The 230,686-nt window shown below is 55.3% G+C and carries 202 protein-coding genes, 5 tRNA genes, 6 rRNA genes and 1 riboswitch (2 of these 214 running past the window's edge); of the genes, 115 read left to right on the forward strand and 98 right to left on the reverse strand.

Annotated features, from left to right (window positions below; genetic code table 11):
* A protein-coding gene (locus JEM67_RS26385; RefSeq protein WP_199638722.1) for an ATP-binding response regulator crosses the window boundary here: on the forward strand, window positions 1–711 show its 3' portion. It extends 1,074 nt beyond the left edge of the window; 711 of the gene's 1,785 nt are visible here — the last part of the coding sequence; its start codon lies beyond the left edge, outside the window; its stop codon occupies window positions 709–711.
* On the opposite strand, the gene JEM67_RS26390 is transcribed toward JEM67_RS26385, so the two are convergent.
* The 4 genes from JEM67_RS26390 to JEM67_RS26405 all read right to left on the reverse strand — a co-directional run bounded on the left by JEM67_RS26390 (window position 701) and on the right by JEM67_RS26405 (window position 9,351).
* A complete protein-coding gene (locus JEM67_RS26390) occupies window positions 701–1,552 on the reverse strand; it encodes a helix-turn-helix domain-containing protein (RefSeq protein ID WP_013814950.1) in 852 nt (283 codons plus the stop codon). The genes JEM67_RS26385 and JEM67_RS26390 overlap by 11 nt on opposite strands.
* 488 nt (window positions 1,553–2,040) lie before the next feature.
* Entirely contained in the window at window positions 2,041–5,142 is a 3,102-nt protein-coding gene (locus JEM67_RS26395) for an autotransporter outer membrane beta-barrel domain-containing protein (protein ID WP_426406341.1), read from the reverse strand.
* A 69-nt stretch (window positions 5,143–5,211) separates the two neighbouring features.
* Window positions 5,212–8,310, reverse strand: a complete 3,099-nt coding sequence (locus tag JEM67_RS26400) for an autotransporter outer membrane beta-barrel domain-containing protein (protein WP_426406342.1) — start codon at window positions 8,308–8,310, stop codon at window positions 5,212–5,214.
* 405 nt (window positions 8,311–8,715) lie between these two features.
* Window positions 8,716–9,351 carry a TetR/AcrR family transcriptional regulator gene (locus JEM67_RS26405; protein ID WP_199639545.1) on the reverse strand — a complete coding sequence of 212 codons (636 nt, stop codon included), beginning with the start codon at window positions 9,349–9,351 and terminating at the stop codon, window positions 8,716–8,718.
* A 317-nt stretch (window positions 9,352–9,668) separates the two neighbouring features.
* Here JEM67_RS26405 and JEM67_RS26410 point away from each other — a divergent pair, with 317 nt between their 5' ends.
* Together JEM67_RS26410 and JEM67_RS26415 are read left to right on the forward strand one after the other, a co-directional pair.
* Window positions 9,669–10,886: a Tm-1-like ATP-binding domain-containing protein gene (locus JEM67_RS26410; protein WP_199639543.1), complete on the forward strand. Its 1,218-nt coding sequence runs from the start codon at window positions 9,669–9,671 to the stop codon at window positions 10,884–10,886.
* Window positions 10,887–10,898: 12 nt separating this feature from the next.
* Window positions 10,899–11,732 (forward strand): phosphoenolpyruvate hydrolase family protein, encoded by an 834-nt coding sequence (locus JEM67_RS26415; protein WP_199639541.1) that lies wholly within the window; start codon window positions 10,899–10,901, stop codon window positions 11,730–11,732.
* Between the two features lie 128 nt (window positions 11,733–11,860).
* On the opposite strand, the gene spy is transcribed toward JEM67_RS26415, so the two are convergent.
* Window positions 11,861–12,355 (reverse strand): ATP-independent periplasmic protein-refolding chaperone Spy, encoded by a 495-nt coding sequence (gene spy, locus JEM67_RS26420; RefSeq protein WP_013814956.1) that lies wholly within the window; start codon window positions 12,353–12,355, stop codon window positions 11,861–11,863.
* A gap of 556 nt (window positions 12,356–12,911) precedes the next feature.
* Between spy and pdeR the strand changes: the two genes are divergently transcribed.
* Window positions 12,912–14,906, forward strand: coding sequence for a cyclic di-GMP phosphodiesterase (pdeR, locus tag JEM67_RS26425; protein WP_199639539.1), 1,995 nt, complete (start codon window positions 12,912–12,914; stop codon window positions 14,904–14,906).
* A 16-nt stretch (window positions 14,907–14,922) separates the two neighbouring features.
* Here the strand turns inward: pdeR and JEM67_RS26430 are convergent, their stop codons facing one another.
* A complete protein-coding gene (locus JEM67_RS26430; protein WP_006328758.1) occupies window positions 14,923–15,789 on the reverse strand; it encodes a crotonase/enoyl-CoA hydratase family protein in 867 nt (288 codons plus the stop codon).
* Between the two features lie 339 nt (window positions 15,790–16,128).
* Here JEM67_RS26430 and yhjD point away from each other — a divergent pair, with 339 nt between their 5' ends.
* The 3 genes from yhjD (at window position 16,129) to JEM67_RS26445 (ending at window position 19,659) form a co-directional block, all read left to right on the forward strand.
* Window positions 16,129–17,148 (forward strand): inner membrane protein YhjD, encoded by a 1,020-nt coding sequence (gene yhjD, locus JEM67_RS26435; protein ID WP_199639537.1) that lies wholly within the window; start codon window positions 16,129–16,131, stop codon window positions 17,146–17,148.
* Window positions 17,149–17,475: 327 nt separating this feature from the next.
* Entirely contained in the window at window positions 17,476–18,798 is a 1,323-nt protein-coding gene (locus tag JEM67_RS26440) for an MFS transporter (protein WP_013814960.1), read from the forward strand.
* A gap of 102 nt (window positions 18,799–18,900) precedes the next feature.
* Window positions 18,901–19,659, forward strand: coding sequence for a CDP-diacylglycerol diphosphatase (locus JEM67_RS26445; RefSeq protein ID WP_370576196.1), 759 nt, complete (start codon window positions 18,901–18,903; stop codon window positions 19,657–19,659).
* A gap of 28 nt (window positions 19,660–19,687) precedes the next feature.
* Here JEM67_RS26445 and JEM67_RS26450 read toward each other — a convergent pair whose 3' ends face one another.
* Both JEM67_RS26450 and pdeH read right to left on the reverse strand, forming a co-directional pair.
* Window positions 19,688–21,721, reverse strand: a complete 2,034-nt coding sequence (locus JEM67_RS26450; protein ID WP_199639534.1) for an AsmA family protein — start codon at window positions 21,719–21,721, stop codon at window positions 19,688–19,690.
* 102 nt (window positions 21,722–21,823) lie between these two features.
* Complete coding sequence (pdeH, locus tag JEM67_RS26455; RefSeq protein ID WP_199639532.1) at window positions 21,824–22,609, reverse strand: cyclic-guanylate-specific phosphodiesterase; 786 nt, start codon at window positions 22,607–22,609, stop codon at window positions 21,824–21,826.
* Window positions 22,610–22,751: 142 nt separating this feature from the next.
* Between pdeH and JEM67_RS26460 the strand changes: the two genes are divergently transcribed.
* Together JEM67_RS26460 and JEM67_RS26465 are read left to right on the forward strand one after the other, a co-directional pair.
* The gene (locus JEM67_RS26460) at window positions 22,752–22,955 is read left to right on the forward strand and encodes a 2-hydroxymuconate tautomerase family protein (protein WP_004951695.1); all 204 of its coding nucleotides are present in this window, start codon (window positions 22,752–22,754) and stop codon (window positions 22,953–22,955) included.
* Window positions 22,956–23,120: 165 nt separating this feature from the next.
* On the forward strand, window positions 23,121–24,053 hold the full coding sequence (locus tag JEM67_RS26465; protein ID WP_199639530.1) for a sugar kinase: 933 nt from the start codon (window positions 23,121–23,123) through the stop codon (window positions 24,051–24,053).
* 197 nt (window positions 24,054–24,250) lie between these two features.
* On the opposite strand, the gene ilvC is transcribed toward JEM67_RS26465, so the two are convergent.
* Complete coding sequence (ilvC, locus tag JEM67_RS26470; RefSeq protein WP_199639528.1) at window positions 24,251–25,726, reverse strand: ketol-acid reductoisomerase; 1,476 nt, start codon at window positions 25,724–25,726, stop codon at window positions 24,251–24,253.
* A 179-nt stretch (window positions 25,727–25,905) separates the two neighbouring features.
* Between ilvC and ilvY the strand changes: the two genes are divergently transcribed.
* Window positions 25,906–26,787, forward strand: a complete 882-nt coding sequence (gene ilvY, locus JEM67_RS26475) for an HTH-type transcriptional activator IlvY (RefSeq protein WP_199639526.1) — start codon at window positions 25,906–25,908, stop codon at window positions 26,785–26,787.
* 125 nt (window positions 26,788–26,912) lie between these two features.
* Here the strand turns inward: ilvY and JEM67_RS26480 are convergent, their stop codons facing one another.
* The 8 genes from JEM67_RS26480 to JEM67_RS26515 all read right to left on the reverse strand — a co-directional run bounded on the left by JEM67_RS26480 (window position 26,913) and on the right by JEM67_RS26515 (window position 35,690).
* A complete protein-coding gene (locus JEM67_RS26480; RefSeq protein WP_199639524.1) occupies window positions 26,913–27,614 on the reverse strand; it encodes a DUF2461 domain-containing protein in 702 nt (233 codons plus the stop codon).
* 21 nt (window positions 27,615–27,635) lie between these two features.
* Complete coding sequence (ilvA, locus tag JEM67_RS26485; protein WP_199639522.1) at window positions 27,636–29,180, reverse strand: threonine ammonia-lyase, biosynthetic; 1,545 nt, start codon at window positions 29,178–29,180, stop codon at window positions 27,636–27,638.
* Between the two features lie 5 nt (window positions 29,181–29,185).
* Window positions 29,186–31,036 (reverse strand): dihydroxy-acid dehydratase, encoded by a 1,851-nt coding sequence (gene ilvD / locus JEM67_RS26490; protein WP_199639520.1) that lies wholly within the window; start codon window positions 31,034–31,036, stop codon window positions 29,186–29,188.
* Window positions 31,037–31,233: 197 nt separating this feature from the next.
* Window positions 31,234–32,160, reverse strand: coding sequence for a branched-chain-amino-acid transaminase (gene ilvE / locus JEM67_RS26495; RefSeq protein WP_013814968.1), 927 nt, complete (start codon window positions 32,158–32,160; stop codon window positions 31,234–31,236).
* 22 nt (window positions 32,161–32,182) lie between these two features.
* Window positions 32,183–32,440, reverse strand: coding sequence for an acetolactate synthase 2 small subunit (gene ilvM, locus JEM67_RS26500; RefSeq protein WP_004951714.1), 258 nt, complete (start codon window positions 32,438–32,440; stop codon window positions 32,183–32,185).
* On the reverse strand, window positions 32,437–34,083 hold the full coding sequence (gene ilvG / locus JEM67_RS26505) for an acetolactate synthase 2 catalytic subunit (protein WP_199639519.1): 1,647 nt from the start codon (window positions 34,081–34,083) through the stop codon (window positions 32,437–32,439). The genes ilvM and ilvG overlap by 4 nt, the downstream gene beginning before the upstream one ends.
* Before the next feature lie 142 nt (window positions 34,084–34,225).
* The gene (ilvL, locus tag JEM67_RS26510; RefSeq protein ID WP_013814970.1) at window positions 34,226–34,324 is read right to left on the reverse strand and encodes an ilv operon leader peptide; all 99 of its coding nucleotides are present in this window, start codon (window positions 34,322–34,324) and stop codon (window positions 34,226–34,228) included.
* 133 nt (window positions 34,325–34,457) lie between these two features.
* The gene (locus JEM67_RS26515) at window positions 34,458–35,690 is read right to left on the reverse strand and encodes an MFS transporter (RefSeq protein ID WP_199639517.1); all 1,233 of its coding nucleotides are present in this window, start codon (window positions 35,688–35,690) and stop codon (window positions 34,458–34,460) included.
* A 341-nt stretch (window positions 35,691–36,031) separates the two neighbouring features.
* Here JEM67_RS26515 and JEM67_RS26520 point away from each other — a divergent pair, with 341 nt between their 5' ends.
* The gene (locus tag JEM67_RS26520; RefSeq protein ID WP_199639515.1) at window positions 36,032–37,555 is read left to right on the forward strand and encodes a YifB family Mg chelatase-like AAA ATPase; all 1,524 of its coding nucleotides are present in this window, start codon (window positions 36,032–36,034) and stop codon (window positions 37,553–37,555) included.
* 27 nt (window positions 37,556–37,582) lie between these two features.
* On the opposite strand, the gene JEM67_RS26525 is transcribed toward JEM67_RS26520, so the two are convergent.
* A complete protein-coding gene (locus JEM67_RS26525; protein WP_004951725.1) occupies window positions 37,583–37,921 on the reverse strand; it encodes a DUF413 domain-containing protein in 339 nt (112 codons plus the stop codon).
* Window positions 37,922–38,040: 119 nt separating this feature from the next.
* Between JEM67_RS26525 and hdfR the strand changes: the two genes are divergently transcribed.
* Entirely contained in the window at window positions 38,041–38,868 is an 828-nt protein-coding gene (gene hdfR, locus JEM67_RS26530; protein ID WP_013814973.1) for an HTH-type transcriptional regulator HdfR, read from the forward strand.
* Between the two features lie 4 nt (window positions 38,869–38,872).
* Here hdfR and yjfF read toward each other — a convergent pair whose 3' ends face one another.
* The 13 genes from yjfF to btuB form a co-directional block, all read right to left on the reverse strand.
* A complete protein-coding gene (gene yjfF / locus JEM67_RS26535; protein ID WP_013814974.1) occupies window positions 38,873–39,865 on the reverse strand; it encodes a galactofuranose ABC transporter, permease protein YjfF in 993 nt (330 codons plus the stop codon).
* Window positions 39,862–40,884: a galactofuranose ABC transporter, ATP-binding protein YtfT gene (gene ytfT, locus JEM67_RS26540; protein WP_143760048.1), complete on the reverse strand. Its 1,023-nt coding sequence runs from the start codon at window positions 40,882–40,884 to the stop codon at window positions 39,862–39,864. Before ytfT ends, yjfF begins: the two co-directional genes overlap by 4 nt.
* Window positions 40,881–42,395 carry a galactofuranose ABC transporter, ATP-binding protein YtfR gene (gene ytfR / locus JEM67_RS26545; protein WP_199639512.1) on the reverse strand — a complete coding sequence of 505 codons (1,515 nt, stop codon included), beginning with the start codon at window positions 42,393–42,395 and terminating at the stop codon, window positions 40,881–40,883. Before ytfR ends, ytfT begins: the two co-directional genes overlap by 4 nt.
* A gap of 23 nt (window positions 42,396–42,418) precedes the next feature.
* Window positions 42,419–43,375 carry a galactofuranose ABC transporter, galactofuranose-binding protein YtfQ gene (gene ytfQ / locus JEM67_RS26550; RefSeq protein WP_199639510.1) on the reverse strand — a complete coding sequence of 319 codons (957 nt, stop codon included), beginning with the start codon at window positions 43,373–43,375 and terminating at the stop codon, window positions 42,419–42,421.
* Between the two features lie 317 nt (window positions 43,376–43,692).
* Window positions 43,693–43,768, reverse strand: a tRNA-Trp gene (locus JEM67_RS26555).
* 53 nt (window positions 43,769–43,821) lie between these two features.
* A tRNA-Asp gene (locus tag JEM67_RS26560) sits at window positions 43,822–43,898 on the reverse strand.
* A 95-nt stretch (window positions 43,899–43,993) separates the two neighbouring features.
* A 5S ribosomal RNA gene (rrf, locus tag JEM67_RS26565) occupies window positions 43,994–44,109 on the reverse strand.
* A 108-nt stretch (window positions 44,110–44,217) separates the two neighbouring features.
* Window positions 44,218–47,127 (reverse strand): 23S ribosomal RNA (locus tag JEM67_RS26570).
* Window positions 47,128–47,332: 205 nt separating this feature from the next.
* Window positions 47,333–47,408: transfer RNA gene (locus JEM67_RS26575), tRNA-Ala, on the reverse strand.
* A gap of 123 nt (window positions 47,409–47,531) precedes the next feature.
* Window positions 47,532–47,608, reverse strand: a tRNA-Ile gene (locus JEM67_RS26580).
* A 103-nt stretch (window positions 47,609–47,711) separates the two neighbouring features.
* Window positions 47,712–49,253 (reverse strand): 16S ribosomal RNA (locus tag JEM67_RS26585).
* Together the 16S, 23S and 5S rRNA genes with 4 tRNA genes alongside form the textbook arrangement of a ribosomal RNA operon.
* A 413-nt stretch (window positions 49,254–49,666) precedes the next feature.
* The gene (gene murI / locus JEM67_RS26590; protein ID WP_199637631.1) at window positions 49,667–50,530 is read right to left on the reverse strand and encodes a glutamate racemase; all 864 of its coding nucleotides are present in this window, start codon (window positions 50,528–50,530) and stop codon (window positions 49,667–49,669) included.
* Window positions 50,475–52,367 (reverse strand): TonB-dependent vitamin B12 receptor BtuB, encoded by a 1,893-nt coding sequence (btuB, locus tag JEM67_RS26595; protein WP_199637639.1) that lies wholly within the window; start codon window positions 52,365–52,367, stop codon window positions 50,475–50,477. Before btuB ends, murI begins: the two co-directional genes overlap by 56 nt.
* Before the next feature lie 68 nt (window positions 52,368–52,435).
* Window positions 52,436–52,644: riboswitch (cobalamin riboswitch) on the reverse strand.
* A gap of 124 nt (window positions 52,645–52,768) precedes the next feature.
* Here btuB and trmA point away from each other — a divergent pair.
* Window positions 52,769–53,872: a tRNA (uridine(54)-C5)-methyltransferase TrmA gene (gene trmA / locus JEM67_RS26600; protein WP_013814980.1), complete on the forward strand. Its 1,104-nt coding sequence runs from the start codon at window positions 52,769–52,771 to the stop codon at window positions 53,870–53,872.
* A 38-nt stretch (window positions 53,873–53,910) separates the two neighbouring features.
* Here the strand turns inward: trmA and JEM67_RS26605 are convergent, their stop codons facing one another.
* The gene (locus JEM67_RS26605; protein WP_006328796.1) at window positions 53,911–54,279 is read right to left on the reverse strand and encodes a YijD family membrane protein; all 369 of its coding nucleotides are present in this window, start codon (window positions 54,277–54,279) and stop codon (window positions 53,911–53,913) included.
* Between the two features lie 12 nt (window positions 54,280–54,291).
* Window positions 54,292–54,924, reverse strand: a complete 633-nt coding sequence (gene fabR / locus JEM67_RS26610) for an HTH-type transcriptional repressor FabR (RefSeq protein ID WP_006317771.1) — start codon at window positions 54,922–54,924, stop codon at window positions 54,292–54,294.
* Between the two features lie 216 nt (window positions 54,925–55,140).
* On the opposite strand from fabR, the gene sthA reads away from it, so the two are divergent.
* Window positions 55,141–56,538, forward strand: a complete 1,398-nt coding sequence (gene sthA / locus JEM67_RS26615; RefSeq protein WP_013814982.1) for a Si-specific NAD(P)(+) transhydrogenase — start codon at window positions 55,141–55,143, stop codon at window positions 56,536–56,538.
* Here the strand turns inward: sthA and oxyR are convergent.
* Window positions 56,521–57,438 (reverse strand): DNA-binding transcriptional regulator OxyR, encoded by a 918-nt coding sequence (oxyR, locus tag JEM67_RS26620; protein ID WP_013814983.1) that lies wholly within the window; start codon window positions 57,436–57,438, stop codon window positions 56,521–56,523. The genes sthA and oxyR overlap by 18 nt on opposite strands.
* Before the next feature lie 150 nt (window positions 57,439–57,588).
* Between oxyR and JEM67_RS26625 the strand changes: the two genes are divergently transcribed.
* Together JEM67_RS26625 and JEM67_RS26630 are read left to right on the forward strand one after the other, a co-directional pair.
* Window positions 57,589–58,320, forward strand: coding sequence for a glutathione peroxidase (locus JEM67_RS26625; RefSeq protein WP_004953139.1), 732 nt, complete (start codon window positions 57,589–57,591; stop codon window positions 58,318–58,320).
* 76 nt (window positions 58,321–58,396) lie between these two features.
* Window positions 58,397–59,845, forward strand: a complete 1,449-nt coding sequence (locus tag JEM67_RS26630; protein WP_199637630.1) for a dihydrolipoyl dehydrogenase — start codon at window positions 58,397–58,399, stop codon at window positions 59,843–59,845.
* Between the two features lie 63 nt (window positions 59,846–59,908).
* On the opposite strand, the gene argH is transcribed toward JEM67_RS26630, so the two are convergent.
* From argH to argC, 4 genes are all read right to left on the reverse strand, one after another.
* Window positions 59,909–61,282, reverse strand: a complete 1,374-nt coding sequence (gene argH, locus JEM67_RS26635) for an argininosuccinate lyase (RefSeq protein ID WP_199637628.1) — start codon at window positions 61,280–61,282, stop codon at window positions 59,909–59,911.
* 198 nt (window positions 61,283–61,480) lie between these two features.
* The gene (locus JEM67_RS26640) at window positions 61,481–62,701 is read right to left on the reverse strand and encodes an argininosuccinate synthase (RefSeq protein WP_199637626.1); all 1,221 of its coding nucleotides are present in this window, start codon (window positions 62,699–62,701) and stop codon (window positions 61,481–61,483) included.
* 25 nt (window positions 62,702–62,726) lie between these two features.
* Window positions 62,727–63,500, reverse strand: a complete 774-nt coding sequence (argB, locus tag JEM67_RS26645) for an acetylglutamate kinase (RefSeq protein ID WP_013814985.1) — start codon at window positions 63,498–63,500, stop codon at window positions 62,727–62,729.
* Window positions 63,501–63,529: 29 nt separating this feature from the next.
* Window positions 63,530–64,534 (reverse strand): N-acetyl-gamma-glutamyl-phosphate reductase, encoded by a 1,005-nt coding sequence (gene argC / locus JEM67_RS26650; protein ID WP_199637624.1) that lies wholly within the window; start codon window positions 64,532–64,534, stop codon window positions 63,530–63,532.
* A 216-nt stretch (window positions 64,535–64,750) separates the two neighbouring features.
* Here argC and argE point away from each other — a divergent pair, with 216 nt between their 5' ends.
* From argE to JEM67_RS26665, 3 genes are all read left to right on the forward strand, one after another.
* Entirely contained in the window at window positions 64,751–65,896 is a 1,146-nt protein-coding gene (gene argE, locus JEM67_RS26655) for an acetylornithine deacetylase (RefSeq protein ID WP_199637622.1), read from the forward strand.
* 259 nt (window positions 65,897–66,155) lie between these two features.
* Window positions 66,156–68,792 (forward strand): phosphoenolpyruvate carboxylase, encoded by a 2,637-nt coding sequence (gene ppc, locus JEM67_RS26660; protein ID WP_199637620.1) that lies wholly within the window; start codon window positions 66,156–66,158, stop codon window positions 68,790–68,792.
* Window positions 68,793–68,867: 75 nt separating this feature from the next.
* Window positions 68,868–69,656: a helix-turn-helix domain-containing protein gene (locus JEM67_RS26665; protein WP_199637618.1), complete on the forward strand. Its 789-nt coding sequence runs from the start codon at window positions 68,868–68,870 to the stop codon at window positions 69,654–69,656.
* Here the strand turns inward: JEM67_RS26665 and JEM67_RS26670 are convergent.
* From JEM67_RS26670 to metB, 4 genes are all read right to left on the reverse strand, one after another.
* Window positions 69,653–70,285 carry a LysE family transporter gene (locus JEM67_RS26670; RefSeq protein ID WP_199637616.1) on the reverse strand — a complete coding sequence of 211 codons (633 nt, stop codon included), beginning with the start codon at window positions 70,283–70,285 and terminating at the stop codon, window positions 69,653–69,655. The two genes, JEM67_RS26665 and JEM67_RS26670, sit on opposite strands and share 4 nt — an antisense overlap.
* Before the next feature lie 128 nt (window positions 70,286–70,413).
* Window positions 70,414–71,307 carry a methylenetetrahydrofolate reductase gene (gene metF, locus JEM67_RS26675; protein WP_013814991.1) on the reverse strand — a complete coding sequence of 298 codons (894 nt, stop codon included), beginning with the start codon at window positions 71,305–71,307 and terminating at the stop codon, window positions 70,414–70,416.
* Window positions 71,308–71,541: 234 nt separating this feature from the next.
* Window positions 71,542–73,977 (reverse strand): bifunctional aspartate kinase/homoserine dehydrogenase II, encoded by a 2,436-nt coding sequence (locus JEM67_RS26680; protein WP_199637614.1) that lies wholly within the window; start codon window positions 73,975–73,977, stop codon window positions 71,542–71,544.
* Window positions 73,978–73,979: 2 nt separating this feature from the next.
* Complete coding sequence (gene metB / locus JEM67_RS26685) at window positions 73,980–75,140, reverse strand: cystathionine gamma-synthase (RefSeq protein ID WP_004953172.1); 1,161 nt, start codon at window positions 75,138–75,140, stop codon at window positions 73,980–73,982.
* A 317-nt stretch (window positions 75,141–75,457) separates the two neighbouring features.
* Between metB and metJ the strand changes: the two genes are divergently transcribed.
* Entirely contained in the window at window positions 75,458–75,775 is a 318-nt protein-coding gene (gene metJ, locus JEM67_RS26690) for a met regulon transcriptional regulator MetJ (RefSeq protein ID WP_006317756.1), read from the forward strand.
* A gap of 78 nt (window positions 75,776–75,853) precedes the next feature.
* On the opposite strand, the gene rpmE is transcribed toward metJ, so the two are convergent.
* A complete protein-coding gene (gene rpmE / locus JEM67_RS26695; protein WP_004953176.1) occupies window positions 75,854–76,069 on the reverse strand; it encodes a 50S ribosomal protein L31 in 216 nt (71 codons plus the stop codon).
* A 201-nt stretch (window positions 76,070–76,270) separates the two neighbouring features.
* Here rpmE and priA point away from each other — a divergent pair, with 201 nt between their 5' ends.
* From priA to rraA, 7 genes are all read left to right on the forward strand, one after another.
* A complete protein-coding gene (gene priA / locus JEM67_RS26700) occupies window positions 76,271–78,466 on the forward strand; it encodes a primosomal protein N' (RefSeq protein WP_199637612.1) in 2,196 nt (731 codons plus the stop codon).
* 289 nt (window positions 78,467–78,755) lie between these two features.
* Window positions 78,756–79,784: a DNA-binding transcriptional regulator CytR gene (gene cytR / locus JEM67_RS26705; RefSeq protein ID WP_013814994.1), complete on the forward strand. Its 1,029-nt coding sequence runs from the start codon at window positions 78,756–78,758 to the stop codon at window positions 79,782–79,784.
* Between the two features lie 65 nt (window positions 79,785–79,849).
* Window positions 79,850–80,827 carry a cell division protein FtsN gene (ftsN, locus tag JEM67_RS26710; RefSeq protein WP_199637610.1) on the forward strand — a complete coding sequence of 326 codons (978 nt, stop codon included), beginning with the start codon at window positions 79,850–79,852 and terminating at the stop codon, window positions 80,825–80,827.
* A 102-nt stretch (window positions 80,828–80,929) separates the two neighbouring features.
* A complete protein-coding gene (gene hslV, locus JEM67_RS26715; RefSeq protein ID WP_004953184.1) occupies window positions 80,930–81,460 on the forward strand; it encodes an ATP-dependent protease subunit HslV in 531 nt (176 codons plus the stop codon).
* Between the two features lie 12 nt (window positions 81,461–81,472).
* Window positions 81,473–82,807, forward strand: coding sequence for an HslU--HslV peptidase ATPase subunit (hslU, locus tag JEM67_RS26720; protein ID WP_004953188.1), 1,335 nt, complete (start codon window positions 81,473–81,475; stop codon window positions 82,805–82,807).
* A gap of 93 nt (window positions 82,808–82,900) precedes the next feature.
* Window positions 82,901–83,818 carry a 1,4-dihydroxy-2-naphthoate polyprenyltransferase gene (locus JEM67_RS26725; RefSeq protein WP_199637608.1) on the forward strand — a complete coding sequence of 306 codons (918 nt, stop codon included), beginning with the start codon at window positions 82,901–82,903 and terminating at the stop codon, window positions 83,816–83,818.
* A gap of 75 nt (window positions 83,819–83,893) precedes the next feature.
* The gene (rraA, locus tag JEM67_RS26730) at window positions 83,894–84,379 is read left to right on the forward strand and encodes a ribonuclease E activity regulator RraA (RefSeq protein WP_013814997.1); all 486 of its coding nucleotides are present in this window, start codon (window positions 83,894–83,896) and stop codon (window positions 84,377–84,379) included.
* Window positions 84,380–84,436: 57 nt separating this feature from the next.
* On the opposite strand, the gene zapB is transcribed toward rraA, so the two are convergent.
* Window positions 84,437–84,676, reverse strand: coding sequence for a septal ring assembly protein ZapB (gene zapB, locus JEM67_RS26735; RefSeq protein WP_004953193.1), 240 nt, complete (start codon window positions 84,674–84,676; stop codon window positions 84,437–84,439).
* A 540-nt stretch (window positions 84,677–85,216) separates the two neighbouring features.
* On the opposite strand from zapB, the gene JEM67_RS26740 reads away from it, so the two are divergent.
* Together JEM67_RS26740 and glpK are read left to right on the forward strand one after the other, a co-directional pair.
* Window positions 85,217–86,062 (forward strand): MIP/aquaporin family protein, encoded by an 846-nt coding sequence (locus JEM67_RS26740; RefSeq protein WP_004953195.1) that lies wholly within the window; start codon window positions 85,217–85,219, stop codon window positions 86,060–86,062.
* Window positions 86,063–86,105: 43 nt separating this feature from the next.
* Window positions 86,106–87,614 carry a glycerol kinase GlpK gene (glpK, locus tag JEM67_RS26745; protein WP_013814998.1) on the forward strand — a complete coding sequence of 503 codons (1,509 nt, stop codon included), beginning with the start codon at window positions 86,106–86,108 and terminating at the stop codon, window positions 87,612–87,614.
* Here glpK and JEM67_RS26750 read toward each other — a convergent pair.
* Complete coding sequence (locus JEM67_RS26750) at window positions 87,611–87,763, reverse strand: hypothetical protein (protein WP_199637606.1); 153 nt, start codon at window positions 87,761–87,763, stop codon at window positions 87,611–87,613. The two genes, glpK and JEM67_RS26750, sit on opposite strands and share 4 nt — an antisense overlap.
* Between JEM67_RS26750 and glpX the strand changes: the two genes are divergently transcribed.
* Window positions 87,744–88,754: a class II fructose-bisphosphatase gene (glpX, locus tag JEM67_RS26755; RefSeq protein WP_199637604.1), complete on the forward strand. Its 1,011-nt coding sequence runs from the start codon at window positions 87,744–87,746 to the stop codon at window positions 88,752–88,754. The two genes, JEM67_RS26750 and glpX, sit on opposite strands and share 20 nt — an antisense overlap.
* A 31-nt stretch (window positions 88,755–88,785) precedes the next feature.
* Here the strand turns inward: glpX and emrD are convergent, their stop codons facing one another.
* The gene (gene emrD, locus JEM67_RS26760) at window positions 88,786–89,970 is read right to left on the reverse strand and encodes a multidrug efflux MFS transporter EmrD (RefSeq protein ID WP_199637602.1); all 1,185 of its coding nucleotides are present in this window, start codon (window positions 89,968–89,970) and stop codon (window positions 88,786–88,788) included.
* Window positions 89,971–90,266: 296 nt separating this feature from the next.
* Between emrD and JEM67_RS26765 the strand changes: the two genes are divergently transcribed.
* On the forward strand, window positions 90,267–90,890 hold the full coding sequence (locus tag JEM67_RS26765; RefSeq protein WP_013815001.1) for a helix-turn-helix transcriptional regulator: 624 nt from the start codon (window positions 90,267–90,269) through the stop codon (window positions 90,888–90,890).
* A 3-nt stretch (window positions 90,891–90,893) separates the two neighbouring features.
* A complete protein-coding gene (gene fpr / locus JEM67_RS26770; protein WP_004953210.1) occupies window positions 90,894–91,640 on the forward strand; it encodes a ferredoxin--NADP(+) reductase in 747 nt (248 codons plus the stop codon).
* Window positions 91,641–91,648: 8 nt separating this feature from the next.
* Here fpr and JEM67_RS26775 read toward each other — a convergent pair whose 3' ends face one another.
* Window positions 91,649–92,074, reverse strand: coding sequence for a DUF805 domain-containing protein (locus tag JEM67_RS26775; RefSeq protein ID WP_013815002.1), 426 nt, complete (start codon window positions 92,072–92,074; stop codon window positions 91,649–91,651).
* Window positions 92,075–92,274: 200 nt separating this feature from the next.
* Here JEM67_RS26775 and JEM67_RS26780 point away from each other — a divergent pair, with 200 nt between their 5' ends.
* Window positions 92,275–92,865, forward strand: coding sequence for a DUF1454 family protein (locus tag JEM67_RS26780; RefSeq protein ID WP_013815003.1), 591 nt, complete (start codon window positions 92,275–92,277; stop codon window positions 92,863–92,865).
* A gap of 127 nt (window positions 92,866–92,992) precedes the next feature.
* Window positions 92,993–93,760 carry a triose-phosphate isomerase gene (gene tpiA / locus JEM67_RS26785; RefSeq protein WP_004953219.1) on the forward strand — a complete coding sequence of 256 codons (768 nt, stop codon included), beginning with the start codon at window positions 92,993–92,995 and terminating at the stop codon, window positions 93,758–93,760.
* Between the two features lie 66 nt (window positions 93,761–93,826).
* Here the strand turns inward: tpiA and JEM67_RS26790 are convergent, their stop codons facing one another.
* From JEM67_RS26790 to cpxP, 4 genes are all read right to left on the reverse strand, one after another.
* Window positions 93,827–94,816 carry a sulfate ABC transporter substrate-binding protein gene (locus JEM67_RS26790; protein ID WP_126528936.1) on the reverse strand — a complete coding sequence of 330 codons (990 nt, stop codon included), beginning with the start codon at window positions 94,814–94,816 and terminating at the stop codon, window positions 93,827–93,829.
* A gap of 184 nt (window positions 94,817–95,000) precedes the next feature.
* On the reverse strand, window positions 95,001–95,963 hold the full coding sequence (pfkA, locus tag JEM67_RS26795) for a 6-phosphofructokinase (RefSeq protein ID WP_004953227.1): 963 nt from the start codon (window positions 95,961–95,963) through the stop codon (window positions 95,001–95,003).
* A gap of 231 nt (window positions 95,964–96,194) precedes the next feature.
* On the reverse strand, window positions 96,195–97,097 hold the full coding sequence (gene fieF, locus JEM67_RS26800) for a CDF family cation-efflux transporter FieF (protein WP_199637600.1): 903 nt from the start codon (window positions 97,095–97,097) through the stop codon (window positions 96,195–96,197).
* Window positions 97,098–97,213: 116 nt separating this feature from the next.
* The gene (cpxP, locus tag JEM67_RS26805; protein ID WP_004953231.1) at window positions 97,214–97,708 is read right to left on the reverse strand and encodes a cell-envelope stress modulator CpxP; all 495 of its coding nucleotides are present in this window, start codon (window positions 97,706–97,708) and stop codon (window positions 97,214–97,216) included.
* Window positions 97,709–97,856: 148 nt separating this feature from the next.
* On the opposite strand from cpxP, the gene cpxR reads away from it, so the two are divergent.
* The 5 genes from cpxR to JEM67_RS26830 all read left to right on the forward strand — a co-directional run bounded on the left by cpxR (window position 97,857) and on the right by JEM67_RS26830 (window position 102,077).
* Complete coding sequence (gene cpxR / locus JEM67_RS26810) at window positions 97,857–98,555, forward strand: envelope stress response regulator transcription factor CpxR (RefSeq protein ID WP_004953234.1); 699 nt, start codon at window positions 97,857–97,859, stop codon at window positions 98,553–98,555.
* Window positions 98,552–99,925, forward strand: coding sequence for an envelope stress sensor histidine kinase CpxA (cpxA, locus tag JEM67_RS26815; RefSeq protein WP_013815005.1), 1,374 nt, complete (start codon window positions 98,552–98,554; stop codon window positions 99,923–99,925). The genes cpxR and cpxA overlap by 4 nt, the downstream gene beginning before the upstream one ends.
* 63 nt (window positions 99,926–99,988) lie before the next feature.
* Window positions 99,989–100,462: a tRNA (uridine(34)/cytosine(34)/5-carboxymethylaminomethyluridine(34)-2'-O)-methyltransferase TrmL gene (trmL, locus tag JEM67_RS26820; RefSeq protein WP_006317734.1), complete on the forward strand. Its 474-nt coding sequence runs from the start codon at window positions 99,989–99,991 to the stop codon at window positions 100,460–100,462.
* Between the two features lie 62 nt (window positions 100,463–100,524).
* Window positions 100,525–101,274: a CHAD domain-containing protein gene (locus JEM67_RS26825; protein ID WP_199637598.1), complete on the forward strand. Its 750-nt coding sequence runs from the start codon at window positions 100,525–100,527 to the stop codon at window positions 101,272–101,274.
* 131 nt (window positions 101,275–101,405) lie between these two features.
* Window positions 101,406–102,077, forward strand: a complete 672-nt coding sequence (locus JEM67_RS26830) for a DUF3313 domain-containing protein (protein WP_199637596.1) — start codon at window positions 101,406–101,408, stop codon at window positions 102,075–102,077.
* A 64-nt stretch (window positions 102,078–102,141) separates the two neighbouring features.
* On the opposite strand, the gene cysE is transcribed toward JEM67_RS26830, so the two are convergent.
* From cysE to JEM67_RS26855, 5 genes are all read right to left on the reverse strand, one after another.
* Window positions 102,142–102,963, reverse strand: a complete 822-nt coding sequence (gene cysE, locus JEM67_RS26835) for a serine O-acetyltransferase (RefSeq protein ID WP_199637594.1) — start codon at window positions 102,961–102,963, stop codon at window positions 102,142–102,144.
* Window positions 102,964–103,129: 166 nt separating this feature from the next.
* Window positions 103,130–104,149, reverse strand: a complete 1,020-nt coding sequence (gene gpsA / locus JEM67_RS26840; RefSeq protein WP_013815008.1) for an NAD(P)H-dependent glycerol-3-phosphate dehydrogenase — start codon at window positions 104,147–104,149, stop codon at window positions 103,130–103,132.
* Entirely contained in the window at window positions 104,149–104,619 is a 471-nt protein-coding gene (secB, locus tag JEM67_RS26845) for a protein-export chaperone SecB (protein ID WP_004953255.1), read from the reverse strand. Before secB ends, gpsA begins: the two co-directional genes overlap by 1 nt.
* A gap of 59 nt (window positions 104,620–104,678) precedes the next feature.
* Window positions 104,679–104,927 (reverse strand): glutaredoxin 3, encoded by a 249-nt coding sequence (gene grxC, locus JEM67_RS26850; protein WP_004953258.1) that lies wholly within the window; start codon window positions 104,925–104,927, stop codon window positions 104,679–104,681.
* A gap of 28 nt (window positions 104,928–104,955) precedes the next feature.
* Entirely contained in the window at window positions 104,956–105,390 is a 435-nt protein-coding gene (locus tag JEM67_RS26855) for a rhodanese-like domain-containing protein (RefSeq protein ID WP_013815009.1), read from the reverse strand.
* A 298-nt stretch (window positions 105,391–105,688) separates the two neighbouring features.
* Between JEM67_RS26855 and gpmM the strand changes: the two genes are divergently transcribed.
* The 3 genes from gpmM to JEM67_RS26870 are packed head-to-tail and all read left to right on the forward strand — an operon-like array spanning window position 105,689 to window position 109,545.
* Entirely contained in the window at window positions 105,689–107,233 is a 1,545-nt protein-coding gene (gene gpmM / locus JEM67_RS26860) for a 2,3-bisphosphoglycerate-independent phosphoglycerate mutase (protein ID WP_199637592.1), read from the forward strand.
* A 9-nt stretch (window positions 107,234–107,242) separates the two neighbouring features.
* Window positions 107,243–108,577, forward strand: coding sequence for a murein hydrolase activator EnvC (envC, locus tag JEM67_RS26865; RefSeq protein ID WP_199637590.1), 1,335 nt, complete (start codon window positions 107,243–107,245; stop codon window positions 108,575–108,577).
* A gap of 2 nt (window positions 108,578–108,579) precedes the next feature.
* Window positions 108,580–109,545, forward strand: coding sequence for a divergent polysaccharide deacetylase family protein (locus JEM67_RS26870; protein ID WP_199637588.1), 966 nt, complete (start codon window positions 108,580–108,582; stop codon window positions 109,543–109,545).
* 34 nt (window positions 109,546–109,579) lie between these two features.
* Here the strand turns inward: JEM67_RS26870 and tdh are convergent, their stop codons facing one another.
* Both tdh and kbl read right to left on the reverse strand, forming a co-directional pair.
* Window positions 109,580–110,605, reverse strand: coding sequence for an L-threonine 3-dehydrogenase (gene tdh / locus JEM67_RS26875; RefSeq protein WP_004953275.1), 1,026 nt, complete (start codon window positions 110,603–110,605; stop codon window positions 109,580–109,582).
* 9 nt (window positions 110,606–110,614) lie between these two features.
* Window positions 110,615–111,811: a glycine C-acetyltransferase gene (gene kbl, locus JEM67_RS26880; RefSeq protein WP_013815013.1), complete on the reverse strand. Its 1,197-nt coding sequence runs from the start codon at window positions 111,809–111,811 to the stop codon at window positions 110,615–110,617.
* 240 nt (window positions 111,812–112,051) lie between these two features.
* Between kbl and rfaD the strand changes: the two genes are divergently transcribed.
* The 6 genes from rfaD to JEM67_RS26910 are packed head-to-tail and all read left to right on the forward strand — an operon-like array spanning window position 112,052 to window position 118,435.
* Window positions 112,052–112,981 (forward strand): ADP-glyceromanno-heptose 6-epimerase, encoded by a 930-nt coding sequence (rfaD, locus tag JEM67_RS26885; protein WP_013815014.1) that lies wholly within the window; start codon window positions 112,052–112,054, stop codon window positions 112,979–112,981.
* A gap of 22 nt (window positions 112,982–113,003) precedes the next feature.
* The gene (gene rfaF / locus JEM67_RS26890) at window positions 113,004–114,050 is read left to right on the forward strand and encodes an ADP-heptose--LPS heptosyltransferase RfaF (protein ID WP_013815015.1); all 1,047 of its coding nucleotides are present in this window, start codon (window positions 113,004–113,006) and stop codon (window positions 114,048–114,050) included.
* A 6-nt stretch (window positions 114,051–114,056) separates the two neighbouring features.
* Window positions 114,057–115,019, forward strand: coding sequence for a lipopolysaccharide heptosyltransferase RfaC (gene rfaC, locus JEM67_RS26895; protein ID WP_199637586.1), 963 nt, complete (start codon window positions 114,057–114,059; stop codon window positions 115,017–115,019).
* On the forward strand, window positions 115,019–116,188 hold the full coding sequence (locus JEM67_RS26900) for a glycosyltransferase family 4 protein (protein ID WP_199637584.1): 1,170 nt from the start codon (window positions 115,019–115,021) through the stop codon (window positions 116,186–116,188). The genes rfaC and JEM67_RS26900 overlap by 1 nt, the downstream gene beginning before the upstream one ends.
* A gap of 22 nt (window positions 116,189–116,210) precedes the next feature.
* The gene (locus JEM67_RS26905; protein WP_199637582.1) at window positions 116,211–117,446 is read left to right on the forward strand and encodes an O-antigen ligase family protein; all 1,236 of its coding nucleotides are present in this window, start codon (window positions 116,211–116,213) and stop codon (window positions 117,444–117,446) included.
* A gap of 5 nt (window positions 117,447–117,451) precedes the next feature.
* Window positions 117,452–118,435 carry a glycosyltransferase family 2 protein gene (locus JEM67_RS26910; protein ID WP_199637580.1) on the forward strand — a complete coding sequence of 328 codons (984 nt, stop codon included), beginning with the start codon at window positions 117,452–117,454 and terminating at the stop codon, window positions 118,433–118,435.
* A gap of 8 nt (window positions 118,436–118,443) precedes the next feature.
* Here JEM67_RS26910 and JEM67_RS26915 read toward each other — a convergent pair whose 3' ends face one another.
* Both JEM67_RS26915 and JEM67_RS26920 read right to left on the reverse strand, forming a co-directional pair.
* Window positions 118,444–119,535 carry a glycosyltransferase family 9 protein gene (locus JEM67_RS26915; RefSeq protein WP_199637578.1) on the reverse strand — a complete coding sequence of 364 codons (1,092 nt, stop codon included), beginning with the start codon at window positions 119,533–119,535 and terminating at the stop codon, window positions 118,444–118,446.
* A gap of 1 nt (window position 119,536) precedes the next feature.
* Window positions 119,537–120,493 carry a polysaccharide deacetylase family protein gene (locus tag JEM67_RS26920; protein WP_199637576.1) on the reverse strand — a complete coding sequence of 319 codons (957 nt, stop codon included), beginning with the start codon at window positions 120,491–120,493 and terminating at the stop codon, window positions 119,537–119,539.
* A gap of 337 nt (window positions 120,494–120,830) precedes the next feature.
* Here JEM67_RS26920 and rfaQ point away from each other — a divergent pair, with 337 nt between their 5' ends.
* The 3 genes from rfaQ to JEM67_RS26935 are packed head-to-tail and all read left to right on the forward strand — an operon-like array spanning window position 120,831 to window position 124,137.
* Window positions 120,831–121,913, forward strand: coding sequence for a putative lipopolysaccharide heptosyltransferase III (rfaQ, locus tag JEM67_RS26925; protein WP_199637574.1), 1,083 nt, complete (start codon window positions 120,831–120,833; stop codon window positions 121,911–121,913).
* Window positions 121,910–123,037, forward strand: coding sequence for a glycosyltransferase family 4 protein (locus JEM67_RS26930; protein ID WP_199637572.1), 1,128 nt, complete (start codon window positions 121,910–121,912; stop codon window positions 123,035–123,037). The genes rfaQ and JEM67_RS26930 overlap by 4 nt, the downstream gene beginning before the upstream one ends.
* Before the next feature lie 2 nt (window positions 123,038–123,039).
* Complete coding sequence (locus JEM67_RS26935; RefSeq protein ID WP_199637570.1) at window positions 123,040–124,137, forward strand: glycosyltransferase; 1,098 nt, start codon at window positions 123,040–123,042, stop codon at window positions 124,135–124,137.
* Between the two features lie 33 nt (window positions 124,138–124,170).
* Here JEM67_RS26935 and JEM67_RS26940 read toward each other — a convergent pair whose 3' ends face one another.
* Window positions 124,171–125,184, reverse strand: a complete 1,014-nt coding sequence (locus tag JEM67_RS26940) for a glycosyltransferase family 9 protein (protein ID WP_199637568.1) — start codon at window positions 125,182–125,184, stop codon at window positions 124,171–124,173.
* Window positions 125,185–125,309: 125 nt separating this feature from the next.
* Here JEM67_RS26940 and waaA point away from each other — a divergent pair, with 125 nt between their 5' ends.
* Genes waaA through coaD form a run of 3 tightly spaced genes read left to right on the forward strand, consistent with a single transcriptional unit; the run spans window position 125,310 to window position 127,850 of the window.
* Entirely contained in the window at window positions 125,310–126,587 is a 1,278-nt protein-coding gene (gene waaA, locus JEM67_RS26945) for a lipid IV(A) 3-deoxy-D-manno-octulosonic acid transferase (RefSeq protein WP_006328922.1), read from the forward strand.
* Window positions 126,588–127,361, forward strand: a complete 774-nt coding sequence (locus JEM67_RS26950; protein ID WP_199637566.1) for a glycosyltransferase family 2 protein — start codon at window positions 126,588–126,590, stop codon at window positions 127,359–127,361.
* 3 nt (window positions 127,362–127,364) lie between these two features.
* Window positions 127,365–127,850: a pantetheine-phosphate adenylyltransferase gene (coaD, locus tag JEM67_RS26955; protein WP_006320126.1), complete on the forward strand. Its 486-nt coding sequence runs from the start codon at window positions 127,365–127,367 to the stop codon at window positions 127,848–127,850.
* Here coaD and mutM read toward each other — a convergent pair whose 3' ends face one another.
* From mutM to radC, 4 genes are all read right to left on the reverse strand, one after another.
* Window positions 127,851–128,660 carry a bifunctional DNA-formamidopyrimidine glycosylase/DNA-(apurinic or apyrimidinic site) lyase gene (gene mutM, locus JEM67_RS26960; RefSeq protein WP_013815027.1) on the reverse strand — a complete coding sequence of 270 codons (810 nt, stop codon included), beginning with the start codon at window positions 128,658–128,660 and terminating at the stop codon, window positions 127,851–127,853.
* A gap of 79 nt (window positions 128,661–128,739) precedes the next feature.
* Entirely contained in the window at window positions 128,740–128,907 is a 168-nt protein-coding gene (gene rpmG, locus JEM67_RS26965) for a 50S ribosomal protein L33 (protein WP_002208990.1), read from the reverse strand.
* A gap of 11 nt (window positions 128,908–128,918) precedes the next feature.
* The gene (gene rpmB / locus JEM67_RS26970; RefSeq protein ID WP_004953342.1) at window positions 128,919–129,155 is read right to left on the reverse strand and encodes a 50S ribosomal protein L28; all 237 of its coding nucleotides are present in this window, start codon (window positions 129,153–129,155) and stop codon (window positions 128,919–128,921) included.
* Window positions 129,156–129,418: 263 nt separating this feature from the next.
* Window positions 129,419–130,102: a RadC family protein gene (gene radC, locus JEM67_RS26975; protein WP_013815028.1), complete on the reverse strand. Its 684-nt coding sequence runs from the start codon at window positions 130,100–130,102 to the stop codon at window positions 129,419–129,421.
* 181 nt (window positions 130,103–130,283) lie between these two features.
* Here radC and coaBC point away from each other — a divergent pair, with 181 nt between their 5' ends.
* From coaBC to slmA, 3 genes are all read left to right on the forward strand, one after another.
* Complete coding sequence (gene coaBC, locus JEM67_RS26980; protein ID WP_199637564.1) at window positions 130,284–131,501, forward strand: bifunctional phosphopantothenoylcysteine decarboxylase/phosphopantothenate--cysteine ligase CoaBC; 1,218 nt, start codon at window positions 130,284–130,286, stop codon at window positions 131,499–131,501.
* Window positions 131,479–131,937, forward strand: coding sequence for a dUTP diphosphatase (gene dut / locus JEM67_RS26985; RefSeq protein WP_013815030.1), 459 nt, complete (start codon window positions 131,479–131,481; stop codon window positions 131,935–131,937). Before coaBC ends, dut begins: the two co-directional genes overlap by 23 nt.
* A 259-nt stretch (window positions 131,938–132,196) precedes the next feature.
* Complete coding sequence (slmA, locus tag JEM67_RS26990; RefSeq protein ID WP_006320137.1) at window positions 132,197–132,793, forward strand: nucleoid occlusion factor SlmA; 597 nt, start codon at window positions 132,197–132,199, stop codon at window positions 132,791–132,793.
* Window positions 132,794–132,841: 48 nt separating this feature from the next.
* Here the strand turns inward: slmA and pyrE are convergent, their stop codons facing one another.
* Together pyrE and rph are read right to left on the reverse strand one after the other, a co-directional pair.
* Window positions 132,842–133,483 carry an orotate phosphoribosyltransferase gene (gene pyrE, locus JEM67_RS26995; protein WP_004953362.1) on the reverse strand — a complete coding sequence of 214 codons (642 nt, stop codon included), beginning with the start codon at window positions 133,481–133,483 and terminating at the stop codon, window positions 132,842–132,844.
* Between the two features lie 93 nt (window positions 133,484–133,576).
* Complete coding sequence (gene rph / locus JEM67_RS27000) at window positions 133,577–134,293, reverse strand: ribonuclease PH (RefSeq protein ID WP_004953365.1); 717 nt, start codon at window positions 134,291–134,293, stop codon at window positions 133,577–133,579.
* Between the two features lie 126 nt (window positions 134,294–134,419).
* On the opposite strand from rph, the gene JEM67_RS27005 reads away from it, so the two are divergent.
* From JEM67_RS27005 to JEM67_RS27020, 4 genes are all read left to right on the forward strand, one after another.
* Entirely contained in the window at window positions 134,420–135,283 is an 864-nt protein-coding gene (locus tag JEM67_RS27005) for a YicC/YloC family endoribonuclease (RefSeq protein ID WP_006328929.1), read from the forward strand.
* Between the two features lie 175 nt (window positions 135,284–135,458).
* Entirely contained in the window at window positions 135,459–136,682 is a 1,224-nt protein-coding gene (locus tag JEM67_RS27010) for a tyrosine-type recombinase/integrase (RefSeq protein ID WP_199637562.1), read from the forward strand.
* Complete coding sequence (locus JEM67_RS27015; RefSeq protein ID WP_232519098.1) at window positions 136,683–137,390, forward strand: hypothetical protein; 708 nt, start codon at window positions 136,683–136,685, stop codon at window positions 137,388–137,390. It begins immediately after the preceding gene.
* A gap of 293 nt (window positions 137,391–137,683) precedes the next feature.
* Entirely contained in the window at window positions 137,684–137,902 is a 219-nt protein-coding gene (locus tag JEM67_RS27020; protein ID WP_129942421.1) for a helix-turn-helix transcriptional regulator, read from the forward strand.
* A 43-nt stretch (window positions 137,903–137,945) separates the two neighbouring features.
* Here JEM67_RS27020 and JEM67_RS27025 read toward each other — a convergent pair whose 3' ends face one another.
* A complete protein-coding gene (locus tag JEM67_RS27025; protein ID WP_199637560.1) occupies window positions 137,946–138,134 on the reverse strand; it encodes a toxin-antitoxin system HicB family antitoxin in 189 nt (62 codons plus the stop codon).
* Window positions 138,135–138,271: 137 nt separating this feature from the next.
* On the opposite strand from JEM67_RS27025, the gene JEM67_RS27030 reads away from it, so the two are divergent.
* The 8 genes from JEM67_RS27030 (at window position 138,272) to JEM67_RS27065 (ending at window position 146,347) form a co-directional block, all read left to right on the forward strand.
* Window positions 138,272–138,448: a host cell division inhibitor Icd-like protein gene (locus tag JEM67_RS27030; RefSeq protein WP_021807316.1), complete on the forward strand. Its 177-nt coding sequence runs from the start codon at window positions 138,272–138,274 to the stop codon at window positions 138,446–138,448.
* The gene (locus tag JEM67_RS27035) at window positions 138,441–138,794 is read left to right on the forward strand and encodes a hypothetical protein (RefSeq protein ID WP_199637558.1); all 354 of its coding nucleotides are present in this window, start codon (window positions 138,441–138,443) and stop codon (window positions 138,792–138,794) included. Before JEM67_RS27030 ends, JEM67_RS27035 begins: the two co-directional genes overlap by 8 nt.
* A gap of 44 nt (window positions 138,795–138,838) precedes the next feature.
* Window positions 138,839–139,120 (forward strand): hypothetical protein, encoded by a 282-nt coding sequence (locus JEM67_RS27040; protein WP_199637556.1) that lies wholly within the window; start codon window positions 138,839–138,841, stop codon window positions 139,118–139,120.
* The gene (locus JEM67_RS27045; protein WP_199637554.1) at window positions 139,117–139,467 is read left to right on the forward strand and encodes a DUF5375 family protein; all 351 of its coding nucleotides are present in this window, start codon (window positions 139,117–139,119) and stop codon (window positions 139,465–139,467) included. The genes JEM67_RS27040 and JEM67_RS27045 overlap by 4 nt, the downstream gene beginning before the upstream one ends.
* 9 nt (window positions 139,468–139,476) lie before the next feature.
* Entirely contained in the window at window positions 139,477–142,158 is a 2,682-nt protein-coding gene (locus tag JEM67_RS27050) for a TOPRIM and DUF927 domain-containing protein (RefSeq protein ID WP_199637552.1), read from the forward strand.
* 420 nt (window positions 142,159–142,578) lie between these two features.
* Window positions 142,579–143,328 (forward strand): hypothetical protein, encoded by a 750-nt coding sequence (locus JEM67_RS27055; protein WP_199637550.1) that lies wholly within the window; start codon window positions 142,579–142,581, stop codon window positions 143,326–143,328.
* A 2-nt stretch (window positions 143,329–143,330) separates the two neighbouring features.
* Window positions 143,331–143,567 (forward strand): ogr/Delta-like zinc finger family protein, encoded by a 237-nt coding sequence (locus JEM67_RS27060; protein ID WP_199637548.1) that lies wholly within the window; start codon window positions 143,331–143,333, stop codon window positions 143,565–143,567.
* A 353-nt stretch (window positions 143,568–143,920) separates the two neighbouring features.
* Window positions 143,921–146,347, forward strand: coding sequence for a DUF4062 domain-containing protein (locus JEM67_RS27065; RefSeq protein ID WP_199637546.1), 2,427 nt, complete (start codon window positions 143,921–143,923; stop codon window positions 146,345–146,347).
* Window positions 146,348–146,501: 154 nt separating this feature from the next.
* Here JEM67_RS27065 and JEM67_RS27070 read toward each other — a convergent pair whose 3' ends face one another.
* Entirely contained in the window at window positions 146,502–146,891 is a 390-nt protein-coding gene (locus JEM67_RS27070; RefSeq protein WP_199637544.1) for a hypothetical protein, read from the reverse strand.
* Between the two features lie 332 nt (window positions 146,892–147,223).
* On the opposite strand from JEM67_RS27070, the gene JEM67_RS27075 reads away from it, so the two are divergent.
* Entirely contained in the window at window positions 147,224–148,408 is a 1,185-nt protein-coding gene (locus JEM67_RS27075; RefSeq protein ID WP_006328931.1) for a NupC/NupG family nucleoside CNT transporter, read from the forward strand.
* A gap of 30 nt (window positions 148,409–148,438) precedes the next feature.
* Here JEM67_RS27075 and JEM67_RS27080 read toward each other — a convergent pair whose 3' ends face one another.
* Entirely contained in the window at window positions 148,439–148,873 is a 435-nt protein-coding gene (locus JEM67_RS27080; RefSeq protein ID WP_199637542.1) for a DUF3574 domain-containing protein, read from the reverse strand.
* Window positions 148,874–149,165: 292 nt separating this feature from the next.
* Here JEM67_RS27080 and JEM67_RS27085 point away from each other — a divergent pair, with 292 nt between their 5' ends.
* Window positions 149,166–149,783, forward strand: a complete 618-nt coding sequence (locus JEM67_RS27085; RefSeq protein WP_006320142.1) for a trimeric intracellular cation channel family protein — start codon at window positions 149,166–149,168, stop codon at window positions 149,781–149,783.
* A 6-nt stretch (window positions 149,784–149,789) separates the two neighbouring features.
* Here JEM67_RS27085 and JEM67_RS27090 read toward each other — a convergent pair whose 3' ends face one another.
* Window positions 149,790–150,683 carry a LysR family transcriptional regulator gene (locus JEM67_RS27090; RefSeq protein ID WP_199637541.1) on the reverse strand — a complete coding sequence of 298 codons (894 nt, stop codon included), beginning with the start codon at window positions 150,681–150,683 and terminating at the stop codon, window positions 149,790–149,792.
* A 116-nt stretch (window positions 150,684–150,799) separates the two neighbouring features.
* Here JEM67_RS27090 and JEM67_RS27095 point away from each other — a divergent pair, with 116 nt between their 5' ends.
* Window positions 150,800–152,353: an MFS transporter gene (locus JEM67_RS27095; RefSeq protein WP_199637539.1), complete on the forward strand. Its 1,554-nt coding sequence runs from the start codon at window positions 150,800–150,802 to the stop codon at window positions 152,351–152,353.
* 7 nt (window positions 152,354–152,360) lie between these two features.
* Here the strand turns inward: JEM67_RS27095 and ligB are convergent, their stop codons facing one another.
* Window positions 152,361–154,064, reverse strand: coding sequence for an NAD-dependent DNA ligase LigB (ligB, locus tag JEM67_RS27100; RefSeq protein ID WP_233527797.1), 1,704 nt, complete (start codon window positions 154,062–154,064; stop codon window positions 152,361–152,363).
* A 284-nt stretch (window positions 154,065–154,348) separates the two neighbouring features.
* Here ligB and gmk point away from each other — a divergent pair, with 284 nt between their 5' ends.
* The 5 genes from gmk to recG are packed head-to-tail and all read left to right on the forward strand — an operon-like array spanning window position 154,349 to window position 160,211.
* Window positions 154,349–154,972, forward strand: a complete 624-nt coding sequence (gene gmk / locus JEM67_RS27105) for a guanylate kinase (protein WP_199637537.1) — start codon at window positions 154,349–154,351, stop codon at window positions 154,970–154,972.
* A 54-nt stretch (window positions 154,973–155,026) separates the two neighbouring features.
* The gene (gene rpoZ, locus JEM67_RS27110) at window positions 155,027–155,302 is read left to right on the forward strand and encodes a DNA-directed RNA polymerase subunit omega (protein ID WP_004953385.1); all 276 of its coding nucleotides are present in this window, start codon (window positions 155,027–155,029) and stop codon (window positions 155,300–155,302) included.
* A gap of 18 nt (window positions 155,303–155,320) precedes the next feature.
* Window positions 155,321–157,432: a bifunctional GTP diphosphokinase/guanosine-3',5'-bis pyrophosphate 3'-pyrophosphohydrolase gene (gene spoT, locus JEM67_RS27115; RefSeq protein ID WP_006320163.1), complete on the forward strand. Its 2,112-nt coding sequence runs from the start codon at window positions 155,321–155,323 to the stop codon at window positions 157,430–157,432.
* A 5-nt stretch (window positions 157,433–157,437) separates the two neighbouring features.
* Window positions 157,438–158,133, forward strand: a complete 696-nt coding sequence (gene trmH, locus JEM67_RS27120) for a tRNA (guanosine(18)-2'-O)-methyltransferase TrmH (RefSeq protein WP_013815038.1) — start codon at window positions 157,438–157,440, stop codon at window positions 158,131–158,133.
* On the forward strand, window positions 158,130–160,211 hold the full coding sequence (gene recG / locus JEM67_RS27125; RefSeq protein WP_199637635.1) for an ATP-dependent DNA helicase RecG: 2,082 nt from the start codon (window positions 158,130–158,132) through the stop codon (window positions 160,209–160,211). The genes trmH and recG overlap by 4 nt, the downstream gene beginning before the upstream one ends.
* A 57-nt stretch (window positions 160,212–160,268) precedes the next feature.
* Here recG and gltS read toward each other — a convergent pair whose 3' ends face one another.
* Window positions 160,269–161,480 (reverse strand): sodium/glutamate symporter, encoded by a 1,212-nt coding sequence (gltS, locus tag JEM67_RS27130; protein ID WP_004953394.1) that lies wholly within the window; start codon window positions 161,478–161,480, stop codon window positions 160,269–160,271.
* 241 nt (window positions 161,481–161,721) lie between these two features.
* On the opposite strand from gltS, the gene JEM67_RS27135 reads away from it, so the two are divergent.
* Together JEM67_RS27135 and JEM67_RS27140 are read left to right on the forward strand one after the other, a co-directional pair.
* On the forward strand, window positions 161,722–163,122 hold the full coding sequence (locus JEM67_RS27135; RefSeq protein ID WP_199637535.1) for a nucleobase:cation symporter-2 family protein: 1,401 nt from the start codon (window positions 161,722–161,724) through the stop codon (window positions 163,120–163,122).
* Between the two features lie 131 nt (window positions 163,123–163,253).
* The gene (locus JEM67_RS27140) at window positions 163,254–164,915 is read left to right on the forward strand and encodes an AsmA family protein (RefSeq protein ID WP_199637533.1); all 1,662 of its coding nucleotides are present in this window, start codon (window positions 163,254–163,256) and stop codon (window positions 164,913–164,915) included.
* Window positions 164,916–164,953: 38 nt separating this feature from the next.
* On the opposite strand, the gene fabY is transcribed toward JEM67_RS27140, so the two are convergent.
* The 5 genes from fabY to typA form a co-directional block, all read right to left on the reverse strand.
* Window positions 164,954–165,901 (reverse strand): fatty acid biosynthesis protein FabY, encoded by a 948-nt coding sequence (gene fabY / locus JEM67_RS27145; RefSeq protein ID WP_013815043.1) that lies wholly within the window; start codon window positions 165,899–165,901, stop codon window positions 164,954–164,956.
* A 23-nt stretch (window positions 165,902–165,924) separates the two neighbouring features.
* Window positions 165,925–166,362 carry a D-aminoacyl-tRNA deacylase gene (dtd, locus tag JEM67_RS27150; protein ID WP_004953406.1) on the reverse strand — a complete coding sequence of 146 codons (438 nt, stop codon included), beginning with the start codon at window positions 166,360–166,362 and terminating at the stop codon, window positions 165,925–165,927.
* The gene (locus tag JEM67_RS27155) at window positions 166,359–167,249 is read right to left on the reverse strand and encodes a virulence factor BrkB family protein (protein WP_013815044.1); all 891 of its coding nucleotides are present in this window, start codon (window positions 167,247–167,249) and stop codon (window positions 166,359–166,361) included. Before JEM67_RS27155 ends, dtd begins: the two co-directional genes overlap by 4 nt.
* Window positions 167,250–167,298: 49 nt before the next feature.
* On the reverse strand, window positions 167,299–167,889 hold the full coding sequence (yihX, locus tag JEM67_RS27160) for a glucose-1-phosphatase (RefSeq protein WP_013815045.1): 591 nt from the start codon (window positions 167,887–167,889) through the stop codon (window positions 167,299–167,301).
* Window positions 167,890–168,053: 164 nt separating this feature from the next.
* Window positions 168,054–169,877 (reverse strand): ribosome-dependent GTPase TypA, encoded by a 1,824-nt coding sequence (typA, locus tag JEM67_RS27165; RefSeq protein WP_013815046.1) that lies wholly within the window; start codon window positions 169,875–169,877, stop codon window positions 168,054–168,056.
* Between the two features lie 370 nt (window positions 169,878–170,247).
* Between typA and glnA the strand changes: the two genes are divergently transcribed.
* The 4 genes from glnA to JEM67_RS27185 all read left to right on the forward strand — a co-directional run bounded on the left by glnA (window position 170,248) and on the right by JEM67_RS27185 (window position 174,552).
* Window positions 170,248–171,657, forward strand: a complete 1,410-nt coding sequence (gene glnA / locus JEM67_RS27170) for a glutamate--ammonia ligase (protein WP_013815047.1) — start codon at window positions 170,248–170,250, stop codon at window positions 171,655–171,657.
* 188 nt (window positions 171,658–171,845) lie between these two features.
* On the forward strand, window positions 171,846–172,895 hold the full coding sequence (gene glnL, locus JEM67_RS27175) for a nitrogen regulation protein NR(II) (RefSeq protein ID WP_013815048.1): 1,050 nt from the start codon (window positions 171,846–171,848) through the stop codon (window positions 172,893–172,895).
* An 8-nt stretch (window positions 172,896–172,903) separates the two neighbouring features.
* Complete coding sequence (gene glnG, locus JEM67_RS27180; RefSeq protein WP_004953434.1) at window positions 172,904–174,316, forward strand: nitrogen regulation protein NR(I); 1,413 nt, start codon at window positions 172,904–172,906, stop codon at window positions 174,314–174,316.
* A 113-nt stretch (window positions 174,317–174,429) separates the two neighbouring features.
* Window positions 174,430–174,552 (forward strand): YshB family small membrane protein, encoded by a 123-nt coding sequence (locus JEM67_RS27185; RefSeq protein ID WP_013815049.1) that lies wholly within the window; start codon window positions 174,430–174,432, stop codon window positions 174,550–174,552.
* A gap of 35 nt (window positions 174,553–174,587) precedes the next feature.
* Here JEM67_RS27185 and hemN read toward each other — a convergent pair whose 3' ends face one another.
* Window positions 174,588–175,961, reverse strand: coding sequence for an oxygen-independent coproporphyrinogen III oxidase (gene hemN / locus JEM67_RS27190; RefSeq protein ID WP_199637531.1), 1,374 nt, complete (start codon window positions 175,959–175,961; stop codon window positions 174,588–174,590).
* 182 nt (window positions 175,962–176,143) lie between these two features.
* Window positions 176,144–176,692 (reverse strand): Der GTPase-activating protein YihI, encoded by a 549-nt coding sequence (gene yihI / locus JEM67_RS27195; protein ID WP_013815051.1) that lies wholly within the window; start codon window positions 176,690–176,692, stop codon window positions 176,144–176,146.
* Between the two features lie 742 nt (window positions 176,693–177,434).
* On the opposite strand from yihI, the gene yihA reads away from it, so the two are divergent.
* Window positions 177,435–178,085: a ribosome biogenesis GTP-binding protein YihA/YsxC gene (gene yihA / locus JEM67_RS27200; RefSeq protein ID WP_013815052.1), complete on the forward strand. Its 651-nt coding sequence runs from the start codon at window positions 177,435–177,437 to the stop codon at window positions 178,083–178,085.
* 528 nt (window positions 178,086–178,613) lie between these two features.
* Here the strand turns inward: yihA and polA are convergent.
* Window positions 178,614–181,415, reverse strand: a complete 2,802-nt coding sequence (gene polA / locus JEM67_RS27205) for a DNA polymerase I (protein WP_199637530.1) — start codon at window positions 181,413–181,415, stop codon at window positions 178,614–178,616.
* A 499-nt stretch (window positions 181,416–181,914) separates the two neighbouring features.
* Here polA and JEM67_RS27210 point away from each other — a divergent pair, with 499 nt between their 5' ends.
* Window positions 181,915–182,811 carry an acyltransferase gene (locus JEM67_RS27210; RefSeq protein ID WP_199637633.1) on the forward strand — a complete coding sequence of 299 codons (897 nt, stop codon included), beginning with the start codon at window positions 181,915–181,917 and terminating at the stop codon, window positions 182,809–182,811.
* A gap of 42 nt (window positions 182,812–182,853) precedes the next feature.
* On the opposite strand, the gene dsbA is transcribed toward JEM67_RS27210, so the two are convergent.
* From dsbA to JEM67_RS27225, 3 genes are all read right to left on the reverse strand, one after another.
* Complete coding sequence (gene dsbA / locus JEM67_RS27215) at window positions 182,854–183,477, reverse strand: thiol:disulfide interchange protein DsbA (protein WP_004953465.1); 624 nt, start codon at window positions 183,475–183,477, stop codon at window positions 182,854–182,856.
* 29 nt (window positions 183,478–183,506) lie between these two features.
* Complete coding sequence (locus JEM67_RS27220) at window positions 183,507–184,493, reverse strand: serine/threonine protein kinase (RefSeq protein WP_199637528.1); 987 nt, start codon at window positions 184,491–184,493, stop codon at window positions 183,507–183,509.
* A 103-nt stretch (window positions 184,494–184,596) separates the two neighbouring features.
* Window positions 184,597–184,866 carry a YihD family protein gene (locus tag JEM67_RS27225; protein WP_004953469.1) on the reverse strand — a complete coding sequence of 90 codons (270 nt, stop codon included), beginning with the start codon at window positions 184,864–184,866 and terminating at the stop codon, window positions 184,597–184,599.
* Window positions 184,867–185,017: 151 nt separating this feature from the next.
* Here JEM67_RS27225 and mobA point away from each other — a divergent pair, with 151 nt between their 5' ends.
* Together mobA and mobB are read left to right on the forward strand one after the other, a co-directional pair.
* Window positions 185,018–185,611, forward strand: coding sequence for a molybdenum cofactor guanylyltransferase MobA (gene mobA / locus JEM67_RS27230; protein ID WP_199637526.1), 594 nt, complete (start codon window positions 185,018–185,020; stop codon window positions 185,609–185,611).
* A complete protein-coding gene (gene mobB / locus JEM67_RS27235) occupies window positions 185,604–186,119 on the forward strand; it encodes a molybdopterin-guanine dinucleotide biosynthesis protein MobB (protein WP_013815057.1) in 516 nt (171 codons plus the stop codon). The genes mobA and mobB overlap by 8 nt, the downstream gene beginning before the upstream one ends.
* A gap of 73 nt (window positions 186,120–186,192) precedes the next feature.
* On the opposite strand, the gene rrf (JEM67_RS27240) is transcribed toward mobB, so the two are convergent.
* The 4 genes from rrf (JEM67_RS27240) to JEM67_RS27255 all read right to left on the reverse strand — a co-directional run bounded on the left by rrf (JEM67_RS27240) (window position 186,193) and on the right by JEM67_RS27255 (window position 191,335).
* Window positions 186,193–186,308, reverse strand: a 5S ribosomal RNA gene (gene rrf / locus JEM67_RS27240).
* 108 nt (window positions 186,309–186,416) lie between these two features.
* Window positions 186,417–189,326 (reverse strand): 23S ribosomal RNA (locus JEM67_RS27245).
* 246 nt (window positions 189,327–189,572) lie between these two features.
* Window positions 189,573–189,648 (reverse strand) — tRNA-Glu (locus JEM67_RS27250).
* A 145-nt stretch (window positions 189,649–189,793) separates the two neighbouring features.
* A 16S ribosomal RNA gene (locus tag JEM67_RS27255) occupies window positions 189,794–191,335 on the reverse strand.
* A 492-nt stretch (window positions 191,336–191,827) separates the two neighbouring features.
* Here JEM67_RS27255 and JEM67_RS27260 point away from each other — a divergent pair.
* Together JEM67_RS27260 and mdtD are read left to right on the forward strand one after the other, a co-directional pair.
* Window positions 191,828–192,517, forward strand: a complete 690-nt coding sequence (locus JEM67_RS27260; protein WP_013815058.1) for a FadR/GntR family transcriptional regulator — start codon at window positions 191,828–191,830, stop codon at window positions 192,515–192,517.
* A gap of 69 nt (window positions 192,518–192,586) precedes the next feature.
* On the forward strand, window positions 192,587–194,002 hold the full coding sequence (gene mdtD / locus JEM67_RS27265; protein WP_013815059.1) for a multidrug transporter subunit MdtD: 1,416 nt from the start codon (window positions 192,587–192,589) through the stop codon (window positions 194,000–194,002).
* Here mdtD and rbsR read toward each other — a convergent pair.
* From rbsR to kup, 7 genes are all read right to left on the reverse strand, one after another.
* Complete coding sequence (rbsR, locus tag JEM67_RS27270) at window positions 193,999–195,000, reverse strand: ribose operon transcriptional repressor RbsR (protein ID WP_004950431.1); 1,002 nt, start codon at window positions 194,998–195,000, stop codon at window positions 193,999–194,001. The genes mdtD and rbsR overlap by 4 nt on opposite strands.
* Before the next feature lie 5 nt (window positions 195,001–195,005).
* Entirely contained in the window at window positions 195,006–195,932 is a 927-nt protein-coding gene (rbsK, locus tag JEM67_RS27275; RefSeq protein WP_199636355.1) for a ribokinase, read from the reverse strand.
* Between the two features lie 61 nt (window positions 195,933–195,993).
* Entirely contained in the window at window positions 195,994–196,881 is an 888-nt protein-coding gene (rbsB, locus tag JEM67_RS27280; RefSeq protein WP_199636515.1) for a ribose ABC transporter substrate-binding protein RbsB, read from the reverse strand.
* A 23-nt stretch (window positions 196,882–196,904) separates the two neighbouring features.
* Window positions 196,905–197,870: a ribose ABC transporter permease gene (gene rbsC / locus JEM67_RS27285; protein WP_004950441.1), complete on the reverse strand. Its 966-nt coding sequence runs from the start codon at window positions 197,868–197,870 to the stop codon at window positions 196,905–196,907.
* A gap of 6 nt (window positions 197,871–197,876) precedes the next feature.
* Window positions 197,877–199,382, reverse strand: a complete 1,506-nt coding sequence (rbsA, locus tag JEM67_RS27290) for a ribose ABC transporter ATP-binding protein RbsA (RefSeq protein ID WP_013815062.1) — start codon at window positions 199,380–199,382, stop codon at window positions 197,877–197,879.
* Window positions 199,383–199,389: 7 nt separating this feature from the next.
* On the reverse strand, window positions 199,390–199,809 hold the full coding sequence (gene rbsD / locus JEM67_RS27295) for a D-ribose pyranase (RefSeq protein ID WP_013815063.1): 420 nt from the start codon (window positions 199,807–199,809) through the stop codon (window positions 199,390–199,392).
* A gap of 168 nt (window positions 199,810–199,977) precedes the next feature.
* Window positions 199,978–201,846: a low affinity potassium transporter Kup gene (gene kup, locus JEM67_RS27300; RefSeq protein WP_013815064.1), complete on the reverse strand. Its 1,869-nt coding sequence runs from the start codon at window positions 201,844–201,846 to the stop codon at window positions 199,978–199,980.
* A gap of 283 nt (window positions 201,847–202,129) precedes the next feature.
* On the opposite strand from kup, the gene ravA reads away from it, so the two are divergent.
* Both ravA and viaA read left to right on the forward strand, forming a co-directional pair.
* Window positions 202,130–203,638 (forward strand): ATPase RavA, encoded by a 1,509-nt coding sequence (gene ravA, locus JEM67_RS27305; protein ID WP_199636356.1) that lies wholly within the window; start codon window positions 202,130–202,132, stop codon window positions 203,636–203,638.
* A 2-nt stretch (window positions 203,639–203,640) separates the two neighbouring features.
* Window positions 203,641–205,104: an ATPase RavA stimulator ViaA gene (gene viaA / locus JEM67_RS27310; RefSeq protein WP_199636357.1), complete on the forward strand. Its 1,464-nt coding sequence runs from the start codon at window positions 203,641–203,643 to the stop codon at window positions 205,102–205,104.
* A gap of 3 nt (window positions 205,105–205,107) precedes the next feature.
* Here viaA and asnA read toward each other — a convergent pair whose 3' ends face one another.
* Window positions 205,108–206,100 (reverse strand): aspartate--ammonia ligase, encoded by a 993-nt coding sequence (gene asnA / locus JEM67_RS27315; RefSeq protein WP_013815066.1) that lies wholly within the window; start codon window positions 206,098–206,100, stop codon window positions 205,108–205,110.
* A gap of 155 nt (window positions 206,101–206,255) precedes the next feature.
* On the opposite strand from asnA, the gene asnC reads away from it, so the two are divergent.
* The 15 genes from asnC to glmS all read left to right on the forward strand — a co-directional run bounded on the left by asnC (window position 206,256) and on the right by glmS (window position 221,582).
* Window positions 206,256–206,717, forward strand: coding sequence for a transcriptional regulator AsnC (asnC, locus tag JEM67_RS27320; RefSeq protein WP_004950461.1), 462 nt, complete (start codon window positions 206,256–206,258; stop codon window positions 206,715–206,717).
* A 96-nt stretch (window positions 206,718–206,813) separates the two neighbouring features.
* Complete coding sequence (gene mioC, locus JEM67_RS27325) at window positions 206,814–207,254, forward strand: FMN-binding protein MioC (RefSeq protein ID WP_004950463.1); 441 nt, start codon at window positions 206,814–206,816, stop codon at window positions 207,252–207,254.
* 381 nt (window positions 207,255–207,635) lie between these two features.
* Window positions 207,636–209,525 carry a tRNA uridine-5-carboxymethylaminomethyl(34) synthesis enzyme MnmG gene (gene mnmG / locus JEM67_RS27330; protein WP_199636358.1) on the forward strand — a complete coding sequence of 630 codons (1,890 nt, stop codon included), beginning with the start codon at window positions 207,636–207,638 and terminating at the stop codon, window positions 209,523–209,525.
* Between the two features lie 137 nt (window positions 209,526–209,662).
* Window positions 209,663–210,283 carry a 16S rRNA (guanine(527)-N(7))-methyltransferase RsmG gene (gene rsmG / locus JEM67_RS27335; protein WP_199636359.1) on the forward strand — a complete coding sequence of 207 codons (621 nt, stop codon included), beginning with the start codon at window positions 209,663–209,665 and terminating at the stop codon, window positions 210,281–210,283.
* Window positions 210,284–210,922: 639 nt separating this feature from the next.
* Window positions 210,923–211,306, forward strand: a complete 384-nt coding sequence (atpI, locus tag JEM67_RS27340; protein WP_004950471.1) for a F0F1 ATP synthase subunit I — start codon at window positions 210,923–210,925, stop codon at window positions 211,304–211,306.
* A gap of 21 nt (window positions 211,307–211,327) precedes the next feature.
* Window positions 211,328–212,104 (forward strand): F0F1 ATP synthase subunit A, encoded by a 777-nt coding sequence (gene atpB, locus JEM67_RS27345; RefSeq protein WP_199636360.1) that lies wholly within the window; start codon window positions 211,328–211,330, stop codon window positions 212,102–212,104.
* A 49-nt stretch (window positions 212,105–212,153) separates the two neighbouring features.
* Entirely contained in the window at window positions 212,154–212,393 is a 240-nt protein-coding gene (atpE, locus tag JEM67_RS27350) for a F0F1 ATP synthase subunit C (protein ID WP_004093904.1), read from the forward strand.
* 57 nt (window positions 212,394–212,450) lie between these two features.
* Window positions 212,451–212,921: a F0F1 ATP synthase subunit B gene (gene atpF / locus JEM67_RS27355; protein ID WP_004950476.1), complete on the forward strand. Its 471-nt coding sequence runs from the start codon at window positions 212,451–212,453 to the stop codon at window positions 212,919–212,921.
* 14 nt (window positions 212,922–212,935) lie between these two features.
* A complete protein-coding gene (atpH, locus tag JEM67_RS27360; RefSeq protein WP_004950480.1) occupies window positions 212,936–213,469 on the forward strand; it encodes a F0F1 ATP synthase subunit delta in 534 nt (177 codons plus the stop codon).
* A 12-nt stretch (window positions 213,470–213,481) separates the two neighbouring features.
* Entirely contained in the window at window positions 213,482–215,023 is a 1,542-nt protein-coding gene (atpA, locus tag JEM67_RS27365; RefSeq protein WP_006321797.1) for a F0F1 ATP synthase subunit alpha, read from the forward strand.
* Window positions 215,024–215,082: 59 nt separating this feature from the next.
* Entirely contained in the window at window positions 215,083–215,946 is an 864-nt protein-coding gene (gene atpG, locus JEM67_RS27370) for a F0F1 ATP synthase subunit gamma (RefSeq protein ID WP_013815069.1), read from the forward strand.
* A gap of 32 nt (window positions 215,947–215,978) precedes the next feature.
* Window positions 215,979–217,361 (forward strand): F0F1 ATP synthase subunit beta, encoded by a 1,383-nt coding sequence (atpD, locus tag JEM67_RS27375; protein ID WP_012004485.1) that lies wholly within the window; start codon window positions 215,979–215,981, stop codon window positions 217,359–217,361.
* A 20-nt stretch (window positions 217,362–217,381) separates the two neighbouring features.
* Complete coding sequence (locus JEM67_RS27380) at window positions 217,382–217,801, forward strand: F0F1 ATP synthase subunit epsilon (protein WP_004950490.1); 420 nt, start codon at window positions 217,382–217,384, stop codon at window positions 217,799–217,801.
* 296 nt (window positions 217,802–218,097) lie between these two features.
* A complete protein-coding gene (glmU, locus tag JEM67_RS27385) occupies window positions 218,098–219,468 on the forward strand; it encodes a bifunctional UDP-N-acetylglucosamine diphosphorylase/glucosamine-1-phosphate N-acetyltransferase GlmU (protein WP_199636361.1) in 1,371 nt (456 codons plus the stop codon).
* 284 nt (window positions 219,469–219,752) lie between these two features.
* Window positions 219,753–221,582 (forward strand): glutamine--fructose-6-phosphate transaminase (isomerizing), encoded by a 1,830-nt coding sequence (glmS, locus tag JEM67_RS27390; RefSeq protein ID WP_006321790.1) that lies wholly within the window; start codon window positions 219,753–219,755, stop codon window positions 221,580–221,582.
* A gap of 48 nt (window positions 221,583–221,630) precedes the next feature.
* On the opposite strand, the gene JEM67_RS27395 is transcribed toward glmS, so the two are convergent.
* Window positions 221,631–222,011 (reverse strand): hypothetical protein, encoded by a 381-nt coding sequence (locus tag JEM67_RS27395; RefSeq protein WP_199636362.1) that lies wholly within the window; start codon window positions 222,009–222,011, stop codon window positions 221,631–221,633.
* A 217-nt stretch (window positions 222,012–222,228) separates the two neighbouring features.
* Between JEM67_RS27395 and pstS the strand changes: the two genes are divergently transcribed.
* The 8 genes from pstS to JEM67_RS27435 all read left to right on the forward strand — a co-directional run bounded on the left by pstS (window position 222,229) and on the right by JEM67_RS27435 (window position 229,326).
* Window positions 222,229–223,269 carry a phosphate ABC transporter substrate-binding protein PstS gene (gene pstS, locus JEM67_RS27400; RefSeq protein ID WP_004950502.1) on the forward strand — a complete coding sequence of 347 codons (1,041 nt, stop codon included), beginning with the start codon at window positions 222,229–222,231 and terminating at the stop codon, window positions 223,267–223,269.
* Window positions 223,270–223,358: 89 nt separating this feature from the next.
* Window positions 223,359–224,315 (forward strand): phosphate ABC transporter permease PstC, encoded by a 957-nt coding sequence (gene pstC / locus JEM67_RS27405; RefSeq protein WP_006321788.1) that lies wholly within the window; start codon window positions 223,359–223,361, stop codon window positions 224,313–224,315.
* A gap of 1 nt (window position 224,316) precedes the next feature.
* Window positions 224,317–225,207 (forward strand): phosphate ABC transporter permease PstA, encoded by an 891-nt coding sequence (pstA, locus tag JEM67_RS27410; protein ID WP_013815072.1) that lies wholly within the window; start codon window positions 224,317–224,319, stop codon window positions 225,205–225,207.
* Window positions 225,208–225,261: 54 nt separating this feature from the next.
* The gene (gene pstB, locus JEM67_RS27415) at window positions 225,262–226,032 is read left to right on the forward strand and encodes a phosphate ABC transporter ATP-binding protein PstB (RefSeq protein ID WP_369982368.1); all 771 of its coding nucleotides are present in this window, start codon (window positions 225,262–225,264) and stop codon (window positions 226,030–226,032) included.
* Between the two features lie 14 nt (window positions 226,033–226,046).
* Window positions 226,047–226,781 (forward strand): phosphate signaling complex protein PhoU, encoded by a 735-nt coding sequence (phoU, locus tag JEM67_RS27420; RefSeq protein WP_013815073.1) that lies wholly within the window; start codon window positions 226,047–226,049, stop codon window positions 226,779–226,781.
* Window positions 226,782–226,950: 169 nt separating this feature from the next.
* Window positions 226,951–227,790, forward strand: a complete 840-nt coding sequence (locus JEM67_RS27425; RefSeq protein WP_004950512.1) for an ABC transporter substrate-binding protein — start codon at window positions 226,951–226,953, stop codon at window positions 227,788–227,790.
* A gap of 80 nt (window positions 227,791–227,870) precedes the next feature.
* Complete coding sequence (locus JEM67_RS27430) at window positions 227,871–228,584, forward strand: amino acid ABC transporter permease (protein ID WP_004950513.1); 714 nt, start codon at window positions 227,871–227,873, stop codon at window positions 228,582–228,584.
* A gap of 1 nt (window position 228,585) precedes the next feature.
* The gene (locus tag JEM67_RS27435; RefSeq protein ID WP_004950516.1) at window positions 228,586–229,326 is read left to right on the forward strand and encodes an amino acid ABC transporter permease; all 741 of its coding nucleotides are present in this window, start codon (window positions 228,586–228,588) and stop codon (window positions 229,324–229,326) included.
* A gap of 10 nt (window positions 229,327–229,336) precedes the next feature.
* Here JEM67_RS27435 and yieH read toward each other — a convergent pair whose 3' ends face one another.
* Entirely contained in the window at window positions 229,337–230,002 is a 666-nt protein-coding gene (gene yieH / locus JEM67_RS27440; protein WP_199636363.1) for a 6-phosphogluconate phosphatase, read from the reverse strand.
* Window positions 230,003–230,225: 223 nt separating this feature from the next.
* Between yieH and JEM67_RS27445 the strand changes: the two genes are divergently transcribed.
* Window positions 230,226–230,686, forward strand: partial view of an NCS2 family permease gene (locus JEM67_RS27445; protein ID WP_013815077.1) — the start only. 877 nt of this gene lie beyond the right edge of the window; 461 of the gene's 1,338 nt are visible here — the first part of the coding sequence; it begins with the start codon at window positions 230,226–230,228; the stop codon falls past the right edge of the window.

Raw genomic sequence — 230,686 nt, forward strand, 5'->3', positions numbered from 1 at the left:
AACGGCACCATCACGCTGCACAGTTGCCTGCGGCGGCAACCTACCGGCAGCGCGTTGATTATCGAAGTCACCGACACCGGTATCGGCATCGAAAAAGAGATGCTCGACCAGATATTCAGGCCCTTTACCCAGCTTGATCAGTCGCACACCCGTCAGTATGGCGGCGTCGGCATGGGGTTGGCGATTGTGCACGGGCTGGTGACGCTGCTCAACGGCACCATTACCGTCTACAGCGAAATCAAAAAAGGCAGCACCTTTATCGTCAGCATCCCTGTCGAGATCGGCGATGAAGAAGAACCAGGTGCAATACCGGCGCAGCACCCCGGCCAGGTGCAGAAACAGCAGCATATTCTGGTGGTGGATGACAACAAGTCGGTGAGTGACGCCTTTGCGGCGCTGTTGGACAAGCTGGGTTACCGGCACGAGCTGTGTAACTCGCCTGAACGGGCGCTGCAAAAGCTGTTCCGGCGCCCTTACGACGCGCTGCTGCTGGACCTGCAAATGCCCGGCATCGATGGCGCCGCGCTGGCCAAACAGCTGCGCAGCCGCCGCGGCCCCAACCGACAGGTGCCAATTATCGGCATCAGCGCCTACACCCCGGAACAACTGTCTGCCGAACAGCGGGCGCTGTTCGATAACTATTTAATGAAGCCGGTACGGTTAGACGCGCTGTCCACCGCGTTGGCTTCGCTGTTCACCGCTAAAGATTAAAGCACCGCAACAAAGCGGCTTCGATGACGTGAAGCCGCACCGGTTTTTCATAGGGGCCGAGCACGTCATAGTCACGCATCGCTTTAGCGATTTCCGACTCGCGCAGATCGGTGCCCAACTGGCCGGTTAGTACCAGCACCGGCGCATCCGGGTTGTCGGAGCTGCGAATGGTTTCAATGCATTTATCCGCCGTTTCCTCGCCGATCAACCAGTCGACCACATAACCGTCGAACAGGCTTTGTTGCAGCGCCTGGCAAAAACTGCTGACGTCGTAGAAGGCCACCGCCGTGAAGCCGCAGCCATCGAGGTATTTCGCCAGCTCATCCGCCGCCTGGTGCGAATCATCCAGCACCGCAATGCTCAAACGCTCATCATCGGTATGGCTCGGGCGGATCTCGATCAATTCAACCCAGAAGCGTTTGCCCAACGGCGCATCGTCCGCCCGGTAAATCTGCCATTGTTGGTCCGGCTTCAGCGCCACGAACTCCGCCTGTCGCCCTGCCGGCAGCTCATCGCCGATATGACCGACACAGGGAATTTCCGCACCTGCCACAAAAAAGATGGCATCCTGCGCCATAGTTTGCGCCGCTGCCTCCTGTTCCGCGCCCATGTCCGCGATAGCCGCCGGTGTTTCCCCCAATGCAGCGGCCACGCTGTTGATCTGTTCCAGCGTCCAGGGGCTTTGCCCTTTCAGTTTTCGATGCGCATGCGAAAAACTCAGGTCCAGAATGCGGCTAAGCTCTTTTGCATGCTGCCGCTTGCCAATGCCGTAATGCAACAACAGTTCCCTGACCCGGTTTGCAATCGACAACGAATCGAATTTGTGGTGATTGTTATCCATTTTTCCCTTCGATTTTTATGCTTATTTATTAGTTGTTTTAATTATGAATTATGAAGAAGCACGCTCAAAACATTGCATACCATGCAATCTTAATTTAAAAACGTTGCTTGACATACCATGTTCTATGGTCAAACATGGTATCAAAAGACACATACAGCAATACACTATAAAAAATAATACTAGAACCACTTTTGATAATAACCATAATAACACCAGGGAAAATTAGTTCCGATTGCCGCTGCTGAAGGATGTATGCATTCACTCAGCCTGTAAGCAAACCGGGATTTGAGCCGTAGCGCTAATCTGTTTTACCCACTTTTGAGCCGGGATCCGCAAGGGTCCCGGTTTTTTATTGCCGTTTTTTCGCCAAACCGGGCGAGGCATCATACGGGTAGCTACCCTTGTCGTCACTGTTACCTGCCCCCGTTAGTTGCCCACAATAAAAACGGGGCCAGCAAGCTGGCCCCGTGTCTTTCAGGCAAGAAGCGTTAAAAACGCCAGGTAAAACCGGCGTTGACGCTATTGTCCTGATGGTTTTGCGACAACAGGCCGCCATAACCCAGCGACAGCGTGGCGTTTTTGTTCACCGCCACTTCCGCACTGGCCTTCAGCACTGCACCGTCACGCGATGCCGACACGCTGTTCACCACAAATGGCGAACTGCCGCCGTTGAAGCGCAACCCGGTGCCGCGATCCAGATCGCCGTACTGATGCTGCCAGCCCAGTTCGCTGCGCAGCGCGACCGCCGTCGTTTTGCTCACCTGCCACTCGGTATCGGCCCGCAGCCCCAGCGTCGAGACGGTGGCATCGGTGTGCTGCTTATCACCACGCAGCGCCGCCGCTCCGCCGTCTTCAGAGATGCCGTTGTTCTGGAAGTTGATGTACGCCAGGTTGGCGAACGGCTCCAGATTCACCCAGCCGGCCTTCACGCTGTAACCCGCTTCGGCGAACACCTGCTCGGTGCGCGCGCTGTACTTCGCGGTTTCGCGATCCGACTGCGCGCCGTAATTGACCGAGCGCATGGTATCGATACGGTGCCAGGTGTAGGCACCGCCCGCGCGCAGCGCCAGCTCACCGAACTGTTTACCGCCGTACACCGCCAGGTGGTAGTTGTCGCTGTCGGCATTCGAGCCGTAGCCGCCGTCCAGCGAGGTGCGCGTGTAACCAGTCGCGACCCCTAACCGCCATTCATCCGCCAATGCCGAGTCCAGCCCCAGCAGCACCCCGTAGGTGGATGCCTGATAACCCGTGGCGTTGGCATCCCCCGACGCATGGTCCCAGGCCCCCAGCAGCTGCGCCCAGGCACCGCCTTCGTCGTCAGCCTTGATGTCCAGTGAGGTCCCCAGCCCTTCCGCCTGCCGCAGGCGGCCGTTGAGCGCCTCACGCAGGTAGCGGCTGTCGTTGACCTGTGCCGACGCGATATCCGCGTGGATCTGCCCGGACAACTGACGGAACGCCTGCCGCGCTTCCTCCGCCGAACCGGCGTTGAGGATGCTCTCGTACACCGGGTTGCCCGCCACCAGCGCATCCGCCGCCGCTGCGACCGCACGTTCGTTCTGCGTTTGCGCCACGCTGGCGAAACGGGTGTCGTTGCGCCCCACATTCAGCGTCACCTGATGAGGCTGATAGCTCAGCCCGGTGCCCAGGAACAGATAATTCGGTGCCACCGCGTCAAACTGCCCGCTGACGCCCTGATCCGCCGTCAGGATGTTGTACTGCTGGCCGAGCAGGCTGCGCACTTCGCTTTGCGATAACAAATTAGGGCTGTTCTCCAGCGAGACCGCCACCTCGCCACCGGTGATCGTCGCCGATCCGCCGCTGTGGATCCGATCGCTCTGGCCGTTCGGCGCCACTTCCACCGCATAGCGCGAACCCGACTCGAAGCTGACGTTGTTGGCCACATTGAGCGTGCCGATCGAGTTGCCCGGCGCCACGGTGCCGCCACGGCGGGCGGTCAGCGAACCGACGCTGCCGGAACCGCCCAGAATACCGGCGTTCTGCACCGTCACCGCCGAGGTGACCGAACCGTTGATTGCCAACACGCCATGATTAACCAGCGTCGGGCCGGCGTAAGTATTAGCCCCGGTCAGCACCAGCGCGCCCGCCCCCTCTTTGGTCAGGCCGCCGTGGCCGGAAATGTTATTTGAGTACACTTCCCAACCGCAGTGGAAGTCATCACAAATGCGCGCATGCAACGTGCCTTGATCGACCTCCGCCCCCAGACCGGGAATATTGGCGACAAACTGCGTTGAACCGTAAGCCACGCCCGCCGGATCGGGAATACGGAACTCCTGCGGGATATCTTCAACGGTATAGAACATCCCCGGCCCATTAATCGCTTTGCCCAGGTTGATCATCCCCCAGCCATACAGCGCATCGATACCCGGCGCGCCCATATCCGTGGCGGTGGTTTTCAGCACGTCGGCAATTTGCGCCGACGTCATATACGGGAAACGCTGCAGCAATACAGCGACCGCGCCGGTCACGTGCGGCGTCGCCATTGAGGTACCGTTTTTATTGCCGTAGTCCGAGACCAATTGATTCGGATCTGAACCGTTAGCCACGGTGCTGTAAATTTTACTGCCCGGCGACGAGACGCAGAAACTGGCGGTATAACCGCAGCGCGAAGAGAAACTGCTGAGGGTATAAGGCACGCTGTTGGTGGAAGCGGCATCTTGCGCGACGCTGGCAACCGAAAGCCAGTTAGGCGCAATATCCGGCACAAAATAAGCCAGGCCGCTGATCACATCCGGTTGGTTGTAGTTCCCGTCGTTACCGGCGGCAAACAGCACCAGAATGTTTTTACGGGCGGCGTCGATCGCCCCCTGATACCCCGCACCGGCCAGGCTGCCAAGCAGGGGTTTAACCTGATCAAACTGTTCTTGCGCGTCTTTTAACTCAAAATGCAGGGCATCGGGGTTTTTGCCATTGTCCGAGAGAAAATCGGGGATACTGACGCCCCAACTGTTGTTGATCACCCGTACGCCGTTGTTGATCATCGCCTGCCAACCTGCGTTGGTCACGCTGCCGTCCAGCCCGAGGAACTCGCCGTAAGCCGGGCCATCATTATCGTTGTCCACGCTGACGATCTGCGAATCAAAGGCAACGCCGTGCATGCCGGTACCGTCGCGATTGGCAGCGGTGATACCCGCCACATGGACACCGTGATTACTCAACATGCCTTGCGATCCGCTGTAAAAATGGAAAGTCCCGTCGAAGTAAAAACGATCGCCGGCATTAATTCCCGGCCGATGCGGATCGGTATAGGCGCGATAGCCTTCGGTCACCACGTTGGTCAGCTTGCCGTCGCCGGTAAATTCAGGATGCTTGTTCACCGGGGTATCGAAGATCCCCACTTTTTGCCCTTTGCCGGTATAGCCCGCCGCATAGGCCTCATCGGCATGGATCGCGCCCAACCCCCAGTTGGCATTGAATTCATCGCTGCGCCAGCTGGCCGGATCCCCGAGGTTGCCGCCCACCTCATGCGGGGCCGCCTGCGCCCCTCCCGCCGCCAGCATTGCGCACAGCAAGGCGTTCAGTTTCCAGGTTGGCGCCAATGCCGGTTTATTGTTTCCTGCAGATTGCTTCATTCCCTTATCCTTTTTGTTTTGCGTAAAACCGCCCCAGGCGGGGCGGCTGTTCCGTTGGTTTTTTTAAGATCAGAAATGCCAGGTAAAACCGGCGTTGACGCTGTTGTCCTGATGGTTTTGCGACAGCAGGCCGCCGTAGCCCAGCGACAGCGTGGCGTTTTTGTTCACCGCCACTTCCGCACTGGCCTTCAGCACCGCACCGTCACGCGATGCCGACACGCTGTTCACCACGAACGGCGAACTGCCGCCGTTGAACCGCAGCCCGGTGCCGCGATCCAGATCGCCGTACTGATGCTGCCAGCCCAGTTCGCTGCGCAGCGCGACCGCCGTCGTTTTGCTCGCCTGCCACTCGGTATCGGCCCGCAGCCCCAGCGTCGAGACGGTGGCGTCGGTGTGCTGCTTGTCACCACGCAGCGCCGCCGCTCCGCCGTCTTCAGAGATGCCGTTGTTCTGGAAGTTGATGTACGCCAGGTTGGCGAACGGCTCCAGATTCACCCAGCCGGCCTTCACGCTGTAACCCGCTTCGGCGAACACCTGCTCGGTGCGCGCGCTGTACTTCGCGGTTTCGCGATCCGACTGCGCGCCGTAATTGACCGAGCGCGTGGTATCGATACGGTGCCAGGTGTAGGCACCACCCGCGCGCAGCGCCAGCTCACCGAACTGTTTACCGCCGTACACCGCCAGGTGATAGTTGTCGCTGTCGGCGTTCGAGCCGTAGCCACCGTCCAGTGAGGTGCGGGTATAGCCGGTCGCGACCCCTAAGCGCCATTCATCCGCCAGCGCCGAGTCCAGCCCCAGCAGCACCCCGTAGGTGGATGCCTGATAACCCGTGGCGTTGGCATCGCCCGATGCATGATCCCAGGCCCCCAGCAGCTGCGCCCAGGCACCGCCTTCATCGGACTTGATGTCCGGTGAGGTCGCCAGCCCTTCCGCCTGCCGCAGGCGGCCGTTGAGCGCCTCACGCAGGTAGCGGCTGTCGTTGACCTGCGCCGACGCGATATCCGCGTGGATCTGCCCGGACAACTGACGGAACGCCTGTCGCGCTTCCCCCGCCGAATCGGCGTTGAGGATGCTCTCGTACACCGGGTTGCCCGCCACCAGCGCATCCGCCGCCGCTGCGACCGCACGTTCGTTCTGCGTTTGCGCCACGCTGGCGAAACGGGTGTCGTTGCGCCCCACATTCAGCGTCACCTGATGAGGCTGATAGCTCAGCCCGGTGCCCAGGAACAGATAATTCGGTGCCACCGCGTCAAACTGCCCGCTGACGCCCTGATCCGCCGTCAGGATGTTGTACTGCTGGCCGAGCAGGCTGCGCACTTCGCTTTGCGATAACAAATTAGGGCTGTTCTCCAGCGAGACCGCCACCTCGCCACCGGTGATCGTCGCCGATCCGCCGCTGTGGATCCGATCGCTCTGGCCGTTCGGCGCCACTTCCACCGCATAGCGCGAACCCGACTCGAAGCTGACGTTGTTGGCCACATTGAGCGTGCCGATCGAGTTGCCCGGCGCCACGGTGCCGCCACGGCGGGCGGTCAGCGAACCGACGCTGCCGGAACCGCCCAGAATACCGGCGTTCTGCACTGTCACCGCCGAGGTGACCGAACCGTTGATCGCCAACACGCCATGATTAACCAGCGTCGGGCCGGCGTAAGTATTAGCCCCGGTCAGCACCAGCGCGCCCGCTCCCTCTTTGGTCAGGCCGCCGTGGCCGGAGATAGCATTGCTCCAGACGTCCAGCCCGCAGTGAACATCGTCGCATACCCGCTCAGTCGGTTTGCCCTTGTCCAGTACCGCGCCGATGCCCGGCAAATTCACCACAAACTGCTCCGGGCCATAGGCGCCGCTGACGCGGAACTCCTCTGGAATATCCTGCTCGGTGACAAACATGCCCGGGCCGTGGATCGCTTTACCCAGATCGATCATCCCCCAACCAAACAGCGCATCGATACCCGGTGCGCCCATATCGACGGTGGTGGTCTTCAGTACCGAAGCGACCTGCGCGCCGGTCATGTACGGGAAGCGCTCCATCAGCACCGCAATGCTGCCGGCCACGTGCGGAGCCGCCATCGAGGTGCCGCTGTATTTGGCGTAACCCGTGGTCAGATTCTCCAGGCTGTTGCCTTCAATGATCGAGCTGTAAACCTTGCTGCCCGGCGCGGCAACGCAGAAGCTGGCGGTGTAACCGCAGCGTGATGAGAAGGTGCTGATGCTGTAGTCGCCGGTGTTGGTCGGATCCTGCAAACTGGCGACGGAAAGCCAGTTGGGGGCAATCTCCGGCACGAAATAGGCCAGCCCGGCCATCGCATCCGGGTTATTCAGGTTGTAGTCATTACCGGCGGCAAAAATGGTGACGATGCCGCTGCGCGCCGCATCGATAGCGCCCTGATAGGCACCACCGGCTTTGGTGCCCAGTATCTGTTTGATTTGATCGAACTGTTTCTGCGCGTCGGCGAGAGTGAAGTGGGGGTAAGCCGGATCCTTGCCGCCCTCATCGAACTTCTCGGTGATGCCGATACCCCAGCTGTTATTGATGATGCGCGCACCGCTGGCGATCAACGCATCCCAACCGGCTTGGTACACCGCGCCGTCGTTGCCGAGAATAATGCCGTCTTCCGGCCCCGGGTCGCCGTTTTCCGCGCTGATGATTTGCGCATTGAACGCCACACCGTGCATCTCGCCACCATCGCGATTACCGGCGGCGATACCGCCCACGTGGGTGCCATGTGAGCCAAGCGTGCCGTCTGAATCCACGCTCGGCGTACCGTCATAACGGAATGCGTCGCCTTTCTTCACCGGGATGTAAGGATCGGTGTACTCGCGGATGCCGGTCGTGACCAGGTTGATCACCTTACCCGGGCTGGCAAACTCCGGATGTTGGGCATACACCGGCTGATCGAAAATACCGAGCTTAACGCCTTTTCCGGTATAACCGGCGGCGTAGGCCTGCTCGGCATGGATCGCACCCAGCCCCCATTCAGCGTTGAATTCATTACTGCGCCAACTGGCCGGATCGCCCTGCCTGCCGCTCTCGACATAGGGTGCGGCCTGCGCTCCGCCAATCGCCGCCAGACATAAAAGCACTGCGCTCCATTGCGCGCGATTCACGCCAATTTCAGGCCAGCCAAAGGCTGTCCGAGCAGGCTTGAGTCCTCTACGTTTATTTTCCATCCCAGATACCATCCATTGTTGTTTGCAAATGTTTTATTGGTTTTTTTGTGTAACAGTTTCGTAACACCAAATAAATAAAGCACAACAATCTCAAGCACGCCTAATGGGTCAATAGCGCAATCGCCTGGCTGAGGTCGATAACCGTTATGTCAAAGAGAGGGGATGCATAAGGATTTCAAATGACCAGAAATGGCCGGAGAGAGCGTTTTAATTGCAACGGATAAAAATATAATTCAATGATAAATATGGATAATATAAAAATAAAAAGGCCAAGAGCTATTTCCCCTTAGGCCTATTAAAAAAGCTTACCTGCCTCTTCTTATCACTTTAAATTATAAGAATTGCCAATATTTACTCAGTGAAATGTGCTGGTTTTGACGGAGAAGAACGTTGAAAATTGGATTATCATGCTAACGGTTTTCTGCTGTTCATCGCATCTTCTTCGGCCTGTCGAATAATGGCCTTCGCCATCCACTGCGTCACATCCTGAATGCCGCCGAGATCCAAACCCCAAATATCTTTCAGTACCAGAAAAACTTCCGAACCATAAATCAGTGAAAAAGAATGAATCACCCTCTGTAATGCCTCTGGCGGCAGTTTATCCTGTAGCGGTTCTACCGCCAGCTTCAGCAGGCGTTTGCGGTTGCCGCGCACCAGCTTTTCTATCGGCTTAATGGTACTGGAACGCGCCTCGGCCCATTGCTGGAGCGAAAGTTGCAATGCGGCACGCAAAGCGCCCTCATGTTGCTCCATTTGTGGATACGCAAAGCTCAGCAACTGTTGAATGCGCACCCCAGCGTCATCGTCCGTTGGTTGCCACTCTAGAATAGGCCCCAAACTCTCCGCAACCACGGCAGCGACTAACGCACTCTGCGTAGGAAAATAGCGATAAGCCGTAGCACGCGAAACCTGCGCATGCAGGGCCAGTTCGGTAATTGAGGGAAAAGTCCCACCGTCAAACAACACCATCGCACTGTCAAGTAACAGCTTGCGGGTTCTTGCGCGAGTATGGGTCAGATTTGGGGATACATTTAATGGCACGGCGACCTCTTTCACCAAGATAACGCTTGCCAGAACAATAGCTCAGGCGAATAAATACCACTGTAACAAACTTGGCTAGCGCTACGCCACGTAGGAAAAGGCGTTAATTTTTCCGTTCTTACATCATATGAGACGTCAATCTCATTTTTGTGCGCAAACCTCTTGCACAAATGATACAGCCGTCTCATTATGATGATGAATTCACCGACTACGCTCAGTAACATTAGTCAACACTAGGGATTCAATTTAGTTAACTTATTAAATTATAATTAATATAGCGTGGCGGCCATCCGAACCTATCATTCAGGAACAGGCTAATGAACAATAATCAGGCGACGATCTATATCGCGACAACGGCGGATACGAAAGGACAAGAATTGGCCTATGTCCGCAGCCTTATCGCCGATATCGGGTTACCCACGCTAACCATTGATTTATCCACCCATCATGTTCCGGCCCGCTACCCTGCAGATATTTCTGCCGCCACCGTCGCCAGCTACCACCCAGAAGGCGAAAACGCGGTATTCTGCGGGGATCGCGGTAAAGCGATTGCCGCCATGTCCATCGCTTTTGAACGGTTTATGCTTTCGCGTCAGGATGTTGCGGCCTTACTTGGCCTCGGCGGTTCCGGCGGTACTGCATTGATTACACCCACCATGCAGCAATTACCCATTGGCCTGCCAAAGCTAATGGTTTCGACCATGGCATCCGGGGATACCTCCGGCTATGTTGGTGCAAGTGATATTGGCATGCTGTACTCGGTTACCGACGTTGCCGGTCTCAACCGCATTTCCCGTATCGTTTTAGGAAATGCCGCCCATCAAATCGCCGGTGCCGTTCGCTTTGCCACTCCGGCAGATACCGACAGTAAACCTGCCGTTGGGCTCACCATGTTTGGTGTCACTACTCCTTGCATTCAGGAGGTGACAGCCGCAATTGAAAAGGAATGGGATTGTCTGGTATTCCATGCAACCGGCAGCGGCGGCAGGGCAATGGAAAAGCTGGTTGATAGCCACCTGTTAAATGGCGTACTCGATTTAACTACTACTGAAGTCTGCGACTACCTGTTTGGTGGCGTGCTAGCCTGTAACGAAGATCGCTTCAATGCGATAGCCCATACTGGCATTCCTTGTGTCATGTCTTGCGGTGCCCTCGATATGATTAACTTTGGCCACCCAGACACCATCCCCGCTCGTTATGCTGAGCGTCAGTTCTATAACCATAATGCCCAAGTGACTCTGATGCGGACTACGCCTGAAGAAAATACTCAAATGGGTCGTTGGATTGGTGAAAAGCTGAATACGTGCACCGGGGAGATTCGCTTTCTCATCCCTGAAGGTGGCGTTTCCGCTCTCGATGCCCCTGGGCAAGCATTCTGGGATCCCGAGGCTTTGGCAGCCTTCGTCAATGCGCTGGAAATGACATGGCGACCCACGAAAAAACACCGTCTGATCAGAACCCCTTATAACATCAACGATCCCCGCTTTGCCGACATCGCCGTGCAACAGTTTAGGGAGATATCTCGTACTTATTGATTGGAGTTAAAAATGGCCAAACATACCCGACAGGAGCTACTTACTAAGTTCAGGGAAATGATTGCCCGCCGTGAACCTATCATTGGCGGAGGTGCCGGCACCGGGCTCTCAGCCAAATGCGAAGAGGCCGGCGGTATAGATCTGATTGTCATTTATAACTCGGGCCGCTATCGCATGGCGGGTCGAGGCTCCCTGGCAGGTCTGCTGGCCTATGGCAACGCAAACGAAATCGTCATGGACATGGCCAAAGAAGTCTTGCCAGTGGTCAAACAAACCCCTGTTTTAGCTGGGGTTAATGGTACGGATCCTTTCTGCCATTTTGACAAGTTTCTTGATGAGATTAAGAACACGGGCTTCGCCGGGGTGCAGAACTTTCCAACGGTGGGTCTTATTGACGGCAATTTCCGCGCCAATCTGGAGGAAACCGGCATGGGATATGCGCTGGAGGTGGACATGATTCGTCTGGCGCATGAAAAAGATCTGCTGACCACACCTTATGTTTTCAATGCACAAGATGCGGTAGCGATGACTGAGGCAGGTGCCGATATCATAGTGCCGCACATGGGGCTGACTACCGGCGGCAGTATTGGCGCAGAAACGGCTCTGACCCTGGCCGATTGCGTCCCGCTGATTAACGATTGGGCCCAGGCTGCCAAACGGATCCGCGAAGACGTGATCGTCCTTTGTCACGGAGGTCCAATAGCTACGCCTGAAGACGCCTCATATATCATGCGGCACTGTCCTTTGGTGGATGGCTTCTACGGTGCCAGCTCCATGGAGCGTTTGCCTACTGAACTAGCGTTAACCGAAACCACTCGTCAATTTAAAAAAATTAACCGGGATTGACAGGAAGCTCACTCACTCGCACGCAATACCAAGGGAAACCCGTTGTTTAACGGGAAGGTAAGTTGAAGTGAGATAAGCAAAAGGGCCAGATGAATAATCTGGCCCTTTTTATTTATCCCATGACGCTATTACTGCTCGGTCGTCATTTTCGATTTCATTTTATTCATGTGGTCCATCATTTTCTGTTCGCGTTTCTGATAATTCTCATTGTATTGTTTTTTCTGCTCAGGGGTCAGCAGGTTATACATTTTATTTTCCGCTTTGGCGCGTTCCAGCATATGTTCGGACTGCGCTTTGCTGATGGTATCAATTTGGGATTTCGCTTTTGCTTCATCGAAGCTGTCGCTAGCCACCAGGTTGTGCAACGCCTGACGCTCCTCTTTTACGCCCGCACCGCGATTCTGGTGTGATTCTTTCATGATGTCGCGCATTTGCTGGCGCTGCTGTTCAGTCAGGTTCAAGCCGGCAAACGGCCCGCCTTTACCTTCGCCTTTATGGTGCATCATTTTCATCGGCGCGGCATCCGCAGTCGCTGGCGCCGCCGTGGTGTCCGCAGCGAAGGCCATGGAAGCAGAGCCCAGCGCCAGAGTAGAAGCTACAAATAAAGCGGTCAGTTTACGCATAATCATTTCCTTAAAATTATTCTTCATCAGGAGCGCTGTACGTGAACAGGCTCTTCTTTCGTTCGTCGGGGATAATAGTAGGCCGTTAAACATAGAGTAATGCGATGCTGTGTAAATTTTTTAAAACCCAAAACAGGTTTATTCGACAACTTTGAGTAAATTATGGAGATAGTGTCTAGGGCCCGGAAATTTTGATTGCCTGAGAAAATTAAAATTCACCCCAATGGAGTTATTCCTGCCACCCGCCGCCTTTATTATAATTTAGCCTGATCCAGTACAACCGCCCTTCAACAATATGGCGGCATCCAATGCGCAGAAATCGTACGAACTTCCCTTGATTGAAGATTTTTCTCTTACACTCAAAACAACCGGCAACAGCGGGACATTTACACAGCAAAACTAATTATTGCTTATATAATAGTTTCATCACCCATGTCCGCCCGTGAAAAACGTGTTATATGATGGAGATACGTGCACTGCGGCCGCTACCGAGCCTGAAAACTGCGGCTACGCTCATTGCGGAAACCTGGCTGTTGTGCCCTTTTGAGGAATCATCATGTTCACAGACCAAGGTCCTATACTCCTGAACGCCCACTTTGGCACCAGCAGCCCCTACTGGCGACTGGCATTCGACAGCAATGCCCTGGAGCTGTCAGCTGTCAAAGGCAAAGCCCATATGGCCGTGGCGCTCAGCGCCATACAGGCGGCAAAAATACGGCGTCTGAGCGGCATTACCGCCAGTCTGGATATCTCTATTTCGCTGGTCGGCGAGCCGATACATTTGCATCTGGTGGGCCGCCGGATCAACAAACTGGAATGGGCCGGCACCGCCTCCGCTTTCAGCGACACCAAGTCGGTCGCCCGTGACCTGGTACACGGGCTTTCCTTTGCAGAGCAGGTGGTATCGGAAGCCAATTCGGTGATTGTGATTGTCGATCAGCATGGCCGCATTCAACGTTTCAACCGTCTGAGCGAAGAATACACCGGTCTGCATGAACATGATGTCATTGGCAAGAACGTCTTTCAGCTGTTTATGAGCCCGGAAGAAGCGGCGGCCTCGCGGCGAAATATCGCCGGTTTTTTCCGTAATGGTTCGTCCTACGAGGTGGAACGTTGGGTCAAAACGGTAAAAGGCGAGCGGCTGTTTTTGTTCCGCAATAAATTCGTCCACAGCGGTAGCGGGAAAAACGAAGTCTTCCTGATTTGCTCCGGTACGGACATCACTGAAGAACGCCGCGCCCAGGAACGCCTGCGGGTGCTGGCCAATACCGATATCATCACCGGCCTGCCCAACCGCAACGCCATTCAGGACAAAATCACCCAGGCGATCGCGACACGCGGTGACAGCAACGTTGGGCTGGTGTACCTCGATCTCGATAATTTCAAAAAGGTGAACGACGCCTACGGGCATATGTTCGGCGACCGCTTGCTGGTTGAGGTATCGCTGGCGGTGCTCGGCTGCCTGGAGCCCGATCAGGTTCTGGCCCGTCTTGGGGGCGATGAATTCCTGGTGCTGGCCCAACAGGCCGACCGCGAGGTGCTGCAACAGCTGGCCCAGCGTATTATCGACCGGTTGAAAACGCCCTTCCGCATCGGCCTTATCGAAGTCTATACCGGTTGTTCGATTGGCATCGCGCTGTGCCCGGAACACGGTGACGATCTCGACGGCCTGATCCGCAGCGCCGACACCGCCATGTACGTCGCCAAAGAGCGCGGCAAACGTACCTTTACCGTATTCTCGCCGGAAATGAACAAACGCGTCGCTGAATATATGTGGCTGGACACCAACCTGCGCAAGGGTCTGGAACAGAATCAACTGGTGGTTTATTACCAACCGAAAATCGATGCGCTCAGCGGCATGGTGCACAGCGTGGAAGCCCTGGTGCGTTGGGACTCGCCCGAACGCGGTCTGATCCCGCCGTTACAGTTTATCTCTTACGCTGAAGAATCCGGGCTGATCGGCCCGCTCGGTCGATGGGTGCTGCAGACTGCGGCCAAACAGGCCGCCCAGTGGAAACAGCAAGGGCTGGCGCTGCGGGTCGCCGTAAATCTTTCCGCACGGCAGCTGGTCGATGATTCCATCGTGGAAGATCTTATCGACGTATTGCAGCACAACCAGTTGACGCCGTGCCTGCTGGACTTCGAATTGACGGAAAGCAGCCTGATTGAGGATGAGAGACGCGCACGCGCGGTCATCACCCGGCTGCGTGAACTGGGCGCGCAAGTTCATCTTGACGATTTTGGCACCGGTTACTCCTCGCTGGCGCAGCTGGCGCGTATCCCGCTGGACGCCATTAAGTTGGATAAAAGCTTTGTGCGCGGCGTGAATTTCAATCCGGTTTCACAATCGCTGGTGCGCGCCATCGTCGCGGCGGCCGAGGCGCTGAAATTCCGGGTGATCGCCGAAGGCGTTGAGACAGAAAGCGAGAACAGGTTCCTTGATGAGGTTGGCGTGGACGAGAAACAGGGGTTCCTGTTTGCGCGGCCAATGCTCCCGGAACAGCTGGAACATTGGCTGCGGTCTTATTGCCCGTCACCGCCCTCGGCGTAATGCGGGCAGGTTTGCATTAGCCGGCACGGCGCAGGTTCAGCGTATGACGATCCTGCAGCATAACCAAACGTTCAATATAGGCGCGGTCTTTTTCCTCGATAGTGAAAGCCGAATGCACCCAATCTTCGGTGATGTCCATCAACTCGGAGCGCGTAAGCTGCAAGACCCTCTGGCGGGCACGCAACATGGCGCGCATGCCGTTCAGCTTGGGCCGGATGGTATCGATAAAGGTTCGAGTGGCTATATAGGCGTCACCGGGCTGGAAAAGTTGATCGACCAAGCCACGGCTTTCAAACCATTCGGCGGTGTGCGACTCGCCGCTCCAGATAAGCTCCTCAGCCAAACGCATGCCCGCTTTGCGCGCCACCAGCGAATAACCGCCCATGCCGGGGAACAGATTGAAGGCAATTTCCGGGAAGCCCATCCGCGCATTGTTCTGCGCCAGAACGAAATGGTGCGCCAGCGCCGCTTCAAACCCTCCGCCCAGCGCGCTGCCCTCTACCATCGCTATACTAACCGCTCCGGTATCGAACCCGCGCGCCGCCGCGTGCACACAGTCAATGCAGGCGCGCGCATAAGCCATCATCGCTTCACGTTTGCGGTTTTTAATTGCTTCGGCAAAAAATTGCAGATCGCCGCCGACGTTGAACATGTTCGGCACCAGTGAACCGGTCACCCAAAAATCAAACTGCAGCGACGACTCTTTCGCCGCCTGCGCCAGCGTCATGATGTCCTCGATCAGCGCCTGATTGAAGCAAGGCCGCGGCTCGGCGCGCAGCAGCATCCACATGATGTGCCGCTCTTCCTCATAGTAGGCGGAAATCTGTGTCAAAGTGCCCGCTTCGGTAAACGGACGACAGGTGGGATGATTAAGTAATTTCATATGACCTTCCATTTTATCTATTGATAACAGGTGAAACCGTTCCAGCCCCTACGGCTGCAGCAACGCTGCGGTTGAACCACCGCAGCGCCACCTCATGAGTAAACGCTTTCTTGGTGATGAAATAGATAAAAATTGGCGGCCGACGAATGAAAAAAGCCGCGTTGGCAGTGCGATTGATATAAGAATTTTACCTATCGGCAAGCAATAAGATTTCACCCGGCAGGCAACGCGATAAGCTCACAAATTGCCCGGTTGCCGCTCCCAACGGCCAATCGGCGAGCATTTTAGCTATAATCAAGACTGAGACAGCCTATTTATCGTTAAGGAAATCGTGACGTAATGCCTACAGGATCAGATAAAGAACCCCGTCAGCCCCACAATGAAACGCCGCAAAAACCCCTGATCGGTATAAAAACCGGCCACGGGAAAATTGACCGGCACATTTCCGGCTTTTCACGGCTGGTTGAGCGCATCCAAGCCTGGCCTAGCATCGCTCATCTGCTGCGCGCCACCGAGCGCTTTAACGATCGCTTGGGTAGCCAGTTTGGTGCCGCCATCACCTATTTTTCGTTTCTCTCGCTGATTCCGATTCTGATGGTGTCGTTCGCCGCCGTCGGCTTTGTGCTGGCGTCCAATCCTGACCTGCTGGCCGGGTTGATCAATAAAATTGTCGGCAGCATCAGCGATCCTACGCTGGCCAGCACGCTGAAAAATACCGTTAATACCGCCATTCAGCAGCGCACTACGGTGGGGCTGACAGGCCTGGCGCTGGCGCTGTATTCGGGGATCAGTTGGATGGGCAATCTGCGTGAGGCGATCCGGGCGCAGTCGCGTGACGTGTGGGAACGTAATCCACAGGATCAGGAAAAGCTCTATTTCAAATATACCCGCGACTTTATCTCGCTAACCGGCCTGGTGGTGGCGCTGATTATTACCCTGACGTTGACCTCCATCGCCGGTTCGGCGCAGGCGGCAATCGTCAACGCATTGGGTCTGGAAGGCATAGAATGGCTGCGCCCGGCGATGACGCTGATTGCGTTGTCGATCTCCATTCTCGCCAACTACCTGCTGTTCCTGTGGATCTTCTGGATGCTGCCACGCCATAAGCCAAAGAAAAAAGCGTTGCTGCGCGGGACGCTGCTCGCCGCCATCGGCTTCGAAGTGATTAAGTTTGTGATGACCATGACGCTGCCGCAGGTGGCCAAATCCCCTTCCGGCGCCGCCTTTGGCTCGGTGATTGGGCTGATGGCGTTCTTCTATTTCTTTGCCCGCCTGACGCTGTTTTGCGCCGCCTGGATCGCTACCGCGCAGTATAAAGAAGATAAAACCCTGCCGACCTCCGAACAACCAGCCCCCTGAGCAATGCAATCATACCGGTCATCATTCGATGGCCGGTGTTTTATTCGGCAATAAAGCCAAAACCCTAGCACATACCACCAAGATCAAACCTTCCTCTGTCTCAAAACCAGCATAACAAACTACCGACTAACTTTTCTTTACGATTTTTACAGCGATTAAATCTGTATATTATTAATTTTGCAACGTTAAAACCTACGGGGAAATGCAGCGTTGAAACATTAAGCTTTTTAACCGGTTAATGACGGCATTGTACAAAGTTTCATCATTGAAAAGGCATTTTGCTATGACTAAGATGGATTTTTACAAATTCAAAAAATAAGAAACACTATGCAAGCATCCATCGCACCAACTCTGAACGCCGACGAAGCGTCAACACCGGTAAACTCTCGCGGAAAAGTGATTGTCGCCTCGCTGGTCGGTACCGCCATCGAGTTTTTCGATTTCTATATCTACGCCACCGCCGCGGTGATCGTATTCCCGCATATCTTCTTCCCGCAGGGCGACCCGACGACTGCCACGTTGCAATCATTGGCTACCTTCGCCGTCGCCTTTATTGCACGCCCGATTGGTTCGGCGCTGTTCGGTCACTTCGGCGATCGCGTGGGCCGCAAGGTGACGCTGGTCGCCTCGCTGCTCACCATGGGAATTTCTACCGTGCTGATCGGCCTGCTGCCGAGCTACGAAACCATTGGCATCTTTGCGCCGATCCTGCTGGCACTGGCGCGTTTTGGCCAGGGGCTTGGTCTGGGCGGTGAATGGGGCGGCGCGGCTTTGCTGGCTACCGAGAATGCCCCTGCTAAAAAGCGCGCGCTGTACGGCTCGTTCCCACAATTGGGCGCGCCTATCGGCTTCTTCTTCGCCAACGGGACCTTCCTGCTGCTCTCCTGGCTGCTGACAGACCAGCAGTTTATGGAATGGGGCTGGCGCGTGCCGTTTATCCTGTCCGCAGCACTGGTGCTGATCGGCCTGTATGTCCGCGTATCGCTGCATGAAACCCCGGTGTTCGCCAAGGTGGCGAAAGCCGGCAAACAGGTAAAAATCCCGCTCGGCACCCTGCTGAGCAAGCATTGGAAGGCAACCATCCTCGGAACCTTCATCATGCTGGCGACCTATACCCTGTTCTACCTGATGACGGTTTATTCGATGACCTACGGCACCACGGCGCAGCCGCTGGGGTTAGGCTACTCACGCAATACCTTCCTGTGGATGCTGATGCTGGCGGTGATCGGTTTTGGCGTGATGGTGCCGATTGCCGGCCTGCTGGCGGATGCCTTTGGCCGCCGCAAGACCATGATCGCCATTACCCTGCTGATGATCGCTTTCGCCTTCCTGTTCCCGAGCCTGTTGGGCTCCGGTAATCAGGTGCTGGTGATGGGCTTCCTGCTGTGCGGTCTGAGCATCATGGGCCTGACCTTCGGCCCGATGGGGGCGCTGCTGCCGGAGCTGTTCCCGACCGAAGTGCGTTATACCGGCGCGTCGTTCTCCTACAACGTGGCGTCAATCCTCGGGGCCGCCGTGGCGCCTTATATCGCCACCTGGCTGGCAACCCACTACGGTCTGTTCTACGTCGGTCTGTACCTGGCAGCGATGGCCAGCCTCACGCTGATCGCCTTGCTGCTGATGAAAGAGACCCGGGATCTGTCGCTGTAACCCTTGTGTTGCGGCCCCCCCACGGGGCCGCACTTCCCGCTTTGTCTCCTGTCATAAATTCAGACTATGCTGTGCGCTCCTCCCGTTGAACGGAAATCGATGATGTCTCTGCGCCGCAGGCTGTATTGGTACCTTGTTCCCCTGATCATTGCCGCCCTTGCATTGGGTGCCTGGTTCGGGCTGAAATCATCCCACCCGGACGCGCTTTGGCGCATCGTCAGCCAACAGTGCTTGCCCAACCAGCAGGCGCACAATAACCCGGCGCCCTGCGCACAGGTTGACACACAGGCCGGTTTTGTCGTGTTTAAGGATCGCAACGGGCCGTTGCAGTATCTGCTGATGCCAAGCGCTAGAATTACCGGTATTGAAAGCCCGACGGTGCTGGAAGCCACCACCCCGAACTTCTTTGCGCAAGCCTGGGCGGCGCGCCACTTTATGGCGGATAAGTATGGCAAAGATATTGATGACGCTGATATTTCGCTGGCGATTAATTCAGAGTATGGCCGCAGCCAGAATCAGCTGCACATTCATATTTCCTGCCTGCTGCCGGCGGTAAAAACGCAGTTGGCGCAGTTTGCGACGGATTACACCGAGCAATGGCAACCGCTGCCCGGAGGCCTGCTGGGCCATGATTATCTGGTGCGCCGGGTCGCGCCTGACGAACTGGCCAGACAGGGGGCTTTCCGCTTGCTGGCCGAGGGCATCCCACGTGCTAATGGCCGTATGGGAAGCTTTGGCCTGGCGATGACCGCACTCCCAGGTGGCGACTTCCTGCTGCTGGCCACCGAACGCAGCCTGCTGCCCTTTACTCTGGCCTCGGCGGAAGAGATTCAGGATCACGACTGCCGGGTGTTGAATTAAAGATGGCCCGCTTGACGGGCCATACGGATCATTTCTTTTGCTTCATCTTTTGCAGGATTTGCCCGCATTGGTTTTCATCGCCGCCTTCGCTCGGGGAAACCAACGCCAGCAAGGCTGCTGCCGGTGTCAGCACCACACCCAGCGCCACCGCAGCCGCACCGCGCGCAATCAGCGGGCCGGCTTTAACGCCGGCATCCGGGTTCTTGAAGGTCCCTTTCACATACAAGGGTGAACGCAGCGTCAGCACGCGCATGCCCTTACTTTCCGGATCGATGGACAGATCCAGCCGCTCGGTAGCCAAATTGGTGTTGCCGCTGATATTGATAATGGCGTTCTCGGTGTCAAACACGAACAGCCGGGGCGCGGCGACGCCATTGCGAATACCGACATCTGCCGCCGCACAGTTGATGCCCACGACGTCGTCACCAAACAGCTTCGCCACCAGATAGTTGCCCACATTCAGACCGAGGATCTCCATCAGACCACGGCTGATCACGCCATTGTTAACCACCATGCGCAGTTCACCGCTGCTGGTTGCCAACAGATCGGCCACCGAATTACCGCTACCGGTCAATTTGGCATCCCCGTTCATCTGCCCCAGGCTGCGTTTCATCGACGCCACGTTAGGCAACAGCTGCTGAAGCTGGAATTTACGCGCGTGCATATCCACCCGGCCCTGCATCGGATTTTTACCGCCGTCCAGACGAAGGGTGGCGTTGAGATTACCGCCGGCCACGCCGAATCGCAGCGGGTCCATCAGGATCACGCCGTTATCCAGCTGTAAATGGGTAGAGAGATCGCTCAGCGGCAGCGAATTGCCGCGTTCAATGCGTTTCGCGGTAAATTTAACGTCCGCGTCCATCACGTTCCAGCTTTTGGTGTCAAATTTCTCAACCGGTAACACCTTGTCGGCAGGCTGACGGCTCTTCTCCCCACGGCCGGCTTTTTCCGTATTGGAATCCGCACCAATCAGCGGCGCCAAATCGGCCAGGCGCAGCTGTTTCGACAGCACTTCACCGCTCAGTTTAGGTCGCGGTTTACTGGCGACATATTTCAAACTGCCGTGGATATCGCTGTCACCGATTTTTCCGTCGAACTTCTGGTACTGGAACACCGCGCCGCCTTTCTCGTGCAGCCAGGCGATCAGGTGCCCATCGGTAGAGTACGGCGGGGTTTTCGGCAGCAGCACGCCGGTCAGGCCATACAGATTGCCCAGGCTATCACCGGATAATTTCACCCGCAGATCCAACCCGCCGAGGTTCATCGGATCGGACAGCGTACCGACTACCACCACCCGGGTAGCGCCGGAGCGCACGTCGGCCTGCAGCGGGAAAGGCACCTCGGCATTCTGCAGCGACAGCATGCCGCCCATCTTGCCGCTGCCCGACAGCGGCTCGCCGTTGTATTTGCCCTTCACCTTCCAGCCAAAAACATAGTCGGGGGTGATCGCATTGCCGGCGTCTTTTTTGCCGGTGACCTCGCTGAACGGCAGCGGCTTGCCAAGCGGGTCGATCAACGCACGGAAATCTGCCTTCAGCGTGGCGTCTTTAAAATCTATCTGACCGCGATCGAAGACGACGTCATGAATATTCACCGACCAGTCGGACGTCGGTTGTTTGGGATCGCCGGCCAGGTTGAAAGTCCAGTTATTGTCGCCGTTCGCCAGCCGCTGCAAGGTGGCGTTCGGCTGTTTCAGCCAGATACGCGGAATCAACACCTCTTTGCCGAGCAGCGCCAGCGGCGCGATGCTGGCATCGACGTGTTGCAGTTGGACCATGCTGTCGCCGGGAATATTTTTGGGATTGCCCAGCACAATGTCTTCGGCATGAATGTGTGGCCACGGCACCCAGGCACGCCAGCCACCCTCATCTTTCTCACGCGCCCAGTCCACGCCCAGCTCGCCGCGGATCGCGAACGGCCGCTGCAACTCGGCAGACACCTTGTCATTGATGGTCGGTTTAAGGCGGTTCCAGTCGAAGGTCATCACAAAGATCACCAGCGCGGCAATCACCAGCAGCACGATGCCGCCAACCCAGCTGAAAGCTTTTCCCGTTCTTGTCATATCGGCTCCCTGAACACGGCAATCTGCCAGTAAAATTGATAAGCAGGTTTACCAAGCCTAGCCGAGGATAGGCAAGAGTTCACGCGTCAGGCGGGCAGAGAGTCAGACTGTCGGCGAGGAAAACCGCGTGGGCAGGGTTTGCAGCGCTTCAAAACGGGCCGGGCGGGAAAGATAGTAGCCTTGCGCAGCGAATGCGCCGGAACGCTGCACCAGCAACCATTCCTGCTCGGTTTCCACCCCTTCGACGATCACCCCCTCGCTGAGCTGGTTCAATATTTTGATCAGGGTGAAAAGCAACTCGATGCCGTCTTCCGTCTGCTTCAGCAGGGTGAATAACTCACGTGACACTTTAATGTATTGGTAGCGCCAGCTGCTGATGGCACAGAAGTTCGCCAAGCCGCTGCCGAAATCATCCAGCCACAACCGCTCCGCGCCCGTAATTTGCTGCAACGGACAGCTCAGCGCCATCCCGGCGTGCTCCACCAGCTCAAAGCGCAGATAGGGCATCGCGGTAATCTGCCTTTGCAACGCAGCATGTCGCTGCAACGCCTGCAGCGCAATACCGTCGATATTGACCGACACCATCAACGCATGGCGGATAAGCAGCGGCTGCCAATGCTGCAGGACGCTAAGCTGTTCCTGAATGATCCGCAGGCGCGAGCGAACGTCGAGGGCGGCGAAATAGCGCTCCGGCGACTGCGGCTTATCCGGCGCGCTGGGGTGATACACCACCGTTAACAACTCTATCGCCAGCAAAGCGCCGGAGGTGCGGTAGATAGGCTGAAAGGTGTACAAACGCTGACATTGTCGCCAGTAACGTTGCGTTTTTACGCGCATGCAGACGGCAAGGAATGGCGCCAGCAGACCAGAGTTCGTCTTGGTTGTCATGGGTACTATCGCCATCGAAGGAGAATGAAAACGCTCAGGCTGCGGTAGTGCTGCTCTTAGTTTATCGGCAAGATGCGATAAAGCTTTAAGCGATAGCGAAAGCCTTTTACATTGATAACAGATCAATAACAGAGGAAAAGACATGCCCTACGTAAATATCAAAATTACCCGCGAAGGCGCGACGCCGGAGCAAAAGAAACAGCTGATCGCCGGCGTGACGCAACTGTTGGTGGATACGCTGGGGAAAAACCCGGCGACCACCGTGGTGGTCATTGATGAAGTAGAAACCGACAATTGGGGCATCGGCGGCCACAGCGTCACCGACCTGCGCGCAGCCGCTAAATAACGGCCGGCGGCTCGGTTCGCATCGGGAAACTTTTCTATTTCCCGATAGCGATCATAAATTAATTAAAACGTTGTTTTATTTTCATTGACTCCTCCCCGCCCTTGCGTTGAGACTGAAGGCATTGCGCATTCCTTCGTTTTCTTCTTTCAGCCAGGGCCGTTGACTATGACCACCCAGAATCTTGCCGTGATCGGCGAATGCATGATTGAACTGTCGCAAAAAGGCGCGGAGCTCAGCCGCGGATTTGGCGGCGATACCTTAAACAACGCCGTCTATATCGCCCGCCAGGTACCGGAAACCGCGCTGCAGGTGCATTACGTCACCGCCCTCGGCACCGACAGCTTCAGCCAGGAAATGCTGCTGGCCTGGCAACAAGAAAAGGTTAAAACCGATCTGATCCAGCGGCTGGAAAACAAGCTGCCGGGGTTGTATGTGATCGAAACCGATGACACCGGCGAGCGCACCTTCTATTACTGGCGCAACGACGCCGCCGCACGCTACTGGCTGGAAGGGCCGCAAGCGGAGAACCTGTGCGAGCATCTGGCCCACTTCGATTATCTGTACCTCAGCGGTATCAGCGTGGCCATTCTCAACCCAGCCAGCCGCACCCGATTGCTGGCGTTGCTGCGCCAGTGCCGCGCCAACGGCGGGAAAGTGATTTTCGACAATAACTATCGGCCGCGCCTGTGGCAGAACCGTGAGGAAACCCAACAGGTTTATCGCGATGTGCTGGCCTGTACCGACATCGCCTTCCTGACGCTGGACGATGAAGACCTGCTGTGGGGCAACCAGCCGGTGGAACAGGTGGTCCGCCGTACGCAGGCATTGGGCGTGACGGAGATTGTGATCAAACGTGGCGCAGATGCCTGCCTGGTATTCAGCGCTGAAGGCACCGAGCTTGAGATACCGGCGGTGCCGTTGCCGAAAGAGAAGGTGGTGGATACCACCGCCGCAGGGGATTCCTTCAGTGCCGGTTACCTGGCGGTACGTTTAACCGGCGGTGATGCCGTGCAGGCAGCACAACGCGGCCACCTGACTGCCGGCACGGTGATTCAGTATCGTGGAGCTATCATCCCGCGTGAGGCAATGCCGCAATAATGCCTGATCGCCAAAAATGCGAAAGGCCAGCAACGATGCTGGCCTTTTTATTGGATTCGAAAACCACTCTTAATACTCTATGGATTTCAAGTTGTAGCCAAGCGCCAAGCTATCTCATCCCCAGTCACTTACTTTAGTCAGTGACTGGGGTGTGACAGTGCAGGTAACAACGCTACAGCTTGAAAGACGACGGGTATTTAGCCCGCCACCGCGATACGTTTCATATCCGTCATATAACCACGCAGTTTGCGGCCAACGGATTCGATTGGGTGATTGCGCACCGCTTCGTTCACGTCACGCAGTTGCGCGTTGTCTACAGAAGTACCGGCCACGGATTTACCCAAATCGCCTGCCTGCAGAGTTGTCATAAACTCTTTCAGCAACGGCACTGCGGCGTTAGCGAACAGGTAGTTGCCGTATTCGGCGGTATCAGAGATAACCACGTTCATTTCATACAGACGCTTACGCGCGATGGTGTTGGCGATCAGCGGCAGCTCGTGCAGTGATTCATAGTAAGCGGACTCTTCGATGATGCCTGCGTCAACCATGGTTTCGAACGCCAGCTCAACGCCTGCTTTCACCATCGCTACCATCAGCACGCCGTTATCAAAGTATTCCTGCTCGCTGATTTTGCCTTCGAACTGCGGCGCATTCTCGAATGCCGATTTGCCGGTCTCTTCACGCCAGTTCAGCAGTTTTACGTCGTCTTCTGCCCAGTCGGCCATCATGCCGCTGGAGAAAGCGCCGGAGATGATGTCGTCCATGTGTTTCTGGAACAGCGGCGCCATGATCTCTTTCAGTTGCTCGGACAGCGCATAAGCGCGCAGCTTGGCCGGGTTGGACAGGCGATCCATCATCAGGGTGATGCCACCCTGCTTCAGCGCTTCGGTGATGGTTTCCCAGCCGAACTGAATCAGTTTCTCTGCATACGCCGGCTCGGTGCCTTCAGCAACCAGTTTGTCGAAGCACAGCAGCGAACCCGCCTGCAACATGCCGCACAGAATGGTTTGCTCACCCATCAGGTCGGATTTCACTTCGGCAACGAAGGAGGACTCCAGCACGCCGGCACGGTGGCCGCCAGTCGCTGCTGCCCAGGCCTTGGCGATCGCCATGCCTTCGCCTTTCGGATCGTTTTCCGGGTGAACCGCAATCAGGGTCGGCACGCCGAAACCGCGTTTGTATTCTTCGCGCACTTCGGTGCCCGGGCATTTCGGCGCCACCATCACTACGGTGATGTCTTTACGGACCTGCTCGCCCACTTCAACGATATTGAAGCCATGGGAGTAGCCCAGCGCCGCGCCGTCTTTCATCAGCGGCTGTACTGCGCGAACCACTGAGGTGTGCTGTTTGTCCGGCGTCAGGTTAACCACCAGGTCCGCCTGCGGGATCAGATCTTCGTAGGTGCCCACTTTGAAACCGTTCTCGGTCGCTTTACGCCATGAAGGACGTTTCTCGTCGATGGCTTCTTTGCGCAGGGCATAGGTAACGTCCAGGCCCGAGTCACGCATGTTCAGCCCCTGGTTCAGGCCCTGTGCGCCACAGCCGACGATCACCACTTTTTTGCCTTTCAGGTAGCCGGCTTCATCCGCAAATTCGTCGCGTGCCATGAAACGACACTTACCCAATTGCGCCAACTGCTGACGCAGGTTCAATGTGTTGAAATAGTTAGCCATGGTGGTACTCCAGTTAGATGTTGTGTCGATTTAGCTTATCGATGTTATTTTCATTCCCCGCCCTGTCTGTGCGGAGATTCGTTAAACTCAATGTATAACAGGAAACGCGTTGCTTAAATTGATATATTACGAATGTGATATTGCAATTTATGCAACACTCTTGCTGCGAGCGTACCGATATGGATCTACGTGATTTAAAACTGTTCCTCCATCTGGCGGAAAGCCAGCATTTTGGCCGCACCGCCAAAGCGATGCACGTCAGCCCGTCGACGCTATCCCGCCAGATCCAACGGCTGGAGGAGATCCTCGGGCAACCGCTGTTTTTGCGTGATAACCGCACCGTGCAGCTCACCGATGCCGGCGAACAGTTGAAAGACTTTGCCCAGCATACCCTGTTGCAATACCAGCAGTTGAAACATTCACTGGGCCAGCACGGCCCTTCGCTGAGCGGCGAATTGCGGCTGTTTTGCTCGGTTACCGCCGCCTACAGCCATCTGCCGCCGATCCTCGACAGGTTCCGGGCGCAGCATCCGCTGGTGGAAATCAAACTGACCACCGGTGACGCTGCCGACGCGGTCGACAAGGTGCAGTCCAACGAGGCTGACCTCGGCATTGCCGGCCGGCCAGAAACCCTGCCCACCAGCGTGGCGTTCACCAAAATCGGCGAAATTCCGCTGGTGCTGATTGCCCCTGCGCTCCCCTGCGCGGTACGCAGCCAGGCGTTTGTCGCGAAACCCGACTGGGCCACCATTCCGTTTATCCTGCCGGAGCACGGCCCGTCGCGAAAACGCATCGAACTGTGGTTCCGCCGCCAACGCATCGCCAATCCGCTGATTTACGCCACCGTCGGCGGCCACGAGGCCATCGTTTCGATGGTAGCGCTGGGTTGCGGCATTGCGCTGATCCCCGGCGTGGTGGTAGACAACAGCCCGGAGCCGGTACGTAACCGCATCTCGCAGCTGGAAAATATTTCGATGGTCGAACCCTTTGAACTGGGCGTTTGCGTGCAGAAAAAGCGCCTCAGCGATCCGTTGATCGAGGCTTTTTGGCGCCTGCTATGAACGGTCGAAATCTTTAAAACGAAATCACTGCATTCAAACATGAACATTTGAAATATTAAGATAGAAATACCCTATGGATTTCAAGTTACAGCCAACAACGCTGCGGCTTGAAAGACGGCGGATATTCATAAATCAGCCGGATCGATTTGCTTCATCGTCTCCACCTGCATCAGCCAGTGATACAGCGGCTCAAGCTGTTGGAAACCCTGTGTCAGCGTCTGCACCAGGCCGGCGCTGAACAGCTTTTCTACCTGGCTGTCACTGACCATCACCGCGAAAGATTTGCGGTTGTACCAAGTGGCGATCTCCGCCGCCTGCTCTTTAACCAGCGGGCGTTTGTAGCTTTCCCCCACCAGCTCGAACGGTGGCCGACAGCAGGCCGCTACCTCTAAAAACGGCTGCGGCCGGCGCAGCAGCGTATGGCGGAACAGGTCCATCGTCGGCTTGTTGGCGCTGTAATAGCCCAGCCCATAGCGCAACATGTCCGGCCCCAACTCGAAGAAATACACCGGCGCGTCCTTCCAGTCTTTACTCGGCCGTTTAAACGTCAGCCACATGCGGCTGCGATAGCGCGATTTGTCATGAGAGAAACGCGTATCGCGGTGGAGCCGCGACAGCGTTTTACCGATCGCCGGCCGGGTTTCAAACTGCGGATCGATTGCCAGCATGGCCGGGCTAAGCTCGGCCACCAGCGTACGGAACGGCGTCAGCAACTCCCGCTCGTAAACGTTACGATTGGCTTCAAACCAGTCTTTGTCGTTTTCGATACGCACCTGTTGGAGAAAATTCAGCCCCTGTTGGCTGAAACCGGTAAAACTGTCTGTCATACGCCGTCCTTGTCGATTCCCTTAGCCCTGCAAGAAAAAGCGGAACGCCGGGTTATCGGTTTCATCGTGGCAATCGTAGCCCAGCGCCTGCAGGTGTTGCTCAAACTCGGGCTCGGTCTGCGACAGCTCGAAGCCCGCCAGCACGCGGCCAAAATCGGTGCCGTGGCTGCGATAATGGAACAGCGAAATATTCCAGTGGGTACCCAAGGTCTGCAGGAACTTCAGCAGCGCGCCCGGCGACTCCGGGAATTCAAAGCTGTACAGACGTTCGCGTAGCGGCTTCGAAGGACGCCCACCCACCATGTAGCGCACGTGCAGCTTGGCCATTTCGTCATCGGACAGGTCTACCACCTGATAACCGTCGGCGTTCAGCTCGTCGATGATCTCCAGCCGCTCCACATGACCGCGCGTCAGACGAACACCGACGAAAATGCAGGCGTTATCCGCATCGGCATAGCGGTAGTTGAATTCGGTCACCGAGCGGCCGCCCAGCAGTTGGCAAAACTTCAGGAAGCTGCCTTTCTGCTCTGGAATCGTCACCGCCAGCAGGGCTTCACGCTGTTCACCCAATTCGCAGCGTTCGGATACGTAACGTAATCCATGGAAGTTCAGGTTAGCGCCAGACAGCACGTGCGCCAGGCGCTCTCCCTGAATATTGTGCTGCTGCACGTACTTTTTCAGCCCGGCCAGCGCCAGCGCGCCGGAAGGCTCGGCAATGGCACGCACGTCTTCGAACAAATCCTTTACCGCCGCGCAGATAGCGTCGCTGTCGACGGTGATCACATCGTCCAGGTATTCCCGGCACAGGCGGAAGGTTTCATCGCCGATGCGCTTCACCGCCACACCCTCGGCGAACAACCCGACGCGCGCCAGATCCACCGGGTGCCCGGCATCCAGCGCCGCCCGCAGGCAGGCGGAATCTTCCGCCTCCACGCCGATCACTTTGATTTGCGGCATCAGTTGCTTAATCAGCACCGCCACGCCGGCCGCCAGACCGCCACCGCCAACCGGCACGAACACCCGGTCAAGATGCGCATCCTGCTGCAGCAGTTCCATCGCCAACGTGCCCTGCCCGGCAATCACCGTGGGATGATCGAACGGCGGTACGAAGGTCATGCCCTGTTTCTGCGACAACTCAATCGCCCGCGCTTTGGCTTCATCAAAGTTGGCACCGTGCAACAACACCTCGCCACCGAAACCGCGCACCGCATCCACTTTGATGTCTGCGGTGGATACCGGCATCACGATCAGCGTTTTGATCCCCAGCCGTTTGCCGGAGTAGGCTACGCCCTGCGCATGGTTACCGGCGGAAGCCGTCACCACGCCGCGCGCCTTTTGTTCTTCGTTCAGGCTGGCGATCATCGCATAGGCCCCGCGCAGCTTGAAGCTGTGCACCGGCTGACGATCTTCACGTTTCACCAGAATGGTATTACCCAGTCGCGAAGAGATTTTGCTCATGGCCTGTAACGGGGTGACCTGAGCCACCTCGTAAACCGGCGAGCGGAGCACCGCTCGCAGATACTCCGCGCCGCCGGGGGCGTCGGATAGGGGTTGTGATTCCGCCATGATGCTTAGCCTCCCAGCTTGCTCTTGTCGCGCACTGCGCCTTTGTCGGCACTGGTCGCCAGCGTGGCGTAGGCGCGCAGGGCGTAAGAAACCTGACGCTCACGATTTTTCGGTGTCCAGGCACGATCGCCACGCGCCAGCTCAACCTCGCGGCGTGCCGCCAGTTCGCTGTCTGCAACGTCCAGCACCATGCTGCGTTTTGGAATGTCGATGTCGATCATGTCGCCATCTTCGATCAGCGCAATCAGGCCACCGCTGCCCGCTTCCGGAGAAACGTGGCCGATAGACAGGCCCGAGGTGCCGCCGGAGAAGCGCCCATCGGTGATCAGCGCACAGGCTTTGCCCAGCCCCATGGATTTCAGGTAGGTCGTCGGGTACAGCATTTCCTGCATGCCCGGCCCGCCTTTTGGCCCTTCGTAACGGATGACCACCACGTCGCCGGCAACCACTTTCCCGCCGAGAATCGCTTCCACCGCCGTATCCTGGCTTTCGTAGACTTTCGCCGGGCCACGGAAGGTCAGGTTATCTTTGTCGACGCCGGCAGTTTTAACGATGCTGCCGTCCAGCGCCATGTTGCCGTACAGCACGGCCAATCCGCCTTCCAGGCTGAACGCATTTTCCAGCGAGCGGATACAACCCTCTGCGCGATCGTCGTCCAGCGTATCCCAGCGGCAATCCTGCGAGAACGCCTGAGTGGTGCGGATACCCGCCGGGCCGGCGCGGAACATTTTCTTCACGGCTTCATCTTTGGTCAGCATGATGTCGTACTGTTCCAGCGTTTCCGGCAGCTTCAGGCCCAGGATGTTATCGACGTCGCGGTTCATCAGCCCCGCACGGTCCAACTCGCCGAGGATAGCCAGTACGCCGCCGGCGCGGTGCACGTCTTCCATATGGTATTTCTGGGTGCTTGGCGCCACTTTGCACAGGTGCGGCACCTTGCGCGACAGGCGATCGATATCTTCCATGGTGAAGTCAATCTCGCCTTCCTGCGCCGCAGCCAGCAGGTGAAGTACGGTGTTGGTCGAACCGCCCATGGCGATATCCAGCGTCATGGCGTTTTCGAATGCCGCCTTGTTGGCGATGCTGCGCGGCAGCGCGCTTTCGTCGTCCTGCTCATAGTAACGCTTGGTCAGCGCAACGATGCGCTTGCCGGCGTTGAGGAACAAATCCTTGCGGTCCGCGTGGGTCGCCAGCAGCGAGCCGTTACCCGGCTGGGAAAGGCCCAGCGCTTCGGTCAGGCAGTTCATCGAGTTGGCGGTGAACATGCCTGAGCAGGAGCCGCAGGTCGGGCAGGCGGAACGTTCGATTTGCGCGCTGTCGGCGTCGCTGACGTTCGGGTTGGCGCCCTGAATCATCGCATCGATCAGATCCAGTTTGATGATCTTGTCGGACAGCTTGGTCTTGCCGGCTTCCATTGGGCCACCTGAAACGAAAATCACCGGAATGTTCAGGCGCAGTGACGCCATCAGCATCCCTGGGGTGATTTTGTCGCAGTTGGAGATACACACCATCGCATCGGCGCAGTGGGCATTCACCATGTATTCAACCGAATCGGCGATCAGTTCGCGCGACGGCAGGGAATAGAGCATGCCGCCGTGACCCATGGCGATACCGTCATCCACCGCAATGGTGTTGAACTCTTTGGCGACGCCGCCGGAGGCTTCGATCTGCTCTGCAACCAGTTTGCCCAAATCGCGCAAGTGCACGTGGCCCGGCACGAACTGGGTAAATGAGTTGACCACCGCAATAATCGGCTTGCCGAAATCGTCGTCGGTCATTCCGGTCGCGCGCCATAATGCGCGGGCACCCGCCATGTTGCGGCCGTGGGTGGTGGTGGCGGAACGGTACTTAGGCATGCTCTTCACTCCAAATGTATTTATTACAGGCGGCGAACGAACCGCCTGGATATTCTTATCTGTCTGTCGATTTACCCTATGAATTTCAATCTGCAGCTAGGCGGCCAGCTCACTCATCCCCAGGCGCTTACTTTAGTAAGTAACTGGGGTGAACGAGTGCAGCTAACAACGCTGCAGGTTGAAAGGCGACGGGTAAATTATGGATTTACCGGATCCAGCCAACCGTACTTGTCTTCGGTCTTGCCGGTAAACAGGCCAAAGAACGCCTGTTGGATCTGTTTGGTCACCGGGCCGCATTTGCCGATACCGACCTGGATGCCGTCAACGCTGCGCACCGGGGTGATTTCCGCTGCGGTGCCGGACATGAACACTTCGTCGGCCAGGTACAACGACTCGCGCGACAATACCTGCTCACGCACTTCGAAGCCCATGTCTTTCGCCAGTTTGATAATGGCGTCACGGGTGATGCCCGGCAGCGCGGAAGAGGTGAACGGCGGGGTAAACAGCACGCCGTCTTTCACTTCGAACAGGTTCTCGCCCGCCCCTTCGGAAATATAACCGTGCACGTCAAGCGCAATCCCTTCCTGATAACCGTGGCGGCGCGCTTCGCTGCCCACCAGCAGGGAGGAAAGGTAGTTACCGCCGGCCTTGGCCGCGGTAGGAATGGTGTTGGGCGCTACGCGCTGCCAGGAAGAAACCATCGCATCGATGCCTTGCTCCAGCGCTTCTTCACCCAGATACGCGCCCCAAGGAAACGCCGCGATAATCACGTCGGTATTGTAACCGGCTGGCGGGTTAACCCCCATGCCGACATCGCCAACAAACACCAGCGGACGAATATAAGCACTGACCAAATTGTTTTTACGCAGCGTGGCACGGCAGGCTTCCATCAGCTCATCGACGCTGTGCGATACCGGCATGCGATAGATTTTTGCCGAGTCGTGCAGACGCTGCATATGTTCGCGGTGGCGGAATACCACCGGGCCTTTATGGGAGTCGTAGCAACGGACTCCTTCAAACACCGAAGTGCCGTAGTGCAACGCATGCGACATCACGTGCACTTTGGCGTCAGCCCAGGGAACCATCTCACCATTGAACCAAATGTAATCGGCTTTCTTCGTCATTATTCTTTATCCTTCTCGCGCCTTAGGCGCGTATTTGTTGTGATGTTGGTTGCTGGATCTCAACGCAGGAGACGTCCATCAGTTTGCTTAACTGTGATGACAGTAGATCCACCGGGCGCTGGCTGGCAACGGTCAATTCAATATTGATGTTGTCGGTATTCACCGCTGAAACCATATTCATAGCACAAACCTGAAAGCCGCGATGACGCACGACGCGCAATACGCGCTCTAACATTTCAGGACGAAAACGTGCCTGGATCGAGAGTTGATGCTGCATCATGACATTTTCTCCAACATGGTTTCGTTGCCGGCGCCCGGCGGCACCAGCGGCCAGACGTTTTCGAGTTCATCAATGGACACATGCAGCAGATAAGGCCCTTCGCTGTTGAGTAAGGCGTCGAGAGCGTCTGCCACTTGGTCTTTGCGGGTAATGCGCTGGCCGGGAATACCGAAGGCATTGGCCAACATCAGGAAATCGGGGTTATCGGACAGGTTGGTTTCACTGTAACGACCGTCAAAAAACAGCTGCTGCCACTGTCGAACCATCCCTAAACGCTGGTTATCCAGTAAAACGATTTTCAGCGGCAGCTGTTTTCGTTTTATGGTACCCAGCTCTTGCACGTTCATCATGAAGGAACCGTCGCCCGACACGCAGATCACCGTATCCTGCGGCCGCGCCATTTGGGCCCCCACTGCGGCCGGCACACCGAACCCCATGGTGCCCAGGCCGCTGGACGTGATGAAGTTTTCCGGGCGTTCAAAGGTCATGTGCTGCGCGGTCCACATCTGGTGCTGGCCCACGTCGGTGGTAACCACAGTATTGGCCGGTTTGCGCTCGGATAACTGTTTCAACAGCAGCGGCGCGTAGATCGGCTGGCCTGGGTGATCGTAACGCCAGGTATGGGTTTCTTTCAGCTCAGCGACCCGCTGCTGCCAGGTGCTGATATTCAACGGCTGCTGCAGTGCCGGCAGCAAAGCTTTCAAATCGCCCTGCAATGCCACGTGCGCCTGACGCAGCTTGCTCATCTCCGCCGGGTCGATATCCATGTGGATCACCTTGGCGTGCGGAGCGAACGCGTTCAGTTTGCCGGTCACGCGATCGTCAAAACGCGCGCCGACGGCGATCAGCAAATCGCATTCCTGCACCGCCAGGTTGGCGGCCTTGGTACCGTGCATGCCCAGCATGCCGAGATAATAGGCATGTTCCGCGTCTGGCGCGCCCAGCCCTTTCAACGTGGCGACGCTTGGCATCTGGGTCACGGCGATAAACTCGCGCAACGCTGGCACCGCCTGCGCCATGCCAACCCCACCGCCAACGTACAGCATCGGTTTGTGCGCCTGCGCCAGCAACTCCGCGGCTTGCACCAGCTCTGCCGCCGGGTAGTTCAGTTCTTCCACTACCGGCATCAGGTGCGGGTGCAGATCACCCTGCGCCAGCTGGATGTCTTTCGGGATATCGATCAGCACTGGGCCTGGGCGACCACTGCCGGCGATGGCGAAGGCTTCCGCCATGATGCCCGGCAGCGCGTCCAGTGATTCCACCAGGAAGCTGTGTTTGGTGCAGGCCAGAGACAGACCGAGAACATCGATCTCCTGAAAGGCATCGGTGCCGATCAGCGCAGAACCTACCTGACCGGTGATAGCCACGACCGGCACAGAGTCCAGCAGCGCATCGGCCAGGCCGGTGATCAGATTGGTGGCACCAGGGCCGGAGGTAGCGATACAAACGCCGACTTTGCCGGTTGAACGGGCATAGCCGATGGCGGCCATTGCGGCGCCTTGTTCGTGGCGGCACAGCAGGTGTTCCACCCCGCCGTCATACAGTGCATCGTAAACCGGCATGATTGCGCCGCCCGGATAGCCGAATACCGTATCAACACCCTGCGCACGCAACGCTTGTACTACCCACTGAGCCCCGTTCATGGTTATTTCCTCGCCTTACTTCGACAACCACAGGATTTTGTTCTGTTATTCATTCTCTTATCCTTGCTTCACTTTTCTTATGCCAATAAAAAACCCCCGGACCTTACGGTGCGGGGGTTCTCTTGCGATTCCGGCTTGTTTTCTAAGCCTTTCTTCGTCCAAGTGCAGCCCCGCACGGTGGGATAATAATCACCACCACGCTAATCACGACTAGGCTAATCACTTGGGCAAAGGCTTTCATAATAGGTTTGTTCACTGTGCTCGTTTCGAACTAATGCCTACAGAGGTACCATAGTCACGCTCGGCATGACAACACTTTTTTTGCGTTATTATTCGACGCAATCTGGTCATACCTCACGCAAACTACCGCGATTTCAAACGTTAGCGTGCAGGCTTGGGGTTTTCACCTCGCCAGAGATTGCCTGGCCGCGCGTATCCTTGCCGAAGAACACCAACAGTGCGATAACAATCGCCACCGTGCCGGCAATGATCGCCATCGCCAGCCCATAGTTGTGGCCATGGTGAGCGGCAATCGTTGCCTGCAATGTCGCATTCACCGACGCAATCAGATTCCCCAGTTGGTAAACGAACCCCGGCAGCACCGCACGAGTATTGGCCGGTACCAGCTCGGTGAGATAGCTCGGAACCACGCCCCAGGCGCCCTGCACCATGAATTGCATCAAAAATGCGCCAATCCCGAGCATCAGCGAACCGCTGGAAAACGCCCACAGCGGGATCACCGGCAAGGCCAGCAGCGCAGCGATGATAATTGCTTTCCTGCGGCCGATTTTTTCCGACAGCGCACCGAAGAAAACCCCGCCGATAATTGACGCGATATTGTAGCTAATAGCGATGATACTGACGGTTTTAGCATCGAAACCATGCTGAACTTTCAGAAACACCGGATACATATCCTGGGTGCCGTGCGAGAAGAAATTAAACGCGGCCATCAGCAGCACCAGATAGCCGCACAGTTTCCAGTGGCTCTTCAGCACCGGCAGCAACGCGCTGCTTTCCTTGCGTTCACGCGCCGCCAGCCACACCGGCGATTCCTGTACGCAATAGTAAATAAACGGCAACAGCAAAATCGGCGCTGCACCGATAACAAACATGCCACGCCAACCCACCACCTTAAACAGCAAACCGTATACCACTGCCGCCAACAAATAACCAAACGGATAACCAGCCTGGAAAATCCCCGACATCAGGCCGCGTGAACGGTTCGGGATGGTTTCCATCGCCAGCGATGACGCCACGCCCCAAATCCCGCCCATCGCCACGCCGTACAATACCCGTAACAGCAAAAATACCGCCAACGACGGCGCCGCAGCGGACAGCAGCTCAAACACCGAGAAGAACACGATATTCAGCATCAAAATCGGTTTGCGGCCGTATTTTTCCGCCGCGCGGCCGAAGATCAGCGCGCCGATCGGACGTACTGCCAGCGTCAACAGGATCGCCAGCGTCACCTCTTCCATGCCGACATGAAAAGATTGCGCGATATCGCTGAGCAAAAACACCAGCACGAAGAAATCAAACGCATCGAGCGTCCAGCTTGAAAAGCTGGCGATAGCCGCATTGCGTTGCTGCGGGGTCCAACCAAACATAGTGTTATCCCTACTCTCGCGTACGAAGTCATGAGGTTTAGCGGCTGCCGTGGCGGAACGCGTCGGCGGTCGGAGTTTGTTAATTAAAGGGCTTTTATTTTAACTAATTGTTAAATACACCCATCCCACCTCTGTCTGCAACAGGGCTAGCCCGCTAATGTGTTGCAGCGTTCGCGTAATTGTTAAGGGGTATTGCCATCACTTGCGATGCGCTTCGCAGAATATTTATATCCATTTGAAATAAAAGATCTAAATTACGAACCTTTACGCAAACTATTTAACGCTGCCGCGCTCCGGGGGCGCGAATCCCGCATCATGTTGCCTTCAGAAAGGAGAGCAATATGTCACTGGCGGTTATCTATACCCGGGCAACGATGGGCGTTCAGGCCCCTTCGGTGACGGTCGAAGTACATATCAGTAACGGGCTACCCGGCCTGACAATGGTCGGGCTGCCGGAAACCACGGTGAAAGAGGCCCGCGATCGGGTACGCAGCGCGTTGATCAACAACGGTTTCACCTTTCCCGCCCGACGCATCACCGTCAACCTGGCTCCAGCCGATCTTCCCAAAGAGGGCGGCCGTTACGATCTGCCTATTGCCCTGGCAATCCTCGCCGCCTCCGAACAGCTGCCGGCCGATCAGCTGGCGCGCTATGAGTTCCTTGGGGAGCTGGCGCTCTCCGGCGCTCTGCGGGGAGTAAGCGGCGCGATACCGGCCGCGCTGGCGGCAATGGATGCCGGAAGACAGCTGATTCTGGCGGCAGCCAATGGTAAGGAAGTGGGCCTGATTGCACAGAGTGAAAGCCGGGTGGCGGAACATCTGCTGGAAGTGTGCGCCTTTCTGTTGGGCAAAGGTGTTTTACCGGTGGCCAGCGCCCCAGCCGCCGCCGAAACCCGGCAGGAGCCCGCCGATCTGCAGGATATTCTGGGCCAGGAACAGGCCAAGCGTGCGCTGGAGATCGCCGCAGCAGGAGGGCATAACCTGCTGCTGGTCGGCCCGCCGGGTACCGGGAAAACCATGTTAGCCAGCCGCCTGAACGGCCTGCTGCCGCCGCTGACCGACCGGGAGGCGCTGGAAAGCGTGGCCGTAGCCAGTCTGCTGCATCACCCTGCCGAAACGCTGCCATGGCGCCAGCGGCCATTTCGCGCACCGCATCACAGCGCCTCAATGGTCGCGCTGGTTGGCGGTGGCTCACTGCCGCGACCGGGGGAAATATCCATGGCGCATAACGGCGTACTGTTTCTGGACGAGTTGCCGGAATTCGAACGGCGCGTGCTGGATGCCCTGCGTGAACCGTTGGAGTCTGGCGAAATCGTCATTTCACGCGCCAGCGCCAAGGTCTGCTTTCCGGCCAGGGTGCAGTTGATCGCCGCAATGAATCCCAGCCCGACAGGACACTACCAGGGCATGCATAACCGTGCGTCGCCGCAACAGGTCTTGCGCTATCTCGGGCGGCTTTCAGGGCCGTTTCTCGATCGTTTCGATTTATCGATTGAGATGCCGTTGCTGCCGCCAGGCGTGCTCAGTAAAAAGCGCACCGGCGGAGAAAGCAGCATTCAGGTACGTGAACGGGTATTGCAGGCGCGTGAAAGGCAACTCTGCCGGGCAGGAAAAATCAACGCCCTGTTGAGTAATCCCGAAGTCGAACGGGATTGTACGCTCAGCGCACCGGATGCCGATTTTCTTGAGACGACGTTAAACAAGTTGGGATTATCGGTTCGCGCCTGGCAACGAATTTTAAAAGTGGCACGTACGCTGGCGGATTTGGCGGGGGATCGGGATATTGATAAGCGTCACCTGAGCGAAGCGCTTGGCTACCGCTGTATGGACCGACTGTTGCTGCAGTTGCATCGCAGCCTGGAATAAAAATGGGGCCCGCAGGCCCCATTTTTATCAATCGTCGCTTTCGGTGTAGTCTTCCACCGCATCAGCCTGCGGCTTGCCACCGGACAGGGTATGGAATTTTTTCGGACGACGTGTGCGCGCCAGATATTTAGCCCATACTTTTTCCTGCTCGGTTACCGGCTCACGTTCACCGTGGCACACTGCGACGAACAGCTGTTCTTCTTCAGTGGCCGGCTGGCGTTTGCCTGCGTCCAACTCGTTGAACGCATACCCGAAGCGCTCTAGCAATTGCGCTTCTTTAATGGTGAAATCGCCGTGACGGGAGAACCCGCGAGGATAATGTTTATTATCAAAAAAACGATTGGTCGTGGTGAAGCTATCCGCCATCTGACACGCTCCTAATTCTCTCATGGCCGTGCTGTTTATGGCGCGGAGTATTAGATAGGCTTGACATTGTGTAAAACAAAACATTTAAATCTTAACGATAAAAATTTCTGGAGATAGGTGTGGATACCGAATTACTGAAAACCTTTTTGGAGGTCAGTAGAACGCGTCACTTTGGCCGAGCCGCGGAATCCTTGTACTTAACGCAGTCTGCGGTCAGTTTCCGCATCCGCCAGTTAGAAAACCAATTAGGCGCGAATTTATTCACCCGTCACCGTAACAATATCCGCCTGACGCCAGCCGGAGAGCGGCTTCTGCCCTATGCTGAGAGCCTGATGACAACCTGGCAGTTGGCAAAAAAAGAGGTGGTGCGTTCGCTGCAGCACACCGAATTATCCATCGGTGCCACCGCATCTTTGTGGGAGGCCTACCTAACCCCGTGGCTGCAATCGCTCTATCAGCAACGTGAAGCGTTACAACTTGAAGCCAGGGTTGCGCTACGGCATTCTTTGGTAAAACAGCTGCATGAAAGACAGCTCGATTTGCTCATCACGACCGAACCGCCAAAGATGGATGAGCTGGCCAGCCAGCTGCTGGGTAATTTCTCGCTGCGGCTGTTCTCTTCTACTCTACGTGATAAGCATGCGCCGATGCCGTATATCAAGCTGGAATGGGGGGCAGACTTTCATCCGCAAGAAAGCCGCATGTTGGAAAGCGATAATCTGCCGGTGCTTACCACCACCTCGGCACACCTGACCCGCCAGTTACTGGAAACCACCGGCGGCTGCGCCTTCCTGCCCAGCCAGTGGGAGAAGGACTATCCACAGTTGGTGGCGACCCCCGAAACCCCGGCGATTATCCGCCCGCTGTACGCTGTGTGGCTGCAAAATAGCGACCAGCAGCCACTCATCCGGCAATTGCTGAAAATACCTTTAAACACCGCAGCCTAAGACGCTATAGCGGCTTTAGTCGGGGATGGCGTGGTTTGGTTCGTCTGTTGAGCCAAAATGCGCTCATCGCCTTCTGGAGGCCGATAAAGCAGAACAACAGGATGCCGATGACGATTTTGGTCCACCATGAGCTGAGCGTACCGTCGAAGGTGATATAGCTCTGAATCAGCCCCTGGATCAGCACGCCAAACAACGTGCCCAGCACGGTACCGACACCGCCGGTCAACAACGTGCCACCAATCACCACGGCGGCAATGGCATCCAGCTCGACACCGCTGGCCGCCAGCGCATAGCCCGCAGAGGTATATAACGAGAAAATAATCCCGGACAGCGCCGCCAGCGTGCCTGAAAGCATATAAATCAGCACCGTCGTGCGTTGTACCGGCACACCCATTAATGCCGCAGATACCCGATTGCCGCCGATGGCATAGACGTTATGGCCGAAGCGCGTGCGGTGCGCCAGCACCATGCCAACCGCCACCACCAACAGCATCACCAACGCTAACAGCGTGAAGCGGCCGCCACCCGGCAGTTTCCAGGCGTAGTTCGCCAGCGTCGCATACAGCGGATGATCAATGGGTATCGACTCTTCCGAAAGGATAAAACTCATGCCGCGTACGAAGAACATACCAGCCAGCGTGATGATAAATGCCGGTAGCTTGAGCGCATCAATGATCCAGCCCATCAGAGCGCCAAACGACGCCCCCATCAACAGAGCAATGACGAACGCATAGCCCGGTGCAATGCCGTAAACGCCGATCAGCTTGGCCAACAATACGCCGGTGAAGGCGATCACCGAGCCAACCGACAGATCGATACCGCCGGACAGGATCACAAACGTCATCCCCACCGCCACAATGCCGAGAAACGCGTTGTCTGTCAGTAAATCGCACCATACCCGCGTTGACGCAAAGCTGGGAAACTGGGTTAGACAAAATCCGTAGCCCAGAAGAAAGACCACGAGGGTAATCAACAGTGACAGATTACGTTTGATCATGGCTTTCGTCTCCTTAACAGCCGATGCAACGATACGCTCGGCGATTGAATCATCAGCACCGCCAGCACCACTATCGCCTTCAGTACCAGATTGAACTCCGGCCGATAGCCGGACAGTAGAATGCCGGTATTCATCCCCTGGATAATCAATGCCCCCACTACCGACAACAGAAGATTAAAACGGCCGCCCAGCAAGGATCCTCCGCCAATCACCACCGCTAAAATCGCATCCAGCTCCAGCCACAGTCCGGCATTGTTGGCATCTGCACCACGGATATCCGCAGTCACAATAATCCCCGCCACGGCGGCGCACAGCCCGCAGATCACATAGACCGCCATGACCACCCAACGCGTACTCACCCCCGCATTGCGCGCCGAGCGCAGGTTAATCCCCACCGCCTCGATGAACAGCCCCAGCGCGGTTTTGCGCGTCAGCAGCCAGATCAACAACAGCATCGCGGCGGCAATGATCGCCGGCATCGGCAAATACATCAGCGCGCCGCTGCCCAGTTGCGCCAAACCTTCGCGTTCGAAAGTGACGATTTGCCCTTCAGTGATCAGCTGTGCAATACCGCGCCCGGCCACCATCAACATCAGTGTGGCGACAATCGGTTGTATCTGCAGCACCGCGACCAGAAATCCGTTCCACAGACCACACAACGCCCCCACGGCCAGCGCAGCGGTCAGCACGTAACCCAGTGGATAGCCCGCGCTGGTCAGCGTTGCCGCCGTAGCACCGGCGATTGCCATCACGGCCCCCACTGAGAGGTCGATACCGCCGGTGGCGATCACCAGCGTCATGCCCAAGGCAAGCAACGCCACCGGCGCTCCGCGGTTAACGATGTCGATCACGCTGCCAAACAGACGGCCATCCTGAATGTGAATGGAAAAGAAATTCGGGGCGACCAGGCTGTCGATCAGCAAAATCGCCGCCAACGCTCCCAACTGCGTCGCCCCGGCCGGGAATACCCATTTGACTTTGCGTGGTCCACCGGTCATGGAGAAGCTCCTGTGGTTCATCCTGCCCCCTGTTGCACAGCAATAGCCTGCATAATCGCAGGTACCGTAATAGTCGTATGCTCAAGCTGCGTAACGTGTTTCCTGTCGCGCAATACCACGATGCGATCGGCATATCCCGCCAGTTCCTCCAACTCAGAAGAGATCACCAGCAGCGCTAATCCTTCATCACACAACCTTTCGATCAGCCGGATAATTTCTGCATGCGCACCAACGTCAATCCCGCGCGTCGGTTCATCCAGGATCAGAAAACGGGGTTTGGTTGCCAACCAACGCGACAGCAGCACCTTCTGCTGATTCCCTCCGGACAGGTATTGGATCTGTTGCTCCGGGCCCGGCGTGCGGATACCTAATAATTGGATAAAACTCTCGGCAATGCGGGTTTGCTCTCGTAGCGAGAGCGGCTTTAACCAGCCGCGCTGAGCCTGCAGAGCCAGAATGATATTTTCTCGCACCGTCGCAGCACCGATAATTCCGTCGGTTTTACGATCCTCCGGGCAATAACCGAAGCCGAGATTGGCAGCTTTGCGCGGTGTGCGAATATTCACCGCGCGGCCCTCCACTTTCGCACTGCCGCTATCATGCGATTTGATGCCAAATATCAGTTGGGCCGTTTCGGTTCGCCCCGAACCGAGCAGGCCTGCCAATCCGACAATCTCACCCGGCCTTATTCTCAGATCGAAGGGTTCAACCATGCCACGACGCCCGTAGCCGTTAAATTCGACCAGCGGAGACGCATCCGTCGGTACATGCTCGCCCCGCTTGAGCAACGACTCGTCAAAGGCGTGACCGAGCATCATCTGGACCAGCTCCAGCCGTGGCAAGTCGTTGGCAGGCTTGGTACCCACCAACCTACCGTTGCGCAGCACGGTAATGCGATCGCTGATGCGGTAAACCTGATCGAGGAAATGAGTGACAAAGATCATGCCTATCCCCTGCGAACGCAGCTGACTGAGAATATCCAGCAGCATGGTGACTTCTTTAGCATCCAGGCTCGCAGTGGGTTCATCCAGGATCAGGACTTTGGCTGAAAGATCGACCGCCCGGGCGATGGCGACAATCTGCTGGATCGCAATCGAGTAGTTGCCCAATGGCTGGCTGGCATCCAGCTGCAACCCATAGCCCTGCAAAAGTTGCTGGGCCCGCCGCAGCATGGTTTTTTGATCGACCAGGCCGAAACGGGTAGGTTCGCGGCCGATAAACAAATTGGCAGCCACCGAGATATTCGCCAGCAGGTTAACTTCCTGATAAACCGTACCAATCCCCAACGCCTGCGCTTGAGCGGTGCTTTGCGGCGCAATGGCTTTGCCCTCCAGCAGGATTTCACCGGCAGAACGCTGATAAACCCCGGTCAGCGCTTTGATTAGCGTGGATTTCCCCGCGCCGTTTTCACCCAACAACGCCATGATCTCTCCGCGCTGCAGCGTGAAATCAACCTCTTCCAGCGCCTTTACGCCAGGAAACTCGACGGATAATCCTTTAATCGCCAATAACGTGGTCTGAGATGCGGCCATCTTTTGTCCCGTCGGTGAGTGGATTAATAACCCATGCTTTTCTTCAGCTCGAATTCCTGTTTTGCGGTATCGGGCTGCAGCAGTTTCGATTCGGTCTGAATAAACTTCGCGGGTTGCGTGCCGTCTTTCTTCATCGCCAACAGCGCGTCGAACGCAGGACCAGCCATATTCGGTGTCAGCTCGACCGACGCATTGGCCTCGCCATTGATCATCGCTTTGAAGATATCGGGAACACCGTCGATGGAGACAATTTTAATTTGTGAGCCTGGTTTCAAGCCGGCTTCTTTGATCGCCTGAATGGCACCTATCGCCATATCGTCGTTGTGAGCGTATACGGCGCAGATATTTTTGCCGTTCTGCTCAGCCTTGATGAAACTTTCCATCACTTCTTTACCCTTGCTGCGGGTGAAGTCACCAGATTGCGAACGGATAATTTTGACGTTGGCGGTGCTGGCGATCCCGTCAGCAAAGCCTTTCTTGCGGTTGATTGCGACGCTGGCGCCCACGGTGCCTTGCAGTTCCACCACGTTACAAGGCTTACCGGCAACCTCTTTGACCAGCCACTCCCCCGCAACTTTGCCTTCATGCACACTGTCCGATGCCACAGCAGCGGTATACAGCGAGGGATCGTTCACTTCGATCATCCTGTCGAGCAGGAATACCGGGATTTTGGCCTCTTTCGCCTCTTGCAGTACCGGGGTCCAGCCGGTAGCGACCACTGGCGCAATAAAAATAGCGTCAACGCCCTGGGCAATAAAAGATCTTACCGCTTTGATCTGGTTTTCCTGTTTTTGCTGCGCATCGGCGATTTTCAGCGTAATTCCACGCTTTTCCGCTTCTTGTTTCGATACTTTGGTTTCCGCCGAGCGCCAGCCCGATTCAGAACCAATCTGAGAAAAGCCGACGACCAGCGGTGCTGCCTGTGCCGAACCGATCAATGCGCCAGTAATGGCGGCCGCTAACAGCAGACGTTTAACCATGTTGTTCTCCTCGCTTTGCCCAGGGATGTGACTCCCTCCGGCAGGGGTAGTCGTTGTTGTATATGCTGCCTATTTTTCTGGTGGAGTTGGCGGCCAAAAGGTTGGGCGCTACTTAGTTGTAGTTGAAAATCAGGCGGGAATAATGAGCAGCATCACATCGCGGTAGAACAACCATTTTGTACATGGATTCAGCTAAAAATGTCTAAATTGGGAACGATTTCAGAGGAGTTTTTAGGCAATTTTTCAGAGGAGTAGCGAAAATTTAGAAAATGTAGAAAGCAAAAAAAACCCTTCGCTTTCGCGAAGGGTTTTTAATATGGCAGGGGCGGAGAGACTCGAACTCGCGACACCCGGTTTTGGAGACCGGTGCTCTACCAACTGAGCTACGCCCCTAAATCTCGCTTAACATTATGCCTGCTAAAATTAGCAGGCATAATTTAAATAAGTGGCGGAACGGACGGGGCTCGAACCCGCGACCCCCTGCGTGACAGGCAGGTATTCTAACCAACTGAACTACCGCTCCACCGATTCTTTTACGTTGCACCTTTCGATGCAGGCAAAACCGCGCTTGGCGATCCTGCTCATTACCAGGTGTCATGCTGATAACGTTTATTTGATGCCTGGCAGTGTCCTACTCTCGCATGGGGAGACCCCACACTACCATCGGCGCTACGGCGTTTCACTTCTGAGTTCGGCATGGGGTCAGGTGGGACCACCGCGCTATTGCCGCCAGGCAAATTCTGTTTCATTCCAACCGCTTCACTCTCGTGTCGCCATTGAAACCAATCTCGGAACTTCGCTGAAAATCTACACCAATCTCTCTAAAACACCTTCGGTGTTGTAAGGTTAAGCCTCACGGATCATTAGTACTGGTTAGCTCAATGCATCGCTGCACTTACACACCCAGCCTATCAACGTCTTAGTCTTAAACGTTCCTTCAGGGGCCTTAAAGGCCCAGGGAAGACTCATCTCGAGGCAAGTTTCGCGCTTAGATGCTTTCAGCGCTTATCTCTTCCGCACTTAGCTACCGGGCAATGCCATTGGCATGACAACCCGAACACCAGTGGTGCGTTCACTCCGGTCCTCTCGTACTAGGAGCAACCCCTCTCAATCTTCCAACGCCCACGGCAGATAGGGACCGAACTGTCTCACGACGTTCTAAACCCAGCTCGCGTACCACTTTAAATGGCGAACAGCCATACCCTTGGGACCTACTTCAGCCCCAGGATGTGATGAGCCGACATCGAGGTGCCAAACACCGCCGTCGATATGAACTCTTGGGCGGTATCAGCCTGTTATCCCCGGAGTACCTTTTATCCGTTGAGCGATGGCCCTTCCATTCAGAACCACCGGATCACTAAGACCTACTTTCGTACCTGCTCGAGCCGTCACTCTCGCAGTCAAGCTAGCTTATGCCTTTGCACTAACCTCACGATGTCCGACCGTGATTAGCTAACCTTCGTGCTCCTCCGTTACTCTTTGGGAGGAGACCGCCCCAGTCAAACTACCCACCAGACACTGTCCTCACCCCGGATTACGGGGCCGAGTTAGAACATCAAACATTAAAGGGTGGTATTTCAAGGTTGGCTCCACGCAGACTGGCGTCCACGCTTCAAAGCCTCCCACCTATCCTACACATCAAGGCTCAATGTTCAGTGTCAAGCTATAGTAAAGGTTCACGGGGTCTTTCCGTCTTGCCGCGGGTACACTGCATCTTCACAGCGAGTTCAATTTCACTGAGTCTCGGGTGGAGACAGCCTGGCCATCATTACGCCATTCGTGCAGGTCGGAACTTACCCGACAAGGAATTTCGCTACCTTAGGACCGTTATAGTTACGGCCGCCGTTTACTGGGGCTTCGATCAAGAGCTTCGCCTTGCGGCTGACCCCATCAATTAACCTTCCAGCACCGGGCAGGCGTCACACCGTATACGTCCACTTTCGTGTTTGCACAGTGCTGTGTTTTTATTAAACAGTTGCAGCCAGCTGGTATCTGCGACTGGCTTCGGCTCCAAGAGCAAGTCTCTTCACCTACGCGCCAGCGTGCCTTCTCCCGAAGTTACGGCACCATTTTGCCTAGTTCCTTCACCCGAGTTCTCTCAAGCGCCTTGGTATTCTCTACCTGACCACCTGTGTCGGTTTGGGGTACGATTCTGTGTTACCTGATGCTTAGAGGCTTTTCCTGGAAGCTTGGCATCAACTACTTCTGCACCGTAGTGCATCGTCATCACGCCTCAGGGTTGAATAAGAGAACGGATTTACCAATTCTCTCCCCCTACACGCTTAAACCGGGACAACCGTCGCCCGGCTAGCCTAGCCTTCTCCGTCCCCCCTTCGCAGTAACACCGAGTACAGGAATATTAACCTGTTTCCCATCGACTACGCCTTTCGGCCTCGCCTTAGGGGTCGACTCACCCTGCCCCGATTAACGTTGGACAGGAACCCTTGGTCTTCCGGCGAGCGGGTTTTTCACCCGCTTTATCGTTACTTATGTCAGCATTCGCACTTCTGATACCTCCAGCAACCCTCACAGGCCACCTTCAACGGCTTACAGAACGCTCCCCTACCCAACAACGCCTAAGCGTCGCTGCCGCAGCTTCGGTGCATGGTTTAGCCCCGTTACATCTTCCGCGCAGGCCGACTCGACCAGTGAGCTATTACGCTTTCTTTAAATGATGGCTGCTTCTAAGCCAACATCCTGGCTGTCTATGCCTTCCCACATCGTTTCCCACTTAACCATGACTTTGGGACCTTAGCTGGCGGTCTGGGTTGTTTCCCTCTTCACGACGGACGTTAGCACCCGCCGTGTGTCTCCCGTGATAACATTCTTCGGTATTCGGAGTTTGCATCGGTTTGGTAAGCCGGGATGGCCCCCTAGCCGAAACAGTGCTCTACCCCCGAAGATGAGTTCACGAGGCGCTACCTAAATAGCTTTCGGGGAGAACCAGCTATCTCCCGGTTTGATTGGCCTTTCACCCCCAGCCACAAGTCATCCGCTAATTTTTCAACATTAGTCGGTTCGGTCCTCCAGTTAGTGTTACCCAACCTTCAACCTGCCCATGGCTAGATCACCGGGTTTCGGGTCTATACCTTGCAACTATTCGCCCAGTTAAGACTCGGTTTCCCTACGGCTCCCCTATACGGTTAACCTTGCTACAAAATATAAGTCGCTGACCCATTATACAAAAGGTACGCAGTCACCCAACAAAGTAGGCTCCCACTGCTTGTACGTACACGGTTTCAGGTTCTATTTCACTCCCCTCGCCGGGGTTCTTTTCGCCTTTCCCTCACGGTACTGGTTCACTATCGGTCAGTCAGGAGTATTTAGCCTTGGAGGATGGTCCCCCCATATTCAGACAGGATGTCACGTGTCCCGCCCTACTCATCGAACTCACAGAATGTGCATTTTAGTGTACGGGACTATCACCCTTTACTGTGCGACTTTCCAGACGCTTCCACTAACACACAAACTGATTCAGGTTCTGGGCTGTTCCCCGTTCGCTCGCCGCTACTGGGGGAATCTCGGTTGATTTCTTTTCCTCGGGGTACTTAGATGTTTCAGTTCCCCCGGTTCGCCTCATACGACTATGTATTCATCGTATGATAGTGCAACGAATTGCACTGGGTTTCCCCATTCGGGTATTGCCGGTTATAACGGTTCATATCACCTTACCGACACTTTTCGCAGATTAGCACGCCCTTCATCGCCTCTGACTGCCTAGGCATCCACCGTGTACGCTTAGTCACTTAACCTCACAACCCGAAGGTGTTTCTGTAAACAGAAAACACTGTCGTGCTGTTTATTTGAGAGACTCTATGACAGGTTACTCCTTACCCCAATACATCTACGGAGGGATAAGTTTCAGCTGTCATGTTTCAATTTTCAGCTTGTTCCAGATTGTTAAAGAGCAATATCTTAAACGTGACTCTTACGAATCAGTTTTAAGATTTTTTGATATGGTGGAGCTAAGCGGGATCGAACCGCTGACCTCCTGCGTGCAAGGCAGGCGCTCTCCCAGCTGAGCTATAGCCCCATATCAGAAAAGCATTTTTACACCCTGTCTACTACCTTCGCCAATTCGCTTCTCGTCAAAGCGAAGGCTTACAACGTTTACTGACGTAAACATGTGAGTCGACAACGCAGGATAGGAGGGAATTGGTGGGTCTGAGTGGACTTGAACCACCGACCTCACCCTTATCAGGGGTGCGCTCTAACCACCTGAGCTACAGACCCGACAAGGTGCTTTAAGACTTAACCGATAAGATTAAGCCTTATGCTCTCTTTCATTTCATCAGACAATCTGTGTGAGCACGCCACTCGAATCAATATCATTAGGTAAGGAGGTGATCCAACCGCAGGTTCCCCTACGGTTACCTTGTTACGACTTCACCCCAGTCATGAATCACAAAGTGGTAAGCGCCCTCCCGAAGGTTAAGCTACCTACTTCTTTTGCAACCCACTCCCATGGTGTGACGGGCGGTGTGTACAAGGCCCGGGAACGTATTCACCGTAGCATTCTGATCTACGATTACTAGCGATTCCGACTTCATGGAGTCGAGTTGCAGACTCCAATCCGGACTACGACGTACTTTATGAGGTCCGCTTGCTCTCGCGAGTTCGCTTCTCTTTGTATACGCCATTGTAGCACGTGTGTAGCCCTACTCGTAAGGGCCATGATGACTTGACGTCATCCCCACCTTCCTCCGGTTTATCACCGGCAGTCTCCTTTGAGTTCCCGACCGAATCGCTGGCAACAAAGGATAAGGGTTGCGCTCGTTGCGGGACTTAACCCAACATTTCACAACACGAGCTGACGACAGCCATGCAGCACCTGTCTCAGAGTTCCCGAAGGCACTAAGCTATCTCTAGCGAATTCTCTGGATGTCAAGAGTAGGTAAGGTTCTTCGCGTTGCATCGAATTAAACCACATGCTCCACCGCTTGTGCGGGCCCCCGTCAATTCATTTGAGTTTTAACCTTGCGGCCGTACTCCCCAGGCGGTCGATTTAACGCGTTAGCTCCGGAAGCCACGCCTCAAGGGCACAACCTCCAAATCGACATCGTTTACAGCGTGGACTACCAGGGTATCTAATCCTGTTTGCTCCCCACGCTTTCGCACCTGAGCGTCAGTCTTTGTCCAGGGGGCCGCCTTCGCCACCGGTATTCCTCCAGATCTCTACGCATTTCACCGCTACACCTGGAATTCTACCCCCCTCTACAAGACTCTAGCTTGCCAGTTTCAAATGCAGTTCCCACGTTAAGCGCGGGGATTTCACATCTGACTTAACAAACCGCCTGCGTGCGCTTTACGCCCAGTAATTCCGATTAACGCTTGCACCCTCCGTATTACCGCGGCTGCTGGCACGGAGTTAGCCGGTGCTTCTTCTGCGAGTAACGTCAATGCAATGTGCTATTAACACATTACCCTTCCTCCTCGCTGAAAGTGCTTTACAACCCTAAGGCCTTCTTCACACACGCGGCATGGCTGCATCAGGCTTGCGCCCATTGTGCAATATTCCCCACTGCTGCCTCCCGTAGGAGTCTGGACCGTGTCTCAGTTCCAGTGTGGCTGGTCATCCTCTCAGACCAGCTAGGGATCGTCGCCTAGGTGAGCCATTACCCCACCTACTAGCTAATCCCATCTGGGCACATCTGATGGCGTGAGGCCCGAAGGTCCCCCACTTTGGTCCGTAGACGTTATGCGGTATTAGCTACCGTTTCCAGTAGTTATCCCCCTCCATCAGGCAGTTTCCCAGACATTACTCACCCGTCCGCCGCTCGTCACCCAGAGAGCAAGCTCTCCTGTGCTACCGCTCGACTTGCATGTGTTAGGCCTGCCGCCAGCGTTCAATCTGAGCCATGATCAAACTCTTCAATTTAAAAGTTCGATTTGCTTCAACTCGTGAAGCGATGCTCAAAGGTTACTAAATGAATTTTACTTCAGTAGTCACTCTTCAAGACTTGATATTTTTTCGTACCCGAAGGTACTGGATATCGTCTTGTGGAGTGCCCACACAGATTGTCTGATAAATTGTTAAAGAGCGTTCGTTACTGAGATAACTCTCGGTAACGCGGGAGGTGCATATTACGCTTTCCCGCTGAAGAGTCAAGCTTTTTTCTTATTAAGAAACGGTGTTTTCACCGGCTTGCTTCTTCCTGGCTGGGCGACTGGCTCTCGTTAGAGGAGTCGTTGTTCCCGGTCAGTGGAGGCGCATTATAGGGAGTTCTCAGAAGGCCGCAACCCCTAATTTCAATATTTTTTCCAACCGTTGAATGTTTAACCAAAACTCTGTTAAAGAGGCAGTTTTTTCAACGATTTAAAGCCATATCCCTGCAAAACGGGCAATAAAGCATCAGTGTCTTCATTCAACGCCATGCAATACGCCAGATTATCTTCCTGAGTCGACACCAGATTTTCCTGCGAAGAAATAAGCCAAGCGGTACGACGGGCAATAGCCGCGCCGGAATCCACCAGTCGGGTTCCCTCAGGCAACACCTGCATTAACTCTTCTGCTAATAGAGGGAAGTGGGTGCAACCGAGTACCACGGTATCCGGCGGCTCGCGCATGCTCAGCCATGGATGCAGAATTTTCTTCAGCGTGGCCAGCGGTACGGCTTCACCGTGCAGCTTGGCTTCCGCCAGTTCCACCAGCTCTGAAGATCCCAATAGCTCGATCTTGCAATCGGTAGCGAAGCGGACAATCAACTCATGGGTATAAGTGCGCTGTACGGTACCGCGAGTAGCCAACAGCCCGACAACGCCATTGGCGGTCAAGCGGGCAGCAGGTTTAATCGCGGGCACTACGCCCACTACCGGGAAGGTAAAGCGTTCACGCAGCGCCGGCAGCGATACGGTACTGGCGGTATTACAGGCGATGACGACAATCGCCAGAGGATGCCGCTGTTGCACCGCGCTGACAATCTCCAGCACGCGTTCAACGATAAACTCTTCGGATTTCTCGCCGTAGGGGAACGCCACATTATCGAAGGCATAGATATAGTGGAGGTCCGGCAGCAATTGCCGAACCTCCTGATACACCGACAGCCCGCCGACACCGGAATCAAATACCAGCACCGTCGGGCGGGGCGTCGCGGTGGTGTTAGAAGGTATAGCTTCCAGTGAGGTAGTATTCTCTTCCTGGAGTAGCGTAGCCATAAGCCGTCTCATAATCTTTATCAAACAGGTTGGCAATTCTACCACGAACTGTCAGATGAGATGTGACCGGATACGAAACTGCGAGATCCCACAGGCTGACGCCGCCGAGTTTGACTGTGCGTGTAGTGTAACCACTGTAGTCGCCGTCGTAGCGTTCACCCAGATAATGGTAGGTTACAGCCCAATCGAAGTCATGTACCTGCCAATCCAGCTCATACTTCACCTGCTGTTTAGCACGACGCAGCAGCACTTCGTTGGTTTTTGCATTACGTGGATCAACATAGTCATAACCAATTTGGTGGGCCAACGGCCCGGTATCAAAGGAAGCCGTAGCTTCAACACCTTTAATGGTTGCCTTATTGACGTTGTAGTAAGCAGAACCAGAACCGCTGGATGCATAACCGATCAAGTTATCTATATCGTTACGATACCCGGTGACACGCCAGGTAACCGGCCCGGTTAACCCCTCAAAACCACCTTCCCACTGTTTGCTTTCCTCTGGCTTCAAATCCGGGTTGCCGCCAAAGCTGCCGTATTGTTGCCCCAGATTCGGTGCTTTAAACGCAGTACCGTAGGAAGCAATTGCACGATAACCCTCAACAAACTCCCACGCAGCACTGGTTTGCCAAGTGCCATGCCAGCCATATTGCGAATTATCGTCACCGCGTACAGCCCCTTCCAGGGTAAAGGCATCAATTTGTTGCTGCCCCGTCAGATAAATCCCGGTATTACGCTGGCTCTTGCTATCGGTGATGTAAGCTGTGCCTGGCTCAATTTTCTGATCCTGCCAATCAACACCCGTACTGATGTTGCCATTGGCAACCTGGAACGTATTACCCCACTGCACATTGTATTGTGTGGAATCATCCAAAGTTGCAGAAGCAGAATAAGGGCCATACTTGGGATCGTAGTTATAGTCCTTACTGTGGCTATAGCTGGCAATCAACTGAGTGGCATAAATACCGTCCTGGTAACGTAGGCCGCTATCCCAACTTTGGCTATAGAGCTGACGGGTATCCGGCAGTGCGTCTGAATGTGCCGGGTCGGAATAGCTGTAATTACCATCATAAGCCGTACGGTTGTCATAACCGTAGCCGCGAACAAATCCGCTGAAAGCCTCATTAAACTTATGATCTATGCTGCCATACAGAGACTTACTCATGAAACCGTCGCGGTCAGTTTGCGCCGGGTTACCAAAGCTGTCTGGCAGATTCGCCACCACGTCATACCCTTTGGTATAGGTGTAGTTACCGGCGAGGGTCGCAACCGTGCTGTCGCCCAACTGTTGCTGAGTGGACGCATCGTAGGCTTGATAGCCGTTTGACCCCATGCCGGCGGAAAGCGTGGTGCCATTCTTCTCGCGGGTAGTAATAATGTTGACCACCCCGCCGATGGCATCAGATCCGTACGCTGCCGAACGCGGCCCACGGATATATTCGACTTTTTGCACCAGCGAGATCGGGATCTGGCTGAGGTCGGAAGAACCGCTGACACCGGCCTGATTAAGGCGAATTCCGTCAACCAGCACCAGCACGTGGCTGGAATTGGTGCCACGGATAAACAACGAGCTTTGCTGCCCCAAACCGCCGTTTTGCGCAATATCCACGCCCGGCAAACGACGCATCACGTCGGTCAGGCTTTTTGCCTGCCAGCGGTCGATTTCGTCACGGGTAACGACAGAGGTGGGTGCCAGCACGGAAGAAACCGGCTGTGAAAAACGGTTGGCGGAAACCACCAGGTCATCGCTGTTATTGGCTTTGGTGTTGTCTTGCGCCCATCCAGAAAAAGCCGTGATGGAAGAAACCACCGCCAGCAGTGTATTTTTTGTAATTGTCATGAAAAAGCATCCAAACTTAATTGGCGGATGCCGCAGGATCATGGCCGGTATTTCGCGACGGCCACGGGCATTGCGACGTAACACCGGCAGGTCTTCGGGCTTGGGAGTTGCGGGTGGCCTGTGAGCTACCAGCACCGGGCGATGACTTCCCATCCTGCAATGGACAGTGTCTGCGTAAAACGCTATCGCCGTGACTTCCCCTTACCGCTGCGCGTCAGCTCCGGATTCGAACCGGATTCCCTTTTCACTCGCTGCTTGAGGCCGGACGACAATGCTACGATCAATGTAAATAGATGTCTAGACTGCTATCAGTGTTACAAATAATAAACACGACAAAACTGGACTTCACGGACTGATTCCCTACAATCCCCGCTGATCAATTTTGCCTGACGAGAAGAAACATGACGCCCGAGAACTTGCCTATTGAACGTTACGATGACCAACTGGCGGAGAAAACTGCCCGGCTGAAAACGCTGATGTCACCGTTCACGGCACCCGAGCCGGAAGTGTTCCGCTCGCCGGTAAGCCACTACCGCATGCGCGCCGAATTCCGCATCTGGCATGATGAAGACGAGATGTACCACATCATGTTTGATCAGCAGACCAAACAACGCATCCGCGTCGACAAGTTTCCTGCCGCCAGCGAATTGATTAACCGCCTGATGAGCGCCCTGATCGTTGCCATCAAGCCGGAGCCGATTCTGCGCCGCAAGCTTTTCCAGATTGACTACCTGTCGACCCGCAGCGGCAAAATCATTGCCTCACTGCTGTATCACCGCAAACTGGACGACGAATGGCAGCAGCAGGCAGAAAAGCTGCGTGATGATCTGCGCGCTCAAGGCTTTGACCTGCAACTGATTGGCCGCGCGTCTAAAATGAAAATCATGCTGGATCAGGATTATGTAGACGAAGTCCTTCCGGTCGCTGGCCGCGACATGATCTATCGCCAGGTGGAAAACAGCTTCACCCAACCGAATGCGGCGCTGAATATACAGATGCTGGAATGGGCGCTGGACGTAACCACCGGTTCTAAAGGCGATTTGCTGGAGTTGTATTGCGGTAACGGTAACTTCTCTTTGGCATTGGCGCGTAACTTCGAGCGGGTTCTGGCTACCGAAATCGCCAAACCTTCGGTCGCTGCGGCACAGTACAATATTGCGGCCAACCAGATCGATAACGTGCAGATTATCCGTATGGCAGCGGAAGATTTCACCCAGGCGATGAACGGGGTACGGGAGTTTAACCGGCTGAAAGGTATCGATCTGAGCAGCTATAACTGCGAAACCATTTTTGTCGATCCGCCGCGCAGCGGGCTGGACGATGAAACGGTAAAAATGGTGCAAGCCTATCCGCGTATTCTGTATATCTCATGCAACCCGGAAACGCTGTGCGCCAATCTGGAAACGCTGCAGGAAACTCACCGAATCAGTCGTCTGGCGCTGTTTGATCAGTTCCCGTACACCCATCATATGGAATGCGGTGTACTGTTGGAAAAGCGCGTTTAACCTGACAGGGGCGCCGTTGCTGCGCCCCTGTCCAACCTTTACGCCTGCGTATTCCCCTCCAGCGCCTTGCGCGCCTTCAGCTTCACGCCAATCCAGAGCACCAGCGCCACAGCGACAATCGCCGGCAAGAAGTTAGAGCCAATCTGCGGGTATTCCGCACGCACAATCGCACTGTATAACAGCACCCCCAGCAGGAAACAGGCTGCGGCCAGTTTCGGCATGCCATCCGGCATGGCGCGGTGCTGATAGCGTTGATGCAGGCAGTACACCGCCAGAGCCAAAGCAATTATCGGGAAAATAGAAAACGGCACTACCGAGCTGAACAACGCGGCAAACGAACCGTTGATTGAAAGGCCGGCAATCAACGCCAGCAGTAAAGTGCCATTCTCACGGCCTGATTTTTCCATCATTTTCTACCTTTATACGTGGGACACAGAAGCTTTTTCTTGCTCGCGGCGATACCAGTAATAAGCGCCCTTGGAAATCATCCGCAGTTGCAACACTAAACGTTCCTCGAGCCGACGCCGTTGGTCGATGTCAATGTCCAGCGCTTCGGCACCGGCGCTGAACACGATAGTCACCATGGCTTCCGCCTGCGCTTCGGTGAAGCTGCGCGGCATATGGTTTTCCAGCTCGAGGTAATCCGCCAGTTCGGCGATAAAATGTTGGATCTCACGCGCCACCGCCGCACGGAAGGCGGCCGAAGTACCGGAACGCTCACGTAACAACAGGCGAAAGGCGTTGGGGTTATTGCCGATAAACTCCATAAAGGTGGAGACCGAAGTGCGGATCACACTACCGCCCTTGGCGATACGCTGGCGCGCCTGCCGCATCAGTTGGCGCAGCATCAGGCCACTCTCATCGACCATGGTTAGCCCAAGCTCGTCCACGTCACGGAAGTGGCGGTAAAATGACGTTGGCGCGATGCCCGCCTCGCGTGAGACTTCGCGCAAACTCAGGCTGGCAAAGCTGCGTTCGGCGCTTAGCTGGCTGAATGCCGCCTCAATGAGGGAACGACGAGTCCGTTCTTTTTGTTGTGCTCTGACGCCCATATGCATATCCAGATAAGATCCATTCATTGAGTCTAACGCCGTGGAGTCGGCAATATAGCAAATTTTATTGCAACAGCATTTATACAAACGCGTCCTGTCACAGTTTCAGCCTGTACCATTTGTGCTTTGCCTCAAAAAGCCTAATGGTGATTGGGCGCTCAGCGCTATGATGTTAAGATACCGTTGTAATTTTGTATAAAAACAGGTCTCTCCTACATGCAACAGCACTATCAATTTGATGCCATTGTAATTGGCTCGGGCCCTGGTGGTGAAGGTGCCGCTATGGGGCTGGTGAAACAGGGCGCCCGCGTGGCCGTTATCGAACGGTACAATAATGTGGGCGGCGGATGTACTCATTGGGGTACCATCCCGTCCAAAGCCCTCCGCCACGCCGTCAGCCGCATTATCGAATTCAACCAGAACCCGCTTTACAATAATTCACGCACGCTCAGTGCAACCTTCCCTGACATTTTACGCCACGCCGATAACGTCATTAATCAGCAAACCCGAATGCGCCAGGGTTTCTATGAACGCAACCAGTGCAAACTGTTTGCTGGCGATGCGCGCTTTATCGACGCCAACACCGTCAGCGTCAGCTACATGGATGGCACCCAGGACACCATCCGCGCCGATCATATCGTGATCGCCTGCGGCTCGCGCCCTTACAACCCGTCGAGCGTAGATTTTAACCATCCACGCATTTATAACAGCGACTCAATTCTCGAACTGAGCCACGAACCACGCCACGTAATCATTTACGGTGCCGGAGTCATCGGCTGCGAATATGCGTCGATCTTCCGCGGCCTGAACGTGAAGGTGGATCTGATCAACACCCGCGATCGCCTGCTGGCGTTCCTCGATCAGGAAATGTCGGACTCGCTGTCTTACCACTTCTGGAATAACGGCGTGGTGATCCGTCACAACGAAGAGTTCGAGAAGATCGAAGGCACCGACGACGGCGTAATCGTTCACCTGAAATCCGGCAAGAAAGTGAAAGCGGATTGCCTGCTGTACGCCAACGGGCGTACCGGTAACACCGATTCACTCGGGCTGGAGAATGTCGGTCTGGAGTCAGACAGCCGCGGCCTGCTGAAAGTGAACAGCATGTACCAGACCGCGCTGTCGCACATTTACGCCGTGGGTGACGTGATTGGTTATCCGAGCCTGGCATCCGCCGCTTACGATCAGGGCCGAATCGCCGCACAGGCGATCGCCTCCGGCGAAGCCAGCGGGCATTTGATCGAAGACATTCCGACCGGTATCTACACCATTCCGGAAATCAGCTCCGTCGGTAAAACCGAGCAGGAACTGACGGCAATGAAAGTGCCGTATGAAGTGGGCCGCGCCCAGTTCAAGCATCTGGCACGTGCGCAAATTGCCGGGATGAACGTCGGCAGCCTGAAGATCCTGTTCCATCGCGACACCTTGCAGATCCTCGGGATCCACTGCTTCGGCGAGCGTGCGGCGGAGATCATCCACATCGGTCAGGCGATCATGGAACAGAAAGGTGAAGGCAATACTATCGAATATTTCGTTAATACGACCTTCAACTATCCGACCATGGCCGAAGCCTACCGGGTGGCAGCGCTAAACGGCTTAAACCGCCTGTTTTAACGTGGTACTGAAGTAATTCTGCATGTGCTCGCGGATCGCCTCGGCCAATTGCTCATAACGGCTGCGCAATGGGGAGCCGGGGCGGTACACCAGCGCAATGGTGCGCTTCGGCTCCGGTTTATAACAGTCGAGGTAGCAGACGCCGTCTCGCTCACGCTGCGGCGGTACCGCAAGCGTTGGCAACAGGGTAATGCCGCTGCCTGCCGCCACCATATTGCGCAGCGTTTCCAGACTGGTCGCGCGGAAGTGAGTATCCTCGTCCGCTCCCGCCTGGAAGCAAAAACCCATCGCCTGATCGCGCAGGCAGTGGCCATCTTCCAGCATCAGCAGTTTTTCGCCCGCCAAATCCGGCATCGCTACGCGATCGCGCTGTGCCCAAGGGTGATCTGAATACACCGCCAGCTTCATCGGCTCATCAAATAGCGGTACTTCGATAAAGGCCTCCGTTTCCTTCACCAGCGCCAAAATGGCACAGTCCAGCTTGCCGCTGTCGAGCTGCGCCAGCAACTGATGGGTCTGCGCTTCATGCAGGTACATTTCCAGCTTGGGAAAGGTTTTGTGCAAGGTAGGAATGATCTGTGGCAGCAAATAAGGCCCGACGGTCGGGATCAAGCCGATATGCAGCGGCCCTGACATCGCTTCCCCTTGTTGGCTGGCCATCTCTTTCAGGACTTTGACTTCGCGCAGCACGGTACGCGCCTGCTCCACCAGCAACAGGCCCGCCTGGGTGAATAACACCTTGCGGCTGGTACGTTCGAGCAGCATCACGCCCAGTTCGTCTTCCAGCTTGCGGATCTGCCCACTTAGCGTGGGTTGGCTAACATGGCATGAATCGGCGGCACGGCGGAAATGCCGATGCTCGGCCAAGGCGACCAGGTACTCTAAATCACGAATATTCATTTTTTCCCTCCAGACCATGATAGCTCATGGCGATAGATAAGATAGCAATGAGCGATTAGATCTATCAAGCCCCGACGTCAATAATGTGTCCCAACGAAGCGATACAGCGCTAACAGCCAAAAATTATTTTCCTAATTAAGGGGTTAATCCATGTTTACCAGCCAAGAAGGCAAAAAAGTTCCTCAGGTTACTTTCCACACCCGTCAGGGCGACCAATGGATTGATGTCACCACCAATGACCTGTTCAAAGATAAAACCGTCATCGTGTTTTCGCTGCCAGGCGCGTTTACCCCAACCTGCTCTTCCAGCCATTTGCCACGCTACAACGAACTGTCCAGCGTATTCAAACAGCACGGCGTTGACAGCATCCTTTGCGTTTCGGTGAACGACACCTTCGTGATGAACGCCTGGAAAGCCGATCAGCACGCGGAAAACATCACCTTCGTGCCGGACGGCAACGGAGAGTTCACCAAAGGCATGAACATGCTGGTCGAGAAAGCCGATCTGGGCTTCGGTCCACGTTCATGGCGTTACTCGATGCTGGTGCGCAACGGCGTGGTGGAAAAAATGTTCGTCGAGCCCAACAAACCGGGTGACCCGTTTGAAGTCTCTGACGCCGACACCATGCTGAAATACCTGGCGCCGGAATTCAAAGTGCAGGAATCGGTTTCGCTGTTCACCAAGCCCGGCTGCCCGTTCTGCGCCAAAGCCAAACAAATGCTGCAAGAACGTGGTATCCAGTATGAAGAAATCGTGCTGGGCAAAGACGCCACCACCGTCAGCCTGCGTGCCGTCAGCGGCCGTGCCACCGTACCTCAGGTGTTTATCGGCGGCCGTCACATCGGCGGCAGCGATGACCTGGAAAATTTCCTGTCAGCCTGATTAATCAATAATAACGAAGCCAACGTGAACTTTGGCGGGCTCCGGCCCGCCCTTTTTTTACCTTTCAGGAGCGGATATGAAACAGTTGCATGTTGACGTCGCGGTTATCGGCGGCGGCACCGCCGGTCTGGGCGCCTATCGCGCTGCCAAACTTTCTACCCCCAGCGTGGTGATGATCGAGGGCGGGCCTTATGGCACCACCTGCGCACGCGTTGGCTGCATGCCATCCAAATTGCTGATCGCCGCCGCCGAAGCGGTGCATCAAATCGAGCGCGCCCCCGGCTTTGGCGTGTATCCCGCCGGTAAAACCACCGTTAACGGCCGTGAAGTGATGGACCGCGTCAAACGCGAGCGTGACCGCTTTGTCGGCTTTGTGCTGGAAGGCGTCGACGAGATCCCGGCCGCCGACAAGATTCACGGCTACGCCCGCTTTATCGACGACAATACCTTGCAGATCGATGAACACACGCGCATCGTGGCGCAGCGGATCGTTATCGCCACCGGTTCCCGCCCAAGCTGGCCGGCAGCATGGAATGCACTGGGCGACCGACTGATCGTCAATGACGACGTGTTTAACTGGGACGATTTGCCGCAGTCCGTCGCAGTGTTTGGCCCGGGTGTCATTGGCCTGGAGCTGGGTCAGGCACTGCACCGCCTGGGCGTCGACACCAAAGTGTTTGGCGTCGGCGGCGCCGTCGGCCCTTTAACCGACGGTGCAGTACGCAGCTATGCCGCCAAAGCCCTGAGCGAAGAGTTTTATCTTGATGCCGACGTAAAGGTCGAGATGATGCAGCGCGAAGGCGACAAGGTGTTTATCCGCTACCGGGATCTGCAAGGTCAGCCACAGGAAATCATGGTGGATTACGTGCTGGCCGCCACCGGCCGCAGGCCGAACGTCGATAAGCTGGGCCTGGAAAACACCCGCCTCACACTCGACGCCCGAGGCGTGCCGCAGGCCGATCGTTCGACCATGCAAACCAACGTGCCGCATATTTTCATCGCCGGCGACGCCAGCAACCAGCTGCCGCTGCTGCATGAGGCCAGCGATCAGGCCCGCATTGCCGGGGCCAACGCCGGCAGCTTCCCGGAAATCACCCCAGGCCTGCGCCGCAGTGCGATTTCGGTCGTATTCTCCGATCCGCAGATAGCCATGGTCGGTTCGACTTTCCGCGAACTGAACGAGAAATTCAGCGCTTGCGGCTGCTTCGAGGTCGGCGAGGTTTCGTTCGAGAATCAGGGGCGCTCTCGCGTAATGCTGCGTAATAAAGGCCTCCTGCACGTCTACGGCGAGCAAGGCACCGGGCGTTTTCTGGGCGCGGAAATGATGGGGCCGGACGTTGAGCATATCGCTCACCTGCTGGCCTGGGCGCATCAGCAGCAGATGACCATCAACCAGATGCTGGATATGCCGTTCTACCACCCTGTGATCGAAGAAGGCCTGCGCACCGCACTGCGCGACCTGCAGGCCAAGCTCAAACTGGGTAAGGCCGAGGCGGAACGCTGCCAGCGCTGCCCGGGCGAGTAAACCACCATAAAAAAAGCGCGGCTCACACTGTGAACCGCGCCCTTATGAACGGACTAACTTAACTTAAAACAACCGCTGTTTCGCTTCGGCGATCGCGCTGGCGACCTGCTGAGGAGAAACACCGCCCTTGGCCGAACGCTTGTCCAGGCAAGATTGCAGCGCCAAAATCGGGTACACGTCGTCGCCAATCACCGCACTGAACTTCTGCAATTCGGTCAGCGTCAGCGCCTCAAGCGCCTTGCCCTGTTGGATGGCTTCTACCACCGCTTCACCGACGATATGGTGCGCCTCACGGAACGGCACGCCTTTGGCGACCAGATAGTCCGCCAGTTCGGTCGAGTTGGCGTAACCCTGCTCAGCCGCCTCTTTGCAGCGTGGACGTTTCACCTGAATGCCGTCCAACACCAGCGCCGCCATCAGCAGGCAATCCATCCAGGTATCGAGCGCGTCGAACAGCCCTTCCTTGTCTTCCTGCATGTCTTTGTTATACGCCAGCGGCAAGCCTTTCAGCGTCATCATCATGCCGGTCAATGCACCCTGTACACGGCCGCATTTGCCGCGGATCAGTTCCAGCGCATCCGGGTTTTTCTTCTGCGGCATCAACGAAGAACCGGAAGTTACACGGTCGGACAGGTCGACAAACGCCGCTTCGCCGCTGTTGAAGAAGATCAGGTCTTCGGCAAAGCGCGACAGATGCACCATGCTGATGGAGGCATTAGACAGCAGCTCCAACACGTGATCGCGGTCGGAAACGCTGTCCAGGCTGTTGCGGGTGGCCGAGGCAAAACCCAACCAACCGGCAAGCTGCTCACGATCGATCGGATAAGCGGTGCCGGCCAATGCGCCGCTGCCCAGCGGGCTGACGTCCAGGCGCTTGAGCGTATCTTGCAGGCGGCTTTCATCACGCGCCAGCATTTCCACATAGGCCAGGCACCAGTGGGCGAAAGTGACCGGTTGCGCGCGCTGCAAGTGGGTATAACCCGGCATCACCGCATCCTGATTGGCTTCGGCAGTTTCCACCAGCGCCTGCTGCAGTTGCACGATGGCCTGATGCAGTTCGCCGATTTGCTGTTTGCACCACAGTTTCAGATCGGTCGCGACCTGATCGTTACGGCTACGGCCGGTATGCAGCTTCTTGCCCAGATCGCCGACTTTGTCGATCAGTTTCTGCTCCACCCAGCTGTGAATATCTTCCGCATCGCTGCTGACAATTGCCTGCGGGTCGGCCTGCACCTCTTCCAACAACACGCTCAAAGCCTGCTCAAGCTGTTGCTGTTCGGTTGCCGTCAGCACGTTGACGGTGACCAGCGCTTTCGACCAGGCTACAGAGCCAACAATGTCCTGTTCCGCCAAGCGATAATCAAAGCGCAGAGAGTCGTTTAACTGTTTGAACCGCTGATCTGCCGCCTGACTGAACCGTCCGCCCCAAAGTGCCATACCTTTACTCCTGTACCCGTCATACTTCGAGCCGCAAGTGTGTTGGCTGAGGGCGCTCACCCGAATCACTTACCGATGTAAGCTCATCGGGACTCTCGCTCTTGCCGCCTTCCTGCAACTCGAATTATTTAGGGTATGAATTTTATACGAAAAGGCGCAGCACGCTGCGCCCTTAATAAGTCACGCCGAATAATGAAATTACTTGTTCTTTTTCTCGTTCAACGCGCGAATGCGTGAAGAGAGAGAGAACAGGCGGATAAAGCCGCCCGCGTGGCTGTGATCGTAAACTTCATCTTCGCCAAAGGTAGCAAACTCTTCAGAGTACAGGCTGTTGGCGGATTTCTTCTGAATCGCCGTCACCTGGCCTTTGTACAGCTGCAGCACCACTTCGCCGTTCACTTCTTCGGCCAGCGCTTCTGCAGAGGCCTGCAGAGAACGACGCAGCGGAGCAAACCAGCGGCCGTCGTACACCACGTAGGACATTTCCAGGCCCAACTGCTCACGCCATTTGAAGCTATCGCGATCCAGAACCAACTGCTCAACGCCACGCAGTGCCGCCACCATGATGGTGCCGCCCGGGGTTTCGTAGCAACCGCGGGATTTGATGCCCACCAGACGGTTTTCCACGATGTCGATCCGGCCCACGCCATGTTTGGCACCCAACACGTTCAGGGTTTCCAGACATTTGTACGGGCTCAGCGCTTCGCCATTCACCGCTACCACGCAGCCTTTTGCTACGGTGATAGTTACTTGCTCAGGCTGATCCGGTGCTTCCTGCGGATCCACGGTCCAGACCCAGCAGTCTTTGTTCGGTGCATTCCACGGGCTTTCCAGCACGCCGCCTTCGGTAGAGATATGCCAGGCGTTCTCGTCACGGCTGTAGATTTTTTCCAGCGACGCGGTCGTCGGGATATTACGCTCTTTCAGGTAGTCCAGCAGTGCTTCACGGGAACGCAAGTTCCACTCACGCCAAGGGGCAACCACTTTCAGATGTGGAGCCAGCGCGGTGTAGGTGGTTTCGAAACGCACCTGGTCATTGCCTTTGCCGGTTGCACCGTGGCACAGCGCATCGGCGCCGACTTTCAACGCCAGCTCAACCTGCGCTTTAGCGATAATCGGGCGCGCCATTGAAGTGCCCAGCAGATAGCTGCCTTCATACAGCGCACCGGTCTGCAGAACCGGATAAACGTAATCGCGGATGAATTCTTCACGCAGATCAACCACGTGACACTCAGAGGCACCGGATTGCAGGGCTTTTTGCTCCACGCCTTCCAGATCGCTGCGCTCCTGGCCGATATCCGCCACGAACGCTACCACTTCGCAGCCGCCGTAGTTTTCTTTCAGCCAAGGAATGATGGCCGAAGTATCCAGACCGCCAGAGTACGCCAGAACGATTTTTTTGATGCCTTGGTTTTGCATGGTCTTTTCCTTTTTAATTCTAAATTTAAGCGAGGATCCGGGTGCCAATCGACACGCCGTTAAACAGAGCTGGAAGCTGATCGGCATGGCGCCAGCTGGCGATATCCACCGGCCGGCCAAGGGTGCGGGCCGCGTCGAGCGCCGCATTCACCTTCACCACCATACCATCGGTGATGATGCCTTGGGCAATCAGTTGTTCCGCTTTTTGTGCCGTCATTTCTGCAATGCGTTGCCCTTTCCCATCGAGAATGCCACTGACATCCGACAGCAGGATCAAATCCGCACCCAGCGTGGCGGCCAGAGCCGTCGCCGCCTGATCGGCGTTCACATTCATTAATTCCCCTTCGGCGGTGATGCCGATAGAGCTGATCACCGGCAGGTAGCCGGCGCCCAGCAGGGTATTGAGCAGCACCGGTGAACCCGGCTGCGCGTTGCCTACGTGGCCCAGCGCCGGATCGAGTTGGGTCACGGAAACGCTGCCACCGTCCGCCAGGCTCAAGCCCACCGCATTGATCTGGTGCTTGATGGCCCATGCCAGCAGGGTCTTGTTGGCAGTACCGGCCAGCGCGCCGGTAATGATGTCGATCTGGTCAGCAGGAGTTACCCGCAGACCGTTTTTCTTCACCACCGGCAGAGAAAGTTGTTTCATCAGCTCATCCACCAGGCAACCGCCGCCGTGAACGATAACCAGCGGGCGCTGATGCTGCTGACGGTAGCTGTCCAGGGCGGTGAATAAACGCTCCAGCGCCTCTTCACTGTCTAATAACACGCCACCTAACTTGATAATTAACGGGTTCATCGCTGTTTACATCCCACGCTGGTTATTCATTAAAGTAATGACTGGGTTTCCGGGAACCCAAAACGAATATTCAGGCATTGCACCGCCTGAGCGGCTGCGCCTTTCAACAGGTTGTCTTCTGCCGCTACGGCGATCAGGTGTTCACCCTGAACGGCAAAGCCGATATCGCAGAACGGCAGGCCCACCACCGCTTTCAATGCCGGCACGCCTTTGTCGTACAGCCGCACCAGCGGTTTGTCGTCATAGGCGGCGTGATAAGCTGCGGCCACGTCCTGCGCGGTAACGCCGGCTTTCAAACGGCAGGTAATGGTTTCAAGAATACCACGCGGGAAGTTACCCAAATGTGGCGTGAAGATGACCGGTACCCCCAGATGCGCAACGATTTCCGGGTGATGACGGTGGTTGAAGATGCCGTACGGCTGCAAGCTCACTTCACAGAAGCTGGTGGTCATGCTGGCTTTGCGGCCCGCGCCGCTGACGCCGCTGGTGGCATTGATGACCGGCCATTGGTCAGGGTTCAGCAACTGTTGATCGATCAAGGGTTTCAGCACCAACTGCGCCGCCGTCGGGTAGCAGCCCGGTACGGCGATCAGTTGTGCCTGTTTGATTTTTTCGCTCTGCCACTCCGCCAGGCCATACACCGCCTGATCCAGCAGTTCAGGATGCTGATGCTCGAAACCGTAGTATTGGGTATAGAAACCGGCGTCTTTCACGCGGAACGCACCGGACAGATCGAACACCACACAGCCCGCAGCCAGGAACAAAGGCGCGATATCGTGGCTGACTTCGTGCGCCGTGGCCAGGAACACCACGTCGATGCCATCAGCGGCGGCGGCCACGTCAACCAGCGGTTGTAACGGCAGATCGACGATGCCTTTTAACTGGGGATGCAAATCAGAAAGCAATTTTCCTGCATCTGCACTTTGCGCTGAAACCGCTAATGCGGTTATGTTCATATGTGGGTGACGATTCAGGTAGGCCGTGAGCTCCGCTCCGGCGTAACCGCTGGCACCAACGATCAGCGTATTCAACATGTGGCCTTTCACCTTCTTGGCTTACGAGTGGTCATATTCGACTCAGGTAACCGGGCTCACCAGCGTTGTTTCGCCGTTCACCCACGTGGTCGAGCGTTGATGTTTTTATAATCATCCGGGAATCGGGTTCCCTTACGCTCTAGCTTACTGTATTTTTATTCAAAATAAATGCATGAATATTGATACTACCCTAACCAAAGGCTGTCAACAGTGAAGATGAAATTACCTCCATTTATTGAGCTGTACCGGGCGTTGATCGCCACTCCGTCGATCAGTGCCACCGATGGCGCCCTCGATCAGAGTAATGAAGCGTTAATCAACTTGCTGGCCGGATGGTTTGCCGATTTGGGCTTCCGCGTCGACGTACAGCCGGTGCCCGATACCCGCAACAAATTCAACCTGCTCGCCAGCATCGGTGAAGGCAGCGGCGGCCTGCTTTTGGCGGGCCACACCGACACCGTACCTTATGACGAAGGCCGTTGGACACGCGATCCCTTCACCCTGACCGAGCACGACAATAAGCTGTACGGTCTGGGTACTGCGGACATGAAAGGCTTCTTTGCCTTTATTCTGGATGCCGTGCGCGATATCGATGCCAGCACACTGACCAAGCCGCTGTACATTCTGGCAACCGCAGATGAAGAAACGACGATGGCCGGCGCACGTTATTTCGCCGCCTCGACCGCCATCCGCCCGGATTTCGCCATTATCGGCGAACCCACCTCACTGCAACCGGTGCGCGCACACAAGGGGCATATGGCCAACGCCATCCGCATTGTCGGCCAGTCCGGCCACTCGAGCGATCCGGCTCGCGGCGTCAACGCCATCGATTTGATGCACGACACCATTGGCCGCCTGATGGAGCTACGCAAAACGTTGCAGGAGCGCTACAACAATCCGGCATTCGCCGTGCCTTATCCGACGATGAACTTCGGCCATATCAGCGGCGGCGACGCGGCCAACCGTATTTGCGCCTGTTGTGAACTGCACCTGGATATTCGCCCGCTGCCAGGCATGACGCTCGACAATATCAACGAGCTGATGCACCAGACGCTGGAGCCGATCAGCCAGCGCTGGCCGGGCCGCCTGAACATTGAGGAACTGCATGCCTCGGTCCCGGGCTACGAGTGCCCGACCGATCATCATATGGTGGCGGTGATTGAGAAACTGCTGGGCACCCGCACTCAGGTGGTCAACTACTGCACCGAAGCGCCGTTCGTCCAGCAGGTGTGCCCGACGCTGGTGCTTGGCCCGGGGTCAATCAACCAGGCGCACCAACCGGATGAATACATCGATACGGCGTTTATCGAGCCGACGCGCAAGCTGCTGGGCCAGTTGGTCGAGCACTTTTGCCACCAATAAACCTGACACAATGTAGGGTTAATGATTTATCATCGCCCTACCTATTAAGAAGTATCAAAACAATATAATAAGCCAGACTGATAACCGGTGCGCCGTAATTAAATTTCAGAAAATGCGCCGATTTTGATGTTTTTTTGCTAAAAATAGTGTCAATTGACGATTGGACAGGAACGTGGCGAGATGAAACAGGCGCTCTTCGCCTGACACGTGAAATTTACTTACAAGATAAAAAATCATACAGAACTGGGCCAGGGGTTATATGAACGAACAATATTCGGCAATGCGAAGTAATGTCAGTATGCTCGGCAAATTGCTCGGCGATACCATCAAAGATGCGCTGGGCGAGCATATTCTCGATCGCGTTGAAACTATCCGTAAGCTTTCCAAATCTTCACGTGCCGGTAACGAGGCGCACCGTCAGGAGCTGCTTTCCACCTTGCAGAACCTGTCCAACGACGAGTTGCTGCCGGTCGCGCGCGCCTTCAGCCAGTTCCTTAATCTGACCAACGTCGCCGAGCAGTACCACAGCATTTCGCCCAATGGCGAAGCCGCCAGCAATCCCGAAGCGCTGGCCCAACTGTTCACCCGGCTGAAAGACAAAAAGCTCAGCACCAAAGAGCTGCAAAATGCGGTCTCTCAGCTCTCCATCGAGCTGGTGCTGACTGCGCACCCGACGGAAATCACCCGCCGCACCCTGATCCACAAGCTGGTTGAGGTCAACACCTGTCTGAGCCAACTCGATCATAACGATCTGGCCGATTACGAGCGCAACAAGATCATGCGCCGCCTGCGCCAGTTGGTTGCCCAGTCATGGCACACCGACGAGATCCGTAAAAACCGCCCTTCACCTATCGACGAAGCCAAGTGGGGCTTTGCGGTGGTGGAAAACAGCCTGTGGGAAGGGGTACCTGCCTTCCTGCGCGAATTCAACGAGCAGTTGGAAAACTCCATCGATTACAGCCTGCCGGCGGAAGCCGTGCCGGTTCGCTTCACCTCCTGGATGGGCGGTGACCGCGACGGTAACCCGAACGTGACCGCCGAAATTACCCGTCATGTGCTGCTGCTCAGCCGCTGGAAAGCCTGCGACCTGTTCACCCGCGATATCCAAGTGTTGGTGTCCGAGCTGTCGATGACCGAATGTACCCCGGAATTGCGCGCCCTCGCCGGTGGCGACGAAGTGCAGGAACCGTACCGCGAAATCATGAAACAGCTGCGCGGCCAGTTGATGCGCTCTCAGGCCTATCTGGAAGGCCGCCTGAAGGGCGAACGCGTGCTGAAGCCGAACGACCTGCTGGTAAGCAACGATCAGCTGTGGGAACCTTTGTTCGCCTGTTATCAGTCGCTGCAGGCCTGCGGCATGGGCATCATTGCCAACGGTCAGTTGCTGGATACCCTGCGCCGTGTCCGTTGCTTTGGCGTGCCGCTGGTGCGTATCGACGTCCGTCAGGAAAGCAACCGCCATACCGAAGCCATCGCCGAACTGACCCGTTATCTGGGCCTCGGCGACTACGAAAGCTGGTCAGAAGCCGACAAACAGGCATTCCTGATCCGCGAACTGAACTCCAAACGCCCGCTGGTGCCGCTGAAGTGGGAACCGAGCGCCGACACCCAGGAAGTGCTGGAAACCTGCCGCGTGATCGCCGAAGCGCCGCAAGGCTCCATCGCCGCCTACGTCATCTCCATGGCACGCACCCCTTCTGACGTGCTGGCGGTCCATCTGCTGCTGAAAGAAGCCGGTTGCCCGTTTGCGCTGCCGGTAGCGCCGCTGTTCGAAACCCTCGACGACCTGAACAACGCCGACGACGTTATGACCCAGTTGCTGAATATCGACTGGTATCGCGGCTTTATCCAGGGCAAGCAGATGGTGATGATCGGCTATTCCGACTCGGCGAAAGACGCCGGGGTGATGGCCGCTTCCTGGGCGCAGTACCGCGCGCAAGATGCCTTGATCAAAACTTGTGAAAAGGCCGGAGTGGCGTTAACGCTGTTCCACGGCCGTGGCGGTTCGATTGGCCGCGGCGGTGCGCCTGCACACGCGGCGCTGCTGTCGCAGCCGCCGGGCAGCCTGAAAGGTGGCCTGCGCGTGACCGAACAGGGTGAGATGATTCGCTTCAAATTTGGCCTGCCGGAAGTGGCCATCAGCAGCCTGGCGCTGTATGCCGGCGCGGTTCTCGAAGCCAACCTGCTGCCGCCGCCGGAGCCGAAGAAAGAGTGGCGTTCGCTGATGGACGACCTGTCAGAGACATCGTGCAAAATGTACCGCGGCTACGTGCGTGAGAATCCGGACTTCGTGCCTTACTTCCGGGCCGCAACGCCGGAGCTGGAACTGGGTAAACTGCCGCTGGGTTCACGCCCGGCCAAGCGCAAGCCAAACGGCGGTGTAGAAAGCCTGCGCGCCATTCCGTGGATCTTCGCCTGGACGCAGAACCGCCTGATGCTGCCGGCCTGGCTGGGCGCCGGCGCAGGTTTGCAGGAAGCGGTGAAAGCCGGCAAGCAGAATCAGTTGGAGACCATGTGCCGCGACTGGCCGTTCTTCTCCACCCGCATCGCCATGCTGGAAATGGTCTTCGCCAAGGCCGACCTGTGGCTTGCGGAATACTACGATCAACGCTTGGTCGACAAATCGCTGTGGCCACTGGGCCAGCAGCTGCGCGATCAGCTCGAAAGCGACATCAAGGTTGTGTTGACCATTGCCAATGACGCTCACCTGATGGAAGACCTACCGTGGATCGCCGAATCCATCGCGCTGCGCAACGTGTATACCGATCCACTGAACGTGCTGCAGGCAGAACTGCTGCACCGCTCGCGCCAGCAGGAACATCCTGATACCCGCGTTGAACAGGCATTGATGGTCACCATTGCCGGCGTCGCCGCCGGAATGCGCAACACCGGCTAGGTTGCGCGCCAAAGCACGGCTCCTGTTCACAGGAGCCGTTTTTCTATGTGTCGCTGACGGGCGCGGAGGTGCGCGATGGCGTTATCCCTCTCGGACTGGTTTGTTGCCAACAATATCGAGTGCTCGCGCCTGACGGCGATCAATGCCTCCTTCCCCCGTCACACCCACGATGAATACGTGATCAGCGCCAATTTGAGCGGTACCGAACAGATTTGGCTGGACGGCAAAACCTCGTTGGTGCGCGGTGGCGAGATCACCGTTTACAACCCGGCCAGCATTCAGTCCTCGCAATTTGGCAGTGAGAAAGTCGAATTCTGTAGCGTGCACTTACCGCAATCACTGCTGCGCAGCCTGGCCAACAACCATAACCTGGATTCTCATCGTCAGGCGCCGGTGCTGACCGAAGGCGTGCTGCGCAACCCGGCGTTGTTCGACGCCATTTGCCGCTATGCCTGCACTCCGCACGACGCGGTTGAACAAGAGCAAAATCTGCTGTGGTTGCTGGGTACCCTTCTGGATGACCGCACCGCGGATCACCCGCAACCGACGGCAACCGTCGGCCGGGCACTGGAGTTCATGCGCGACAACCTGATGCTGAAAATCAGCCTGGATACGCTGGCCCAGGTCAGCGGCATGAGTAAATATCATTTTGTCCGGCTGTTCCGGCAACGTATCGGCATGCCCCCGCTGCAATATCACATGCAGCTGCGGCTGCTGGAGGCGCGTAACCTGCTGCGGCAGAATCAACACACGCTGGACGTGGCGCTGGCCTTGGGTTTTTACGATCAAAGCCATTTTATTAACGCTTTTCGCAAAACGATGGGCATCACGCCACATCACTATCTGCAATCCTTCACCCGCTAAATAAACTCGCGGTAGCCCGACACCACCACGTACAGCGCGAAGTAGCCAAAAATCACCGCCGAGGCAAAGTAAGAATATTTCAGCAGGCGAGACCCCAGCATTTTGCCGCCCAGGCTGCCAACGGAGCAAAGCACCGCCGTCCACACCACCCCGGCAATAAAAAAGCCGGAGAGGAACCACGACGTTGCCGCCGGCCCCCCCTGACCCATACGTGAAATCAGCGCACCGCCCACCGCCGCAAACCACAAGATCGCCGTAGGAGAAGACATAGCCAGCACCACGCCGCGCAGGAAGTTGCGCGGCACCGAACGTGGCGTTTCCGGCTCAGCCACCGCCAACTCAGTCGCCTGGGCGAAGGCCGCGCGCAGCATCTTGTAAGCGAACCACAGCAGCATCATTGAACCGCCGACCCACAGTACCCAGCGGACACCCGAGTATTGCAACAGCACCGCCATGCCCGCCAGCGCCAGTACCGCATAAATCAGGTCACCCACGCAGGTACCGATCCCCAGCCAGAAACCGTGAAAATAGCCGCGCTGCATCGCCAGCGTGATCATGGCGATATTGGCGATGCCAATATCCAGACAAAGCGACAGACTGAGTAAAAAACCATTGGAAAACGGCAGCATGGCGACGTGCTCTTTTCGTGGGGATGATGCGTCATCTCATCATGCCGCTGAAGAGGGGTATTGGAAGAAATTGCGCCCAACAAAAAGGGCGCTGTTTTTACGCAGCGCCCCTCCCGATAGCGAATGGATTATGCAGCGGCCGGGCGCACACCCAGCGTGTGGCAGATGGCATAGCTCATCTCGGCGCGGTTCAGCGTATAGAAGTGGAAATCTTTCACCCCTTCGCGGCTGAGGATCTTCACCATATCCATCGCGATATTGGCGCCGACCATTTTGCGGGTTTCGGCGTCGTCGTCCAGCCCTTCAAACATGCTGGTCATCCAGCTCGGTACACGCACGTTGGTCATGGTAGCGAAACGTTGCAGCTGCTTGAAGTTGGATACCGGCAGAATGCCCGGCACGATTTCCACGTCAATACCGGTGGCGACGCAACGGTCGCGGAAACGCAGATAGCTCTCCACGTCGAAGAAAAACTGGGTGATCGCGCGGTTGGCGCCGGCATCGATTTTACGCTTCAGGTTAATCAGATCCGCCTGCGGACTTTTCGCCTCCGGATGCACTTCAGGGTAGGCGGCAACGGAGATATCGAAATCACCGACCTCTTTCAACAACCGAACCAAATCGGTCGCATACATATCCGGCTTGCCGCCACCCGGTGGAAGATCGCCGCGCAGCGCCACGATATGACGAATGCCGTTGTTCCAATAATCGGTGGCGATTTCACGCAACTGCGCCGGGCTGGCGTCGATGCAGGTCAGGTGTGGAGCCGCATCCAGACCGGTGCGGTCCTTAATCCCTTTGATGATACTGTGGGTACGATCACGCTCGCCCGAGTTTGCACCATAGGTCACAGAGACAAATTTAGGTTTCAGGCTGCTCAGACGATCAATGGACTGCCACAGGGTATCTTCCATCTCGCTGGTGCGCGGCGGGAAAAACTCAAACGACACGTTAATCTGGCCGCTTAATTCCGCCAGACTCTGATTCAGCGCTTCCCGCTGGTTTGCGTGAAAAAAACTCATACCCTGTCCGCCTCTTATCGATCGCTGTTTTGCATTTTGCTTTATTTTAATAAGCGTCTATACGTTTAGACGTCTAAATAGAAAATGCCGTATGTTGGCTAAAGAGTCAACAGGAAACTGGGGGGAATAAGATGATTAATCCTCACCCGCAAAGAGAAAGAATTTCATGTTCGAAACAAGATGAATTATGGCAGGAAAAACGAGGGGCGCGGTGAACCCGCGCCCGCAAGAAAATTAAAGCAGTTGCGCCAAACGGTTAAGGTCTGACTGGATCGCCCCGGCCGTGACGTCGCGCCCGGCGCCCGGCCCGCGGATCACCAAGGGGTTATCGCGGTACCAGCGGCTTTCGATAGCAAACACGTTGTCGCATGGCAACAGCGCCGCCAGTGGGTGCTCAGGCCGCACCGCCTCTACTCCGACACGCGCCTTGCCGTTGGCATCGAAGCGCGCCACGTGCCGCAGCACCAGCCCCATTTCGCTGGCAGCCTCAAAACGCTGCAGCATCTGTTGGTTCAGCGCATCGCCGTTCTCGAAGAACTGATCGACAGAGCCCTGCTCGGCACCGGCAGGCACCAGCGACTCTACCCGCACCTGATTCGGCTCGATGTCATAGCCCGCTTCGCGCGCCAGAATAACCAGCTTGCGCATTACGTCCTGACCGGAGAGATCGACGCGCGGATCCGGTTCTGTCAGCCCCTGCTGCCAGGCCTGATCCACCAGCTCGGTGAACGGCACCGTGCCGTCGAACTGCAGGAACAACCAGGAAAGGGTACCGGAGAAGATACCGCTGATCGCCAGAATGCTGTCGCCGCTGTCGCGCAAATCACGCACCGTATGGTTGACGGGCAGACCGGCACCGACGGTGGCGTTATACAACCAGTGGCGGCCAGTTTTGGCGAAAGCATCGCGGATTTGGCGATAGTTATCGCTGCACGACGCGCCCGCCAGCTTGTTGGCGCTAATCACGTGGAAACCGTAGCTGGCAAAGTCCAGATACTGCTCTGCCAGATTTTCACTGGCGGTAACGTCAAGCACCACCAGATCGTCGAACGGGTGCGCACGCATCCACAGGAACAGAGACTCTTCGTCCAACTCCTGCGCTTCGTCCTCGAAGAATGCCAGCGCGCGGCTGGCGTCCAGCCCCTCGTAATCCAGCAGGCTGCGGCGGCTGTCCACCACCCCGGCCAGTGTGAATTCAAAACCGCTGCGGGCGGAAATATTTTTCTGCTCGCGGGCAAACAGTTCCAGCCAGCGTGCGCCAATGTTGCCTTTGCCGAACAGCACCAGACCGATGCGTTTTTCAGCACGGAACAATGACTGGTGCAAGCCCTGAATCAGCAAGGCAGTCGGCCCCTGACGCAGCACCGCCACCAGGCTGATGCCGTCTTCTGCCTGCCAGATAAACTCAACTGGCTGGTCTTTCAACTGTTGGTAGAAACGATGGCTGTGCAGCGGGTTTTTGCAAACCCCCGCCCCCACCAACGCCACCAGCGCCAACCCTTCGCGCAGTTTCAGTTCCCCCGGCAACCCGGCATCCTGCAAGGTACGCAGCACGCTGTTCACCACTTCCGAGGTGTAGCACAGCTGAACCAGGTTGCGGTCCGGATGAATGCCGACGGCCAACGGTTTGATCTGTGCGCGCTTCAGCACCAGATCCAGCTCTTTCTGCGCCAGCTTGAAATCATGCTGGCTGCCGACGCGCAGCTCAATCAGGCACACGTCATCATGGCTGGTGACAATCTTCGCGCCCGTACCGGAAGCCAGCACGCGCTCGATGCGCGTTGAACCCTGTTCCGGCTGGTAACTGCATCGCAGCTGAAGATCGATATCGCTGCCGGAAACCGGCTGCAAGGTGCGGGTATGCAGCACCGGTGCCGCCAGACGCGCCAGTTCGCTGGCTTCATCCAACCGCAGCAGCGGCAGCAGGCAGGCATCTTTCACTTTACGTGGGTCGGCGCTGTACACCCCGGCCACGTCGCTCCAGATAGTCACGCGCTCCACGCCGGCCAAAGCGCCGACCTGGGTCGCGGAATAGTCACTGCCGTTACGCCCCAACAGCACGGTTTCACCGGCGTCGTTGCGTGAAATAAAACCGGTCACCACCAGGCGTTTGCCTGGGTGCTGAGCCAGCAATTGTTGCAGCAGCGGGTAAGAACGGCCTTCATCAACCTGCGGCTGAGCAGAGCGTTCCGTACGCAGGAAATCGCGCGCATCCAGCCAGGCCGCCTGCATATCCAACTTGTTCAGCACCGCAGCCATCAGCCGCGCCGACCAGATTTCGCCGTGTCCCACGACCTCGGCATAAGTCACGTCGTCAATCTTGTCATCCAGCAAGACCGCCAGACGTTCCAGATCCTGAATAAATTCGGCGATCAGCGGTTCGGCGGTTTCCGGCGGCAATAAACCGCCGATCAATTCGCTGTGATAACGGCGCAGCGTCTGCTGAACCTGATGCGCAGAAAGGCGATCGCTCTGGCTGAGCTTCAGCCAGCTAATCAGTTGGTTGGTGGTGCTGCCGGCAGCCGACACCACCATCATATCGCCCGGCTGGCTGTATTCGGCCATGATCCCGGCCACACGCAGATAACACTTCACGTCCGCCAGGCTGCTGCCGCCAAACTTGTGCAGTTGACGCCCGCTCACCGGCCCTGCTACCGCAATTGCATTCATGCTTACCTCGTTGCCGCCGCCTGGAAAGCACGTTCCAGATCGGCAATCAAATCTTCACTGTCTTCAATACCCACGGAAATACGCAGCAGGCTCTCGGAGATACCGGCCGCCGCACGTGCTTCCGCTGCCATACCGGCATGGGTCATGGTCGCTGCATGCGAAATCAGGCTTTCTACGCCCCCCAGGGATTCTGCCAGAGTAAACAGCTCAAGGGCAGAGAGGAAACGGCGAAGAAGCGCCTCATCACCATCCAGTTCAAAACTGAGCATCGCGCCAAAGCCGCGTTGCTGGCGGCGCGCAATCTCGTGCCCTGGGTTCTGTGGCAGAGAAGGATGATACAGCTTTTTCACCAGCGGTTGCTGCTGTAAATAACTGACAATCGCTTCGGCGTTTTGTTGCGCCGCCTTGATGCGTGGCGACAGGGTGCGCATGCCGCGCAACAGCAAATAGCTGTCGAACGCGCCGCCGGTAACGCCGATATTATTGGCCCACCAAGCCAGCTCCACCGCCAGATCTTTATCTTTGGCGATCACCGCGCCGGCTACCACATCGGAATGGCCGTTGAGGTATTTGGTGCAGGAGTGAACCACCAGATCGGCACCCAGTCCAATCGGTTGCTGCAGCGCCGGGCTGAGGAAGGTGTTATCCACTACCGTCAGCGCGCCTGCCGCATGCGCCGCCTCGCAAATTGCCGCAATGTCCACCACGCGCAGCAGCGGGTTGCTTGGGCTTTCAATCAGCACCAGTTTTGGCTTTTGCGCCAACGCCTGCGCCAACGCCTCTTCATTACTCTGATCGACAAACAGCACGCGGTAAGCGCCTCGCTTGCTCAGGCTGTCGAAAAGACGGTAGCTGCCACCGTAGCAATCGTGCGGCGCCACCAGTAGATCGCCGGGTTTCAGGAATACGGTGGTCACCAGATGGATCGCCGACATTCCGCTACTGGTCATTACCGCACCGGCGCCGCCTTCCAGCTCCGCCAGCGCACGTTGCACCACATCGCGCGTCGGATTGCCGCGGCGTGAGTAGTCATGAGCGCGAGGCTGGTTGAAGTCGGTGAAATTATAGGTGCTGGAAAGATGGATCGGCGGGACAACGCAGCCGTACTGTTCGTCATCGTTCAGGCCGCTACGTACGGCAATCGTGGCTGGTTTACGCGTCATAGGGTCGCTCGGCTCTCAGGATTCGGATGAATGAGGGCTAAAGATTAATCGCAGCGGAGATGGACGTCAATACATCTGGACATCTAAACTTCTTTGCGTATAGATTGAGCAAAGCAGTAATACCCGCTAAAATTATGCCGGTTTGAGATGACGATACGATGTTAACGCGAAATGCATAGGCGACACCTATTGATCGTGAGCATACAGTGACCCTGGTCGCGTAAAATTGACATTTATTTAGTGAGAACAGTGAAGATCGGGCATAATTGGCCGGTTTTTAGAATTTTGTAATTTTTCTGACAAATTTAAGGTGTCCCATGGCTGAGTGGAACGGCGAGTATGTCAGCCCTTACGCTGAACACGGTAAAAAAAGCGAGCAAGTAAAAAAAATCACGGTATCCATTCCGCTGAAGGTCCTGAAAATCCTCACCGATGAACGGACACGTCGCCAGGTCAATAACCTGCGCCACGCCACCAACAGCGAATTGCTGTGCGAAGCATTCCTGCATGCTTTTACCGGCCAGCCGCTGCCGAACGATGAAGACCTGCGCAAAGAACGCAGCGATGAAATCCCGGAAGCCGCAAAAGTGCTGATGCGTGAATTGGGTGTGGATCCCGATACCTGGGAATACTGACTCGTCGGCCTGCGAAAGCAGGCGGCAGAAACGAAAAAAGGCGCCGAAGGCGCCTTTTTCATCTGACGGTAAGAAATATTATTTCTTAGCGCCTGGTACGCTGAAACGCTTGTTGAAGCGGTCAACGCGGCCACCGGTAGCAACGTCACGCTGCTTGCCAGTGTAGAACGGGTGGCATTGACCACAAACGTCCAGGTTCAGATCGTGACCCACGGTAGAGCGGATTTTGATCACGTTACCGCAAGAGCAGTTAGCAGTAACTTCTTCGTATTTTGGGTGGATACCTTGTTTCATGGGAAACCTCAGTTAAGGCCGTGTCGCTATCCAGCCCTGTTTCGCCAGACACCACACGTGGTTGATAATATATTTTGGTATCGGATTATACCAAAGGCGGCAAACTATACAGAAATTCAATGTGGCGCGCAATTGGATCCGTACATTTTGCGGCCCGCAGTGTAAACTACCCGACACTTTTTCCATCTGGATGGCCGCCACATGCCCGTTGTACACGTTGCTTTACCGGTTCCCCTCGCCCGCACCTTCGACTATCTGCTGCCGCAAGGCCTGCAGCCGGTCGCCGGCGCGCGCGTTTGTGTACCCTGGGGTAAGCAACGGGCGATCGGCATCGTCACCGGCAGCAGCGACACCAGCGAACTGCCGCTGGATAAGCTTAAGCCCATCGACAGTATCATCGACAACGCCTCCCTGTTCTCCCCCAGCCTGTGGCGCATTCTTCGCTGGGCCAGCGACTATTATCATTACCCGATCGGCGAAGTGTTGTTCCATGCGCTGCCGATCCTGCTAAGACAGGGAAAACCGGCGGAAGCTGCGCCGCTGTGGCAATGGTTCGCCACTGAACAGGGCCGCGCCACGCCGCCGGAAAGCCTGAAACGCGCCCCCAAACAACAGCAGGCGCTGGCTGCGCTGCTGCAGCGCCCGGTGTATCGCCACCAGGTCAGCGAACTTGAACTGACCGAGAGCGCCCTGCAGGCATTGCGCGCCAAAGGGCTGATCGACTTACGGGCTCAGGCATTGGCGACGCAGGACTGGCGACCGGGTTTTACAGTGCTCGGCGAACGGCTGCGGCTGAATACCGAACAGGCCACCGCCGTGGGTGCGATCCGCAGCGAAGACGATCAGTTTGCCGCCTGGCTGCTGGCCGGGGTCACCGGCTCCGGCAAGACAGAGGTCTATCTCAGCGTGCTGGAAAACATTCTGGCCATGGGCAAACAGGCGCTGGTGCTGGTGCCGGAAATCGGACTGACGCCGCAAACCATCGCCCGCTTTCGCGAACGCTTCAATGCGCCGGTAGACGTACTGCACTCCAGCCTCAACGACAGCGAACGGCTGGCGGTATGGCTGCGCGCCCGCAGCGGCGAGGCGGCGATCGTCATCGGTACCCGCTCGGCGCTGTTTACCCCGTTCTCACGCCTGGGCGTGATCATTATCGACGAAGAGCACGACAGCTCCTATAAACAGCAGGAAGGCTGGCGCTACCACGCACGCGATCTGGCGGTGTTCCGCGCCCGGGAAGAGAACATCCCGATGGTCATGGGTTCCGCCACGCCGGCGCTGGAAACGCTGCACAACGTGCAACTGGGTAAATACCGTCAGCTCAAGCTCACCCAGCGCGCGGGCAACGCCAAACCGGCGGCGCAGCACCTTATCGACCTGAAAGGCCTGCCGCTGAAGGTGGGTTTGTCGCAGCCGCTGCTGAAAAGCATGCAGCACCATCTGAAAGCCGGTAATCAGGTGATGTTATTCCTTAACCGCCGCGGCTATGCGCCCGCGTTGTTGTGCCACGAATGCGGCTGGATCGCCGAATGCCAACGCTGCGATCATTACTACACCTTCCATCAGAACCAGCGCCAACTGCGCTGCCACCACTGCGACAGCCAGCGCCCGGTACCGCACCAGTGTCCGCAATGCGGTTCAACGCACCTGGTCTCTGTCGGCGTCGGTACCGAGCAATTGGAAAACGAACTGGCACCGCTGTTCCCGGAAACGCCGATTACCCGTATTGACCGAGACACCACCAGCCGCAAGGGCTCGCTTGAGCAACATCTGGCGGATATTCACCGTGGTGGCTCACGCATATTGATCGGCACCCAAATGTTGGCAAAAGGTCACCATTTCCCGGACGTGACGCTGGTCGCCCTGCTGGACGTCGACGGCGCGCTGTTTTCGGCTGATTTCCGTTCCGCTGAACGCTTTGCTCAACTGTATACCCAGGTCTCCGGCCGTGCAGGCCGCGCCGGCAAACAGGGTGAAGTCCTTTTGCAGACTCACCACCCGGAACACCCGCTGCTGCAAATTCTGTTGCAGCAGGGCTACGAGGCCTTTTCCAAACAGACGCTGGCGGAACGCAACAGCGTCTTCCTGCCACCCTACACCAGCCATATCATCGTGCGTTCGGAAGATCACGATAACCAACAGGCGCCGCTGTTCCTGCAGCAGCTGCGCAATCTGCTGGAGGCCAGCCCGCTGAAAGACGACGCGTTGTGGGTCATGGGGCCCGTCCCGGCATTGCAGTCAAAACGCGGCGGCCGCTTCCGTTGGCAACTGCTGTTGCAGCACCCTTCGCGACGCGTGCTGCAACAGTTGATGAAAAGCTCGTTGCCGTTGATCGGCACACTGCCACAGGCACGTAAGGTGAAATGGACGCTGGACGTCGATCCGATAGATAGCTGAACCCGGAAAAGTCTGATTCAGTTCAGGCAAGGCAAACGTTTACCCTTGAAATTGCGAGCGAACGCTAAAAAACCTTCCCGGGTCACACTTTTTATGCAAATTAGGTAACAAAGGCGGGACATATTCTGTTTAGAATGTCTGCCAAGGCAATTTTGGCACCTAAAGTAGCACCGTGACAGAATGTTCGAATGCGGATGGCGCTAAATGATAACAACACCACCGTACGCCAGAATTTGTGAGCAAACTGCAGTAGTCGCGTTGGCATGGGGCTAACGCAAGGAGAAAGGCGTTGGAACACAAGAAAGAATTACCCATGGCAACCATGAAAGACGTTGCCGAGATGGCGGGCGTTTCAACGGCAACCGTTTCGCGCGCGCTGATGAACCCGGAGAAGGTGTCAACGCCGACGCGTCAGAAAGTGGAGCAGGCCGTCTTGGCCGTGGGCTACTCTCCTCATGCCCTCTCGCGCAATATCAAGCGTAATGAATCCCGTACCATTCTGGTGATCGTCCCCGACATTTGCGATCCGTTCTTCGCCGACGTGATCCAGGGGATCGAGCAGACCGCGGCGCAGCAAGGCTATCTGGTGCTGATTGGCGACTGCGCTCAGCAGAACCAGCAGGAACGAACCTTCGTCAATCTGATTATCACCAAGCAAATCGATGGCATGCTGCTGCTCGGCTCCAACCTGCCCTTCGACGCCAGCAAGGAAGAGCAGCGTAATCTGCCGCCGATGGTGATGGCCAACGAGTTTGCCCCAGAGCTTGAACTGCCGACGGTACACATCGATAACCTGACCGCCGCCTTCGAGGCTGTACATTATTTGCACCAGCTCGGACACAAGCAAATCGCCTGTGTCGCCGGACCGGAACAGATGCCGCTCAGCCATTATCGGCTGCAAGGCTACATTCAGGCGCTACGTCGTAATGGCATTAACGTCGAAAGCAGCTATATTACCCGGGGTGATTTCACGTACGAAGCCGGTGCGCAGGCGCTGACAGCGCTGATGGCGCAACCAAAACCCCCGACGGCGATCTTCTGCCACAGTGACGTCATGGCGATCGGCGTGCTGTCACAGGCGAAAAAAATGGGGCTGCGAGTACCGCAGGACCTTTCCATCGTTGGCTTTGACGACATCAAGCTGACGCAGTATTGCGATCCGCCGTTAACCACGGTGGCTCAACCGCGCTATGAGATCGGCCGGCAAGCGATGCTGCTGTTGTTGGAACAACTGCACGGACAGGCAGTACCAAGTGGCTCCCGGCTATTGGACAGTGAGTTAATTATCAGAGGCAGCACTGCTGCCCCTAAACGCTAGTCAAATATTTTAGGGTTCAGTAACATGCAGGACTTATCTCCTCATCAGGACACAGCGGAATAATAGTGGCACAAAAAGACTATGTAGGCCGTGGGCGCACAGGAGCGCGGCGCAAAACCCCCAGCCGTAAAAAGAGCAGTTCTCCGAAAGTATCCAAAACCGTGCTGGCGTTAGCCGTAGCACTTCTGGTGATCTTTATCGGTGGCCTCTATTTCATTACGCACAATAAACCGGACGATGTACCGTTGTTGCCTGCGCACAGCAACCGCCCTGGCAATGGCCTGCCGCCGAAGCCGGAAGAGCGCTGGCGCTATATCAAAGAGCTGGAGAACCGCCAGATTGGCGTGCAGACCCCGACCGAGCCAACGGCCGGCGGCGAAGTCAACTCCAAGACTCAGTTGACCACTGAACAACGCCAACTGCTGGAACAAATGCAGGCGGATATGCAACAGCGCCCAACGCAGTTGAATGAAGTGCCGTATAACGACCCTTCTCAAGCTGCGGCGCGCGGCAACAGCCGTCAGCAGCAGGTGCAGCAACAACAAATACAGCAGCAAGTTCAGCAACAGACGCAGCAACCACAGGTCACCCAGCCGCGTAATCCGTTTAACAACGGTGCAACCACGGCGCCGGTGCAACAGCAACAGCACCAGCAGGCTCAACCCAAACCCAAGCCGCAGCCGGTTAAGCAACCTGAGCCTAAAGCGCAGCCAAAACCTGAGGTAAAACCGGAAACCAAGCCGGAAGTGAAACAGGAAACGGCCAAGCAGGAAACCAAGCCTGAGCAGAACAAGCAGGAAACTAAGCCTGAGCAGAAACAGAAGTGGATGGTGCAATGCGGTTCGTTCCGTGCCACCGATCAGGCGGAATCCGTCCGTGCGCGCCTGGCGTTTGAAGGTATCGAAAGCCGCATCACCGCCGGCGGCGGTTGGAATCGCGTGGTGCTCGGCCCCTACAGCAGCCGCGCAACAGCGGACAAAACCCTATCGCGTCTGAAGGGCGCCGGCATGTCAAGTTGCATTCCCCTCTCCGTTGGGGGTTGAAAAGCGTCAATCCCCCCCCATCTATACTCTCAATATGCCTCGTAGTGTCTGCGCAAGCAGACGCTGCGAGGGCTTCTTTCCGTCTTCAACGAGGGTCTGCTCGTGACAACAATTGTAAGCGTACGCCGCAACGGCCAGGTAGTGATCGGTGGCGATGGCCAGGCCACCTTGGGCAATACGGTAATGAAGGGTAACGTCAAGAAAGTGCGTCGCCTGTATAACGACAAAGTGATTGCCGGTTTCGCCGGTGGCACTGCGGATGCCTTCACGCTGTTTGAGCTGTTCGAGCGCAAGCTGGAAATGCACCAGGGCCATTTGGTTAAAGCGGCCGTTGAGTTGGCTAAAGACTGGCGTACCGACCGCATGCTGCGAAAGCTTGAAGCGCTGCTGGCCGTGGCGGATGAACACTCTTCGCTGATCATCACCGGTAACGGCGACGTGATCCAGCCTGAAAATGATTTGATTGCGATCGGTTCCGGCGGCCCATACGCCCAGGCTGCCGCTCGCGCGATGTTGGAAAATACCGAGCTGAGCGCCCGCGAAATCGTTGATAAGTCTCTCAACATCGCCGGTGACATCTGTATTTACACCAACCATTTCCACACCATCGAAGAATTGCCTTCCAAAGCGTAAGGATCGAATACTATGTCTGAAATGACCCCGCGCGAGATCGTCAGCGAGCTGGACAGCTACATTATCGGCCAGAACAAGGCCAAACGTGCCGTTGCCATCGCCCTGCGTAACCGCTGGCGCCGCATGCAGCTCGACGAGATGCTGCGTCATGAAGTCACGCCAAAAAATATTCTGATGATCGGCCCGACCGGCGTCGGTAAAACTGAAATCGCCCGTCGTCTGGCGAAGCTGGCTAATGCCCCCTTCATCAAGGTAGAAGCCACCAAATTCACCGAAGTAGGCTATGTCGGTAAAGAAGTGGATTCCATCATCCGCGATCTGACCGACGCCGCGATCAAAATGGTGCGTCTGCAGTCGATCGAGAAAAACCGCACCCGCGCCGAAGAGATGGCGGAAGAGCGTATTCTCGACGTACTGATCCCACCGGCCAAAAACAACTGGGGCCAGCCGGAAGAGCATCAAGAGCCGTCTGCAGCGCGTCAGGCATTCCGCAAGAAACTGCGTGAAGGCCAGTTGGACGACAAAGAGATTGAGATCGATCTGGCTTCTGCGCCAATGGGCGTGGAAATCATGGCGCCTCCGGGCATGGAAGAGATGACCAATCAGCTGCAGTCGATGTTCCAGAACCTGGGCGGCCAGAAGCACAAACCGCGCAAGCTGAAGATCAAAGAAGCCTTCAAGCTGTTGATCGAAGAAGAAGCCGCCAAGCTGGTGAACCCGGAAGAACTGAAAGAGCAGGCGATCGAAGCGGTTGAGCAACACGGTATCGTGTTTATCGACGAGATCGACAAAATCTGTAAGCGCGGTGGCCAAAGCTCCGGCCCGGACGTGTCACGCGAAGGCGTGCAGCGCGATCTGCTGCCGCTGGTGGAAGGCTGTACCGTTTCCACCAAGCACGGCATGGTGAAAACCGATCACATTCTGTTTATCGCCTCCGGCGCATTCCAGACCGCCAGCCCGTCAGATTTGATCCCGGAACTGCAGGGTCGCCTGCCGATCCGCGTTGAATTACAGGCGCTGACCACCGAAGATTTCGAGCGTATCCTGACCGAGCCAAGCGCCTCGCTGACCGAGCAGTACAAAGCGTTGATGGGCACCGAAGGCGTCAATATCGAGTTCACCGCCGAAGGTATCCGTCGTATCGCCGAAGCCGCGTGGCAGGTTAACGAAAGCACCGAAAACATCGGTGCGCGCCGTCTGCACACCGTGCTTGAGCGTCTGATGGAAGATATTTCCTACGATGCGAGTGAAATTAACGGTCAATCCATTACAATTGATGCGGATTACGTGCGTAATCATCTGGATGAACTGGTAGCGGATGAAGATTTGAGTCGTTTTATCCTATAATCGCTCAATCATGTCCTGTCGGTCATCTGTGTGGGAGGCATTGCCTCCCACAATTATTTCTAACGGCCACAGCCACTTACTCTGAAGCGAAAAATGAGCTCATCAACTTCCATCTCCCCGGCCAGAGCCTGGCTTGAAAGTTTACGACCGCGCACCCTGCCGCTGGCCTTTGCCTCGATCGTGGTCGGCTCCGCCATTGCCGCCTTGCATGACAGCCTGAAACCCGGCGTGGCACTGCTGGCACTGCTGACCGCCGGTCTGCTGCAAATTCTCTCCAATCTGGCGAACGACTATGGCGATGCGGTAAAAGGCAGCGACAAGGAAGATCGTATCGGACCGCTACGCGGCATGCAGAAAGGCATGATCACCCAGGCACAGATGAAACGTGCGCTGGTCGTGACGGTGGTATTGATTGCCATCGCCGGCTGTTCGCTGATCGCCGTGGCCTGTGAGCAGCCCAGCGACGTCATAGGCTTCCTGGTGCTGGGCGGGCTTTCTATCGTCGCCGCCATTACCTACACCGTAGGTAACAAGCCTTACGGTTATCTGGGATTGGGCGATATTTCGGTGCTGGTGTTCTTTGGTTGGTTGAGCGTAGCGGGTACCTACTACCTGCAAACCCACGCTTTTGACAGCATCGTGATGTTGCCGGCCACCGCCTGCGGTCTGCTGGCAACCGCGGTACTCAATATCAATAACCTGCGCGATATCGAAAGCGATCGCGCCAACGGCAAAAATACCCTGGCGGTGCGGCTCGGCCCGCAGAAGGCGCGCTACTACCACGCCTTACTGCTGATCGGTGCGGTGGCGTGTTTTGCGCTGTTTACGCTGCTTAATCTGCATAGCCTTTGGGGTTGGCTGTTTGTGCTGGCTATCCCGCTACTGGTGCGTCATGGCCTGCGCGTGCTGCGCGATCCGACCCCGGCCGGCATGCGGCCGATGCTGGAACATATGGTCAAGGCGGCGCTGCTGGCCAACGTATTGTTCGCCATCGGCGTGGCACTCAGTTAAAAACTGATGATTTTGCCAACAGGGCGAATAAAGGGATATACTGGTTATTCCAGCGGCAAACAGACGTAAAATCCTATGAAATACGATACTTCCGAACTTTGCGACATCTATCATGAAGAGGTGAACGTTGTTGAGCCTCTATTCTCCAATTTTGGCGGGCGTACTTCATTTGGCGGGCAAATCACTACGGTGAAATGCTTTGAGGATAACGGCCTGTTATTCGATCTGCTCGAGGAGAACGGCCGTGGCCGCGTCTTGCTGATCGACGGTGGCGGCTCGGTGCGTCGCGCCCTGATCAACGCTGAGTTGGCGCGTCTGGCAACCCAGAACGAATGGGAAGGCATCGTGGTTTACGGTGCAGTGCGCCAGGTAGACGATCTGGAAGAGCTGGACATCGGCATTCAGGCGATGGCGGCCATTCCGGCAGGCGCCATCAGCGAAGGCGTTGGCGAAAGCGATATTCGCGTTAACTTTGGCGGCGTCACCTTCTTCTCCGGCGATCATCTCTATGCCGACAATACCGGGATCATTCTGTCTGAGGACCCGCTCGATATCGAGTAACCCGCAGAGATGAAAAAGGGCGCCTAAGGCGCCCTTTTCGATTCTGGCATCAGGGAATCAGACTTCTTCCATTTTGCCCAGCAGCGCGCGCAGGCGATCTTGCCATACGTGCTGCTCTTCTTTCAGTTGCTGATTTTCACGCACCAGAGATTCGTGGTTGCCTGAGGCAGCCTGAACTTCGTGAGACAGAGTATTGTTTTTGTCTTTCAGTTCTTCAATTTCCATCTGCAGCAGGGTGATGGTATCGATCGCCTGCTGAACTTTTGCTTCCAATTTCTCAAATACTTCAAATGACATTCTTCAGTCCCCTCATGATAGCAAGGCGTACATCTATAGCTAACAGCCGCAACTCAGGTTGCAACCGTTGCGAATATGCATCGCGCCAAGTGACACGCGCTTTTATTGAAAAAAGCGCGCCTGTCTCGATAAAACGTTTCTTTCGATAAAAACGATTGTAAGTAGCCTGTCCCCGACTGTCTAGCAACATACCGGCTCATCGCGCAGTCTGTTGCAATTTTCCTGCCCTCACTATCAGCAAAAACTGAAAATGCCCATCGGACAAAAAAGGGTTTGTTAACAATTGGTGGGAAAACCACTGGTCAGATCACACTTTCATGGCGCAGAAAGAACACCGAACGACGCGAATTCGCTCAATTTTATGACGAAGCACACACATTTTGATTTCGCTATTTCTCGTTTATGTTCGTTAACGATAAATTTACATCACGTCCTCAATTAATAATTGGACGAGATGAAAAAAACTGTACCCATAGGCCAGGTGGATTAGCACAGTGAGCCTATAAACCTATAACCGCCGTTTTGCAGGACAACAACATTATGAGCCAAACCACCAGTCCGACCCTAAAAGGCCAGTGTATCGCCGAGTTCCTCGGCACAGGTTTGTTGATCTTTTTTGGCGTAGGCTGCGTTGCCGCACTGAAACTGGCAGGTGCCAGCTTCGGCCAGTGGGAAATCAGTATCATTTGGGGCCTGGGCGTCGCCATGGCCATCTATCTGACTGCTGCCATCTCCGGTGCGCACCTTAACCCGGCCGTCACTATCGCGCTGTGGTTGTTCGCCTGCTTTGACGGACGCAAAGTACTCCCTTACATTGTCGCGCAGATCGCCGGAGCCTTCTGCGCAGCAGCCCTGGTCTACGGGTTGTATTACAACCTGTTCTTCGATTTCGAAGCTGCCAACCATATGGTCCGCGGCAGCGACGAGAGCCTTGCTCTGGCCGGTATCTTCTCCACTTATCCTAACGCGCACATCTCCGTCGGCCAGGCCTTCCTGGTGGAAACGGTGATTACCGCGATTCTGATGTGCCTGATTCTGGCGCTGACCGACGACGGTAACGGTATTCCACGTGGCCCTCTGGCGCCGCTGTTGATCGGTATTCTGATTGCCGTTATCGGCGCCTCCATGGGACCATTGACCGGCTTTGCTTTGAACCCGGCGCGTGATTTCGGCCCGAAACTGTTCGCTTATCTGGCAGGCTGGGGCAAAGTGGCCTTCACCGGTGCACGTGATATTCCGTACTTCCTGGTGCCAATCTTTGGCCCCATCCTCGGTGCCGGTCTGGGTGCCTTCGGCTACCGCGCTCTGATTGGCCGCCATCTGCCGTGCGATGTTTGCGTAGAGGAAGAAGAACCCGCTACCAAGGCCCAGCAGCGCAAAGCGTGATTGACACAGTTTTAAAACGGTTAACAACAGCAGGATTAAGATCATGACAGTAGAAAAAAAATACATTGTCGCTCTCGACCAGGGAACCACCAGTTCACGTGCCGTAGTGCTCGATCACGATGCCAATATTGTTGCGGTATCTCAGCGCGAGTTCACGCAGATTTACCCGAAAGCCGGCTGGGTTGAACACGATCCGATGGAGATCTGGTCATCACAAAGCTCCACGCTGGTGGAAGTGCTGGCAAAAGCCGACATCAATTCCGATCAGATTGCCGGCATCGGCATCACCAACCAGCGTGAAACCACCATCGTCTGGGAAAAAGAGACCGGTAAGCCGATTTACAACGCCATCGTCTGGCAATGTCGCCGCACCGCCGACATCTGCGAAAAGCTCAAGCGCGATGGCCTGGAAGAGTACATTCGTCACAACACCGGCCTGGTGGTTGACCCGTACTTCTCCGGCACCAAGGTGAAGTGGATCCTCGATAACGTTGAAGGTGCCCGTGAACGCGCCAAGCGCGGCGAACTGCTGTTCGGCACCGTCGACACCTGGCTGGTGTGGAAAATGACCCAGGGACGGGTGCATGTGACCGATTACACCAACGCCTCGCGCACCATGATGTTTAACATCCATGAGCTGGACTGGGACGATCGCATGCTGGAAGCGTTGGATATTCCACGCGTCATGCTGCCGAAAGTCCGCCCGTCCTCTGAGGTGTACGGCCAGACCAATATCGGCGGTAAAGGCGGCACGCGTATTCCTATCGCCGGTATCGCCGGTGACCAGCAGGCGGCGCTGTACGGCCAACTGTGCGTTCAACCGGGTATGGCGAAGAACACCTACGGCACCGGCTGCTTCCTGCTGATGAACACCGGCAAAGAAGCGGTACGTTCCAACCACGGCCTGCTGACCACCATCGCCTGCGGCCCGCGCGGTGAAGTGAACTATGCGCTGGAAGGCGCGGTATTTATCGGCGGTGCCTCCATCCAGTGGCTACGCGATGAGTTGAAACTGATCAGCGATGCGGCCGATTCCGAATACTTCGCCACCAAGGTGAAAGACAGCAACGGCGTCTACGTAGTACCGGCCTTCACCGGCCTGGGTGCCCCTTACTGGGACCCGTATGCCCGTGGCGCTATCTTCGGCCTGACTCGTGGTGCGAACAGCAACCACATCATCCGAGCCACACTGGAGTCCATCGCCTACCAGACGCGCGACGTGCTCGACGCCATGCAGGCCGACTCCAACACCCGCCTGCAGTCGCTGCGTGTGGACGGTGGCGCAGTTGCCAACAACTTCCTGATGCAGTTCCAGTCCGACATTCTCGGTACCCGTGTGGAGCGTCCTGAAGTGCGCGAATCGACGGCTCTGGGTGCAGCCTTCCTGGCGGGCCTGGCCATTGGCTACTGGAACGATCTGGATGAGGTGAAGAGCAAAGCCGTTATCGAGCGTGAGTTCCGCCCAAGCATTGAAACCACCGAGCGTAACTTCCGCTACAGCGGATGGAAAAAAGCGGTAGCCCGCGCCCAGGCATGGGAAGATCACGACTAACCCCCTTTTGCTTTGTTGACCAAATCACGCGCTGCCTCCGGGTGGCGCGTTTTTTTTGCCCCGCCCGCTGCCGCCCTGCTGTGATAAACTTTGCCGATATTTTCTTCCTTTCTCACAACGGGTTTTGCCATGAAACGTGAATTAGCCATCGAATTTTCCCGCGTTACCGAAGCCGCCGCGCTGGCGGGCTACAAATGGCTGGGACGCGGCGACAAGAATGCCGCCGACGGCGCTGCGGTCAACGCAATGCGCATTATGCTCAATAAAGTGGATATCGATGGCCGCATCGTGATCGGCGAAGGCGAAATTGATGAAGCGCCCATGCTGTATATCGGCGAGCACGTCGGCAGCGGCCAGGGCGATGCGGTAGATATCGCCGTCGACCCCATCGAAGGCACCCGCATGACCGCCATGGGCCAACCCAACGCACTGGCCGTGCTGGCGGTAGGCGATCGCGGCACTTTCCTGCACGCGCCGGACATGTATATGGAAAAGCTGGTGGTGGGGCCGGCGGCGCGCGGTGCTATCGATCTCAACCTGCCACTGGCAGAAAACCTGAACCAGGTTGCAGCCCGACTGAACAAGCCGCTGGCGCAGCTGACGGTGGTCATTCTGGCCAAGCCGCGCCACGACGGCGTTATCGCGCAGATGCAACAGCTCGGGGTGCGGGTCTTCGCTATCCCCGACGGCGACGTGGCGGCCTCCATCCTGACCTGCTTGCCGGAAAGCGAAGTCGACGTGATGTACGGTATCGGCGGCGCACCTGAAGGGGTGATTTCCGCTGCGGTGATCCGCGCGCTGGATGGAGATATGCAGGCGCGACTGCTGCCGCGTCATCAGGTGAAAGGCGACAGCGCCGAGAACCGCCGCATCAGCGAAGAAGAACTGGTGCGTTGCAAAGAAATGGGGATTGAGGCCGGCAAGGTGTTGATACTGGACCAAATGGCGCGCAACGACAACGTCATTTTCTCCGCCACCGGCATCACCAAGGGCGATCTGCTGGAAGGCATTAGCCGCCAGGGCAATATGGCCACTACGGAAACCTTGCTGATCCGCGGCAAGTCCCGCACTATCCGCCGCATTCGCTCAACCCATTATCTGGACCGTAAAGATCCGGCGCTGCACGAGTTCCTGCTGTAATTAAACAGGGCGCCATTGGCGCCCTGTGGGTTTATGCGGTATGTCCCTGATGCTGGAGACGATTTGACAACGGCCACCAGCACAGCAAAATCAGCAGCGCCATCGCAAACATCAGCAGGCCGAGGCTGAACTGCCCGGTTTGCGGCAGCATGGCGGAGAGCCAGGTCGCCAGGCCCGATCCCATATTCTGCATACCGCCCACCAACGCGCCCGCCGCGCCCGCCAGATAGGGGAAAGGCTCCATCGCGCCAGTGGTAGCCAATGGGAACAACATCCCTGCGCCGAAAAAGAACAGCGCCGCCGGCACGATCAACGTCCAGATGTTCATCACGCCGAACCAACCCGGGATCCACATCATAAGGCCTGCCAGCAAACAGCTGATAACCGAATGCCACATCAGGCTGTGGAAGGTTTTGCCGTCACGGCCGGCGTACCAGGCGCCAAAGAACGCCGCAGGGATCGGCAGGATAAACAGGATACTGACGGTCAGCCCGCTCAGGCCCAACACGCCCCCCATCAGCACGCCACAGCTGGCTTCAAATACCGCGATCCCCGCCAGCGCACCGATCAGCATCACCAGATAGCAGCTGAAAGTGCCGTCGGCCAGCAGCTTGCCGAAACTCGCCAACATGCGCCGTTTTTCTGTCTGCTGAGGCCGGGTTTCCGGCAGCCAACGGAACATGGCGAAGGCGACGCCGGCACAAAGCGCCAACAGGAAAGCATAGCAAGCGCGCCAGCCGAATATCATCGCCAATGCCCCGCCGATGATCGGCGCCAGCAGCGGGCTCACCAGAATGCCCATATTGAGCAGGCTGTTGGCATAGCGCAGCGAGGTCCCGGCATACAGATCACGCGGCATGGTACGCGCCATCACCCCCGCCACGCCGGTGCCCATCCCCTGAATGGCGCTGGCGGCAACCAGCATCGTCAGGCTATTGGACAAGAACGCGCCCAGGGCGCCAATCAGGAAAATCATCATCCCGGCGAGGATCACCGGGCGGCGGCCAATGCGGTCCGACAGCGGGCCGTAAATCAGCTGTGAAAAGCCATAGGTCATCAGATACGCCGCCATCACGCGCTGCACCGCACCGGTGCGCACCGACAGATCTCGGGCAATGTCAGCAATGACAGGAACATAAATGGTTTGCGCCATCTGACCGACGGCCACCAACAGGGTGAGCATCACCAGCAGGCGAAAATTGTCTATTTTTCTCATTGTCTTCGTTAGCGTATTAACTCGTCACAGCGTCCCGGCATGACTCCGGATTGAGTCAGAACGGCGAGCAGCCCTCTATGGCGGCATAAGCTAACAAATCTGATTTTTTTAGCGAGTTTCAGACAGATATTGATCCCGGTCACACTGGCAGCAAAGGCAACCAACCTCGTAAATTAAACTGTACGTCTAACGCTTAAGGGGTAAAAATGGCGAGATCGCCGTAATTTGGCTTTAGCATTTAATCGATAATTATTTTCATCATCTTGAAATAAAATAACACCATAGGGATTTGGTTCATGAAAACACCAGAGCTGATTTTATTGCAGTTGAAAACCTTGGGGCCGCATTCCGCCAAAATGCTGGCTGAGCGTCTGGACATCACCCCAATGGGTATCCGTCAGCATCTGCAATCCCTGGAAAGACGTGAGCTGGTTTGTTACGAAGAGGCGCGTACCAAAGTAGGCCGCCCAACGCGTTACTGGTCGCTGACCCATCAAGGCCACGCTGAGTTCGCCGATTGCCACGATACGCTTGCCACGGCGTTACTGGAGTCTGCCCATCAGTTGTTTGGCGCCGAAGGTGTGGAACAGCTGATTAGCGAACGGGAAGAAAAGCTTTATCAGCGCTATGCCAAAGAGCTGTCGGAAGAACGCAGCCATCAGGGCAGACTCGCCCGGTTGGTGCGCCTGCGGCAGCACGATGGCTACATGGCCGAACTGTTCGAACATCCGCAGGGCATGCTGCTGGTGGAAAACCACTGCCCGATCGGCGTGGCGGCCACCGTCTGCAGCAACCTGTGCAACTCGGAACTGCGGCTGTTTCACCGCCTGTTTGGCCACGGCTACCGAATAGAACGCGCTGCGCATGCCATTTCCGGCTCACGACATTGCGCTTATTTGATTCGACCATTGGAGCTTTAGAGTATGGCTGACTGGGTTAATGGCAAGGTTACGCAGGTAGAGCAATGGACCGACGGGCTGTTCAGCATTACCGTCCATGCCCCTATTGATACCTTTACCGCCGGGCAATTTGCCAAACTGGCGCTGGAAGTTGACGGTGAGCGCGTGCAGCGCGCCTATTCCTACGTCAACGCGCCCAGCGATCCGAATCTGGAGTTTTACCTGGTCACCGTGCCGGAAGGCAAACTGAGCCCGCGGCTCAATCAATTGCGGCCGGGATCGGAAGTGATGGTGACCAAAGAGGCCGCCGGTTTCTTCGTGCTGGAAGAAGTGCCGGAATGCGACACCTTGTGGATGTTGGCGACCGGCACCGCCATCGGCCCTTACCTGTCCATCCTGCAGGAAGGCAAAGATCTGGAACGCTTCAAAAATTTGGTGCTGGTGCATGCCACCCGCTTTGCGCGCGATCTCAGCTACCTGCCGCTGATGCAGCAATTGCAGCAGCGCTACAACGGTAAGCTGCGCATTCAGACTGTCGTCAGCCGCGAAGACGCCGCAGGTTCACTGACCGGACGCGTGCCGGCGCTGATCGAAGACGGCCGGCTGGAAGCGGCGGTGGGGCTGCCCCTTGATGCCGAAACCTGCCACGTCATGCTGTGCGGTAACCCGCAGATGGTGCGAGATACCCAGCAGACGCTGAAGGATCAGCGGCAGATGCGCAAACACCTGCGCCGCAAGCCGGGCCATATGACCAGCGAGCATTACTGGTAACCGCAGGCTTATTTACTGCGGAACCTGACCGGCTCGGCTTCCGGGCCGAAACGGTTGTTCCCTGGGGTGCCGACAAAGGCGCCCAGATCAATCATCATCATCACGAGAATCAGCGTCGGGATAAAACGCCCGACGCCCCACTGCCAGATTGGCGCCAGCATCTGCCAATTGCCCGCCGCCAGCATCCACGCCAGAATCAACAGCAGCGCCCACCAGCCGGCCTTGTTGCGATCGTGCAGGCGCTTGATCAGCACCGCCGTGGTTGGCCACAGCAACGCAACGATAAAGAACGCTATCGACTGGATAGCCACCAGTTGGTAATTCGCCAGCGTAAAGGCGACGGCCATCAAGACCAGCCAGGCACCCATCCAAATCCAGAAGTCACGCCGCCCGATACGGCCCTTAAAAGAAAAACACCACTGCTGTAACGTCATCGATTCCTGCGCTCTTAGCCTGCCCATATTCTGTCGCGCAGTGTAACATAGGCGCCGCCGGGCGGAGATTTACGCCCTGCATTACGCGGAGTAACGCACAGCTTTCCTGTCAGCGAGCGATAATGGCGCGGGATCTTTGACAATCCCCCTCGGTTATCGCTTTAATCGGAGCCATCTTTGTTCTTGATGCCGTGTATGCCATGCTGAGAAAATCCATCGCCATCGCCTGCCTGTTGCTGGGTATCAGCAGTGCCTGGGCCGATCCACCGGATGCCGCCGCCAGTACGTCGCCCGCCGCACCTTACCTGCTGGCCGGTGCGCCGACGTTTGATCTGACGGTGGTAATATTCCGCGAAAAATACAACCGCGATAATCCAACGCTGCCGATCGGCGAATTTCGCGCCATTGCAACCGCAGAAGACGACTCTCCCCTGCTGACCCGTGCCGCCAGCAAGCTGAATGAAAACCTCTATGCCTCCACCGCGCTGGAAAAAGGCACCGGTAAAATCAAAACGCTGCAGATCACTCACCTGCCGCTGCAACAAAGCAGCGAAGAAAAGGCCGCCCGCAGCATTGCCGTCAGCTACATGGCCGCGCTGATGCGCCAATTTGAACCGGCGTTGACGGTGGAGCAAAGCCTGGCGAAAGTGGCCAGCCTGTTGGAAAAGGGCAAAGGCTCACGCTTCTACCAACAGCAGGTCGGCGCGATCCGCTACGTGGTATCGGACAACGGCGATAAAGGGATAACTTTCGCTGTTGAACCGGTTAAGCTGACGCTATCCGAGCCTTAACAGCACGGTATTTAATGACGAAAAGCAAAGCCTTCGCGCTTAATCATCTCTATACTGTTGGGCAGGTAAACTGCCGGTCCGGCAGTGGTTATTTCGACTCTCGCGTTCCCTTGTTGGAGGAAAAAACATGCGTCATCCATTAGTTATGGGTAACTGGAAGCTTAACGGCAGCACTCACATGGTTAACGAACTCATTGCCGCTCTGCGCAATGAACTGAGCAGCGTTGACGGTTGTGGCGTGGCTATCGCACCGCCGGTGATGTACCTGGATCAGGCCAAGCACGCTCTGGCCGGCAGCCGCATTGCTCTGGGCGCTCAAAATGTAGACGTGAACCTGTCCGGTGCATTCACCGGCGAAGTTTCCGCTGACATGCTGAAAGATGTAGGCGCGCAATACATCATCATCGGCCACTCCGAACGTCGCACTTACCACAAAGAAACCGACGCTGCGATCGCCGAAAAATTTGCCGTGCTGAAAGCGGCTGGTCTGATCCCGGTGCTGTGCATCGGTGAAACCGATGCAGAAAACGAAGCGGGTAAAACCGAAGAAGTTTGCGCGCGCCAGATCGACGCAGTGCTGAAAACCCAGGGCGCGGAAGCGTTCAAAGGTACCGTTATCGCTTATGAGCCAGTTTGGGCCATCGGTACCGGCAAATCAGCTACTCCTGCGCAGGCACAGGCAGTACACAAATTTATCCGCGATCACATCGCCAAGCAGGACGCAGCCGTAGCTGCAGAAGTGATTATCCAGTACGGCGGCTCTGTGAACGATAAGAATGCTGCCGAGCTGTTCACCCAGCCGGACATCGACGGCGCGCTGGTTGGCGGCGCATCACTGAAAGCCGACGCTTTCGCCGTGATCGTCAAAGCCGCTGCAGCCGCTAAAAAAGCCTGATTTCATTCGGCTCATAAATAACAAAACCCCGGCATGCCGGGGTTTTTTATTGCCGTCACAAAAACATCAGCGCTTGCTGATCTCGTCGAACACGCCGCCGGTAGCAAAGTGCACCTTCTGCGCTTCGGTCCAGCCGCCGAAGGTATCATCCACGGTGAACAGCTTCAGTTTCGGGAACTGCTCGGCAAACTTGGCCGCCACCGCCGCATCACGCGGGCGATAGTAGTTTTTCGCCGCGATGGTCTGTCCTTCCGGCGTATACAGATACTTCAGGTAAGCCGTAGCCACATCGCGAGTGCCGCGCTTATCGACCACTTTATCTACCACTGAGACAGTCGGCTCAGCCAGAATCGATTCGCTCGGGGTAATAATTTCAAACTTGTCTTTGCCCAGCTCTTTTTCCGCCAACAACGCTTCGTTTTCCCAGGCAATCAGCACGTCACCGATACCGCGTTCAACGAAGGTATTGGTTGAGCCACGCGCACCGGAATCCAGCACTTCAACGTTTTTATACAGGTTTTTCACGAACTCCTGCGCCTTGGCTTTGTCGTTATTGTTATGGTGCAGCGCGTAACCCCAGGCAGCCAGATAGTTCCAGCGAGCACCACCGGAGGTTTTCGGATTCGGTGTAATCACCGACACACCCGGTTTAATCAAATCGGCCCAGTCGTGAATTTGTTTTGGGTTGCCTTTGCGCACCAGGAACACAATGGTCGAGGTATAAGGCGCGGAGTTGTCCGGCAGACGTTTGATCCAGTCTTTGTTGATACGCCCACGTTCGGCGATGGCATCCACATCATAGGCCAGCGCCAGTGTGACCACATCAGCCTCAATACCGTTAATCACCGAGGTGGCCTGCTTGCCGGAACCGCCATGCGACTGACGCACAGTCACTTTATCGCCGGTTTGCTGCTGCCAGTACTTACCGAATGCGGTGTTATATTCCTGATAGAACTCACGCGTCGGGTCGTACGAAACGTTCAGCAGTTGGATATCTTTCGCCATGGCACCGGACGCCAGCAGCATTATTGTCAGACCTACACCCCATTTACGCATCGACTCGTTCTCCCAGGAAAATAATCGCAACCTCAATCGGTTGATTTAGCATCAGAGCCTGCCAGAAACTCTCTCACCAATTAAAGAATTAAAAATTTTGGGCTAGACGATTATGGAATATAAACGCGCCGGACAAAAAAAAGCCCCCGCATGCGGAGGCTGTGACTGCTGGGCTGGGCGGGGATCAGTACAGTTTTTTCGCCGTATCCAACCAGTCGCCCTTAAACGGACGCTTCATATTTTCGATCGCATCGATGATGTCGTGGTGCACCATCTTCTCGTTCTGGATACCGACGCAACGACCACCGTAGCCCTGCAACAGCAGTTCGATGGCGTAAGCGCCCATGCGGGAAGCCAGAATACGATCGTAAGCCACCGGCGAACCGCCGCGCTGAATATGCCCCAGCACGGTAGCACGGGTTTCGCGCTTGGTTTCTTGTTCGATATGGCGCGCCAGTTCATCGATATCGCAGATGTGCTCGGTGATCGCCACGATCGCGTGTTTTTTGCCTTTGGCGATGCCGGCCTTGATTTCACAGACCAGGTCTTCGCGGTTGAATTCGGTTTCAGGCAACACGATGAATTCACAGCCACCGGCGATGGCCGCCGCCAGCGTCAGATCGCCGCAATAACGTCCCATCACTTCAACGATGGAAATACGCTGATGCGAAGATGAGGTGTCGCGCAGACGGTCAATCGCTTCAACCACGGTTTCAAGCGCGGTGAAGAAACCGATGGTGTAGTCGGTACCGGCCACGTCGTTATCAATGGTGCCCGGCAGGCCGATACAAGGGAAACCCTCTTCCGTCAGGCGCTTGGCCCCCATATAGGAACCGTCGCCGCCGATCACCACCAGCGCATCGATACCGCGGTTTTTCAGGTTTTCAATCGCCTTGGCACGTACGCTGTCGTCTCTGAACTCAGGGAAACGCGCTGAACCAAGGAAAGTACCACCGCGGTTGATCATATCGGACACGCTATAGCGGTCCAACCGTTCCATGCGATCTTCGTACAAACCAAGGTAGCCATCGTAAATACCAAAAACTTCCAGACCTTCCGAAAGCGCGGCACGCACAACGCCACGGATCGCAGCATTCATACCCGGCGAATCACCGCCACTCGTCAGTACACCGATTTTCTTGATCATGACTACCTCTGAACTGTAGATGCAATTTCTTAAGAATTCTGTATTCGCCGATTGCCTTGGAACCTCTCCGGCTGCAGAAAACCAGCGTTACGGCTTTATTGCTGGATATTATAACAAAAACACCCAGCTGAATTGATTCAAGTCACGCAATATTACGGTAAAAAATCGACATGGCACGCTGAGCTAACTCGTTATTCGCCTGCCGTACTTATCCTGACCGCCCTGCATGAATTATAGCTCCCAATGCCCCTGCCGGCCCGATGGCACCACGGAACAAGGGTCCTGGTGGATGAGGACATCCGCCCCCGGAAAACGATGCAACAGCGCCTGCTCCACCTGCTCGGCCAGAATATGCGCCTGCATCAGCGGCAGCGTATCGTCCATTTCCAGATGTAACTGGATAAAACGCGTCGGGCCGGACTGCCGTGTGCGCAGATCGTGCGCGCCTTTCACCCCCGGCCAGGAAGAGATTACGTCGATAATCACCTGGCGCTCGTCATCCGGCAATGCCCTGTCCAGCAGCGATTGTACCGCTTCATAGCCCATCCGCAGCGCGCTATAGAGAATGTAGACGCCAATTCCCAATGCAAACAGCGCATCTGCCCGCTGAAAACCGTACCAGCTTAGCCCAAGCGCAATAAGAATAGCACCATTCATCATGACATCTGACTGATAATGAAGCATATCTGCTCGTACGGCCTGACTGCGAGTTTTTCTTACCACCCAACGCTGATAGGTGACCAGGATCAGGGTGCTGACTAGCGCAACGATTGTCACGGCAATACCGATGCCGGGATCGCGCAAGGTTTCCGGCGAATACAGATGCTGAAAACCGGTCAGAAACAGAAAAAGCGCCGAGCCGGAAATAAACATGCTTTGCGCCAGCGCCGCCAGCGACTCCGCCTTACCATGCCCGAAGGTGTGTTCCTCATCGGCCGGTTGCAGCGAGTAGCGCACCACCAGCAGGTTAGTCAGCGACGCGGCAACATCCACCAGGGAATCCACCAGCGCAGCCAGCAGGCTCACCGAACCGGTGCGATACCAGGCAACAATTTTTATCAGTAACAGCGTGGAGGCCAACACGGTGGCAGCTAACGCGGCGGACTTCACCAGACGCGCATATTGCGGTTCCATAACCCACCTTGGGTAAAACATGAGAGGGTCAGTATAACGGAATGACGGGCAAAAAAAGCCCCGCCATCATGGCGGGGAAGACAGGGATGGTGTCTATGGCAAGGAAAAACAGGGGACTACTCAGTCATACTCAACTTCTGGGCAGAAGTTTGCTGCAAACCAGAAATTTGTTGCTCCATCTGCTGCATTCGCTGCTGATGTTTCTGGTCTAAAACGCTTTTTTGCTGTGGCGTCAGCAGGTTATACATTTGATTACGCACCCGGGCCATTTCGACCTGGCGCTTAACCTGTTGCTGGGCCATTGTTTCCGCCTGAGCATACACGGCGGCTTCATCAAATTTGTCTGCGGTCACCAGTTTATGCATGGCTTCCATTTCAGCTACATTGACACCAGGCAGATCGTGGCGCGCCTGGCGCATTAAATCGCGCATTTGCTGGCGCTGCTGCTCAGTCAGGCTGACACCGTCAAACATGTGGTGCTGGCCAGGGACTCTGGTTATCGCATCATTTCCGGGAGTCGGTGCAGTTTCCGAAGTAGTGTCAGCAGCAAACGCAGCGGTAGAACCTATTGCCAGCATTGATGCCATAACTAATGCGGTTACCTTACGCATTTTAACTCCTCGTTCTTTCTCACTTTGCGAATCAACGAGGAGCAGTGTACTGCTGCACCTGCAAACATGCGTCAGTGCATGTAAAACTACGTAAAGTCATGGAATGCCAACAGTTGATGACGTATTTTGCGTCAGGAGGTAAAACATAATGAATAAAATTCTGTTAGTTGACGACGACCGCGAGCTGACCTCGCTGTTAAAAGAACTGCTTGAAATGGAAGGTTTTACTATCGTCGTTGCTTACGATGGCGAACAGGCGTTGTCGCTGCTCGACAGCTCCATCGATCTGCTGCTGCTCGATATCATGATGCCGAAGAAAAACGGTATCGATACCTTGAAAGAATTGCGTCAGCATCACCAGACGCCGGTCATTATGTTGACCGCCCGCGGCAGCGAACTGGATCGCGTGCTGGGCCTGGAACTGGGTGCCGACGACTACCTGCCGAAACCCTTTAACGATCGTGAACTGGTAGCGCGCATCCGCGCCATCCTGCGCCGTTCCAACTGGAGCGAACAGCAGCAAAATGTCGATACCGGCGCACCGACGCTGGACGTTGACGGCCTGCAGCTCAATCCGGGCCGCCAGGAGGCCAGCTTTGACGGCCAAACGCTGGATCTCACCGGCACCGAATTTACCCTGTTGTACCTGCTGGCGCAGCACCTTGGCCAGGTCGTGTCGCGTGAGCTGCTGAGCCAGGAAGTACTGGGTAAGCGCCTGACGCCATTCGATCGCGCCATCGACATGCATATCTCCAACCTGCGACGTAAGCTGCCGAACCGCAAAGACGGCCATCCGTGGTTCAAGACCCTGCGCGGCCGGGGTTATTTAATGGTATCTGCAACATGATCAACAGTTTGACGGCACGTATCTTCGCCATTTTTTGGTTCACATTAGCCCTGGTGCTGATGCTGGTGTTGATGGTGCCCAAGCTCGACTCCCGCCAAATGACCTCGCTGCTGGACAGCGAGCAGCGGCAGGGGTTAATGCTGGAACAACACGTCGAGGCCGAGTTGCAAAACGATCCGGCCAACGACCTGATGTGGTGGCGGCGCTTATTTCGCGCCATTGAAAAATGGGCCCCGCCAGGGCAGCGCCTGCTTCTGGTCACCAGCGAAGGCCGCGTGATTGGTAACATGCAGCGCAACGAAATGCAGCTGGTGCGTAACTTTATCGGCCAGTCTGATAACTCTGATCATCCGAAGAAGAAAAAATACGGTCGCGTCGAGCTGGTCGGTCCGTTCTCCGTGCGCGATGGCGAGGACAACTACCAGTTGTATCTCATTCGTCCCGCCAACAGCCCACAATCCGATTTTATCAACCTGATGTTCGACCGGCCGCTGCTGCTGCTGATCGTCACCATGCTGATCAGCGCCCCCTTACTGTTGTGGCTGGCCTGGAGCCTGGCAAAACCGGCGCGTAAGTTGAAAAACGCCGCCGATGACGTCGCCCGCGGCAACCTGAAACAACATCCGGAGCTGGAATCTGGGCCGCAAGAATTTCTGGCCACCGGTGCCAGCTTCAACCAGATGGTTAGTGCGCTGGAGCGCATGATGACCGCCCAGCAGCGGCTAATCTCCGACATCTCGCATGAACTGCGCACACCGCTCACCCGCCTGCAGTTGGCTACCGCGCTAATGCGCCGTCGTCACGGCGAAGGCCATGAACTGGCGCGCATCGAAACCGAGGCGCAACGTCTGGACTCGATGATCAACGATCTGCTGGTGCTGTCGCGCGGGCAGCAAAAAAGCGAGTTGGCACGTGAGCGGCTGCTGGCCAACGAACTCTGGGCCGACGTGCTGGATGACGCCGGATTTGAAGCCGAGCAAATGGGCAAACACCTGGAAGTCAGCGCCCCTCCAGGCCCTTGGGCGCTATTCGGCAACGCCAGCGCATTAGACAGCGCGCTGGAAAACATCGTGCGTAACGCCCTGCGCTATTCAAACACGCGCATTGCCGTAGCGTTTAGCGCCGACAGCCAGGGCATCACTATTGTGGTCGACGACGACGGTCCTGGCGTCAGCGAGGAAGATCGCGAGCAGATTTTCCGGCCGTTCTACCGTACCGACGAAGCACGAGATCGCGCATCGGGCGGCACCGGTCTGGGCCTGGCGATCGTTGAGGCGGCGGTCAATCAACACCGCGGCTGGGTGAAGGCGGAAGACAGCCCGCTCGGCGGCCTGCGGCTGGTGCTGTGGCTACCTCTGCACCAGCGTTGATCGCCTAAGACAGATCGGCAAGATTTTGTTATTCTGCGCCCCTCTTCATGAGGGGCCTTTTACATGCTGAACATCGTTTTATTTGAACCTGAAATTCCACCCAATACCGGCAATATTATCCGTCTGTGCGCCAATACCGGCTTCCAGTTACACCTGATAGAACCGATGGGTTTTCCGTGGGATGACAAACGGCTGCGCCGCGCCGGGCTGGATTATCATGAATTCGCCAATATCCGGCGTCACGCCGATTACGCCGCCTTTATCGCCAGCGAAAACCCGCAGCGGCTGTTTGCCCTGACCACCAAAGGTACCCCAGCACACAGCGCGGTCAGCTATCAGGCCGGCGACTACCTGCTGTTTGGGCCGGAAACGCGCGGCTTGCCCGCCGAGATCCTCGAGGCCTTGCCTGCACAACAGAAAATCCGCATACCCATGCAGGCGCAAAGCCGCAGCATGAACCTGTCGAACGCCGTCGCGGTGGTGGTGTACGAAGCCTGGCGGCAGTTGGACTATGCCGGTGCACTGATTAAGCCTTAAGCGGTGACAGCCCGCCCTGCGGGGAGGATAATCTGAACAGATCACCTCTCCGGGGACATCGCATGGCTTTCACCGAGAGTATTATCGCCCACTTCCGCAGGCTCGAGAACGCGCTGAATCAGGCGCTGTCGCGTTTACAGGACACGACGGACACTGAGGCTCTGCACGATGTACGCATCAACCTGCGGCGTATCAGGAGCTTGCTGAGGCCATTGCGCGGCACACCCGGCGTCGCACAACTCGAAAACGCCGCCGCCAGTCTGGGGAAACTCACCACGCCGATACGCGATTTGGAAGTGCTGATCGCCGAGCTGGCGCGACATCCGCTAGAGTGGCAGACCAACGTCCGCAAAACCGAATTGCAAAGCCGCAACCTCGCCCTTGCGTCACATCCCTTGCTGTTCCGCTTCCCCAACTTGCTGCATGACTGGCCAAAAAGCTTCCATAAAGCCAAACGCCGGCACGCAAAACGCCGCGTTGCCCGTCGCCTGTCCCGGCAGGTGAAACAGCTGCGTCTGGCGCTGGCCGACGAGCACTACGATCGCCACCGGCTGCGCCTGCTGATCAAGCGGGTACGCTATGTTACCGATGCCTACCCACAGTTCTCGCTTATCACACCGGAAGCCGCCGCCAGCCTGAAAGTGGCGCAAAACGCACTGGGCGACTGGCACGATCGTTTTGTCTGGTGCCGGCAAGCCGAAAATCAGCAAGATCTCTGGCCGCTGCTGCCAGAATGGCAAGAAGCTCAGGAAACGACGCTGGAGAGGGCTGAAGCTGCATTGCTTGCGCTTTCACGTGCGCTCAACCTCTAAAACCCGCGACGCATCACGATCCTGACAAAGTATGTAAAGACAGTGCACGTCTGGCCCCAAAACATTCGCTGCAATAGAGGATAATGAGCTATGTTTTGTAAGGGTAATAGACATTCATCATAGGAAATCGTATGAAAAAAAAACGCTTGAGCGTTGCCATGGCAGTGCTGGCAGCAGGCCTGGTGTTGGCGGGCTGTTCCTCTAAAGTAGCAAATACGCAGCAGTATTCAGGTTTTCTGAGCGATTACAGCAAGCTGCAGGAAACTGAATCGGCCACCGGCCATAAAACGCTGCGTTGGATCGATCCTACCTTTAAAGAATCCAATTACCGGGGCGTCTATTTTTCTCCTGTGACCTATTACCCGGCGGCCAAACCGACGGCACGCGTCAACCAGGATACGCTGAACAAAATCAAAGACTACGCCAATCAGCGAATCAACGCCGCACTGAGCGAGCGAATGACCGTGCTGCAAAGCCCGTCAGGATCGCGCGTGCTGCTCGCCAAAGTGGCGATCACCGCCGTGTCGGCTGAAAATGAAGATCTGAAGTTTTATGAAGTCACCCCGGTTACCGCAGTGATCGCCAGCACCATGGCCGTCAGCGGGCACCGCACGCAAAACACCACGCTGTTCCTCGAAGCGCAACTGATCGATCAGGATACCGGCAAAACGGTGATGGAAGTGGTGCGTAAGGGCTATGGCAAGACCGTCAGCAATGACTCCGCACCGGTGACGGCGAACGAGGTCAAAGCGGCTATCGATAGCATGGTTACCGATATCGTGAAATTCCCGAAACAGGGTTAATTCTCTGCCGGAAAACATCGGGGGAGCCAAAAGCTCCCCCGATGTTATGCATCAGCAAACCGGTTTAAATGCCGTCGCCGAACTCAAAACCCTGATTAGTGCCGTTGAAGTACTGATCCATATCCATCGAAGGCGTATCGCTTTCCGGCCGGCCGACGATGCGCGCAGGCACCCCGGCGGCGGTGGTATGCGGCGGTATCGATTGCAAGACTACCGAGCCGGCACCGATTTTTGCGCCTTTACCCACCTCGATATTGCCGAGAATTTTAGCCCCGGCGCCAATCATTACACCTTCTCGGATCTTCGGATGACGATCGCCGCTGGTTTTGCCGGTACCGCCAAGGGTAACCGACTGCAGGATGGACACGTCGTTTTCTACTACTGCGGTTTCACCGATAACGATGCCGGTGGCGTGGTCGAGCATAATGCCGCAGCCGATGGTAGCCGCTGGGTGGATATCCACGCCAAAGGCAACCGAAATTTGATTTTGCAGGTAAATCGCCAATGCCTGACGCCCCTGCAACCACAGCCAGTGGCCGATGCGGTAAGCCTGCAGCGCATGAAAGCCTTTCAGATACAGCAGCGGCGTCGAGTATTTATCTACCGCCGGGTCGCGCAGGCGCACCGCCAGGATATCGCGCGCAGCCGAGACGATCATCTGGTTATCGGCAAGGTAGGCGTCTTGCACCACTTCACGTACCGCGATAGCCGGCATAATCGGGTTTGCCAGCTTGTTTGCCAGAATATAGCTGAGCGCACTGCCCAGGTTTTCATGCTTGAGCAATGTCGCATGGAAAAAGCTAGCCAGCATCGGTTCACACTCAGCCAGCTCTCTCGCTTCTGATTTGATGCTCTTCCAGACCTGCTCTAACTCTTCTGACGACATCAGGTTCCTCTCCACCTTGCAAAACAGGCTGCCTCACCGCATCACGGTCAGGCAGCCCAAATCAATTGCCAGGGTCAGCTTGCTGCCCCGCCTATCGGTTTTATACTTGTCACCCTTCAAGCCGCAGCACCGTTGGCTGCAACCTGAAATCCCCAGGGTATGGGGATCAGACGCTGTGCTTTTCGTCTTTTCTGGTGCGCCCTAACAGGCTCAACGCGGCTTCCCGGGCATTTTTATGGCAGTACAGCACCTGATAAATCTGCTCGGTAATCGGCATTTCCACACCATGCCGTTGCGCCAACGCCAACACCTCTTTGGTATTGCGATAGCCTTCAACCACCTGACCGATACTGTCTTGCGCTTCTTGCACGCCTTTTCCCTGCCCCAGCATAATACCGAAACGGCGGTTGCGCGATTGATTATCGGTGCAGGTCAGCACCAGATCACCCAAACCGGCCATGCCCATGAAGGTCGAGGGATCGGCACCCAACGCCGAGCCGAGGCGGCTCATTTCCGCCAGACCACGGGTAATCAATGCAGTACGCGCATTGGCGCCAAAGCCGATACCGTCTGACATCCCGGCGCCGATGGCGATCACGTTCTTCACCGCCCCCCCCAACTGCACGCCGATAAAATCGGGGTTGCTGTAAACGCGGAAGCTTTTACCGCAATGCAGCAGCTGTTGCAGATCTTCAGCGAACTGAGTATCAGTGGAGGCCAGCGCAATCGCGGTCGGCAGCCCAGCGGCCAGCTCTTTGGCAAAGGTTGGCCCTGAGACCACCGCCAGCGGGATATCATCGCCCAGCGCTTCGCGCGCTACGTCCTGCAGCAGCCGGCCGGTCTCCGCTTCCAACCCTTTGGTCGCCCACACGATGCGGGCATCCGGGCGCAGATGCGGCTTGAGCTGGCGCAATACGTCACCGAACACATGGCTTGGCACTACCACCAGCACATCGCGACTGGCAGCCAGCGCACGTGCCAGATCGGCTTCGAGCAGCAGCGTATCGGGGAAGGCAACGTCGGGAAGAAACGCCTGATTGCAGCGGTCACGCTGCAATTTTTGAATTTGCTCTGGGTTATGCCCCCACAGCACCACGGGGTGGCCGTTACGCGCCAGCGTAATGGCTAATGCGGTGCCGTACGAGCCGGCACCGATAACGGTCATTGAAGCATTGACGGTGTTCATCAGGCATCCTGATGTGGTGCGGCACCTTCGCCTTCCGCCTGCTGTTGCAGATAGTTCATGAACAGCGCGTCGAAGTTAACCGGGGCCAGGTTCAGTTGCGGGAATGTGCCGCGAGAAACCAGGCTGGTGATGCACTCACGCGCATACGGGAACAGAATGTTCGGGCAGTATGCACCCAGGCAATGCGCCAGCTGCGTGCCGTCGATGCCTGCAACGGAGAAAATGCCCGCCTGCTGCACTTCACACAGGAACGCAGTTTCTTCGCCCAGAGACGCAGTCACGGTTACGCGCAGTACAACTTCATACACTTCGTCAGCCAACTGGCTGGAAGCGGTATCTAGATCCAGTTTAACTTCTGGCTGCCATTCCTGCTGGAAAACCTGCGGAGCGTTTGGCGCTTCGAAGGAGATATCCTTGGTGTAAATGCGCTGAATCTGGAAAGCCATCTCTGTGCTGTTTTGTTCTGACATGTGTGTAATACCCTTGGTTAAACGTCCTTATTGACACTCAGTAACCGGCAGTGGTTCGCTTATAGCAACGGATCCAGACCACCACGAGCATCGAGTTCATATAAATCATCGCAGCCGCCGATATGCCGGTCGTCGATGAAAATCTGAGGCACGGTGGTGCGCCCACTACGCGCAATCATCGCTTCGCGTTTTTCATTATCGCCATCAATGGCGATTTCGTTAAACGCCGCGCCCTTACTGTTCAGCAACGCTTTGGCGCGATGGCAGAACGGGCAGGTCGCTTTGGTGTAGATATCAATGTTAGCCATGGATTACCACCTCAAATACATTAAAGAATTACTTACCGCGCACTAACGGCAGGTTTTCCCCGCTCCAGCCGGCAATACCGTCTTTCAGCGTGGCCACGTTTTCAAAACCGGCCTTGCTCAGGTTTTCCGCCGGCTCGCGAGAGGCGGTGCCGTTGGCGCAAACCACGATGATCGGCTGAGCCTTGTGTTTTTCCAGCTCGCCCAGGCTGCCGCTTTTGATTTCGCTCGCCGTCAGGTTGATGGCATTCGCCAGGTGGCCTTTACGGAAATCATCACGGCTGCGGGTATCAACCACAACGGCATCTTCTTTATTAATCAGGCGGGTGGCTTCACCACGAGCGATCTCTTTCACCTTGGAGAAACGGCTTTTGAACGTCATGACGATCACAGCAACCAGCAAGCCAATCCAAGCCAGGCTCAGTATCGGATGCTTGCTAACGAATTGCATAATTTCTTGCAGCATGGGGTGTAACAACTCCCGTCAGTTAAGGGATAAAATAAGTCAAGGCTCCAGAGTATACCTGCCGAGTGCGGCAAATACAGCCAATAAGCAAGCGCTATTGCAGAAACTGCGGAGTACGCTGAGAAATTCCTAACGTCAGAGCATAAAAGCCGGTCTTGTTCGCCGCAACTTTGATCTCTCGGGGCTCTTTTTAATCGTGCGCGTTGTAAAATCAGGCGGTTTTAAGGTGAATAGCCATCATTCCGATCGCGGGCAGATGGCTATTCACAACTTAAAAGTTCATAACGAGGTTAATGCAATGTCGAGTAACAAAAAGCCGATGGTGCTGGTGATCCTGGACGGCTACGGCCATCGGGAGGAGCAACAGGACAATGCCATTCTGAACGCCAAAACGCCGGTGATGGATCGCCTGTGGCAACAGCAGCCGCACACCCTGATCGCCGCTTCCGGCCTGGACGTGGGCTTGCCTGATGGCCAGATGGGCAACTCGGAAGTGGGCCACGTCAACCTGGGCGCCGGACGCATCGTTTATCAGGATTTGACCCGACTGGATAAAGAAATCAAAGACGGCGATTTCTTCGCCAATCCGACGCTGACGGCGGCGGTCGACAAGGCCGTACAGGCGGGCAAAGCGGTGCATATCATGGGCCTGCTGTCGCCGGGCGGCGTGCACAGTCATGAAGACCACATTTTGGCCATGATTGAACTGGCCGCTCAACGCGGCGCGAAAGCCGTGTACCTGCACGCCTTCCTGGACGGCCGTGACACTCCGCCACGCAGCGCAGAAAACTCGCTGCAACGCTTTAGCGACGCCTTTGCCAAACTGGGTGTCGGGCGCATCGCCTCGCTGATTGGCCGCTATTACGCCATGGACCGCGACAACCGCTGGGACCGTGTTCAACTGGCTTATGATCTGATGACTGAGGCTCAGGGCGATTACGTGGCCGATAACGCCGTTACCGCACTGCAAGCCGCTTATGAGCGTGGCGAAAACGACGAGTTCGTGAAACCGACCGTGCTTCAGGCCACCGGTGAAACCTCTGCCGCTTTGCAGGATGGCGACGCGCTGATTTTCATGAACTTCCGCGCCGATCGCGCGCGCCAGATTGTTCGCGCCTTCGTGAATGCCGATTTCGGCGGATTCCCCCGCGCCAAGGTGGTGAACTTCGGTGATTTCGTGATGTTGACCGAATACGCCGCCGACATCAAAACCCCTTGCGCCTACCCGCCGGCGTCGTTAAGCAACACCTTCGGCGAATGGCTGATGAAGCACGACAAAACTCAGTTGCGCATCTCGGAAACCGAAAAATACGCGCATGTCACTTTCTTCTATAACGGCGGCGTGGAAGAGCCGTTCAAAGGCGAAGAACGCGTGCTGGTCAACTCGCCGAAGGTCGCCACCTACGATCTGCAACCGGAAATGAGTTCGGCCGAGCTGACCGACAAACTGCTGAGTGCCATCAGCAGCGGCAAATACGACGCCATTATCTGCAACTACCCGAACGGCGACATGGTGGGCCATACCGGCGTCTATGACGCGGCGGTGAAAGCGGTGGAAACCCTCGATAGCTGCATCGCGCAGGTCGTGGAGGCCGTTAAGGCCGTTGACGGGCAGCTGTTGATCACCGCCGATCACGGCAACGCCGAACAAATGCGCGATCCGGCCACCGGTCAGGCGCATACCGCCCATACCAGTCTGCCGGTGCCGCTGATTTACGTCGGCAAGCCTGCTCACGCGGTCAATGGCGGCAAGCTTTCCGATATCGCGCCGACCATGTTGACGCTGATGGGAATGGAAATCCCGAAAGAGATGACTGGTAAGCCGCTGTTCATCGTGGAATAATCCTTCTCCATGAGGGAGAAGGCGTTTTTTGCACTATCAAGGGTAACCCGAAGCGCAAACGCAGGCAGCCAGCCGCTGCCTGAACGCACCGCGCCAAGGAAGTTGACCGCCATGTGCGCCAGCGTATTTTGCGCTGGCGTCTTGCTGTTGCCGTTAGCCGGACAGGCGGCGGAAGACAACAAATCCCAGCTCAAAGACATCCAGCAAAGCATCGCCGAAAAAGAGAAGGCGGTTAAACAGCAGCAGCAGCAACGCAGCTCATTGCAGGATCAGCTTAAACAGCAGGAAAAAACCATCGCGCAGGCCAGCCGCCTGCTGCGTGACACCCAGGGCACGCTAAGCCAACTGGGGAAAGACATTTCCAGCCTGAACGCCTCCATCGCCAAGCTGCAAAAGCAGCAGTCTACTCAGCAAGAGATCCTCGCCAAACAGCTCGACGCCGCTTTCCGGCAGGGGCAACACAGTGCCGTACAACTGATCCTCAGCGGTGAAGAGAGCCAACGCAGCGAGCGTATTCTGGCTTACTTCAGCTATCTGAACGAGGCGCGTCAGCAAACTATCGAAGAACTGAAGCAAACCCGTGCCGAGCTGGCAAAGCAAAAAACCACGCTGGTGGCCAAACAGGGCCAACAGAAATCGCTGCTGGGCGAACAGCAGACGCAACAGCAGAAGCTGGAGCAGGCGCGTGGCGCACGTAAGCAAACGTTGACCGCACTGGAAGCTTCGCTGGAAAAAGATCAGCAGCGGCTGGTGGAACTGCGTCAGAACGAAACCCGCATGCGCGATAAAATTGCACGTGCTGAACGTGAAGCCCGCGCCCGTGCCGAACGTGAAGCGCGTGAAGCCGCCAAGGTACGCGAGCAAATGCGCGCCAAAGAACAGCAGGCGAAGAAAACCGGCACCAGTTACAAACCTAGCGAAGCCGATCGCTCGCTGATTGCCCGTACCGGCGGCCTTGGCAGACCAGGCGGACAAGCGATGTGGCCGGTTCGTGGCCGCACCTTGCACAGCTTCGGTGAACAACTGCAAGGCGAGTTACGCTGGAAAGGCATGGTGATCTCGGCCGCCGAAGGCAGCGAAGTAAAAGCCATTGCCGACGGCCGCGTATTGCTGGCCGACTGGCTGCAAGGCTATGGCCTGGTCGTCGTAGTCGAGCACGGTAAAGGCGATATGAGCCTGTATGGCTACAACCAGAGCGCGCTGGTCAACGTCGGGGCTCAGGTCCGCGCCGGGCAGCCGATAGCCCTGGTCGGCACCAGCGGGGGCCAGGGAACGCCATCGCTTTATTTCGAAATCCGTCGTCAAGGTCAGGCGGTTAACCCACTACCGTGGTTGGGAAGATAGATTTGCGCTATATCAAAACCCGTACTGTCGTATTGATTGGCTGTCTGCTGCAGGTTTACGCCGCACAGGCAGGGAAGTTGTCCATCGTTATCGATGACGTGGGTTATCGGCCGCACGAGGAAGGCGCCGTGCTGCAAATGCCGACGGCGATCTCCGTTGCCGTGCTGCCCAACGCCCCCCACGCCCGTTTAATGGCCACCCGCGCCCACAGCCAGGGCCGCGAAGTATTGATTCACATGCCAATGGCGCCGCTCAGCAAACAGCCGTTGGAGCGCGATACGCTGCAGCCCTCCATGAGCAGCGAAGAGATCCAGCGCATCATCCGCAATGCGGTGAATAATGTGCCCTATGCGGTCGGGATGAACAACCACATGGGCAGCGCCATGACCTCCAGCCTGCCGGGCATGCAGAAAGTCATGCAGGCGCTCGAAAGTTACCGCCTGTATTTTCTCGATAGCATGACCATCGGCAATAGCCAGGCCACCCGTGCCGCTGCAGGCACTGGGGTGAAGGTCATCAAGCGTAAAGTGTTCCTGGACGATACCGCCAACGAGGCCGATATTCGCCGCCAGTTTAACCGTGCGGTCGAGCTGGCACGGCGCAACGGTTCTGCCATCGCGATAGGCCATCCACGCCCGGCGACGGTGAAAGTGCTGCAGCAAATGCTGCCGACGTTGCCGGCCGATATCGTGCTGGTGAAACCCAGTTCGCTGCTGAATGAACCGCAGAGTAACAGCGGTGGCGGCAGTTACGTTCCACCTCCGGTCAAGCCGCAGAAACCGCAGCCGAAGAACCCGTTCACCGGCGGTATCAAGCAGTGCAAGGTCAAGTTGCCGAAGGAAGAAGTCAACGCAGGCAAGGTGATAAGCGTGATCGGCGAAAGCGTGACACAATCGCCGGCGGCAGAGTTTATCAAGCGTCAGTGGCATCGCTGGGTCGGCTCAGCGCCAGACAAACCGAAAGCATAAAATCAGGGCCGGAATTTTCCGGCCCTTTTTACTGTCAATCCCAGCTCAAAACCACTTTCCCGGACTGCCCGGAGCGCATGGCGTCAAAGCCCTGCTGGAACTCATCGATCGAGAAACGGTGGGTGATGATAGGCGTCAGATCCAGACCAGACTGGATCAGCGCCGCCATCTTATACCAGGTCTCGAACATCTCACGGCCATAAATCCCTTTGATAAACAGCCCTTTGAAGATCACCTGATTCCAGTCGATCGACATATCCGACGGTGGAATACCCAGCATGGCAATGCGCCCGCCGTGGTTCATCGCGTTCAGCAGCGTACGGAACGCCGGTGGCGCGCCGGACATTTCCAGCCCCACGTCGAACCCTTCGGTCATGCCCAGCTCGGCCATCACGTCGTTCAGGTTTTCTTTGCTGACGTTCACCGCACGGGTCACGCCCATTTTACGCGCCAGTTCCAGCCGGTATTCGTTCACGTCGGTGATCACCACATGGCGGGCACCAACGTGCTTGCACACCGCAGCGGCCATAATGCCTATCGGGCCGGCGCCGGAAACCAGCACGTCTTCGCCAACCAGATCGAACGACAGCGCCGTATGAACCGCGTTGCCGAACGGGTCGAAGATTGACGCCAGCTCATCGGAAATATTGTCCGGGATCTTGAAAGCGTTAAACGCCGGGATCACCAGGTATTCAGCAAAGGAGCCCGGACGGTTCACGCCCACGCCAATGGTGTTGCGGCACAGATGGGTGCGGCCGCCACGGCAGTTACGGCAGTGGCCACAGGTGATATGGCCTTCGCCCGAAACGCGATCCCCGACGTTAAACCCTTTCACTTCCTGACCCATGGCAACCACTTCACCCACGTACTCGTGGCCGACCACCATAGGTACCGGGATGGTTTTCTGCGACCATTCATCCCAGTTATAAATATGAACATCGGTACCGCAGATCGCGGTTTTACGGATTTTAATCATGATGTCGTTATGGCCCAGCTCCGGCTGAGGCACATCGGTCATCCAAATCCCTTCTTCCGCTTTCAGTTTTGACAATGCTTTCATGGTTTTACCTTATGCAATAACGCCAAGATCCTTACCGATACGAATGAACGCCGCGACCGCACGTTCAATTTGCTCCGGGGTGTGGTCAGCAGACATCTGGGTACGGATGCGCGCCTGGCCTTTCGGCACCACCGGATAGAAGAAACCGGTCACATAAATGCCTTCCTTGAGCAGCGCGTTGGCGAACTCCTGCGCCAACTTTGCTTCACCCAACATCACCGGGATGATGGCGTGATCGGCCCCGGCCAGCTCAAAGCCCGCCGCGGTCATTTTTTCGCGGAACAGGCTCGCATTGGCCCACAGACGATCGCGCAGCGCATCGCCCTGCTCCAGCAGTTCCAGCACTTTGATCGAAGCGGCGACAATCGCCGGCGCCAGCGAGTTGGAGAACAGATAAGGCCGCGAACGCTGGCGCAACCACTCCACCACCTCTTTTTTCGCCGCGGTATAACCGCCGGAAGCGCCGCCCAGCGCTTTGCCCAGAGTGCCGGTAATGATGTCGACGCGGCCCATCACCTCACAATACTCGTGGGTGCCACGCCCGTTGGCGCCAACGAAGCCTACCGCATGGGAATCATCCACCATCACCAGCGCCTGATACTGGTCCGCCAGATCGCATACCCCTTTCAGGTTGGCGATCACGCCGTCCATGGAGAACACGCCGTCGGTAGCAATCATGATGTGGCGCGCACCATCGGCTTTGGCCTGTTTCAGCTGTGCGGCCAGCTCGTTCATGTCGTTATTGGCATAGCGGTAACGCTTCGCCTTGCACAGACGTACACCATCGATGATCGACGCGTGATTCAGCGCGTCGGAGATAATCGCATCTTCCGGTCCAAGCAGCGTTTCGAACAGCCCGCCATTGGCATCGAAGCAGGAGGAATACAAGATAGCGTCTTCCATACCGAGGAAGTCGGCCAATTTCTGTTCCAGCTGCTTATGGCTGTCCTGGGTGCCGCAAATAAAGCGCACCGACGCCATGCCGAAACCGTGGCTGTCCATACCGGCCTTGGCCGCCGCGATCATCGCCGGATGGTTGGCCAGGCCAAGGTAGTTGTTGGCGCAGAAGTTGATCACATGACGGCCGTCGGCAACGGCGATATCTGCCTGCTGAGCGGTGGTGATAATGCGCTCTTCCTTGAACAACCCTTCGCTACGGGCGGTTGCAAGCTGTTGTTCCAACTGCTGATAAAAAGACGCGGACATTCGGTTATCTCCAGGATGGGTCTGTTTCCCACATATTTTACTGATTTGTAACCAAACTGACGACAATACACAGGAGAGAATATGAAAATTGCAGCAGATATCACGGCAAAGTGCTTTGATGCTCGACATCGCGGGATATTCGGAGCCCGTCCGATGTTTGCGGCGGCATGAAATGCTATTATAAGCGGCATTGAGCGTGGGGCACCCTGTCCCACCGGGCAGAATAATAGGGGTAACCCAATGATTATCGTTACTGGTGGCGCCGGCATGATCGGCAGCAATATCATTAAGGCGCTGAATGACACAGGGTATCGCGATATCCTGGTGGTAGATAACCTGAAAGACGGCACCAAATTTGCCAACCTGGTCGATCTGGATATCGCCGACTATATCGATAAAGAAGATTTTATCGCCAACATCGTGGCCGGTGACGATCTGGGTGAAATCGACGCGATATTCCATGAAGGTGCCTGTTCATCCACCACCGAGTGGGATGGCAAGTACATGATGGACAACAACTATCAGTACTCCAAAGACCTGCTGCATTATTGCCTGGATCGCGAAATCCCGTTCCTGTACGCCTCATCGGCAGCCACCTACGGCGGCCGTGAAGAATTTATCGAAGAGCGCCAGTTTGAAGAGCCGCTGAATGTGTACGGTTACTCCAAATTCCTGTTCGATCAGTACGTACGTGAAATCCTGCCTGAAGCGGATTCACAAATCTGCGGCTTCCGTTACTTCAACGTTTATGGCCCGCGCGAAGGCCACAAAGGCAGCATGGCCAGCGTTGCATTCCACCTGAACAGCCAGATCAACCGCGGCGAGAACCCGAAACTGTTCGACGGCAGCCAGGACTTCAAGCGTGACTTTATCTACGTCGGCGACGTGGCTGCGGTAAACCTGTGGTTCTGGAAAAGCGGCGTGTCCGGCATCTTCAACTGCGGCACCGGCCGTGCAGAAACCTTCCAGGCGGTGGCCGACGCGGTAGTCGATTTCCACCAGAAAGGCGCGGTGGAAAACATCCCGTTCCCGGAAAAGCTGAAGGGCCGCTACCAGGCGTTTACCCAGGCCGACCTGACCAAGTTGCGCGCTGCCGGCTATGACGCGCCGTTCAAAACGGTCGCCGAAGGCGTGAAAGAGTACATGGCCTGGTTGAACCGCACCGCTTAAGCTGAAGGAAATCACTCAGGGTATGAAAATACTGGTTATCGGCCCTTCGTGGGTTGGCGATATGATGATGTCGCAAAGTCTCTACCGCACCCTGAAGGCCGAGCACCCGACAGCGGAAATTGACGTGATGGCACCCGCCTGGTGCCGTCCGTTGCTGGCGCGTATGCCGGAGGTCAATCAGGCCCTGCCGATGCCGTTAGGCCACGGCGCGCTGGCGCTCGGTGAACGCCGGCGCTTGGGGCGCGCCCTGCGCGCCAACGGCTATGATCGCGCTTACGTGCTGCCGAACTCGTTCAAATCCGCATTGGTGCCGTTCTTTGCTCAGGTGCCACAGCGTACCGGCTGGCGTGGCGAAATGCGCTACGGCCTGCTCAATGATCTCCGCGTCCTGGACAAAGCCGCCTTTCCATTGATGGTACAGCGCTATGTGGCGCTGGCTTACGACAAGCAACGCATCCATCGCGCCGAAGATCTGCCGCAGCCGCTGCTGTGGCCGCAGTTGCAGGTGAGTGACGAAGAAATTGCCGAAACCACCGCGGCCTTCAACCTGACCGATAATCGGCCGATTATCGGTTTCTGCCCGGGGGCCGAATTTGGCCCGGCCAAACGCTGGCCGCACTACCACTACGCCCGGCTGGCCCAGATGCTGATCGACCAGGGTTATCAAATCGCGCTGTTCGGATCAGCCAAGGATCACGAAGCGGGCGAACAAATTCGCGCGGCGCTGGATGACGGTGCCCGAGGATTTTGCATGAATCTGGCTGGGGAAACCCAGCTGGAGCAGGCCGTGATCCTGCTGGCGTCCTGCCAGGCCGTGGTCAGCAACGACTCAGGCCTGATGCACGTTGCAGCGGCATTGAACAAACCGCTGATAGCATTGTACGGCCCAAGCAGCCCGGATTTCACGCCGCCGCTGTCCGATAAAGCCAAAGTGATCCGCTTAATCAGTGGTTACCATAAGATACGCAAAGGCGATGCCGATCAGGGTTACCATCAGAGCCTGATCGATATTCAGCCACAGCAGGTGTTGGACGCGCTGACGCCGTTACTTGCCGCCAGCGAGGAATAAATAAGCATGCAGGTGTTGATTGTAAAAACCTCCTCGATGGGAGACGTGCTCCATACGCTACCGGCGTTGACCGACGCCATGCAGGCCATTCCCGGCATTCGCTTCGACTGGGTGGTGGAGGAAGGTTTCAGCCAGATCCCCACCTGGCATCCGGCGGTAGACCGCGTGATCCCGGTGGCGATCCGCCGCTGGCGCAAAAACTGGTTTGGCAGCGAGACGCGCCAGGAGCGCTGCGATTTTAAACGTCTGGTGCAGGAGCGCACCTACGACGTGGTGATCGACGCCCAGGGACTAATCAAAAGCGCCGCATTGATCACCCGCATCGCCAAAGGCAGCAAGCACGGCCAGGATGCCAAGAGCGCCCGCGAGCCGTTCGCCAGTTGGTTCTATAACCACCGTCATGACATCGACAAACAGCAGCACGCCGTGGAGCGCACCCGCGAGCTGTTCGCCAAAAGCCTGGGCTACGACAAGCCGGAGAGCTACGGCGATTACGCCATTGCGGCGCGCTTTCTCAGCCACCTGCCGGCCGATGCCGGGCAATACCTGGTGTTTTTGCACGCGACGACCCGCGATGAGAAACATTGGCCTGAGTCGCACTGGCGCGAATTGATTGAGCTGATGGCGCCAAGCGGGCTGAAGATCAAATTGCCATGGGGCGCGGAACACGAACGCCTGCGTGCGCTGCGTTTGGCAGAAGGCTTCCCGCACGTAGAGGTGCTGCCAAAACTCAGCCTGCAGCAGGTAGCCGAGGTGCTGGCAGGCGCGAAAGGCGTGGTCTCGGTCGATACCGGTCTCAGCCACCTGACCGCTGCGCTCGACAGGCCTAATATCACGCTGTTTGGCCCGACCGATCCGGGATTGATCGGCGGCTATGGGCAAAATCAGCATTCCCTGATTTCTCCAGAAAAAAGCATGGCGACCCTCACCGCTGACGCAGTCTGGGCAGAGTTGCAAAAGGTTATTTGATGAAAAAACTGCACATTATCAATTTAGGGAAAATGGGTGGTGTAGAACGTCTGTTCCTGCAGTATATCAATGACACTACCGATGGCAGCAACGAAGTCATTTGCATCAGCGGTGAGGTCGGTGAAGAAATCCGTCGGCAAATGCCTGACCAGAAGATCACCTTTGCCAACCGGTTGATTAACGCGTTCCCGCTGCGTTGCCCGCAATTCTTGCGCAAATACCTGCTGAACAGAAAAATCGAGAAAGCCAACGCCGACGTAGTGATTGTCTGGGATCTTGTACCCGGCCTGGCAGCGAAACCTAAACGCGGCAAACTGATTTATTACGATCATGGCTGCTCCTGGCGCTATCCGAAAAATCCAAAGACATTACGATTCCTTGCCATGCTGGATGGCTGCATCTCCGCGTCTTACGCCTCAAAGCGGGTGATGGCGCTGCGATTTAACCTGCCCTGCCCCAATCACGTGGTGATTAACCGGCTTAAAACCCCTATCGGTATCCATGATAGTTTGAAGCCACTGAGCCGGCCGGTGAGGATAGGTACGGCGTCTCGCCTAGTGAGCCTGAAAGGCATCAGCATTTCATTGCTGACGCTGCAGGAGTTGCTGCGCCGCGGGCATGATGTCACCCTGGAAATCGCCGGCAAGGGGCCGGATCGGGCGGCGTTTGAAACACTGGCAGAAAAACTCGAACTGGGCGACCGGGTCACCTTCAGCGGTTTTCAGGATAACGTGGCCGACTTTTTCAACCGTACCCATATCTATATGAGCACGCCGATTACCGAACCCTTCGGCTTATCCTGTATGGAAGCGTTGTATTTTGGCGTGCCGGTGATTTTCCCGCAGGTGGATGGCCAGCCTGAAGTGATCAAGGACGGGCAGTGCGGTATTGGGTTGACGCCTGCAGTGACAATCGAAGAACATCGCCGGCTGACCGGCATCAAGGTGGATTTCCCTCACGATGTTTACGATCCGGCAACCGATGCCCTGGTGGTGCCAAAACTGCTGTCGCACCTGGAGTGCGCCGATGCGATCGAAAAACTGATGGAGTCGGAAACCTACCAAACCATGAGCCGAAATGCGCAGCGTTACCCCGTCGAACATTTCAGCTACGCTATGTTCAAGACCGAGTTTGACGATGCGTTGAAATCATTTATTGCCCAAACGTAATATGAGCAGGAAACCCAGCCCCATGCTGCTAAAAGAAACAACTCCGCATCCCGCCTTCAGCTATCTTATTTATTTGGGATGCGCTATCGCTTTTTGCACTATCCCTTTTGGCTCCGCCACCGGACGAAATCTGTTTTATATTTCCAGCTATATCTCGTTCATCGCCGTTTGCCTGAACGTAAAATATTTTGTTAAAAACAAAAGAAACTTAATTCTGCCGGTCCTGTTTTTCTGTGTGGGCATGTCGACGATTTTCTGGATGAACCATTTCAAACAGCCCGGTGAATACATCAATATTTACCGTTCCTATATGTCGACCGGGAAATTGCTGATCGCCACCGCGTTTATCCTGTTGATTGCGTTAAATGAACGCCTTTGCATGCAGCGCGCGTTTGTTGTCGTCGCGCTGGCGACCGGTATCGCGGTCAACGGTTATTCGCTTTACCAAGGGCTGTGGCTGGATATTGCGCGTATAGAAATCAACTTCGATCGCGCCACCGTCGCCGCCTACCTGATTACCGCCATCAATCTGGTGATGCTGCAGGCGATACTGATGCTACGCAGTAAGTACCGTATTCCTTTGTATATCATTGGCTTCCTGGTTACGTTCTCCACGCTGGTGCTCACTGGAACGCGGGCGGCCATGTTGGTTTACCCAGTTGTTATCGCCCTGTCGATACTGGCAACGAAGAACCTGATATCCCATAAGCACAAGATCCTACTGACAGCTTCGGTACCTGTGCTGCTACTCGTCAGTGGTTTTGTCTTCAAATCACAGATAGAACAGCGCATTGATGATTTTAAAACCAACATGAAGCTGGTGGGTACGCCGGAAATCGACAATTCCATCATATCCCGTCTTACGATGCAAAGAATCGGCTTACGTACCGGTACGATGGCACCGTTGGGACAATCTGCGGAGCAGCGTGGCGAGGAAATCAAGGCCATTGTCGCCAAGCAACCCGAACTGTACGGCGTTATGCCTTATATCAATGTGCATCTGCATAACGAACTGCTGGAAACCTACTCGCTCAAAGGGGTTTGGGGTGTGCTGTTTTTACTCGCGCTCTACGTTGGCTTATTCGTCAGTTCTCTTAAGCCACATCGTAATGCGTTATTGTTAGGGGTGACATTCAGCCTGTTTGTTTACGGGCTCAGCGACGTTATCTTCTTCAGCACCGAAGGCACGGCAATATTCTGCCTGGCGATAATTGCCAGCGTGCTGTCAATGAAGAAAATGCCGGTTTCCCAGGATTGAACGATATGAACTCATCACCGCTGCTGCTCAGCTTTATTGTGCCTTTTTACAATAATGAGGATTTCGTTGTCGCCAGCCTGGGTTCACTGTTCGACCAAATCGGCGATGATATTGAAGTGGTCATCATTGACGACGGCTCAACCGATGCTTCCGCCGATCGGGTACGCCAGTTGTTGGCAGAAATCCCGCATCCGCATGTGACCTTTATCTCACAGAAAAATGGCGGCATCGCCTGTGCCCGGAACATCGGGCTGCAACACGCGCGTGGGCGCTATATTACCTTCCTTGACGGGGACGATTTGCTGAGCGGCGACTACCTGGCCATTCTGCGGCCGTTGTTACTGGCCGATGAAGATGACCTGATCGACTTTAATTATCAAAAGTTTATCGATGCCCCGCCAGTGCTGCCTCACCAGACAACCGTCCGCCGCAGCGTTTATGATTTTGACAACCAGGGCCTGTCCTGCCTCGCTCCGCTGTTTGCCCGCTCAATGTGGCATCTCTGGAGCCGGGTCTACCGACGTACGCTGTTGGAAGGGGAATCATTCGAGAACGGCCGGCGCTATGAAGACGTTATCTTCACGCCGTTCCAGTATTTCAAAACCCGGAAAATCGCCCATCTCGACCATGAGCTCTATTTCTATCGGGATAACAGCCAGGGCATCACCCGCAACGTCAAAGCCAAAGATATTGAAGATATGCTGTTTGCCATCGATAAAACGCTGCGTTTTATCGATCAGCACCCGCATGATGAGCCTTTGCGACAATTGGCGGCCTTAATGCTCGCCAACTGTTTCTCGGAAGTGAAAAGCATGTCGAAAGCGCTGTACGGCTACTACCATTATGAGCCGGAAACGCTGCGCACCTTCAACCGCGTGGCTGAGGTATGCCGCAACAGCGGCGTACCGCGAAAAAAAATCCGGCAAATGCGGTACGCCCAGGTCGATACCTGGCTGTCAAAAATCCGCTGGCGGCTGAAAACGCGCTAAAAACACGCTTAATTCAATGACAGATGCTCCACCACCTCAGCATAAATACGCTGCGGCTGGATCACGCCCATCGGGCTTTCAGCTTCCAGCGGCATAGTGTAACCGGTACGGGAAACCTGAATAATCCGATGAAGCTCCGGATCCTGAATGGGCCCGGTAGAACGTGAATCCGCCGTGACGAACAGGCTGATGGTTTTTACTTTCAGCGCGACCGCCAGATGCAGCGGCCCGGTATCGCCGGTGATCAGCACATGGAAGCTGTCGATCAGCGTCAGCAGCGCCTGCAATCCCGTTTTGCCGATCCGATTGTCCACGCAAGCCCGGGTTTCAGGGTTCACCTGGCTCAGGAACTGCTGCGCTTTCTCCTCATCAAAAGGGCCGCCAATCAGCACAATACGCACCTTGCCGTGTTTGGCCACCAGCTCGTCCGCCAGCCGGACGAAATGCGAGACCGGCCAGCAGCGTGATTCGGTAGAAGCGCCCAGCTGAAAGCCAACAGTACAGTGCTCGTTACTTTTGATACCCGGCTGATAAGGCGCAGGGATTTCCATGGTGGGATCGTCACTGCGACAGCCCAAAATTGAAATCAGCTCCAGCTTGCGGCGAATAAAATGACCGTAATAATGGAAAATATAATTGGTCAGCCAGGGTTCAAGCCCGCAAATCCCGGAGCTGTAGTTATCGCGGATAATATATTTCGCCCCGGATAATACCGCGCTGATGATGTCGTACGGCAGATGCGAATGCAGGATCAGCGCCAAATCCGGCTGATGCTCGCGCAGTGACTTCAACAGCGGTCGCATACTCTTGATTTTACTGTCCCAATACACCACGCGATCGTAGTAACGGCCGTTCTCCACCAGTTCCTGATTCTTCTTGTGCACCACCAGCGTAATGTGCGCATCGGGATAGCGTTCCCGCATCGCCCGCAACGCGGGGGTGTTGAACATAAAATCACCCAACGCCGTGGTCGAATAGATAACGATATTGTCAAACTGAAGCCGACTGTCGAAAGTCGCCTTATCCTGGAAACGGCCGGACTTTGCGGTATAACGTCGCAAAAACCAATCCGCGACCTTAATTTTCCATTTTTTCGACATGTCAGTTCACTTTAAGTTGATAATATTCGGCCAGCGTCATGCCCACCGTACGCTGCTGTAGCCAGGCGAACAGCTGCTCTAAATCGCGATACAGCACTTCAATATCCTGCTCGGTTTTAAACGTCGGGCTGCCGCCGGGCATAAACTCGGAAGAGTGCAGCATAAATTCAACGTAGTCATGTCCCTGCATCAGGCAACGTTCAACCACCTGCTGCATTTTTTCCAGATTGCCGCCGCTGGGCCGCAACCAGTTTACCGACGGCGAACGCTGCTTGCCACGCAACCGATCATAACCCTGCTTGAGCGTATTCATTAGCGCAGAATGCTTATACTGGATGCTCATCGGCACTTCCAACAGCGTTGAGGCTCCCGCTGCGGCGATATTTTCCGGATCGATAAAATAGGCCTGCGACGGGAAGTGCCGGTAGTCGGTACCGCCGTTCCCTTGCGGGTTGCCCGGCGAATATTGCCAGTTGACGCGTGGCGTGACCGAGCAATCTACCTGATAGCCGTATTCCAGCAACAACGCCGCATAGTACTCGTTAAACGCCCAGCGCCCGGCGCGGTGGCTGAGCATTTTGGTCTGGAAGGCATCTTCCAGCAACTTGGTCATATGATCGACCTTGGCGCGAATTTGATCGGCCGGGTATTCAATCAGATAAGGTTTGTGCCGCCAGTCATCGTCGGTCAACGGCGTCAGAGGCGGGCTGTTCCAGGCGTGCAGGTGCATTCCTACTTCCCCGGTACCGCGCGCAATCACATCGCGGGCAAACTCGACGTATTCGGCATCTACCGCCATTTCATAGTTGGTGAGATACACCGGCTTGAAGCCATATTTCTCACACAACGCCTGAAAGCGCGGCAAAAAGCGCGTGTTTTCGGTCGAAATACGATCGTGGTTTTGCCACAGATTGTCGCCTTCGGTATCAATGGTGATCAGAAACGCCGGTTTAGTCATGAATATAGAGCCTGATATCAACAAAATGCATTATACCCGTCGCCTTTCAAGCCGCAGGGTTGTTAACTGCACTAACGCACCCCACTCACTTACCACAGCAAACTCCAGGAGTGAGTAAGCTGCTCGCCTGGCTGCAACTTGAAATTCATAGGGTATGCATGTTACGCAGGGCGTTTCGCCAGGGCAAACGACTTTACTGCCTGGTTTGGACAACGTTGAAGGCCTTTTGTCTCTCCTTCGCGCTATTTTTTCACTTCGCGGCAAGAAAACCGTGCAACAGTAGCCACATGCGATCGGGTCATTTAGAATCAAAGATTGGTTTCCCTGAAAGCGACTCATGATGAACGACGCGCCAGCCCTAGCTCCTGATACTTCGATACAGCGTATTCTGATCGTTAAACTTCGCCATCATGGCGACATGTTGCTGATCACACCGGTCATCAATAGCCTGCAGCAAAACTACCCGCAGGCGCAGATCGACGTGCTGCTGTATAAAGAAACCCAGGATATGCTGGCCAGCCACCCGGCGCTGTCGAATGTCTTCGTTATCGATCGCCAGTGGAAAAAAAAGGGTACGAAAGCTCATCTGCGCCACGAACTTAACCTGATCCGGCAGCTCAAAGGCCAACGTTACGATCTGGTGGTCAATCTGGCCGATCAGTGGCGCAGCGCCATTATCGCCCGCCTGACCGGCGCGCGCATTCGGCTGGGTTTCGATTTGCCCAAACGGCGAGGCTTCTTATGGCGCCATTGCCACACGCATTTGGTGCCGGTAAGCGATCACGCACGGTTGCATACCGTTGAACAGAACCTGTCTCTGTTGCAACCGCTCGGTCTGCCGGCCCTCAGCCAGCAGGTAACCATGAGCTATCCGCCGCAGGACTGGCAGACCTGCGAGCAGTTGTTACGGCAACAGGGCATTACCGGCGATTATATCGTGGTACAACCTACGTCCCGCTGGTTCTTCAAATGCTGGAGCGAAGAAAAAATGGCCGCCACTGTCAGCGCGTTGCAGGCCGACGGCCACCGGTTGGTGATCACCTCTGGGCCGGACACAAAAGAACGGGAAATGGTAGAGCGCATTCTGGCGCTCTGTCCGCCGCAGGGAGTCGTTTCGCTGGCCGGCCAGTTAACGCTGCGTCAGCTTGCCGCCCTGATCGACCACGCTAAACTGTTTATCGGTGTAGACTCGGTGCCCATGCACATGGCCGCTGCGCTGCAGACACCCTGCATTGCGCTGTTTGGTCCTTCCAAGCTAGTGTTTTGGCGCCCATGGCAGGTTAACGGCTGCGTGATATGGGCCGGCGACTTCGGCACCTTACCCGATCCGGACGCCATCAACACCGGCACTGATGAACGTTACCTGGACCTTATCCCTACAGACGCGGTGATTGCAGCCGCGCGGAGCCGGCTAGCATGAAAGCATTTCGTTTGGCGATCGTTCGTCAAAAGTACCGCCCGGACGGTGGCGCTGAGCGTTTCGTCTCACGCGCTCTGGAAGCACTGGAGCAACAGAACCTCGATCTGAACGTTATCACCCGCGAATGGCAGGGTGACACCCATCCGAACTGGCATATTCATTTGTGCAATCCGATAAAGCTTGGGCGCATCAGCCGTGAGCGCGGCTTTGCCGAGGCCGCCAGAGCGTTGTGGCAGAAAGAGAAATTTGATCTGGTGCAGAGCCACGAACGCATCCCCGGCTGCGATATTTACCGCGCCGGCGATGGCGTTCACCGCCGCTGGTTGCTGCAAAGAGCGCGTTTGCTGCCCGAATGGCGCCGCAAATGGCTGTTCTCCAACCGCTATCACCGTTACGTAATGTGTGCGGAACGTGCGATGTATGCCGCGCCGGAACTGAAAGCGGTCATCTGCAATGCGGAAATGATTAAACAGGAAATCATCGACGACTTTGGGGTCCCGCCCGATAAAATCACGGTGATCTACAACGCCATTGATAATCAAAAATTTCCGCCCGCCACGGCCGAGCAGCGGCAGCAATTGCGCCGGCAACACCAGATCCCTCAGCAGGCGCACTGCCTGATTTTTGTCGGTTCCGGCTTTGAGCGCAAAGGGCTGGCCGCCGCTATCCGCGCCGTCGCGGCCACGGACAGTTATCTGCTGGTCGTCGGTAAAGATAAGGCTGAAAAGCGCTATCAGGCACTGGCACAGTCACTAGGGTGCGGCGATCGGGTGCGGTTCATGGGCGTGCAAAAACAGACGCTGCCGTTCTATCAGGCAGCCGATGCACTGCTGTTGCCAACGCTGTACGACCCGTTCCCCAACGTGATTCTGGAGGCAATGTCCTGCGGTCTGCCGGTCATCACCAGCACCACCTGCGGCGGCGCGGAATTTATCGCTCAAGGGCAAAACGGCTTCGTTACCGATGCTCTGGATGTTCACGCCCTCGTCACGGCAATCAAGGCATTGCCACGCCAGGCGCTGGGCTCCGCCATGGGTGAAGCCGCGAGAGCACGTATCATGTCTGCCACCCCGGCGCACCTGTCGGAACAGTTGATCTCCCTTTATAACCGGCTGCTGGATTAACTATGCGTATTTTGATGATTATCGATGGCCTGCCCGGCGGCGGCGCAGAAAAAGTGGTGCTGACGCTGTGTCAGGGCATGCAGGAAATGGGCAATGACGTCAGCCTGATTTCACTTCGCGACGTCTGTAACTACCCTATCCCGGCCGGCGTTCATTATCAGGTGGTTGCGGATCACAGCCGCACCCCCTGGCGCAAACTGACCGAACTGTCACGTCGCGCCGCCGCACTGGATCGGGTGATTGCCGACAACGAACGCCAGCAGGGTGCCTATGATTTGGTATTCTCGAACCTGCATAAAACCGATCGCATCGTCAGCCGCAGCAAGCGGCTCTCCTCGGATCGCCTGTGGTTTTGCATCCACGGCATGCTATCGACCTCTTATCTCGGTCATCGCAAGGGCCTGGATCGCTGGCTGAAACAGCGGAAAATCGCCGGCGTTTATCAGGGTCAAAATATCGTTGCCGTCTCACAGGCCGTCGGTGACGATCTGCAACAAAACCTGCCTATCCGTCCGAACCGGTTGGCAATCATCAACAATCCGTTTGATATTGCCGCCATCGAACAACAGGCGGCGGAACCCTGTGAACTGGCAGGCCAGGAATATCTGGTGCACGTCGGGCGCTTTCATCCGCACAAACGGCACGATCGCCTGTTGAAAGCCTATGCGCAATCGGGTATACAGGCGCCGCTGGCACTGATTGGCGCCGGCAGCGAAGCTAACGTAGGGGAAGTGAAACAGCTGGCCAACCAGTTGGGTATCGCCGACCGCGTACTGTTCCTCGGCTTCCAGGCCAACCCTTATCCCTTTATCCGGCACGCATCGCTGCTGGTGCTCAGCTCCGACAGCGAAGGCTTTGGCAATGTGCTGGTGGAAGCATTGTTATGCGGTACGCCGGTGGTCAGTACCCGTTGCCCAGGGGGGCCTGCGGAAATTCTGGAAAAAGCCGGGATGGGTAACGCACTGGCAGAACTCAATGAAAAATCGCTGGCGGAAAAAATGGCGAGAATTTATGCCCAACCTCCTGAGATTAATCACCAGCAGTTGCTTAGCTATGGGCTGAAATCTATTTGTCAGCGTTATTTGTCACTCAAGAAATAAATAAGGGCAGGGAACTCCCTGCCCTTATTTTAATTAATCGAACGTTTGTATTTTTTGCCAGACATCGTCAACGGACACATCAATACAATCACCCGACTCGGTTTGCAGAATGTGATAACGCCCCGTCCAGGGATGCCAGGATTCTTTATCCGTGTCGCCAAAAAAGACCACCATATCTTTATTCAACGCCGCAGCCAGATGCATCTGCCCGCCATCGCTGCACAACACCCTGTCGCATAAATCAAAACCGGCCAGTAATTCCCGCACCGAGGCCGTCGGGTAAAGCGCCACGCGTTCATTCTGACACAGCGCCAACAACTGCTCTGCACGTTTTTGGTCACCGATATCATCAGGCGTCAGCGTGCCTTGCGGGGACCAGAAAATCAGCACTCCGGTGTTCTGATCGGCGACTAAGCGATTGATAATTTCGGCATAGCGTTCTATCGGCCAGCGACGTTTAGGGCTGCGACTGCTGATATGGACCGCGCAAACTCGCCCGACCGGCGGCAAGAGTTTCTGCAAACGTTGCGCCGCCTGCTGGCGCTCTTCCGGGGTCAGAAAAACGCGGACCGGCGGGATCGGGATGCGCTGTTCGGTAATCGCCGATAGGTAGCTGTAGGTATGCTCTACCTGATGCTTGCCGCTGAAATTTTCCTTACGGAAAGGATGATGAATATCATGCGTACCTAAATCTGCGCCGATAATATTGCTGACCCCCGCCATTTTCGCCAACCGCAGGCTGTACTTGCAAGGAACCGGGTTGGCCAGGATCGCCGCGTCGAATTTTATTTTACGCAGCTTAAGAAAAATCATCAGCCGTTCAAAATAAACGCCTAATGTCGTTTCATTTTTCGCCTTGTGCTTTGCCTTTTTATAGACGAAAACCTTTTCAAGGTGCGGGTTGTTTTTAACGACATCCTGGCTGACTTTATTGATTAACAGATAAAGTTTGGCATCCGGATAGGCAATTTTCACCCCTTCAATCAAAGGAGTCGTACAAACAAGATCGCCAATATTGTCACGGCGAATAATTAAAATATTCTTCATTCCAAGCCTATCAGCGAAATCTCTCGCCTGTTGTCTAAAACTGACACCAAAGGTTACCAAATTAGCGCCTTTCCCTTCCAGTTATGGTACTATTCTGACTAACCCATATAAATGAAATTGATAGAATGTTGCTGCGTTTATATCAGGTACTACTCTACCTCATCCAACCCCTGATCTGGCTCCGCTTACTGCTGCGCAGCCGCAAAGCTCCAGCCTACCGTAAACGCTGGGCAGAACGCTATGGCTTCTGCGCCGGAAAAGTGGTGCCGGGCGGCATCATGCTGCACTCCGTCTCCGTGGGGGAAACGTTGGCAGCCATCCCGTTGGTCCGCGCACTGCGCCACCGCTATCCTTATTTACCGATTACTGTGACCACGATGACGCCAACTGGTTCAGAGCGCGTTCAGTCCGCTTTCGGTAAAGACGTTCATCATGTTTATCTGCCTTACGACCTGCCCGGCTCCATGCGCCGTTTCCTCGATCAGGTGAACCCCAAGCTGGTTATCATCATGGAGACCGAGCTATGGCCAAATCTGATTAACGCGCTGCATCAGCGTCAGATCCCGCTGGTGATCGCCAACGCGCGCCTTTCCGCTCGCTCTGCCGCCGGTTATAAAAAAATCGGCGGTTTTGTCCGCGACATGCTGCGCCGCATTACGCTAATCGCCGCGCAAAATCAGGAAGATGGCGAACGTTTTATCGAACTTGGCCTGAAGCGTTCACAGCTGACCGTGACCGGCAGCCTGAAATTCGACATTTCCGTCACTCCCGAGCTGGCTGCACGCGCGATCACGTTACGCCGCCAATGGGCACCGCGTCGCCCGGTGTGGATCGCGACCAGCACTCATGAAGGTGAAGAAACCATTCTGCTGGCGGCACACCGCAAGCTGCTGGAAAAACATCCCGACCTGCTGCTGATCCTGGTGCCGCGTCACCCTGAACGTTTCTCTACCGCCAAAGAACTGGTGCAGAAAGCCGGTTTCAGCTACACCCTGCGCAGCAGCGGTGAAATCCCCTCCGGCAGTACCCAGGTAGTGATTGGCGATACCATGGGCGAACTGATGCTGCTGTACGGCATTGCCGACCTGGCCTTTGTCGGCGGCAGCCTGGTGGAACGCGGCGGGCATAACCCGCTGGAAGCCGCCGCACACGCCATTCCGGTGCTGATGGGGCCGCATATCTTCAACTTTAAAGATATCTGCGCCAAGTTATCGCAGGCCGAAGGGCTGATCACCGTGGCCGACGAGGACTCGCTGGTCAAGGAAGTCGCCACTCTGCTCACCGACGAAGACTATCGCCGCTATTACGGCCGCCACGCCGTGGAAGTGCTGTATCAGAATCAGGGAGCGCTGCAGCGCCTGCTGCAACTGTTGGAACCGCACCTGCCGCCACGGAGCCATTAAATGAACGCCCGCAAAAGCCTGTCGGTGGTGATCATCGCCAAGAACGAAGCCGGGCTGCTGCCGGATTGCCTGAACTCTGTAGCCTGGGCGGACGAAGTGGTCATTCTCGATTCAGGCAGCCAGGATGACAGCATCGCCATTGCCGAAAGCCTCGGCGCCAAAGTGTTCGTCCATACCGACTGGCAGGGCTTCGGCAAACAGCGCCAACGGGCCCAAAGCTACGCCAGCCACGACTATGTTCTGATGATCGACGCTGACGAGCGCGTCACCCCCGAACTGCGCCAATCGATTGAACAGACCTTGGCCGCACCTGACGACAATCAGGTCTACAGCTGTGCACGCCGCAACCTGTTCCTTGGACGTTTTATGCGTCACAGCGGCTGGTATCCGGATCGCGTCAACCGGCTGTACGCCAACCGACGCTATCGCTATAACGACGATCTGGTGCATGAATCGCTCAATATCGGCGCCGCGAAAGTGGTGCCCCTCAGCGGCGATCTGCTACATCTGACCTGTCGTGACTTTTTCGCCTTCCAGCGCAAGCAGCTGCGTTATGCCGAAGAATGGGCCAATCAGCGTCATCAGGCCGGCAAGCGCTGCGGTTACTCCTCCATACTGACTCATACTCTCGGTGCCTTCTGCAAAACCTGGCTGCTGCGCGCCGGCTTCCTCGACGGTAAACAGGGGTTGCTGTTAGCCGTGGTCAACGCGCAATATACTTTCAATAAATATGCCGCATTATGGGCATTGGGCCGCAACTCTTCAGAGAAGTGAATCATGACCAGTAAAGCCATTTATCCCGGTACTTTCGATCCCCTGACTAACGGCCACCTGGATTTGGTGACACGCGCGTCATTGATGTTCGATCACGTCATTCTGGCCATTGCCGCCAGCCCAAGCAAAAAACCGTTGTTCACGTTGGAAGAGCGCGTGGCGTTAGCCACTCAGGTAACATCGCATCTGGATAATGTCGAAGTGTTGGGATTCAGTGAGCTGATGGCGCATTTTGCCGCCCATCAAAATGCCAACATTCTGGTGCGCGGCCTGCGTGCGGTGTCTGACTTTGAATATGAATTGCAGTTGGCGAACATGAACCGCCACCTGATGCCGACGCTGGAAAGCGTGTTCCTGATGCCTTCCGAAGAGTGGTCGTTTATCTCTTCCTCCCTGGTGAAGGAAGTGGCGCGTCACGGCGGCGATATCGCACCTTTCCTACCGGACGTGGTCACCCAGGCACTGATGGAAAAGCTCGCCGCACAATAATCAACGTTGGCAGCGGCGGCAGAAGAAGGTGCTGCGCTGCCCGTGTTTAGCAGATTCAATCGGCGTGCCGCACGCGCGGCAAGGCTCCCCCGCACGACCATACACCTGCAATTCTTGCGCGAAATAGCCCGGTTTACCGTCTGACTGCAGAAAATCGCGCAGCGTGGTGCCACCTTGCTCAATCGAGCGTAGCAATACCGCTTTAATGGTTTCCACCAGCAGCTCAGCTTCCGTTTTACTCAGCGAACCGGCCGGGCGATCGGGCAGGATCCCGGCGGTAAACAGTGATTCGCTGGCGTAGATATTGCCAACCCCCACGACCAGCTTGTTATCCATCAGCCAGGGTTTGATCAACGTGCGCTTATTGCGTGACTTTTCGTACAGGTAGGCGCCAGTAAAGGCTTCACTTAGCGGTTCCGGCCCAAGGTGGGCCAGCACATTGCTGTTTGCCAAATCTTCGCACCACAGCCAGGCGCCAAAACGACGGGGATCGGTATAACGCAGCGTCATGCCGTTGCTGATCACCAGATCAACATGGTCGTGCTTCCCGGCTTCGGTTTCCTCGGCCAGCATACGCAGGCTGCCGGACATCCCCAAATGGACGATAATCCAGCCGTGGTCCAGTTCAATCAGCAGATACTTGGCGCGGCGTTGTACGCTGCGTACCGGCCGGTCGCTCAGCGCCAGAATTTGCTCGGAAACAGGCCAGCGCAGCCGCGCGTTGCGCACCACCGCATACTGAATGCTATGGCCGACAAGATAAGGTTCAATACCACGTCGGCTGGTCTCAACTTCTGGTAATTCAGGCATCTGGCGCTCTCCCGTCGGTTTTCTACCCTTATAAAACAAAAAACCCGGCCTAAGCCGGGTTTTTATTAATCCACTAAAATTATTTAATTTTAGCTTCTTTGTACAGTACGTGTTGACGGACAACTGGATCGAATTTCTTCAGTTCCAATTTTTCCGGCTTAGTACGCTTGTTCTTCGTGGTGGTATAGAAGTGACCAGTACCAGCAGAAGAAACCAGCTTGATCTTCTCGCGAACACCTTTAGCCATGATGCAGTTCCTTAATACTTCTCACCACGGGTACGCAGATCGGCCAAGACCGTCTCAATACCCTTCTTATCGATAACACGCATACCTTTAGCAGATACACGCAGCGTTACAAAGCGCTTCTCAGCCTCAACCCAAAAACGGTGTGAGTGCAGGTTCGGCAGAAAACGGCGTTTGGTCGCGTTCATTGCGTGGGAACGGTTGTTACCGCTCACCGGGCGCTTGCCAGTAACTTGGCAGACTCGGGACATGTCTATTCTCCAAAAATCAAATCAGCTCGAGCTTCGTATAGGGTATGGCCGCCTCGTCAGGCTTTTAGAGCCCATCTCAGCAAACTCCATACTGAGGAGACTCCCGTCATCAGGTCAGAAACCACACATCAGGTTAGAAACCTGCTGAGATAGGCTCTTACGCCAAACCCAAGATTCTCAAAGGTGGCGTAGTATACGCTCTGAGGCGTAAGTGCTCAAGTCCCGAACAGCTAAAGATCCCCGAAGGATCGCGAAAAAATCGCTTAAAGCCATCCGCGCTCGGCAAAAGAGACGCATTCACCCCGACCTATCACCAAATGATCGAGCACTCGGATCTCCAATAACAGGCAGGCATTAACCACATGCTCTGTTATCAAACGGTCAGCGTGACTGGGTTCAGCCTTACCCGAAGGATGATTATGCGCCAGAATAATGGCGGCCGCATTAGCCTTCAACGCTTCACGCACAATTTCTCTCGGGTGCACGACGACGCTGCTGATGGTACCAGCAAACATCTCCTGATGGCGAATGACACGGTGCTGATTGTCTAAAAACAATACCAAAAACACCTCCCGCTCACGGTGCGCCAGTAAGCTTTGCAGATAATGCTGCGTTATTTTGGGATTTAGCATGGCATTTTCCTGCGCCAGATGGCTGGAAAAGAAGCGAAACGCCAATTCTGAAATCGCCTGCAGCTGCGCATAGCTCGAATTGCCCAATCCTTTGTGGCTGCAGAAAACCTGATGATCCGCCGACATCAGATGATACAGCGAGCCAAACTGCCCCAACAGCTGCTCCGCCAGTTGCATGACATGCAGACCGGGAAAGCCGGTACGCAGAAAAATCGCCAGCAACTCCGCATCGGACAGCGCCGCCGCGCCATACCGCAGTAACTTTTCCCGGGGTGCAAGCGCTCCCGGCCACAAGGTCATTACCTGACTGCTCATCATCATCCTCCCGAAAGCGTCCAAGCATGCCATGCAGAACAAAGGGTAACGACAGGTGTTTGATAACATTGCGAAGTGCTGCGCAAAGCGCAATGTAACGAACTGCAGAGACAGCGGAATCGCTCACCAGTCTGGCGGTTATGCTAAAATGGCGCATCTTTCGGTTTTCAATCGGACAATCATGATGACGGGACTTTCCGGCAAACATATTGTGCTTGGCATCAGTGGCGGTATCGCTGCATACAAATGCCCAGAACTGGTGCGCCGCCTGCGTGACAGAGGCGCGGAAGTGCGTGTGGTAATGACCAACGCGGCGAAAGCGTTCATCACGCCGCTGACGCTGCAGGCGGTTTCCGGCTACCCGGTCTCCGACGATCTGCTGGACCCCGCAGCCGAAGCCGCGATGGGTCACATAGAGCTCGGAAAATGGGCGGATTTAGTGATTCTTGCCCCCGCTACCGCCGATCTGCTGGCACGCGTCGCCGCCGGCATGGCCAACGATCTGCTGACGACCCTTTGCCTGGCGACCGACGCACCGATAGCCGCAGCGCCTGCCATGAACCAACAGATGTATCGCGCCACCGCCACCCAGGCCAATCTGCAAACGCTGCAGGCACGCGGCATGTTGCTGTGGGGCCCGGACAGCGGCAGCCAGGCTTGTGGTGATGTTGGCCCTGGCCGCATGCTCGATCCCTTGGACATCGTCGATCTGGCGAACGGTTATTTCTCCGCTTCGCAAGATCTGCAACATTTAAAGATTATGATCACCGCCGGCCCAACGCGTGAAGCGCTGGACCCGGTGCGTTTCATCAGCAACCACAGTTCCGGTAAGATGGGCTTCTCTATCGCCCAAGCCGCCGCCGCACGCGGTGCGCAGGTCACGTTGATTACCGGGCCGGTCAACCAGCCGACGCCGCCGTGGGTAACCCGGGTAGACGTCATCAGCGCGCTGGAAATGGAGCAGGCAGTGCAGCAGCGCGCCGCCCAGCAGGACATTTTCATTTCCTGTGCCGCCGTAGCCGATTACCGTGCCGGGCAGATCGCCGGTGAAAAAATAAAAAAACAGGGTGATGAAATCATCCTCAAAATGGTAAAAAACCCCGACATCGTTGCCGGCGTCGCCGCAATGACTAAAAATCGTCCCTTTGTCGTGGGGTTTGCCGCCGAAACCCAGAATGTGGAAGAATACGCGCGACAAAAACTGGCGCGTAAGAAACTGGATTTAATTTGCGCTAACGATGTATCGCTTGCAGAGCATGGGTTTAACAGTGACACCAATGCCTTGCACCTTTTTTGGCAGGATGGAGAAAAGCGCCTGGCGCTGAGCGATAAGGCACTCCTTGGCCAACGTTTAATAGACGAGATAGTCAGCCGTTATGATGAAAAAAATCGACGTTAAAATCCTCGACCCGCGTATCGGACAGGATTTCCCTTTACCGACCTATGCCACCCCAGGTTCAGCCGGTCTCGATCTGCGCGCCTGTCTGGATACCGCGGTTGAACTGGCGCCAGGTGAAACCACGTTGCTGCCTACCGGCCTGGCTATTCACATTGCCGATACCGACCTAGCGGCGGTGATCCTGCCGCGCTCAGGTTTGGGCCACAAGCACGGCGTGGTGCTGGGCAACCTGGTTGGCCTGATCGACTCCGACTACCAGGGCCAACTGATGGTTTCCGTCTGGAACCGCGGCCAAAAATCCTTCACCATTGAACCCGGCGAACGTATCGCGCAAATGGTCTTTGTGCCTGTTGTGCAAGCTGAGTTCAATCTGGTAGAAGAGTTCGACAGCAGCGAACGTGGCGCAGGTGGCTTTGGCCACTCGGGTCGCCACTAAGCGCAGCCCAAGGCTTGATGGTCGGCAGGGAAATGTCGTCCGAAACCTTGCCGCCCAGAGAAAAGGACATTTCTATGGCAAGGTTTGTCCGGCAACGATAACAGCGCACACCAGGTCGCGCGGAGAACACAGGTCGTTAAGGCCGCTGACCCCAGCATCGTAAAAAAGCTATCACATAAGCCGCACAGAGATCTCTCTGCAATGGCCGGTGCGCGGGTTTCCGAAAGTCTAAGCAGTTTTAGCAAGGGTCTAATCAGACATGGCAGAAAAAGAAAATACCAAAAGGAACCGGCGCGAGGAAATACTGCAGGCGTTAGCCCAGATGCTGGAATCCAGCGACGGCAGCCAGCGTATCACCACTGCGAAGCTGGCCGCTAACGTCGGTGTCTCCGAGGCTGCGTTGTATCGGCATTTTCCCAGCAAAACACGGATGTTCGACAGTCTGATCGAATTTATTGAAGACAGCCTGATAACGCGCATCAACCTGATCCTGCAGGACGAAAAAGAAACCTTTAACCGCCTGCGCCTGATCCTGTTGCTGATTTTGGGGTTCGCCGAACGTAACCCTGGCCTGACACGCATCATGACCGGCCATGCGTTGATGTTTGAGCAGGACCGCTTGCAGGGCAGGATCAGCCAGCTGTTTGAACGTATAGAGGCGCAGCTGCGGCAAGTGCTGAAAGAGCGCAAACTGCGGGAAGGCAAAGGCTTTATCGTGGATGAAACGCTGCTGGCCAGCCAACTGCTGGCATTCTGCGAAGGTATGCTGTCACGCTACGTGCGCTCCGAGTTCCGCTACCGCCCTACGCAAGACTTCGACGGCCGCTGGCCGCTGCTGGCGGCACAGCTGCAATAAGCCCTTTGCCAGGCGCGTTTTAACGCGCCTGGCAAAGTGAATAGCGTGTTAAACCCCGTACTGTTCACGATAGGCGCGCACCGCCGCCAGACTCGCCGCCATTTCCGGTTTCTCTTCCAGATAAGCAATCAGATCTTTCAGCGTCACAATGGAAATCACCTTACAGTGATAGTCGCGCTCGACTTCCTGAATAGCCGAAATCTCCGCACGCCCGCGTTCCTGACGGTCCAGAGAGATCAACACCCCGGCCAACGTCGCACCGCTGGCGCCGATGATTTCCATCGACTCACGGATTGCGGTGCCGGCGGTGATCACATCGTCCACCAGCATCACTCGGCCCTGCAGCGGGCTGCCCACCAAAGTGCCGCCTTCGCCGTGGGTTTTGGCTTCTTTACGGTTAAAGCAGTAAGGCACGTCGCGTTCATGGTGTTCCGCCAGCGCTACCGCCGTGGTGGTGGCGATCGGGATACCTTTGTATGCCGGGCCAAACAGCAGATCAAAATCGATGCCGGAGTCCATCAGCGCTTCGGCGTAGAAGCGTCCTAACAACGCGAGATCACGCCCGGTATTAAACAGGCCGGCGTTAAAGAAATACGGGCTGGTACGGCCGGATTTCAGAGTGAACTCACCGAATTTCAATACCTGCTTGTTAAGCGCGAACTCGATAAACTGGCGCTGATAGGCTTTCATTACTGCTTCTCCTCGTCTGGGTCTGTTAGATCTGTTATTACTGCCACCCGATAGTCGGGCGTAAAAAAGGCGACTCTTCAGTCGCCTTAAAAATTACTCCGCCAGCGCCGCTTTCTGCGCCTGGAAGATGGTTTCGATGCCCCCTCGAGCCAGCGCCAACAGCGCCAACAGCTCGTCGTGGCTGAAGGGTTCGCCCTCGGCGGTGCCCTGCACCTCGATCATGCGGCCGTCTTCCATCATGACCACGTTCATATCGGTTTCTGCCGCAGAGTCTTCAACGTACTCCAGATCGCACAGCGCTTCGCCCTTGACGATGCCGACAGACACTGCAGCCACCAGCCCTTTCATTGGGTTGGCCTTCAGTTTGCCCGCAGCAACCAATGCATTAAGCGCATCAGCCAGCGCAACGCAGGCACCGGAAATGGAGGCTGTACGGGTGCCGCCATCAGCCTGCAGTACGTCGCAATCCAGGGTAATGGTGAACTCACCCAGTTTTTTCAGATCGACCGCAGCACGCAGCGAACGGGCGATCAGGCGCTGGATTTCCAGCGTACGGCCGCCCTGCTTGCCTTTTGCAGCCTCGCGAGCGTTACGGCTGTGGGTGGAGCGCGGCAGCATGCCGTACTCGGCGGTGATCCAACCCTGGCCCTGACCTTTCAGGAAGCGCGGAACGCCCTCTTCTACCGTGGCGGTGCACAAAACTTTGGTATCGCCAAACTCAACCAGCACTGAACCTTCAGCGTGTTTGGTATAGTGACGGGTCAATGTCAGTGGGCGAACTTGTTGTGGTGCTCTGCCTGCAGGACGCATGGGCTCTCTCCGGCTTCTAATCTACGATTGGCTGCGCATTATACGGGCTTCGTGACGTAATGCCTATCCTGCCCGGAGGTCCAACGTTATAATCGTTCCATCTTTTCCTATTACGGGTACGCATCAATGATCCGCAGCATGACCGCCTACGCACGGAGTGAAATCAAGGGTGAATGGGGCAGCGCAGCTTGGGAGCTGCGTTCCGTGAACCAACGCTATCTAGAAACCTACATCCGTTTACCGGAGCAATTCCGCAGCCTGGAGCCGGTGATCCGCGAACGTATCCGTGGCCGTCTGACCCGTGGCAAGGTGGAATGCAACTTGCGCTTCGAGCTGGACCCGAGCGCGCAAAGCTCGCTGATCCTGAACGAAAAACTGGCTAAACAGCTGGTTGAAGCCGCCAACTGGGTAAAAATGCAGAGCGACGAAGGGGAAATCGATCCTATCGACGTCTTACGTTGGCCGGGCGTGATGTCTGCTCAAGAGCAGGATCTGGACGCCATCAGCGCACAGCTGATGCAGGCTCTGGACAGCGCACTGGATGATTTCATCACCGCTCGCGAAAGCGAAGGCACCGCGTTGAAAGCCCTGATCGAACAGCGCCTGGACGGCGTCAGCGCCGAAGTGATCAAAGTGCGCGCCCAGATGCCAAATATCCTGCAATGGCAGCGTGAGCGCCTGGTCAGCAAGCTGGAAGAGGCTCAGGTGCAGTTGGAAAACACCCGCCTGGAGCAGGAGCTGGTGTTGATGGCACAACGTATTGACGTTGCCGAAGAGCTGGACCGTCTGGAAGCCCACGTAAAAGAAACGCATAACATCCTGAAGAAGAAAGAAGCCGTGGGCCGCCGCCTCGACTTTATGATGCAGGAGTTTAACCGCGAATCGAACACGCTGGCGTCCAAGTCGATTAATGCCGAAGTCACTACTTCCGCTATCGAACTGAAAGTGCTGATCGAACAAATGCGTGAGCAGATCCAGAACATCGAGTAATCTATCAGCATGTATCATGCAATATAAAATATCTATAAAAGCCCGTTAGTTACGGGCTTTATTCATCTCATTCAATCCCATCCCACCCACTCAAATCTCATCATTTTGATGTACCATAGACTGTACCAACCATAGATATGGTACATACACTTTTGGTACAAGGTAGTCATTGAACGTGGGCAAACTTACAGATATACAGATCAAAGCTTGGGTAAAGGCGGGAGAACGCTTCGAAGGCAAGGCTGATGGTAATGGTCTCTATCTTTGCTACCGAGAAAGCTTCGCAACACCAAAATGGCGCTTCCGTTACAGCTTGTCTGGAAAGGCACGAGCTATGTGGATCGGATCCTATGGCGAGTTTTCTCTCGCTAAAGCGCGTGAAACAGTCAGGATGCTTTCAGCAAGGGTTGCCCTTGGGTATGACGTGGCAGGGGAGAAAAAAGAGCGTAAAGCGTCTGCTATCGCCAAAATCGAGGCTGATAAGAACACACGTCGGGTCTCTGAACTAGCGACCGAGTATTTTGAACGGCAAATTCTTGGCCGCTGGAAACATCCTGATATTCTTCGACGCCGCATCGATAAAGATATCAATCCTCATATTGGTAATCTTAAAGCCGACGAAGTCAAACCACGGCATATAGATGAAATGCTACAAAAGATCGTTGCGCGTGGAGCCCCAACCGTAGCCAATGATGTACTACGCTGGACTAAAAGAATTTTTAATTATGGTATTAAAAGGCATATTCTTGAGGTAAACCCTGCTGCCGCATTCGAACTTGCCGATGCAGGCGGACAAGAGGAATCGCGTGAAAGATTCCTTACTGATGACGAACTATCCCAATTATTCTCTGCAATGAAAAAAGCCAAGGGATTCGGCCGACAAAATGAGCTAACTTTTAAACTACTCTTACTCCTCTGTTGTAGGAAAATGGAGCTATGCTCAGCTCGATGGGAAAGCATAGACTTAGATAATGCCATTTGGCATCTAACCGGCACCAAAAATGGTGATGATATTGATATTCCCCTCTCCGAGCTTGCCATATTATGGCTAAATGAACTCAAGATTATGTCATGCAACAGTGAATGGGTTCTTCCCGCAAGGAAAATGCAGAATCGCATGATCCCCCATATTGTAGAAAGTACCCTCCCGGTTGCTCTTGCAAAGCTACGACCTCACTTACATGGTATTGATAATTTTACTATTCATGATTTTCGACGCACAGCCAGAACACACCTCGCTTCGCTTGGCGTTGATCCTATAGTTGCAGAACGCTGTCTTAATCACAGAATCAAAGGTGTTGAGGGTATTTATAATAGACATCAGTATTTTGATGAACGCAAAAAAGCATTAGTTTTATGGCAAGATAAATTAATTAAATTAGATATGGACTCTGATTAAATGAAAAGTTTTCAGCGGATGACAGAATTCGAAAGATTCGCAACTTTACCTTCTATTACTATTGATGAACTCTCTAAATGCTTAGTCGGAGTATCTCCTTACGCAAGAAGAAAAGACATAAGTGATGATTATCTTGATATAATAAATCACATAAGAGTAAGAATAAAAAGGACTTTAGAAGAGATATTTAAAAACGAGAAAATACCGAGAGTTACAAAATACGGTGAATACAAACCACATCCACACCCAATAGATATGGATGAGAAAGTAAAATCTGATATTATATTCTCAGTCGGGTTTAACTGTCGGGATGATGTAACAACGCCAAGTGCAATTATTGATAGATGCAAAGTTGCCATTACTAATTTAGCAATGAACTCCAAAACAAGGCCACTTCTTCAATTCATTGGTGGCGAAGCTGAATCCCTAGGTAAACAATTAGTCGCCAACAATAGAGGGCTGTATAAAAAAGAAGAGGAAGTTGTTAGCCTAAATAAAATTATTGGTATAACCGTAAGCTTACTGGCGCAGGAAAAAAATAAATCTAACCCATCAAAATGGCTAAAAAAAGACAACACCGTATGTGTTGAACATGTTAAAGACCTAATTGATGACTTTGTCGAAAAAAATGGAATTTCCAGCGATGGATTAAGAGCCTCTTCAATTAGAAGTAAAATATCAGCCGCCATAAAGACAATTTACGATTAAAATCAATAAACTAACACCCGCAAAACATAACTGTGGGTGTTTTACCACCTAAAAACCAACTCCTCACCATCCATTACCATCCCTGCGTATCCCAACAACTCCCAAAGATTATCCGGAAATATAAAAACATATATAAATCAATAAATTGATAGGTACCAAGTGTCCTGCCAACTTGATGGAATTGACTTTGTTTCGTTGGAATTAACATTGATTTTATGTAATTCCATTTTCGCTGGAACTACAACGCCGTGGGTTTTAATCTCGCATTATCTCATGGCATCACAGGTATCAACATGCAAACAACTAATTGTAATATTTACGGTTTTATACCGCAGACAGGTTTTGTTAGACAAAGAACGCTTATGCCTTGTCTACCCTTTTCTCACGCAACACTTTGGAGAAGAGTTTCAGCAGGAACATTCCCAAAGCCTGTAAAAATTTCACCCAAAATTACGGCATGGAAAGCAGAGGAAGTTAGAGAATGGATTAGTGCACAAAACCATTATGGCTGATGCGGCCAATTCAGCCGCAGCAATAAATACATTCTGTGGTAGGTCAGCCTTTAGGCTCAATGCCTCTACTTTTAAGCTCTTTTCTTGCCAGTTCTTTGAACCAATTTGCGAGGGTAGTTTGATCCTTAGCAGCTTCCTGATCGAGCTGTTCACGCAATTCAGGATTAATGCGGATCTGGAAGGTTGGAGACTTCCCCCCCGTTTTAGGGGTGCGGTCTTTAACTCTTGACATTGTACGTACCTTTGTTTGTAATACACCACATAAGGTACGTACCTTACATGAAATTGAACCTGATTTCCAAGCGGCCCCAACGAGTATTACCAGTACCTGTTGAGGCCTGACCATCAACGTAAATTGAGAGCAACGCCATGGCTACATCAAAGTGTACCTACATCTTTGCCGCAATCAACCGCACCCAGCGCAAAATCCGCCCGGTGATGTTGCGCATTACCGCCGGTGACGAACGCAGCGCCCGCCGCCAGTTAGCCGGGGATTATGTGCTGCTGTTTGCCGGTCGCCTGCCGCAGGGAGGCTGCCATGCGTGAGTTTCCGCAATACGGCGAGCGCTATCAGCATCAGGAAGGCAGAACAGTGCGTATCCTGAACCTGCAACATGCCCGTGAGGCTATTTCACAGCTCAACCCTGAGTTTGCCTATGAAGTGATTTTTGAATACGAGTTATCCGGCAATGTCACCGTCATGCCGCTGCCGTGGTTCGCTGAGGTGTACACCAAAATCGCCGATGCACCGCGCACCCTTGGCTCCCGGTCGTCCGGCAGTCAGCCGCCGTTACGTCTGCATCCCTCGGTGAAAGTGGTGCGTAGCCGCCATTGGACGGCCGAACGTCCTGCGCCGGAGCACGACGACACCCATTATTCCCGCTTCCTGTAACGCGGCTAATCACGCTTAATTTTCGATTCTGACGGACAAAAATCATGACTTCATTACATGGGCAATCATCAGCTCAGGGCACCGTGTTGCCGCCATCCTGCCAGTACCTGTCTTACGGCATGACCGAAGACGCCTTTGAGAAATTAAACCGCGCCAAGCAGGCTTGCTCGCTGCTGGATATGCTGTTCGCCGGTCAGGCCACGTCGACACAGTTCCCGACCGGCATCACCACGCAGGAAATGGCCGCCATGGTGGCTTACCTGTCGGAGGATTTGGCTTTCGTTCAGGCACAGTGCGCCGTGATTAACGGGGAGGTGGCCGCATGACGCTGGATAACGGTTCTGCCTCCTGCATTCCACTTGAAGTGCGCACCGCGCTGTTTCGCCGTGCGGTTGCCGAAGCCTATTTCACCGCCTGTGCCGTGCAGGGCGTGGCGCTTTCCCACTCACTGGACAGCCTGCAGAAGCTGATTGCCAGCGACATCGAAGCGCTGTTCGTGAAGATGCACGGCATTGACGAAGGCATGGAGATTGCCTGTTCGTTGCTGGGCGAGATGGTGGCCCCGAATATCCTGCTGGCGGCACCACAGCTCACGGTGCAGGGCTGCAACATTATGGCGGAGCTGTGCGGCGTGGCGGTTACGTCCAGCCATCCGGCACCGACGCTGCATTAAGGGGGCCCAATGACTAAATTAGAACAGACCAAACAGGCGGCCCGCGGCCGCTGGGAAGCTCTATTCCCCCTGCTGGGCGTGACGGTTCCGCCTCACGGCCAGCACGGCGCCTGCCCGAAGTGCGGCGGCACCAAGCCGTTTCGCATGGACGATAAGAACGGCGATGGCCGCTGGATTTGTACGCATTGCTCGCACGGTGACGGGCTGGACTTGGTGGCGCTGGTTAACGGTATCAGCGTCGGGCAGGCCGTCAATGAAGTGGCCGACGTGCTGCAACTGAGTCAGGTACAGCAACAGCCACCCAAGCCCGCCAGAAAAGAAGCCGCCAACCCCGCACCGGCAATGGCAGATACGGTGGCGCAATGGCTGGCTTCCTGCGCTGTCGGGCAGAGTGAGTATCTGAACGGCAAAGGCTTCCCGGCTCTGCCGCATCCGTTGACCACCACAACCCGCAAAAGCGGCGGTGTGGACTTCCTGCCCGGCTCACTGGTGCTGGAATTGACGGATATTCACGGCACAGTGACAGGCGCGCAGTTGATTTCCCCGCTGGGCGACAAGCGTCTGCTGCCGGGGACGGCACAAAAAGGGGCATTTATCGCCCTCAGTGAGCTGCCGGGCGCAGAAGTCCCTCCGACGCAGGTGATAATCACCGAAGGCTACGCCACGGCGCTGACAGCCGCTCAGCTCGCCGTTGGCTGGGTGGTGGCTGCCATCTCGGCCAGCAACCTGCCGAACGTGGCACAGGCAGTACATGCCCACTGGCCGCTGGCCCGTATTGTCATCGCCGGAGATAACGATTTCTACGACGGTAAAGAGAACACCGGCAAAGTCTGGGCGGAGAAAGCCGCCAAGGCTGTCAACGGCTGCGTCACCTTGCCGCCGACCCGGCATAAGGCGGACTGGAATGACTTTATGCAGGAGAACGGCCCGGCACGCGCTAAAGAGGCATTCAACGAGGAACTGGTACAATTGGGTAAGTCGGCGGTGAAGTTGCCACAGGGGTTCCGGCTGACGCAGGAATATCTATGGTTCGACAAACAGGTGCAAAAGTCGGACGGCGATACCGAAATCCGCAATATTAAAATCAGCAACCCGTTGCGGGTGACGGCCATCACCTGCGATGCCGACGGCGGCAACTTCGGACGCCTGCTGGAATGGGAAGACACCTACGGCCAGTCGCGTAAATGGGCGATGCCAATGGAGATGTTGAGCGGCAGCGGTGAAGAGCTGCGCCGAATCTTGCTGGTCAACGGCCTGTCGTACATCAGCACCACCGGCGAGGCCCGTGCCCGGCTGATGGAGTACATCTCCCTGTGCAAGCCGGAGCGCAAAGTCACCTGCGTGAACAAGACCGGCTGGCACGGCGATGTCTATGTATTGCAGGATGAGGTGATCGGCGAAGAGGCGGAGGCGGTGATACTGCAAACCGCCAGCGTACAAGGCAAAGATTTTCGCGTGGCTGGGACGCTGGAGGAGTGGCAGGAACAGATTGGCCGCTACTGTGTCGGCAACTCCCGCGTGGCCTTTGCGGTCAGTCTGGCATTTGCCGCGCCGCTGCTGCGTTTGGTAGGGATGGATGGCGGCGGTTATCACCTTAAGGGCGAATCCACCGACGGCAAGACCACCACCATGAAGGCGGCTACCTCAGTATGCGGTGGCCCGGATTACTGGCACACGTGGCGCTCCACCGGTAATGCGCTGGAAGGCACCGCCAGCCGCCGTAACGATGCAGCCATGATGCTTGATGAAATCCGGGAAGTGGACGGTCGTGAGGCCGGAAACATCGCCTATATGCTGGCAAACGGACAAGGCAAAGGGCGGGCTGGCACCGACGGCGAGTTACGTGCCCGCAAGCAGTGGCGGTTGTTGTTCTTCTCGACCGGGGAACTGTCGTTAACCGAACATGCCGCCCGTGCCGGCGAACGCACATTTGCCGGGATGGAGGTGCGGATGCTCCAGATACCGAGTGACTCCGGCAAGTACGGCGTGTTTGAAACCCTGCACGGGTTCGACAGCGGCAAAGCGCTGGCGGAGCATTTTGAACTCACCACAGCGACGGTCTACGGCACGCCGTTCCGTGCCTGGCTGAAAGCCCTCACCGCTGACCTGAACGGCATGGCGGCCAGAGCCAAGGCAATGATGAAGGAATACACCCACCTGCTGATGCCGGAGGATGCCGGTAATCAGGTCGGGCGGGCCATCAATCGGTTTGCGTTGGTTGCTATGGCCGGTGAGTTGGCAACCCAGCTCGGTATCACCGGCTGGCCGGAGGGGGAAGCGCTGCGGGCAACCCAGACCTGCATGCGGGCATGGCTGGCCGACCGGGGCCACAGCGCCAATCAGGAAGATCTCGCCGCACTGGAGCAGGTGCGCAGCTTCTTTACGGCCGGGCAGTTCAGCCGCTTTGCCGACTGGCATAACGAGATGAACCGCCCCGGCAATATGGTCGGCTGGCGCAAAGTGGAGAAAGGCAACCATGCCCGGCAGGTGGAGGCGATGACAACGTTCTATGTGATGCCTTCCGGCTGGAAGGAAATCTGCAAGGGTTTTGATGCGCGGAAAGTGGCAAGGCTGTGCGCGGAGGCCGGTTTTCTGGTTCCGGCCAAAGACGGCAAAATGCAAACGGCCACCCGCCCGCCAGAGATGGGCGTTAAGAAGCTGTATGTGTTTACCAGTGACGTCTTAGGCTAAGTCTTTGCGCGAGTCTTATTTTTAAAGGGTAACAGAGGTAACAGGGGTTACACCGTTGTAATCACTGGAGAAAATCTGTTACCCCTTTTATTTTGATTGGGGTAACAGGGGTAACAACATCGGCGTTTTTTCACCCTGTTACCCGGTGTTACCCCATCAATTACCACTGGGGTAACACACTTTTCCTTTTCAAATCATGACTGTAACCTGTGTAACCCCTGTTACCCCGTCGAATCGATATAGGCAGAGGCCGACTCACCGAAACGCCCTTTCTCTGGCGGGCCATCCCTTCCGGAAAAACATCACCTAACACATTGAAAAAGGCCAAGTTGTGTAGCCGGAGTGACAACTGTGTTCGATTGAGCGGTTGTGCCGGTTATCGGACACTGTCCACACAACATAACGAACTGGAGTTTTTCGATGACCACCAAGACCCCGCTTGCCGCCCTGTCTGTCCGTTTTTTGCAGCAACAATCCGGCTTTGATGACGCATGTAACGGTTTTTATAAAAAGAAAACCGAGCTGAATGATATCCGTCAGGTCATTGCGACCACACATGATAAAAAACGTGCAGCGGAAGAGCAGGCCGTTATGGATGACAAGGGCTGGCGAAAGCGGTTCCGTAAAGCAAAAGGCGAACTGACGCCGGAGATGCAAGACCTGCATACCCAGCGCATCATCAAACGCGAGCTGGTGAATGAATACGACGGGCTGCTGACCGAACTGGAAGATGAGCAGGAAGAGGCGATGCTTTCGGTCTGCGCCGCCGCCCGCCGTTATGACCAGAAACACCGCGCGATTTTGCGGACTCACTCTGAAATGTCGCTGGAAATCGCACTGGATAAAGCCTCGTCCCTGATCCGCGCGGTTGCCTTGCGAGTCCATGCCCAGTCGCGTCTCGGCCACGACGAAGAACAGTTCCAGAACAATAATCTGTGCGCCCGAGATCCGCGTGGTGTTGTGATGCAGGAAATTATGCAGGCACTGATGGAACGCGCCGGTAGCTATCAACTGAGTGCAGAGGGCGACCCGATTCTTGAGGCGATTGGGTTGTATGGTCCGGATTTCAGTGGCATCGACCAACGGCTGATTAACAGTCCGGCGGCACTCACAAAACTCAGCGTGGAAATCGCCGAACGCAAAAAAGCCAAAGTGGCAGAGGAGGAATAATCATGATGCGCTGCCCTTTCTGCCGCAGCGGTGCGCATACACGCACCAGCCGTTATCTGACGGAACAGACCAAAGAGGCCTATTACCAGTGCCAAAATATTGACTGCTCCAGCACCTTTAAAACACGGGAAAGTATTGAGCATGTGATCCGGCAACCCTTACCCCCGGAAACTATTTCGGCACCGCCGCCGGAATACCGAACGTTGAACCATTACGGGAATAATAATTGTTTACATTGATTAATAGCATCCGCCCCTTTCTTAAGGGGCGCTTTTTTTATTCCCTTCTGTGTTTTTTCTGCGGCTTTTTCTCTGGCGGGCCTCTCATTTTGAGCATGCATGCATAGGGTGCATGAATTTGCATGCCTATAATGCCCTTACAGCCCCCCTGCCGCCCCAGAGCTGGCGCGGTTTATGGCCGGTTATGCAACTGCATGAAAAGCGGCACATGAAGCGGGCAGGCGAGGCGGGGATAGCATTGCGCGCAAGGGCCTAAAAGAAGTTCAAGACACATAGCTAGATTATGTTGGAATTTTGCAGTTAAGTATGGAATCTTTATCCATATCTAATTCCTCTATCTAAGGAAGATGGAAATGCAAAGTATTCGCAAGGTTGTCAAAGTCTTTATAGCTTCTCCCGGGGATATGAATCCCGAACGAAAAATAGCTAGGGAAGTTGTAGACGAAATAAACTCTCTACATGCTGATACCTATGGGTATCAGGTTGAAATGGTAGGATGGGAGGAAACTGTTGGCTCAATGGGCAGGCCTCAAGAAATAATAAATAGAGATTTAGCCCGTTGTGAGCTTTTTATTGGGATGATATGGAAGCGATGGGGAACGCCTCCTGATGTAAACGGAACATTTACTTCTGGGTTTGAGGAGGAATTTACGCTCTCCGTTGACAGGTATAGTAAGGAAGGAAAGCCTCAAGTCAGTATGTTTTTCAAAGACATTGAAGAAGAGTTCCTTAGAGACCCCGGTGATGATCTTAAGAAGGTATTAAAATTCAAAGATGACCTGATACAAGGGAAAAAAATATTATTCGAAATATTTTTAAACGAAAAGGATTTTGAGAAAAAGCTAAGAAAAAGACTAGTAACATATATTAATGAGCTTGCACAAAATGACGCCAAATCAAAAGCGGAAGAGAATAAAAGTCAATCATCCATAGAAATAATTGAAAACAAGGAAGAAGAAAGCAAGATAGAAGGCAAATCACCATTCACAGAGCAGAGTTTTTACTTTATAGAAAAATTCATCAAAAATTTGAAAAAAGAAGGTTGGGAAAATACAGCACCAACTGATATAGCTTATTTAAAACTTCTCTCTAATATATTAAAAAAAAGCAATAATGATGATGACACGTTAGGGACTCACGATTCAAACTTAATTTATTTAAATAGCGAAAAATACCGATTGGGGCACAGTGAGAGACTTGGCTTAATCATGTCTGGTTTCGAAATGTTTGACTCCCATACAGCACCGCTATGGAAATGGGTTGCAGCGAGCAGCAATCCAAATATCGAGATATTCTCACTTATAGCCAAAGGACAGAGAAGAAGAAAGGTTATAGATTCCTTAAGATTGATATCGCATCAAATAACCGTCAATAGAGGATTCTTTCTTGAAGAATGGTTTGAGGATGACACTACCAGTGCAATTAAATCATCTGCATTGAAATATCTCTCAGAACAAGGAATAGAATCAGATATAGATCTGATATTAAAAGAGTATGAAAGAAAGGACGTGAGCACTAACAATGCAGCTGTAGATGCTATCATAAGTATACGAATGAGAGATAGCGTAGCTAAAGGTTTTGCCGCAATAATGGAGTATCAACCCATATCAATTAGCAACAGACTACTGAAATACATAAAGAAAAATGGGCACTTCATCCATGATACAGATTTAAAGTCAGGCTTATCTAATAAAAACAAATCTATTAGGGAAATTTGCCTCGATCTATTAATAGAGAGAAAAACATGTGATGAACCATTGCTCTTGGATTTAATGGATCACGAAGATTATGATATTAGACTTAACGCTTTAGTCCATTTTTCATCAAGCGCTAACTATAGAGACAATAAAGAAAAAGCAAAATCAATATTAAAATTTAAAGATAAGGATGGGAAAGAAAATTCAGATAAATATGATGAATTCATAAAGAAGACATTACATTTTGAAAGCAAAGAAGAAATTATAAATAAAACAAAAACGTCATCTTTGCTAGAGGCTGATGCATTGATTGCCCTCGCAACAAAAGAAAAGAAAAAATACATAAACGAAATCAGAGAAATAGTAAAAGATGGGTGTGAATCACACTATAAAAAAATAGTTGATGACTTCAATAATGTAAAGACACTCAATAATGAAAAAACCCTGAACATCTTAAGAAAGATAGAAGAAGGTGTAAGGAACAATATCACAGCTGATTGTGCAGATTGGATTTTTCAGTGTATGGATAAGTCAGATATATTTATCCTTCGAGAGTTTCTCTCCAGGAAGAATACCTTTATGACAAATTCCATTGTGAATTACATTTCTAAATTTGGAGAGTGGCAAGATATTCCTCTATTATACAGTGCAAAATTCAACTCACAAAAAAGCAATACAATCTTAGGATTTGCCACTTCAGATTTTAAAATGATGAATGTCGCTGTATCAGCCATGATAAAAATAGGTAGGGGCAGAGAAGCAGAGTTAATAGCATTACCAATGAATAGCAATTTGAAAGCTAGGTTAATTGTTCATTTTAACAGCAAGGAATTCTCAAGAATATCCAATAATGAAATAAAATCATTATTAAATAGTGAAGACGCAAGTCTTAGAGAGAAACTTTCACTTAAAATTATTGAATGCCTTCCTAAAAAGAATATAGAAAAGATATTGAAAGATTATTTATCTCAAGATACTTATTTTTATAATGTTGTTCACTGGTTAGATTTAGGCATCTCCTTGAAAAAGGATATCGTCCAAAAATCGGCCAGAAACGTGATCCAAGAGTTCTTAGATGAATGACGTACCAAATTACGTACCAAAACCACAGGAAATAACAAAAAAACCATATAAAACAATGAAGTAACACAATAAAAAACAATAGATCCAGAACATCGAGTGATATTTTCTTCACTAACCAAAACCCGCGCTATGCGGGTTTTTTTATGAACTACCCCTATATATACCTGGCCGCCTGCTGTTCGGTAATCAGCCCCATTTTTTGCAGTTGAACGGCGATGGTCCAAGTGGTGCGTTCAAATTTACTGCTCAATGCCTCAAGCGTTCCGCCCTCTGCATAGCTCTCCTGCAGCCGCTGTTTTTCTTCCTCTGCCCATGGGAAGTGCGATTTCGCCGACCGCCCCTCGGCAATGTTCTTCTGCTGCCGCTCTTCCGGTGAGAGCTTTACTTTCTTCTGGCGCTCCGGCTCAGCCTGAAACTCCTCGGCCAATGCAAACAGCAGCCGAATCGCCTCCGGCGAACCGGTCATTGACGCCGTACCCAGCAACTCCCCCGTCTCGGGGTTAATGCCATTTGCCAGCGCCCGCAACATTGCCTGTGTCTTCATATCCGCATCCTCATCCTGAGAAAGTAGGCCGTCTTGTGCGGCGAAGTAGTGAACTCTTTTTCTCTCTCAGCGAGGAAAAAATCAATATTAAAGCGGGATAACGTTCAGATTATGCGGGACAGATTCCAGTTGGCCCCCGCTCCATCGGCGATCTCCGCCGTAAAAGCGAGGTTTTTACGAAAAACTGCGGCGATCACCCAGAGAATGACAATCCATAACCCATACCAGTCGCCCGAAGTATTTTGTTCTAATTATCACGTAAGGTAATGAAAGGCGGGCTAAGCTGTGGCTAAATGTGTTTTTTTCATGCCCGCAAGCCGTACGGACCCTTTATGCCGCAAATTCTGCAATTTATTTTCGCCCTGGTGGTGATCATCGCCCTGGCGTTGCTGGTCAGCAACGATCGCAAGAAAATCCGCCTGCGCTATATTATTCAGCTCTTGGTCATTGAAGGCGCACTCGCCTATTTCTTTCTGCATTCAGAAAGTGGCCTCAGCGTAATCAGGCACGTCGCTGGCTTCTTTGAAACGCTGCTGACCTACGCAGCGCAAGGCTCCGACTTTGTTTTCGGTGGCATGAGCAAGGACGGGTTGGCATTCATTTTCCTGGGCGTTTTGTGCCCAATTATCTTTATTTCCGCGCTAATCGGTATTTTGCAGCACTTTCGTATTCTGCCGCTGATTATCCGCCTGGTCGGCACCCTGCTGTCAAAGGTTAACGGCATGGGCAAGCTGGAGTCTTTCAACGCCGTCAGCACGCTGGTGCTCGGTCAGTCGGAAAACTTTATCGCCTATAAGGGCATTATCGGCGATATTTCGCCGCGTCGTATGTACACCATGGCCGCAACCGCTATGTCGACGGTCTCCATGTCCATCGTTGGCGCCTACATGTCGATGATCGATGCGCAATACGTGGTCGCCGCACTGATCCTCAATATGTTCAGCACCTTTATCATTCTGTCGATCATCAACCCTTATCAACTGGACGATGAACCTGAGCTGAAACTGAATAAGCTGCATGAAGATCAGAGTTTCTTTGAAATGCTGGGTGAATACATTCTGGCGGGCTTCAAGATTGCGATGATTATCGCCGCGATGCTGATTGGCTTTATTGCGCTGATCTCTGCGGTGAATGCTCTGTTCTCCGCCGTTTTCGGCATCAGCTTCCAGCAAATTCTGGGCTACGTGTTTTATCCGCTGGCCTGGTTGATCGGCATCCCGGCGCAGGATGCGTTGCGGGCCGGCAGCATCATGGCGACCAAGTTGGTGGCCAATGAATTCGTGGCGATGATCGAGCTGAAGAAAATTGCGGCGGAACTGTCGCCGCGCGGCCTGGGTATTCTGTCCGTGTTCCTGGTCTCCTTTGCCAACTTTGCTTCTATCGGCATCGTCGCCGGGGCGATCAAAGGGCTGAATGAACGACAAGGCAACGTGGTATCCCGCTTTGGCCTGAAGCTGGTCTATGGTTCAACACTGGTCAGCCTGCTCTCGGCAGCCATCGCAGGGTTGGTGCTGTAAGTCAATATCCCGGCCCCGGCCGGGATCACCTCAGAACGCGACGCACACCGGCGCATCAACGCGCATCACCGAATCCTGCGCAAACTGCTGCTTATAGCTGCTGCGCAGCGCCTCGATGTTGGTTTCACTGTCCTTGCCCGGCGCATGTATCAGCATCAACGCTTTGCTGTTCTCGCGAGCCAGCTTGCCATCATTGCCCAGCCACTGCCCTTTGGCATCAAACACCGACAGACCGTCTTTAAAGCGCGGCGTCACCTGCCGATCGACAAAACCCTGCCATTCTGCTGCGGTAATCACCGGCCCGGTTGGGCGGTTCAGACCAAAATAAAGCGTGGTTTGGACCATCGGATCGCCGGTGCCGCAAACCTTCGGCTTTTGCTGCGTAGCATTCTGAGCCGTTGCAACACAGCCGCTCAGCAACAGGGCGGTAACCAAGGCCGCCGCCAGCATGGGAGTATTTTTCATTTTATATTCATATTCCTATTCCTCGGTGAGCACACCCCTCATCAGCCTGAAAGACATCGCCGATGCGCAGCGTAAAGATAGATAGTCAGCACTAGAAACTAACACGAAATATCTAATACCTGTATGGCCATTGAAAGGTTAAAAAAGGCCAATAACAAGTCAGATAAACCACCTCCAGATTAATTAAAGTAATCCGAGTTGGCATTGGTTAGAAAAACTCAGTAGCGATATGCCTCGTCGGCGATTACCCTTTCGGCCTTACACTCACTCCCGCCCACCCTGTGAATACCTTATGTTACTGAGCATTCTTTATATCATCGGCATCACCGCCGAAGCCATGACCGGCGCACTGGCTGCCGGCCGCCGCCAGATGGATATGTTTGGCGTGATTATTATCGCTTCGGCCACAGCGATTGGCGGCGGTTCAGTGCGCGATATGCTGCTCGGGCATTTCCCGTTGGGGTGGGTCAAGCATCCTGAATATATCGTGATTGTCGCCATTGCCGCGATCGTCACTACCTGGGTGGCGCCGCTGATGCGCCACCTGCGCCGCCTGTTCCTGGTGCTGGACGCCGTTGGCCTGATTGTATTTTCAATCATCGGAGCTCAGGTCGCTTTGGATATGGGCCACGGCCCTATCATCGCCGCCATTGCGGCTGTGATCACCGGCGTGTTCGGTGGCGTGCTGCGCGATATGCTCTGCAACCGCATCCCTCTGGTTTTCCAGAAGGAAATCTATGCCGGTATTTCCTTCGCCGCCGCCTGGCTGTACATCGGCCTGCAACACTTCAGCCTGCCGCACAATCTGGTCGTCATCATCACGTTGGTCGCCGGTCTGAGCGCACGTTTGATCGCCCTGCGCTTTCGCCTGGGGCTGCCGGTATTTAACTACCAGCATCCAGACCATTAATACGGCTCACCTCAGAGGCAACATATGCTGCTCCAGGTAGTCTACAAAGACCCTCACCTTGGGCAGCATATGCCGGCTTGACGGCCACAGAGCCGAGAAAAATCCCTGCTCCTGCGTATGTTGATCCAAAACCGCCACCAGTTGCCCGGCGTTAATGGCCGACCACAGCGTAAAATCCGGCAGGTAAGCGATACCCAATCCTTCCTGGGTGGCGTGGATCAGCGCTTCAATGCTGTTGCAGCTCAGCGTTACCGGGATTCGTTGGGAAACCGGCTCTCCATCAGAAAACAACCTCCACTCCTGCAGTTGCTGGCCCCCTGGGTAGCGGTAGCGCAGGCAGGCATGGTCGAGCAAATCTTCAGGTCTCTGCGGCACGCCCCGACGCTGTAAATACTCAGGCGAACTCGCCAGTATCAACCGGAACGGCCCCAGTCGCCGGGCCATCAGCCGGGAATCCGCCAACTCGCCGCTGCGAACCGCCACGTCAATTCCCTCGGCGATCAGATCCACCATCCGGTCATTGAAGTCCACGTCCAGCTCAACCTCGGGATAAAGCGTGCTGAAATCGGCAAGCAGAGGTACCAACATTCGATAACCGATAGCCGGCATGCTCACGCGCAGCTTGCCGCGCGGCGCATCGGAGATCCTCGCCATTTCGGCTTCGGCATTTTCAATTTCGCTGACGATGCGTTGGCAGCGTTCAAAAAACAACGCCCCCTCGTCGGTGAGATTGATACGTCGGGTGCTGCGGTTAAACAGCCTGACGCCCAACGATTCCTCAAGCCTGGCCACGCTTTTCCCGACGGCAGAGGCGGACACGCCCAACCGTTCACCTGCGGCGACAAAACTGCGTAGCTCGGCAGCGCGCACAAAAGCCAATAAGCCACTGAGGCTGTCCATAGGATCTCCAATTAGAGCGTTATTGTCCTTAAAGAGTGGAATATAGCCCCATTTCTAGCCAATTAAATCCACTTTATCATCCATCCCAACCGACAATACTGTCGCTGGAGCTCATCATGAATCATCTTCACCGTCTTCCAGATCCCGATCCGCAGCGCTGGATTATCCTGTTCTCCGTCTGCCTGGCGGGGTTGATCATGCCGATTAACTTTACCGGCCCGGCAGTCTCTTTGCCCGCTATCGCCGCCAGCCTGGGCGGCAGCGTAGTCGCCCTCAGTTGGGTCACCAACGCCTTTATGCTGACCTTTGGCTGCAGCCTGATGATTACCGGCGCGCTCGCCGATCGCTTTGGCCGCAAACGTGTGTTCATCAGCGGCCTGGCGGTGCTTACCTTAAGCTCAATGCTGATGCTGACGGTACAGGACATCATCGCCTTTGATTTGATACGTGCGCTTCAGGGTGTTGCCGCCGCAGCGGCGTTTGCCGGAGGAACCGCCGGCCTGGCTCAGGTATTCGATGGCGCAGAACGCGCCAAAGCCTTCAGCCTGTTGGGAACCACCTTTGGCATAGGTCTGGCATTTGGCCCGCTGCTGGCCGGTTTTTTGGTACAGCATTTTGACTGGCGTGCGATTTTTATCAGCGTGTCTTTGTTCAGTGCCATCGCCCTGTTCGCCGGTATACGCTATATGCATGAATCACGCGATCCTGCTGCGGCCAAACTCGACTGGCCCGGCGCGGCCACCTTTACGCTGGCTCTGACATTATTGACTTATGCCGTACTGCAAGCCCCCGACAGCGGTTGGGGCAGCCGTGAAGTCATCGCCCTGTTCAGCGGCGCGCTGCTTTTCATGATTGCCTTTGTCGTGATCGAGAATCGCGTGCGCAGGCCGATGCTTGATCTGTCTTTATTCCGCTATCCGCGCTTTGTCGGCGTACAGTTTCTGGCTGCCGCACCGGCCTATTCCTACGTGGTGCTGCTGGTTTTACTCCCGCTGCGCTTTATTGGCATCGAAGGTTACGGCACCCTGGAGGCGGGTATCATTATGTTCGCACTCTCAGCGCCAATGCTGATATTGCCTATGCTGGCAGGCATGTTGGCGCACCGGTTTTCCGCCGGTGTCATTTCCAGTCTGGGCCTGCTGATCTGCGCCTTCGGCCTGTTATGGCTCGCGCAATATGCGCCGGGGAAACCCTTCGTGCTATTGATCCTGCCACTGTTGACCATTGGCTGCGGCATCAGCCTGCCCTGGGGTTTAATGGACGGCCTGGCCGTCAGCGTGGTGCCGAAGGATCGTGCAGGTATGGCTACCGGCATTTTTAGCACCGTCCGCGTAGCAGGTGAAGGTATCGCACTCGCCGTGGTGGGCGCGCTGCTGGCCACCCTGGTTGAGCAGCATCTGCCGGGCTCTCCGCTGGCCAATGCTGCCGCCGGCGCCCACCGGCTGGCAATGGGCGACCTGCCACAAGCGGCGGCACTGCTGAAGGTCGATACGGTGGCCTTGAAACAAAGCTACGAAGCCGCGTTTCATAACCTGCTGTATATTCTGGCGTTAATGACGGCGATTTCAGCAGGCATCGTTTTTATTTTCCTGCGTCATGCCTCGCCCTCGCCAATCACGCATCCACAAACGGCAGACGCAAACTCACTTGCCGAGAGATCTACGGAGTAACAGCACATCATTGGGTTCCGATAAAACCTGTTATTTCCTGTGCCTCCAGCGTGCTGACCAGCGTCAGAAATGGCGGATACTGCAGAAAACCGGTGATTTGCTCGGCCTTTTTCGCGCCTATCCCGGTCATTTTTCGCCACTCCCCTACGGGGAGTTGCTGTATCTGATGCCAGCTTTTCAGCGCCGGCGTTTGTTGCAGGCTCAGCGGCACGCCCAAGGCTATCAGCCAGCGAGCAAACGGCTGTTGTCGCGCCTGCTGAAATTGCCGGTGGATACTTCGTCCGCGTTTATCACCGATGCCGGGCGCTGACATCAGTTGCTCCGGCGTCAACGCCAGCCAATCCAGCAAGTGCCGCACCAGTCCCTGATCAATCAGCACCTGCCAGGTAGATTCACTGATGCCGTGCAGGCCGAGTCCCTGCGGGCCGCCCAACCACACCAGCCGCGCCAGAAACTGCTGGCGACACTCCGGTAGCCAGGTAAAGCAACTCAAAGCATGGTAGCGATCTGCAGCCGGCGCACTGGGCTCTCTTCTTTCTGTGGCCCGCCAGACCACTTTATCCAGACGCGGGATCCCGTGCCCCATCAGGCTAATAGCCACCTGGTCACCGGGTACAACCGCCCACTGCCGCCAGCGGGCCAGCGATCCCAGGTTAACGCGCGAGACCCATTTATCATCCATCCTGAGAGGATCAAGCTTCAGTACCACGGCAATCTTTCCGGTACGGCCTACACTGAACTCGACATCATTGACCCTGGCGACCTGCTGCACCGGCGGATACTTCCAGGCAACCGCCCAATCGCCGGGCTTTGCCTGCCAGTAGCGCCCCTGGGGTGACTGCGCCTGGTGAATCACCACGCCATCCGTGACGAAGGGCAATGCTTCGCGATACCAACGCTCACGCCATTGCCGCACATCGTCCAGTGAACTCACGGGCTGTGAATAAGCCAATGCAAGAGGGAATCCCAGTGCGGCAAGCTGCTGCAAACGCTGAGTCATTTCTTGTGGGCCATCCGGCCATGCCCAGACAAACAGACCTATCTGTTGCAAGACCGGCGAAAGCTGGTTTTTCATCAGCGCACCGGCTACCGTGGATCGGGCATTGATACCGCCATGAATCTTTTGCTGATGATCGTTCACCATCAAAAAGAGTTCGCCTTGCAGGATCAGCGTCGGCGGAGCGCCCTTCACCACCGCCGGTATCGCCGGAATAGTCCGCACTTTTTCCAGCCAGTTCTCCCCCTGTAGCCCGTTTCCCCGGCTAACGGCCGCCGCCAGTTCTCCATCGCGATACACCAAAGTAATAGCGACGCCGTCCACCTTAGGCTGAACCCAGACATCGCTGCGGCCACGCAGCCACTGGGCGACGGCTGTAGGCCCCGCCAATTTATGCAACCCGGTGTGCGCCACCGGGTGAGGCGTCTTGCCCGCCGGTAAAAGCGGACTGGCCTCCTCGCCCCTTTCCAGCCCGGCGCAACGGTGCCACAACTGCAGCTTTTGCCGCAGGCTGTCATAGACCTCATCCTCAATTAAACTGTCGCCCTGTTGGTAATAAGCCACATCCCAGCGTTCAAGCTGGTTTTTTAACGTGGTTATCTCCAGTTGCAGCCTCTCCGGCCGCCACGCCGGACAACTTTCCGCCCGCAGCGCACCGCAGAACATTACCCCGCCCAACAGCGTCATCCCGACCCGTATTCCACATGTTCGCATGGTGCACCTCCCTGATAACCGGCAGTAAAACCGGGTAGCGGCGCCTCGGCAACAGGCAGTTTTCCGAACTGCCTAGCGGCTCGAGAAAGGGAGGCTGCGTTACATGAAATCGCGGAAATTTACCGATCCGCTGCGCAAATCCGCCGTTTAGCGGTTTTTTCAGCACAAAGCAGCGGGCAAAATGCGAGCTAACGCTGCACCCGGCGCGTTAGCCGTGTATACTGTGCGGAGAAAATACACATCCGCTGTTATTGGCACATCAACCGCTATCAACGAACATCATCATGGCTCAAGGCACGCTTTTTATTGTCTCTGCCCCCAGTGGCGCAGGGAAATCAAGTCTGATTCAGGCTTTGTTAAAGACGCAACCGCTGTACGACACGCAGGTTTCGGTTTCGCACACCACGCGCGACAGCCGCCCGGGTGAACATCACGGCGAACATTATTTCTTCGTCTCAAAAGATGAATTCCGCCGGATGATTGAGCAGGATGCGTTTCTTGAGCATGCCGAAGTGTTCGGCAACTATTACGGGACCTCACGCGCCGCCATTGAGCAGGTGCTGTCGACCGGCGTAGACGTCTTCCTGGATATCGATTGGCAAGGTGCGCAGCAGATCCGCGCTAAAATGCCACAGGCGCGCAGCATCTTTATTTTGCCGCCGTCGAAGGATGAACTTGGCCGCCGCCTGCGTGGCCGCGGGCAAGACTCTGAAGAGGTGATCGCCAAACGCATGGCGCAAGCCGTGGCGGAGATGACACACTACGCGGAGTATGATTATTTAATCGTGAACGATGATTTCGATCTGGCCCTGTCCGATCTGAAAACCATTATTCGCGCCGAGCGCCTGCGTTTAGGCCGGCAATTACTGCGGCATGACGCTTTAATCAGCAAACTATTGGCAGACTGAAGACAGTTTCAGTATTATGCCCAGTCTTTTCGTCACCTGTGGAGTAGCACAAATATGGCACGCGTAACTGTTCAAGACGCTGTAGAGAAAATTGGTAACCGTTTTGACCTGGTGTTGGTCGCTGCTCGTCGGGCACGTCAAATCCAGACTGGCGGTAAAGATGCACTTGTTCCGGAAGAAAACGACAAGTACACCGTTATCGCTCTGCGCGAAATCGAAGAAGGCCTGATCACCAGCCAGATCCTCGATGTTCGTGATCGTCAGGAGCAGCAAGAGCAGGAAGCCGCAGAAATTCAAGCGGTTACCGCAATTGCTGAAGGTCGTCGTTAATTAGACTGCGAGTCTGCCTTGTACCTGTTTGAAAGCCTGAATCTGCTGATTCAACGTTACCTGCCTGAGGAGCAGATTAAGCGCCTCAAACAGGCATACCTCGTTGCACGTGATGCTCACGAGGGACAGACACGCTCCAGCGGTGAGCCCTACATTACTCACCCGGTCGCCGTGGCCTGCATTCTGGCGGAAATGCGTCTCGATCATGAGACGCTGATGGCTGCGCTGCTGCATGACGTCATCGAAGACACCCCGGCCACCTACCAGGATATGGAACAGCTGTTCGGCAAGAGCGTCGCTGAACTGGTTGAAGGCGTATCCAAGCTCGACAAGCTGAAGTTCCAAGATAAAAAAGAAGCCCAGGCGGAAAACTTCCGCAAAATGATCATGGCGATGGTGCAGGATATCCGCGTCGTACTGATCAAGCTGGCCGACCGCACGCACAATATGCGTACCCTGGGTTCGCTGCGCCCTGACAAACGTCGGCGTATCGCGCGTGAAACCCTGGAAATCTACAGCCCCTTGGCCCATCGCCTGGGTATTCACCACCTGAAGACCGAGCTGGAAGAGCTGGGTTTTGAGGCGTTGTACCCGAACCGCTACCGTGTAATCAAAGAAGTGGTGAAAGCCGCCCGCGGTAACCGTAAGGAGATGATCCAAAAGATTCTCTCCGAGATCGAAGGCCGATTGAACGAAGCCGGCATTCCTTGCCGCGTCAGCGGGCGAGAAAAGCATCTGTATTCCATCTACCTCAAGATGCACCTGAAAGAACAGCGGTTCCATTCGATTATGGACATCTACGCGTTCCGGGTGATCGTGAAGGAAGTCGATACCTGTTACCGCGTGCTGGGCCAGGCCCACAGCCTGTATAAGCCGCGCCCGGGCAGGGTCAAAGACTATATCGCCATTCCCAAGGCCAACGGCTACCAATCGCTGCACACATCCCTGATCGGCCCTCACGGCGTGCCGGTTGAGGTACAGATCCGTACCGAAGATATGGATCAGATGGCAGAAATGGGGGTGGCCGCGCACTGGGCTTATAAAGAAAAAGAACAGGGCGAAACCGGCACCACTGCACAAATCCGCGCCCAGCGCTGGATGCAAAGCTTGCTGGAGTTGCAGCAAAGCGCCGGCAGTTCATTTGAATTTATCGAGAGCGTGAAATCCGATCTGTTCCCGGATGAGATTTACGTTTTCACCCCGGAAGGCCGCATCGTTGAACTACCTGCGGGCGCAACGCCGGTCGATTTCGCCTACGCGGTGCATACCGATATCGGTCATGCCTGCGTTGGCGCCCGCGTCGATCGCCAGCCCTATCCGTTGTCGCAGTCGCTGAGCAGCGGCCAGACGGTGGAAATCATCACCGCACCGGGTGCCCGACCAAACGCCGCCTGGCTGAACTTTGTCGTCAGCTCGAAAGCGCGCGCCAAAATCCGCCAGATGCTGAAAAACCTCAAGCGTGATGACTCAGTCGGCCTCGGCCGCCGCTTGCTGAACCATGCGTTGGGCGGCAGCCGCAAACTGGCAGAAATTCCACCGGAAAATATCCAGCACGAGCTGGATCGCATGAAACTGGCGACCCTGGACGATCTGCTGGCTGAAATCGGCCTCGGCAACGCCATGAGCGTGGTGGTGGCGAAAAACCTGCAGGGTGACCAATCCAATCTGGGCACCTCCTCCGGGGTTCGTAACCTGGCGATCAAGGGCGCAGACGGCGTGCTGATCACCTTCGCCAAGTGCTGCCGACCTATTCCGGGCGACCCGATCATTGCCCACGTCAGCCCGGGCAAAGGACTGGTGATCCACCATGAATCCTGCCGAAACATCCGCGGCTACCAGAAAGAGCCTGAGAAATTCATGGCGGTAGAGTGGGATAAGGACATCGAGCAGGAATTCATCGCCGAGATCAAAGTGGACATGTTTAACCATCAGGGCGCGCTGGCCAACCTGACGGCGGCCATCAACGCGGCCGAGTCCAATATTCAGAGCCTGAACACTGAAGAGAAAGACGGCCGGGTTTATAGCGCCTTTATCCGCCTGACCACCCGCGATCGCATCCATCTGGCAAATATTATGCGTAAAATCCGTATCATGCCGGATGTGATTAAAGTTAACCGTAACCGAAATTAGCGCCTATGAGCCCTGAACGCTATGCGCGGATTTGTGAAATGCTGGCAACCCGGCAGCCGGATCTGACGGTCTGCCTGGAACAGGTACACAAACCGCATAACGTCTCCGCCATTATCCGTACCGCCGACGCCGTCGGCGTGCATCAGGTGCATGCCGTGTGGCCGACCTCACGCATGCGTACCCTGGTTTCCTCCGCTGCCGGCAGCAACAGCTGGGTCAATGTAAAAACCCACCGCACCATCTCTGACGCGGTGACCCACCTGAAAGATCAAGGCATGCAGATTCTGGCGACCCACCTTTCCGCCCGCGCGGTTGATTTCCGCGAGGTGGATTACACCCGCCCAACTTGCGTGCTGCTGGGCCAGGAAAAAACCGGTATCACCGAAGAAGCGCTGGCCCTGGCCGACCAGGACATCATCATTCCGATGATCGGCATGGTGCAATCCCTCAACGTGTCGGTCGCCTCAGCCTTGATCCTGTACGAAGCGCAGCGCCAGCGCCACAACGCCGGTATGTACCTGCGCACCCACAGTGCGCTGGACGAAGAAGAACAACAACGCCTGCTGTTCGAGGGCGGCTACCCGGTGCTGGCCAACGTCGCCAAGCGCAAAGGGCTGCCGCGTCCGCAGATTGACCAACAGGGCCAGGTGGTCGCCGACGCCGAATGGTGGGCGACCATGCAGGCAACGGTACGCCGATGAAAGGCCGCCTGCTGGACGCCGTCGCTCTCACCACGCTTTCCGGGGTTGGAGCCAGCCAAGCGGGCAAGCTGGCCAAAATTGGCCTGGAAACCATTCAGGACCTGCTGCTGCACCTCCCGCTGCGTTATGAAGACCGCACCCGTCTTTATCCGATCAACGACCTGCTGCCGGGCATTTTTGCCACTGTGGAAGGCGAAGTGCTGCGCAGCGATATCAGTTTTGGCCGTCGGCGTATGCTGACCTGCCAGATCAGCGACGGCACCGGCCTGCTCACCATGCGTTTCTTTAACTTCAATGCAGCGATGAAAAACAGCCTGGCCGCAGGCCGCCGCGTAACCGCTTACGGTGAGATCAAACGCGGCAACCACGGCGCAGAAATCATCCACCCGGAATACCGCATTCAGGGGGAAAGCAGCGAGGTTGAACTGCAGGACTCACTGACGCCGGTTTATCCGACCACAGAAGGCATCAGGCAGGCCACGCTGCGCAAGCTGACCGATCAGGCGCTGGAGCTGCTGGACACCTGCGCCATCGCCGAACTGCTGCCACCGGAACTCAGTGGCGGGCTGATGAGCCTGCCGCAGGCGCTGCACACCCTGCACCGCCCGCCGCCGGATATTCAGTTGGAAGATTTGGAGCAGGGCAAGCATCCGGCGCAAAAACGCCTGATCCTGGAAGAGCTGCTGGCGCATAACCTCAGCATGCTGGCGGTGCGCGCCGGTGCGCAGAGTTATCAGGCGCTGCCGCTGATGCCGGATGACCGTCTGAAAAAACAATTTCTCGCCGAATTGCCGTTCTCGCCGACCGGCGCGCAAGATCGCGTAGTGGCCGATATCGAAGCCGATATGCAAAAAAGCTTCCCGATGATGCGGCTGGTGCAAGGTGATGTCGGCTCAGGCAAAACGCTGGTGGCCGCACTGGCGGCGCTACGCGCCATCGCCCACGGCAAACAGGTGGCATTGATGGCGCCCACCGAACTGCTGGCCGAACAACACGCCAATAACTTCCGCCAGTGGTTTGAACCGCTGGGGCTTGAAGTGGGCTGGCTGGCCGGTAAGCAAAAAGGCAAGGCACGCATTGCTCAGCAGGAAGCGATCGCCAGCGGAAAAGTGTCGATGGTGGTCGGTACGCACGCCATCTTCCAGGAACAGGTACAGTTTTCCGGCCTGGCGCTGGTGATCATCGACGAACAGCACCGGTTTGGTGTGCACCAGCGGCTGGCTCTGTGGGAAAAAGGCGAGGAGCAAGGCTTCCATGCCCACCAGTTGATCATGACCGCCACGCCAATCCCACGCACGCTGGCAATGACCGCCTATGCCGATCTCGATACCTCGGTGATAGACGAACTGCCGCCAGGCAGGACGCCGGTCACCACCGTAGCCATTCCAGACACCCGGCGTGCCGATATTATCCAGCGGGTAAAAAGCGCCTGTATGGAAGAAGGCCGGCAGGCGTACTGGGTCTGTACGCTGATCGAGGAATCGGAATTGCTGGAAGCGCAGGCGGCGGAAGCCACCTGGGAAGAATTGAAGACTGCACTGCCTGAACTGAAAGTCGCGCTGGTTCACGGCCGCATGAAGGCGCAGGAAAAGCAGGCGGTAATGCAGGCCTTTAAACAGGGTGAGTTACAACTGTTGGTGGCAACCACAGTGATCGAAGTAGGCGTCGACGTACCGAACGCCAGTCTGATGATCATCGAAAACCCGGAGCGGCTTGGGTTGGCGCAACTGCATCAGCTACGCGGCCGCGTTGGCCGTGGCGCAGTGGCATCGCATTGCGTGCTGTTGTACAAAACCCCGCTGAGTAAAACTGCGCAGAAACGTCTGCAGGTTCTGCGCGACAGTAACGATGGCTTTGTGATTGCCCAGCGCGATCTGGAAATTCGTGGCCCAGGCGAGCTGCTTGGGACGCGCCAGACCGGCAGTGCGGAGTTCAAGGTGGCCGATTTGCTGCGCGACCAGGCGATGATACCGGAAGTGCAACGCGTCGCCCGTCATATTCATCAGCAGTACCCGGAACATGCCCGCGCCCTGATTGAACGCTGGCTACCGGAGAAAGCGCGCTATTCCAACGCCTGACCCTCTTCCATAGACAAGGGCGCCAATGGCGCCCTTGCTTTACCTCTCGAACGTTATTCAGCCCACAGCCGGGAACACCGGCAACAGCAGATACAGCTTAATCACGATCGCGTTGGCGATATCGATAAAGAACGCCCCCACCATCGGCACCACCAGAAACGCCAGATGCGATGGACCGAAGCGATCGGTAATCGCCTGCATATTGGCGATCGCCGTTGGCGTAGCGCCCATGCCAAAACCACAGTGGCCCGCAGCCAGTACCGCCGCATCGTAGTTTTTGCCCATCACCCGGTAAGTGACGAAAATCGCGTAGAGCGCCATCACCAGTGTCTGCACAGCCAGAATGGCCAGCATCGGCAGCGCCAGCGACGCCAGCTCCCACAGGCGCAGGCTCATTAGCGCCATGGCCAGGAACAGCGACAGGCTGACGTTCCCCAGTACCGACACCGCCCGTTCGAACACGGTGTAAAAACCGCTGAACGCCAGCGTATTGCTGAGGATCACGCCGACAAACAGCACGCAAACAAAGTTTGGCAATTCAAACACCGTGCCATTCAACAGGCCGGCAATAAACTGCCCCAGGCTCAAGCAGATGGCGATCATTGCGATAGTTTCGATCATCACCAAGGACGTGATCAGTCGACCGCTTTCCGGCTTTTCAAAACCGCTAGGTTGCACGCTATCTTCCGGTGTGCCCTCCGGTGTAGAGGAGTGTTTCACCAGGTAACGCGCCACCGGGCCGCCGATCAGGCCGCCCAGCACCAGGCCGAAAGTTGCGCAGGCCATCGCCACTTCCGTAGCATTTTCAAACCCATAGCGCTCGATAAACAGTTTGCTCCAGGCTGCGCCGGTACCATGACCGCCAGATAGCGTAATTGAACCGGCGATCAGGCCCATCAGCGGATCCAGACCCAATATTTTCGCCATGCCGATGCCAATGGCGTTCTGCACCAGCAGCAGGCCCAGCACCACAAACAGGAACACCATTAGCGCTCTGCCACCCGCGCGCAACCGCGCCAGGTTGGCATTCAGGCCGATAGTGGCGAAGAAGGCCAGCATCAACGGGTCTTTCAGCGACATATCGAAGCTGATTTCCCAGTTAGCGAACTTTTTCAGGGCTAACAACAAGAGCGCCACCAGCAACCCACCGGCGACAGGTGCGGGAATAGTGTATTTTCGCAACAGCGGAATGCTTGTGACGCATTTGCCCCCAAGGAGCAAAACCAGCGTTGCCGCGACTAACGTGCCATAAGTATCAAGATGAAACATCCGGGTACTCCCTGTAACGGAAAAGATCCAATAAGAAATAATAAGTTATAGAAAACCACTCAGTTTTTAAAACTTGATGAGGGTGGGATTAGAAGTAAAAAATGCTGAGAAGACAAGAAAAAATGAACAAAAATACGACATAAGCATTGATAACCCCGACGTAATATTAGGGCGCAACCGTTTGCTTTTGCGGGGTGGATCATTAAAATGCCTGCTTTGCCGTTTCTGGAAATGTCACATCATGACCATGCCATCCACCGAGCTTGATACCGTGCAAAAAGCCGCCGTAACGCCCCACACCAGCGAACTGATTTATCGCCTGGAAGACCGCCCGCCGCTGCCGCAAACGCTGTTTGCCGCCGGTCAGCATCTGCTGGCGATGTTCGTGGCGGTAATTACCCCGGCTCTGTTGATCTGTCAGGCGCTCGGTCTGCCGGCACAGGATACTCAGCACATTATCAGCATGTCGCTGTTTGCCTCCGGTCTGGCCTCCATTCTGCAAATTAAAACCTGGGGACCCGTCGGTTCCGGCCTGCTGTCGATTCAGGGCACCAGTTTCAACTTTGTTTCGCCACTGATTATGGGCGGGCTGGCGCTGAAGAACGGCGGTGCCGACGTCCCCACCATGATGGCCGCGCTATTCGGCACGCTGATGGTCGCTTCCTGCACCGAGATCTTGCTCTCCCGCGTGCTGCACCTGGCGCGACGCATCATCACCCCGCTGGTCTCCGGCATTGTGGTGATGATTATCGGGTTGTCGCTGATTCAGGTTGGGCTGACCTCCATCGGCGGCGGCTATGCCGCGATGAGCGGAGGCAGCTTCGGCGCTCCGAAAAATCTGCTGCTGGCCGGCGCGGTATTGGCGGTGATTATTCTGCTTAACCGTCAGCGCAACCCGTACCTGCGCGTCGCCTCGCTGGTGATCGCCATGGCGGTCGGCTACCTGCTGGCCTGGGCGATGGACATGCTGCCGGCAAGCCAACCGGCTCCGCAAACGGCGGCAGTCACCCTGCCGATCCCGCTGTATTATGGCCTGGGCTTTGACTGGAGCCTGCTGCTGCCACTGATGCTGATCTTTATGGTTACCTCGCTGGAAACCATCGGCGACATCACCGCCACCTCAGACGTGTCGGAACAGCCGGTCAGCGGCCCGCTGTATATGAAGCGCCTGAAGGGCGGCGTGCTGGCCAACGGCCTGAACTCGATGCTGTCGGCGGTGTTCAACACCTTCCCCAACTCCTGTTTTGGTCAGAACAACGGCGTGATCCAACTGACCGGGGTTGCCAGCCGTTACGTCGGTTTTGTGGTGGCGCTGATGCTGATCGCGCTGGGCTTGTTCCCGGCAGTGGCCAATTTTGTGCAACATATTCCTGAGCCGGTGCTTGGCGGTGCTACCCTGGTAATGTTCGGTACCATCGCCGCCTCCGGCGTGCGTATCGTGTCACGCGAAAGGCTGAACCGCCGCGCAATCATGATCATGGCGCTGTCGCTGGCCGTCGGCATGGGCGTTTCTCAGCAACCGCTGATCCTGCAGTTCGCGCCCGACTGGCTGAAAACCCTGCTCTCCTCAGGCATTGCCGCCGGCGGCATCACCGCCATCGTGCTCAACCTGGTGTTTCCGCACGAACACGAGAAGCCATAATCCACCGCGCTGCCTGCCACAAACGGCCGCTTGCGGCCGTTTTTTATTGCCTATCAGACCATTGCACTTGAGATGCCCGGCCAATTGCGGCATAAACAGGGTATCTTTTTTGACCGACGCGGATGTAGACGATGAAATTTATCGGAAAACTGTTGCTGACGTTGCTGCTGCTGGTAGTGCTTGCCATTGTGCTGTTGTACGTCGTGGGGCAAACCGGCTGGGCGGCGGGCTGGCTTAGCCGTTGGATCAGCGACAACAGCGAATATCGCCTGTCGGTGGCAAAAATCTCGCACTCATGGAATCAGCCGGGCCAAATCAGCCTGGAAGACGTCCAACTGGCCAAAAATAACCAGCCGCAGGCGTTGGTCGCCAAACGGGTAGATCTCGGCCTGAGCCTGCGCCAAATCACTGAACCGCGTTATTTTCACAGCGTAACGCTGCGCGACGGTACGCTTACCGTTCAGCCGCAAGCCGCGATACTGCCGGTGCAGGCCGATGTGTTGCAGTTGAGCAATATGGCGCTGCAGTCCAGCGACGAAACCTGGCAGCTCAATGCGCAACAGGTCAATGCCGGCATTACGCCCTGGCAACCCAAAGCCGGCCATCTGCTGGGAGAAAACAATCAGTTCCAGTTCAGCGCCGGCTCGATGACGCTGAACGGTATCCCGGCTTCGCAGGTGCTGGTACAGGGTGAACTTAAACAGAACCAGCTGAAGCTCAACAACTTCGGCGCCGATTTGGCGCAAGGTGACCTGACCGGGGTAGCCAGCCGCGCCACCGACGGCAGCTGGCTGGTGGAACGCCTGCGGCTGAGTGGCGTACGCATGCAAACCCCGCTGACGCTGGCCGAATTCTGGCAACGCTTTACCGCCCTGCCGCCGGTCACTCTCAAACGCTTTGATCTGATCGACGCGCGGCTGGAAGGCAAGGAGTGGGCGTTCAACGATCTCGATCTGTCGCTGCAGAACATCACCTTCCAGCAGGGCGACTGGCGCAGCGAGGACGGTTCGCTGAACTTCAACGCCAGCGATCTGATCAACGGGGGTTTCCACCTGATCGACCCGATCATGAATATGCGGCTTTCACCGGCCGGTATCGCCATTCAGCAGTTCACCAGCCGCTGGGAAGGCGGATTGTTGCGCACCTCCGGCAACTGGCTGCGCACCAACAATCGCCTGCAACTGGACGAAGTAGCCGTCGCCGCACTGGAATACACTTTACCGTCAGATTGGCGCGCACTGTGGCTGAAACCGCTGCCGCACTGGCTGGCGGAGGTTTACGTCAACAAGCTGACCACCAATCGCAACCTGATCATCGATATTAATCCGAATTTCCCGTTCCAGATCACCGCGCTGGACGGCTACGGCGGCAACCTGCTGTTGGCGCGTGACCACCAGTGGGGCATTTGGTCCGGCACGCTGAACCTGAACGGCAGCGAAGCCACCTTCAACAAGATTGACGTTAGACGCCCATCGCTGGCGCTAAACGCTAACGACGGGCAGATCAACGTCACTGAGCTAAGCGCCTTTATGCCAAAGGGATTACTGGAAGCCAAAGCCACGGTCGAACAACTGCCGGGCAAGCCGTTTACGCTGTCGTTGAACGGCCGCTCGGTGCCGGTGAATACTTTGCAGCAATGGGGGTGGCAGCCGGTTCCGCTGGAAGGTGACGGAAATCTGCAGTTGCAGTTGAAAGGGTTGCTGAACAGCGATGGCCCGTTTAAATCTTCACTTAAGGGCGAACTGCAGGCCACCGCCGGCGATGGCCGTACGGTCGACCAACAGTTACCCTAGTCTTTCACGCCCTCTTCCCAGGGAAGAGGGCCGATAACTCAGCTTTCTATCGCCTCAGAACCGCCCTGGTCCAGGGGCGCGTCCGACTCGGCCGGCAGCACCATATAAGTGCCTTCAAATATCGCGCCTTTATCGTCGTCACCGAACAGATGCACCTCCGCCTGCACCCGTGCCCGGCGGCCCCGCGCCAGACGTGCCAGATCGCCGCTCAGCGAGCTGAGATCCGCCACCGCACGCGGTCTGCCGGTGATAGGTTTGCTGTAGCGGATATGCGCATCTGCCAGAATAATGGTGCCGCCCAGATGGCGCTCACGCAGCAGCAGCCAGATAAGCCCCCAGGCGGTCAGCGTGGCCAGAGAGAACAGGCTGCCGGCAAACAGCGTATGGTGCGGGTTCTGGTTGCCAATCTCCGGCATGGTGGTGACGAAACGCTGGCCGGTATACTGGCTGATGCGCACCCCCATTTTCTCGCTGAGTGGGATATGATCGTACCAGGCCTGCTGCAGCTGGCCGCACCAATCGGGGCGATGCAGAATATCGTCCAGCGTGGCCACCGGCTTAATCATCAGGAAATGGCGGATCGGGGTGGTTTGCGGCGCGGTGATCTCGCCCTGATTGACGAACCCCAGCTTGGCAAAGAACTCCACCGCATCCTCACGGGCGCTACACACCACCCGCTTTACCCCTTCCTGACGTGCCACGGATTCCAGCGTCATCGCCACCAGCGTGCCGAGCCCTTTGTCCTGTACCGTAGGGTCTACCGCCATAAAGCGGATCGCCGCCTCGTTGTCGGCATTGATATACAGCCGCCCGATAGCGACAATTTTACCGCCCTCATCCACCACCATCTGATGGTGCGCCATGGCGTCGTAGGCATCCTTTTCCGAACCCACCGGTTGGTGCAATGGCTTACGCAGCATTTCCCAACGAAACTGGTAATAATCCTTCAGCTCTTGTTCTGTTACGGGTACTCGTAGGTGATACATAGACGCCTTCTCTCTCAAAATACTTAGACTTGAAGCCAAAACGTCACCGGTCCGTCGTTCACCAGCGCCACTTGCATGTCGGCGGCGAACTCCCCGGTCTGTGTTTCTACGCCGCGTTCGCGGCACTGGCCAACAAAATATTGATACAACCGATCGGCCTCCTGCGGTACTGCACCGCGTGAGAAACTCGGGCGCATGCCTTTTTGGGTATCGGCCACCAGCGTGAACTGCGAAACCACCAACAGGCTGCCTCCCGCCTGCTGGACATTGAGATTCATCTTGTCGTTCTCGTCGCCAAAGATGCGATACCCCAGCACGCGTTCACACAGGCGCACGGCTTTTTGCTCGTTATCGTCCTGCTCCACGCCCAATAACACTAACAAACCGGGGCCAATCTTGCCTACCGTCTCTCCCTTGACCGTGACGCTGGCGTTTAACACCCGTTGTATTAACGCAATCATAACTGCCCTTCTTGTGTCTGATCCTGTTGCTCCGTCTTTTGCCGGCGGTAGTCACGGTATTCCCCGAGGGTAACGGTAATTTCCGCGCCGAGTAACACGATACACCAGCTCCAGTAGACCCACAGGAATAAAATCGGGATCACCGCCAGCACGCCGTATATCAGCTGATAAGACGGGAACATGGTGATATACAGCGCAAAACCCTTCTTGCCGAGCTCAAACAATACCCCGGCCACCAGCGCGCCGATCAGCGCATCTTTGGGCGGCACACGCACCGTCGGCACGATGCAATACAGCAGCCAGAACGATATCCAGGACAGGATCAGCGGGAAAATTCGCAGTACTTGATCCACCAGGCTGTTCACGCCAGCCTGCGCCAGCCAGTTGAGCGACAGCAGATAGGAGCTGATAGCCATGCTGGCCCCCACCAACAGCGGCCCCAGAGTCAGCACCATCCAATACACCGCAAACGAAAATACGATTGGCCGTTTGTTCTTGCTGCGCCAGATAGTATTCAGCACGCTGTCCACCGAGGAGATCAGCAGCAGCGCGGTGACAATCAGCCCGCAGGTCCCGACGGCGGTCATTTTGTTGGAGTTGGCGACAAACTGCTCCAGATAACTTTGGATCACGTTGCCGGCGGCAGGCATGAAATTAGAGAAGATAAAACTTTTCAACTGGACGCTGATGTCGGAAAACATCGGGAACGCGGCAAACAGCGCGAACACCACGGTAATCAACGGCACCAGCGACAGCAGGGAAACATAGGCCAGATGGCCCGCCAGCATGGTCAGACCATCGTTATCGACGCGTTGGAACAACAGCCGCCCAAAGGTGACGCTGGGTTTGATCGCAGAAGACAACTTTTTACGGCGGAAAAACGACATGGTCACTCCTTGATGTCAGTTTGTACGCCTTAAGCTTAACCCTTCGCGGTCATTGGGCAAAATAAGCCGGCACCACGTTACGGTCGGTCACGTGCACCGTTTTGATTCCCAGCGCCTGTGCGGCGGCGACGTTATCCGGGTGATCGTCGAAGAACACTGCGGCTTCCGGCGGCGTATTTTCGGCGTTGAGTACGTGCAGATAGATGTTGGCGTCCGGTTTGCGCATGCCGATGTCCTGAGACAGATACAGATGATCGGCGGCCTCGGCCACTTCCGGATAATGCTGCGGCCAGTAGTTGCAATGCAGACGATTGGTGTTCGACAACACCACCACCCGGTGACCTTCGCTGCGCAGGCGCTTCATGATATCGATCACCTCCGGACGCAGGGCGACAAACACCGCCTGCCAGCCGGTAGCGAACTGCTCAAAACTGAGGGCGATACCCATTTCATCACTTAGCTGTTCGGCAAAATCTTCGTCGCTGATTTCACCGCGCTCATGCTGCTGGAACAACTCACCCAGAGTGAAACGCTCGGACAATACCGCCAGCGGCGTGCCACTCAAATTGCTCCATACACCCAGTACACGTTTGAAATCGATATCGACAATCACATTACCTAAATCAAAGATATACAGCATAGTCCTCTCCTGATGGGCCGGTGAGATTTCACTGTAGCGGGAAAAGGGGGGGCTGAACAGAGAGCAGGCGGAAAAGCGCATAGCGCGCGGCAGAAATAGGGAAAGGCAGAGGAAAAAACTCAGGGCGCAGAACGCGCCCTAAGCATTGCAGACTAAGTCAGCGATTAAGCGTCTTTAGGACCGCGGCTTGCACGCTTACGATCGTTTTCCGTCAGGTGACGTTTACGAATACGTACGGACGTTGGCGTTACTTCTACCAGTTCGTCATCATCGATGAATTCCAGAGCTTGCTCCAGAGACATCTTGATAGCCGGAACCAGAGTAGTGGCTTCGTCAGTACCGGAAGCACGCATGTTGGTCAGCTTCTTACCGGTCAGGCAGTTTACGGTCAGGTCGTTGGAACGTGAGTGAATACCGATGATCTGGCCTTCATACACTTCCGCACCGTGGCCCAGGAACAGCTTGCCGCGATCTTGCAGACCGAACAGGGCGAATGCTACCGCTTTACCCTGGCCGTTAGAGATCAGCACGCCGTTCTGACGCTGGCCGATTTCGCCCTGGCGTACATCGTCGTAGTGGCTGAAGGTGGAGTACAGCAGACCGGTACCGGAAGTCATGGTCATGAACTCGGTACGGAAGCCGATCAGGCCACGCGCAGGGATCAGGTAATCCAGGCGAATACGACCTTTGCCGTCTGGGATCATGTCCTTAACGTCACCTTTGCGCTCACCCATGGCTTGCATGACTGAACCCTGGTGCTGTTCTTCGATATCCAGCGTCACGTTCTCGAATGGCTCTTGCATGCGGCCATCGATTTTACGGTTGATAACTTTAGGACGGGAAACCGCCAGCTCGAAACCTTCACGACGCATGTTTTCGATCAGAACCGACAGGTGAAGTTCACCACGGCCCGATACGCGGAATGCGTCAGCATCTTCGGTTTCTTCAACGCGCAGTGCCACATTGTGCACCAGCTCTTTGTTCAGACGGTCGAGGATCTGACGTGAAGTCACGTACTTGCCTTCTTTACCACAGAACGGAGAGGTGTTGACGTTGAAGTACATGGTTACGGTCGGTTCATCAACAGACAGTGCCGGCAGCGCTTCAACGGCGTTGGTGTCGCAGATGGTGTCAGAGATGTTCAACTCGCCCAGACCGGTGATAGCGATAATGTCGCCAGCTTCAGCCACGGTAGCTTCGATACGCTCCAGACCCATGTGGGTCAGAACTTTAGCCACTTTACCGTTACGGGTTTTGCCTTCGCTATCAATGATAGTGATCTGCTGGTTAGGTTTAACCTTACCGCGCTTGATACGGCCGATACCGATAACGCCAACGTAGTTGTTGTAGTCCAGCTGAGAGATCTGCATCTGGAACGGCGCTTCGAGCTCAACCTGCGGCGCAGACACGTGGTCTACGATCGCCTGATACAGCGGGGTCATGTCTTCCGCCATCTCGTTGTGGTCGGTGCCCGCGATACCCATCAATGCAGAAGCATAGATGATTGGGAAGTCGAGTTGCTCATCGGTCGCGTCGAGGTTAACGAACAGGTCGAAGACCTGATCAACAACCCAGTCAGGACGCGCGCCCGGACGGTCAACCTTGTTGATTACCACGATCGGCTTCAGACCATTAGCGAAGGCTTTTTTGGTCACGAAGCGGGTTTGCGGCATTGGGCCATCCATTGCATCCACAACCAGCAGCACCGAGTCAACCATTGACATCACACGCTCAACCTCGCCGCCGAAGTCGGCGTGTCCTGGGGTATCCACGATGTTGATGCGGTAGTCTTTCCAATTAATGGCGGTGTTTTTTGCGAGGATGGTAATCCCACGCTCTTTCTCCAAATCGTTGGAGTCCATTACGCGTTCGGTGGCTTCTACACGCTCTCCGAAAGTACCGGATTGTTGCAGCAGCTTATCAACCAGGGTGGTTTTACCATGGTCAACGTGGGCAATAATGGCGATGTTACGCAAATTTTCGATCACAGCTTTGCCTCAGGCATTAGAAATAGCGCGCTATTGTACACGTATTAAGCGAGGTACTAAACAAGATCACAACAGTCTCTTATAAACAACTGTGTACAGGTCAGTTTGTGATCCCTTTCACGGTGCAAAAAGCAGCAGTTGGTGCACTTTTGCACCATTACGGTGCCCCACGCCACGTTATTTGCACCATATAAGTGCAATGCGTCACTGATGGTGCATACTGATTCTGTGCAAAACCCGCGCAGGAAGGCGATTAAAGCGCTTTTGCAAAGTTGGCACAGTTTTCGCTTTAGTCTATTCAAGGCAAAAACAGCCAGTTCCACAGATTCGTTCCACGACGACGACAATAATAAATCCGGGAGAGTTAAGTATGTCCGCTGAACACGTTTTGACGATGCTGAATGAGCATGAAGTGAAATTCGTAGACCTGCGTTTCACTGACACCAAGGGTAAAGAGCAACACGTCACCATCCCTGCTCATCAGGTGAATGCCGACTTCTTCGAAGAAGGTAAAATGTTTGACGGCTCCTCGATCGGCGGCTGGAAAGGCATCAACGAATCTGACATGGTGCTGATGCCAGACGCCAGCACTGCGGTGCTGGATCCGTTCTTCGAAGAATCCACCCTGATTATTCGCTGCGACATTCTCGAGCCAGGCACCATGCAGGGCTACGACCGTGACCCGCGCTCCATCTCCAAGCGTGCAGAAGACTTCCTGCGCTCTTCCGGCATCGCGGATACCGTGCTGTTCGGGCCAGAGCCTGAGTTCTTCCTGTTCGACGATATTCGTTTCGGCAGCAGCATCCGTGGTTCTCACGTGGCTATCGACGATATCGAAGGCGCATGGAACTCCGGCACCAAATACGATGGCGGCAACAAAGGCCACCGTCCGGCAGTAAAAGGCGGTTACTTCCCGGTTCCTCCGGTCGATTCTTCACAAGACATCCGTTCTACCATGTGCCTGACCATGGAAGAAATGGGTCTGGTGGTCGAAGCGCACCACCACGAAGTGGCAACCGCAGGTCAGAACGAAGTGGCAACCCGCTTCAACACCATGACCAAGAAAGCCGACGAAATCCAAATCTACAAATACGTGGTTCACAACGTGGCCCACGCATTTGGCAAAACCGCGACCTTCATGCCGAAACCTATGTACGGTGATAACGGCTCAGGTATGCACTGCCACATGTCACTGTCCAAGAACGGCACTAACCTGTTCGCTGGCGACAAATACGGCGGCCTGTCTGAAACTGCCCTGTTCTACATCGGCGGTATCATCAAGCACGCTAAAGCGATCAATGCCCTGGCCAACCCGACCACCAACTCTTACAAGCGTCTGGTCCCAGGCTACGAAGCGCCGGTCATGCTGGCTTACTCAGCCCGCAACCGTTCCGCTTCCATCCGTATCCCAGTGGTTGCCAGCCCGAAAGCGCGCCGTATAGAAGCCCGTTTCCCGGATCCAGCGGCTAACCCATACCTGTGCTTCGCGGCTCTGCTGATGGCAGGCCTGGATGGCGTGATTAACAAAATCCACCCTGGCGATGCCATGGACAAAAACCTGTATGACCTGCCACCGGAAGAAGAAGCTGAAATTCCAAAAGTTGCAGGCTCTCTGGACGAAGCGCTGGCTGCACTGAGCGAAGACCGCGAGTTCCTGACCCGTGGCGGCGTATTCACCGACGACGCAATCGACGCTTACATCGACCTGCGTAAAGAAGAAATGGACCGCGTTCGCATGACGCCACACCCGGTTGAGTTCGAACTGTACTACAGCGTTTAAGCCTTTACCGCGCCATCTGCGGATGGCGCACCAAATTTTATTTGTCGTTTTTTTGTTGCCGTGGAAACTTTCAGCCCATCTTCGGATGGGTTTTTTTCTCCACCGTATTTTCTGCAACACTATTCCATACCGCTCGCATCACGGATGGAGTAGCATAGATGCACTAAAAAGGTGCAGGAGTCTGCTGTATGGCAACTGGCAAGCTGCCCGATGCTGGGCAGATCCTCAATTCTCTCATCAACAGCATCCTGCTGTTGGATGATGATCTGGCGGTTCATTACGCCAATCCGGCAGCACAACAACTGCTGGCGCAAAGTTCCCGTAAACTTTTCGGTACACCGCTACCCGAGCTGCTCGGCTATTTCTCGCTGAACGTCGATCTGATGCGTGAGAGCCTGCGAGCCGGCCAGGGCTTTACCGATAGCGAAGTGACCCTGGTGGTTGACGGCCGTGCGCATATCCTCTCCCTGACCGCTCAGGCGCTGCCTGAAGGCTTTATTCTGGTTGAGCTGGCGCCAATGGATAACCAACGCCGTTTGAGCCAGGAACAATTGCAACACGCCCAGCAGGTGGCGGCCCGCGATCTGGTCCGCGGCCTAGCACATGAAATCAAAAATCCGCTTGGCGGCCTGCGCGGCGCGGCACAATTGCTGGCCAAGGCACTTCCTGATCCGGCGCTGACCGAATACACCAAAGTGATCATTGAACAGGCCGATCGCCTGCGCAACCTGGTCGATCGCCTGCTGGGGCCTCAGCGGCCCGGCCAGCACATTACCCAGAGCATTCATCAGGTGGCGGAACGAGTATGTCAACTGGTGTCGCTGGAGAAACCGGACAACGTGACGCTGGTGCGCGACTATGACCCCAGCCTGCCGGAAATGGCGCACGACCCGGACCAGATCGAACAGGTATTACTGAACATTACCCGCAATGCCCTGCAGGCGCTGGGCGCTGAAGGTGGCACTATCACGCTGCGCACCCGCACCGCGTTCCAGATCACTCTGCACGGCACTCGCTACCGATTGGCGGCACGCATCGATATAGAAGATGACGGCCCCGGCGTACCGGCGCAGTTACAGGACACCCTGTTCTACCCGATGGTCAGCGGCCGCGAAGGCGGTACCGGCCTGGGTTTATCCATCGCCCGTAATCTTATCGATCAGCATTGCGGAAAAATTGAATTTAACAGTTGGCCAGGGCATACCGAATTCTCGGTTTACCTGCCTATTCGCCAGTGAGGTTTTCTATGCAACGAGGGATAGTCTGGATCGTCGATGACGATAGCTCCATCCGCTGGGTGCTTGAACGCGCGCTCACTGGAGCGGGTGTGAGCTGCGCCACCTTCGACAGTGGCAATGCAGTGCTGGAAGCATTGGCCACGCAAACTCCCGACGTGTTGCTGTCTGACATCCGCATGCCGGGTATGGATGGTTTAGCGTTACTCAAACAGATTAAGCAGCGCCATCCTATGCTGCCGGTCATCATAATGACCGCGCATTCGGATCTGGACGCCGCCGTCAGCGCCTATCAGCAAGGGGCGTTCGATTACCTGCCCAAGCCGTTTGATATCGACGAAGCGGTGGCGCTGGTCGAACGCGCCATCAGCCATTATCAGGAACAACAGCAGCCGGCGCGTAGCCAGCCGGCCAACGATCCGGCGGCGGACATCATCGGCGAAGCGCCGGCGATGCAGGATGTGTTTCGCATCATCGGCCGCCTGTCGCGCTCGTCGATCAGCGTGCTGATCAACGGCGAATCGGGGACTGGCAAAGAGTTGGTGGCCCATGCCTTGCATCGCCACAGCCCGCGAGCCAAATCGCCGTTTATCGCGCTGAACATGGCGGCGATCCCCAAAGACCTGATCGAATCCGAACTGTTCGGCCATGAGAAAGGTGCCTTTACCGGTGCCAATCAGATCCGCCAGGGCCGTTTTGAACAGGCCGACGGCGGCACGCTGTTCCTGGACGAAATCGGCGATATGCCGCTGGACGTTCAAACCCGCTTACTGCGCGTGCTGGCAGACGGTCAATTCTACCGGGTCGGCGGTTATGCGCCGGTGAAGGTGGACGTGCGTATCATCGCCGCCACGCACCAAAACCTGGAGCTGCGGGTACAGGAAGGCAAATTCCGCGAGGACTTGTTCCACCGCCTGAACGTGATCCGCGTGCACCTGCCGCCGCTGCGCGAGCGCCGGGAGGATATCCCGCGCCTGGCGCGCTACTTCCTGCAGGTAGCGGCAAAAGAGCTGGGCGTTGAAGCGAAGAATCTGCATCCGGAAACCGAAACCGCGCTGACCCGCCTGCCATGGCCAGGGAACGTGCGCCAGTTGGAAAATACCTGTCGCTGGTTAACCGTGATGGCCGCCGGACAGGAAGTGTTAATCCAGGATCTGCCGAGCGAACTGTTTGAAACCTCCGTACCGGAAGCCGCCGGCCACAGCCTGCCGGACAGTTGGGCTACGCTGCTGGCGCAGTGGGCCGATCGCGCCCTGCGTTCCGGTCATCAAAACCTGCTGTCGGAAGCACAACCGGAGATGGAGCGTACGCTGCTCACTACCGCGCTGCGTCACACCCAGGGGCATAAGCAAGAAGCCGCCCGGCTGCTGGGCTGGGGCCGCAATACCTTAACGCGGAAATTGAAAGAGTTGGGAATGGAATAGTTTGCGTAATTGATTATAAAAAACACAATCAAGCGCACAAAAAAACGGCTATTTCAGGCTTTACAGCCTGCATGGTCGCAGTATGATCGGGTCGCACACTCTGGAGGCTCAGGATGTTGGACTCATTCATCGTATTTATTTCCCAAAGCGCAGAGCTTGGCTCTTCCGCCAGCCACACACCGCAGGCAGCCGTTGCTGCGGTGCTGTGCGCAGCACTGATTAATTTCTTCAGTTGAAAAAACGGCCGCATCAGCGGCCGTTTTTTTATGCATCAAATCACCCGCGAGAACTGCTGAGTGCGCGCCTGCTGACGCAGATAGAGATCAAAGCACATGCAAATATTGCGGATCAGCAAACGACCGCGCGGGGTTACGCGAATTCCCTGTTCATCACGCTCCACCAGCCCATCGCGTTCAAACGGCGCAAGCAACTGCAGGTCTTCGGCAAAGTAAGCAGCGAAGTCGATGGCGAACTGCTGTTCTATCGCGCGATAATCCAACTGGAAATTGCAGATCAGCGTTTTAATCACTTCACGTCGCAGGCAATCGTCTTCCGTCATCGTCAAGCCGCGCCACAGCGCATTGCCCTGAGCCTCAACGCTGCTGTAATAGGTCTTCAGCTCTTTCTGGTTCTGCGCATAGCTGTCGCCTAACATGCTGATGGCGGAAACGCCCAATCCCAACAGATCGCTGTCGCCCTGGGTGGTGTAGCCCTGGAAATTGCGGTGCAGTTTGCCTTCGCGCTGGGCTACCGCCAGCTCATCGTCCGGGCGAGCAAAGTGATCCATGCCGATAAACTGATAACCGGACTCGGTCAGGGAAGCGATGGTCTGTTGCAGGATATCCAGTTTCTGCTGTGCGCTTGGCAAGTCGGCATCCTTGATCTTGCGCTGTGCGGCGAACAGACTCGGCAAATGCGCATAGTTGAACACGCTTAGGCGGTCCGGGCTTAGCTCCGCCACCCGCTCCAGGGTGAAAGCAAAACTCTCCGGCGTCTGTTTTGGCAGCCCGTAAATAAGATCGATATTGGTGGAGTTAAATCCCAGCGCCTTCGCGCGGGCAATCAGGGCAAAGATAAACTCTTCATCCTGCTCACGATTAACCAGCCGCTGAACCTCTTTATTGAAGTCCTGCACCCCCATGCTCAGGCGGTTGAAACCTTCGCTGCGTAAATGATCGAGTACGTCCAGTTCAATTTCACGCGGATCAACCTCGATCGACATTTCCACATCGGGCAAGAAATCAAAGTGTTGCCGTAGCATCGCCGTCAATCTGCTGATTTGCGACTTACTTAGGTAGGTGGGCGTGCCACCGCCCCAGTGCATCTGGCCAACCTTACGCCCGGCAAACAGCGGGGCACGCTCGGCGATTTCACGTGCCAGCACCGCCAGATACTCATCAGCCTTGTGGGTCTGACGCGTCACCAGCTTGTTGCAACCGCAGAAATAACAGAGTTTATGGCAGAACGGAATATGTACGTACAGTGACAACGGACGTTCAGGATAACGCGCCGCGGCGCGTTGAAACGCCGCTTCGTCGTAGCCCTGGTTAAACTCCAGCGCCGTGGGGTATGAGGTGTAACGCGGCCCTGAATAGTTATATTTCTGGATCAGGGCCAGATCCCAGACGATTGCCTGCTCTGACATGCTCACTCCTTCCGATATTTTTTCCTACCGGGCCGGGAAATGGGCAGTTGTCTACGCTGTCTGGCCGCGGAAGCGCTGCGAAAACGCGTTTTACGTTTAGACAGCCGCCATAGTTTACCGAATAACCACAGCAGATAACACATCAAGAGTAGGGCTATTACCAGGATCGGCCACATTGCACGTTAAAATACGTCTTTCGGGTTACCGCTTTTCAGCAGTTTCAGGATGTCTTCCTGCTTTTCTTCTTTTTCATCGTCTTCGTCGTCGCCCAGCTCAATGCCCAATTGCTCCATCAGCGCATCGATGCGATCCAGCGTCTGGTCAACGTAAGCCTGGTCTTCGGCGTTCAGCGTCGCGCCGTCGTCGATACGATCCAGCAGCGCATCCAAACGCTCATCATTTTCCAGTTTCGCCAGCTCTTCTTCCGGCGACAGGCGTGGTTTGGCTTCGGCCTTCGGCTTAGGCTGCGGTTTGGCTTTTGGTTTAGCTTCAGCCACCAGCGCTACCGGCACTTTGCTGCCAATACGCGGATCTTTGACCTGTGCCCCGGCCTTGTTTTTCTGATTAGCAGACTCAACCTGGGTGCGAGAACCGGAAGCGAGACCACGGCGTTTTTTCAGGCGCTTGCGTTCACGGGCTTCCTGATCGAGCTCCACACGGCTTTTCTTTTTTGATTTCGACGTCGCCGCGCTGCTGCGTGGGGCGCGAGGTGCTTTTGATGGCTGGTTCATAGCGTACGCTCTTAGGTATGTAGATTCAGTATAGAGATGCTATACGATTGCGGCGGAATCTAGCAGAAAGCGGACAAAGAAAAAAGGCGGCAGGTTAAACCTGCCGCCTATTTCTCACCCTCTTTCGAAGGATATTCCTGCCACGCGCTCCATGCGCACACTCAACATCCTGGTTTTTCCCTCTGCTATAAACGCATTCCCTGCTACTACGTCCTTCATCCTGAAAGGGAAATCGTCCGTGGCGCAATCCGTTCGCATCCGCTCTCCCTGAGCGCGCTTCCTGCGGGCATCCTAATTGCAATAACTTCACCATCCTTGTGCTGTTCACACATTCGGGTGCAAACAAGGCATTCCTGCTGGGGTCATCCTGGCACTCATTGCACTTCCCGTGCGCTCCCTGAGATTTGTCACCCTTCCCGGATGTTCCTTACTCCTGCACAGCCTTGTGCTGCGATCTACTTTACGCGATCAAGGGTGACGCTCAAGGTATCTGCCGTGGAATGCCAATCCTCAATAACACAGAAAATTTTAACTTTTTGTTTTTTAAAAAAAAGAATAAAAGTCACTTTCGAATAAAGCGACATTACCCACTATTCGAATGGCAAATGTCTCACACGCTCAAGGCGACGTGGCTGCCACGCCCTGCTGGCCCGGCGCTTAAAAACAGAGAAACACACCATTTTTGCCGCTGATGCAGTTATAATCGCCAACCAGTTAGCCATCCTCGCGGAGACGAAAAATTTTGACCAGCAAGAATTACAATTATCATGTGACCCATTTCGTCACCAGTGCGCCCGATATTCGCCATCTGCCGGGGGATGAAGGTATTGAAGTTGCGTTCGCCGGTCGTTCCAATGCCGGTAAATCCAGCGCGTTAAATACCCTGACCAATCAGAAAGGCCTGGCACGTACCAGTAAAACGCCGGGCCGTACCCAGCTCATCAACCTGTTTGAAGTGGAAGAGGGCATTCGCCTGGTCGACCTGCCAGGTTATGGCTATGCCGAAGTTCCTGAAGAGATGAAACGCAAGTGGCAGCGGGCGCTGGGCGAATACCTGCAGATGCGCAACTGTCTGAAAGGCCTGGTGGTGCTGATGGATATCCGCCACCCGCTGAAAGATCTCGACCAGCAGATGATTCAATGGGCAGTGGATGTCGGCACGCCGGTGCTGGTTCTGCTGACCAAAGCGGACAAACTGGCCTCCGGCGCGCGTAAAGCGCAGCTCAATATGGTGCGTGAAGCGGTAGTGCCGTTTATGGGCGATATCCAGGTAGAAGCCTTCTCCTCACCGAAAAAAATCGGTGTCGACAAGCTGAGTCAGAAGCTGAATACCTGGTTTAACGAGATCCCGCCGGAAGTTCTGCCGGAAGACGACGACGCCGCCGGCGAGTAATCTGCCGCAGGTGCCGAGATAGCCGATGTGGAAACACATCGGTTTTTTTATGCCCAATTTTCAAAGCCTTTGGCGTTTTCGTTATCTAATTACAGTTTTGACAAAAACCCATCATAAATTCTTATGATGACTTATTGGCAACGGCAGAGTTAGCGGGCAATAACAGAAGATCGTCAGGGAGAAAAACGGGGGAGGAATAGGAAAAAATTATGGCTTGGCGTTGTTTTTACAATAAAAAACGCCCCAGTCAATACTGACTGGGGCGGCTAAATATTCAGCCAAATCCGATTACGTGAAGTAAAAGGTCTGAAAGATAGAACATCTTACCTCTGTACCCTACGCCTGTAACTCTACATGATTTTTTCGCAGTGCAAAAGAATTTTTTGTAGTTTACTTACACAACTTAGCGCGTAATAACGGCGAGGTTGGGGAAACAATCGCCGCATCTTGTAGCTAAATTACGAAAAGTGCTTAGGTTATCACCAGTTAGCGCCTCAGCGAGGGATTAACGGGTGAGCAGCCGCATTATCAATGGGCTTCATCCCAGTTAGCCCCCACGCCGACGTCCACTTTCAGCGGTACCGCCAACGTCATGCTGTTCTCCATCAATTCGCGGATGCGCTGGCTGGACGCTTCAATCACTGACTCATGCACCTCGAACACCAGTTCATCGTGCACCTGCATGATCATGCGCACCAATGGCTCATCCTGACTTTGCAACCAGGCGTCTACCTCAATCATCGCACGCTTGATGATATCGGCAGCCGTTCCCTGCATCGGGGCATTGATCGCCGCACGTTCGGCGGCCTTGCGACGCATGCCATTACTGGAACTGACGTCCGGCAGATAGAGGCGACGACCATCCAGCGTGCTGACATAACCCTGTTCGGCAGCCTGCTGGCGGGTGCGCTCCATATACTCCAGCACGCCCGGGTAACGCTCGAAGTAAAGATCCATATAGCGCTGCGCTTCGCCGCGCGGGATCCCCAACTGACGTGCCAGGCCGAATGCGCTCATGCCATAAATCAGGCCAAAGTTAATTGCCTTGGCGCTGCGACGCTGCTCATTCGTCACCTTGTCGAGCGGCAGGCCAAACACCTCGGCGGCGGTAGCCCGGTGGATGTCTTTACCGGCCGCAAAAGCCTTCAGTAACCCTTCGTCCTGCGACAGGTGGGCCATGATGCGCAGTTCAATCTGCGAATAGTCGGCCGCGACGATGCGGTAGCCTTCAGGGGCAATAAATGCCTGCCGAATACGGCGTCCTTCGTCGTTACGCACCGGAATATTCTGCAGGTTAGGATCGCTGGAGGAGAGGCGTCCGGTGGCAGTCACCGCCTGATGGTAGGAGGTGTGTACCCGCCCGCTGAACGGGTTAATCATCAACGGCAGCTTATCGGTGTAGGTGGTTTTCAGCTTCGCCAGCCCACGGTATTCCAGAATCACCTTCGGTAACGGATAATCCAACGCCAACTCGGCCAACACTTCTTCGTTGGTCGATGGTGCGCCACCAGGGGTTTTCTTCAGGACCGGCAGCTTTTGCTTTTCGTACAAGATCGCCTGCAGTTGTTTGGTCGACGCCAGATTGAACGGCTCTTCCGCCAGTTCATGCGCCTGAATTTCCAGTTCGGCCAGGCGCTTGGTCAACTCGATGGAGTGGGCGGCCAAAATACTTTGGTCAATCAGCACCCCGGTGCGCTCGATATGCGACAGTACCGGCAGCAGCGGCATTTCAATCTCATTGAACACCGTCAGCAGCTCGGCGCTTTCTTTCAACTGCGGCCACATCGCCAAATGCAGTTGCAGCGTGACATCGGCATCTTCAGCCGCGTAAGGCGCCGCCTGCTCCAGCGCAATCTGGTTGAAGGTGAGCTGTTTTTTGCCCTTACCGGCGATCTCTTCAAAAGTAACGGTTTTATGGCCGAGATAGCGATCGGACAGACTGTCCATGTCGTGGCGACCGCCCACGCTGTCCAACACATAGGACTCCAGCATGGTGTCGAAGGCAATGCCGCGCAGAGTGATGTCGTAACGCGCCAACAAGCCCATATCAAACTTCAGGTTCTGACCGACCTTCAGCGCCTTCTCGTCTTCCAGCAACGGTTTCAGCGTTTCCAGCACATAAGCGCGATCCAACTGCGTCGGCGCATCGAGATAGTCATGCGCCACCGGCAAATAAGCGGCTTCGCCCGGCGCAATGGCAAAGGACAGGCCGATCAGGTTGGCGGTCAGGGTATCCAGACCGTCGGTTTCGGTATCGAAGGCAAATACTTCGGCGTTTTTCAGCTTCTTGAGCCAATCAGCGAAGGTCTTCTCATCCAATATGGTGACGTAGCCTTCTTGCGACAGCGTCGCTTCCGCAGCAACTTTTGGGGTGTCTGCGACAACGCCGGCAGGTTTCGCCGCACTGGCCGCTTTCGCGCCGGTGCCTTTTTTGCCTTCCAGCCAGATGCCGGCTTCAACATCCGCCAGCCAACGTTTGAATTCGTACTGTTTGAACAACTGTTGCAGCGTGTCAACGTCCAGCGGAGAGACTTCAAGTTCTGCGCAGGAAAGATCCAGCTCGACATCGGTTTTAATCGTCGCCAGCTTATAGGAGAGGTACGCCACCTCTTTGTTCTGTTCCAGCTTGGCTGCCATAGTCTTGGCGCCACGGAAGTTGAGCGTGGCGATGTTGTCCAGGTTGGCATAGAGTGCATCCAGCCCACCAAGCCCCTGTAGCAGCGCCTGCGCGGTTTTCTCACCCACTCCGGGCACACCTGGGATGTTATCCGAGGAGTCGCCCATCAGCGCCAGGAAGTCGATAATCAGCGCCGGCGGAATGCCGTACTTATCGCACACTTCTTGCGGACCAAGAATGGTGTTATTCATGGTGTTGATCAGCGTCACGTTCGGTGTGACCAACTGCGCCATATCTTTATCGCCCGTGCTGATCAACACCGCATGACCGGCCTTTTCGGCTTCCAGAGCCAGCGTGCCGATAACGTCATCCGCTTCTACGCCAGGCGTGACCAAAAGCGGAAGGCCCATGGCCTTGACCATTTTGTGCAGTGGCTCGATTTGAGCGCGCAGATCGTCCGGCATCGGTGGCCGATGTGATTTGTACTCTGCGAACAGCTCATCACGGAAGGTTTTCCCTTTGGCATCAAACACCACCGCAACATGGCTCGGCTGGTACTGCAACAGCAGGCTGCGCAGCATATTCAGTACGCCGTACATTGCTCCGGTCGGTTCGCCCGCGGAATTGGTCAGCGGAGGGAAGGCGTGATAAGCGCGGTAGAGGTAAGAGGAACCGTCAACCAGGATTAATGGGTTTTCTGCAATCTGGGCCATAGCGTTTCTTTATCGTGATCGGACATAACGGTAAGCATGCCATAGCTGGCCGCCTGAGACGAACCTTAGCGTGCATTGCGGATGAAAATGATGTGACTATGCGAAGCGATCCGCAAGATCCTACCTGTGGATAACTTTGTGCATAGAAAAGACAACAGATTATAACGATGCATTTATCGTTATAATTGAAAATAAAATTCCTATTGAAATCACAGTGTTAAATGGTGTTATTTTGAAGAAAGGTATTTATCGACTTTTACACAATTTGTGGATATAACTTGCGCTCGATTTTAATCGCACTATTAATCAAATTTGGCAACTCAATTACCCTAGCACAAGATGAGCAAGTTGCACGAAAACGCAGCAAATGATTATTTATTCATCTATAAAAACTGTTGCTGTAAGTGAGCGCTTTCTCCCCATATTTTCTGTTAAAATATTTTTTTGTTCATGCATATCGGCATGTAACGCTGTTCCCAATGACCATCAGCCCATAATCATGCCTAGACTGCTATCCCCTGTTATTTTTATATTTTCGGCCCTGCTTGCCATTTTGGTGACCATGTTGTGTTCGATCCCCATCACATTGGCCGGTATCGTTAAGCTATTGATCCCCAATCCTGTCATCTGGCGACAGACCTCCGCCTTTGCCGATTTTATGATGTGGTGCTGGTGTCAGGGATTGTCGCTGTTATTGCGCATTAACTGGCAGCTACGTTGGGATATTGAAGGGCTGGAAGGGCTGGGCCGTAAAAATTGGTATCTGCTTATCAGCAATCACGAAAGCTGGTCGGATATTGTCGTGCTGTGCGTGCTGCTCCGTAACCATATTCCCATGAATAAATACTTTCTCAAGCAACAGTTAGCCTGGGTGCCTTTTGTCGGCCTCGCCTGTTGGGCGTTGGATATGCCATTTATGAAGCGCTATTCACGCGCCTATATGCTCAAACATCCGGAAAAACGCGGTAGGGATATCGAAGCCACACGCCGCTCCTGCGAAAAATTCCGAAAACGTCCGACCACTATCGTCAATTTTGTGGAGGGTTCCCGCTTTACTGAAGCCAAGAAAATTAAAACCCACTCCCCCTATCGCAATTTACTGACCCCAAAGGCCGCCGGCATTGCTTTTACGCTCAGTGCATTAGGCAAGCAGTTCGATAAAGTGTTAAATGTCACCCTGCTTTATCCGGAGAATAGCGAACGGCCTTTTAGGGATATGCTGTGCGGCCGATTAAAGCGCATTGTGGTAAGAATCGAGCTGCTGCCGATCGATGAAACCCTGCATGGCGATTACTTTAACGACAAGCTCTTTAAACGGCGTTTCCAACTGTGGCTGAATACGCTATGGCAGGAAAAAGACAGGCTGTTGGATAAGTTAAAGCGGCAATACAGTTAAAAAAACGCCGGCTGAGCCGGCGTTTTTCACTTTAAATCTCAGTTATTTCTGCTGGCTGAGGAATTTAACCACGTCGGCGAATTGCTTCACGTAAGCATCCATCGAGCTGGTGTCCAGGCCATCATTTTTAACCATAAACTTACCGTTCACAAATACTGCCGGAACACCGCGCAGCTGCAGATCTTCCGCAGCTTTCTCCTGTTGAACCACCAGGGATTTCACCACAAAGCTGTTCCAGGCCGCATCATAGTCTTCCGCACTCACACCGGCTTTGACAAACACGTTACGGATATCATCAGGGGTTTGCACGGTCTGAGTTTTTTGTACGGCTTCAAACATCAGCGGGCTCACTTTATCTTCCACACCCAGCGCCATAGCAACCGCCCAGGCCTGAGTCAGCTGTTTACCCAGCGGCCCCAGAAACTCAACGTGGTATTTGGTCATTTTGGTGCCTGCAGGCAGCGCTTTTTTCACGTTCTCGGAAACGTGGTAAACCTGCTCGAACTGATAGCAGTGCGGGCAATAGAAGGAAAAGAACTCCAGCACCTGAGGTTCACCGGTCACAGGTTTGTCCAGAGTTACATACTGAGAACCATCGCTAAACTGCGCAGCAGAGGCACTGAATGCCATTACCATGCCAACGAGCGCCAACCATATTTTCTTCATAAGACTAAACTCTCCATTGTGTTAAAGCTTCAATACATTGGCATCAGCTGCAGAGGAGGTTCCTGCAACAGCTTAACCTGTTCAGTGAATGCCGCGGTCTGAGATAACCAGAAATCAGACTCCGCCATCCACGGAAAACTTTTAGGAAATGCGGGATCCTGCCAACGGCGAGCTACCCATGCCAAGTAGTACACCATTCGCATGGCACGCAAAGGTTCGATCAACGCCAACTCACTCTGATCAAACTCAGCAAACTCTGAGTAAGCCTCCAGCAAAACATCCAGCTGCATCAGGCGATCACGGCGCTCACCGTGCAACAACATCCACAGATCCTGTACCGCCGGCCCATTACGCGCATCGTCAAGATCGACAAACAGTGGACCATCGCGCCACAGGATATTGCCCGGGTGGCAGTCACCGTGCAAACGCCGTGGCTGCCAGTCCAGATGCCAATGGTGTTTTATCGCCTCAATCAGAGCGTCCGTCGCGTTCAGGAAGCTGTCACGCTGTGCCTTGGGCAACAGTTTGCAGCCAGCCAGCACTTCACGCGGCGCGGTGAGATATTCTTCAATCCCCATTGTAGGACGCTCCACAAACAGGCTTTCACTGCCCACCTGATGAATACGCCCCAGGAAACGGCCAACCCACTCCAGTTGATCGAGATTGTCTATCTCATACTGTCGCCCGCCAACGCTGGGAAATACGGTAAAAAAGAAACCGCTGTGCGTATGTAGCGTATTGCCCTGCAGGGCCAGTGGCGCAACTGCAGGGATCTCCGCCAGGGCAAGATCCTCGGAGAACTGGTGTTCTTCAATAATTTGCGCCGCACTCCAACGTTCGGGGCGGTAAAACTTCACCACGTAGCGCTTACGATCTTCGTCCATAAACTGGTAGACGCGGTTTTCATAACTGTTCAGCGCCGTTAGCCCGGAATCTACACGCAGGCCAACCCCTTCCAGCGCGTCCATAATCAGGTCGGGCGACAGGGTTTGAAAATTAAAAGCGGAGTTGTTCATAACAACATTCAGTTTCATTGGGTGACAGCACCGTGCCGGGAATGAGAAATAGTAGCATTAATGACAAATTTCACGAGCACTGGTTCACCGTACCGCACAAATGCTAATCCTTTATAACGCCACGGGCGCGCAGCAAGGCCGTTTTAAAGTCTTCTTCGTAATCCTTTTTTAGCCCTGGGATCTGTTCCGTGCCGGCGCTGCCGCGCATTTTCAGATGGTAGATAAGAATATCATCACTCAGTTCAGCCAAATCACCCTGAAAACCGGCTTCTTGCGCCAGCTTTTGCAAAAACTGAATCAGGTTGAGATCAGGATCTTCCTGCCAGGCCGGGTGTAACAGCTCAATCAGCTCGTTTACGCGGTGCGTTTTCATCGCAATACCGTCCAATAGAATAAATAAGCACACAAAGTAACAGGCTTACCAACGCAGTGAAAGAAGCAGCTTGTCAATAAAGGTAAATCCTGATGCCGCACCGGCTTTAGCGCTACAATCAGGACGTTAGCCACAATGCAGGATGATAAATATGCACGAGGACATTACCGGCATTATTCTGGCCGGGGGACGCGCCACGCGAATGGGCGGGGAAGATAAAGGCTTGGTTCAGGTTGCCGGAATACCGTTGTATCAGCACGTGCTTGCCCGATTGCAACCGCAGGTGGGCCAGATTGCCATCAGCGCCAACCGCAATCAGGCCCGTTATCAGGAAAGCGGCCTGCCGACGATCGGCGATCTGACCACTGACTTTTCCGGTCCGCTGGCCGGTATATTGGCCGGGCTGAGATATGCCGCCACTGAATGGGTGGCCTTTGTTCCCTGCGATGTGCCCGATTTTCCCACCACGTTGGTCGAACAACTCTGGCAGCAAAAAGGCCGCTCACTGGCCGCCTATGCCAGCGATGGAGAACGAGCCCACCCAACTCTGGCACTGTTGCATATCAGCCTGGCGCCCCAGTTAGCAGGCTATCTGGCTAGAGGGGATCGCAAGCTAATGCTGTTTCTGGACGCAGCAGGCGCGCGCCAGGTAACGTTCTCTGGTCAGCAAGCCGCATTCCACAACCTTAATACGCGAGAAGACTGCCTGCGCTGGCAGCAGGAAAAAGGATTCCCCCATGAATAACCCCCACCCTCCTTTGCTGGGCATTGCTGCCTATAGCGGTACAGGTAAAACCACGCTGCTTAAGCAGCTAATACCGTTATTGAGACAGCGGGAAATCCGCGTAGGGCTGATTAAACATACGCATCATGATATGGATGTAGATACGCCAGGCAAAGACAGTTATGAATTACGTAAGGCAGGCGCCGATCAAACATTGGTCGCCAGCGATCGCCGCTGGGCACTGATGACAGAAACACCGGAGCAATTGCCGCTTAATCTGCACTATCTGGCCAGCCGATTTGATCGTGACAAAGTGGATGTGATTTTAGTGGAAGGATTTAAACACGAGCCGGTGAGTAAGATCATTCTGTATCGTGAAAATATAGGCAGGCCGCTGGAGGATATGCTGGATAAGTTTGTCATTGCGGTAGCCTGCGATCGGTCTGTTGCAGGGGTTAAATCCCTGGATATTAACCAGCCTGAGGCAATAGCTGAGTTTATCGTCGAGTGGTTGAAAGGCGCAGCGTAGCTGCGTCCGATATTTCCTGACCGCAAAGCAAAAAGCCCCATGCTTTCGCATGAGGCTTTCGACTTGGTTTGATGCCTGGCAGTGTCCTACTCTCGCATGGGGAGACCCCACACTACCATCGGCGCTACGGCGTTTCACTTCTGAGTTCGGCATGGGGTCAGGTGGGACCACCGCGCTATTGCCGCCAGGCAAATTCTGTTTCATTCCAACCGCTTCACTCTCGTGTCGCCATTGAAACCAATCTCGGAACTTCGCTGAAAATCTACACTAATCTCTCTAAAACACCTTCGGTGTTGTAAGGTTAAGCCTCACGGATCATTAGTACTGGTTAGCTCAATGCATCGCTGCACTTACACACCCAGCCTATCAACGTCTTAGTCTTAAACGTTCCTTCAGGGGCCTTAAAGGCCCAGGGAAGACTCATCTCGAGGCAAGTTTCGCGCTTAGATGCTTTCAGCGCTTATCTTTTCCGCACTTAGCTACCGGGCAATGCCATTGGCATGACAACCCGAACACCAGTGGTGCGTTCACTCCGGTCCTCTCGTACTAGGAGCAACCCCTCTCAATCTTCCAACGCCCACGGCAGATAGGGACCGAACTGTCTCACGACGTTCTAAACCCAGCTCGCGTACCACTTTAAATGGCGAACAGCCATACCCTTGGGACCTACTTCAGCCCCAGGATGTGATGAGCCGACATCGAGGTGCCAAACACCGCCGTCGATATGAACTCTTGGGCGGTATCAGCCTGTTATCCCCGGAGTACCTTTTATCCGTTGAGCGATGGCCCTTCCATTCAGAACCACCGGATCACTAAGACCTACTTTCGTACCTGCTCGAGCCGTCACTCTCGCAGTCAAGCTAGCTTATGCCTTTGCACTAACCTCACGATGTCCGACCGTGATTAGCTAACCTTCGTGCTCCTCCGTTACTCTTTGGGAGGAGACCGCCCCAGTCAAACTACCCACCAGACACTGTCCTCACCCCGGATTACGGGGCCGAGTTAGAACATCAAACATTAAAGGGTGGTATTTCAAGGTTGGCTCCACGCAGACTGGCGTCCACGCTTCAAAGCCTCCCACCTATCCTACACATCAAGGCTCAATGTTCAGTGTCAAGCTATAGTAAAGGTTCACGGGGTCTTTCCGTCTTGCCGCGGGTACACTGCATCTTCACAGCGAGTTCAATTTCACTGAGTCTCGGGTGGAGACAGCCTGGCCATCATTACGCCATTCGTGCAGGTCGGAACTTACCCGACAAGGAATTTCGCTACCTTAGGACCGTTATAGTTACGGCCGCCGTTTACTGGGGCTTCGATCAAGAGCTTCGCCTTGCGGCTGACCCCATCAATTAACCTTCCAGCACCGGGCAGGCGTCACACCGTATACGTCCACTTTCGTGTTTGCACAGTGCTGTGTTTTTATTAAACAGTTGCAGCCAGCTGGTATCTGCGACTGGCTTCGGCTCCAAGAGCAAGTCTCTTCACCTACGCGCCAGCGTGCCTTCTCCCGAAGTTACGGCACCATTTTGCCTAGTTCCTTCACCCGAGTTCTCTCAAGCGCCTTGGTATTCTCTACCTGACCACCTGTGTCGGTTTGGGGTACGATTCTGTGTTACCTGATGCTTAGAGGCTTTTCCTGGAAGCTTGGCATCAACTACTTCTGCACCGTAGTGCATCGTCATCACGCCTCAGGGTTGAATAAGAGAACGGATTTACCAATTCTCTCCCCCTACACGCTTAAACCGGGACAACCGTCGCCCGGCTAGCCTAGCCTTCTCCGTCCCCCCTTCGCAGTAACACCGAGTACAGGAATATTAACCTGTTTCCCATCGACTACGCCTTTCGGCCTCGCCTTAGGGGTCGACTCACCCTGCCCCGATTAACGTTGGACAGGAACCCTTGGTCTTCCGGCGAGCGGGTTTTTCACCCGCTTTATCGTTACTTATGTCAGCATTCGCACTTCTGATACCTCCAGCAACCCTCACAGGCCACCTTCAACGGCTTACAGAACGCTCCCCTACCCAACAACGCCTAAGCGTCGCTGCCGCAGCTTCGGTGCATGGTTTAGCCCCGTTACATCTTCCGCGCAGGCCGACTCGACCAGTGAGCTATTACGCTTTCTTTAAATGATGGCTGCTTCTAAGCCAACATCCTGGCTGTCTATGCCTTCCCACATCGTTTCCCACTTAACCATGACTTTGGGACCTTAGCTGGCGGTCTGGGTTGTTTCCCTCTTCACGACGGACGTTAGCACCCGCCGTGTGTCTCCCGTGATAACATTCTTCGGTATTCGGAGTTTGCATCGGTTTGGTAAGCCGGGATGGCCCCCTAGCCGAAACAGTGCTCTACCCCCGAAGATGAGTTCACGAGGCGCTACCTAAATAGCTTTCGGGGAGAACCAGCTATCTCCCGGTTTGATTGGCCTTTCACCCCCAGCCACAAGTCATCCGCTAATTTTTCAACATTAGTCGGTTCGGTCCTCCAGTTAGTGTTACCCAACCTTCAACCTGCCCATGGCTAGATCACCGGGTTTCGGGTCTATACCTTGCAACTATTCGCCCAGTTAAGACTCGGTTTCCCTACGGCTCCCCTATACGGTTAACCTTGCTACAAAATATAAGTCGCTGACCCATTATACAAAAGGTACGCAGTCACCCAACAAAGTAGGCTCCCACTGCTTGTACGTACACGGTTTCAGGTTCTATTTCACTCCCCTCGCCGGGGTTCTTTTCGCCTTTCCCTCACGGTACTGGTTCACTATCGGTCAGTCAGGAGTATTTAGCCTTGGAGGATGGTCCCCCCATATTCAGACAGGATGTCACGTGTCCCGCCCTACTCATCGAACTCACAGAATGTGCATTTTAGTGTACGGGACTATCACCCTTTACTGTGCGACTTTCCAGACGCTTCCACTAACACACAAACTGATTCAGGTTCTGGGCTGTTCCCCGTTCGCTCGCCGCTACTGGGGGAATCTCGGTTGATTTCTTTTCCTCGGGGTACTTAGATGTTTCAGTTCCCCCGGTTCGCCTCATACGACTATGTATTCATCATATGATAGTGCAACGGATTGCACTGGGTTTCCCCATTCGGGTATTGCCGGTTATAACGGTTCATATCACCTTACCGACACTTTTCGCAGATTAGCACGCCCTTCATCGCCTCTGACTGCCTAGGCATCCACCGTGTACGCTTAGTCACTTAACCTCACAACCCGAAGGTGTTTCTGTAAACAGAAAACACTGTCGTGCTGTTTATTTGAGAGACTCTATGACAGGTTACTCCTTACCCCAATACATCTACGGAGGGATAAGTTTCAGCTGTCATGTTTCAATTTTCAGCTTGTTCCAGATTGTTAAAGAGCAATATCTTAAACACGACTCGCAAGAGTCATCTTTAAGATTTTTTCGGTTATGACTAACCGGTGATAATGTCTTTCACTCATTATCGGATTGGCGTCCCCAAGGGGATTCGAACCCCTGTTACAGCCGTGAAAGGGCAGTGTCCTAGGCCTCTAGACGATGGGGACACGAAAATCCGATTAAACTGAACGTCTTAATCGGTTCGTATCAGCATGAGTCAGAGACTCATTACATCAACAGGTAGCGCTTTTGCTCATTACTTTTTCATCAGACAATCTGTGTGAGCACGCCACTCGAATCAATATCATTAGGTAAGGAGGTGATCCAACCGCAGGTTCCCCTACGGTTACCTTGTTACGACTTCACCCCAGTCATGAATCACAAAGTGGTAAGCGCCCTCCCGAAGGTTAAGCTACCTACTTCTTTTGCAACCCACTCCCATGGTGTGACGGGCGGTGTGTACAAGGCCCGGGAACGTATTCACCGTAGCATTCTGATCTACGATTACTAGCGATTCCGACTTCATGGAGTCGAGTTGCAGACTCCAATCCGGACTACGACGTACTTTATGAGGTCCGCTTGCTCTCGCGAGTTCGCTTCTCTTTGTATACGCCATTGTAGCACGTGTGTAGCCCTACTCGTAAGGGCCATGATGACTTGACGTCATCCCCACCTTCCTCCGGTTTATCACCGGCAGTCTCCTTTGAGTTCCCGACCGAATCGCTGGCAACAAAGGATAAGGGTTGCGCTCGTTGCGGGACTTAACCCAACATTTCACAACACGAGCTGACGACAGCCATGCAGCACCTGTCTCAGAGTTCCCGAAGGCACTAAGCTATCTCTAGCGAATTCTCTGGATGTCAAGAGTAGGTAAGGTTCTTCGCGTTGCATCGAATTAAACCACATGCTCCACCGCTTGTGCGGGCCCCCGTCAATTCATTTGAGTTTTAACCTTGCGGCCGTACTCCCCAGGCGGTCGATTTAACGCGTTAGCTCCGGAAGCCACGCCTCAAGGGCACAACCTCCAAATCGACATCGTTTACAGCGTGGACTACCAGGGTATCTAATCCTGTTTGCTCCCCACGCTTTCGCACCTGAGCGTCAGTCTTTGTCCAGGGGGCCGCCTTCGCCACCGGTATTCCTCCAGATCTCTACGCATTTCACCGCTACACCTGGAATTCTACCCCCCTCTACAAGACTCTAGCTTGCCAGTTTCAAATGCAGTTCCCACGTTAAGCGCGGGGATTTCACATCTGACTTAACAAACCGCCTGCGTGCGCTTTACGCCCAGTAATTCCGATTAACGCTTGCACCCTCCGTATTACCGCGGCTGCTGGCACGGAGTTAGCCGGTGCTTCTTCTGCGAGTAACGTCAATGCAATGTGCTATTAACACATTACTCTTCCTCCTCGCTGAAAGTGCTTTACAACCCTAAGGCCTTCTTCACACACGCGGCATGGCTGCATCAGGCTTGCGCCCATTGTGCAATATTCCCCACTGCTGCCTCCCGTAGGAGTCTGGACCGTGTCTCAGTTCCAGTGTGGCTGGTCATCCTCTCAGACCAGCTAGGGATCGTCGCCTAGGTGAGCCATTACCCCACCTACTAGCTAATCCCATCTGGGCACATCTGATGGCGTGAGGCCCGAAGGTCCCCCACTTTGGTCCGTAGACGTTATGCGGTATTAGCTACCGTTTCCAGTAGTTATCCCCCTCCATCAGGCAGTTTCCCAGACATTACTCACCCGTCCGCCGCTCGTCACCCAGAGAGCAAGCTCTCCTGTGCTACCGCTCGACTTGCATGTGTTAGGCCTGCCGCCAGCGTTCAATCTGAGCCATGATCAAACTCTTCAATTTAAAAGTTCGATTTGCTTCAACTCGTGAAGCGATGCTCAAAGGTTACTAAATGAATTTTACTTCAGTAGTCACTCTTCAAGACTTGATATTTTTTCGTACCCGAAGGTACTGGATATCGTCTTGTGGAGTGCCCACACAGATTGTCTGATAAATTGTTAAAGAGCAGTGAGTTAGCCGCCGTAGCTTGCTATCTCGAGGTGGCGTATACTACGCTTTTCACCCGAAGAGTCAAGCGTTTATTTCGCTTTTCTCTTACCGACCTGGCGACTGGTTCTCGTTAGAGGAGTCGTTGTTCCCGGTCAGTGGAGGCGCATTATAGGGAGTTCTCAGAAGGCCGCAACCCCTAAATGCAAAAAACTTTTCAAGCGCGGATTTTTTCGGCAAAACGCTGCACAAGCCAGCGATTCCGTCACTTTTTCCGGCAAACAGCCACAAAAGCTGGCGATCCGTAGAGTAAAATAAGAATAACGATGTCAGTAAGGACCCGCAGCCATGCAATTTAACGCTCAACAACAGGCCGCCCAACGTAACCTTTCTTATCTGCTTGCAGAGAAACTCGGCCAACAAATTCTGGCAGGCGATTATCAGGCGGGCAGTATCTTGCCTGGAGAGATGGAACTGGGAGAACAATTCGGCGTTAGCCGCACGGCCGTGCGCGAAGCAGTAAAGATGCTGGCAGCCAAAGGTATGCTGTTGCCACGCCCGCGCATCGGTACCCGGGTGATGCCGCAAAGCCAGTGGAATTTTCTCGATCAGGATTTACTGACCTGGTGGATGACTCGGGAGAACTTCGATCAGGTGATGCAGCACTTTCTTATATTACGCACGTCATTGGAACCACAGGCCTGCTCGCTGGCTGCTGCTAACGCCAGCGCTCAGCAAACCGCGCTTCTGGCCGAATTGATGGCGGAGATGCGTGCGCTGCATACCCAGTTTGACCGCGAGCGCTGGATCCAGGTCGATACCCAATTCCACCAGCTTATCTATGAAGCCAGCGGCAACCCGTTCCTGACATCATTCGCCAACCTGTTCAGTTCGGTGTATCAAAGCTACTTCCGCGCCATTACCGGCAACGAAGTGATTAAGCTCCAACACCATCAGGCCATCGTAGATGCGATATTGGCCGGTGACAGCAACCAGGCGTTAGCCGCATGTCAGGTTTTACTTAAAGAGAAAGACTAACTCATCCCCTACTTATATATAGAGAAGAAAGATGAGAGAAACGGATACGACAGTTAACCAGGACCGACAATGACCAAATCCGCGCGCAGTATGGCAGGGCTACCCTGGATCGCCGCAATGGCGTTCTTTATGCAGGCGCTGGACGCCACCATTCTCAACACCGCATTGCCGGCGATCGCCCACAGTCTGGATCGCTCGCCATTGGCAATGCAGTCTGCCGTGATCAGCTATACGCTGACGGTTGCCATGCTGATCCCGGTCAGTGGCTGGCTGGCGGACCGCTTCGGCACCCGTCGTGTATTTATCCTCGCGGTGTCGCTGTTTACCCTCGGCTCACTGCTGTGCGCGCTTTCCCCTACGTTGAGCGTGCTGGTGACCTCACGTGTCATTCAGGGGATCGGCGGCGCGATGATGATGCCAGTGGCGCGTCTGGCGCTGTTGCGCGCCTACCCGCGCAGCGAACTATTGCCGGTACTGAACTTCGTGACCATGCCGGGGTTGGTTGGGCCGATCATGGGGCCACTACTGGGCGGTTGGCTGGTGACCTACGCCACCTGGCATTGGATTTTCCTGATTAATATCCCGATAGGCCTGCTCGGCATCTTCTATGCACGTAAATACATGCCGGACTTCACCACCCCCAAGCGCCGTTTCGATCTCATTGGTTTTATGCTGTTTGGCCTGAGTCTGGTGCTGGTTTCCACCGGGCTTGAGCTGTTCGGCGAACGGGTACTGGCCAGCTATATCTCGCTGGGTATCCTGTTGAGCGGCGTGGTGATGCTGTTCGGTTATATCGCTCATGCCCGCAGGCATCCCCAACCGCTGATTGGTCTGGACTTGTTCAAGACTCGCACCTTCTCGGTGGGCATTGCCGGCAACGTCGCCTCGCGCCTGGGTACCGGCTGCGTGCCATTCCTGATGCCGCTGATGCTGCAGGTGGGCTTCGGTTACTCTGCGATTATCGCCGGCTGCATGATGGCGCCGACCGCCGTCGGTTCGCTGATGGCAAAATCCACCGTCACACAGGTGCTGCGCTGGTTCGGTTACCGCAAAACGTTGGTTGGCATCACTGTGATTATCGGCGTGTTGATTGCTCAGTTCGCGCTACAAAGCCCGGGGATGCCGCTGTGGTTGATGATCTTGCCGCTGTTCGTTTTGGGCATGGCGATGTCTACGCAATTCACCGCCATGAATACCATCAGCCTGGCGGACTTGAACGATGCCAATGCCAGCTCCGGCAACAGCGTGCTGGCGGTCACCCAGCAGCTTTCCATCAGCTTCGGCGTGGCGATCAGCGCGGCAGTGTTGCGTTTCTACGAGTCAATGTCGCTCGGCACCATGATCGATCACTTCCACTACACCTTTATTACCATGGGGATTGTCACCGTCGCGTCGGCGTTTGTCTTCATGCTGTTGAGAACAAAGGATGGCCGCAATCTGATCGGCGGCCGCGAAGCGAAGAAAGAAGCAAAAGCGGCAAGCTAGCGGTGCCCCACCGAAGCACGTTCCACCAGCTCCGGGGTCAGCACCAGAACCTGGGCTTCCCGTTCCGGGTTCTGCAGGCGGTTGATCAACGCATCAATCGCCAGTTCGCCCAGCGAATCTTTCGGCTGGTGAATAGTACTTAGCGGCGGCGCGAGGTATTTGGCCAGCTCGATATCATCGTAGCCCATCACCGCCATGTCCTGCGGTACCGACAGTCCGGCCTGGTACAACGCCTGATAGGCGCCTACTGCTACTGCATCATTACCGGCGAATACCGCATGCGGCGGTTCAGCCAGCGCCAGCAGCTGTTTCATCGCAGCAACGCCACCTTCAAACTCGAAGTCGCAATGCACTTCGTATCCGGGCAGGATCGCCAGCCCGGCGCGTTGCATGGCGCGGCGGTAGCCTTCCAAACGATGGCGTGCGGTGGTTTTATCCTGCGGGCCGGCGATGCAGGCAATGTTGCGATAACCGCGGGCGATAAGGTGATCGGTCGCCATCTCCCCACCGAGCAACGAGTTATCCTGAATGATATCGTTAGCCCCTTCGAACGGTGCCCAGTCCATCATCACAATTGGCAGCGACGGATAGCGGCTCAGCGCGTCCTGCGACGGTCGGTGGTTTTCGGTGCACATCAACAGCAGGCCATCGACGCGTTTTTGCAACAACGTCTCCATGCTGCGGTTCATGCGCGCGGCATCTTCTTCGGTATTGCACAGGATCAGGCTGTAGCCGCGCTCGTAGCAGCTGCGCTCAACGCCACGCACCACTTCGGCATAAAACGGGTTGTTGCTGGAGGTAACCAGCATGCCAATGGTCCGCGTCTGATTCAGCTTCAGGCTGCGCGCCAGCGCGGAGGGCGCATAGTTCAATTGTTCAACGGCCGCCATGACCTTGTCGCGCACGCTGTCGCTGACAAAGCGATTGTTATTGATAACGTGTGAAACCGTCGAGGTTGAAACGCCCGCCAAGCGGGCGACATCTTTCATGGTGGCCAAAGGTGTTACTCCTGCTGCAGCAAGAAGGCGTCGATCTCTTCACGCCAGGGTACGGAGGGCTGAGCACCGGGACGGGTTACCGCAATCGCCGCCGCCGCATGGGCGAAGCGCACCGCATCCGCCATGGTTTTACCTTCCAGTAGCGCCGTCACCAACGCCCCGTTGAAGGTATCACCGGCAGCGATGGTGTCTACCGCTTTAACCTTGAAGCCGGGCACCAACTTACCGTTGCCGTTCTCACTCAACCAAACGCCACGGCTGCCAAGGGTTATGATCACCGTGCCGATGCCTTTATCGTGCAAAGCTTGCGCCGCACGCGCCGCGTCATCATCATTAGCGATAGCTATGCCGGTGAGGCGCTGGGCTTCTGTTTCATTGGGCGTAATCATATCGACCAACGACAGCAGTTCATCCGGCAGCTCACGCGCCGGTGCCGGATTGAGAATCACCTGCGTTTGATGCTGCTTCGCCAGACGAGCGGCGGCCATCACCGTTTCCAGCGGCGACTCGAGCTGCATCAGCAAAGCATCGGCTTCAATAACCCGTTGCTGATAGCGCGCCAGATAGTCGGGCGTTACGGCGGCATTGGCGCCGGCATCAATGCCGATCACGTTCTCGCCTTCCGCATTAACAAAAATCAGCGCCACGCCCGTGGTGTTGTCGGCAATCGCCTCAATCGGTTGGGTATCAATGCGATCGGTCGCCAGTTGCAGGCGGATGCGTTCACCGATGTCATCTGCGCCGACGCAGGCTATAAAGGCGATATCCGCACCGCTGCGTCCTGCCGCCACCGCCTGATTCGCGCCTTTACCGCCAAATGCCACCTTATACTGTTTCCCGATCACCGTTTCGCCCGGGCGGGGAAACTGCTCAATATTGAGGATATGGTCGGCATTGATACTGCCAAGCACCACCAGCTTACCTGTTTCCATCGCATTGATTCCTGAATTGCGCGCCATCACAAACGCCCCGTTTTGATGGCGCTGGTATGACTTATTTAGTGACCAGTTTCAAATCAACCGGGAGGGTGGTCGGCACTTTCTCGCCTTTCAAGACTTTATCTGCCGTTTCCACGCCAATCACGCCGATTTGATCCGGACGCTGCGCCACGGTCGCAGCCAACTTGCCGCCTTCAACCGCTTTCACGCCGTCGGCAGTGCCGTCGAAGCCTACCACGACCACATCGGTTTTACCGGCGGTTTGCAGCGCACGCAGTGCGCCCAGCGCCATTTCATCGTTCTGTGCAAACACCGCCTGCACGTCCGGGTGAGCAGTCAGCAGGTTCTGCATTACGTTCAGGCCCTTGGTGCGGTCGAAATCTGCCGGTTGGCTGGCCAGCAATTTGAATTTGTTCTGATCCAGCGACTGTTTGAACCCTTCGCCACGCTCGCGGGCGGCGGAGGTGCCGGCAATCCCTTCCAGTTGGATCACTTTAGCGTCTGTGCCCACTTTTTTAGCGATAAAGTCGCCGGCCATTTTACCGCCAACGCGGTTGTCCGAGGCGATATGGCTGACCACCTCGCCCTTGCTTGCCACGCGGTCCAGCGTAATGACCGGGATCTTGGCCTGATTGGCCATCTTGATGGCGTTACCCACAGCATCGGAATCCGTTGGGTTAATCAGCAGCAGTTTAGGTGCCTGCACCATCAGATCCTGCACATTAGCCAGCTCTTTCGCCGGGTTGTTCTGCGAGTCCAACACCACCAGGTTATAACCCAACTTGTTGGCTTCCTGCTGTGCGCCTTCTTTCATGGAAACGAAGAACGGGTTATTCAGGGTGGACACCACCAGCGCGATGGTGTCTTTCGCCAACGCGTTAGCGCTCAGGGTGGCGGTCAGAGCGAAGGCCGAAGCCAGGATTGCCAGTTTTTTCATTTTCATCATCGTGATTCCTGTAGGGGAGGTTACTTGTTGCTTTTGTTATCTACCAGAACCGCCAGCAGTATCACCACTGCCTTCACGATCATTTGGTAGTAGGAAGAAACACCCAGTAAATTCAGGCCGTTGTTCAGGAAGCCGAGGATCAGCGCCCCGATCAGCGTGCCTACGATGCGGCCCTTGCCGCCCGCCAGGCTGGTGCCACCCAGCACGACGGCAGCGATGGCATCCAACTCATAGCCGGTACCGGCAGTCGGCTGTGCAGAAGACAAGCGCGCCACTTCGATAACGCCAGCCAGCGCCGCCAGCAGCCCGCACAGTGAATAAACGATAATCTTCACTTTATCGACGCTAATGCCGGAAAGGCGGGTCGCCGCTTCGTTACCGCCCAAGGCATAAATATAGCGGCCCAGACGGGTGTGGTGCAGCATGTACCAGGCGGCGATAAACACTATCGCCATAATCCAGATCGGGGTTGGCACCCCCAGCGGGCGGCCGATACCGAACCAGCCGAAGGTGTCGGCCACGTCGGTAAAGCCGGTATTCACCGGGCTGCCGTTGGTGTACACCATGGTGACGCCGCGCAGCAGCAACATCATCACCAAGGTGGCAATAAATGCCTGCACCTTGCCTTTGGCGACAATCACGCCGGTGCAGGCGCCCACCGCGGCACCCAACGCCAGCGCCGCCGCAACGGCCACCACCGCGTTAATTTCAAAACCGACGATCGACGCCGCCACCGCACCGGTCAGCGCCAGCAGAGATCCCACCGACAGATCGATACCGGAAGTCAGGATCACCAGCGTCATCCCGACCGCCATAATGGCGTTCACCGAGGTTTGCTGGAGGATATTGAACAGGTTGTTCAGGGTGAAGAAATTCGGGCTCATTGAAGAGACCACGGCAATCAGCACCAGCAGAGCAATCAGTGATTTTTGCTCTAACAGCCACTCTTTACTGAACCAGCGCTTTGCGACACTCTGGGAACTCATATCTGATTACTCCTGCTTTACGCCGTATTGCTTGCCGACGGCCGCTGCCATCAACACTTCCTGGGTGGCCTGTTCAATCGGGAATTCACCACTTAGGTGCCCTTCGTGCATGACCAGAATGCGGTCGCTCATACCCAGCACCTCCGGCATTTCCGAAGACACCAGAATGATGCTCAGCCCTTCCTGCTTGAACTGGTTGATTAACTGATAGATTTCTTTTTTGGCACCGACGTCGACGCCGCGCGTCGGCTCGTCGAGGATCAACACCTTTGGTCGCGTCATCAGGCCGCGGGCAATCGCCACCTTCTGCTGATTACCGCCGGAAAGCAGGCCAATCGGCTGCTCCATCGAGGGCGTCTTGATATTGAACAGGCGAATGAAATCCCCTACCGCCTGCCGCTCATCAGCCTGTTTCAAGCTTCCGCCGGCGCGGCTGAAGTAGCGCAAAGCGGTCAGCGACATGTTTTCCTTTACCGACATTCCCAGCACCAGGCCATCACGCTTGCGGTCTTCGGAAATATACACGATACCGTTCGCCAGGCCGTCCTGTGGAGAGCGAGTCACCACCTCATGGCCATCGAGGCTGACCGTGCCGGCTTTGCGCGGTGCGGCACCGTAGAGAATCTTCATCAACTCGGTACGCCCGGCACCCATCAGCCCAGCCACACCCAGGATTTCGCCGCGGTAGAGGGTAAAGCTGACGTCATGCACGCCGGGGCCGGAAACCTGGCTGACCTCCAACCGCTTTTCGCCGCGCGGCAGGTTAAGCCGCGGGTACTGCTCCTCCAGCTTGCGGCCGACCATCATTTCGATAAGCAGGTCTTCCTGCAGCTCACTGACCGGCCGCTCGGCGATAAACTGCCCATCACGGAACACCGTGACGTCATCGCAGATTTCGAAGATCTCCTTCAGCCGGTGCGAGATATAAACAATGCCACGCCCCTCGGCCTTCAGCTCGTTGATCACTTTAAATAAAGACGCGGTTTCCGTGTCGGTCAGCGCATCGGTCGGCTCATCCATGATGATGACTTTCGACTCGAAGCTCAGCACCTTGGCGATTTCCACCATCTGCTGATCGCCGATCGACAGTTCGCCCACCAGTCGGTGGCTGCTGTAACTCAGGTTCAGCCGCGCCAGCAGTTTGTCGGCTTCGGCGTACATTCGCTTCCAGTCGATGCGGCCAAAGCGGTTAACAAACTCACGCCCGAGAAAAATGTTTTCCGCAATCGTCAGTTGAGGGATCAGGTTCAGTTCCTGATGGATAATGCCGATGCCCGCTTCCTGCGAATCCTTTGGCCCGTTGAACGCCACCTCTTTACCGAGAAAATACTGACTGCCGGCGTCTTTGTTATAGATGCCGGTCAGCACTTTCATCATGGTGGACTTCCCGGCGCCGTTTTCACCCACCAGCGCCATCACCTTACCGGGATAAACGCTGAGTGCAGCGCCGGAAAGCGCCTTCACGCCGGGAAAGGCTTTATCGATCCCTTTCAGTTGCAGTAAAGGTTGCATAAATGCCTCAGAAAGTTACGCCGGCGCAGAGGATGACGTTCGCGTACGGCGAACATTCACCGCTGCGGATCACCGCCCGGCTGTGTTCAGTTTGCGCTTTAAAAGCCTGGTGGCTGATATAACTCACGCTTATGGTGTTTCCCTGGTGTTGGCCAAGCTGTATCAGTTGAGCCAACAAAGCTTGATGGAGCTGCGGATTTTGATGCACCATCTCTTCCGCCAGAATGGCGCTTTCAACCTGCATCTCCTGCGTCACTACCCCGACCACCTGCAAAAACGTCGGCACTCCCTGGGTCAGCGCCAGATCGATACGCTGCGTTACCGCCGGGATCGGCAGCCCTGCATCGCAGATGACAATCTGATCGGTATGGCCGAGCCGGGAAACCACGGCAGAGACTTCAGCATTCAGCAGTACGCCTTTTTTCATCTTTTCACTCCAGCAGCGAAACGTTTCGCTATCGGATGAGTTTAAAAAAACGGCAGGGGAAGGCAACCGGGATAATGCAGAAATGTGATCGCTATCGAAACGTTTCGCTCACACAGCTAAAAAGCGGAAACAAAAGGGGCCCAGCATTGCTGAGCCCCTGAGAGGGAGTTAAATCTCGACCTGGGTTCCCAGTTCTATCACCCGATTCGGCGGGATCTCAAACTGGTCCGGCGCGCGCAGCGCGTTACGGCTCAGCGCGATAAACAGCTTGCCGCGCAGGAACAGATACCAAGGCCGTTTGGTCAGGATCAGCGACTCATGCGACATAAAGAACGAGGTTTCCGTCATGCGGCACGGCAGCCCTTCCAGTCCGCAGCGGTGGAACACTTCTTCAACGTTCGGCGTTTCGCGCCAACCGTAGCTGGCCACCACCCGCCAGAAGGTCGGTGAAAGCTGTTCGATGGTCACCCGGCGCACATTGTGTACGTAAGGCGCATCCTCGGTGCGTAGCGTCAGCAGCACTACCCGCTCATGCAGCACCTTGTTGTGTTTCAGGTTATGCAGCAGCGCAAAAGGGATCACGTTAATGGCGCGCGACATAAATACCGCCGTACCAGGCACTCGCACCGGCGGCGATTTCTCCAGTGAGGCAATCATCGCCTCCAGAGAGTTACCGTGTTCATGCATGCGGCGCAACAGACGGAAACGTTCGCTTTTCCAGGTGGTCATGATGATGAACATCATCAGCGCCAGCAACAACGGCAGCCAACCGCCAGAGAACAGTTTCAGGGCATTGGCAGAGAACATCGGCACGTCGATAATCAGCAGGATAATCAGGATGCCGACCATGAAGAAGCGGTTCCAATGCCAGTTTTTGATCGCCACCGAGGTCACCAGAATGCTGGTCAGCACCATGGTGCCGGTCACGGCGATGCCATACGCCGCTGCCAGGTTGCTGGAGTGTTCGAAGCCTACAATCACCAGCACTACCGCGATATACAACGTCCAGTTAATCACCGGAATATAGATTTGGCCCGATTCCATTTCCGAGGTATGGATAATGCGCATCGGCGACAGATACCCCAGGCGCACCGCCTGACGGGTCAGGGAGAACACGCCGGAAATCACCGCCTGAGAGGCGATGACCGTAGCCAGAGTCGCCAATATCAGCAGCGGGATCAGCGCCCAGTCCGGCGCCAACAGGAAGAACGGGTTCTTGATCGCCTCGGGATTTTTCAGCAACAACGCGCCCTGGCCGAAATAGTTCAGTACCAGCGAAGGCAACACCACGGTGAACCAGGCCAGGCGGATAGGGAATTTACCGAAGTGGCCCATATCGGCATACAGCGCCTCAACGCCGGTAATCGACAGCACCACCGCGCCCAACGCAAAGAACGAGACCTTCTTATATTCCATAAAGAAGTTCAGCGCCCATTTCGGGTTCATCGCCTGCAGCACTTCCGGGTTAGCGATGATGCTGCGCGCGCCCAGCACCGCCAACACGATAAACCACAGCAGCATCACCGGGGCAAACAGTTTTCCGACGCTGCCGGTGCCGTGTTTTTGGATAGCGAACAGCAGCGTCAGCACCAGAATGGATAAGGGAACGATATAGCCGTCGAGCGAGGGTGCTGCGATCTCCAGCCCCTCTATCGCCGACATCACCGATATCGCCGGGGTGATCACCACCTCGCCATAGAAGAAACTGCCGCCAATCAGGCCGAGAATCACCAGCACCGCAGTGGTGCGCGCCGAGGTATTGCGCCCGGCCAGCGACATCAGCGTCAGGATACCGCCTTCGCCGGCATTATCCGCACGCATGACATAGCTAAGGTATTTAAGCGAAACAATGATAATCAGCATCCAGAAAATCAGGGACAGGAAGCCAAACACCACGTCAGGACGCACATCGAAGCCATAATGGCCGGAGAAACACTCTCTCAGGGTATAGAGAGGGCTGGTGCCAATATCACCGTAAACCACCCCAATTGCCGCCAGAGTTACCGCTGATAAGGACTGTTTGTGTTCTGAGCTCATAATTCGTTTCTTTATTAGAACATCCGTTAGCGATGCATCCGCATCAGCCAGAGATACGGGCTCTAAGATCCGTTACGCCCACTAAAAGGCGCACAGTATGCACGATTTATACGGCTTGCCTACTCTTATATCAGCCCCAAAAAATAAACAAAATGTGAACCAGCCACTCTTTTGATAATAGAAAGATTTTACTAATCAACAAGCTATACCATTAAAAATAATGGTGGTTTATCATCGGATTATCCACCAAGATTGGCTAACTCTCGGACAACACGACAATAATATGGCGCCATCATCACTTCTGGCAGAACGGATCTCCCGCCTCAGCAGCGCGCTGGAGAGCGGTCTTTATGAACGACAGGAAGCAATTCGCCTATGTTTACTGGCGGCGCTCAGCGGTGAAAGCGTGTTTCTTCTCGGCCCGCCCGGCATCGCCAAAAGCCTGATTGCCCGCCGGTTAAAATTCGCCTTTCGCAGCGCGCGCTCGTTTGAATACCTGATGACGCGTTTCTCGACGCCGGAAGAAGTGTTCGGCCCGCTGTCTATCCAGGCATTGAAAGATGAAGGCCGCTATCAGCGTCTGACCGCCGGCTATCTGCCCGAGGCGGAGATCGTGTTCCTGGATGAAATCTGGAAAGCCGGCCCGGCCATCCTCAATACCCTGTTAACGGCGATCAACGAACGCCGCTTCCGCAACGGCAACAGCGAAGAGCCGATCCCGCTGCGGTTACTGGTTACCGCCTCTAACGAACTGCCTGAGACCGACAACAGTCTGGAAGCGCTGTACGACCGCATGCTGATCCGCCTGTGGCTGGACAAAGTTCAGGATAAACAGAATTTCCGCTCACTGCTGGTCAGCCGCCAGAACGAGAATGACAACCCGGTCGCTGAAGCCTTGAGCATCAGCGACGAAGAGTTTCACCAGTGGCAGTCGCAGATCGACAAGGTCAAGCTGCCCGAAGGCTGTTTTGAACTGATATTCCAGCTGCGCCAGCGGTTGGATGCGCTGGAGAGCGCGCCCTACGTCTCCGACCGTCGTTGGAAAAAGGCATTGCGGCTGTTGCAGGCCTGCGCCTTCTTCAGCGGCCGCGACGCCGTCGCCCCGCTCGACCTGATGTTGTTGAAAGATTGCCTGTGGCATGACCTCACTTCGCTAAAGTTGCTGCAGCAGCAAATCGACCAATTGCTGACCGAGTCGGCCTATCAGCAGCAGACGCTGTTGATTCAACTGCAACAGATCCACACCCGCTGGCTGCAACACCAACAGCAGCAAAGCGATCGTCAGGCGATAGCGCTGGTGAAAAAAGGCGGTATGTTCAGCAGAAAGCCCCAATACATGGCGGCGGCGCCGTTAGGCACCGGCACCCTGACCCTGCTGCTGCAAAAACCGCTGCAACTGCATGATATTCAGGTCAACCATCTGAGCATTGAAAGCAGCGCGCTGGAAAACTGGCTGCAAAAGGGCGGCGACGTGCGCGCCAAGCTGAACGGCATCGGCTTTGCCCAGCAGATCGACCTGGAAGTGGACGAGCAGCTGCATCTGACGGTGCTGGACGTCAGCCGCCAGCCTTCGCTGCTGGCTCTGCCCGGTAAACAGACCGGCGGTACGCCCCAAGCGATGCTGGACGAAATGGACGCGCTGGCACAGCGTCTGGCGGAACAGCGCCGGTTGTTCAGCCAACACCAGCCCTGCCTGTTTACCCCTGCCGGTGGCCTGGCAAAAATTGAAGCCAGCCTGTTGCAGGTGGCGGAACAGATCAAACAGCAGCACCAGCAGATGCGCGGCCAGTAACGATGCTCAGCCTGGAAACGCTCGATCTGCTGCTGGCGATCACCGAAGGTGAACTGATCGAGGAGATGATCGTCGGCATGCTGGCAGCTCCGCAGCTAACGGTTTTCTTCAAGAAATTTCCGGCCATCCGCCGGGCGCTGGATCGCGACCTGCCGCGCTGGAAGCTGCAACTGAAAGAGCGTATCCATGAAGCCATGGTCCCCCCGGCGCTGGCGCAGGAGTTTTATCGCTATCAACAGTGCCAGTTGGAGAACAATACCCAGTTCTATCACCACCTGAACGATACCCTCGAACTACTGCGCCAGCTGGTTTCCCCGTTTTATGAGCAGGCCCGTTCGCTGGTGGATGCCGCCGATCTGCCCAATCATCCGCTGGACGACAGTTTCCAGACCCTGTTCCTGCAACGCTGGCGCATCAACCTGACGCTACAGGCCACCATGCTGCACCACCAACTGCTGGAACAGGAGCGAGAGCAACTGATGGCGGAGCTGCAGGAACGTCTGGCGCTGAGCGGTGCGCTGGAGCCGCTGTTGTCGGAAAACGACACCGCCGCCGGGCGGTTATGGGATATGAGCAAAGGTCACCTGCAACGCGGCGACTACCAGCGGCTGGTGGAATACGGCAATTTCCTGCAACAGCAGCCGGAGCTGAAAAAATTGGCGCAGCAATTGGGCCGGAGCTATCAGGCCAAGGCGGTGCAACAGCAAGATGCGCTGCCGGAACCTTTCCGCGTAATGGTTCAGGTGCCGGCCACGCTGCCGGAAGAGGTCAGCGGCATTCACCAAAGCGACGATATTCTGCGCCTGCTGCCGCCGGAACTGGCCACGCTGGGCATTGAAGAGCTGGAGTTCGAATTTTACCGTCGCCTGCTGGAAAGGCGGCTGTTGACGTATCGCTTGCAGGGCGACGTCTGGCAGGAACAAATCCTCATCCGACAGGTCACCCACCAGCAGCAAGATCAGCAGCCGCGCGGGCCGTTTATCGTCTGCGTGGACACTTCAGGCTCGATGGGAGGGTTCAATGAACAGTGCGCCAAGGCTTTTTGCCTGGCGCTGCTGCGCATCGCGTTGGCGGATAACCGCCGTTGCTACATTATGCTGTTCGCCAACCAGATCGTGCATTACGAACTTACCGCCGCCAGTGGCATCGAGCAGGCGGTACGTTTTCTCGGCCAGCATTTTCGCGGCGGCACCGATCTGGCCGCTTGCCTGAACGCCACGGTCACCAAAATGGCAGACAGCGGCTGGTTTGACGCCGATGCGGTGATCATTTCTGACTTTATTGCCCAGCGGTTGCCGGAGGAGGTCATAAAGAAGGTGAAACAGCAGCAACAAAGCCACCAGCAACGCTTTCATGCCGTGGCGATGTCCGCCTATGGCAAACCCGGCATCATGCGCATCTTCGATCATATCTGGCGCTTCGATACCGGGTTAAAAAGCCGTTTAATGCGCCGCTGGCGGCGCTGAATATTACAGCAGCCCTTCGACCGCTTCACGCACTTGCGGCGACCACACGCCGCATTGCACCTGGCCGATATGCGACAGTTGCAGCAACAGCATGACCAGACGCGACTGACCGATGCCACCGCCAATGGTCTGTGGCATATCGCCGCGCAGCAGCGACTGATGCCACTCCAGCTTGAGACGATCTTCATCGCCAGTCAGCGACAGTTGGCGTTTCAGCGCATCGGCGTCAACGCGGATCCCCATAGAAGAAAGTTCAAAGGCATCCTGCAATATCGGGTTCCACACCACAATATCGCCGTTCAGGCCGGCCAACCCTTCAGCCGCCGGCGTGGTCCAGTCATCATAATCCGGCGCACGCACATCGTGGGATTTGCCATGCGACAGTTTACCGCCGATACCGATCAGGAATACCGCACCCAGTTCTTTGGCAATAGCCCTCTCGCGGCCTTTGGCGTCCAGCTCGGGGTAACGTTGCAACAGGGTTTCGCTGTGAACGAAGTGGATTTGCTCCGGCAGGAACGGCGTTAAGCCGTATTCGCGGCTCACTTCGGCCTCCGTAGCCTTAATAGCCGCATAAATGCTGCGCACGGTGTTTTGCAGGTAATCCTGGCTGCGTTCACCGTCGCCCATCACCCGTTCCCAATCCCATTGATCAACGTAAACGGAGTGGATCGCGCTCAGACGATCTTCATCCGGGCGCAGCGCTTTCATATGGGTATACAGGCCTTCACCTGCGCCGAAATCATAGCTGCCCAAGGTTTTGCGTTTCCACTTGGCCAATGAATGCACCACTTCGAAGGTGGCATCCGGCAAGGTTTTCACCTTCACTTGCACCGCTTTCTCACTGCCGGACAGGTTGTCCTGAGTGCCATCGCCCAAACGGCTGAGGATAGGCGCCTGCACTTCGATCAGGCCAAGCTGCTGTTCCAACTGGCGTGAGAAGAAGGATTTAACCAGGCTGATTTGTTGTTGTTTTTGGATAAACTGTTTTTTCATTGCCGTATCTCTTATAAATCTGTCTCTGTTGCCATCGATTAAGCAACAGAACGGCAGCGTAATTCAATATCCGCTAATCAATATTGCCTTTTCACTTTTAATCATTCATTTTGATGCGGTGATAATTCAACAATCAGCAATTAATGGGGGTTTAAATGGCGGAAAATTACCAGATCGATAATCTCGATCGCGGCATCCTCAACGCCCTGATGGAGAATGCGCGCACGCCCTATGCCGAACTGGCGAAGAACTTTGCCGTCAGTCCCGGCACCATTCATGTGCGGGTAGAGAAAATGAAACAGGCCGGTATCATCACCGGCGCACGGGTAGACGTGAACCCCAAACGCCTGGGTTATGACGTCTGCTGTTTTATCGGCATTATATTAAAGAGTGCCAAAGACTATCCTTCCGCGCTTAAAAAACTCGAAAGCCTGGAGGAAGTGGTCGAGGCCTACTACACCACTGGCCACTACAGCGTGTTTATCAAAGTGATGTGCCGCTCGATAGATGCATTGCAACAAGTACTTATCAACAAGATCCAGACGATTGACGAGATCCAGTCCACCGAAACCCTGATCTCGCTGCAGAACCCCATCATGCGTACCATCACGCCTTAGTCAGTTAATTAGTATACCCATATTATCCACAGGTAGATCCCAGCCGATTCACAGCGTACAATGCTGCGACTTTAAGAAGGCTGGGATCATTCATTCATGGCAGATATAACCCTGATCAGTGGCAGTACGCTTGGCAGCGCCGAGTATGTAGCCGAACATTTGGCTGAAAAGCTGGAAGAAGCGGGCTTCACTACCGAGATGCTGCACGGTCCTGAATTGGATGAACTGACCTTGTCCGGACGTTGGCTGGTGGTGTCTTCAACCCACGGCGCCGGCGACTTGCCGGATAATCTGCAGCCGCTTCTGGAACAAATAGAAGAACAGCAGCCTGACTTATCACAAGTACAGTTCGGTGCAGTCGGTTTAGGCAGCTCTGAATACGATACCTTCTGTGGCGCGATCCAACGGATCAACGATCTTTTGATCGCCTGTGGAGCGAAAAGGATCGGCGATCGGTTGGAGATCGACGTGACTAAACACGAAATTCCTGAGGATCCGGCAGAGGAATGGGTGAAAAACTGGGTTAATTTACTCTAATTTGCTCAAAGATCACGCGAACGATTGTGGATAACTATGCTGGAAAGCAGGGTAAAAGCAGTAGTTATCCCAATAACAACCCTAGGTCGCTTTTTGTCCTGTGCATAACATGCCATTTAGATCCCAGCTTATAAGCAACAGGATCACCGATCATTCACAGCTAACGATCCTCCTTAATCCGCTGATCTCACTCGCGAATAATCACTTATCCACAGAGGATCGCGATCCTAATAAGAGATCTAATAAAGAGATCTTTAAATAAAAAAGATCTTCTTTTAATTACCTAAGATCCTGACCACTTGGTCGATCGACTAAACTTGAGTAGAATCTCCCACCCCAGGGCAAACAACGATCGTTCGCAATACGGCGAGGTGCAGTTCCATGTTTTATCCAGATCAATTTGACGTCATCATCATCGGTGGTGGCCATGCCGGTACTGAAGCCGCTATGGCTGCGGCACGCATGGGGCGTCAGACTTTATTATTGACACACAATATCGATACGCTGGGGCAGATGTCTTGCAACCCGGCAATTGGCGGTATTGGTAAAGGGCATCTGGTTAAGGAAATTGATGCACTTGGCGGCCTGATGGCCACGGCAATCGACCATGCCGGCATCCAGTTTAGGATACTAAACGCGAGTAAAGGCCCAGCGGTACGAGCGACTCGTGCTCAGGCAGACCGCGTGCTGTATCGTCAAGCAGTACGCACTGCTCTGGAGAACCAACCTAACCTGACTCTCTTCCAACAGCCGGTCGAAGATCTGATTGTGGAAAACGATCGCGTCGTCGGTGCCGTTACCCAGATGGGCCTGAAATTCCGTGCCAAAGCGGTAGTACTGACCGTAGGCACCTTCCTGGACGGCAAGATCCATATTGGTCTGGAAAATTACAGCGGTGGTCGTGCCGGGGATCCTCCGTCGATCTCGTTGTCACAGCGTTTGCGTGAATTGCCGCTGCGGGTAAACCGCCTAAAAACAGGTACGCCACCACGCATTGACGCACGTACCATCGATTTCAGCGTATTGGCTCCGCAACATGGCGATACACCGATTCCGGTTTTCTCGTTCATGGGTAACGCCGGTCAGCATCCGGAACAAATGGCGTGCTACATCACCCATACCAACGAAAAAACGCATGACGTGATCCGTAATAACCTCGATCGTAGCCCGATGTATGCCGGGATCATCGAAGGGATCGGGCCACGATACTGCCCGTCGATCGAAGACAAAGTGATGCGCTTTGCCGATCGTAACTCGCACCAGATCTTCCTCGAACCGGAAGGCCTGACCAGCAACGAAATTTATCCAAACGGCATCTCCACCAGTTTGCCGTTTGACGTACAGATGCAGATCGTTCGTTCGATGGAAGGGATGCAGAATGCCCGCATTGTTCGTCCGGGTTACGCCATTGAATATGATTTCTTCGATCCCCGCGATCTGAAGCCTACGTTGGAAAGCAAATTTATCCAGGGCTTGTTCTTCGCCGGCCAGATCAATGGCACCACTGGTTATGAAGAAGCAGCAGCCCAGGGCCTGCTGGCCGGTCTGAACGCCGGGCGTTACGCCAACGAAGACGAAGGCTGGTCGCCACGCCGCGATCAGGCCTATTTGGGCGTGCTGGTGGACGATCTCAGCACGCTGGGCACCAAAGAACCCTACCGCATGTTTACCTCACGCGCCGAATACCGCCTGATGCTGCGCGAAGACAATGCCGATCTGCGCCTGACAGAAAAAGGCCGCGAACTGGGCCTGGTTGACGATGCTCGCTGGGCGCGTTTCAGCGAGAAGCTGGAACATATCGAACAAGAACGCCAGCGCTTGCGGGATATTTGGATGCATCCGCACGCCGAAAACGTCGAGCAAGTAAACGCGTTGCTGAAAGCCCCGCTGTCACGTGAAGCTAACGGCGAGGAACTGCTGCGTCGACCTGAAATGGATTACGCGCAACTGACCACCGTTGCCGCTTTCGCGCCGCCGCTGGCGGATACTCAGGCTGCCGAACAGGTTGAGATCCAGGTAAAATACGAAGGTTATATCGCTCGCCAGCAGGAAGAGATCGAAAAGCAACAGCGCAACGAGAATACCGTGCTGCCGCTGGATATCGATTATCAGCAGGTGTCCGGCTTGTCGAATGAAGTGATCGCCAAACTGAACGATCATAAACCGAACTCTATCGGCCAGGCTTCACGTATCTCCGGTATCACCCCGGCGGCGATCTCGATCCTGCTTATTTGGCTGAAAAAGCAGGGGCTGCTGCGCCGCAGCGCATAAATCCTGTTTCTGGACGGCCGTTTGTTTACACAGTGAACAAACGGCCGCTGACATCATCCCGGGCCTGAATTATCATGGTCGCCTCATTGGCCAGCCCTGATTAGGCTTGCCGTTCCGCGCCTGTCAGAGGACACGTTGTGCAGAAAAAATTAGATTCGTTGCTCTCGGCGGCAGGCATTGCGCTTCCCGATCAGCAAAAACAGCAGTTGCTGGGTTATGTCGGCATGCTGGATAAGTGGAACAAGGCTTATAACCTCACCTCCGTGCGCGATCCGCAGCAAATGCTGGTGCGCCATATTCTCGACAGCATCGTGGTGAACCCGCATCTGCAAGGTTCGCGTTTTATCGACGTCGGCACCGGCCCCGGTTTGCCAGGCATTCCGCTGGCTATCGTCCGTCCTGATTCTCATTTCACCCTGCTCGACAGTCTGGGCAAGCGCGTGCGCTTCCTGCGCCAGGTGCAGCATGAACTGGGATTGACCAATATCGAGCCGGTACAGAGCCGTGTTGAAGCGTTCCCGGCCGAGCCGCCTTTTGACGGCGTCATCAGCCGCGCTTTCGCTTCGCTGCAGGATATGCTGTCCTGGTGCCACCATCTGCCGGCAAAAGGGCAGGGGAGGTTCTACGCCCTGAAAGGGGGACGCCCGGATGAAGAGCTGGCGCAACTGCCTGAAGGCATCGTGCTGGAGTCGGTGGTGCGTCTGCAGGTGCCGGAACTTGAAGGTGAACGTCATTTGGTGGTACTTAAGGCAAACTGAGTTTGCTTTTGATCAAAGAAGCGTGAATTAAAGACCGTGTCCAACGCAAAAGATAAGCAGGCTAACTAAATGGTGGTTTCTTTAGTTAATTTACTTTTTATTAACACAAAAATAGCCGCTAATTGGCGACAATAGAGTAATTGCCATTTGAAATAGTCACGTTAGCAACGATAGGCGAACGATTCTGCTTTGCTGCTAATGTTAATTGGCTGTTGTAATATTAGCCCGGAAGCTGTCAATAAAAGGTTTTTATCGGGTGTATGGATTGTTTTTGAACAGTTAACTTGTAATGTTTTGATTTATAATATCTTTTGATCGCCCAATTAGCTAAAGACTGTTTGCGTTACGATGAGCTATAAATCTGAACGAAGCATTATTGTGAGCGGCTCCACGTTTCTCGGTGCAATGCTGGAATAATCAGACAATTAAATTAGCCCTATTATTCCGACCGTTTTCTTGTGAAAATGGCCTGAAATGGAGGAATTTAAATAATTGTTCACCTTTTCGCTACTTATCGATTGAATTCGTTGGTATGCCCCGTATAATTTGCTCGTTTTTTGCTGCTTGACTCAGGACGGCAAAGACAGTTTTATACGTCACTCAGCATACCCCCTCTGGGGTACGGAGAGAACAAACGTCATGTCTGTGTCCCTTTACAGCGGAAAAGTAGCACGCAAACTGCTGTTCCTGCAGTTAATGACTTTTGTTCTGATCAGCGCTGTTTTCTTGCTGAAAAGCCTGGAATGGAGCGCTTCGGCATTGGCAGGTGGTCTCGCCGCCTGGTTGCCGAGTGCAATGTTTATGCTGTTTGCCTTGCGCCATCAGGCGCAGACGCCGGCGCCCGGTCGGGTTGCCTGGTCGTTCGCCATAGGCGAGGGGCTAAAGGTCGTGATCACCATCGTTTTGCTGATCGTGGCGCTTGGGGTGTTCAAGGCGGAATTTATACCGCTTGGCCTGACCTATTTAGCGGTGTTAGTGGTGCAAATTGTGGCACCCGCCGTGATTAACAGTTACCGAAATTAACTAAATAAGGGTAGAGGCATCATGTCTGCAGAGGGATACAACAGTCCACAGGAGTATATCGGTCACCACCTGACGCAGCTTCAGGTCGGGACTGGTTTTTGGTCGATTAACCTCGACTCGATGTTTTTCTCCGTTGTCCTCGGGGTTCTGTTCCTGGTGGTTTTCCGCAAGGTTGCCAAAAATGCCACCAGCGGCGTGCCGGGTAAACTGCAAACCGCAGTAGAACTGGTCGTTGGCTTTGTCGACAGCAGCGTCAAAGATATGTACCACGGCAAGAGCAAGGTGATTGCTCCGCTGGCGCTGACGGTGTTTGTCTGGGTGTTCCTGATGAACATGATGGACCTGATTCCGGTAGACTTCCTGCCGTACATCGGGACTCATCTCGGTCTGCCTGCGCTGCGCGTCGTGCCTACCGCGGACGTCAACGTGACCTTGTCGATGGCGTTGGGCGTATTTATCCTGATTTTGTTCTACAGCATCAAAATGAAAGGCGTTGGCGGGTTCGTTAAAGAGTTAACCATGCAGCCGTTCAACCACCCTGTATTCATTCCTATCAACCTGATTCTTGAAGGTGTCAGCCTGCTGTCCAAGCCTGTTTCACTGGGCCTGCGACTGTTCGGCAACATGTATGCGGGTGAGTTGATCTTCATCCTGATTGCCGGCCTGTTGCCGTGGTGGTCACAGTGGATCCTGAGCTTGCCTTGGGCTATCTTCCACATCCTGATCATTACGCTTCAAGCCTTTATTTTCATGGTTCTGACGATTGTCTATCTGTCGATGGCATCTGAAGAGCACTGATTTTCTTAAAACACTTGCACTTTTAAACTGAAACAAACTGGAGACTGTCATGGAAAACCTGAGTATGGATCTGCTGTACATGGCTGCCGCTGTGATGATGGGTTTAGCGGCAATCGGTGCTGCGATCGGTATCGGCATCCTGGGTGGTAAATTCTTGGAAGGCGCTGCACGTCAGCCTGACCTGATTCCTCTGCTGCGTACACAGTTCTTTATCGTTATGGGTCTGGTTGACGCCATCCCGATGATCGCTGTTGGTCTGGGTCTGTACGTGATGTTTGCTGTCGCGTAAGTAGAGAATTTCTCTACACTGAAACCACACTATTAACTTTTAAAGAGGCATTGTGCTGTGAATCTTAACGCAACAATCCTCGGCCAGGCCATCGCGTTCGTTCTGTTTGTCTGGTTCTGCATGAAGTATGTATGGCCGCCGATTATGGCTGCCATCGAGAAGCGTCAGGGAGAAATTGCTGACGGTCTCGCTTCTGCAGAGCGTGCCAAAAAAGATTTGGACTTAGCGCAAGCCAATGCGACCGACCAGCTGAAAACTGCTAAAGCAGAAGCTCAGGTGATCATCGAGCAAGCAAACAAACGCAAAGCTCAGATCATGGATGAAGCGAAAGCCGAAGCCGAGCAGGAACGTAACAAAATCGTGGCGCAGGCTCAGGCTGAGATCGAAGCCGAACGTAAGCGCGCTCGTGAAGAGTTGCGTAAGCAAGTCGCGATGCTGGCAATTGCCGGTGCCGAGAAGATCATCGAACGTTCCGTGGATGAAGCTGCTAACAGCGACATCGTTGATAAACTGGTCGCTGAACTGTAAGGAGGGAGGGGCTGATGTCTGAATTTGTAACTGTAGCTCGCCCCTACGCCAAAGCAGCTTTTGACTTTGCCGTTGAGCACCAAAGCGTAGAGCGCTGGCAGGATATGCTGGCGTTTGCCGCTGTTGCCACTCGCAATGAACAAATTTCTGAACTGCTGTCTGGTGCTGTCGCGCCGGAGACGCTGTCCAAAACGTTCATCGCTGTTTGTGGCGAGCAGCTCGACGAACATGGCCAGAACTTTATCCGTGTAATGGCCGAAAATGGACGTTTACTGGTTCTTCCTGCGGTGCTGCAGCAGTTCATCGAACTGCGCGCTTTGCTGGAATCCACCGTCGAAGTCGAAGTGCTCTCTGCGAGCGTACTTAACGACGAACAGCAGGCTAAAATTGCCGCTGCGATGGAAAAACGTCTGTCACGCAAAGTTAAGCTGAATTGCAAAATTGACAAGTCTGTTCTGGCTGGCGTGATTATCCGCGCCGGTGATATGGTGATTGATGGCAGCGTTCGCGGTCGTCTTGAACGCCTGACAGACGTCTTGCAGTCTTAAGGGGACTGGAGCATGCAACTGAATTCCACCGAAATCAGCGAACTGATCAAGCAGCGCATTGCTCAGTTCAATGTGGTGAGCGAAGCTCACAATGAAGGTACCATTGTTTCCGTCAGTGACGGGATCATCCGCGTTCACGGTTTGGCCGAAGTTATGCAGGGCGAAATGATCGCGCTGCCAGGCAACCGTTACGCTATCGCATTGAACCTGGAGCGCGACTCCGTGGGTGCCGTGGTTATGGGTCCGTACGCGGATCTGGCCGAAGGCATGAAGGTAAAATGTACCGGCCGTATTCTGGAAGTTCCGGTTGGCCGTGGCCTACTGGGCCGTGTAGTTAACACCTTGGGCGCACCTATCGACGGTAAAGGCCCGGTTGATAACGACGGTTTCTCCCCGGTTGAAGCTATCGCCCCTGGTGTTATCGAGCGTCAATCCGTAGATCAGCCGGTTCAAACTGGCTACAAATCTGTTGATGCGATGATCCCAATCGGCCGTGGCCAGCGTGAGCTGGTGATCGGTGACCGTCAGACCGGTAAAACCGCTCTGGCCATCGATGCGATCATCAACCAACGCGACTCCGGCATCAAATGTGTTTACGTGGCTATCGGCCAGAAAGCGTCCACCATCGCTAACGTGGTGCGCAAACTGGAAGAGCACGGCGCATTGGCAAACACCATCGTTGTGGTTGCTACCGCGTCTGAATCCGCTGCACTGCAATACCTGGCACCCTATGCCGGTTGTGCGATGGGTGAATACTTCCGTGACCGCGGTGAAGATGCACTGATTGTTTACGATGACCTGTCCAAACAGGCCGTCGCTTATCGTCAGATCTCCCTGCTGCTTCGTCGTCCACCAGGTCGTGAAGCTTACCCAGGCGACGTATTCTACCTCCACTCCCGTTTGCTGGAGCGTGCTGCGCGTGTAAACGCCGACTACGTTGAAGCCTTCACCAAAGGTGAAGTCAAAGGCCAAACCGGTTCACTGACCGCTCTGCCGATCATTGAAACCCAGGCAGGTGACGTTTCCGCGTTCGTTCCGACCAACGTAATCTCGATTACCGATGGTCAGATCTTCCTGGAATCCAACCTGTTTAACTCCGGTATTCGTCCGGCAGTTAACCCGGGTATCTCTGTATCCCGTGTGGGCGGTGCAGCGCAAACCAAGATCATGAAAAAACTGTCCGGTGGTATTCGTACCGCGCTGGCACAGTATCGTGAACTGGCTGCGTTCTCTCAGTTCGCTTCCGATCTGGATGATGCGACCCGCAAACAGCTGAGCCACGGTCAGAAAGTGACCGAGCTGCTGAAACAGAAACAGTATGCGCCGATGTCCGTCGCACAACAGTCTCTGGTGCTGTTTGCCGCAGAACGTGGCTACCTGAACGACGTTGAAGTCGCGAAAGTCGTGAGCTTCGAAGCCGCGCTGGTTGCTTACGCAGACCGCGAGCATGCCGAGTTGCTGAACCACATCAACCAAACTGGCAATTTCAACGATGAGATTGAGGGCAAGCTGAAAGCTATCCTCGAGACCTTCAAGAAAACCCAGTCCTGGTAACGCCTAACGGTCCTGCTGTTGAAAGACAGCAGGCCGTCTGGTAATGAGGAGAAGCAGAGATGGCCGGCGCAAAAGAGATACGTAGTAAGATCGCGAGCGTGCAAAACACGCAAAAGATCACTAAAGCGATGGAAATGGTCGCCGCCTCCAAAATGCGTAAATCGCAGGAACGCATGGCGGCCAGCCGTCCTTATGCAGAGACCATGCGCAAAGTGATTGGTCACCTTGCGTTAGGTAATCTGGAATATAAGCACCCGTACCTGGATGAGCGTGACGTTAAGCGCGTCGGGTATCTGGTGGTGTCTACTGACCGTGGTCTCTGTGGTGGCTTGAACATCAACCTGTTCAAGCGGCTGTTGTCAGAGATGAAAGGCTGGTCCGAAAAAGGCGTCGAAGTTGACTTGGCGCTGATTGGCTCTAAAGCGGCTTCTTTCTTTGGTTCCGTGGGCGGCAACGTGGTTGCCCAGGTGACCGGCATGGGGGATAAACCTTCCCTGTCGGATCTGATCGGGCCGGTGAAAGTGATGCTGCAAGCCTACGACGAAGGTCGTTTGGACAAGCTGTACATTGTCAGCAACAAATTTGTCAATACGATGTCCCAGGAACCACAGATCGTTCAGCTGCTGCCGTTACCGCCTTCCGATGACGGTGAGCTGAAGAAAACGTCCTGGGATTACCTGTATGAACCCGATCCAAAAGTGCTGCTTGATACCTTGCTGCGCCGCTATGTGGAATCGCAAGTTTATCAGGGCGTCGTGGAAAACCTGGCCAGCGAGCAGGCCGCACGAATGGTAGCGATGAAAGCCGCAACCGATAACGGCGGTAGCCTGATCAAAGAGCTGCAGTTGGTATACAACAAGGCTCGTCAGGCCAGCATCACTCAGGAACTCACCGAAATCGTTTCGGGAGCCTCCGCGGTTTAAGCTAGGTTTACGAATTACGTAGAGGATTCAAGATGGCTACTGGAAAGATTATCCAGGTAATCGGCGCCGTAGTGGACGTCGAGTTCCCTCAGGATGCCGTACCGAAAGTGTACAACGCTCTTGAGGTAGAAAACGGTGCCAATAAGCTGGTGCTGGAAGTTCAGCAACAGCTGGGCGGTGGCGTGGTTCGCTGTATCGCGATGGGGACCTCTGATGGTCTGCGTCGCGGTCTGAAAGTGACTGACCTGGACCACCCGATTGAAGTACCGGTAGGTAAAGCTACCCTGGGCCGTATCATGAACGTATTGGGTGAACCAATCGACATGAAAGGCGACATCGGCGAAGAAGAACGTTGGGCAATTCACCGTCCAGCGCCAAGCTACGAAGATTTGGCCAACTCCCAGGATCTGCTGGAAACCGGTATCAAGGTTATGGACCTGATCTGTCCGTTCGCTAAGGGCGGTAAAGTGGGTCTGTTCGGCGGTGCGGGCGTGGGTAAAACCGTAAACATGATGGAGTTGATCCGTAACATCGCGATCGAACACTCCGGTTATTCCGTGTTTGCGGGCGTGGGTGAGCGTACTCGTGAGGGTAACGACTTCTACCACGAAATGAACGACTCCAACGTACTGGACAAAGTATCCCTGGTTTACGGCCAGATGAACGAGCCACCGGGTAACCGTCTGCGCGTTGCTCTGACCGGTCTGACCATGGCGGAGAAATTCCGTGACGAAGGCCGCGACGTTCTGCTGTTCGTTGATAACATCTACCGTTATACCCTGGCCGGTACCGAAGTGTCCGCACTTCTGGGCCGTATGCCATCTGCGGTAGGTTATCAGCCAACGCTGGCGGAAGAGATGGGCGTTCTGCAAGAACGTATCACCTCTACCAAGACCGGTTCTATCACCTCCGTACAGGCCGTTTACGTTCCTGCGGATGACTTGACTGACCCGTCACCAGCCACCACCTTTGCCCACTTGGACGCAACCGTGGTACTGAGCCGTAATATCGCTTCTCTGGGTATCTACCCGGCCGTTGACCCGCTGGATTCCACCAGCCGTCAGTTGGATCCGCTGGTAGTTGGCCAGGAGCACTACGATGTAGCGCGTGGCGTGCAGTCCATTCTGCAACGTTACCAGGAACTGAAAGATATCATCGCAATTCTGGGTATGGACGAGCTGTCAGAAGAAGACAAACTGGTCGTATCCCGTGCGCGTAAAATCCAACGCTTCCTGTCTCAGCCGTTCTTCGTGGCAGAAGTCTTTACCGGTTCTCCGGGCAAGTTCGTATCGCTGAAAGACACCATTCGTGGTTTCAAAGGCATTATGGACGGCGACTATGACCACCTGCCTGAACAAGCGTTCTACATGGTTGGCACCATTGAAGAAGCAGTGGAAAAAGCCAAGAAACTGTAACGTCTTGAGAGGAGGGTGATATGGCTATGACTTACCATCTGGATGTAGTCAGCGCGGAAAAACATATGTTTTCCGGCCTGGTGCAAAAGATCCAGGTGACAGGTAGCGAAGGCGAACTGGGGATTTTCCCTGGCCATGCGCCGCTGCTGACTGCCATCAAGCCTGGCATGGTGCGTATTGTTAAACAACACGGTGAAGAAGAGTTCATCTACCTGTCCGGTGGTATCCTTGAGGTACAACCGAGCGTGGTAACCGTGCTGGCTGACACTGCTATCCGTGGAACGGACCTCGACGAAGCGAGAGCGCTGGAAGCTAAGCGTAAAGCTGAAGAGCATATCAGCAGCTCTCATGGCGATGTCGACTATGCTCAGGCATCTGCAGAACTGGCGAAAGCGATCGCGAAACTGCGCGTTATCGAGCTTACCAGAAGATCGATGTAATATTTTGGCGTGTGCATAACGCAGCTAAAATTAAGAAAGCGGCCTATAGGGTCGCTTTTTTTTTGCTTTAAAATAAGCATTTCTACCCGGTGGGCGTTGTGATGTATAACACCCGGCACAGGCTAAAAATGTCTCCGATTGCCGACAGTTATACCCAGGATAACGGGATGTCAGCCTGAGCTGCGGAACGCCTAGTGCCACATGGCTTATGCCGGGTTCGTGCAGAAAAATATGTAGTAATATCGTCACCAAAGGGTTCTACTTTCGTCCATCAAAATGGAGTTATCAGGTTGCTTATGTCGAACAGCGCAATGAGTGTGGTGATCCTCGCCGCGGGCAAGGGAACACGCATGTATTCCGATCTTCCCAAGGTGTTACATCCGTTGGCCGGCAAGCCTATGGTGCAGCACGTCATTGATGCCGCGATGAAACTGGGCGCGAAAAACGTCCATCTGGTGTATGGCCACGGCGGTGACTTGCTGAAAAGTACCCTGACCGATGAAGCGTTGAACTGGGTGTTGCAGGCCGAGCAACTGGGTACCGGCCATGCCATGCAGCAGGCTGCGCCGCATTTTGCCGATGATGAAGACGTGCTGATGCTGTACGGCGACGTGCCGTTGATCTCCGTCGATACGCTCACGCGCCTGTTGGCGGCGAAGCCGCAGGGCGGCATTGGCCTGCTGACGGTGAAGCTGGCTGATCCAAGCGGTTACGGTCGCATCGTGCGTGAGAACGACGATGTGGTGGGTATCGTTGAGCACAAGGATGCCAGCGAAGCCCAGCGCCAGATTACTGAAATCAATACCGGCATTTTGGCCGCTAATGGGCGCGATCTTAAGCGCTGGTTGGGGATGTTGAACAACGACAATGCGCAGGGTGAATTCTACATCACGGATATCATTGCGCTGGCCCATGCCGACGGTAAGAAAATTGAAGCGGTGCACCCGTCACGCTTGAGCGAAGTGGAAGGCGTGAATAACCGCCTGCAGCTGTCGCGGCTTGAGCGTATCTATCAGGCAGAACAATCTGAAAAATTGCTGCTGGCCGGCGTAATGCTGCTGGATCCGGCACGTTTTGACCTGCGCGGGGAACTTGTGCACGGCCGCGATATCTCTATTGATGCTAATGTCATTATCGAAGGGTCGGTAAAGCTGGGGGACCGGGTGAAGATCGGTGCCGGCTGCGTACTGAAAAACTGCGTGATCGGTGATGACTGCGAAATCAGCCCCTACAGTGTGTTGGAAGATGCAGTGCTGGAATCTGCTTGTACCGTGGGGCCATTTGCCCGTTTACGCCCGGGCGCAGAGTTGGCGGAAGGTGCTCACGTCGGCAATTTCGTGGAGATAAAAAAAGCGCGTCTGGGCAAAGGTTCCAAAGCGGGCCATCTGAGCTACCTGGGCGATGCTGAAATTGGCGATGATGTGAATATCGGTGCCGGTACCATTACCTGTAACTATGATGGTGCCAATAAGCATAAAACCGTTATTGGCGACGGCGTGTTTGTCGGTTCCGACACCCAACTGGTGGCGCCGGTTTCCGTTGGCAAAGGTTCCACCATTGCTGCGGGTACCACGGTCACCCGTGATATCGCTGAAAACGAGCTGGTGCTGAGCCGCGTCAAGCAGGTGCATATCCAGGGTTGGCAGCGCCCGGTTAAAAAGAGATAGCCCTTCATCTTTCGAGCCGCAGCGTTGTTGGCTTCATGCCAGAACTCCAGTCACTTACTTGAGTAAGCTCCTGGGGATTCTGGCACTTGCCGCCTGGCTGCAACCCGAAATCTATTGGGCGGTAGTTAAAAAATTATATTTTGTATTGGGCTCCGAAGATGAGCCCAATACAAAATATAATAATCCCCACCATCTACAGGCTCGGGGACGCACGGTAAAAACCGGCAAAATCAGGTCAAGACATCGAAAGCGCCCCGAAAGGCGTTTAATTAGGAATACAACTGATGTGTGGAATTGTAGGCGCAGTAGCGCAACGTGATATTGCAGAAATTCTGTTGGAAGGGTTACGCCGTCTCGAGTACCGCGGTTACGACTCCGCCGGTCTGGCGGTGGTTGATGCCGAAGGCAACGTAAGCCGTTTACGCCGTGTAGGCAAAGTCCATAAACTGACCGAAGCCGCAGAACAACACGAACTGCACGGTGGCACCGGTATTGCTCACACCCGCTGGGCAACGCACGGTGAACCTACCGAAGCGAACGCGCACCCGCATGTTTCTGATTACATCACCGTAGTGCATAACGGCATCATCGAAAACCACGAACCGCTGCGTGAATTGCTGATCGAGCGCGGTTATCACTTCAGCTCTGAGACCGACACCGAGGTGATTGCACACCTGGTGCATTGGGAACAGCGCCAGGGCGGTACGCTGCTGGAAGTGGTGCAGCGCGTGATCCCACAATTACGCGGCGCTTACGGCACCGTGGTCATGGACAGCCGCGATCCTAGCGTGCTGGTGGCTGCGCGTTCCGGTAGCCCGTTGGTTATCGGCCGCGGCGTGGGCGAAAACTTTATCGCTTCCGATCAGCTGGCTCTGCTGCCGGTAACCCGCCGCTTTATCTTCCTGGAAGAAGGCGACGTGGTGGAAGTGACCCGCCGCACCGTCAGCATTTTCGACAAACAGGGGAACGCCATCGAGCGCCCTGAGATCGAATCCAAAGTGCAGTATGACGCCGGTGACAAAGGTGCTTACCGTCACTACATGCAAAAAGAGATCTACGAACAGCCGCTGGCGCTGAAAAACACCCTGGAAGGGCGTTTCAGCCACGGTCAAATTAATCTGAGTGAGCTGGGTCCGCGCGCCGATGAATTGCTGGCGAAGGTGCAACATGTGCAAATCATCGCCTGCGGCACCTCCTATCACTCCGGTATGGTGGCGCGTTACTGGTTTGAAGCGTTGGCCGGCGTGCCGTGCGACGTCGAAATCGCTTCTGAATTCCGCTACCGCAAATCTGCGGTGCGCCCGGGCAGCCTGATCATCACGTTGTCGCAGTCCGGTGAAACCGCCGATACCCTGGCGGCGTTGCGTCTGTCTAAAGAGTTGGGTTATCTCGGTTCCCTGGCGGTGTGTAACGTGGCCGGTTCTTCGCTGGTGCGTGAGTCCGATCTGGCGCTGATGACCAAAGCCGGCACTGAAATCGGCGTAGCCTCTACCAAAGCCTTCACCACCCAGCTTGCGGTGTTGTTGATGCTGGTGGCGCGTTTGGGTCGTCTGAAAGGCATGGCGGAAAGCGTTGAGCATGAAATCGTGCATGCTCTGCAGGCGTTGCCGGCGCGTATCGAACAGATGCTGTCGCTGGACAAAAACATTGAAGCGCTGGCGGAAGGTTTCTCCGACAAGCATCACGCGCTGTTCCTTGGCCGTGGCGATCAGTACCCGATCGCCATGGAAGGCGCACTGAAGCTGAAAGAGATCTCTTACATTCATGCGGAAGCCTATGCGGCAGGTGAGCTGAAACATGGCCCGCTGGCGTTGATCGACGCAGATATGCCGGTCATCGTGGTGGCGCCGAACAACGAACTGCTGGAAAAACTGAAATCCAACATCGAAGAAGTGCGCGCACGCGGCGGCCAGCTGTACGTGTTCGCCGATCAGGATGCCGGTTTCGTCAGCAGCGAAGGCATGACCATCATTCCATTACCGCACGTGGAAGAAATCGTGGCGCCAATCTTCTACACCGTGCCGTTGCAGCTGCTGTCCTATCATGTGGCGCTGATCAAAGGCACCGACGTTGACCAGCCGCGTAACCTGGCGAAGTCCGTCACGGTAGAGTAATCAGCTGCTGTTATGTTTGAAAAGCCGGCCTGAGCGCCGGCTTTTTTATCATTTAATCTTGTTATTCAGGTCTTGTACCGAGCGTTTCAGATCGCTGATTTCGCTTTGGGCATTGTCTTGCCCTTGTAACTTACGTTTCAGATTGTCTATTTCGCTGTTTTGATTTCGGTTCTCGCTTTCCATATCGCTCAGCTTGTCTTGCAGTTTCTTGATGGTCTGTTCCTGAAGCCTTAATTGCTCTTTGAAGCCGTCTAAATCTCCAAGCTCATAATTGGAAATAATGTAGCCTTGGTCGTAATGGCTCCAAAGAAGGATCTTATCGGTACTGCCGCTCGATTGCTTGCTGCGCTGTAATCCATCCGCCGCCGTGGCGTTGGCCATAGCCAGCAAACAAAGGCTAACCGTTGACAATATAAGTATTTTTTTCATATGCAGTCCCTTTGCTTGGGCAAGATATAACAGAATGTTTCAGGTGAAATAATAGCCTAATCAAGGTGTTAATTGTACTCTTGGTTCCGTGTAATATAACTGTCATATTTCGTACATTTTACTGTCACCAAACTGTCCTATTTTCCCTCCTGCAGCAATACTTACTCTGATGAAAACGACTTGAAGTCGATTTTTGAATATCCCATTAGGAGGGATTATGAAACTGATGCGTACCACCGTCGCCAGTATTGTGGCAGCGACTTTCTCCCTGACCGCCGTGTCCGCGTTCGCTGCTGCCAGCCTGACCGGTGCAGGTGCGACATTCCCCGCTCCGGTGTATGCCAAGTGGGCAGATTCTTATCAGAAAGAAACCGGCAACAAAGTTAACTATCAGGGGATCGGCTCCTCTGGCGGCGTGAAGCAAATCATCGCCAACACCGTTGACTTTGGTGCTTCTGATGCCCCGTTGTCTGACGACAAACTGGCGGCAGATGGCCTGTTCCAGTTCCCTACCGTGATCGGCGGCGTAGTGCTGGCCGTTAACATCCCGGGCATCAAATCCGGTGAATTGACTCTGGACGGCAAAACGCTGGGTGATATCTACCTGGGCAACGTGAAGAAATGGAATGACCCGGCAATCACCAAGCTGAACCCGGGCGTCAAGCTGCCGGATCAGAATATCGCCGTGGTACGTCGCGCTGACGGTTCAGGCACCTCTTTCGTGTTCACCAGCTACCTGTCTAAAGCCAACGCGCAATGGAAAGAGAAAATCGGCGCAGGCTCTACCGTTAACTGGCCAACCGGTCTGGGCGGCAAAGGCAACGACGGCATTGCCGCGTTCGTACAGCGTCTGCCAGGCTCTATCGGCTACGTTGAATACGCTTACGCCAAGCAAAACAACCTGGCTTACACCAAGCTGATTTCTGCCGACGGCAAGCCGGTCAGCCCAACCGAAGAGAGCTTCAGCGCCGCCGCTAAAGGCGTGGACTGGAGCAAAACTTTCGCTCAGGACCTGACTAACCAGAAAGGCGATGGTGCGTGGCCAATCACTTCCACCACCTTCATCCTGGTGCACAAAGAGCAGAAAAACCCGGCTCAGGGCGCAGAAGTGCTGAAGTTCTTTGACTGGGCGTACAAAACCGGCGCCAAGCAGGCCAACGATCTGGATTACGCCTCTCTGCCTAACGAAGTGGTTGAGCAGGTGCGTGCAGCATGGAAAACCAACGTAAAAGACAGTTCCGGTAAAGCACTGTACTAAAGAACGCAGGGGCGCGGGTTCACCGCGCTCCAGCCTATTTTGCAGGGCTCACCCATTGAGCTCGCCAGGGTTAAAACAGAGAGTGATCTATGGCTGAGTACAAGCCGACCATTAAAGCACCGAGTAAAAATGGTGATGTCATCTTCAGCGCGCTGGTCAAACTGGCGGCGCTGATTACCCTATTGTTGCTGGGCGGCATTATTGTTTCGCTGATTTTCGCCTCCTGGCCGAGCATGCAGAAATTCGGCTTCTCTTTCCTGTGGACCAAAGAATGGGACGCGCCTGCCGAGCAGTTCGGTGCGCTGGTTCCGATTTACGGTACCGTCGTCACATCGTTGATTGCCCTGATTATTGCCGTACCCGTGAGTTTCGGTATCGCGCTGTTCCTGACCGAGCTGGCGCCAAACTGGTTGAGACGCCCACTGGGCATCGCTATTGAGCTGCTGGCGGCAATCCCGAGTATCGTTTACGGCATGTGGGGCCTGTTCGTGTTCGCGCCGCTGTTTGCCGAATATTTCCAGACTCCGGTTGGCGACGTGTTGTCCGGCATTCCGATTGTCGGCGAGCTGTTCTCCGGCCCGGCGTTCGGTATCGGTATTCTTGCTGCCGGGGTGATCCTGGCGATCATGATTATTCCTTATATCGCCGCCGTCATGCGCGACGTGTTCGAACAGACTCCGGTGATGATGAAAGAGTCCGCCTATGGCATCGGCTGCACCACCTGGGAGGTGATGTGGCGTATCGTGCTGCCGTTTACCAAGAATGGCGTGATTGGCGGCGTGATGCTGGGACTGGGCCGCGCGTTGGGGGAAACCATGGCGGTGACCTTCATTATCGGTAACACCTACCAGCTCGACAGTGCTTCACTGTATATGCCGGGTAACAGCATTACCTCTGCGCTGGCCAACGAATTCGCCGAAGCGGAATCGGGAGTGCATACCGCCGCGCTGATGGAACTGGGCCTGATTCTGTTTGTTATCACCTTTATCGTCCTGGCGTTGTCGAAGTTGATGATCATGCGTCTGGCCAAGAAAGAGGGGCGCTAACGTGGCGACTATGGAAATGCAAAACGACGTGGCGTTGTTAGAAAGCCGCCGCAAAATGCAGGCCTGGCGCCGCCAGAAGAACCGGCTGGCGCTGTTCTTGTCGATGGCGACCATGGTATTCGGCCTGTTCTGGCTGGTGTGGATCCTGTTCTCCACCGTGACCAAAGGCATCGACGGCATGTCGCTGGCGTTGTTCACCGAAATGACGCCGCCGCCGAACACCGCAGGCGGTGGCCTGGCGAACGCCATCGCCGGTAGCGGCTTGTTGATCCTGTGGGCTACCGTGTTCGGTACGCCGCTGGGCATCATGGCCGGCATTTACCTGGCGGAGTACGGTCGTAAATCCTGGTTGGCGGAAGTCATCCGCTTTATTAACGATATTTTGCTGTCGGCGCCATCGATAGTCGTGGGCCTGTTCGTCTACACCATTGTGGTGGCGAAAATGGAGCACTTCTCCGGCTGGGCCGGGATCATCGCGCTGGCTTTGTTGCAGGTACCTATCGTTATCCGTACCACTGAGAACATGTTGAAGCTGGTGCCGGATACGCTGCGTGAGGCGGCTTACGCGCTGGGTACGCCGAAATGGCGCATGATTTCTGCCATCACGCTGAAAGCCTCGATCTCCGGCATTATCACCGGCGTGTTGCTGGCCATTGCGCGTATCGCCGGGGAAACCGCACCGCTGCTGTTTACGTCGTTGTCGAATCAGTTCTGGAGCACCGACCTGATGCAGCCGATAGCCAACCTGCCGGTCACCATTTTCAAATTCGCCATGAGCCCGTTCGCCGAATGGCAACAGTTGGCCTGGGCCGGGGTGCTGTTGATTACCCTGTGTGTACTGTTACTGAATATCCTGGCGCGTGTGGTTTTCGCCAAGCAGAAGCATTCATAAAATTTTGAGCGCTGCCGTGGCGGCGCTGATGAAAAGAGAGAAGTCTTGATGAGTATGGTTACTGACGCTTCCAGCAGCAAAATTCAGGTACGCGATCTGAACTTCTACTATGGCAAATTCCATGCGCTGAAAAACATCACGCTGGATATTGCCAAGAACAAGGTCACCGCGTTTATCGGTCCGTCCGGCTGTGGCAAATCCACTCTGCTGCGTACTTTCAACAAGATGTACCAGCTGTACCCCGAGCAGCGTGCTGAAGGCGGCATCCTGCTGGATGGGCAGAACATTCTGACCGACAACTCGGATATCGCCCTGCTGCGCGCCAAAGTCGGCATGGTGTTCCAGAAACCGACGCCGTTCCCGATGTCGATTTACGACAATATCGCCTTCGGCGTGCGCCTGTTTGAAAAGCTGTCGCGTGCCGACATGGACGAGCGCGTCCAGTGGGCGTTGACCAAGGCGGCGTTGTGGAACGAAACCAAAGACAAGCTGCACCAGAGCGGTTACAGCCTGTCCGGCGGCCAGCAACAGCGCCTGTGCATCGCACGCGGCATCGCCATTCGCCCGGACGTTTTATTACTGGATGAGCCTTGCTCGGCGCTGGATCCCATCTCCACCGGCAAAATCGAAGAGCTGATCAGCGAACTGAAGTCTGACTACACCGTGGTGATTGTGACCCACAACATGCAGCAGGCCGCGCGTTGCTCTGACTCCACGGCATTTATGTATCTGGGCGAACTGATCGAGTTCAGTGATACTGATAACCTGTTCACCGCGCCACAGAAAAAACAGACCGAAGACTACATCACCGGCCGCTACGGTTGATTACGGGAACCCAAATGGACAACCTGAATTTAAATAAACACATTTCCGGCCAGTTCAACGCAGAACTTGAGCACATCCGTACCCAGGTGTTGACCATGGGCGGGCTGGTGGAACAGCAACTGACCGACGCCATCACCGCGATGCATAATCAGGACGGTGAACTGGCCAAACGCGTTATCGAAGGTGACGCCAAGGTCAATATGATGGAAGTGGCGATCGACGAAGCCTGCGTGCGCATCATTGCCAAGCGCCAGCCGACCGCCAGCGATTTGCGTCTGGTGATGGCGATCATCAAGACCATCTCCGAGCTGGAACGTATCGGCGACGTGGCGGATAAAATTTGTCGCACCGCGCTCGAGAAATTCTCGCACCAGCATCAGCCGTTGCTGGTCAGCCTGGAGTCGCTTGGCCGCCATACCGTGCAGATGCTGCATGACGTGCTGGATGCCTTTGCGCGTATGGATCTGGATGAAGCTATCCGGATTTACCGCGAAGACAAGAAGGTCGATCAGGAGTATGAGGGCATCGTCCGTCAGTTGATGACCTATATGATGGAAGATACCCGCACTATTCCAAGCGTGCTGACTGCGCTGTTCTGCGCCCGTTCGATCGAGCGTATCGGCGACCGTTGCCAGAACATCTGCGAATTTATTTTCTACTTCGTGAAAGGTCAGGATTTCCGTCACATTGGCGGCGATGCGCTGGAAAAATTGTTGTCTGCCGACGGCAAAGAAGAGAAAAAAGAGTAATTTTCCCCGCGAGTTACTCCCCGGAAGGCGCAGAAAACTGCGCCTTTATGCTGTTTAAAACCCTCAAAGATAAAAAGGTTATAAATATAGCTTTTTATATTATTTCCTGACCTAAGTCGCTCTTGCTAGCTTATCAGCCAGCAGGACATCACCCACTTAGGAGCTTTTCATGAAACACCGCGCTTTGGCCTTAACTCTGTTAGCCAGCCTGACCAGCCTTGCCACCGGCGCCGCACATGCGGACAAACTCGACGACATCAAGAAAGCCGGCGTAGTGCGTATCGCGGTGTTCGACAGCAACCCGCCGTTCGGCTATATCGATCCGCAAAGCAAAAAGTTGGTCGGTTATGACGTTGATGTTGCAGACGCGATCGGCAAGGCGTTGGGCGTAAAGGTTGAGCTGCGCGCTACCAACCCGGCTAACCGCATTCCTTTGCTGGTATCGAAGAAGGTCGATTTGATCGCCGCCAACTTCACCATTACCGACGAGCGCGCCAAGGAAGTGAATTTCAGCGTGCCGTATTTCGCTACCGGCCAGAAATTTATCGCCCGTAAAGGCGTGCTGAAAACCCCGGAAGACATTAAAAAGCTGCGCATCGGCGCGGATAAAGGGACGGTGCAGGAAATCACCCTGCGTGAACATTACCCAACCGCAAAAGTGATCTCTTACGACGATACTCCGCTGGCCTTTGTGGCGTTGCGTAACGGTAACGTACAGGCGATCACTCAGGATGACGCCAAGCTGGTTGGCCTGCTCGGCAACCTGCCGGCGGCGCAGAAAGCCGATTTTGAGATCTCACCGTTCAGCATCACTAAAGAGTACCAGGGCGTCGGCATTCCAAAAGGGGAAGATCGCCTGACCGCCAGCATTAACGACACGCTGATTAAGCTGGAAAAAGACGGCGAAGCGGTTAAGATCTATGACCGCTGGTTCGGCCCGGAAACCAAAACCGCCCAACCGCGCGGCGATTTCAAGATCGCGCCTTTGGATCAACAGCCAAAAGCCTGACGATCTGGAGTGCCGATATCTGAACGGAGGGGGCGCAGCTTGCTGCGCCCCTGATGCATTTGGCAAAACAAGGATTGAACATGAATTTGGACTGGCTGCTGGCGCCTCAGTATCTGGGCTGGTTATGGGATGGCTTCCTGCTGACGCTGTGGCTTTCCGCTTGCGCGAGCCTGGCGGCCACGCTGTTGGGCTTGATACTGACGGCGATGCGTGACAGTAGCCTGCGCCCGCTGCGCTGGCTGGCGGTGGGCTACAGTTCGTTGTTTCGCAATACGCCGCTGTTGGTACAGCTGTTCTTCTGGTATTTCGCTGCCGGGCAAATCCTGCCTTCCTCCGCCATGCAGTGGCTGAACACTTCGCATCAAATCGGGCCAATCGCCTGGCCGTCGTTCGAATTTCTCGCCGGCTTCTTTGGTCTGACGCTGTATTCCACCGCCTTTATCGCCGAAGAGATCCGCTCAGGTATCCGTGGCGTCGCAGGCGGGCAAAAATACGCGGCCAATGCGCTGGGGCTTACCGGCTGGCAGGCCATGCGTTACGTGGTGCTGCCGCAGGCGCTGAAAATTGCCTTTCCGCCGTTGTTGGGCCAATACATGAACGTGATAAAAAACTCTTCGCTGACCATGGCGATCGGCGTTGCCGAGTTGTCTTACGCCTCGCGTCAGGTGGAAACCGAAACGCTGCGTACCTTCCAGGCGTTCGGCGTTGCGACGGTGTTGTACATCGCCATCATTGCGTTATTGGAAGGCTGGGGCATGTGGCGACAGCAACGTAAACCCCTGGGAGGGCACTAACATGGATTTCAGCGTTATTTACGACAATCTGGGGTATTTATTATGGGGCACCTGGCCGGATGGGCCGTTGGGCGGCGCGGCGTTGACGCTGGCGATAAGCCTGATGGCCGGTGTGGCTTCGGCTGTCCTCGGCACGCTGCTGGGCGTGGCGTTGGCGATGTCGCGCGGCGTAGCCGCCGGGTTATTGGCTGCGGTGCTGGGCTTTTTCCGCGCAATCCCGGTCATCATGCTGATTTTTTGGACCTACTTCCTGCTGCCGATCCTGTTTGGCGTGGATATCCCGGAGATCACTACCGTGGTCTGCGCATTGGCGCTGATCGCTTCGGCCTATCTGGCCCATGCGGTGAAGGCAGGCATTGTCGCCATTGGTCCCGGCCAGTGGCAGGCCGGTTTATCGCTGGGGCTGACGCGTTGGCAAACGCTGCGCATGATCGTGCTGCCGCAGGCGTTGCGCATGATGGTGCCGTCGTTTATCAACCAGTGGATTTCCCTGATCAAGGACACTTCGCTGGCTTATATCGTGGGCGTCAGCGAACTGACCTTTCTGGCGACCCAGGTCAATAACCGCAGCATGGTTTACCCAATGGAAGTGTTCCTGTTTGTCGCGCTGGTGTACTTCGTGTTCTGCCTGGCGCTTGATCTGCTGGCCAATGCGGTCAACCGCCGCCTCAGCCCGCAGGCCAGGGCATTGAAACGTTCCTGGCGCTGGTGGCGCAACAAACCGCCGCTGCCGGCGAGCTGATCGGGGCCGATTAACGGGTCAACCGCCAGCCGCGTTCCCGCCATAACGCCGGAAGTTGGGCCAGATCGTCAAACGGGGTGACCAACGGGTGGTCGATAGGCTGGTTGTGCGGATCGGCGCAGAAGTAAAACACCGGAATGTCGGCAGCGATCCCGGCCTGGGCTCCGGCGGCGGAATCATCCACCAGAATACAACGCTCTACCGGCACCTGCATTTTTTCGGCGGCGTGGAACAGGAGCGCCGGGTCCGGTTTCCAGCGCTGGATGTCATAGCCGCTGAACAACCGGTCATCAAAATAGTTCAGCATGCCGGTCAGGCCGAGCGAGTGCTGCATTTTGCTGACCGGGCCGTTGGAGACGGTGCACATCGGCACAGCTACTTGCGCCAGCAACTCGCACGCGCCGGCGATCTCCTGTAGCTCACTGTCGAACAGACGGGCTACTTCCCGGCGATATAAGGGCTCCAATTCCTCTTTCGGCAGCGTGATGCCGTGCTCCGCATTAATCTGCTCGATGATCTCGTATAGCTTTATCCCTTTGTATTTCCTGAACATCTCTTCCAGCGACAGTTGAAGGCCGTAGTGGGCGAACATATGCACATAGGCCTTGCTGCACAGCACTTCACTGTCTACCAGCGTGCCGTCGCAATCAAACAAAATGCAGTCAATCTGATTCATCAGGGTAAGCGTCCTTCGGTTAAGCGGCGATAAAACCACTTTAACCGCATCAGGCAAGATTGCGACTCCTTAATCCACTTTGCCGATGAATATCAACAAATACAGTCTGTTGACTACTTTGGCCGTAAAGACGGCGAAAAAAACCTGTGACCTGCGTCAAAAGCCAGACTTTTTGTTATAGGATAGCCAACGACTGTCCATTCCCCTCTTCGGAATTCTGATAATGAGCAAACCAGTATCTGGCCTTGACGTTGAGCAAGGCTTGCTTGGGCGCGTGTTTAAACTCAAGCAGCATGGAACCACGGCGCGTACGGAAACGATTGCCGGTATTACTACCTTTTTGACCATGGTGTATATCGTGTTCGTTAACCCCCAGATCCTGGGCGCGGCGGGCATGGATACGCAGGCGGTGTTCGTAACAACCTGCCTGATTGCCGCTTTTGGCAGCATTTTTATGGGTTTGCTGGCTAACCTGCCGGTGGCGCTGGCGCCGGCGATGGGCCTGAATGCGTTCTTCGCCTTTGTGGTGGTTGGCGCCATGGGCATTTCGTGGCAGATCGGCATGGGCGCTATTTTCTGGGGCGCTGTCGGTTTGTTGCTGTTGACCATTTTCCGCATCCGTTACTGGATGATTGCCAACATTCCGATGAGCCTGCGGGTGGGGATCACCAGCGGTATCGGCTT

Source organism: Serratia sp. PAMC26656, assembly GCF_016469055.2.
GTDB classification, from domain to species: domain Bacteria; phylum Pseudomonadota; class Gammaproteobacteria; order Enterobacterales; family Enterobacteriaceae; genus Serratia; species Serratia plymuthica.

Bases quoted from the DNA above. Each gene is read 5' to 3' on its own strand.
- asnC (WP_004950461.1), top strand. From the start codon at position 206,256: ATGGCGGAAAATTACCAGATCGATAATCTCGATCGCGGCATCCTCAAC.
- envC (WP_199637590.1), top strand. From the start codon at position 107,243: ATGAGGGAGAAGGCGTTTTTTGCACTATCAAGGGTAACCCGAAGCGCA.
- JEM67_RS26915 (WP_199637578.1), bottom strand. From the start codon at position 119,535: ATGTCGAAAAAATGGAAAATTAAGGTCGCGGATTGGTTTTTGCGACGT.
- ytfQ (WP_199639510.1), bottom strand. From the start codon at position 43,375: ATGGTTAAACGTCTGCTGTTAGCGGCCGCCATTACTGGCGCATTGATC.
- JEM67_RS27430 (WP_004950513.1), top strand. From the start codon at position 227,871: ATGAATTTGGACTGGCTGCTGGCGCCTCAGTATCTGGGCTGGTTATGG.
- murI (WP_199637631.1), bottom strand. From the start codon at position 50,530: ATGGCTACGCTACTCCAGGAAGAGAATACTACCTCACTGGAAGCTATA.
- sthA (WP_013814982.1), top strand. From the start codon at position 55,141: ATGCAACAGCACTATCAATTTGATGCCATTGTAATTGGCTCGGGCCCT.
- rbsD (WP_013815063.1), bottom strand. From the start codon at position 199,809: ATGAAAAAAGGCGTACTGCTGAATGCTGAAGTCTCTGCCGTGGTTTCC.
- ligB (WP_233527797.1), bottom strand. From the start codon at position 154,064: ATGCGAACATGTGGAATACGGGTCGGGATGACGCTGTTGGGCGGGGTA.
- JEM67_RS27380 (WP_004950490.1), top strand. From the start codon at position 217,382: ATGGCTATGACTTACCATCTGGATGTAGTCAGCGCGGAAAAACATATG.
- JEM67_RS27260 (WP_013815058.1), top strand. From the start codon at position 191,828: ATGCAATTTAACGCTCAACAACAGGCCGCCCAACGTAACCTTTCTTAT.
- glpK (WP_013814998.1), top strand. From the start codon at position 86,106: ATGACAGTAGAAAAAAAATACATTGTCGCTCTCGACCAGGGAACCACC.
- JEM67_RS26605 (WP_006328796.1), bottom strand. From the start codon at position 54,279: ATGGAAAAATCAGGCCGTGAGAATGGCACTTTACTGCTGGCGTTGATT.
- JEM67_RS27080 (WP_199637542.1), bottom strand. From the start codon at position 148,873: ATGAAAAATACTCCCATGCTGGCGGCGGCCTTGGTTACCGCCCTGTTG.
- JEM67_RS27070 (WP_199637544.1), bottom strand. From the start codon at position 146,891: ATGAAGACACAGGCAATGTTGCGGGCGCTGGCAAATGGCATTAACCCC.
- viaA (WP_199636357.1), top strand. From the start codon at position 203,641: ATGCTCAGCCTGGAAACGCTCGATCTGCTGCTGGCGATCACCGAAGGT.
- JEM67_RS26855 (WP_013815009.1), bottom strand. From the start codon at position 105,390: ATGCTGCAAGAAATTATGCAATTCGTTAGCAAGCATCCGATACTGAGC.
- kup (WP_013815064.1), bottom strand. From the start codon at position 201,846: ATGAGCTCAGAACACAAACAGTCCTTATCAGCGGTAACTCTGGCGGCA.
- JEM67_RS26830 (WP_199637596.1), top strand. From the start codon at position 101,406: ATGAAAAAAAAACGCTTGAGCGTTGCCATGGCAGTGCTGGCAGCAGGC.
- JEM67_RS26395 (WP_426406341.1), bottom strand. From the start codon at position 5,142: ATGAAGCAATCTGCAGGAAACAATAAACCGGCATTGGCGCCAACCTGG.
- JEM67_RS27060 (WP_199637548.1), top strand. From the start codon at position 143,331: ATGATGCGCTGCCCTTTCTGCCGCAGCGGTGCGCATACACGCACCAGC.
- hemN (WP_199637531.1), bottom strand. From the start codon at position 175,961: ATGTCAGAGCAGGCAATCGTCTGGGATCTGGCCCTGATCCAGAAATAT.
- JEM67_RS27155 (WP_013815044.1), bottom strand. From the start codon at position 167,249: ATGTCGTTTTTCCGCCGTAAAAAGTTGTCTTCTGCGATCAAACCCAGC.
- JEM67_RS27050 (WP_199637552.1), top strand. From the start codon at position 139,477: ATGACTAAATTAGAACAGACCAAACAGGCGGCCCGCGGCCGCTGGGAA.
- ilvY (WP_199639526.1), top strand. From the start codon at position 25,906: ATGGATCTACGTGATTTAAAACTGTTCCTCCATCTGGCGGAAAGCCAG.
- JEM67_RS26460 (WP_004951695.1), top strand. From the start codon at position 22,752: ATGCCCTACGTAAATATCAAAATTACCCGCGAAGGCGCGACGCCGGAG.
- JEM67_RS26930 (WP_199637572.1), top strand. From the start codon at position 121,910: ATGAAAGCATTTCGTTTGGCGATCGTTCGTCAAAAGTACCGCCCGGAC.
- ravA (WP_199636356.1), top strand. From the start codon at position 202,130: ATGGCGCCATCATCACTTCTGGCAGAACGGATCTCCCGCCTCAGCAGC.
- JEM67_RS27055 (WP_199637550.1), top strand. From the start codon at position 142,579: ATGACCACCAAGACCCCGCTTGCCGCCCTGTCTGTCCGTTTTTTGCAG.
- JEM67_RS27040 (WP_199637556.1), top strand. From the start codon at position 138,839: ATGACTTCATTACATGGGCAATCATCAGCTCAGGGCACCGTGTTGCCG.
- JEM67_RS27095 (WP_199637539.1), top strand. From the start codon at position 150,800: ATGAATCATCTTCACCGTCTTCCAGATCCCGATCCGCAGCGCTGGATT.
- metF (WP_013814991.1), bottom strand. From the start codon at position 71,307: ATGAGTTTTTTTCACGCAAACCAGCGGGAAGCGCTGAATCAGAGTCTG.
- argE (WP_199637622.1), top strand. From the start codon at position 64,751: ATGAAATTACCTCCATTTATTGAGCTGTACCGGGCGTTGATCGCCACT.
- kbl (WP_013815013.1), bottom strand. From the start codon at position 111,811: ATGTCCGCGTCTTTTTATCAGCAGTTGGAACAACAGCTTGCAACCGCC.
- JEM67_RS27025 (WP_199637560.1), bottom strand. From the start codon at position 138,134: ATGTCAAGAGTTAAAGACCGCACCCCTAAAACGGGGGGGAAGTCTCCA.
- waaA (WP_006328922.1), top strand. From the start codon at position 125,310: ATGTTGCTGCGTTTATATCAGGTACTACTCTACCTCATCCAACCCCTG.
- pfkA (WP_004953227.1), bottom strand. From the start codon at position 95,963: ATGATCAAGAAAATCGGTGTACTGACGAGTGGCGGTGATTCGCCGGGT.
- fabY (WP_013815043.1), bottom strand. From the start codon at position 165,901: ATGTATCACCTACGAGTACCCGTAACAGAACAAGAGCTGAAGGATTAT.
- JEM67_RS27220 (WP_199637528.1), bottom strand. From the start codon at position 184,493: ATGAACAACTCCGCTTTTAATTTTCAAACCCTGTCGCCCGACCTGATT.
- JEM67_RS27185 (WP_013815049.1), top strand. From the start codon at position 174,430: ATGTTGGACTCATTCATCGTATTTATTTCCCAAAGCGCAGAGCTTGGC.
- dsbA (WP_004953465.1), bottom strand. From the start codon at position 183,477: ATGAAGAAAATATGGTTGGCGCTCGTTGGCATGGTAATGGCATTCAGT.
- oxyR (WP_013814983.1), bottom strand. From the start codon at position 57,438: ATGAATATTCGTGATTTAGAGTACCTGGTCGCCTTGGCCGAGCATCGG.
- ilvM (WP_004951714.1), bottom strand. From the start codon at position 32,440: ATGATGCAGCATCAACTCTCGATCCAGGCACGTTTTCGTCCTGAAATG.
- JEM67_RS27020 (WP_129942421.1), top strand. From the start codon at position 137,684: ATGCAAACAACTAATTGTAATATTTACGGTTTTATACCGCAGACAGGT.
- coaBC (WP_199637564.1), top strand. From the start codon at position 130,284: ATGATGACGGGACTTTCCGGCAAACATATTGTGCTTGGCATCAGTGGC.
- yjfF (WP_013814974.1), bottom strand. From the start codon at position 39,865: ATGATCAAACGTAATCTGTCACTGTTGATTACCCTCGTGGTCTTTCTT.
- cpxR (WP_004953234.1), top strand. From the start codon at position 97,857: ATGAATAAAATTCTGTTAGTTGACGACGACCGCGAGCTGACCTCGCTG.
- JEM67_RS26525 (WP_004951725.1), bottom strand. From the start codon at position 37,921: ATGGCGGATAGCTTCACCACGACCAATCGTTTTTTTGATAATAAACAT.
- atpG (WP_013815069.1), top strand. From the start codon at position 215,083: ATGGCCGGCGCAAAAGAGATACGTAGTAAGATCGCGAGCGTGCAAAAC.
- hslU (WP_004953188.1), top strand. From the start codon at position 81,473: ATGTCTGAAATGACCCCGCGCGAGATCGTCAGCGAGCTGGACAGCTAC.
- gpsA (WP_013815008.1), bottom strand. From the start codon at position 104,149: ATGAACACCGTCAATGCTTCAATGACCGTTATCGGTGCCGGCTCGTAC.
- rraA (WP_013814997.1), top strand. From the start codon at position 83,894: ATGAAATACGATACTTCCGAACTTTGCGACATCTATCATGAAGAGGTG.
- JEM67_RS26680 (WP_199637614.1), bottom strand. From the start codon at position 73,977: ATGAATGCAATTGCGGTAGCAGGGCCGGTGAGCGGGCGTCAACTGCAC.
- cpxP (WP_004953231.1), bottom strand. From the start codon at position 97,708: ATGCGTAAGGTAACCGCATTAGTTATGGCATCAATGCTGGCAATAGGT.
- rpmE (WP_004953176.1), bottom strand. From the start codon at position 76,069: ATGAAACAAGGTATCCACCCAAAATACGAAGAAGTTACTGCTAACTGC.
- JEM67_RS27045 (WP_199637554.1), top strand. From the start codon at position 139,117: ATGACGCTGGATAACGGTTCTGCCTCCTGCATTCCACTTGAAGTGCGC.
- JEM67_RS27035 (WP_199637558.1), top strand. From the start codon at position 138,441: ATGCGTGAGTTTCCGCAATACGGCGAGCGCTATCAGCATCAGGAAGGC.
- argC (WP_199637624.1), bottom strand. From the start codon at position 64,534: ATGTTGAATACGCTGATCGTTGGTGCCAGCGGTTACGCCGGAGCGGAG.
- JEM67_RS26790 (WP_126528936.1), bottom strand. From the start codon at position 94,816: ATGCGTAAATGGGGTGTAGGTCTGACAATAATGCTGCTGGCGTCCGGT.
- rfaQ (WP_199637574.1), top strand. From the start codon at position 120,831: ATGATGAACGACGCGCCAGCCCTAGCTCCTGATACTTCGATACAGCGT.
- JEM67_RS26910 (WP_199637580.1), top strand. From the start codon at position 117,452: ATGAACTCATCACCGCTGCTGCTCAGCTTTATTGTGCCTTTTTACAAT.
- JEM67_RS27395 (WP_199636362.1), bottom strand. From the start codon at position 222,011: ATGAAAAAAATACTTATATTGTCAACGGTTAGCCTTTGTTTGCTGGCT.
- JEM67_RS26440 (WP_013814960.1), top strand. From the start codon at position 17,476: ATGCAAGCATCCATCGCACCAACTCTGAACGCCGACGAAGCGTCAACA.
- zapB (WP_004953193.1), bottom strand. From the start codon at position 84,676: ATGTCATTTGAAGTATTTGAGAAATTGGAAGCAAAAGTTCAGCAGGCG.
- polA (WP_199637530.1), bottom strand. From the start codon at position 181,415: ATGGCCCAGATTGCAGAAAACCCATTAATCCTGGTTGACGGTTCCTCT.
- ppc (WP_199637620.1), top strand. From the start codon at position 66,156: ATGAACGAACAATATTCGGCAATGCGAAGTAATGTCAGTATGCTCGGC.
- JEM67_RS26480 (WP_199639524.1), bottom strand. From the start codon at position 27,614: ATGACAGACAGTTTTACCGGTTTCAGCCAACAGGGGCTGAATTTTCTC.
- JEM67_RS27135 (WP_199637535.1), top strand. From the start codon at position 161,722: ATGACCATGCCATCCACCGAGCTTGATACCGTGCAAAAAGCCGCCGTA.
- metB (WP_004953172.1), bottom strand. From the start codon at position 75,140: ATGACGCGTAAACCAGCCACGATTGCCGTACGTAGCGGCCTGAACGAT.
- phoU (WP_013815073.1), top strand. From the start codon at position 226,047: ATGGACAACCTGAATTTAAATAAACACATTTCCGGCCAGTTCAACGCA.
- tpiA (WP_004953219.1), top strand. From the start codon at position 92,993: ATGCGTCATCCATTAGTTATGGGTAACTGGAAGCTTAACGGCAGCACT.
- JEM67_RS26515 (WP_199639517.1), bottom strand. From the start codon at position 35,690: ATGTTTGGTTGGACCCCGCAGCAACGCAATGCGGCTATCGCCAGCTTT.
- fpr (WP_004953210.1), top strand. From the start codon at position 90,894: ATGGCTGACTGGGTTAATGGCAAGGTTACGCAGGTAGAGCAATGGACC.
- JEM67_RS26400 (WP_426406342.1), bottom strand. From the start codon at position 8,310: ATGGAAAATAAACGTAGAGGACTCAAGCCTGCTCGGACAGCCTTTGGC.
- glnG (WP_004953434.1), top strand. From the start codon at position 172,904: ATGCAACGAGGGATAGTCTGGATCGTCGATGACGATAGCTCCATCCGC.
- rfaF (WP_013815015.1), top strand. From the start codon at position 113,004: ATGAAAATACTGGTTATCGGCCCTTCGTGGGTTGGCGATATGATGATG.
- pstC (WP_006321788.1), top strand. From the start codon at position 223,359: ATGGCTGAGTACAAGCCGACCATTAAAGCACCGAGTAAAAATGGTGAT.
- JEM67_RS27225 (WP_004953469.1), bottom strand. From the start codon at position 184,866: ATGAAAACGCACCGCGTAAACGAGCTGATTGAGCTGTTACACCCGGCC.
- tdh (WP_004953275.1), bottom strand. From the start codon at position 110,605: ATGAAAGCATTGTCAAAACTGAAAGCGGAAGAAGGGATTTGGATGACC.
- atpE (WP_004093904.1), top strand. From the start codon at position 212,154: ATGGAAAACCTGAGTATGGATCTGCTGTACATGGCTGCCGCTGTGATG.
- cysE (WP_199637594.1), bottom strand. From the start codon at position 102,963: ATGTCGTCAGAAGAGTTAGAGCAGGTCTGGAAGAGCATCAAATCAGAA.
- emrD (WP_199637602.1), bottom strand. From the start codon at position 89,970: ATGAGAAAAATAGACAATTTTCGCCTGCTGGTGATGCTCACCCTGTTG.
- atpA (WP_006321797.1), top strand. From the start codon at position 213,482: ATGCAACTGAATTCCACCGAAATCAGCGAACTGATCAAGCAGCGCATT.
- JEM67_RS26750 (WP_199637606.1), bottom strand. From the start codon at position 87,763: ATGGCTAATTCACGTTTCATGGCAAAACCCGTTGTGAGAAAGGAAGAA.
- JEM67_RS27085 (WP_006320142.1), top strand. From the start codon at position 149,166: ATGTTACTGAGCATTCTTTATATCATCGGCATCACCGCCGAAGCCATG.
- yihI (WP_013815051.1), bottom strand. From the start codon at position 176,692: ATGAACCAGCCATCAAAAGCACCTCGCGCCCCACGCAGCAGCGCGGCG.
- ytfT (WP_143760048.1), bottom strand. From the start codon at position 40,884: ATGAACCACAGGAGCTTCTCCATGACCGGTGGACCACGCAAAGTCAAA.
- asnA (WP_013815066.1), bottom strand. From the start codon at position 206,100: ATGAAAAAACAGTTTATCCAAAAACAACAACAAATCAGCCTGGTTAAA.
- JEM67_RS26520 (WP_199639515.1), top strand. From the start codon at position 36,032: ATGTCACTGGCGGTTATCTATACCCGGGCAACGATGGGCGTTCAGGCC.
- pstB (WP_369982368.1), top strand. From the start codon at position 225,262: ATGGTTACTGACGCTTCCAGCAGCAAAATTCAGGTACGCGATCTGAAC.
- glmS (WP_006321790.1), top strand. From the start codon at position 219,753: ATGTGTGGAATTGTAGGCGCAGTAGCGCAACGTGATATTGCAGAAATT.
- ytfR (WP_199639512.1), bottom strand. From the start codon at position 42,395: ATGGCCGCATCTCAGACCACGTTATTGGCGATTAAAGGATTATCCGTC.
- JEM67_RS26725 (WP_199637608.1), top strand. From the start codon at position 82,901: ATGAGCTCATCAACTTCCATCTCCCCGGCCAGAGCCTGGCTTGAAAGT.
- ilvC (WP_199639528.1), bottom strand. From the start codon at position 25,726: ATGGCTAACTATTTCAACACATTGAACCTGCGTCAGCAGTTGGCGCAA.
- rpoZ (WP_004953385.1), top strand. From the start codon at position 155,027: ATGGCACGCGTAACTGTTCAAGACGCTGTAGAGAAAATTGGTAACCGT.
- metJ (WP_006317756.1), top strand. From the start codon at position 75,458: ATGGCTGAGTGGAACGGCGAGTATGTCAGCCCTTACGCTGAACACGGT.
- JEM67_RS26625 (WP_004953139.1), top strand. From the start codon at position 57,589: ATGTTTACCAGCCAAGAAGGCAAAAAAGTTCCTCAGGTTACTTTCCAC.
- JEM67_RS27140 (WP_199637533.1), top strand. From the start codon at position 163,254: ATGAAATTTATCGGAAAACTGTTGCTGACGTTGCTGCTGCTGGTAGTG.
- pdeH (WP_199639532.1), bottom strand. From the start codon at position 22,609: ATGACAACCAAGACGAACTCTGGTCTGCTGGCGCCATTCCTTGCCGTC.
- JEM67_RS27065 (WP_199637546.1), top strand. From the start codon at position 143,921: ATGCAAAGTATTCGCAAGGTTGTCAAAGTCTTTATAGCTTCTCCCGGG.
- mioC (WP_004950463.1), top strand. From the start codon at position 206,814: ATGGCAGATATAACCCTGATCAGTGGCAGTACGCTTGGCAGCGCCGAG.
- rfaD (WP_013815014.1), top strand. From the start codon at position 112,052: ATGATTATCGTTACTGGTGGCGCCGGCATGATCGGCAGCAATATCATT.
- JEM67_RS26780 (WP_013815003.1), top strand. From the start codon at position 92,275: ATGCTGAGAAAATCCATCGCCATCGCCTGCCTGTTGCTGGGTATCAGC.
- dut (WP_013815030.1), top strand. From the start codon at position 131,479: ATGATGAAAAAAATCGACGTTAAAATCCTCGACCCGCGTATCGGACAG.
- dtd (WP_004953406.1), bottom strand. From the start codon at position 166,362: ATGATTGCGTTAATACAACGGGTGTTAAACGCCAGCGTCACGGTCAAG.
- pdeR (WP_199639539.1), top strand. From the start codon at position 12,912: ATGTTCACAGACCAAGGTCCTATACTCCTGAACGCCCACTTTGGCACC.
- trmL (WP_006317734.1), top strand. From the start codon at position 99,989: ATGCTGAACATCGTTTTATTTGAACCTGAAATTCCACCCAATACCGGC.
- priA (WP_199637612.1), top strand. From the start codon at position 76,271: ATGCCCGTTGTACACGTTGCTTTACCGGTTCCCCTCGCCCGCACCTTC.
- argH (WP_199637628.1), bottom strand. From the start codon at position 61,282: ATGGCACTTTGGGGCGGACGGTTCAGTCAGGCGGCAGATCAGCGGTTC.
- gltS (WP_004953394.1), bottom strand. From the start codon at position 161,480: ATGTTTCATCTTGATACTTATGGCACGTTAGTCGCGGCAACGCTGGTT.
- JEM67_RS27015 (WP_232519098.1), top strand. From the start codon at position 136,683: ATGAAAAGTTTTCAGCGGATGACAGAATTCGAAAGATTCGCAACTTTA.
- yihX (WP_013815045.1), bottom strand. From the start codon at position 167,889: ATGCTGTATATCTTTGATTTAGGTAATGTGATTGTCGATATCGATTTC.
- pyrE (WP_004953362.1), bottom strand. From the start codon at position 133,483: ATGAAAGCCTATCAGCGCCAGTTTATCGAGTTCGCGCTTAACAAGCAG.
- JEM67_RS26430 (WP_006328758.1), bottom strand. From the start codon at position 15,789: ATGAAATTACTTAATCATCCCACCTGTCGTCCGTTTACCGAAGCGGGC.
- rbsA (WP_013815062.1), bottom strand. From the start codon at position 199,382: ATGCAACCTTTACTGCAACTGAAAGGGATCGATAAAGCCTTTCCCGGC.
- JEM67_RS26940 (WP_199637568.1), bottom strand. From the start codon at position 125,184: ATGAAGAATATTTTAATTATTCGCCGTGACAATATTGGCGATCTTGTT.
- JEM67_RS27425 (WP_004950512.1), top strand. From the start codon at position 226,951: ATGAAACACCGCGCTTTGGCCTTAACTCTGTTAGCCAGCCTGACCAGC.
- rpmG (WP_002208990.1), bottom strand. From the start codon at position 128,907: ATGGCTAAAGGTGTTCGCGAGAAGATCAAGCTGGTTTCTTCTGCTGGT.
- atpI (WP_004950471.1), top strand. From the start codon at position 210,923: ATGTCTGTGTCCCTTTACAGCGGAAAAGTAGCACGCAAACTGCTGTTC.
- ilvL (WP_013814970.1), bottom strand. From the start codon at position 34,324: ATGAAAGCCTTTGCCCAAGTGATTAGCCTAGTCGTGATTAGCGTGGTG.
- pstS (WP_004950502.1), top strand. From the start codon at position 222,229: ATGAAACTGATGCGTACCACCGTCGCCAGTATTGTGGCAGCGACTTTC.
- JEM67_RS26640 (WP_199637626.1), bottom strand. From the start codon at position 62,701: ATGCAAAACCAAGGCATCAAAAAAATCGTTCTGGCGTACTCTGGCGGT.
- rph (WP_004953365.1), bottom strand. From the start codon at position 134,293: ATGCGTCCTGCAGGCAGAGCACCACAACAAGTTCGCCCACTGACATTG.
- ilvE (WP_013814968.1), bottom strand. From the start codon at position 32,160: ATGACGAAGAAAGCCGATTACATTTGGTTCAATGGTGAGATGGTTCCC.
- JEM67_RS26670 (WP_199637616.1), bottom strand. From the start codon at position 70,285: ATGCTGCCGTTTTCCAATGGTTTTTTACTCAGTCTGTCGCTTTGTCTG.
- JEM67_RS27210 (WP_199637633.1), top strand. From the start codon at position 181,915: ATGCCTAGACTGCTATCCCCTGTTATTTTTATATTTTCGGCCCTGCTT.
- recG (WP_199637635.1), top strand. From the start codon at position 158,130: ATGAAAGGCCGCCTGCTGGACGCCGTCGCTCTCACCACGCTTTCCGGG.
- mdtD (WP_013815059.1), top strand. From the start codon at position 192,587: ATGACCAAATCCGCGCGCAGTATGGCAGGGCTACCCTGGATCGCCGCA.
- glpX (WP_199637604.1), top strand. From the start codon at position 87,744: ATGAAACGTGAATTAGCCATCGAATTTTCCCGCGTTACCGAAGCCGCC.
- JEM67_RS26900 (WP_199637584.1), top strand. From the start codon at position 115,019: ATGAAAAAACTGCACATTATCAATTTAGGGAAAATGGGTGGTGTAGAA.
- argB (WP_013814985.1), bottom strand. From the start codon at position 63,500: ATGAACCCGTTAATTATCAAGTTAGGTGGCGTGTTATTAGACAGTGAA.
- JEM67_RS26445 (WP_370576196.1), top strand. From the start codon at position 18,901: ATGTCTCTGCGCCGCAGGCTGTATTGGTACCTTGTTCCCCTGATCATT.
- JEM67_RS27090 (WP_199637541.1), bottom strand. From the start codon at position 150,683: ATGGACAGCCTCAGTGGCTTATTGGCTTTTGTGCGCGCTGCCGAGCTA.
- ilvA (WP_199639522.1), bottom strand. From the start codon at position 29,180: ATGGCGGAATCACAACCCCTATCCGACGCCCCCGGCGGCGCGGAGTAT.
- yhjD (WP_199639537.1), top strand. From the start codon at position 16,129: ATGCCTACAGGATCAGATAAAGAACCCCGTCAGCCCCACAATGAAACG.
- JEM67_RS26935 (WP_199637570.1), top strand. From the start codon at position 123,040: ATGCGTATTTTGATGATTATCGATGGCCTGCCCGGCGGCGGCGCAGAA.
- atpH (WP_004950480.1), top strand. From the start codon at position 212,936: ATGTCTGAATTTGTAACTGTAGCTCGCCCCTACGCCAAAGCAGCTTTT.
- JEM67_RS26415 (WP_199639541.1), top strand. From the start codon at position 10,899: ATGGCCAAACATACCCGACAGGAGCTACTTACTAAGTTCAGGGAAATG.
- JEM67_RS26950 (WP_199637566.1), top strand. From the start codon at position 126,588: ATGAACGCCCGCAAAAGCCTGTCGGTGGTGATCATCGCCAAGAACGAA.
- slmA (WP_006320137.1), top strand. From the start codon at position 132,197: ATGGCAGAAAAAGAAAATACCAAAAGGAACCGGCGCGAGGAAATACTG.
- trmH (WP_013815038.1), top strand. From the start codon at position 157,438: ATGAGCCCTGAACGCTATGCGCGGATTTGTGAAATGCTGGCAACCCGG.
- JEM67_RS26920 (WP_199637576.1), bottom strand. From the start codon at position 120,493: ATGACTAAACCGGCGTTTCTGATCACCATTGATACCGAAGGCGACAAT.
- JEM67_RS26630 (WP_199637630.1), top strand. From the start codon at position 58,397: ATGAAACAGTTGCATGTTGACGTCGCGGTTATCGGCGGCGGCACCGCC.
- glnA (WP_013815047.1), top strand. From the start codon at position 170,248: ATGTCCGCTGAACACGTTTTGACGATGCTGAATGAGCATGAAGTGAAA.
- JEM67_RS26390 (WP_013814950.1), bottom strand. From the start codon at position 1,552: ATGGATAACAATCACCACAAATTCGATTCGTTGTCGATTGCAAACCGG.
- JEM67_RS26765 (WP_013815001.1), top strand. From the start codon at position 90,267: ATGAAAACACCAGAGCTGATTTTATTGCAGTTGAAAACCTTGGGGCCG.
- atpD (WP_012004485.1), top strand. From the start codon at position 215,979: ATGGCTACTGGAAAGATTATCCAGGTAATCGGCGCCGTAGTGGACGTC.
- JEM67_RS26410 (WP_199639543.1), top strand. From the start codon at position 9,669: ATGAACAATAATCAGGCGACGATCTATATCGCGACAACGGCGGATACG.
- mnmG (WP_199636358.1), top strand. From the start codon at position 207,636: ATGTTTTATCCAGATCAATTTGACGTCATCATCATCGGTGGTGGCCAT.
- fieF (WP_199637600.1), bottom strand. From the start codon at position 97,097: ATGGAACCGCAATATGCGCGTCTGGTGAAGTCCGCCGCGTTAGCTGCC.
- glmU (WP_199636361.1), top strand. From the start codon at position 218,098: ATGTCGAACAGCGCAATGAGTGTGGTGATCCTCGCCGCGGGCAAGGGA.
- gpmM (WP_199637592.1), top strand. From the start codon at position 105,689: ATGTCGAGTAACAAAAAGCCGATGGTGCTGGTGATCCTGGACGGCTAC.
- ilvD (WP_199639520.1), bottom strand. From the start codon at position 31,036: ATGCCTAAGTACCGTTCCGCCACCACCACCCACGGCCGCAACATGGCG.
- JEM67_RS26825 (WP_199637598.1), top strand. From the start codon at position 100,525: ATGGCTTTCACCGAGAGTATTATCGCCCACTTCCGCAGGCTCGAGAAC.
- rbsC (WP_004950441.1), bottom strand. From the start codon at position 197,870: ATGAGTTCCCAGAGTGTCGCAAAGCGCTGGTTCAGTAAAGAGTGGCTG.
- rbsB (WP_199636515.1), bottom strand. From the start codon at position 196,881: ATGAAAATGAAAAAACTGGCAATCCTGGCTTCGGCCTTCGCTCTGACC.
- secB (WP_004953255.1), bottom strand. From the start codon at position 104,619: ATGTCAGAACAAAACAGCACAGAGATGGCTTTCCAGATTCAGCGCATT.
- spy (WP_013814956.1), bottom strand. From the start codon at position 12,355: ATGCGTAAACTGACCGCTTTATTTGTAGCTTCTACTCTGGCGCTGGGC.
- mutM (WP_013815027.1), bottom strand. From the start codon at position 128,660: ATGCCTGAATTACCAGAAGTTGAGACCAGCCGACGTGGTATTGAACCT.
- mobA (WP_199637526.1), top strand. From the start codon at position 185,018: ATGCACGAGGACATTACCGGCATTATTCTGGCCGGGGGACGCGCCACG.
- JEM67_RS26775 (WP_013815002.1), bottom strand. From the start codon at position 92,074: ATGACGTTACAGCAGTGGTGTTTTTCTTTTAAGGGCCGTATCGGGCGG.
- fabR (WP_006317771.1), bottom strand. From the start codon at position 54,924: ATGGGCGTCAGAGCACAACAAAAAGAACGGACTCGTCGTTCCCTCATT.
- JEM67_RS27030 (WP_021807316.1), top strand. From the start codon at position 138,272: ATGGCTACATCAAAGTGTACCTACATCTTTGCCGCAATCAACCGCACC.
- JEM67_RS26905 (WP_199637582.1), top strand. From the start codon at position 116,211: ATGCTGCTAAAAGAAACAACTCCGCATCCCGCCTTCAGCTATCTTATT.
- atpB (WP_199636360.1), top strand. From the start codon at position 211,328: ATGTCTGCAGAGGGATACAACAGTCCACAGGAGTATATCGGTCACCAC.
- JEM67_RS27005 (WP_006328929.1), top strand. From the start codon at position 134,420: ATGATCCGCAGCATGACCGCCTACGCACGGAGTGAAATCAAGGGTGAA.
- mobB (WP_013815057.1), top strand. From the start codon at position 185,604: ATGAATAACCCCCACCCTCCTTTGCTGGGCATTGCTGCCTATAGCGGT.
- yieH (WP_199636363.1), bottom strand. From the start codon at position 230,002: ATGAATCAGATTGACTGCATTTTGTTTGATTGCGACGGCACGCTGGTA.
- cpxA (WP_013815005.1), top strand. From the start codon at position 98,552: ATGATCAACAGTTTGACGGCACGTATCTTCGCCATTTTTTGGTTCACA.
- rbsK (WP_199636355.1), bottom strand. From the start codon at position 195,932: ATGGAAACAGGTAAGCTGGTGGTGCTTGGCAGTATCAATGCCGACCAT.
- rpmB (WP_004953342.1), bottom strand. From the start codon at position 129,155: ATGTCCCGAGTCTGCCAAGTTACTGGCAAGCGCCCGGTGAGCGGTAAC.
- radC (WP_013815028.1), bottom strand. From the start codon at position 130,102: ATGAGCAGTCAGGTAATGACCTTGTGGCCGGGAGCGCTTGCACCCCGG.
- grxC (WP_004953258.1), bottom strand. From the start codon at position 104,927: ATGGCTAACATTGATATCTACACCAAAGCGACCTGCCCGTTCTGCCAT.
- rfaC (WP_199637586.1), top strand. From the start codon at position 114,057: ATGCAGGTGTTGATTGTAAAAACCTCCTCGATGGGAGACGTGCTCCAT.
- JEM67_RS26450 (WP_199639534.1), bottom strand. From the start codon at position 21,721: ATGACAAGAACGGGAAAAGCTTTCAGCTGGGTTGGCGGCATCGTGCTG.
- JEM67_RS27075 (WP_006328931.1), top strand. From the start codon at position 147,224: ATGCCGCAAATTCTGCAATTTATTTTCGCCCTGGTGGTGATCATCGCC.
- trmA (WP_013814980.1), top strand. From the start codon at position 52,769: ATGACGCCCGAGAACTTGCCTATTGAACGTTACGATGACCAACTGGCG.
- coaD (WP_006320126.1), top strand. From the start codon at position 127,365: ATGACCAGTAAAGCCATTTATCCCGGTACTTTCGATCCCCTGACTAAC.
- gmk (WP_199637537.1), top strand. From the start codon at position 154,349: ATGGCTCAAGGCACGCTTTTTATTGTCTCTGCCCCCAGTGGCGCAGGG.
- JEM67_RS26740 (WP_004953195.1), top strand. From the start codon at position 85,217: ATGAGCCAAACCACCAGTCCGACCCTAAAAGGCCAGTGTATCGCCGAG.
- JEM67_RS26465 (WP_199639530.1), top strand. From the start codon at position 23,121: ATGACCACCCAGAATCTTGCCGTGATCGGCGAATGCATGATTGAACTG.
- btuB (WP_199637639.1), bottom strand. From the start codon at position 52,367: ATGACAATTACAAAAAATACACTGCTGGCGGTGGTTTCTTCCATCACG.
- JEM67_RS27435 (WP_004950516.1), top strand. From the start codon at position 228,586: ATGGATTTCAGCGTTATTTACGACAATCTGGGGTATTTATTATGGGGC.
- JEM67_RS26665 (WP_199637618.1), top strand. From the start codon at position 68,868: ATGGCGTTATCCCTCTCGGACTGGTTTGTTGCCAACAATATCGAGTGC.
- ilvG (WP_199639519.1), bottom strand. From the start codon at position 34,083: ATGAACGGGGCTCAGTGGGTAGTACAAGCGTTGCGTGCGCAGGGTGTT.
- glnL (WP_013815048.1), top strand. From the start codon at position 171,846: ATGGCAACTGGCAAGCTGCCCGATGCTGGGCAGATCCTCAATTCTCTC.